At 65.4% G+C, this 227844-nt stretch carries 199 protein-coding genes, 7 tRNA genes and 1 other RNA gene (1 of these 207 cut by a window edge); 139 read left to right on the top strand and 68 right to left on the bottom strand.

Translation table 11 applies throughout. The features are described 5' to 3' along the window. Positions 1-12: 12 nt before the first annotated feature. The 8 genes from HOP53_RS00530 to mnmA all read right to left on the bottom strand — a co-directional run bounded on the left by HOP53_RS00530 (position 13) and on the right by mnmA (position 8403). On the bottom strand, positions 13-480 hold the full coding sequence (locus tag HOP53_RS00530) for an outer membrane lipoprotein (protein ID WP_234268065.1): 468 nt from the start codon (positions 478-480) through the stop codon (positions 13-15). Positions 481-736: 256 nt separating this feature from the next. Then, positions 737-2332 carry an isocitrate lyase gene (locus HOP53_RS00535; protein ID WP_234268066.1) on the bottom strand — a complete coding sequence of 532 codons (1596 nt, stop codon included), beginning with the start codon at positions 2330-2332 and terminating at the stop codon, positions 737-739. A gap of 388 nt (positions 2333-2720) precedes the next feature. Next, complete coding sequence (locus tag HOP53_RS00540; RefSeq protein WP_234268071.1) at positions 2721-3152, bottom strand: GNAT family N-acetyltransferase; 432 nt, start codon at positions 3150-3152, stop codon at positions 2721-2723. A gap of 25 nt (positions 3153-3177) precedes the next feature. Beyond that, on the bottom strand, positions 3178-4347 hold the full coding sequence (locus HOP53_RS00545) for a cupin domain-containing protein (protein ID WP_234268073.1): 1170 nt from the start codon (positions 4345-4347) through the stop codon (positions 3178-3180). 290 nt (positions 4348-4637) lie between these two features. Continuing rightward, complete coding sequence (locus tag HOP53_RS00550) at positions 4638-5201, bottom strand: cob(I)yrinic acid a,c-diamide adenosyltransferase (RefSeq protein WP_234268082.1); 564 nt, start codon at positions 5199-5201, stop codon at positions 4638-4640. 28 nt (positions 5202-5229) lie between these two features. Beyond that, a complete protein-coding gene (gene purB, locus HOP53_RS00555) occupies positions 5230-6594 on the bottom strand; it encodes an adenylosuccinate lyase (protein ID WP_234269670.1) in 1365 nt (454 codons plus the stop codon). A gap of 61 nt (positions 6595-6655) precedes the next feature. After that, positions 6656-7294 (bottom strand): high frequency lysogenization protein HflD, encoded by a 639-nt coding sequence (gene hflD / locus HOP53_RS00560; protein WP_234268083.1) that lies wholly within the window; start codon positions 7292-7294, stop codon positions 6656-6658. Then, positions 7291-8403 carry a tRNA 2-thiouridine(34) synthase MnmA gene (mnmA, locus tag HOP53_RS00565; RefSeq protein WP_234268085.1) on the bottom strand — a complete coding sequence of 371 codons (1113 nt, stop codon included), beginning with the start codon at positions 8401-8403 and terminating at the stop codon, positions 7291-7293. Before mnmA ends, hflD begins: the two co-directional genes overlap by 4 nt. A 138-nt stretch (positions 8404-8541) precedes the next feature. Here mnmA and HOP53_RS00570 point away from each other — a divergent pair, with 138 nt between their 5' ends. The 3 genes from HOP53_RS00570 (at position 8542) to HOP53_RS00580 (ending at position 13319) form a co-directional block, all read left to right on the top strand. Next, positions 8542-9147 carry a TetR/AcrR family transcriptional regulator gene (locus HOP53_RS00570; protein ID WP_234268087.1) on the top strand — a complete coding sequence of 202 codons (606 nt, stop codon included), beginning with the start codon at positions 8542-8544 and terminating at the stop codon, positions 9145-9147. 108 nt (positions 9148-9255) lie between these two features. Next, positions 9256-10320 carry an efflux RND transporter periplasmic adaptor subunit gene (locus tag HOP53_RS00575; protein WP_234268092.1) on the top strand — a complete coding sequence of 355 codons (1065 nt, stop codon included), beginning with the start codon at positions 9256-9258 and terminating at the stop codon, positions 10318-10320. Further along, positions 10317-13319 carry an efflux RND transporter permease subunit gene (locus HOP53_RS00580; RefSeq protein ID WP_234268097.1) on the top strand — a complete coding sequence of 1001 codons (3003 nt, stop codon included), beginning with the start codon at positions 10317-10319 and terminating at the stop codon, positions 13317-13319. The genes HOP53_RS00575 and HOP53_RS00580 overlap by 4 nt, the downstream gene beginning before the upstream one ends. Here the strand turns inward: HOP53_RS00580 and HOP53_RS00585 are convergent. Then, positions 13316-13768 carry an NUDIX domain-containing protein gene (locus tag HOP53_RS00585; RefSeq protein ID WP_234268098.1) on the bottom strand — a complete coding sequence of 151 codons (453 nt, stop codon included), beginning with the start codon at positions 13766-13768 and terminating at the stop codon, positions 13316-13318. The two genes, HOP53_RS00580 and HOP53_RS00585, sit on opposite strands and share 4 nt — an antisense overlap. Then, positions 13765-14379: a pseudouridine synthase gene (locus HOP53_RS00590; RefSeq protein WP_234268099.1), complete on the bottom strand. Its 615-nt coding sequence runs from the start codon at positions 14377-14379 to the stop codon at positions 13765-13767. The genes HOP53_RS00585 and HOP53_RS00590 overlap by 4 nt, the downstream gene beginning before the upstream one ends. 284 nt (positions 14380-14663) lie before the next feature. Here HOP53_RS00590 and HOP53_RS00595 point away from each other — a divergent pair, with 284 nt between their 5' ends. The 4 genes from HOP53_RS00595 to clpA all read left to right on the top strand — a co-directional run bounded on the left by HOP53_RS00595 (position 14664) and on the right by clpA (position 21241). After that, a complete protein-coding gene (locus tag HOP53_RS00595; RefSeq protein WP_234268100.1) occupies positions 14664-16901 on the top strand; it encodes an NADP-dependent isocitrate dehydrogenase in 2238 nt (745 codons plus the stop codon). A gap of 142 nt (positions 16902-17043) precedes the next feature. Next, the gene (gene icd / locus HOP53_RS00600; RefSeq protein ID WP_234268101.1) at positions 17044-18300 is read left to right on the top strand and encodes an NADP-dependent isocitrate dehydrogenase; all 1257 of its coding nucleotides are present in this window, start codon (positions 17044-17046) and stop codon (positions 18298-18300) included. Positions 18301-18491: 191 nt separating this feature from the next. Continuing rightward, positions 18492-18821: an ATP-dependent Clp protease adapter ClpS gene (gene clpS, locus HOP53_RS00605; protein WP_234268103.1), complete on the top strand. Its 330-nt coding sequence runs from the start codon at positions 18492-18494 to the stop codon at positions 18819-18821. Positions 18822-18964: 143 nt separating this feature from the next. Beyond that, a complete protein-coding gene (clpA, locus tag HOP53_RS00610) occupies positions 18965-21241 on the top strand; it encodes an ATP-dependent Clp protease ATP-binding subunit ClpA (RefSeq protein WP_234268105.1) in 2277 nt (758 codons plus the stop codon). Positions 21242-21333: 92 nt separating this feature from the next. Here the strand turns inward: clpA and infA are convergent, their stop codons facing one another. The 3 genes from infA to aat all read right to left on the bottom strand — a co-directional run bounded on the left by infA (position 21334) and on the right by aat (position 23244). Then, positions 21334-21552: a translation initiation factor IF-1 gene (infA, locus tag HOP53_RS00615; protein ID WP_010627817.1), complete on the bottom strand. Its 219-nt coding sequence runs from the start codon at positions 21550-21552 to the stop codon at positions 21334-21336. Positions 21553-21737: 185 nt separating this feature from the next. After that, complete coding sequence (locus HOP53_RS00620) at positions 21738-22487, bottom strand: arginyltransferase (RefSeq protein ID WP_234268106.1); 750 nt, start codon at positions 22485-22487, stop codon at positions 21738-21740. A gap of 13 nt (positions 22488-22500) precedes the next feature. After that, positions 22501-23244 carry a leucyl/phenylalanyl-tRNA--protein transferase gene (gene aat / locus HOP53_RS00625; protein ID WP_234268108.1) on the bottom strand — a complete coding sequence of 248 codons (744 nt, stop codon included), beginning with the start codon at positions 23242-23244 and terminating at the stop codon, positions 22501-22503. 204 nt (positions 23245-23448) lie between these two features. Here aat and HOP53_RS00630 point away from each other — a divergent pair, with 204 nt between their 5' ends. Together HOP53_RS00630 and lolA are read left to right on the top strand one after the other, a co-directional pair. Beyond that, positions 23449-26619 carry a DNA translocase FtsK gene (locus tag HOP53_RS00630; RefSeq protein WP_234268110.1) on the top strand — a complete coding sequence of 1057 codons (3171 nt, stop codon included), beginning with the start codon at positions 23449-23451 and terminating at the stop codon, positions 26617-26619. A gap of 121 nt (positions 26620-26740) precedes the next feature. Further along, entirely contained in the window at positions 26741-27376 is a 636-nt protein-coding gene (gene lolA, locus HOP53_RS00635) for an outer membrane lipoprotein periplasmic chaperone LolA (RefSeq protein WP_234268112.1), read from the top strand. A gap of 91 nt (positions 27377-27467) precedes the next feature. Here the strand turns inward: lolA and HOP53_RS00640 are convergent, their stop codons facing one another. Then, entirely contained in the window at positions 27468-28808 is a 1341-nt protein-coding gene (locus tag HOP53_RS00640; RefSeq protein ID WP_234268113.1) for a replication-associated recombination protein A, read from the bottom strand. Positions 28809-29011: 203 nt separating this feature from the next. Between HOP53_RS00640 and HOP53_RS00645 the strand changes: the two genes are divergently transcribed. The 5 genes from HOP53_RS00645 to HOP53_RS00665 all read left to right on the top strand — a co-directional run bounded on the left by HOP53_RS00645 (position 29012) and on the right by HOP53_RS00665 (position 37815). Next, the gene (locus HOP53_RS00645) at positions 29012-29557 is read left to right on the top strand and encodes a hemerythrin domain-containing protein (protein WP_234269671.1); all 546 of its coding nucleotides are present in this window, start codon (positions 29012-29014) and stop codon (positions 29555-29557) included. Between the two features lie 97 nt (positions 29558-29654). Then, the gene (gene murI, locus HOP53_RS00650) at positions 29655-30431 is read left to right on the top strand and encodes a glutamate racemase (protein WP_234268116.1); all 777 of its coding nucleotides are present in this window, start codon (positions 29655-29657) and stop codon (positions 30429-30431) included. A 40-nt stretch (positions 30432-30471) separates the two neighbouring features. Beyond that, on the top strand, positions 30472-31581 hold the full coding sequence (gene trmA / locus HOP53_RS00655; RefSeq protein ID WP_234268122.1) for a tRNA (uridine(54)-C5)-methyltransferase TrmA: 1110 nt from the start codon (positions 30472-30474) through the stop codon (positions 31579-31581). 199 nt (positions 31582-31780) lie between these two features. Then, a complete protein-coding gene (locus tag HOP53_RS00660) occupies positions 31781-36622 on the top strand; it encodes an NAD-glutamate dehydrogenase (protein WP_234268124.1) in 4842 nt (1613 codons plus the stop codon). Between the two features lie 152 nt (positions 36623-36774). After that, positions 36775-37815 carry a quinone-dependent dihydroorotate dehydrogenase gene (locus tag HOP53_RS00665; RefSeq protein WP_234268126.1) on the top strand — a complete coding sequence of 347 codons (1041 nt, stop codon included), beginning with the start codon at positions 36775-36777 and terminating at the stop codon, positions 37813-37815. A 116-nt stretch (positions 37816-37931) separates the two neighbouring features. Here HOP53_RS00665 and rmf read toward each other — a convergent pair whose 3' ends face one another. Beyond that, positions 37932-38138 (bottom strand): ribosome modulation factor, encoded by a 207-nt coding sequence (gene rmf, locus HOP53_RS00670; RefSeq protein ID WP_010627829.1) that lies wholly within the window; start codon positions 38136-38138, stop codon positions 37932-37934. A gap of 277 nt (positions 38139-38415) precedes the next feature. Here rmf and rlmKL point away from each other — a divergent pair, with 277 nt between their 5' ends. From rlmKL to HOP53_RS00685, 3 genes are all read left to right on the top strand, one after another. Continuing rightward, a complete protein-coding gene (gene rlmKL, locus HOP53_RS00675; RefSeq protein ID WP_234268130.1) occupies positions 38416-40629 on the top strand; it encodes a bifunctional 23S rRNA (guanine(2069)-N(7))-methyltransferase RlmK/23S rRNA (guanine(2445)-N(2))-methyltransferase RlmL in 2214 nt (737 codons plus the stop codon). Next, positions 40626-40979: a glutaredoxin family protein gene (locus HOP53_RS00680; RefSeq protein ID WP_234268132.1), complete on the top strand. Its 354-nt coding sequence runs from the start codon at positions 40626-40628 to the stop codon at positions 40977-40979. The genes rlmKL and HOP53_RS00680 overlap by 4 nt, the downstream gene beginning before the upstream one ends. 115 nt (positions 40980-41094) lie before the next feature. Then, positions 41095-44091, top strand: a complete 2997-nt coding sequence (locus HOP53_RS00685) for an EAL domain-containing protein (RefSeq protein WP_234268136.1) — start codon at positions 41095-41097, stop codon at positions 44089-44091. On the opposite strand, the gene HOP53_RS00690 is transcribed toward HOP53_RS00685, so the two are convergent. Next, positions 44086-44367: a hypothetical protein gene (locus HOP53_RS00690; protein ID WP_086510837.1), complete on the bottom strand. Its 282-nt coding sequence runs from the start codon at positions 44365-44367 to the stop codon at positions 44086-44088. The genes HOP53_RS00685 and HOP53_RS00690 overlap by 6 nt on opposite strands. A 119-nt stretch (positions 44368-44486) precedes the next feature. On the opposite strand from HOP53_RS00690, the gene HOP53_RS00695 reads away from it, so the two are divergent. Genes HOP53_RS00695 through pdxB form a run of 3 tightly spaced genes read left to right on the top strand, consistent with a single transcriptional unit; the run spans position 44487 to position 48512 of the window. Next, on the top strand, positions 44487-45875 hold the full coding sequence (locus HOP53_RS00695; RefSeq protein WP_234268138.1) for a GGDEF domain-containing protein: 1389 nt from the start codon (positions 44487-44489) through the stop codon (positions 45873-45875). Then, positions 45868-47355: an ABC transporter substrate-binding protein gene (locus HOP53_RS00700; protein ID WP_234268140.1), complete on the top strand. Its 1488-nt coding sequence runs from the start codon at positions 45868-45870 to the stop codon at positions 47353-47355. Before HOP53_RS00695 ends, HOP53_RS00700 begins: the two co-directional genes overlap by 8 nt. 2 nt (positions 47356-47357) lie before the next feature. Then, positions 47358-48512: a 4-phosphoerythronate dehydrogenase PdxB gene (gene pdxB / locus HOP53_RS00705; RefSeq protein ID WP_234268142.1), complete on the top strand. Its 1155-nt coding sequence runs from the start codon at positions 47358-47360 to the stop codon at positions 48510-48512. A gap of 107 nt (positions 48513-48619) precedes the next feature. Here the strand turns inward: pdxB and htpX are convergent, their stop codons facing one another. The 4 genes from htpX to msrB form a co-directional block, all read right to left on the bottom strand. After that, entirely contained in the window at positions 48620-49522 is a 903-nt protein-coding gene (htpX, locus tag HOP53_RS00710; RefSeq protein ID WP_010627837.1) for a protease HtpX, read from the bottom strand. A gap of 129 nt (positions 49523-49651) precedes the next feature. Further along, entirely contained in the window at positions 49652-50884 is a 1233-nt protein-coding gene (locus HOP53_RS00715; protein ID WP_234268144.1) for a pyridoxal phosphate-dependent aminotransferase, read from the bottom strand. 64 nt (positions 50885-50948) lie between these two features. Further along, positions 50949-51929, bottom strand: a complete 981-nt coding sequence (gene ylqF, locus HOP53_RS00720) for a ribosome biogenesis GTPase YlqF (protein ID WP_234268146.1) — start codon at positions 51927-51929, stop codon at positions 50949-50951. 68 nt (positions 51930-51997) lie between these two features. Further along, the gene (gene msrB, locus HOP53_RS00725) at positions 51998-52399 is read right to left on the bottom strand and encodes a peptide-methionine (R)-S-oxide reductase MsrB (protein WP_234268147.1); all 402 of its coding nucleotides are present in this window, start codon (positions 52397-52399) and stop codon (positions 51998-52000) included. 156 nt (positions 52400-52555) lie between these two features. Here msrB and HOP53_RS00730 point away from each other — a divergent pair. The 14 genes from HOP53_RS00730 (at position 52556) to HOP53_RS00795 (ending at position 60660) form a co-directional block, all read left to right on the top strand. Further along, a tRNA-Glu gene (locus HOP53_RS00730) sits at positions 52556-52631 on the top strand. Between the two features lie 60 nt (positions 52632-52691). Continuing rightward, positions 52692-52766: transfer RNA gene (locus tag HOP53_RS00735), tRNA-Gly, on the top strand. Positions 52767-52867: 101 nt separating this feature from the next. Continuing rightward, a tRNA-Glu gene (locus HOP53_RS00740) sits at positions 52868-52943 on the top strand. Between the two features lie 52 nt (positions 52944-52995). Next, positions 52996-53070 (top strand) — tRNA-Gly (locus HOP53_RS00745). Between the two features lie 18 nt (positions 53071-53088). Then, a tRNA-Glu gene (locus HOP53_RS00750) sits at positions 53089-53164 on the top strand. Positions 53165-53209: 45 nt separating this feature from the next. Next, a tRNA-Gly gene (locus tag HOP53_RS00755) sits at positions 53210-53284 on the top strand. A gap of 166 nt (positions 53285-53450) precedes the next feature. Next, positions 53451-54413 carry an ABC transporter ATP-binding protein gene (locus HOP53_RS00760; protein WP_234268148.1) on the top strand — a complete coding sequence of 321 codons (963 nt, stop codon included), beginning with the start codon at positions 53451-53453 and terminating at the stop codon, positions 54411-54413. Beyond that, the gene (locus HOP53_RS00765) at positions 54410-55183 is read left to right on the top strand and encodes an ABC transporter permease (protein ID WP_010627842.1); all 774 of its coding nucleotides are present in this window, start codon (positions 54410-54412) and stop codon (positions 55181-55183) included. The genes HOP53_RS00760 and HOP53_RS00765 overlap by 4 nt, the downstream gene beginning before the upstream one ends. Then, positions 55180-56013, top strand: a complete 834-nt coding sequence (queF, locus tag HOP53_RS00770) for an NADPH-dependent 7-cyano-7-deazaguanine reductase QueF (protein ID WP_234268155.1) — start codon at positions 55180-55182, stop codon at positions 56011-56013. Before HOP53_RS00765 ends, queF begins: the two co-directional genes overlap by 4 nt. A 105-nt stretch (positions 56014-56118) precedes the next feature. After that, entirely contained in the window at positions 56119-56679 is a 561-nt protein-coding gene (locus HOP53_RS00775; protein WP_234268157.1) for a nitroreductase family protein, read from the top strand. A gap of 3 nt (positions 56680-56682) precedes the next feature. Next, a complete protein-coding gene (locus tag HOP53_RS00780; RefSeq protein WP_234268159.1) occupies positions 56683-57186 on the top strand; it encodes a YiiD C-terminal domain-containing protein in 504 nt (167 codons plus the stop codon). A gap of 105 nt (positions 57187-57291) precedes the next feature. Further along, a tRNA-Ser gene (locus HOP53_RS00785) sits at positions 57292-57379 on the top strand. Between the two features lie 815 nt (positions 57380-58194). After that, positions 58195-60114 (top strand): putative bifunctional diguanylate cyclase/phosphodiesterase, encoded by a 1920-nt coding sequence (locus HOP53_RS00790; protein WP_234268161.1) that lies wholly within the window; start codon positions 58195-58197, stop codon positions 60112-60114. A gap of 120 nt (positions 60115-60234) precedes the next feature. Further along, entirely contained in the window at positions 60235-60660 is a 426-nt protein-coding gene (locus HOP53_RS00795) for a DUF3617 domain-containing protein (RefSeq protein ID WP_191225061.1), read from the top strand. 127 nt (positions 60661-60787) lie between these two features. Here the strand turns inward: HOP53_RS00795 and HOP53_RS00800 are convergent, their stop codons facing one another. Beyond that, the gene (locus tag HOP53_RS00800; protein ID WP_234268163.1) at positions 60788-63904 is read right to left on the bottom strand and encodes an efflux RND transporter permease subunit; all 3117 of its coding nucleotides are present in this window, start codon (positions 63902-63904) and stop codon (positions 60788-60790) included. Then, positions 63904-65004, bottom strand: coding sequence for an efflux RND transporter periplasmic adaptor subunit (locus tag HOP53_RS00805; protein WP_234268165.1), 1101 nt, complete (start codon positions 65002-65004; stop codon positions 63904-63906). The genes HOP53_RS00800 and HOP53_RS00805 overlap by 1 nt, the downstream gene beginning before the upstream one ends. A 341-nt stretch (positions 65005-65345) precedes the next feature. Between HOP53_RS00805 and HOP53_RS00810 the strand changes: the two genes are divergently transcribed. The 13 genes from HOP53_RS00810 (at position 65346) to HOP53_RS00870 (ending at position 77799) form a co-directional block, all read left to right on the top strand. Then, positions 65346-65531 (top strand): Flp family type IVb pilin, encoded by a 186-nt coding sequence (locus tag HOP53_RS00810; protein ID WP_234268166.1) that lies wholly within the window; start codon positions 65346-65348, stop codon positions 65529-65531. A gap of 69 nt (positions 65532-65600) precedes the next feature. Continuing rightward, entirely contained in the window at positions 65601-66128 is a 528-nt protein-coding gene (locus HOP53_RS00815) for an A24 family peptidase (RefSeq protein ID WP_234268167.1), read from the top strand. A gap of 27 nt (positions 66129-66155) precedes the next feature. Next, on the top strand, positions 66156-67547 hold the full coding sequence (locus tag HOP53_RS00820) for a P-loop NTPase and SpoVK domain-containing protein (protein ID WP_234268168.1): 1392 nt from the start codon (positions 66156-66158) through the stop codon (positions 67545-67547). Beyond that, positions 67544-68374 (top strand): Flp pilus assembly protein CpaB, encoded by an 831-nt coding sequence (gene cpaB, locus HOP53_RS00825; RefSeq protein ID WP_234268169.1) that lies wholly within the window; start codon positions 67544-67546, stop codon positions 68372-68374. The genes HOP53_RS00820 and cpaB overlap by 4 nt, the downstream gene beginning before the upstream one ends. Positions 68375-68449: 75 nt before the next feature. Beyond that, positions 68450-70072 carry a type II and III secretion system protein family protein gene (locus tag HOP53_RS00830; protein ID WP_234268170.1) on the top strand — a complete coding sequence of 541 codons (1623 nt, stop codon included), beginning with the start codon at positions 68450-68452 and terminating at the stop codon, positions 70070-70072. 28 nt (positions 70073-70100) lie between these two features. Beyond that, positions 70101-70400: a hypothetical protein gene (locus tag HOP53_RS00835; RefSeq protein ID WP_234268172.1), complete on the top strand. Its 300-nt coding sequence runs from the start codon at positions 70101-70103 to the stop codon at positions 70398-70400. A 100-nt stretch (positions 70401-70500) separates the two neighbouring features. Then, positions 70501-71688, top strand: a complete 1188-nt coding sequence (locus HOP53_RS00840) for a CpaE/TadZ family protein (protein WP_234268173.1) — start codon at positions 70501-70503, stop codon at positions 71686-71688. Positions 71689-71711: 23 nt separating this feature from the next. Beyond that, the gene (locus tag HOP53_RS00845; protein WP_234268174.1) at positions 71712-73061 is read left to right on the top strand and encodes a TadA family conjugal transfer-associated ATPase; all 1350 of its coding nucleotides are present in this window, start codon (positions 71712-71714) and stop codon (positions 73059-73061) included. Then, positions 73052-74044 (top strand): type II secretion system F family protein, encoded by a 993-nt coding sequence (locus HOP53_RS00850; protein ID WP_234268175.1) that lies wholly within the window; start codon positions 73052-73054, stop codon positions 74042-74044. The genes HOP53_RS00845 and HOP53_RS00850 overlap by 10 nt, the downstream gene beginning before the upstream one ends. A 13-nt stretch (positions 74045-74057) precedes the next feature. Continuing rightward, positions 74058-75038 carry a type II secretion system F family protein gene (locus HOP53_RS00855; RefSeq protein WP_234268176.1) on the top strand — a complete coding sequence of 327 codons (981 nt, stop codon included), beginning with the start codon at positions 74058-74060 and terminating at the stop codon, positions 75036-75038. Between the two features lie 37 nt (positions 75039-75075). Further along, on the top strand, positions 75076-76026 hold the full coding sequence (locus tag HOP53_RS00860) for a tetratricopeptide repeat protein (protein ID WP_234268178.1): 951 nt from the start codon (positions 75076-75078) through the stop codon (positions 76024-76026). Positions 76027-76088: 62 nt separating this feature from the next. After that, complete coding sequence (locus tag HOP53_RS00865; protein WP_234268180.1) at positions 76089-76532, top strand: TadE/TadG family type IV pilus assembly protein; 444 nt, start codon at positions 76089-76091, stop codon at positions 76530-76532. 1 nt (position 76533) lies between these two features. Further along, a complete protein-coding gene (locus HOP53_RS00870) occupies positions 76534-77799 on the top strand; it encodes a TadG family pilus assembly protein (protein WP_234268183.1) in 1266 nt (421 codons plus the stop codon). Positions 77800-77934: 135 nt separating this feature from the next. Here HOP53_RS00870 and HOP53_RS00875 read toward each other — a convergent pair whose 3' ends face one another. Further along, on the bottom strand, positions 77935-78858 hold the full coding sequence (locus HOP53_RS00875; RefSeq protein ID WP_234268184.1) for a helix-turn-helix transcriptional regulator: 924 nt from the start codon (positions 78856-78858) through the stop codon (positions 77935-77937). 330 nt (positions 78859-79188) lie between these two features. Between HOP53_RS00875 and HOP53_RS00880 the strand changes: the two genes are divergently transcribed. The 4 genes from HOP53_RS00880 to HOP53_RS00895 all read left to right on the top strand — a co-directional run bounded on the left by HOP53_RS00880 (position 79189) and on the right by HOP53_RS00895 (position 83515). Further along, entirely contained in the window at positions 79189-80394 is a 1206-nt protein-coding gene (locus HOP53_RS00880; RefSeq protein ID WP_234268186.1) for a BaiN/RdsA family NAD(P)/FAD-dependent oxidoreductase, read from the top strand. A 126-nt stretch (positions 80395-80520) separates the two neighbouring features. Continuing rightward, a complete protein-coding gene (egtB, locus tag HOP53_RS00885) occupies positions 80521-81834 on the top strand; it encodes an ergothioneine biosynthesis protein EgtB (protein WP_234268187.1) in 1314 nt (437 codons plus the stop codon). A gap of 1 nt (position 81835) precedes the next feature. Further along, positions 81836-82801: an L-histidine N(alpha)-methyltransferase gene (gene egtD / locus HOP53_RS00890; RefSeq protein WP_234254189.1), complete on the top strand. Its 966-nt coding sequence runs from the start codon at positions 81836-81838 to the stop codon at positions 82799-82801. Between the two features lie 63 nt (positions 82802-82864). After that, a complete protein-coding gene (locus HOP53_RS00895; RefSeq protein WP_234268192.1) occupies positions 82865-83515 on the top strand; it encodes a ubiquinone biosynthesis protein COQ9 in 651 nt (216 codons plus the stop codon). A gap of 81 nt (positions 83516-83596) precedes the next feature. Here HOP53_RS00895 and HOP53_RS00900 read toward each other — a convergent pair whose 3' ends face one another. The 4 genes from HOP53_RS00900 to HOP53_RS00915 form a co-directional block, all read right to left on the bottom strand. Next, positions 83597-83935, bottom strand: coding sequence for a YqjK family protein (locus HOP53_RS00900; RefSeq protein WP_010627871.1), 339 nt, complete (start codon positions 83933-83935; stop codon positions 83597-83599). Next, the gene (locus HOP53_RS00905; protein WP_010627872.1) at positions 83916-84317 is read right to left on the bottom strand and encodes a phage holin family protein; all 402 of its coding nucleotides are present in this window, start codon (positions 84315-84317) and stop codon (positions 83916-83918) included. Before HOP53_RS00905 ends, HOP53_RS00900 begins: the two co-directional genes overlap by 20 nt. Beyond that, complete coding sequence (locus HOP53_RS00910) at positions 84317-84649, bottom strand: ElaB/YgaM/YqjD family protein (RefSeq protein ID WP_010627873.1); 333 nt, start codon at positions 84647-84649, stop codon at positions 84317-84319. Before HOP53_RS00910 ends, HOP53_RS00905 begins: the two co-directional genes overlap by 1 nt. A 79-nt stretch (positions 84650-84728) precedes the next feature. Beyond that, positions 84729-85745: a phospholipase A gene (locus tag HOP53_RS00915; RefSeq protein ID WP_234268193.1), complete on the bottom strand. Its 1017-nt coding sequence runs from the start codon at positions 85743-85745 to the stop codon at positions 84729-84731. Positions 85746-85882: 137 nt separating this feature from the next. On the opposite strand from HOP53_RS00915, the gene mscK reads away from it, so the two are divergent. Further along, complete coding sequence (gene mscK, locus HOP53_RS00920; protein WP_234259699.1) at positions 85883-89308, top strand: mechanosensitive channel MscK; 3426 nt, start codon at positions 85883-85885, stop codon at positions 89306-89308. A 9-nt stretch (positions 89309-89317) separates the two neighbouring features. Here the strand turns inward: mscK and HOP53_RS00925 are convergent, their stop codons facing one another. Further along, positions 89318-90082 (bottom strand): TlyA family RNA methyltransferase, encoded by a 765-nt coding sequence (locus tag HOP53_RS00925; RefSeq protein WP_234268195.1) that lies wholly within the window; start codon positions 90080-90082, stop codon positions 89318-89320. Between the two features lie 94 nt (positions 90083-90176). On the opposite strand from HOP53_RS00925, the gene HOP53_RS00930 reads away from it, so the two are divergent. Both HOP53_RS00930 and HOP53_RS00935 read left to right on the top strand, forming a co-directional pair. Then, entirely contained in the window at positions 90177-91199 is a 1023-nt protein-coding gene (locus HOP53_RS00930; RefSeq protein ID WP_010627877.1) for an AbrB family transcriptional regulator, read from the top strand. Positions 91200-91268: 69 nt separating this feature from the next. Then, positions 91269-93260 (top strand): monovalent cation:proton antiporter family protein, encoded by a 1992-nt coding sequence (locus tag HOP53_RS00935; protein ID WP_010627878.1) that lies wholly within the window; start codon positions 91269-91271, stop codon positions 93258-93260. A 3-nt stretch (positions 93261-93263) separates the two neighbouring features. Here the strand turns inward: HOP53_RS00935 and HOP53_RS00940 are convergent, their stop codons facing one another. From HOP53_RS00940 to HOP53_RS00950, 3 genes are all read right to left on the bottom strand, one after another. Next, the gene (locus HOP53_RS00940) at positions 93264-93611 is read right to left on the bottom strand and encodes a P-II family nitrogen regulator (protein WP_234268197.1); all 348 of its coding nucleotides are present in this window, start codon (positions 93609-93611) and stop codon (positions 93264-93266) included. Between the two features lie 77 nt (positions 93612-93688). Then, on the bottom strand, positions 93689-95737 hold the full coding sequence (locus HOP53_RS00945; protein WP_010627880.1) for a transporter permease: 2049 nt from the start codon (positions 95735-95737) through the stop codon (positions 93689-93691). A gap of 42 nt (positions 95738-95779) precedes the next feature. Next, a complete protein-coding gene (locus tag HOP53_RS00950; protein ID WP_010627881.1) occupies positions 95780-97003 on the bottom strand; it encodes an ATP-grasp domain-containing protein in 1224 nt (407 codons plus the stop codon). Positions 97004-97223: 220 nt separating this feature from the next. Between HOP53_RS00950 and ffs the strand changes: the two genes are divergently transcribed. Further along, positions 97224-97320, top strand: an RNA gene (gene ffs, locus HOP53_RS00955) — signal recognition particle sRNA small type. 137 nt (positions 97321-97457) lie between these two features. Beyond that, positions 97458-97763 (top strand): hypothetical protein, encoded by a 306-nt coding sequence (locus HOP53_RS00960; protein WP_010627882.1) that lies wholly within the window; start codon positions 97458-97460, stop codon positions 97761-97763. Between the two features lie 88 nt (positions 97764-97851). On the opposite strand, the gene HOP53_RS00965 is transcribed toward HOP53_RS00960, so the two are convergent. The 9 genes from HOP53_RS00965 to HOP53_RS01005 all read right to left on the bottom strand — a co-directional run bounded on the left by HOP53_RS00965 (position 97852) and on the right by HOP53_RS01005 (position 106308). Further along, positions 97852-98652 carry an ATP-binding cassette domain-containing protein gene (locus HOP53_RS00965; RefSeq protein WP_338073281.1) on the bottom strand — a complete coding sequence of 267 codons (801 nt, stop codon included), beginning with the start codon at positions 98650-98652 and terminating at the stop codon, positions 97852-97854. A gap of 12 nt (positions 98653-98664) precedes the next feature. After that, on the bottom strand, positions 98665-99318 hold the full coding sequence (locus tag HOP53_RS00970) for an amino acid ABC transporter permease (protein ID WP_234268200.1): 654 nt from the start codon (positions 99316-99318) through the stop codon (positions 98665-98667). Between the two features lie 74 nt (positions 99319-99392). Continuing rightward, a complete protein-coding gene (locus tag HOP53_RS00975; protein WP_234268202.1) occupies positions 99393-100049 on the bottom strand; it encodes an amino acid ABC transporter permease in 657 nt (218 codons plus the stop codon). Positions 100050-100123: 74 nt separating this feature from the next. Continuing rightward, a complete protein-coding gene (locus HOP53_RS00980) occupies positions 100124-100927 on the bottom strand; it encodes a transporter substrate-binding domain-containing protein (RefSeq protein WP_234268204.1) in 804 nt (267 codons plus the stop codon). Between the two features lie 159 nt (positions 100928-101086). Continuing rightward, positions 101087-102277 (bottom strand): acetyl-CoA C-acyltransferase, encoded by a 1191-nt coding sequence (locus HOP53_RS00985; RefSeq protein ID WP_234268206.1) that lies wholly within the window; start codon positions 102275-102277, stop codon positions 101087-101089. After that, the gene (locus HOP53_RS00990) at positions 102274-103587 is read right to left on the bottom strand and encodes an ArgE/DapE family deacylase (RefSeq protein ID WP_234268207.1); all 1314 of its coding nucleotides are present in this window, start codon (positions 103585-103587) and stop codon (positions 102274-102276) included. Before HOP53_RS00990 ends, HOP53_RS00985 begins: the two co-directional genes overlap by 4 nt. Then, entirely contained in the window at positions 103587-104240 is a 654-nt protein-coding gene (locus HOP53_RS00995; protein WP_234268209.1) for a 3-oxoacid CoA-transferase subunit B, read from the bottom strand. The genes HOP53_RS00990 and HOP53_RS00995 overlap by 1 nt, the downstream gene beginning before the upstream one ends. Continuing rightward, entirely contained in the window at positions 104230-104931 is a 702-nt protein-coding gene (locus HOP53_RS01000; RefSeq protein WP_234268211.1) for a CoA transferase subunit A, read from the bottom strand. The genes HOP53_RS00995 and HOP53_RS01000 overlap by 11 nt, the downstream gene beginning before the upstream one ends. Before the next feature lie 24 nt (positions 104932-104955). Further along, positions 104956-106308 (bottom strand): aminotransferase family protein, encoded by a 1353-nt coding sequence (locus tag HOP53_RS01005; protein ID WP_234268213.1) that lies wholly within the window; start codon positions 106306-106308, stop codon positions 104956-104958. A 111-nt stretch (positions 106309-106419) separates the two neighbouring features. Here HOP53_RS01005 and HOP53_RS01010 point away from each other — a divergent pair, with 111 nt between their 5' ends. Together HOP53_RS01010 and HOP53_RS01015 are read left to right on the top strand one after the other, a co-directional pair. Further along, positions 106420-107346, top strand: coding sequence for a LysR family transcriptional regulator (locus HOP53_RS01010; protein ID WP_234268215.1), 927 nt, complete (start codon positions 106420-106422; stop codon positions 107344-107346). Positions 107347-107415: 69 nt separating this feature from the next. Continuing rightward, positions 107416-108462 carry a histone deacetylase family protein gene (locus HOP53_RS01015; protein ID WP_234268217.1) on the top strand — a complete coding sequence of 349 codons (1047 nt, stop codon included), beginning with the start codon at positions 107416-107418 and terminating at the stop codon, positions 108460-108462. A 148-nt stretch (positions 108463-108610) separates the two neighbouring features. Here HOP53_RS01015 and HOP53_RS01020 read toward each other — a convergent pair whose 3' ends face one another. Both HOP53_RS01020 and HOP53_RS01025 read right to left on the bottom strand, forming a co-directional pair. Next, the gene (locus HOP53_RS01020; protein WP_234268219.1) at positions 108611-109822 is read right to left on the bottom strand and encodes an iron-containing alcohol dehydrogenase; all 1212 of its coding nucleotides are present in this window, start codon (positions 109820-109822) and stop codon (positions 108611-108613) included. Between the two features lie 41 nt (positions 109823-109863). Then, positions 109864-111150 (bottom strand): NAD(P)/FAD-dependent oxidoreductase, encoded by a 1287-nt coding sequence (locus HOP53_RS01025; protein ID WP_234268221.1) that lies wholly within the window; start codon positions 111148-111150, stop codon positions 109864-109866. Positions 111151-111397: 247 nt separating this feature from the next. Here HOP53_RS01025 and dnaX point away from each other — a divergent pair, with 247 nt between their 5' ends. From dnaX to HOP53_RS01060, 7 genes are all read left to right on the top strand, one after another. Beyond that, positions 111398-113512 carry a DNA polymerase III subunit gamma/tau gene (gene dnaX, locus HOP53_RS01030; protein WP_234268223.1) on the top strand — a complete coding sequence of 705 codons (2115 nt, stop codon included), beginning with the start codon at positions 111398-111400 and terminating at the stop codon, positions 113510-113512. 37 nt (positions 113513-113549) lie between these two features. Beyond that, the gene (locus HOP53_RS01035) at positions 113550-113876 is read left to right on the top strand and encodes a YbaB/EbfC family nucleoid-associated protein (protein WP_234268229.1); all 327 of its coding nucleotides are present in this window, start codon (positions 113550-113552) and stop codon (positions 113874-113876) included. Further along, the gene (recR, locus tag HOP53_RS01040; RefSeq protein ID WP_234268232.1) at positions 113876-114481 is read left to right on the top strand and encodes a recombination mediator RecR; all 606 of its coding nucleotides are present in this window, start codon (positions 113876-113878) and stop codon (positions 114479-114481) included. The genes HOP53_RS01035 and recR overlap by 1 nt, the downstream gene beginning before the upstream one ends. Before the next feature lie 33 nt (positions 114482-114514). After that, complete coding sequence (gene rnd / locus HOP53_RS01045; RefSeq protein ID WP_234268234.1) at positions 114515-115645, top strand: ribonuclease D; 1131 nt, start codon at positions 114515-114517, stop codon at positions 115643-115645. After that, positions 115642-115953 (top strand): YcgL domain-containing protein, encoded by a 312-nt coding sequence (locus HOP53_RS01050; RefSeq protein ID WP_234268238.1) that lies wholly within the window; start codon positions 115642-115644, stop codon positions 115951-115953. The genes rnd and HOP53_RS01050 overlap by 4 nt, the downstream gene beginning before the upstream one ends. 1 nt (position 115954) lies before the next feature. Next, positions 115955-116404, top strand: a complete 450-nt coding sequence (locus HOP53_RS01055; protein ID WP_234268239.1) for a YcgN family cysteine cluster protein — start codon at positions 115955-115957, stop codon at positions 116402-116404. A 449-nt stretch (positions 116405-116853) separates the two neighbouring features. After that, complete coding sequence (locus tag HOP53_RS01060) at positions 116854-117345, top strand: hypothetical protein (protein WP_234268241.1); 492 nt, start codon at positions 116854-116856, stop codon at positions 117343-117345. Positions 117346-117394: 49 nt separating this feature from the next. Here HOP53_RS01060 and HOP53_RS01065 read toward each other — a convergent pair whose 3' ends face one another. After that, positions 117395-119482, bottom strand: a complete 2088-nt coding sequence (locus HOP53_RS01065; RefSeq protein ID WP_234268243.1) for a S9 family peptidase — start codon at positions 119480-119482, stop codon at positions 117395-117397. A gap of 85 nt (positions 119483-119567) precedes the next feature. Here HOP53_RS01065 and HOP53_RS01070 point away from each other — a divergent pair, with 85 nt between their 5' ends. The 9 genes from HOP53_RS01070 to HOP53_RS01110 all read left to right on the top strand — a co-directional run bounded on the left by HOP53_RS01070 (position 119568) and on the right by HOP53_RS01110 (position 132537). After that, complete coding sequence (locus tag HOP53_RS01070) at positions 119568-120050, top strand: hypothetical protein (RefSeq protein ID WP_234268245.1); 483 nt, start codon at positions 119568-119570, stop codon at positions 120048-120050. A gap of 9 nt (positions 120051-120059) precedes the next feature. After that, complete coding sequence (locus HOP53_RS01075; protein WP_234268247.1) at positions 120060-121910, top strand: vWA domain-containing protein; 1851 nt, start codon at positions 120060-120062, stop codon at positions 121908-121910. Beyond that, positions 121903-122733 carry a class II glutamine amidotransferase gene (locus HOP53_RS01080; protein ID WP_234268249.1) on the top strand — a complete coding sequence of 277 codons (831 nt, stop codon included), beginning with the start codon at positions 121903-121905 and terminating at the stop codon, positions 122731-122733. Before HOP53_RS01075 ends, HOP53_RS01080 begins: the two co-directional genes overlap by 8 nt. A 217-nt stretch (positions 122734-122950) precedes the next feature. After that, a complete protein-coding gene (locus HOP53_RS01085; RefSeq protein ID WP_234268252.1) occupies positions 122951-124624 on the top strand; it encodes an AMP-binding protein in 1674 nt (557 codons plus the stop codon). Positions 124625-124725: 101 nt separating this feature from the next. After that, complete coding sequence (hrpA, locus tag HOP53_RS01090) at positions 124726-128766, top strand: ATP-dependent RNA helicase HrpA (protein ID WP_422677587.1); 4041 nt, start codon at positions 124726-124728, stop codon at positions 128764-128766. Between the two features lie 78 nt (positions 128767-128844). After that, positions 128845-129966, top strand: coding sequence for a beta-ketoacyl-ACP synthase III (locus HOP53_RS01095; RefSeq protein WP_234268253.1), 1122 nt, complete (start codon positions 128845-128847; stop codon positions 129964-129966). A 36-nt stretch (positions 129967-130002) separates the two neighbouring features. Continuing rightward, complete coding sequence (locus tag HOP53_RS01100) at positions 130003-130821, top strand: MlaA family lipoprotein (RefSeq protein WP_234268254.1); 819 nt, start codon at positions 130003-130005, stop codon at positions 130819-130821. Positions 130822-130832: 11 nt separating this feature from the next. Beyond that, the gene (locus HOP53_RS01105) at positions 130833-132038 is read left to right on the top strand and encodes a PP2C family protein-serine/threonine phosphatase (RefSeq protein ID WP_234268256.1); all 1206 of its coding nucleotides are present in this window, start codon (positions 130833-130835) and stop codon (positions 132036-132038) included. Beyond that, the gene (locus HOP53_RS01110; protein ID WP_234268258.1) at positions 132025-132537 is read left to right on the top strand and encodes an STAS domain-containing protein; all 513 of its coding nucleotides are present in this window, start codon (positions 132025-132027) and stop codon (positions 132535-132537) included. The genes HOP53_RS01105 and HOP53_RS01110 overlap by 14 nt, the downstream gene beginning before the upstream one ends. Before the next feature lie 114 nt (positions 132538-132651). On the opposite strand, the gene tal is transcribed toward HOP53_RS01110, so the two are convergent. Then, complete coding sequence (gene tal / locus HOP53_RS01115; RefSeq protein ID WP_234268259.1) at positions 132652-133590, bottom strand: transaldolase; 939 nt, start codon at positions 133588-133590, stop codon at positions 132652-132654. Between the two features lie 144 nt (positions 133591-133734). Here tal and HOP53_RS01120 point away from each other — a divergent pair, with 144 nt between their 5' ends. The 8 genes from HOP53_RS01120 to HOP53_RS01155 all read left to right on the top strand — a co-directional run bounded on the left by HOP53_RS01120 (position 133735) and on the right by HOP53_RS01155 (position 141293). After that, positions 133735-134919: a multidrug effflux MFS transporter gene (locus tag HOP53_RS01120; protein WP_234268260.1), complete on the top strand. Its 1185-nt coding sequence runs from the start codon at positions 133735-133737 to the stop codon at positions 134917-134919. Then, the gene (locus HOP53_RS01125) at positions 134912-135646 is read left to right on the top strand and encodes a sulfite exporter TauE/SafE family protein (protein WP_234268261.1); all 735 of its coding nucleotides are present in this window, start codon (positions 134912-134914) and stop codon (positions 135644-135646) included. The genes HOP53_RS01120 and HOP53_RS01125 overlap by 8 nt, the downstream gene beginning before the upstream one ends. A gap of 137 nt (positions 135647-135783) precedes the next feature. Next, positions 135784-136800, top strand: coding sequence for a substrate-binding domain-containing protein (locus tag HOP53_RS01130; RefSeq protein WP_234268262.1), 1017 nt, complete (start codon positions 135784-135786; stop codon positions 136798-136800). Positions 136801-136870: 70 nt separating this feature from the next. After that, entirely contained in the window at positions 136871-138241 is a 1371-nt protein-coding gene (gene pstC, locus HOP53_RS01135; protein ID WP_234268263.1) for a phosphate ABC transporter permease subunit PstC, read from the top strand. Positions 138242-138247: 6 nt separating this feature from the next. After that, positions 138248-139618, top strand: coding sequence for a phosphate ABC transporter permease PstA (pstA, locus tag HOP53_RS01140; RefSeq protein ID WP_234268264.1), 1371 nt, complete (start codon positions 138248-138250; stop codon positions 139616-139618). Positions 139619-139620: 2 nt separating this feature from the next. Further along, the gene (gene pstB, locus HOP53_RS01145) at positions 139621-140433 is read left to right on the top strand and encodes a phosphate ABC transporter ATP-binding protein PstB (RefSeq protein ID WP_010627912.1); all 813 of its coding nucleotides are present in this window, start codon (positions 139621-139623) and stop codon (positions 140431-140433) included. 19 nt (positions 140434-140452) lie between these two features. Further along, positions 140453-140872 carry an arsenate reductase ArsC gene (locus HOP53_RS01150; protein WP_010627913.1) on the top strand — a complete coding sequence of 140 codons (420 nt, stop codon included), beginning with the start codon at positions 140453-140455 and terminating at the stop codon, positions 140870-140872. Positions 140873-140906: 34 nt separating this feature from the next. Next, on the top strand, positions 140907-141293 hold the full coding sequence (locus tag HOP53_RS01155) for a metalloregulator ArsR/SmtB family transcription factor (RefSeq protein WP_234268266.1): 387 nt from the start codon (positions 140907-140909) through the stop codon (positions 141291-141293). Between the two features lie 25 nt (positions 141294-141318). Here HOP53_RS01155 and HOP53_RS01160 read toward each other — a convergent pair whose 3' ends face one another. Next, positions 141319-142521 (bottom strand): MFS transporter, encoded by a 1203-nt coding sequence (locus tag HOP53_RS01160; protein ID WP_234268267.1) that lies wholly within the window; start codon positions 142519-142521, stop codon positions 141319-141321. Positions 142522-142578: 57 nt separating this feature from the next. Next, positions 142579-143655 (bottom strand): ACR3 family arsenite efflux transporter, encoded by a 1077-nt coding sequence (gene arsB, locus HOP53_RS01165; RefSeq protein ID WP_234268268.1) that lies wholly within the window; start codon positions 143653-143655, stop codon positions 142579-142581. A 131-nt stretch (positions 143656-143786) separates the two neighbouring features. Here arsB and HOP53_RS01170 point away from each other — a divergent pair, with 131 nt between their 5' ends. Continuing rightward, positions 143787-144401, top strand: a complete 615-nt coding sequence (locus HOP53_RS01170; protein WP_234268269.1) for an ABC transporter ATP-binding protein — start codon at positions 143787-143789, stop codon at positions 144399-144401. Further along, the gene (locus HOP53_RS01175; RefSeq protein ID WP_234268270.1) at positions 144398-145201 is read left to right on the top strand and encodes an ABC transporter permease; all 804 of its coding nucleotides are present in this window, start codon (positions 144398-144400) and stop codon (positions 145199-145201) included. The genes HOP53_RS01170 and HOP53_RS01175 overlap by 4 nt, the downstream gene beginning before the upstream one ends. A gap of 358 nt (positions 145202-145559) precedes the next feature. On the opposite strand, the gene HOP53_RS01180 is transcribed toward HOP53_RS01175, so the two are convergent. Continuing rightward, positions 145560-146747: an acetyl-CoA C-acyltransferase gene (locus HOP53_RS01180; RefSeq protein WP_234268272.1), complete on the bottom strand. Its 1188-nt coding sequence runs from the start codon at positions 146745-146747 to the stop codon at positions 145560-145562. 181 nt (positions 146748-146928) lie between these two features. Here HOP53_RS01180 and HOP53_RS01185 point away from each other — a divergent pair, with 181 nt between their 5' ends. The 5 genes from HOP53_RS01185 (at position 146929) to HOP53_RS01205 (ending at position 152917) form a co-directional block, all read left to right on the top strand. Next, a complete protein-coding gene (locus HOP53_RS01185; RefSeq protein WP_086508402.1) occupies positions 146929-147534 on the top strand; it encodes a TetR/AcrR family transcriptional regulator in 606 nt (201 codons plus the stop codon). Positions 147535-147736: 202 nt separating this feature from the next. Further along, positions 147737-149404 carry an AMP-binding protein gene (locus tag HOP53_RS01190; RefSeq protein WP_234268274.1) on the top strand — a complete coding sequence of 556 codons (1668 nt, stop codon included), beginning with the start codon at positions 147737-147739 and terminating at the stop codon, positions 149402-149404. Between the two features lie 16 nt (positions 149405-149420). Then, positions 149421-150188, top strand: coding sequence for an SDR family NAD(P)-dependent oxidoreductase (locus HOP53_RS01195; protein WP_234268285.1), 768 nt, complete (start codon positions 149421-149423; stop codon positions 150186-150188). Between the two features lie 82 nt (positions 150189-150270). Further along, the gene (locus HOP53_RS01200) at positions 150271-150723 is read left to right on the top strand and encodes a MarR family winged helix-turn-helix transcriptional regulator (protein WP_234268290.1); all 453 of its coding nucleotides are present in this window, start codon (positions 150271-150273) and stop codon (positions 150721-150723) included. 382 nt (positions 150724-151105) lie between these two features. Next, positions 151106-152917, top strand: coding sequence for an acyl-CoA dehydrogenase C-terminal domain-containing protein (locus HOP53_RS01205; protein ID WP_234268292.1), 1812 nt, complete (start codon positions 151106-151108; stop codon positions 152915-152917). A gap of 90 nt (positions 152918-153007) precedes the next feature. On the opposite strand, the gene HOP53_RS01210 is transcribed toward HOP53_RS01205, so the two are convergent. Both HOP53_RS01210 and HOP53_RS01215 read right to left on the bottom strand, forming a co-directional pair. Beyond that, positions 153008-154033 (bottom strand): alpha/beta fold hydrolase, encoded by a 1026-nt coding sequence (locus HOP53_RS01210; protein WP_234268293.1) that lies wholly within the window; start codon positions 154031-154033, stop codon positions 153008-153010. Positions 154034-154039: 6 nt separating this feature from the next. Beyond that, positions 154040-154348, bottom strand: coding sequence for a winged helix-turn-helix domain-containing protein (locus HOP53_RS01215; protein ID WP_234268294.1), 309 nt, complete (start codon positions 154346-154348; stop codon positions 154040-154042). A 181-nt stretch (positions 154349-154529) separates the two neighbouring features. Here HOP53_RS01215 and HOP53_RS01220 point away from each other — a divergent pair, with 181 nt between their 5' ends. Continuing rightward, positions 154530-154790: a hypothetical protein gene (locus HOP53_RS01220; RefSeq protein WP_234268295.1), complete on the top strand. Its 261-nt coding sequence runs from the start codon at positions 154530-154532 to the stop codon at positions 154788-154790. Between the two features lie 11 nt (positions 154791-154801). Here HOP53_RS01220 and HOP53_RS01225 read toward each other — a convergent pair whose 3' ends face one another. Continuing rightward, complete coding sequence (locus HOP53_RS01225; protein WP_234268297.1) at positions 154802-155236, bottom strand: DUF721 domain-containing protein; 435 nt, start codon at positions 155234-155236, stop codon at positions 154802-154804. A gap of 96 nt (positions 155237-155332) precedes the next feature. On the opposite strand from HOP53_RS01225, the gene HOP53_RS01230 reads away from it, so the two are divergent. From HOP53_RS01230 to HOP53_RS01245, 4 genes are all read left to right on the top strand, one after another. Then, entirely contained in the window at positions 155333-155728 is a 396-nt protein-coding gene (locus HOP53_RS01230; RefSeq protein WP_234268298.1) for a hypothetical protein, read from the top strand. Positions 155729-155790: 62 nt separating this feature from the next. After that, on the top strand, positions 155791-158529 hold the full coding sequence (gene secA / locus HOP53_RS01235) for a preprotein translocase subunit SecA (RefSeq protein ID WP_234268300.1): 2739 nt from the start codon (positions 155791-155793) through the stop codon (positions 158527-158529). Between the two features lie 63 nt (positions 158530-158592). Beyond that, positions 158593-159822, top strand: coding sequence for a bifunctional glutamate N-acetyltransferase/amino-acid acetyltransferase ArgJ (gene argJ, locus HOP53_RS01240; RefSeq protein ID WP_234268301.1), 1230 nt, complete (start codon positions 158593-158595; stop codon positions 159820-159822). 79 nt (positions 159823-159901) lie between these two features. Continuing rightward, positions 159902-160861, top strand: coding sequence for a Nudix family hydrolase (locus HOP53_RS01245; protein ID WP_234268303.1), 960 nt, complete (start codon positions 159902-159904; stop codon positions 160859-160861). Between the two features lie 314 nt (positions 160862-161175). Here the strand turns inward: HOP53_RS01245 and HOP53_RS01250 are convergent, their stop codons facing one another. Together HOP53_RS01250 and HOP53_RS01255 are read right to left on the bottom strand one after the other, a co-directional pair. Then, positions 161176-162078 (bottom strand): carbon-nitrogen hydrolase, encoded by a 903-nt coding sequence (locus HOP53_RS01250; RefSeq protein WP_234268305.1) that lies wholly within the window; start codon positions 162076-162078, stop codon positions 161176-161178. Then, a complete protein-coding gene (locus tag HOP53_RS01255) occupies positions 162075-163136 on the bottom strand; it encodes an agmatine deiminase family protein (RefSeq protein ID WP_234268307.1) in 1062 nt (353 codons plus the stop codon). The genes HOP53_RS01250 and HOP53_RS01255 overlap by 4 nt, the downstream gene beginning before the upstream one ends. 389 nt (positions 163137-163525) lie before the next feature. On the opposite strand from HOP53_RS01255, the gene HOP53_RS01260 reads away from it, so the two are divergent. Then, a complete protein-coding gene (locus tag HOP53_RS01260) occupies positions 163526-164767 on the top strand; it encodes a lipoprotein-releasing ABC transporter permease subunit (RefSeq protein WP_086508384.1) in 1242 nt (413 codons plus the stop codon). After that, on the top strand, positions 164760-165494 hold the full coding sequence (locus HOP53_RS01265) for an ABC transporter ATP-binding protein (protein WP_086508383.1): 735 nt from the start codon (positions 164760-164762) through the stop codon (positions 165492-165494). Before HOP53_RS01260 ends, HOP53_RS01265 begins: the two co-directional genes overlap by 8 nt. Positions 165495-165544: 50 nt before the next feature. Here the strand turns inward: HOP53_RS01265 and HOP53_RS01270 are convergent, their stop codons facing one another. After that, the gene (locus tag HOP53_RS01270) at positions 165545-166084 is read right to left on the bottom strand and encodes a DUF2062 domain-containing protein (RefSeq protein ID WP_010627938.1); all 540 of its coding nucleotides are present in this window, start codon (positions 166082-166084) and stop codon (positions 165545-165547) included. 128 nt (positions 166085-166212) lie between these two features. Here HOP53_RS01270 and HOP53_RS01275 point away from each other — a divergent pair, with 128 nt between their 5' ends. The 9 genes from HOP53_RS01275 to murB are packed head-to-tail and all read left to right on the top strand — an operon-like array spanning position 166213 to position 174917. Further along, positions 166213-168504, top strand: coding sequence for a DNA internalization-related competence protein ComEC/Rec2 (locus tag HOP53_RS01275; protein WP_234268309.1), 2292 nt, complete (start codon positions 166213-166215; stop codon positions 168502-168504). Between the two features lie 33 nt (positions 168505-168537). Further along, on the top strand, positions 168538-169206 hold the full coding sequence (locus tag HOP53_RS01280; protein ID WP_234268311.1) for a MotA/TolQ/ExbB proton channel family protein: 669 nt from the start codon (positions 168538-168540) through the stop codon (positions 169204-169206). Continuing rightward, the gene (locus HOP53_RS01285; protein WP_234268313.1) at positions 169203-169631 is read left to right on the top strand and encodes an ExbD/TolR family protein; all 429 of its coding nucleotides are present in this window, start codon (positions 169203-169205) and stop codon (positions 169629-169631) included. The genes HOP53_RS01280 and HOP53_RS01285 overlap by 4 nt, the downstream gene beginning before the upstream one ends. After that, on the top strand, positions 169628-171385 hold the full coding sequence (msbA, locus tag HOP53_RS01290; RefSeq protein ID WP_234268318.1) for a lipid A export permease/ATP-binding protein MsbA: 1758 nt from the start codon (positions 169628-169630) through the stop codon (positions 171383-171385). Before HOP53_RS01285 ends, msbA begins: the two co-directional genes overlap by 4 nt. Beyond that, the gene (lpxK, locus tag HOP53_RS01295; RefSeq protein WP_234268319.1) at positions 171382-172386 is read left to right on the top strand and encodes a tetraacyldisaccharide 4'-kinase; all 1005 of its coding nucleotides are present in this window, start codon (positions 171382-171384) and stop codon (positions 172384-172386) included. The genes msbA and lpxK overlap by 4 nt, the downstream gene beginning before the upstream one ends. A gap of 54 nt (positions 172387-172440) precedes the next feature. Further along, entirely contained in the window at positions 172441-172650 is a 210-nt protein-coding gene (locus HOP53_RS01300) for a Trm112 family protein (RefSeq protein WP_234268320.1), read from the top strand. Continuing rightward, positions 172647-173423, top strand: a complete 777-nt coding sequence (gene kdsB, locus HOP53_RS01305; RefSeq protein WP_234268321.1) for a 3-deoxy-manno-octulosonate cytidylyltransferase — start codon at positions 172647-172649, stop codon at positions 173421-173423. The genes HOP53_RS01300 and kdsB overlap by 4 nt, the downstream gene beginning before the upstream one ends. A 10-nt stretch (positions 173424-173433) precedes the next feature. Beyond that, positions 173434-173913, top strand: coding sequence for a low molecular weight protein-tyrosine-phosphatase (locus HOP53_RS01310; protein WP_234268323.1), 480 nt, complete (start codon positions 173434-173436; stop codon positions 173911-173913). Then, a complete protein-coding gene (murB, locus tag HOP53_RS01315; protein ID WP_234268325.1) occupies positions 173910-174917 on the top strand; it encodes a UDP-N-acetylmuramate dehydrogenase in 1008 nt (335 codons plus the stop codon). The genes HOP53_RS01310 and murB overlap by 4 nt, the downstream gene beginning before the upstream one ends. Positions 174918-174996: 79 nt before the next feature. Here murB and rne read toward each other — a convergent pair whose 3' ends face one another. Continuing rightward, positions 174997-178257 (bottom strand): ribonuclease E, encoded by a 3261-nt coding sequence (rne, locus tag HOP53_RS01320; protein ID WP_234268327.1) that lies wholly within the window; start codon positions 178255-178257, stop codon positions 174997-174999. Between the two features lie 578 nt (positions 178258-178835). Between rne and HOP53_RS01325 the strand changes: the two genes are divergently transcribed. From HOP53_RS01325 to sppA, 3 genes are read left to right on the top strand one after another with little or no spacing between them, the layout of a single operon-like run. Beyond that, a complete protein-coding gene (locus HOP53_RS01325) occupies positions 178836-179783 on the top strand; it encodes an RluA family pseudouridine synthase (RefSeq protein ID WP_234268329.1) in 948 nt (315 codons plus the stop codon). A gap of 34 nt (positions 179784-179817) precedes the next feature. After that, complete coding sequence (locus HOP53_RS01330; RefSeq protein ID WP_234268331.1) at positions 179818-180471, top strand: HAD family hydrolase; 654 nt, start codon at positions 179818-179820, stop codon at positions 180469-180471. A gap of 19 nt (positions 180472-180490) precedes the next feature. Continuing rightward, the gene (gene sppA / locus HOP53_RS01335) at positions 180491-181594 is read left to right on the top strand and encodes a signal peptide peptidase SppA (protein ID WP_234268336.1); all 1104 of its coding nucleotides are present in this window, start codon (positions 180491-180493) and stop codon (positions 181592-181594) included. Here sppA and HOP53_RS01340 read toward each other — a convergent pair. Beyond that, a complete protein-coding gene (locus HOP53_RS01340) occupies positions 181579-182175 on the bottom strand; it encodes a Maf family protein (RefSeq protein WP_234268337.1) in 597 nt (198 codons plus the stop codon). The two genes, sppA and HOP53_RS01340, sit on opposite strands and share 16 nt — an antisense overlap. Before the next feature lie 117 nt (positions 182176-182292). Between HOP53_RS01340 and HOP53_RS01345 the strand changes: the two genes are divergently transcribed. From HOP53_RS01345 to HOP53_RS01430, 18 genes are all read left to right on the top strand, one after another. Next, positions 182293-182820 (top strand): YceD family protein, encoded by a 528-nt coding sequence (locus HOP53_RS01345; protein WP_234268338.1) that lies wholly within the window; start codon positions 182293-182295, stop codon positions 182818-182820. Positions 182821-182851: 31 nt separating this feature from the next. Continuing rightward, on the top strand, positions 182852-183022 hold the full coding sequence (gene rpmF / locus HOP53_RS01350) for a 50S ribosomal protein L32 (RefSeq protein WP_010627954.1): 171 nt from the start codon (positions 182852-182854) through the stop codon (positions 183020-183022). Between the two features lie 34 nt (positions 183023-183056). Beyond that, entirely contained in the window at positions 183057-184070 is a 1014-nt protein-coding gene (plsX, locus tag HOP53_RS01355; protein WP_234268339.1) for a phosphate acyltransferase PlsX, read from the top strand. A 25-nt stretch (positions 184071-184095) separates the two neighbouring features. Beyond that, entirely contained in the window at positions 184096-185049 is a 954-nt protein-coding gene (gene fabD, locus HOP53_RS01360) for an ACP S-malonyltransferase (protein ID WP_234268340.1), read from the top strand. Positions 185050-185144: 95 nt separating this feature from the next. Further along, the gene (gene fabG, locus HOP53_RS01365) at positions 185145-185888 is read left to right on the top strand and encodes a 3-oxoacyl-ACP reductase FabG (RefSeq protein WP_234268341.1); all 744 of its coding nucleotides are present in this window, start codon (positions 185145-185147) and stop codon (positions 185886-185888) included. Positions 185889-186010: 122 nt separating this feature from the next. Further along, entirely contained in the window at positions 186011-186244 is a 234-nt protein-coding gene (gene acpP / locus HOP53_RS01370) for an acyl carrier protein (RefSeq protein WP_008956801.1), read from the top strand. 188 nt (positions 186245-186432) lie between these two features. Next, positions 186433-187674 carry a beta-ketoacyl-ACP synthase II gene (fabF, locus tag HOP53_RS01375; protein ID WP_422677599.1) on the top strand — a complete coding sequence of 414 codons (1242 nt, stop codon included), beginning with the start codon at positions 186433-186435 and terminating at the stop codon, positions 187672-187674. Positions 187675-187698: 24 nt separating this feature from the next. After that, entirely contained in the window at positions 187699-188520 is an 822-nt protein-coding gene (gene pabC / locus HOP53_RS01380) for an aminodeoxychorismate lyase (RefSeq protein WP_234268347.1), read from the top strand. Positions 188521-188646: 126 nt separating this feature from the next. Continuing rightward, the gene (mltG, locus tag HOP53_RS01385) at positions 188647-189651 is read left to right on the top strand and encodes an endolytic transglycosylase MltG (protein ID WP_234268349.1); all 1005 of its coding nucleotides are present in this window, start codon (positions 188647-188649) and stop codon (positions 189649-189651) included. A gap of 53 nt (positions 189652-189704) precedes the next feature. After that, positions 189705-190358 carry a dTMP kinase gene (gene tmk, locus HOP53_RS01390; RefSeq protein ID WP_234268350.1) on the top strand — a complete coding sequence of 218 codons (654 nt, stop codon included), beginning with the start codon at positions 189705-189707 and terminating at the stop codon, positions 190356-190358. Next, on the top strand, positions 190349-191347 hold the full coding sequence (locus HOP53_RS01395; protein WP_010627962.1) for a DNA polymerase III subunit delta': 999 nt from the start codon (positions 190349-190351) through the stop codon (positions 191345-191347). Before tmk ends, HOP53_RS01395 begins: the two co-directional genes overlap by 10 nt. A gap of 22 nt (positions 191348-191369) precedes the next feature. Continuing rightward, positions 191370-191705: a PilZ domain-containing protein gene (locus tag HOP53_RS01400; protein ID WP_234268351.1), complete on the top strand. Its 336-nt coding sequence runs from the start codon at positions 191370-191372 to the stop codon at positions 191703-191705. Positions 191706-191819: 114 nt separating this feature from the next. Further along, positions 191820-192665, top strand: a complete 846-nt coding sequence (locus HOP53_RS01405) for a TatD family hydrolase (RefSeq protein ID WP_234268352.1) — start codon at positions 191820-191822, stop codon at positions 192663-192665. Between the two features lie 34 nt (positions 192666-192699). Next, complete coding sequence (locus HOP53_RS01410; RefSeq protein ID WP_234268353.1) at positions 192700-193257, top strand: DUF1285 domain-containing protein; 558 nt, start codon at positions 192700-192702, stop codon at positions 193255-193257. Continuing rightward, entirely contained in the window at positions 193254-195461 is a 2208-nt protein-coding gene (locus HOP53_RS01415; protein WP_234268354.1) for an ATP-dependent helicase, read from the top strand. The genes HOP53_RS01410 and HOP53_RS01415 overlap by 4 nt, the downstream gene beginning before the upstream one ends. Before the next feature lie 39 nt (positions 195462-195500). Then, on the top strand, positions 195501-196340 hold the full coding sequence (locus HOP53_RS01420) for a sulfurtransferase (RefSeq protein WP_234268355.1): 840 nt from the start codon (positions 195501-195503) through the stop codon (positions 196338-196340). 98 nt (positions 196341-196438) lie between these two features. Next, on the top strand, positions 196439-197416 hold the full coding sequence (locus tag HOP53_RS01425; protein WP_234268356.1) for a Gfo/Idh/MocA family oxidoreductase: 978 nt from the start codon (positions 196439-196441) through the stop codon (positions 197414-197416). 10 nt (positions 197417-197426) lie between these two features. Next, positions 197427-198515 carry a DegT/DnrJ/EryC1/StrS family aminotransferase gene (locus tag HOP53_RS01430; RefSeq protein WP_234268357.1) on the top strand — a complete coding sequence of 363 codons (1089 nt, stop codon included), beginning with the start codon at positions 197427-197429 and terminating at the stop codon, positions 198513-198515. An 89-nt stretch (positions 198516-198604) separates the two neighbouring features. Here the strand turns inward: HOP53_RS01430 and HOP53_RS01435 are convergent, their stop codons facing one another. After that, positions 198605-200275, bottom strand: a complete 1671-nt coding sequence (locus HOP53_RS01435; protein ID WP_234268358.1) for an electron transfer flavoprotein-ubiquinone oxidoreductase — start codon at positions 200273-200275, stop codon at positions 198605-198607. 374 nt (positions 200276-200649) lie between these two features. On the opposite strand from HOP53_RS01435, the gene HOP53_RS01440 reads away from it, so the two are divergent. The 3 genes from HOP53_RS01440 to HOP53_RS01450 all read left to right on the top strand — a co-directional run bounded on the left by HOP53_RS01440 (position 200650) and on the right by HOP53_RS01450 (position 203132). Beyond that, the gene (locus tag HOP53_RS01440) at positions 200650-201399 is read left to right on the top strand and encodes an electron transfer flavoprotein subunit beta/FixA family protein (RefSeq protein WP_234268359.1); all 750 of its coding nucleotides are present in this window, start codon (positions 200650-200652) and stop codon (positions 201397-201399) included. 13 nt (positions 201400-201412) lie between these two features. Further along, on the top strand, positions 201413-202339 hold the full coding sequence (locus HOP53_RS01445; protein ID WP_234268360.1) for an electron transfer flavoprotein subunit alpha/FixB family protein: 927 nt from the start codon (positions 201413-201415) through the stop codon (positions 202337-202339). 181 nt (positions 202340-202520) lie between these two features. Beyond that, positions 202521-203132 (top strand): superoxide dismutase, encoded by a 612-nt coding sequence (locus tag HOP53_RS01450; RefSeq protein ID WP_234268361.1) that lies wholly within the window; start codon positions 202521-202523, stop codon positions 203130-203132. Between the two features lie 122 nt (positions 203133-203254). Here the strand turns inward: HOP53_RS01450 and HOP53_RS01455 are convergent, their stop codons facing one another. From HOP53_RS01455 to HOP53_RS01490, 8 genes are all read right to left on the bottom strand, one after another. Further along, positions 203255-204022: an ATP-binding cassette domain-containing protein gene (locus HOP53_RS01455; protein ID WP_234268362.1), complete on the bottom strand. Its 768-nt coding sequence runs from the start codon at positions 204020-204022 to the stop codon at positions 203255-203257. Positions 204023-204048: 26 nt separating this feature from the next. Continuing rightward, the gene (locus HOP53_RS01460; protein ID WP_234268363.1) at positions 204049-204453 is read right to left on the bottom strand and encodes a hypothetical protein; all 405 of its coding nucleotides are present in this window, start codon (positions 204451-204453) and stop codon (positions 204049-204051) included. Between the two features lie 160 nt (positions 204454-204613). Continuing rightward, the gene (locus HOP53_RS01465) at positions 204614-205921 is read right to left on the bottom strand and encodes a lysine N(6)-hydroxylase/L-ornithine N(5)-oxygenase family protein (RefSeq protein ID WP_234268364.1); all 1308 of its coding nucleotides are present in this window, start codon (positions 205919-205921) and stop codon (positions 204614-204616) included. Beyond that, on the bottom strand, positions 205914-207725 hold the full coding sequence (locus HOP53_RS01470; RefSeq protein ID WP_234268365.1) for an IucA/IucC family protein: 1812 nt from the start codon (positions 207723-207725) through the stop codon (positions 205914-205916). Before HOP53_RS01470 ends, HOP53_RS01465 begins: the two co-directional genes overlap by 8 nt. Then, a complete protein-coding gene (locus tag HOP53_RS01475) occupies positions 207725-208624 on the bottom strand; it encodes a GNAT family N-acetyltransferase (protein WP_234268366.1) in 900 nt (299 codons plus the stop codon). Before HOP53_RS01475 ends, HOP53_RS01470 begins: the two co-directional genes overlap by 1 nt. Then, a complete protein-coding gene (locus HOP53_RS01480) occupies positions 208621-210366 on the bottom strand; it encodes an IucA/IucC family protein (RefSeq protein WP_234268367.1) in 1746 nt (581 codons plus the stop codon). The genes HOP53_RS01475 and HOP53_RS01480 overlap by 4 nt, the downstream gene beginning before the upstream one ends. 94 nt (positions 210367-210460) lie before the next feature. Continuing rightward, entirely contained in the window at positions 210461-211663 is a 1203-nt protein-coding gene (locus HOP53_RS01485) for an MFS transporter (protein ID WP_234268368.1), read from the bottom strand. Positions 211664-211824: 161 nt separating this feature from the next. Further along, positions 211825-213921: a TonB-dependent receptor gene (locus tag HOP53_RS01490; protein WP_234268369.1), complete on the bottom strand. Its 2097-nt coding sequence runs from the start codon at positions 213919-213921 to the stop codon at positions 211825-211827. A gap of 198 nt (positions 213922-214119) precedes the next feature. On the opposite strand from HOP53_RS01490, the gene fhuB reads away from it, so the two are divergent. Together fhuB and fhuF are read left to right on the top strand one after the other, a co-directional pair. Continuing rightward, positions 214120-216105 carry a Fe(3+)-hydroxamate ABC transporter permease FhuB gene (gene fhuB, locus HOP53_RS01495; protein ID WP_234269674.1) on the top strand — a complete coding sequence of 662 codons (1986 nt, stop codon included), beginning with the start codon at positions 214120-214122 and terminating at the stop codon, positions 216103-216105. A 46-nt stretch (positions 216106-216151) separates the two neighbouring features. Further along, positions 216152-216931, top strand: coding sequence for a siderophore-iron reductase FhuF (gene fhuF, locus HOP53_RS01500; protein WP_234268370.1), 780 nt, complete (start codon positions 216152-216154; stop codon positions 216929-216931). A gap of 35 nt (positions 216932-216966) precedes the next feature. Here fhuF and HOP53_RS01505 read toward each other — a convergent pair whose 3' ends face one another. Further along, positions 216967-217863, bottom strand: coding sequence for an ABC transporter substrate-binding protein (locus HOP53_RS01505; protein ID WP_234268371.1), 897 nt, complete (start codon positions 217861-217863; stop codon positions 216967-216969). A gap of 254 nt (positions 217864-218117) precedes the next feature. Here HOP53_RS01505 and HOP53_RS01510 point away from each other — a divergent pair, with 254 nt between their 5' ends. From HOP53_RS01510 to HOP53_RS01535, 6 genes are read left to right on the top strand one after another with little or no spacing between them, the layout of a single operon-like run. Then, positions 218118-218891, top strand: a complete 774-nt coding sequence (locus HOP53_RS01510) for a DUF3450 domain-containing protein (protein ID WP_234268372.1) — start codon at positions 218118-218120, stop codon at positions 218889-218891. After that, positions 218888-220267 carry a MotA/TolQ/ExbB proton channel family protein gene (locus tag HOP53_RS01515; protein ID WP_234268373.1) on the top strand — a complete coding sequence of 460 codons (1380 nt, stop codon included), beginning with the start codon at positions 218888-218890 and terminating at the stop codon, positions 220265-220267. Before HOP53_RS01510 ends, HOP53_RS01515 begins: the two co-directional genes overlap by 4 nt. After that, on the top strand, positions 220251-220799 hold the full coding sequence (locus HOP53_RS01520; RefSeq protein ID WP_191224191.1) for a MotA/TolQ/ExbB proton channel family protein: 549 nt from the start codon (positions 220251-220253) through the stop codon (positions 220797-220799). The genes HOP53_RS01515 and HOP53_RS01520 overlap by 17 nt, the downstream gene beginning before the upstream one ends. Continuing rightward, the gene (locus HOP53_RS01525; RefSeq protein WP_234250975.1) at positions 220792-221199 is read left to right on the top strand and encodes an ExbD/TolR family protein; all 408 of its coding nucleotides are present in this window, start codon (positions 220792-220794) and stop codon (positions 221197-221199) included. Before HOP53_RS01520 ends, HOP53_RS01525 begins: the two co-directional genes overlap by 8 nt. Then, positions 221196-221951, top strand: coding sequence for an energy transducer TonB (locus HOP53_RS01530; RefSeq protein ID WP_234268374.1), 756 nt, complete (start codon positions 221196-221198; stop codon positions 221949-221951). The genes HOP53_RS01525 and HOP53_RS01530 overlap by 4 nt, the downstream gene beginning before the upstream one ends. A gap of 4 nt (positions 221952-221955) precedes the next feature. Beyond that, positions 221956-223035: a hypothetical protein gene (locus HOP53_RS01535; RefSeq protein ID WP_234268375.1), complete on the top strand. Its 1080-nt coding sequence runs from the start codon at positions 221956-221958 to the stop codon at positions 223033-223035. A 30-nt stretch (positions 223036-223065) separates the two neighbouring features. Here HOP53_RS01535 and xthA read toward each other — a convergent pair whose 3' ends face one another. Together xthA and HOP53_RS01545 are read right to left on the bottom strand one after the other, a co-directional pair. After that, complete coding sequence (gene xthA / locus HOP53_RS01540) at positions 223066-223899, bottom strand: exodeoxyribonuclease III (RefSeq protein ID WP_234268376.1); 834 nt, start codon at positions 223897-223899, stop codon at positions 223066-223068. Continuing rightward, positions 223896-224156: a hypothetical protein gene (locus tag HOP53_RS01545; RefSeq protein WP_234268377.1), complete on the bottom strand. Its 261-nt coding sequence runs from the start codon at positions 224154-224156 to the stop codon at positions 223896-223898. The genes xthA and HOP53_RS01545 overlap by 4 nt, the downstream gene beginning before the upstream one ends. 143 nt (positions 224157-224299) lie before the next feature. On the opposite strand from HOP53_RS01545, the gene rhlB reads away from it, so the two are divergent. Further along, the gene (rhlB, locus tag HOP53_RS01550) at positions 224300-225574 is read left to right on the top strand and encodes an ATP-dependent RNA helicase RhlB (RefSeq protein WP_234268378.1); all 1275 of its coding nucleotides are present in this window, start codon (positions 224300-224302) and stop codon (positions 225572-225574) included. A 5-nt stretch (positions 225575-225579) separates the two neighbouring features. Continuing rightward, a complete protein-coding gene (gene dinG, locus HOP53_RS01555; RefSeq protein ID WP_234268379.1) occupies positions 225580-227712 on the top strand; it encodes an ATP-dependent DNA helicase DinG in 2133 nt (710 codons plus the stop codon). Positions 227713-227793: 81 nt separating this feature from the next. On the opposite strand, the gene HOP53_RS01560 is transcribed toward dinG, so the two are convergent. Next, on the bottom strand, positions 227794-227844 hold the 3' end of the coding sequence (locus tag HOP53_RS01560) for a 3-deoxy-7-phosphoheptulonate synthase (RefSeq protein ID WP_234268380.1). The gene runs 1026 nt beyond the window's last position; 51 of the gene's 1077 nt are visible here — the last part of the coding sequence; its start codon lies off the right edge, out of view; it ends in the stop codon at positions 227794-227796.

Below are 227844 nucleotides of genomic sequence, written 5' to 3' on the forward strand. Positions count from 1 at the left end.
TGTCTCTAACTGTCAGTAGGGGGCCACGGTGACGTTGGCGCCGCTGCCGATCATGCGAACGCGCTGGCCAACCTGGAATGGGCGGTCGGCTTTCTGCACAATCACCACGTTCTGACCGTCGTCGCGGCGAATCTCCATCTCCCAGGCGCGAACACGGTTGGTCGACTCTTCGATGGCGCTACCCGCCACGGCGCCGCCGATCACGCCGGCTGCGGTGGCCAGCTGCCGACCGGAACCACCGCCCACCTGACGACCGAGCAGACCACCGACCACGGCACCGCCGCCGGTACCGATGATCCCGCCCGCACGGCTGTCAGCCTGGACCTGCACCTGGCGCAGCGCAGTGATGGTGCCGAACGTCACGGTCTGGGCGGTGCCAGCCTGGGAGCCCCGATAGACGTCGCCGCCCATGGTCGAGGTGTTGGCGCAGCCGGCCAGGGTCAGCATGCCGAGAGCCAGCACGGGAAGAAGACGCTTCATGTACACCTCCTGAGGGCAAGCCGATGTCAATTTGGGGATCGTCTTTGCCATTGTATGGGGAAACACTGTTTGCTAACTGGCTAGCTTAGCCATTCATATTGCATTTGACCATAGCCTAATGCTGCAAGTGCCGCCCACAGCAGCAGAAAAAGGGGTAAATATTGTGCAAGTGCAGGCGGCTCGACGGATCTCGCAACGAAAAAAGGGAGGCGCGAGGCCTCCCAAGGGTTCCAGTCGTTCTACCGTAGCGCCATGCTCAGCCAAACTGGTTCATGGTGTTGTCCTTGCCGCCGGCCTTGAGTGCCGCCTCGCCGTGGAAGAACTCCTTGTGGTCGTCGCCGATGTTGGAGCCGGCCATGTCCTGGTGCTTGACCGTGGCGATGCCCTCGCGGATTTCGCGGCGCTGGACGCCCGCCACGTAGGCCAGCATGCCCTCGGCGCCGAAGTAGCCTTTGGCCAGATTGTCGGTAGACAGGGCGGCGGTGTGGTAAGTCGGCAGCGTGATCAGGTGATGGAAGATGCCGGCCTCACGGGCTGCGTCGCGCTGGAAGTTGCGGGTCCACTCGTCGGCCAGCTTGCCGAGCTCGGTGTTGTCGTACTCGGCGCTCATCAGGCTGGAGCGGTCGTAGGCCGAGACATCCTTGCCTTCCTTCTCCCAGGCATCGAATACCTGCTGACGGAAGTTGAGCGTCCAGTTGAAGGAGGGCGAGTTGTTGTAGACCAGCTTGGCGTCCGGCACCACCTGGCGGATGCGGTTGACCATGTTGGCAATTTGACCGACGTGGGGCTTCTCGGTTTCGATCCACAGCAGGTCGGCGCCGTTCTGCAGGCTGGTGATACAGTCGAGCACAACGCGGTCTTCGCCAGTGCCAGGCTTGAACTGGTACAGGCCGGAAGCCAGACGCTTGACCTTCACCAGCTTGCCGTTCTGCTTGATCACTACGTCGCCGTTGTCGATGTCGGAAGCCGAAGTGATTTCGTCGCCATCGAGGAAGCTGTTGTACTGGTCGCCCAGGTCGCCCGGTTCCTTGGTCACGGCGATCTTCTGGGTCAGGCCGGCGCCCAGAGAGTCGGTGCGAGCGACGATCACACCGTCGTCCACACCCAGTTCGAGGAAGGCGTAGCGAACGGCATTGATCTTGGCCAGGAAGTCCTCGTGGGGCACTGTGACCTTGCCGTCCTGGTGGCCGCACTGCTTCTCGTCGGAAACCTGGTTCTCGAGCTGGATACAGCAGGCGCCCGCTTCGATCATCTTCTTGGCCAGCAGGTAAGTGGCCTCGGCGTTACCGAAACCGGCATCGATGTCGGCGATAATCGGTACCACGTGAGTCTCGTGGTTGTCGATCTTGGCGATCAATTCTTCGGCTTTCGCCTTGTCGCCTGCCTTCTGGGCCTCTTCCAGGTCGCGGAACAGGTGGTTCAGTTCCCAGGCATCGGCTTGGCGCAGGAAGGTGTAGAGCTCTTCGATCAACCCGGGCACGCTGGTCTTCTCGTGCATGGACTGGTCGGGCAGCGGGCCGAACTCGGAGCGCAGGGCGGCGACCATCCAGCCGGAGAGGTAGAGGTAGCGACGCTTGGTGGTGCCGAAGTGCTTCTTGATCGAAATCAGCTTCTGCTGGCCGATGAAACCGTGCCAGCAGCCCAGCGACTGGGTGTACTGGGAGCTGTCGGCATCGTAGGCGGCCATGTCTTCGCGCATGATCTTGGCAGTGTACTTGGCAATGTCCAGACCGGTCTTGAAGCGGTTCTGGGCACGCATGCGGGCGGCATTCTCGGGGCTGATGCTGGCCCACTTGCCTTGCTGGGCTTCACGCAGTTGAGCCAGTGCCTTGATGTCGTCTTTGTATGACATGTTGCCATCCTTCCGATCTGAGGTGGGGTCTTCGGCGTCGATTGCCATGCGGCGGCGCTCGCTGCCTCGTCAGTTGGCGGCATTCGACCGGGCTGTCCGGGCTATGCTGCACCTGCGAAGTCATGTCAGAGTCAACCAGAACGTCCTGCTTGTCTCTACGGCGTTGGTCGAACTCAGCTGAACGTTAAGACGCTTACTGTTTTCGACACATTGCAAACGTTATCGAACGATCGTTTTAACTTCGCCTTGGTATCACTATGCCGCATGAAGACTGAGCCTCACAATCATCACTTGGGGGCAGGGAGGGTTGTAGTTCGACTACAAGAGCATGGCTTTACGCCTGAATCCTGTAGTCGAATTTCGCCTTTTCTAAGGTGCGGGAGGGGGGTTAGTCGATCAGGGAAAGGCGCATGTTGCGGTGCGGTATGCCGGCGTCGAGGAAAACCTCGCCATAGGCCGTGAAGCCGAGGTTTTCATAGAAGGCGAGGGCGTGAGTCTGGGCGGCCAGTTCGACCTGGGCGTGGCCCAGGCGGCGGGCCGAGGCGATGGCGGCCTGCATCAGCGCCGCGCCGATGCCCAGGCCGCGCGCCTCGCGTAGCACGGCGACCCGGCCGATGTGGCCGTCGGGCAGCAGCCGGGCGGTGCCCAACGGCGAGGCGTCGTGCAGCGCGAGGAAGTGGCGGCACTCGTCGTCGCGCCCGTCCCACTCCTCTTCACGGGGCACCTGCTGCTCCTCGATGAATACGATACGACGGATTTCGCCGGCCACCTCGCCAAGCTCGGCCCAACTGCCTTCGCGAATCTCGATCCGCTCCTTCACGTTAGCACTCCTCTTCCGTTTGCTTTCACTCTTCCTCGGCCCAGGTCAGGCTGCCGGCGTCGTACAGGGTGGCGAGCAGCTCGGCGGCGCCCTCATGGGCCAGCAGTTCCGCATTCAGGGGCTCGTCGCTGGCCACGGCGCGTGCCAGCGGCAGCGCACAGGCGATGCCGTCGCCGTCGGCGAACAGGGTGGCGGTGTCGTCATCCAGGGCGCGCCAGGCGAAGCGTGAGCCGGGACTTCGCAGCAGCTCCTCGCCTTCCTGTAGTAGCGCGACAAGCTCATCGACGTCCGTCGGGGTGTCGCTGGGTACCAGTTGGTCGACGTACTTGGGCTGGGTCATCACTCGGCCGAACCACTGGGCGAGCTGGTTGGGATCGTCCAGGGTGGAGAGGATCAGCCGGCGCATGCGTTCGAGGGCGGCATCGTCGAGTTCCGCCGGATCGGCGGGTGGAGTCATGCCGGCATCGGCGTAGCGCAGCGAGGGCGGCAGCCCTTCACCGATGAAGTCGGCGAAGGAGGTGACCGCCTCGTCAGCCGAGGGCGCGCGAAAGCCCACCGAGTAAGTCATGCAGTCGTCGGATTGGCTGAGGCCATGGTGCGCCCAGCCCGGCGGCAGATAAAGCATGTCGCCCGGCTCCAGCACCCAGTCGTCGCCCGCTTCCAGCGTGAAGCGCTCGAGAATGCGCAGATCGATGCCGGGGATGATCGGCGCGTCATCGGGCACCCTGCCGCCAAGCTGCCAGCGTCGCCGACCCAGGCCCTGGATCAGAAAGACGTCGTACTGGTCGACGTGGGGGCCCACGCTGCCGCCCGGCGGGGCGTAGCTGATCATGATGTCGTCGAGTCGCCAGCGCGGCAGGAAGTCGAAGTGCTCGAGCAGCTCGGCTACTTCGGGCACGTAATGGTCCGCGGCCTGCACCAGCAGGGTCCAGTCGCGCTCGGGCAGTTCGCCGAACACGGCCTCGTCGAAGGGGCCGTGGCTGACCTGCCACGGGCCGTCGGGGCCGTCCTCTTCCACCAGCCGGGCTTCGACGCCCTCCTCGCAGGCGAGCCCGGCCAGTTCGTCGGGGTCCAGGGGGCTTTCGAAATCGACAAAGGCACCACGGATCAGCAGCGGCTTGCGCTGCCAGTAGTCGCGCAGGAACTCGGCGGCGGTGAGGCCGCCCAGCAGGCTGAGAGGGGCGTCGCTTGGCATGGTGTCTCACTACTCGGCAGATGGCACGAAGAGCCGCAGGGCATGAGGGCCCTGCGGTGTAAAAGCGTCATGGTAGCGTATTGCGGTGAATGAGGCTTTGTCTGAAAAATCGGCGAGCGAAGGCCAGGGCTAGGCCCGTTCCCGACGGGCCAACGCACTTCCCACATCCATGTGGGTCGCAAGGCAAAAATCGGCGAAAAGACGGAGTTTACGGAGTGTAAATGAGTACTTTGAGCCGATTTTTAACGCCGTATGGCCGAGCGCAGCCAGTTTTCGGACACAGCCTAGGCTCAGCGGTTGGCGCCGGGTACCCACAGCACGTCGCGCTCGCCGTTGCCATTGGCCCGCCGCGCCAGGACGAACAGCAGGTCGGAGAGGCGGTTGAGGTAGCGCAGCACCTCGGGATTGACCGGCTGTTCCGTCATCAGCGCCGTGACCGCGCGCTCGGCGCGGCGGGCCACGGTGCGGGCCAGGTGCAGGTGGGCGGCAAGCGGCGTACCGCCGGGCAGGATGAACGAGCGCAGGGTGGCGAGCTCGGCGTTGCAGGCGTCGATGCGTGCTTCCAGATACTCGACCTGGCCAGCCGTGACCCGCAGCGGCGGGTACGGCGGATTCTCCTGCTCCGGCGTGCACAGATCGGCGCCGACATCGAACAGGTCGTTCTGCACCCGGCTCAGCAGCTCGGCGAGCTCGCCTTCGGCGTGGAGCTGGGCCAGGCCGAGGGTGGCGTTGGCTTCGTCCACCGTGCCGAAGGCTTCCACGCGCAGGTCGTGCTTGGCCACGCGGGTGCCATCGCCGAGGCCGGTGTCGCCCTTGTCGCCGGTACGGGTGTAGATCCTGGTCAGCTTGACCATGGCGCCTCCTGGTGCGTTGCCGGCCGGCTCACAGCCGGCGGGCCTGGGCCTCGGCGTTGCCGATGTAGCTGGCCGGCGTCAGCGCCTTGAGCTCGGTCTTGACCTCGGCTGGCAGTTCCAGCGTGTCGATGAAGGCGGCAAAGCCGGCCTGGTCGATGCGCTTGCCGCGGGTCAGCTCCTTGAGCTTTTCGTAGGGCTTCTCGATGCCGTAGCGACGCATCACCGTCTGGATCGGCTCGGCGAGCACCTCCCAACTGGCGTCGAGATCCTCGGCCAGGCGCGCCGGATTGGCCTCAAGCTTGCCGATGCCCTTGAGCGCCGCCTCGTAGGCGATCAGGCCATAGGCCAGGCCGACGCCGAGGTTACGCAGCACGGTGGAGTCGGTGAGGTCGCGCTGCCAGCGGGAGATCGGCAGCTTCTGCGCCAGATGGCCGAGCACCGCGTTGGCCAGGCCCAGGTTGCCCTCGGAGTTCTCGAAGTCGATGGGGTTGACCTTATGCGGCATGGTCGAGGAGCCGATCTCGCCCTCGACGGTCTTCTGCTTGAAGTAGCCCAGCGAGATGTAGCCCCATACGTCGCGGTCGAAGTCGATCAGCACGGTGTTGAAGCGGCAGATGGCGTCGAACAGCTCGGCGATATAGTCGTGGGGCTCGATCTGGGTGGTGTAGGGGTTGAAGGTCAGCCCCAGACCCTCGACGAAGGTGCGCGCGTTGGCCTCCCAGTCCACCTCCGGATAGGTGGCCAGGTGGGCGTTGTAGTTGCCCACCGCGCCGTTGATCTTGCCGAGGATCTCGACGCTCTCGATCTGGGCGAGCTGGCGGCGCAGGCGGTAGGCGACGTTGGCCATCTCCTTGCCCAGGGTGGTGGGGCTCGCCGTCTGGCCATGGGTGCGCGAGAGCATTGGCAGGGCGGCATGCTCATGGGCCAGCTTGGCAATCTCTTCGGTGACGCGCTGCATCACCGGTAGCAGTGTCTTCAGGCCGTGGGCGAGCATCACGCCGTAGGAGAGATTGTTGATGTCTTCGCTGGTGCAGGCGAAGTGCACGAACTCGGTGATGGCGTGCAGCTCCGGCTGCGCGACGATCTTCTCCTTGATGAAGTATTCCACCGCCTTGACGTCGTGGTTGGTGGTGCGCTCGATCTCCTTGATGCGTTCGGCGTCGGCCAGCGAGAAGTCGCGAATCATGGCCTCGAGGAAAGCGGTGGCCTCCGCCGAGAGCGGCGGGACTTCGACGATCCCGCCCTGTTCGGCAAGACGCTGCAGCCAACGGATCTCGACGATCACGCGGGCGCGGATCAGGCCGAACTCGCTGAAGTGTTCACGCAGGCTCGTGGCCTTGTTGCCGTAGCGGCCGTCGACGGGAGAGAGGGCGGTAAGAGCGGTGAGGGGCAGGGGAGCGGCTTGCATGGTCGTCATCCGGTGCGTGTAGGAAATGGAGTGAGGGAAACGGGTATCAGCCCAGCTGGTCCAGGGCGTTCTTGAGAGCGCCGCGCTGGAGCACGAGCCTCCAGCGGCGGCCACCCTGCTGGTGCCAGAGCAGGGCGAAGCGGATGCCGGCGAGCAGGATGGCGCGTACCCGCTCGGGCATCATGCGGCTTTGCAGCATCGAGGGGTCGCCCTGTACCACGATGCGAGTCTTCAGGGTCGAGAGCGTCTCCTGATAGGCCTCGCCGAGGCTGGCGATGACGTTCTCGTGGGTGGCGCCGAAGTGCTCGGCCTGGCCCTGGATACGGCTGAGGTGCTGGCCGAGCGTGCTCATCATGGCGTTGTCGCTGCGCAGCTTGCTCATTAGCAGCAGCAGCGAGAAGCCGTAGCGCAGCACCACCGGATTGGCCTGGCGGCGCCCCACCACGGCTTCGAGCACCTCGAGGCCGCGGCGCAGGTTGTTGGGGTGGCCGCCGTAGATCGCCTCGAAGCTTTCCGGGTCGGTGTCCAGCGTGGCGCGAATCAGGGTTTCCCAGGGGCGCGGTTCGACCTGCCCGGTGCGGGCCAGCTCGTCGACCAGGCTGGCGGCCTGGAACACGCCGGCCAGTGCCAGCGCCTGGCGCGCGGCGGGGGTGTCGGGAGCGCGATGTATGGGAGTGGTGTTCATGCGCCGGTCTCCTCGGCATTCCAGATATCGCGAATCACGCCGCCGCCCAGACAGATCTCGCCGTCGTAGAGCACCAGCGACTGACCGGGCGTGACGGCACGCTGGGAATCAATGAAGCGCACCTCGACGCCGCCATCCGGGAGCGTGCGCATGTGGCACGGCACGTCGCTCTGGCGGTAGCGGGTCTTGGCGGTAAGGCGACCCTCGGCGGCGGGGGGCTCGCCGGCCACCCAGTCCATCGCCTCGGTGGCCAGCGAATCGGTATACAGCAGCGGGTGGTGCTTGCCCTGCACCGCGACCAGCACGTTGCGTTGGAGATCCTTGCCTGCCACGTACCAGGGCGCCTCGGGATGGTTGGCCAGCCCGCCGATGCCGAGCCCCTGGCGCTGGCCCAGGGTGTAGTACATCAGCCCCATGTGCTCGCCGATCACTTCGCCCTCGGGCGTCTCGATCACCCCCGGCTGGGCCGGCAGGTACTGCTGCAGGAAGTCGCGGAAACGTCGTTCGCCGATGAAGCAGATACCGGTGGAGTCCTTCTTGCGGGCGGTGGCCAGGCCGTGGCGCTCGGCAATGGCGCGCACCTCGGGCTTCTCCAGCTCTCCCACCGGGAACAGCGTGCGGGCGATGGCGGCCTCCGGTACGGCGTGCAGGAAGTAGCTCTGGTCCTTGTTGGGATCGATGCCCTTGAGCAGCCGCGGCCGACCGTGGCGCACACCGCTACGAACATAGTGGCCGGTGGCGATCTTCTCGGCGCCGAGCATCTCGGCGTACTCGAGGAACACCTTGAACTTGATCTCGCGGTTGCACAGGATGTCCGGGTTCGGCGTGCGTCCGGCCTTGTACTCGGCCAGGAAGTGCTGGAAGACATTGTCCCAGTACTCGGCGGCAAAGTTGGCCGTATGCAGCTTGATGCCGAGCTTTTCGCACACGGCCTGGGCGTCCGCCAGATCGGCCTTGGCGGTACAGTACTCGGTGCCGTCGTCCTCGTCCCAGTTCTTCATGAACAGGCCTTCGACCTGATAACCCTGCTCCAGCAGCAGCAGGGCGGAAACGGAGGAGTCGACGCCGCCGGACATGCCGACGATCACCTTGCCTGAGGTGGCGGTCATGGGCGCTCTCGGGTTGAGTGGGTCGCAAATGGGCGGGGATTATACCCCATGTCGGCGTGCAGCTTCATCCTGTGAGAGGGCGAGACGAAGACGTGAGCGCTAATTGACCGGCCGGCCAGTTAGCGCTATCTTCGGCGCATGAATCAAAGAACCCAGATCCGCGATCCCGAACTGACCCGCGCCCGCATCCTCGAGGCGGCGGAAGCGCTGTTCGTCGAGCAAGGCTTTTCCGCCGTCAAGCTCAGCGAGCTGGCGCGTGCGGCCGAGGTGACCAAGAGCCTGATCCACCACCACTTCGGCAGCAAGGAGCAGCTGTGGGAGGCGGTCAAGGATCGCGCCTTCGAGCGCTACTTCACCGCCCAGATGGCGATGCTGGAGGAGGCCGGCGAGCCGGATGCCGCGCTGCTGCGCAGCTCGGTGGAAGCCTACTTCCATTTTCTGCGTGAAAACCCCGGCGTGGTGCGCCTGTTCGCCTGGACCCATCTGGAAGGGGACAACCACTGCAGTGAGCTCGACAGCCAGCTCGTCGGGGCAGGGGCCGAGTGGGTACGGCAGACCCAGTTGCGCGGCCTGCTGCGGGCCGACATCAACCCCACGCATATCATCGCCGTTTTCGTGATGACCTGTACCCAGTGGTTCGAGGCCAAGTGCCATCACCAGCACTGGCCGGGCATGGGCTCCGACGAGGCGTTCCTGGAAGATTTCCTGAAGATCTTCATGGAAGGCGTAACGCCGCGAGAGTGAGTGTTTTTTTACGCGAATAACTGACCGGTCGGCCAGTTCATGGGTGGGCCAACCAATACTGATTTATGTCAACAGAGTTCGATGGAGGGAAGAGCGATGGGGAGGGTGGTGCGTGCAAGCCTTGCGGCTTCGCTGATGCTGACGGCGGTTCTGCTGATGGGCTGCGACGCGGCACCGGCGCAGGTCGAGCGTATCGAGGAGCCGCTGCCCAGCGTACGCAGTGAAGCGGTGCAGCTGGTGCCGGACGAGGTGAGATATCGCTTTCCCGGCGTGGTGCGAGCCAGCGAGCGTGCGGCCCCGGCCTTTCTGCATGGTGGTGTACTGCGCGAGCGCCATGTGGTGCGCGGTCAGCGGGTCGACCAGGGGGAGCCGCTGGCCACGCTGCACAACCCGGCCATGGCACCGGCGTTCGCCGCGGCCGAGGCGCGGGTACGTGAGCTGGACGCCAGCCTGAGCCGCCTGGGGCGCGACGTGGAGCGTGCCCGTACCCTGCGTGAGCGTAACCTGAGTCCCGAAGAGGAGCTGGATCGGCTGCGTTCGGAGCGTGAGGCTCTGGCCCAGGCCCGCGAGCAGGCTCTGGCACAGCGCGACGAGGCTCAGGCGCAGCTCGATGAACTGACCCTGCGCGCACCGTTCGCCGCCGAGGTGATCGACCTGGATGCCGAGCCCGGCGATTTCGTTGCGGCCGGCCAGCCGATCATGCAGTTGGCCGGAGTGGCCGAGCGTGAGGTGGCCATCCGTGTGCCGGCCAATCTTGCCGCGCGCTTGGAGCTCGGGCAGCCGGCAAGCGTTGCGCCGACGTTCGGCACTCAGCGTATCGCCGGGGAGATCGCTCATGTTGGGCGGGCGGGAGACAGCATGGCGCCGGTCATCGTCACCATCCCCGCCGATGGCGCCCTGGCGTTGGGCGAGCCGGTGCGGGTCCAGCTCGAGATCGCCGCCCCTGCGGTCACGCGGGTGCCGCTGGCGGCAGTGGTCGATCCCGCCGGTAGCGCGCCCTACGTGCTGACCATCGGCGATGACGACACCATTCGACGTGCTCCCGTGACGCCGGGGCGCCTGGCCGGCGGCTGGGTGTCGGTGAACGGCGAGGGGCTGGCACCGGGTGACCGGGTGGTGACGGCAGGGCAGGGGCGCCTGGAAGAGGGCATGCGGGTGAGGGTGTTGCCATGAGCTGGATGCTTGCCTCGCTGCGTTACAAACGCCTGATCCTGACCGTCACGCTGCTGCTGGCGCTGCTGGGCCTGGTGGCCTGGGTGGCGATGGACCGCCAGGAGGACCCGTTCTTCCCCTATCGCTTCGGCCAGGTGCTGGTGCCCTATCCCGGCGCGGAGCCGGAACAGGTCGAGCGGCTGGTGCTCAACCCTCTCGAAGAGGAGCTGGCCCAGGTCGAGGAGGTCAACGACATCATCGGGACCGCGCGTCTCGGCGTGGCTCACGTTACCATCGAGATGCACGAGCACGTCTACGACACTGATGCCGCCTGGGAGCAGGTGCGTATCGCCGTGAACCGGGCCATGCGGCAGTTCCCCGACGGCGTGGGGGAGGCGGAGATCAGCGACCGCGATTCCGATACCCACGGCATCGTGCTGGCGTTGACCGGCTCGGACGATCTGCTCGACCTGCGCGAGGCGGCCAAGCGCCTGCGCCGCGACCTGTTCCGCCTCAAGGAGGTTTCCCGCATCGACCTGCTCGCCGACCCGGGCCAGCAGGTGGTGGTGGGCTGGGACGATACGCTGGCCGAGATGACCGGGCTTGATGCCCGGGCGCTCGGCGATCAGCTCGCCATGCGCAACCTGACCACTTCCGGCGGCACATTGGAAATGGCGGGGCGCTCCCTGGTACTCGACCCGCTCACCGAATTCGGTTCGCTGGAGGAGCTCGCCGCCACCCCGATTCGTACCCGACAGGGCGAGCTGGTACCGCTCGGCGAACTCACCGACGTCAGCCTGGCACCGCAGGAGCCCGCCACCGCTCGCATGTGGCACGACGGACGCCCGGCGGTGGCGCTGGGGGTGGTGCTCGCCAACGACCGGGGCAACGCCGTTCGCTTCGGCAAACAGCTGCGCGAGCTTGTAGATGAGCTGCGTCCCGCCTACGCCCCGCTTGCCATCGAGGAGACCTTCTATCAGCCGCACTGGGTCGAGCGACGTCTGGCGGAGCTGGGCTTCTCGCTGCTGCTGGGGGTCGCCATTCTCGGCGTGCTGCTGTTCCTGGTCATGGGGTTGCGGCTGGGGCTCGCGGTGATGGTGATCGTGCCGCTGGTGACCTTTTCCGCCCTGGCCTTGTACGCCATGGGCGGCGGCGTGCTGCACCAGATCGCCGTGGCCGGCATGGTGATCGCGCTGGGCATGCTGGTGGACAACGCCATCGTGATGGTCGAGAACATCCAGTACCACCGCGACCAGGGGCGTTCGGCCATGCAGGCCGTGACCCGCTCGGTGCGGGAGCTGGCCACACCCTTGCTGGCGGCGACCGGCACCACCCTGGCCGCTTTCGTGCCGCTGCTGCTTTCTGGTGGCAACACCGCCGACTTCACCCGTGCCATTCCCATCATGGTGATGCTGACCCTGGCGGTGAGCTACGTCTATGCGGTATTCGTCACCCCGGTGTTCGCCGCTGGTATCCTCAAGCCCCGGCTGGCGGCAGGCCGCGAGCGGCTGCAGGCCATCGGCCAGCATGTCGGCCGGGTCGCCGTGCGCTGGCCGCTGGCAGTGTTGGTGGGGGCGGGCATTCTGCTGGTGGCTGCCATCGCCATGCTGCCGCTGCTCGATCACGACTTCTTTCCCGACACCGATCGCGACCAGCTCATCGTCGACCTCAATTTCCCCGAGGGCACCCACCTCGACTACACCGCCTATCAGGCCGAGGTGCTGGCTGCCGAGCTGGCTGCGCGTCCGGCGGTGCAGGCGGTGCACCGCTTCGCCGGCTTCAGCGGTCCGCGCTTCTACTACAACCTGGTCGAGCAGCCGCGCCAGTCGCACCTGGCGCGGCTGGTGGTGGAGGCCGAAAGTGCCGATGACCTGCCCGCGCTGATGACCTGGGTGCGAACCGTGGCGCCGGAGTGGCTGCCAGAGGCCGAGGTGGTGGCGCGCCGGCTGGGGCAGGGGCCACCGCTGGAAGCGCCGGTGGAGATTCGCGTATTCGCTGAGGATCGCGCTGCCCTGGCCGACGCCGCCGGTGCGATTCTCAGCGTGGTGCGGGCGGCCGAGGGGGCCCGGGATGCGCGCCATCGCCTGGGCGAGGGGCTGGCCACCCTGCGGGTCGAGACCGACGATGCCCGCGCCGCCGAATACGGCCTCTCGCGACACGACGTGGCCATGGCCCTGGCCGGTGCCAGCCGCGGCATCGAGGTCAGCGCCTGGCGTGCCGAGCGCGACCCGGCCCCGCTGCTGGTGCGTGCGCCGGAGGGCGAGCGTTTCTCACTCGAGGGGCTCGAAGGGCTGCGTCTGACCGCGGCCGACGGGCGTTCGCTGCCGCTGGGTGAGATCGCCAACCTGACGCCCGCCTGGCGCCCGGCGGTGATCCAGCATCGCGGCCTGCAGCGCATGACGGCGGTGCTCGCCGAGGTGGCGGATGGCTGGACCTACGACGGCGTATTGGGCGACATCCTGCCGCGCCTGGAGGCGCTCGAGCTGCCGCCCGGAGTCAGCTACAGCGTCGGCGGCGCGGCTGAATCCGCCGGCGATGCCAATACTGCGCTGTTCCAGACGCTGCCGTTCGGCGGCCTGCTGCTGGTGGTCTTCCTGCTCGCCCAGTTCAACTCCTTCCGCCAGTTGTTCATCGTGCTGACCACGCTGCCGCTGGCGATCATCGGCGTGGTGCCGGGGCTGTGGCTGACCGGCCAGCCGTTCGGCTTCACTGCCATTCTGGGCGTGGTGGCGCTGGTCGGCATCGTGGTCAACAACGCCATCGTGCTGATCGACCTGATGAATGCCAACCGGCGCCAGGGCGAATCGGTGAGCGAGGCCGTGGTCTCGGCAGTGGCTCGGCGCACACGGCCGGTACTGCTCACCACCGCCACCACCGTGGCCGGCCTGGTGCCGCTGACTCTGACCCAGTCGACGCTGTGGCCGCCGATGGCCTGGGCGATCATCTCCGGGCTGGTGGCCTCGACGCTGCTGACGCTGCTGGTGATCCCGGCGCTCTATCGGTTGCTGATACGAGACTAGAGCTCGTGCACCGCGTCCATGGGGTAGAAGCGTGCCGCCAGGGCATCGCGAATGCGGCGCAGCACCAGCGGGCTGCGCATGCGTCCCTGGCGTTCGAGCTCCTCGACCTCGTCGAGGGTCAGCCAGTGCACGGCGACGATGGCGGGGTCGAGCGGGTTGCCCAGGTGAGCCAGGGCCATGCCGAAGAAGCCGTGGCTGTGGAAGGTTTCGCCGCTCGGCGTCTGATAGACGTAAAGACCGAGATAGTCGGTGATGCCCACCTGCCAGGCGGTCTCCTCGCGCAGTTCGCGCAGGGCGGCTTCCTTCAATCTCTCGCCGGGCTCCAGATGGCCGGCGGGCTGATTGAACAGGGTGACCTTGCTGCCTCGGGGGGCCTCTTCCACCATCAGAAAGCGACCGGCGCGCTCCACGACGGTAGCCACGGTGACGTGCGGTTGCCAGCGGCTCATCGTTGTTCTCCTCTGCCTTTACGGGGCGGCGGTCGCCGGGTCGTGATGCGCGGGGCATGCAGGGTTTCGCGGCGCCATTCTCCCGGTGCCAGCCCGTCCAGGCGCCAGGGGCCGATGGCCACGCGCACCAGGCGCAGGGTGGGGTGACCGACATGAGCGGTCATGCGTCTGACCTGGCGGTTGCGGCCCTCGCTGATGGTCAGCTCCAGCCAGGTCGTCAAAGGGTGGCGCTTCGGGTCCAGCGGCGGCGTGCGCTCTGCCAGGCCGCTGTTGGCCAGTTGTCGCACCTTGGCCGGGCGGGTCATGCCGTCGCTGAGCGCGACACCTTGACGCAGCGCGTCCAGTGCCGATTCGTCGGGGCTGCCTTCCACCTGCACGCGATAGGTCTTGGGCTGCTTGTGGCGCGGGTCGCTGATGCGCTGGATCAGCGCACCATCGTCGGTCAGCAGCAGCAATCCTTCTGAATCATAGTCCAGCCGTCCTGCAGCGTAGACGCCCGGCACCTTGATGATGTCCGCCAGTGTCGCACGCGGTGCTTCCCCCTTACCGCGGCGATCGGTGAACTGGGAGAGCATACGGTAGGGCTTGTGCAGGAGATAGATGGCGCTCATGGGGCAAAGCTTACCGGCAAGCGGGATGGGATGGGAGGGGGAAACGCGTCAGCCTTATTGACCATACGCCGAGGCGGACGGGCTGATATAATGCGCACGCTCGCCGGGAGCGCCCTCGTCGTTACGGGCCTGCCGTGACTTCGCCACCGGGGCGATGCCAAGCGCATCCCCCGCCAGATGAGAACCGTAGGTGGAGCACGTAGGGACCCCGTTCCAGGCATCGTGAGTGCGCGCAACCGTTCCAGTTATCTGCCATCGCAGCGACCAGAGAGATCAAAGCCACCATGTCAAAAACGCCGAAGATTATCTACACGTTCACCGACGAAGCGCCTGCGCTGGCGACCCATTCGCTGTTGCCGATCATCGACGCCTACACCGACGCCGCGGGTGTCGAGGTGGAAACCCGGGACATCTCCCTGGCGGCCCGTATTCTCTCCCAGTTTCCCGATTACCTAACCGCCGAGCAGCGCGTCGAGGACCACCTCGCCGAGCTGGGCGCCCTGGCCAAGACGCCGGAAGCCAACATCATCAAGCTGCCCAACATCAGCGCCTCCATGCCGCAGCTCAGGGCGGCGATCAAGGAACTGCAGGGTCAGGGTTACAAGCTGCCGGAATATCCGGACGAGCCGAAGAACGACGAAGAGAAAGAGATCAAGGCGCGCTACGACAAGGTCAAGGGCAGCGCCGTCAACCCGGTGCTGCGCGAGGGTAACTCCGACCGCCGCGCACCCAAGGCCGTCAAGGAGTACGCGCGCAAGTATCCGCACTCCATGGGTGAGTGGAGCCAGGCTTCGCGCACCCACGTTTCGCACATGCACGGCGGCGACTTCTACCACGGCGAGAAGTCGATGACGCTGGACCGCGCTCGCAACGTGAAGATGGAGCTGATCACCAAGAGCGGCGAGTCGCTGGTGCTCAAGTCCAAGGTCGCGCTGCTCGAAGGCGAGATCATCGACAGCATGTTCATGAGCAAGAAGGCGCTGTGCGAATTCTACGAGCGTGAGATCGAGGACGCGCGCAAGACCGGCGTGATGTTCTCCCTGCACGTCAAGGCGACGATGATGAAGGTCTCGCACCCGATCGTGTTCGGCCACTGCGTCAAGATCTTCTACAAGGACGCCTTCGAGAAGCATGGTGCGCTGTTCGAGGAGCTGGGGGTCGACGTCAACAACGGCATGGTTAACCTCTACGACAAGCTCGACACCCTGCCCGAATCCCAGCGTGAGGAAGTCATCCGCGACCTGCACGCCTGCCACGACCAGCGTCCGGAGCTGGCCATGGTGGATTCGGCCCGCGGCATCACCAACTTCCACTCGCCCAGCGACGTGATCGTCGACGCCTCCATGCCGGCCATGATCCGCGCCGGCGGTCAGATGTACGGTGCCGATGGCCGTATGAAAGACGTCAAGGCGGTGATCCCGGAATCCACCTTCGCGCGGATCTACCAGGAGATGATCAACTTCTGCAAATGGCACGGCGCCTTCGATCCGGCCACCATGGGCACCGTGCCCAACGTCGGCCTGATGGCGCAGAAGGCGGAGGAGTACGGCTCCCACGACAAGACCTTCGAGGTGCCGGCGGACGGCGTTGCGAACATCACCGACCTGGAGACCGGCGAGGTGCTGCTGTCCCAGAACGTCGAGCAGGGCGATATCTGGCGGATGTGTCAGGTCAAGGACGAACCGATCCGCGACTGGGTCAAGCTGGCCGTGGAGCGCTGCCGCGATTCCGGCATGCCGGCGGTGTTCTGGCTCGACCCCTACCGCCCGCACGAGAACGAACTGATCAAGAAGGTGAAGACCTACCTCCAGGATCACGACACCAGCGGTCTCGACATTCAGATCATGTCCCAGGTCCGCGCCATGCGTTATACCCTGGAACGCGTGATCCGTGGCCTCGACACCATCTCGGTGACCGGCAACATCCTGCGTGACTACCTCACCGATCTGTTCCCGATCATGGAGCTCGGCACCAGCGCCAAGATGCTCTCCATCGTGCCGCTGATGGCCGGTGGCGGCATGTTCGAGACCGGTGCCGGCGGCTCGGCGCCGAAGCACGTGCAGCAGCTCCTGGAGGAGAACCACCTGCGCTGGGACAGCCTGGGCGAGTTCCTGGCGCTGACCGCCTCACTGGAACATCTCGCCAAGCGCTTCGGCAATGACCGCGCCGCGCTGCTGGCAGACGCGCTGGACAAGGCCATCGGCCAGTTCCTCGAGAACGACAAGTCGCCCTCGCGCAAGGTCGGTGAGCTGGACAACCGTGGCAGCCACTTCTACCTGGCCCTGTACTGGGCCCAGGCCCTGGCCGCCCAGGACGAGGACGCCAACCTCAAGGCGCTGTTCGGTCGCCTGGCCGAGACCCTGGAAGCCAACGAAGCGACCATTCTCGACGAACTGAATAGCGTACAGGGCCAGCCGGTCGACATCGGCGGCTACTACCATGCCGACGCTGAGCTGGCTCGCGCGGTCATGCGTCCGAGCAAGACCCTGAACGAGGCTCTGGCGCTGGTGGCCAAGGGCTGATGTCCCGCTAGCACCTTCAGGCTCTTACCATTGACCCCCGTCCGCCTACCGGCGGGCGGGGGTCCTTAGGTCATATGGGCCGGTCAGGATGGACGATGCTATACTCCGCGCTCCACTGAACATACCAGACAGGGGAGTTCTCATGGGGTATCAGAAAATTGTCGTCCCTGAAGGCGGCGAGAAGATTACCGTCAACGCCGACAACACCCTGAACGTACCGAACAATCCGATCATCCCGTTCATAGAGGGTGATGGCATTGGCGTCGACGTCACACCGGCGATGAAGATCGCCATCGACGCCGCCGTGCAGAAGGCCTACAACGGCGAGCGCAAGATCCACTGGATGGAAGTCTACGCCGGCGAGAAGGCCACCCAGGTCTACGATGCCGATACCTGGCTGCCGGAAGAGACCCTGGAGGCCGTCCAGGAGTACGTCGTTTCCATCAAGGGGCCCCTGACCACGCCCGTGGGCGGTGGCATCCGCTCGCTCAACGTGGCCCTGCGTCAGAAGCTCGACCTCTACGTCTGCCTGCGTCCGGTGCGCTGGTTCGAAGGCGTGCCGAGCCCGGTCAAGAAGCCCGCCGACGTCGACATGGTGATCTTCCGTGAGAACTCCGAAGACATCTATGCCGGCATCGAGTGGAAGGCCGGTACCCCGGAAGCTGACAAGGTGATCAAATTCCTGCGTGAGGAGATGGGTGTCACCAACATTCGTTTCCCCGAGAACTGCGGCATCGGCGTCAAGCCGGTCTCCGAGGAGGGGACCAAGCGTCTGGTGCGTCAGGCCCTGCAGTACACCGTGGACAACGACCGTGAATCGCTGACCCTGGTGCACAAGGGCAACATCATGAAGTTCACCGAGGGCTCCTTCAAGGATTGGGGCTACGAGGTCGCCAAGGAGGAGTTCGGTGCCGAGCTGCTCGACGGCGGTCCGTGGATGCAGTTCAAGAATCCCAAGACCGGCAAGACCATTGTGGTCAAGGATGTCATCGCCGATGCCATGCTGCAGCAGATCCTGCTGCGTCCGGCCGAGTACGACGTCATCGCCACCCTGAATCTCAACGGCGACTATCTCTCCGACGCCTTGGCGGCGGAAGTGGGCGGTATCGGTATCGCGCCGGGCGCCAACCTGGCCGACGCCGTGGCCATGTTCGAGGCCACCCACGGCACGGCACCGAAGTACGCCGGCCAGGACAAGGTCAATCCCGGATCGGTGATCCTCTCCGCCGAGATGATGCTGCGCCACATGGGCTGGGTCGAGGCTGCCGACCTCGTGCTCAAGGGCATGGAGAAGGCCATTGCCAAGGGCGAGGTCACCTATGACTTCCATCGCCTGATGGACAATGCCAAGCTGCTCAAGTGCTCCGAGTTCGGCCAGGCGGTCGCGGACAACATGTAAGCGGATCGTCGACTCACCGGGCCCCCGTCCGCCTGGCGGACGGGGGCCTTTTACGTATCAACCTGAACCCTGCCGGTCTGTTCTCGTCTAACCTGAGATGCCAGGTGACCGGCTTGTCGAGATGGTGTGTGGCTTTTATGTTCGAGATTGAAGACACGAGCGCATGGGAGTCGGTCGGCGTCGTGGCAGGCATGACGCGACCGCCGCGTCCCGAAGAGCAGGATGACGGCGATCTCGCCGTGCAGCCTGCCGACCCCGAAGTGGCGCGCCCGCCGATGTACAAGGTGGTGCTGCACAACGACGACTACACCCCCATGGAGTTCGTGGTGGAAGTGCTGCAAAGCTTCTTCCACATGGACAGCGAAACCGCCGTGCAGGTAATGCTCACGGTACATACTCAAGGCAAGGCGACCTGCGGCATCTTTACCCGCGACATCGCGGAAACCAAATGTCATCAGGTCAATCAATATGCAAGAGAGTGTCAGCACCCGTTGCTCAGCGACATCGAAGCGGCGGACTGACGACTCCCGGCCTGCTCGAGACGGGACAGGAATGGCAGTCGTTGAGTGAAGAGACTTGCAACGGCAGCGTTTGTGCCCGATGTTGAAGGTGCCGGACCACGAAAGATCCGATGCAAGCCCTAAGCGGCGAGAAGGGGACTGCCATGCTGAGCAAAGAACTTGAACTGACCCTGAACACGGCATTTACCGTGGCCCGCTCCAAGCGGCACGAGTTCATGACCGTGGAGCACCTGCTGCTGGCGCTGCTCGACAATGCCTCGGCGGCAGACGTGCTGCGAGCCTGTGGGGCCAACCTCGACAAGTTGCGGTCCGACCTGCAGGATTTCATCAATTCCACCACCCCGCTGATTCCCGAGGACCAGAGCGACCGCGAGACCCAGCCGACCCTGGGTTTTCAACGCGTGCTGCAGCGTGCCGTGTTCCACGTGCAGTCCTCCGGCAAGAGTGAAGTAACCGGGGCCAACGTCCTGGTGGCCATCTTCTCCGAGCAGGAGAGCCAGGCGGTCTACTTCCTCAAACAGCAGAACGTGGCCCGGGTCGATGCGGTTAATTACATCGCCCACGGCATTTCCAAGGTGGCGGGACACGGCCAGAGCCCTTCGTCTTCGCCCAGCGATAGCGAAGAGGCCGAAGAGGGTAGCGGCGAGACCAGCGCCAACCCGCTCACCGGCTACGCCACCAACCTCAACGAGCAGGCGCGGATGGGCAAGATCGATCCGCTCATCGGGCGTGAGCACGAGCTCGAGAGGGTGATCCAGATTCTCGCCCGGCGGCGCAAGAACAACCCGCTGCTGGTAGGCGAGGCCGGCGTGGGCAAGACTGCCATTGCCGAGGGTCTGGCCAAGCGCATCGTCGAAGAGGACGTGCCCGAGGTCATCGGCGACGCCGTGGTCTACGCCCTCGACATGGGTGCCTTGCTGGCCGGTACCAAGTATCGCGGCGATTTCGAGAAGCGTCTGAAGAGCCTGCTGGCGGAGCTGAAGAAACAGCCCAACGCCATCCTCTTCATCGACGAGATCCACACCGTGATCGGTGCCGGGGCGGCTTCCGGCGGGGTGATGGATGCCTCCAACCTGCTCAAGCCTCTGCTCTCCTCGGGTGAGCTGCGCTGCATCGGCTCCACCACTTTCCAGGAGTTCCGCGGCATCTTCGAGAAGGATCGGGCGCTGGCACGTCGTTTCCAGAAGGTCGACGTCATGGCCCCTTCGGTGGACGACACCATCCGCATCCTCAAGGGGCTGCGCTCGCGCTTCGAGGAGCATCATCGACTCAAGTACACCGATGCGGCGCTGGAGAGCGCGGCTCGCCTGGCGGATCGCTACATCAACGATCGCCATCTGCCCGACAAGGCCATCGACGTGATCGACGAGGCCGGCGCCCATCAGCGCCTGCTGCCGCCGGAGGTGCGGGTCGATACCATCGACGTGGATCAGGTCGAGGCGGTGGTGGCATCGATCGCGCGAATTCCGCCCAAGAGCGTGTCCAGCTCCGATCGCAAGCTGCTCGAGAACATGGATCGCGACCTGAAGATGCTGGTGTTCGGTCAGGACGAGGCCATCGACAGCCTCTCCGCCGCCATCAAGCTGTCTCGGGCCGGTCTCAAGTCTCCCGACAAGCCGGTGGGCAGCTTCCTCTTCGCCGGCCCCACCGGGGTGGGCAAGACCGAAGTGGCGCGTCAGCTGGCGAGGATCATGGGCATTGAGCTGGTGCGCTTCGACATGTCGGAATACATGGAGCGCCACACCGTGTCGCGGCTGATCGGTGCCCCCCCGGGCTACGTCGGCTACGACCAGGGTGGTCTGCTCACCGAGGCGATCACCAAGCAGCCGCACTGCGTGCTGCTGCTCGACGAGATCGAAAAGGCGCATCCGGAAGTCTTCAACCTGCTGCTGCAGGTGATGGACCACGGCCGGCTCACCGACAACAACGGGCGTGAGGCGGACTTCCGCCATGTGATCGTGATCATGACCTCGAACGCCGGTGCCGAGCAGCAGGCTCGCCGCTCGATCGGCTTCCAGACCCAGGATCACTCCACCGATGCCATGGAGGTCATTCGCAAGACCTTCTCGCCGGAGTTCCGCAACCGCCTGGACGGCATCATCCAGTTCCACTCCCTGCCCACCTCGGTGGTACGCAGCGTGGTGGACAAGTTCCTGGTGGAGCTGCAGGCGCAGCTCGACGAGAAGCGGGTGCAGTTGGATGTGGACATGGCCGCGCGGGACTGGCTGGCCGAGAAGGGCTACGACCCCAGCATGGGCGCAAGGCCCATGACGAGGCTGATCCAGGAGAAACTCAAGAAGCCGCTGGCGGAGCTGATCCTGTTCGGGGAGCTATCCGAGCATGGAGGAGTGGTTCACGTCACGGTGGAGGATGGCGAACTGCATCTCTCCACGGAGTCGGAAATGGCCGACGCGCCCTGAGCCCAGGGTGGTCTCGACCTCGCACAGCGCCCTGTCTCCGGACGGGGCGTTGTCGTGTCGAAGGTGCGTCGCTGCCAGGCGCCCGCGTTCGCTCAGCGTGAGCGATAGACGATACGGCCCTTGGTCAGGTCGTAGGGGGTCAGCTCGACCTTGACCTTGTCGCCGGTGAGAATGCGGATGTAGTTCTTGCGCATCTTGCCCGAGATGTGGGCGGTCACGACGTGGCCGTTTTCCAGCTCGACGCGAAAGGTGGTGTTGGGAAGGGTATCGACGACGACGCCTTCCATTTCGATATGGTCTTCACGTGCCATATAGGCGGTTCCTCGCTGATGACGATGGTCTGTTTGCTTCAGTCTAATTTCTTGCGTGGCGGCCAAGAGCCTTGGGCGTCATGGCCACCCACGACAGGCCCGGGCGCACCGACGAACGGCGCGCCCGTCCCTAGGATAGCGCGATATTGTGCCGCAAGCCGGGCGTCAAGGCAAAGCGGGCCGTATCAGGACGAGGACGAAGTGGCCAACAGGCGTCGCCAGTGCCGTCCTTCCAGTGCTTCCAGCGGGCGGTAGGCCTCCTTGTAGGCCATCTTGCGGCATTGGCGGATCCAGTAGCCGAGATAGACGTGGGGCAACCCCTCGCGGTAGGCCTGGTTCAACAGGCTCAGTACGGCAAAGGTCCCGAGCGAGCGCCGATCGAAGTCCGGGTCCGGCTCGAAGAAGGTGTAAATGGCGGAGAGGCCGTGCTCCAGGCGGTCGAAGGCGGACACGGCGATCAAGCGCCCATCCAGGCGGAACTCGAGCAGCCGCGAGTAGGGCTCGTCCAGGGTCAGGAAGGTGCGGTACTGCTCGCGACTGGGGGGGAACATGTCGCCATCCCAGTGGCGTACCTGGATGTAGCGCTCATAGAGCGCATAGTGCTCGGCGTCGAACAGTGCCGGTCGCTCGACCAGCGTCAAGTCTGCGTTGCGCCTGGCAATCCGCCGCTGGCTGCGGCTGGGCTGGAAGTCGTCGACCGGTATACGCACCGAGACGCAGGCACTGCAGCCCTCGCAGTGAGGGCGGTAGAGGTGGCGTCCGCTGCGGCGAAAGCCGAGCAGGGCCAGCGAGTCGTAGATTCCCTGCCCATGCGACTCCTGAGGGTCGAGAAACAGAGTCGTGGCTTCGTGCCCCTCCAGGTAGCTGCAGGCGTGCGGTACGGTCAGGAAGAAACGCAGGTCCCTTATCGGATGACGAGGCGCATTGCTGCTCACGGGGGTCGCCTCCTTAAGTGAGTGCCGTCAGGGGTTCGACGCGGGATGAGTCATCCGGTAACCCCCAGCAGGGCAGGGGATATTGGCCATCCGCTTGTTCCGACGTCGCCAGACATGATTCAAGATAGTTGATGAACTCGGTGCGAGCGATGTCGCGTGCGCCCAGACTGGCGAGGTGGCTGGTGTGCATCTGGCAGTCGATCAGGCGCCCGCCGCCCGCGCGCATGGCGCGTACCAGATGCACGAGGGCAACCTTGGAAGCATCGCTGGTTCGCGAGAACATCGACTCGCCGAAGAAAACCGGTCCCATGGCCACGCCGTAGAGCCCGCCGACCAGCTCGGCCCCGCGCCATACCTCTACCGAGCGGGCATAGCCGAGGCGATGCAGCGTCACGTAGGCGGCATGCATCTCCTCGGTGATCCAGGTGCCCGGCTGGCCTTTCCGGGGCGCGGCGCAGGCCCTGACGATAGCCTCGAAGGCGTGATCGAAGGTGACCTGAAGGCCGCCGTTGCGTAGCCGCTTCTCCAGGCTGCGAGTGATGCGCAGCTCATCGGGGAACAGCACCATGCGCGGGTTCGGACACCACCACAGGATGGGCTGATCATCGCTGTACCAGGGGAAGATGCCGTGCCGGTAGGCCGCCAGCAGCCATTCGGGCGTGAGTTCACCGCCCGCTGCCAGCAAGCCTTCCGGGTCACGCAGCGCGTGCGAAACGGGCGGAAAACGCACGGGGCGCGCGGGAAGCCAGGACAGCATCGAAGGACGCTCCTCGTCAGCAAGAATACCTCTAGTCTGACGCCGCAGCCGATTTGGCTCAAGCGACCTGCGTCACCACTGTGCCGAGGCCTGTACTCCCGGTATGATGGCGGCTGAATTCAATCTGCTTCATGCAAGTCGAGAAAGGCACCGTTGCCGTAACGGTGCGAGGGGGTTGGCGAGTTGAGTGCAAAGGAAAAAGGCGTGCCGCGGCGCGCAACGGAGGAGAGCCCCCAGCAGCCGACCACACGCCTGGCAATCCATCTGCAGGGCGTGGCCCGGGAAGGGGCAATCATTCTTCTGCTGGCGGCCTGCGTGTTCCTGCTGCTGGCGCTGTTCAGCTATCAGGCTACCGATCCCGGCTGGTCGCATCGCGGCCCTGAAACCGAGGTCGGCAATTGGATGGGTCCTTTCGGTGCCTGGCTGGCCGACGTGCTGTATTCATTGTTCGGCGCCAGCGCGTTGTGGTGGCCCGGCATGCTGGGCTTTGCCGGATGGTGGCTGATTCGCCATCGCCGTGTGCAGATCGAATGGGACGCCACGGCCGTTGCCGTACGCCTGGGTGGCCTGGTGCTGCTGCTGCTGGGCACCACCACGCTGGGAGCGCTGCATTTCTACAGCCCCAACAGCGTATTGCCTTATGCCTCGGGCGGCATCCTCGGTGAGGGGCTGGTGGGTGCGCTGGTGCCGCTGGTCGAATCGGGTGGCACCGGTCTGCTGGCCGTGGCGGCCATGCTGTGCGGCTTCCCGCTGTTCAGCGGGCTCTCCTGGCTGATGGTGATGGATGAGCTGGGCTATCGCTTCCTGCGTCTGTGGCGCTGGGCGGCTTCTCCGTTCGGCCTGGTGCGCGAGCGGCATGAGCCGCGCTGGCGCGAGGGCGATGATCAGGATGAGCCAGATCATGACGCCCAGGCACCAGCCGAGCCGGCGCCACGGCGTTGGCAGTTCTGGCGGCGGCGTCACGGCGGCGCCGATACCGAGGTGCCTTCGCTGCGTGAGCCGGGGCTAGACCCCACCTTTGGCGACGACGGCGACACCGATATTCCCTGGGACGTGCCCGAGCGCACGCCTTCGGCGAAGCGACCGGATGCCGCCTACACGGCCCGCCGCGACGACGCCACCGCCGGCTCGCGGCCTGCCGCTGCCTCTGTCACTGCCTCTGTCGCTACTACCAGCGCTGCGATGTCGGCGACGCCGAGTGCGGCTGCCGCCGGGCCGCTTGCCGCCGCTGCTGCACTCAAGGCCAGCCGTGACGACGAGCCGGTGCCCACCGCCGCCATGCCGCTACGCGCTACCGACGATGTAAGGCCGCCGACTGCCAAGGCCGGCTCTCCCGGCTTTCAGCCACCCGATCCCGAGGCGGCGCCGTCCGCGGCGAAGCCCGCAGCCCCCGAACCTGCTGCGCCGAGTGGGGAAGTGCGGCGCGAGGAAGCGCGGCGTGAGCCAGGGCTCGGCGACCTGCAGCCCGAAGAGCCGACCGATGCCTACGAGCCGCGGCTGAACTGGAACCACGTGGGTGGTGACGACTTCGAGGACGAAGGCGGTCTCGACGAGGCGGATGAGTACGAGACCTTGCCGCCTCAGACGGTCGACACTGCGCAACGCTCCGCTGCCTACTCCGATCAGGCCGAAGGGCTGCGGGCCTGGCGTGACTCGGCCAGCCGGCCGTCCGCCATGGACGAGCCTCCGTCGCCGTTCGTCGAGAACGAGGAAGGTAACGAGAACGAAGACGAAAGCGAAACTGGCGGCAGAATCGCCACTGCCGAACAGGCGCGTGCCGCGGCCGCGGAGCCCGATGGCCCCACGCTGTGGACGGTGGAGCATCTGCAGAGCCAGCGGCCCACCCTCGACGACATGCCGGAGCCGGACGGCGAGCTGCCCAGCCTGCGCCTGCTCACCCCGCCGGAGCCGCACCAGCAGAACTACACCGAGCAGCAGCTGGCCGACATGGCCGAACTGCTCGAGACCCGCCTGCGCGAGTATGGCGTCAAGGCCGAGGTGGTGCACACCTGGCCGGGGCCAGTGATCACCCGCTTCGAGATCAAGCCCGCTGCCGGCGTGAAGGTGTCGAAGATCAGCAACCTGGCCAAGGATCTGGCGCGCTCGCTGATGGTCAAGAGCGTGCGTGTGGTGGAGGTCATTCCCGGGCGGCCCACGGTGGGCATTGAGATACCCAATCCGCACCGGGCGATGATCCGCCTGCGCGAGGTGATCGACTCCGACCGCTACCAGCAGGAGGCCTCGGCGCTGACCCTGGCGCTTGGCCAGGACATCGGCGGCGGCCCGGTGGTGGCCAACCTGGGCAAGATGCCCCACCTGCTGGTGGCCGGCACCACCGGCTCGGGCAAGTCGGTGGGCGTCAACGCCATGCTCATCTCGATGCTGCTCAAGGCCACGCCGGATGAACTGCGCCTGATCATGGTCGACCCCAAGATGCTGGAGCTTTCGGTCTACGACGGCATCCCGCATCTGCTGGCGCCGGTGGTCACCGACATGAAGGAGGCCGCCAACGGCCTGCGCTGGTGCGTGGCCGAGATGGAGCGGCGCTACAAGCTGATGGCGGCCATGGGCGTGCGCAATATCGCCGGCTTCAACGGCAAGCTCGACGAGGCCGAGCGTGCCGGTGCCCAGGTGGCCGACCCGCTGTGGGAGCCGCAACCGTGGGAGATGCACGAAGCCCCGCCGGTACTGGAGAAACTGCCCTACATCGTGGTGGTGATCGACGAATTCGCCGACATGTTCATGATCGTCGGCAAGAAGGTCGAAGAGCTGATCGCGCGTCTGGCGCAGAAGGCGCGAGCCGCCGGTATTCACCTGATACTCGCCACCCAGCGCCCCTCGGTGGACGTGGTGACCGGTCTGATCAAGGCCAATATCCCCACCCGCATGGCCTTCCAGGTGTCGTCCAAGGTCGATTCGCGCACCATTCTCGATCAGGGCGGTGCCGAGAACCTGCTGGGCCATGGCGACATGCTCTATCTGCCCGCGGGTTCGGGGTTGCCGACCCGGGTGCATGGCGCCTTCGTCGATGACGACGAGGTGCATCGGGTGGTGGAGGACTGGAAACGCCGCGGCGAGCCCGAATACGTCGACGAGATACTGTCCGGCGGCGTCTCGGCCGACGCCCTGACCGGACTCGAGGCCGATGTGGGCGAGGGCGGCGGCGATGCCGAGCAGGATGCCCTCTACGACGAAGCGGTGCAGTTCGTCACCGAGAGTCGTCGCGCCTCCATATCGGCGGTGCAGCGGCGCTTCAAGATTGGCTACAACCGTGCGGCGCGCCTGGTGGAAGCCATGGAGGCGGCCGGTGTGGTTTCCTCGATGGGTACCAACGGCGGCCGCGAAGTGCTGGCGCCGCCGCCGGTGGGCAATTGACCGTCGGTACCAGGCGACAATGATGCAGAAACCATGAAAGGCACGGCGGCCATGCAACCCGCCGGCACGCAGCGGGTCCGAGTGACAGGATCCATTCAGGACCCGCCCAGGGAGAGAGACGATGAGTGTGAAGAAGACCCTAACTGCACTGGCCCTTACCCTCGTCATGCCGGCAGCCGCCTTGGCCAGCGAAGGTGCCGACCGGCTGACCAGCCTGCTGGAGCCGCTGGAAACCCTCGAGGCGCGCTTCGAGCAGTTGATCCTCGACGGCAGCGGCGAGCGTCTGCAGCAGGCCAACGGCCAGATGTGGCTGTCGCGTCCCGGCAAGTTTCGTTGGGAGGTCGCGGCACCCTATCAGCAGGAGGTGATCTCCGACGGCAGCGAGGTCTATCTCTACGATCCCGACCTGGAGCAGGTCACCGTGCAGGCGCTCGACCAGCGGGTCACCCATACCCCGGCGCTGCTGCTGTCGGGTAGCGCCCGTGAGCTGACCGAGAGCTACGAGGTCACGGTCACGCGCCACCAGGAGGGCGGTGGCGAGAGCTTCCGTCTGGTGCCGCGGTCGCCCGACACCCTGTTCGAAGAGTTGCAGATGACCTTCCGCGGCGAACAGCTGGCTGCCCTGCAGATGATCGACAGCACCGGACAGGAGACCGTCATCGAGTTCAGTGACGTGCGTACCAATCACGCCATTGACGAGGGCCGCTTCGCGTTTCAGATCCCCGACGGGGCCGACGTGATCCGCGACACCCACTGATCCTCGATATCCACGGATAGTTCAAGCAGAACGCAAAGCGCCGCCCTCGAGGCGGCGCTTTCATTACTGGTCGTCTTTCCGACTCGCCTCGCTAGTCGTCTGCGTTTTCGTCGGCCCGGGCATCCAGCTCGGCACGCCAGGCCATCAGCTGCGCGTAGCGCTTCTCCTGACCGTGTTCGCTGGGCTGGTAGAAGGCCTCTCGCGGCACGTCCTCGGGCCAGCAGTCGTGCTGACTGCCCGCCGGGTAGCCTTCCGGCTCGTTATGGGCGTAGCGATAGCCGTGGCCATGGCCCAGCGACTCCATCAACTTGGTCGGGGCGTTGCGCAGGTAGGTGGGCACCTCCAGCCGCGGCTGAGCCGCCACGAAGGCCTTGGCACGCTTCCAGGCCTGGTCGATGGCGTTGCTCTTGGGCGCGATGGAAAGGTGAATGGCGGCATGGGCGATGGCGCGCTGGCCCTCGTAGTCGCCCAGCCGCAGGTAGGCGTCCCAGGCCGCCATGACCAGTGTCAGCGCGCGAGGGTCGGCGTTGCCCACGTCCTCCGAGGCAATCGCCGCCAGGCGGCGAACCACGTCGAGCGGGTCGCCGCCGCCCTGGATGAAGCGGGCGATGTAGAGCAGGGCGGCATCCTGGCGCGATGAGCGCACTGACTTGTGGATCGCCGAGAGCAGGTCGTAGTAGTGGTCGCCCTGCTTGTCGAAGGCGCTGGCCTGGTGGCCGAGCGCGGCATTCAGGGCCTCTCGGGGTAGGCGTTCGCCGTCGCCCTCGGCGATGGTGAAGTCGCAGGCGGTCTCCAGCATTCCCAGGGCGCGGCGGGCATCGCCGGCCGCGGCGCGGGCCAGCAAGCCGAGCACTTCCTCATCCACGGCGATACGGCGCTGGCCCAGGCCGCGCTCATCGTCGTTCAGGGCGCGTCGCATCACTTCCATGAGCGCTTCTACGTCGAGCGCAGTGAGCACATGCACGCGGGCCCGGGAGAGCAGGGCGGAGTTGACCTCGAACGAGGGGTTCTCGGTGGTGGCGCCGATCAGCGTGAGCAGGCCCGACTCCACGTGGGGCAGCAGGGCGTCCTGCTGGCTCTTGTTGAGCCGATGGATCTCGTCGAGGAAGAGCAGCGTGGGGCGGCCCTGGCCCTGCATGGCGCGCGCGCGATCCACTGCGGCGCGGATCTCCTTCACGCCTGCCATCACCGCGGAGAGCCGCTCCAGGTGGGCGCCGGAGTGTTCGGCGAGTATCTCGGCCAGGGTGGTCTTGCCGGTGCCGGGGGGGCCCCACAGGATCATCGAGCGCACGATGCCCGTCTCGGCCATGCGCCGCAGCGGCTTGCCCGGACCCACCAAGGCCTGCTGGCCCACGTAGTCGTCGAGACGACGCGGACGCATGCGATAGGCCAGGGGAGCGGAATCGTCTGACGCCTGACCGAAAAGGTCCATGGCATACTCCTTGGTGCTTGCAAATTCGACCTTGGGCGATGTGCGGGATCGGCATAAAGGGTCTAGGGTGATACAGCGTCCTGCTTTCCACCCGTGTCTCGTTGGCGACAAGACCGTATCTCGATAGCGACGAGACTGAACCTGCTATCGTCCCGCGACTCCAACACTATACGCTCAACGTTAGAGGAGGCCTCGACATGCCCATGCTGACCCAACTGCGTCAGGATCATGCCAACATGGCGCGCATGTTGCACGTCCTTCAGCTCAAACAGAAGTCCCTTGCTGTCGGAGAACGGCCCAACTTCAAGCTGGTCCGCGAAGTCGTCGATTACATTCTCGACTATATGGAAGAGTTCACCGTTCCTCTGGAGCGCGTCTGCTCGGAGCGGCTTCAGGCCCTGGCACCAGAAACCCAGGAGTTGACCGAGCGGTTGTCCAGCGACTATCAGGCGTTGCGCAAGCGCCTGAATCGGCTATCCGGTGATATCGACATGATTCTGATGGATGCAGTCATTCCGATGGACCGTTTTGCCGACGATCTCAAGGCCTACCTCGATGCGCACCGAACCTATCTGCGCGATGAGCGTGAACTGCTGTTCCCGCTGATTCGCCAGCACTTCGACGATCGCGACCTGGAGCTGCTGGCCCAGGCGCTGCCGGAAGGTGCTGCAGCCAAGCTGGAGCGGCTGCAGGAAGCCTATCCGGAGCTCTACGCCGAGCTGCGCGAGACGGCGGAACCGGCAGCCTGATCTCAGGCGGCGAAACGAAGGCTTCAGCTCATTCGGCATACTGCTAGAATAGAGCCCTTTGCAGCAGCCGAGCGATTTCAATGCGCCTCGTTTCGCCATGTCTGGCCCGATACTGATCTTCGACTCCGGCGTCGGCGGCCTCTCGGTCGTGCCGTCATTGCGGCACCACTTGCCTGGTGCCGCCTTGGTCTATGCCTGCGACAACGCCATGTTGCCCTACGGCATCCGCCCCGATGCGTGGCTGGTGGAGCGCATCCTGGCCGTGTGCAAGGCCGCCGTGGCTGCGAGCGAATGCTCCGTCCTGGTCGTTGCCTGCAACACGGCCAGCACCCTGGCGCTGGATGCGCTGCGCGAACATCTGTCGGTTCCGGTGGTGGGGACCGTGCCGGCGATCAAACCCGCCGCTGCCCAGAGCCGCAGCCGGCACATCGGCTTGCTGGCCACCAGCGCTACCGTGGCGCGTCCCTATACCGACCGGTTGATCGAGACCTTTGCCGCCGACTGTCGTGTCACTCGGGTCGCCGCCGACCCGATGGTACGTGAGGTGGAGCGATTCCTGGCCGGCGATGAGCCGGACCAGGCGGTCATCGATGCCGTGACCGCCCCCCTGTGGGAAGCGCCCGATCTCGATACCGTCGTGCTCGGCTGCACTCACTTTCCACTGCTCGCCGAGCGCATCGTGGCCGCCGCTCCCAGGCCGATCCAACTGGTCGACTCCGGCGAGGCCATCGCCCGGCGTACCGCCCAGGTGGTGCAGGAGCTCGAGATCGCGAGCGGACGCGACGAGAGCCTGGCGACGGCGCCGGATGCCCGTCTGGCCCGTGCCGTGGCCACTTTCGGTTTCGACGAGCCGCGCCTGCTCATCGTCGGCTGACCCAATATTTCTTTCCACCCTGCACACGTCAGGAGATGCCGTGTCCATTCCCGTTGTCGACCCCGAACGCTACGACCAGCAACTGGCGGCCAAGCGTGAGCGCATCAGCCGGCAGTTCGAGCGCTTTTCGCCGCCCCCGCTGGAGGTCTTTGCCTCGCCGCCGAGCCACTATCGGCAGCGCTGCGAATTCCGTCTGTGGCACGAGGGTGACGATCTGTTCTTCGCCATGTTCGAGGTCGACCCGGACGATCCCAAGCACAAGCGGGTGATTCGCCTGGACGACTATCCCGTCGCCAGCGGACGCATCAACGAACTGATGCCCCGCCTGCGCAAGGCGCTGCTGGCAAGCGACGTGCTGCGCCGGCGGCTGTTCCAGGTCGAGTTTCTGACCACGCTTTCCGGCGAGGCGTTGGTCACCCTGATCTACCATCGCCCGCTGGACGAGGCCTGGGAGAACGAGGCACGGCGGCTGCAGCAGGCGCTCGACATCCTGATCATCGGCCGCTCGCGCAAGCAGCGCCTGGTGCTAGAGCGCGACCATGTCTGGGAGCGGCTGGAGGTGGAAGGGCGCACCTTCCACTACCAGCAGGTGGAGAACAGCTTCACCCAGCCCAATGCCGAGGTCAGCCGGGCCATGCTGACCTGGGCCCGGGACGTGACCCGGGGCAGCCAGTCGAGCGATCTGGTGGAGCTCTACTGCGGCAACGGCAACTTCACGGTGGCGCTGGCCGAGAACTTTCGTCGGGTGCTGGCCACCGAGATCTCGCGTACCTCCGTCGCCAGCGCGCAGCAGAACCTGGCGGCCAACGGTATCGACAATGCCGTGGTGGGGCGCATGTCGGCGGAGGAGTTCGCCGCTGCGCTGAAGGGCGATAAGGGCGGGCGTCGCGTGACCGAGATGGCGCTGGCAGAGTACGACTTTTCCACTGTGCTGGTGGATCCGCCGCGTGCCGGCCTCGACGAGGCCAGCTGCCGGCAACTGAGCGAATATTCGCGAGTCGTCTATATTTCATGCAACCCGGATACGTTGGAGCAGAACCTGGAGTCGCTGAGCCGCACGCATCGGATTGCCCGTTTCGCACTGTTCGATCAGTTCCCCTGGACCCATCACTGTGAATGCGGTGTGCTGCTGGAAAGACACGTCGCTTGATCCCTTGGTCCTGAAGAAGTCTCGGGTTGTCAAGTAGCAAAACGTTCTGTCTCGATGCACAAGCGACATGCACCATGAGAAGGCTGGCAAGTCGATAGGGTGTGGCGCAGGGCTGGAGTAAGCTTCCCGACACGTGGCCCCGGGCCACGCCGATTCTTTCCCAGGGCCGACATGCGGCCCCAGGCAGCCGAGGTGAGGGATGCAATACGAGACGATCGAAGTGGGCCGGCAGGAGATTCTCAAGCAGCTGCGCGAGCGCCTGGACAGCCGACTCGAGAAGGCGCGGGCCGAAGAGGTGGAAGCGTTCGCCCGCCATTTTTACGCCACCGTGCCGCTCGAGGACCTGGCCGACCGCCGCCTGGACGACCTCTACGGCGCCACGCTGTCGGTTTGGCACTACATTCAGCACTTCGATCACGCCTCGCCCAAGGTGCGCGTCTTCAACCCCGATTTCGAGGAGCACGGCTGGCAGTCCTCCCACACCTTCGTTGCCGTGCTGCACGAGGATATGCCGTTTCTGGTCGACTCGGTGCGCATCGAGCTCAACCGGCGGGCGCTCACCGTACATGCGATCCACAACGCCGTGCTGGCGGTGGAGCGCAACTCGAGCCACAACCTGGTGCGGGTCGGTTCACCGCGGGATGCCAATGCCCCCGAGCAGCGCGAATCGCTGATCGCCATCGAGATCGACCGCCACTCGAACCCCGAGGTGCTGGCCGACATCGAGGAGTCGCTGCGCGAGGTGCTGCGCGACGTGCGGATTGCCGTGGGCGACTACGACACCATGCACGAGCGCGCCCTGAAGGCAGTCGCCGAGCTCAAGGCCGGGCGTCCCGAGCAGATCGAGCCGGGCGACCACGAAGAGGCGATCGCCTTTCTCGAGTGGCTGGTGCGCGACAACTTCACCTTTCTCGGCTACGACGCCTTTGCCATCGAGTCGGGCGCCGACGGTGACCGATTGGTCAAGGAGCAGGGCAGCGAGCTCGGCGTGTTCCGTCTGGATCTGCCGCGCTACCAGGAGCGCATCCGCACCGAGCTGGGGATCGAGGACAACCGCTTCGTGCTCGTGCCGCAGCTGCTCTCCTTTGCCAAGAGTTCGCACCACGCCCGGGTGCATCGCCCCACCTATCCCGATTACGTCTCCATCGATCGCTACGACGAGCAGGGCCGTGTGATCGGCGAGCATCGCTTCCTCGGCCTGTTCACCGCCAGCGTCTACAACGAGTCGCCGCGCAACATTCCTCTTTTGCGGCGCAAGCTCAAGGCGGTGATGGAGATTGCCGGGTTCAACCCCAAGGGGCACAACGGCAAGCAGCTGCTGCAGATCCTCGAGGTCTACCCCCGCGACGACCTGTTCCAGATCGACACCCAGGAGCTGGCCCACACCGCGCTGGGCATTCTCGACATTCGCGAACGGCGCCGCGTACGCCTGTTCATTCGCACTGACCGTTCAGGGCGCTTCCACTCCTGCCTGGTGTTCGTGCCGCGCGACGTCTTCTCCACCGACCTGCGCGTGCGTATCCAGAACCTGCTGTGCGAAGAACTCGACGCCACCTTCGGTGACTTCAATACCTATCTCTCGGAATCGATCCTGGCGCGTATCCAGTTCATCCTGCGCTTCCGTGGCGATGCCCCCCGTGAGGTGAACCTCAAGCGGCTCGAGGCCAAGGTGGCACAGTTGGCGCGCAGCTGGCGCGACGAGCTGCACGAGGCGCTGGTCGAAGGCTTCGGTGAGGAGCAGGCCAACCGGCTGATGGATCGCTTCCGCGACGCTTTCCCGGCCAGCTATCGCGACGACTTCGGTTCGCGCACGGCGGTGTTCGACCTGCAGCACCTGGCCGATCTCGATGCCGGCGAGCCGCTGGCGCTGACGCTCTATCGGCTGGTGGAGGAGGAGGGCAGCGGCGTCAATCTCAAGCTGTTTCAGCGAGATCGCACCATTCCCCTCTCCGACGTGCTGCCGGTGATGGAGAACCTGGGGCTGCGCGTGATCGGCGAGCGGCCCTACGAGATCGTCACTCCCGAAGTGCGCTACTGGCTGCACGACTTCGACCTCGAACATCACACTAGCACCGAGGTCAGCCTGCAGAAGATGCGTGAGCCCTTCATCGAGGCATTCAAGCGCATCTGGGTCGGCGAGGCCGAGAACGACGCTTTCAACCGCCTGGTGATCGCCGCCAACCTGGACTGGCGGGAAGTGGCCATGCTGCGGGCGTATGCCCGTTATCTGAAGCAGATCCGCTTCGGCATGTCGCAGGACTATATCGCCTCCGCGCTGACCAACTATCCCGAGATCACTCGTGAGCTGGTCGCGTTGTTCAAGCTGCGCTTCGACCCCACGGAGCGTCCCGGCGAGGATGAGGTAGAGGCTTGCATCGAGCGACTCAACCGCCATCTCGATGGCGTGGCCAGTCTCAATGACGACCAGTTGCTGCGCCGCTTCATGGAGATGATCCAGGCCACCCTGCGCACCAACTACTATCAGCGCACCGCCGACGGTGGCTTCAAGGACTACATCGCCTACAAGCTGGATCCCAAGCACATCACCGGCATGCCCAAGCCGCGCCCGGCCTTCGAGATCTTCGTCTGTTCACCGCGGGTCGAGGGCGTCCACCTGCGCGGCGGCAAGGTTGCCCGCGGAGGGTTGCGCTGGTCGGATCGTCACGAGGACTTCCGCACTGAGGTACTGGGGCTGGTCAAGGCGCAGCAGGTGAAGAACGCCGTCATCGTGCCGGTGGGGGCCAAAGGCGGCTTCGTCTGCAAGCGCCTGCCCGAGGGGGGCGATCGCGACGCTCTCCAGCAGGAGGGCATCGCCTGCTACAAGACCTTCATCCGGGCGCTGCTCGACGTGACCGACAATCTGGTCGGCGGCGAGGTGGTACCGCCCAGGGACGTGGTGCGTCACGACGATGACGACGCCTATCTGGTGGTGGCGGCCGACAAGGGCACGGCGACCTTCTCCGACATCGCCAACGAGATTTCCGTCGAGTACGGCCACTGGCTGGGCGATGCCTTCGCCTCGGGCGGGGCCAACGGCTACGACCACAAGAAAATGGGCATCACCGCTCGCGGTGCCTGGGAGTCGGTGAAGCGTCACTTCCGCAACTTGGGCCTGAACACCCAGGAAGAGGAGTTCAGCGTGGTCGGCATCGGCGACATGGGCGGCGACGTGTTCGGCAACGGCATGCTGCTCTCCGACAAGATTCGCCTGGTGGGTGCCTTCAACCATCTGCACATCTTCGTCGACCCGGATCCCGATGCGGCGGCCACCTTCGCCGAGCGCAAGCGCCTGTTCGAGCTGCCGCGCTCCAGTTGGGAGGATTTCGACGCCTCGTTGATCTCCGAGGGAGGCGGCGTGTTCAAGCGCAGCGCCAAGTCGATCGCCATGACGCCGCAGATGAAGGAGGCTTTCGGCATTACCGAGGATCGTCTCTCTCCCAACGACTTCATCCGCGCCATGCTCAAGTCGAAGGTCGACCTGCTGTGGAACGGCGGCATCGGTACCTACGTCAAGGGCAGTACCGAGACCGACGCCATGGTCGGCGACAAGGCCAACGATGCGCTGCGCATCAACGGCAGCGATCTCAACTGCCGGGTGGTGGGCGAGGGTGGCAACCTGGGCCTGACCCAGCGTGGTCGCATGGAGGCCGCAGCCAAGGGCGTGCTGGTCAATACCGATTTCATCGACAATGCCGGCGGGGTCAACTGCTCCGACCATGAGGTCAACATCAAGATCCTCATCGACGAAGTGGTCAAGCGCGGCGACATGACCGACAAGCAGCGCAACCAGCTGCTGGCCGACATGACCGAGGAGGTGGCCGATCTGGTCATCCTCGACAATTACCGTCAGACCCAGGCGCTGGATATCTCGGCCATCTTCTCGCGCCAGGGCATCGACCCCTACCGGCGCTTCATCAGCGGGCTGGAGGCCGCGGGCCAGCTTGACCGGGAGCTGGAGTTCCTGCCCACCGACGAGGAGTTGCTGGAGCGCGCCAACGACGACCAGGGGATGACCCATCCGGAGCTCTCGGTGCTGATCTCCTACTCCAAGAGCGTGCTCAAGGGCGAGGTGCTGGCCTCCGACGTGCCAGACGACCCTTACATCCAGCAGTACGTGGAGCGTATCTTCCCGCGGGTGCTGGTCGAGCGCTTCCCCGACGAGATGTACGACCATCGCCTCAAGCGCGAGATCGTCTCCACTCAGGTGGCCAACGATCTGGTCGATCATATGGGTATCGTCTTCGTGCGGCTGCTGATCGACTCCACCGGCGCAAACCCGGCCGATATCGCCCGTGCCTACGTCATTGCCCGTGACAGCTTCCAGCTTTCCAGCCTGTGGGAGCGCATCGAGGCGCTGGATAACCAAGTGCCGAGCCAGGTTCAGTACACCATGATGACGGATCTCATCCGCCTGATCCGGCGTACCACCCGCTGGTTCCTGCGTCAGCGTCTGGGTCTCTCCACCCGCGATGCCATCGAATACTTCGCCCCGCGTGTGGCCCAGCTGCAGGAGAGCATCGGCGAGCTGCTGCGCGGCGAGGAGCGTGAACGCTGGGAGCACAAGCGCGGCGAGCTGCTCGAGGCCGGCGTGCCCGAGGAGCTGGCGGCCACGGTGGCGGCCTCGGGAAGCCTGTACGGTGCGCTCGGCATCATCCAGGCGGCTCGTCAGGCCGACGAGAAGCCGCAGCGCGTTGCCGAGGTCTTCTTCGAGATTGGCAATCGCCTCGAGCTGCCCTGGATGATTCAGCAGGTGAGCAATCTCAACGTGCGTGACAGCTGGCAGGCTCAGGCTCGCGAGACCTTCCGCGACGACATCGACCGCCAGCAGCTGGCGCTGACGGTGAGCGTGCTCAAGACCGATGACGGTCGCGAACCCGACGAGCGCGTCGACAACTGGCTGGCCACGCATGCCTCGCTGCATGAGCGCTGGTGCCGCCTGATCGCCGAGGTGCGTGGTGGCGGCAGCCAGTCGAGCTTCCCGCTGTTTGCCGTGGCTGTGCGCGAACTGGTCGATCTGGCCGAGAGCAACGGCGAAGCCTGATCGAGACGGCAACGCTGTGGTACTGCGAACCCCGCCCATGGCGGGGTTCGTCGTCTTGGCCTGGTAGCGCTGCTATAATCCGCCCGCTTTTCCAAGCGGCCATCGCAGACCGCCAACCGCCCATCGCCAACCGCCAACCGCCAGGAGCTCTCATGTACGCGCTTGCCCGCTCGATCCTGTTTCGCCTCGACGCAGAAACCGCCCACGGCCATGCGCTGCGTGCCCTGGATCTGGCCCACTGCCTGAAGCTGTCGGGCGTGCTGGGCGGCAAGCGCATCGACGACCCGGTGGAGCTGATGGGGCTGCGCTTTCCCAACCGGGTGGGCCTGGCGGCGGGGCTGGACAAGAATGCCGATCACCTCGATGCGCTGGGTGCGCTCGGCTTCGGCTTCGTCGAGGTCGGCACCGTCACGCCCAAGCCTCAGGACGGCAATCCCAAGCCGCGCCTGTTTCGTCTGCCCGAGGGTGGCGCGATCATCAATCGCATGGGCTTCAACAATGCCGGGGTGGACCACCTGGTGGCGCGGGTCAAGGCATCGCGTTACGACGGCGTCATCGGTATCAACATCGGCAAGAACCTCACCACGCCGGTGGAGCGTGCGGTGGACGATTACCTGATCTGCCTGGAAAAGGTGCACGCCCATGCGCACTACGTGACTGTCAACATCTCCTCGCCCAATACCCCGGGGCTGCGCAATCTGCAGTTCGGCGAGCATCTCGATGCGTTGCTGAGTACCCTGCGCGAGGCGGGTGACCGGCTGGACCAAGGCGCGGGACGGAAGGTGCCGCTGGCGGTCAAGATCGCACCGGACATGAGCGCCGAGGAGGTGGGGCTGGTGGCGGAAAGCATTTCCCGCAGCGGTATCGATGCGGTGATCGCCACCAATACCACGGTGTCGCGTGAGGCGGTGGCCGGGATGCCTCATGCCGACGAGCAGGGCGGACTTTCCGGGCGGCCGGTGTTCGAGCCTTCCAACCAGGTGATTCGTGAACTGCGCCGTCACCTTCCCGTACTACCCATCATCGGTGTGGGCGGCATCGACAGCGGAGACGCGGCGATGGCCAAGGTCGAGGCGGGTGCCGACCTGGTGCAGCTCTATTCGGGCTTCATCTACCGCGGGCCTGAGCTGATCGCCGAGTGTGCCGAGGCATTGAAAGCGGCCGGTATTCGCTCTACCACAATGGGTGAGTAGAGGTACTGTGGACAAAAGAAAGCCCGTGCAAGGCACGGGCTTAGCTCGTTCTTCACCGTTCAGCGACGATGAAGGGATATCGGATTGGTCGAGAAAAAGACTTACAGCACCATGTTTTACAGGACCATGGGGTTCTTGTGAATGCCGGAGACACCGGTCATGCCGGCCCATTGGTCTCCTCGGCCTTCACGCCAACCGCTCATCCAGTATTCACGTATGTTGACATCCTGACTGGGACAGTCGTCGCGGGAGCGCCCGGAAATGCCAGCCTTGTAGCCATGAAGGTAGGCGCGTTGGTAGCGATCACGTTTCTGTCTTTTCATCGGATGACCTCTTGTAAAGGTACCAATTTGGGACGCACGACATGCACGCCCCGACGTTCCACCGTTCGCCTAGCCGTTATTCAGTCCCTTAACGACGGCAGAGCGAGGTCATGCGGGACCAGAGGCCCGCTGGGTGAACGCATGCGTCTTTTACAGTAGCTACCATGACTAGTCTTAGCCCATCATGGGGGGCATTGTCGACCTATGTTTCGTCATAAGACCGAGACAAAATTGTAACGAAAGGAATATGCCCGGCCGAAGGGGGCGGGAATGTCGCATGAGTGATTCATTGCAAAGGGAAACATCGGCCTTGCTTGCCACCTGTCCCAAGGGATTGGAAGAGCTGCTGGCGGACGAGCTGCGTGCGCTGGGAGCGGAAGTCGGCAGGAGTACGGTGGCTGGCGTGCATTTTCGCGCCGATCGGGCCACGGCCTATCGCGCCTGCCTCTGGTCACGGCTGGCCAACCGTATCGTGCTGTGCCTGCTGCGTGAGGAGGGTATCGAGCACCCCGAGGCCTTGCATCGGGCCGTGGCCGGACTGGACTGGTCGGCCCATCTGCGTCCCGGCGCCACCCTGGCGGTGGATTTCCATGGCCGCAGCGAGCAGATTCGTCACACCCGTTTCGGTGCCCAGACGGTCAAGGACGGCGTGGTCGATGCGCTGCAGGCAGAGGGACGGCCGCGCCCCGGCGTCGACCTGCAGCGACCCGACCTGCGGCTTTATGCCCACCTGCACCGGGGGCGTCTGACCCTAGGCGTGGATCTCTCCGGGGAGAGTCTGCATCGCCGTGGCTACCGACGCGACGTGGGGCATGCCCCGCTCAAGGAGAACCTGGCCGCGGCGCTGCTCATCCGCGCCGGCTGGCCGCAGCGCCTGCGCGACGGTCAGGCGCTGGTCGACCCGCTGTGCGGTGCCGGCACGTTGCTGATCGAGGCGGCTCTGATGGCCGCCGACATGGCACCCAATCTGAACCGGGTGCGCTTCGGTTTTCACGGCTGGGCGCAGCACGACGAAGCGCTTTGGGCCGAACTCAAACGCGAGGCCGAGGCCCGTGCGAGCATCGGTCGCAGGCGCTGCCGCAGCCGACTCTTCGGCTTCGACCAGAGCCCCCCGGCGCTGGCGGCGGCCAAGGCCAACGCCATGCGCGCCGGCATTCCGGCGCTGATTGCCTTCCAGGGCGCCTCGCTTGGCCAATTGCAGCGACCTTCCGAACTGGGCGAGGAGGTCCGAGGCCTGGTCATGACCAACCCCCCTTACGGCGAGCGGCTGGGCGAGCTGCCCGAGCTCGTGACGCTCTATCGTGAGCTGGGTGAGGGTATACGGCAGGCGTTTCCCGGCTGGCGCCTGGCGGTGTTCACCGCCAACCCCGATCTCGGCCACCGTATCGGCCTGCGCGCCGACAAGCAGTATTCGCTGAAGAACGGCCCGCTGGAGGCCAAGCTGCTGTTGATGGACGTTCCCGACGCAGCGGAGGTCGCCCAGCCCGATGGGGCGGGTAGCGCTTCCGGGGCGACGACGCCCCGGCGCAGCGAGGGGGCGCAGATGTTCGCCAACCGCCTGGAGAAGAACCGCAAGCGGTTGAAGAAGTGGCTCAGGCAGTCGGGCGAGAGCTGCTACCGGCTCTACGATGCCGACATGCCCGAGTACGCTCTGGCGGTGGATGTCTACGACGGGCGGGTGCACGTCCAGGAGTACGCAGCGCCGCGCTCGGTGAATGCCGCCCAGGCGCAGAAACGCCTGTTCGACGCCCTGCAGGTGATTCCCGAGGTGCTGGGTGTCGATCCGGGGCAGGTGGTGGTCAAGCGCCGCGAAAAGCAGAGCGGCAAGGATCAGTACCGCAAGCAGGCCAGCACCGGCGAACGTTTCCAGGTGCATGAAGGGCGTGCCAAGCTATGGATCAACCTGCGTGACTATCTCGACACCGGACTGTTCCTCGACCATCGACCGGTACGTCGCATGCTGGGCGAGATGGCGGCGGGCAAGCGCTTCCTCAACCTGTTCTGCTACACCGCCGCGGCCACGGTGCAGGCGGCGTTGGGTACGCAAGAGGCGGGCGGTGCCAGCGACAGTGTCAGCGTCGATCTCTCCAACACCTACCTGGAGTGGGCGCGGGACAACTTCGCTCTCAATGGGCTCGATCCGTCGCGCCATCGTGTGGTGCGCGACGACTGCCTGCGCTGGCTGGAAACCGCCAGGGCCGAGTTCGACCTGATCTTCCTCGACCCGCCGACCTTCTCCAACTCGAAGAAGATGGAGGGCACGCTCGACGTGCAGCGCGATCAGGTGCGACTGGTCTCGCTGGCCATGGCGCGGCTGGCCTCGGGCGGAACCCTGGTATTCTCCAACAATCAACGCCGTTTCCAGCTCGACCCGGAGCTGGCCGAGCGTTTCATGGTGGAAGAGATCTCGGCGCGCACCTTCGATCCGGATTTCACTCGCCGCCCCGACATCCATCATGTCTTCAAGATTCGTCATCGGGAGGGCGCATGACCCATCTGACGCTCTACACCACGCTGGGGTGCCACCTGTGCGAGCGTCTCGAAGCCTTGCTCGCGTCGCTGCACGAAGGACAATACCGTCTTGAAAAAGTTGAAATCAGCGAAGATGAGGCATTGATGCAACGCTTCGGCGTGCGTATCCCGGTGCTGGTGGACGACGCGGGCGCCGAGCTCGACCTGGGCTTCGAGCCGCAGCGGCTGGCCAACTGGTTGGCCGAGCGCGGCCGTCTCGATGAAGCCGCCTGGCGAAGGCTGCAGCCCGGGGAAGGCGAGTCAGGGCGCGGTGGGCACGATACCGCCGGGGCGCCTGCCCGCTCCGGAGGAAGGCGCTATCTGAGCTGACACTACGTTGCACCACTACGTTGATCCAGCGTATACCGGGCTTTTGTTTCTCGGTGGTGTCATGGCAACGCATTGGTGACAATCAGAGAGGCATGGGCTCGTCACGGGGGTGGGGATGAATGCACCGCAACGCAGGCGGTGGCAGTGCACTGCTCTGGCAGGCATGCTGCTGGTCCTGGTCAGCACGGTGTCGGGTGCCGATCACGGCAGTATTGCGCTGACCGAGGCGGAACGGCGCTATCTCCACGAAAACGAACCCATCGTCTTCGTCAGCCAGACGCGCTACCCCCCCTTCGAATTCCTCGACGCCCACCAGCAGCCTCGCGGCATGATGGTGGAGCTGGCCCAGTGGATTGCCACCGAGGCCGGATTTCACGCCGAGTTCACCGATACCGTCTTTCAGGAAGCCCAGCAGCGTGTATTGAGTGGCGAAGCGCATGTCCTTACCAGCTTTTTCTACAGCGAGGTGCGCGACAGGGAGTTCGACTTCACGCAAACGGTCTTCGAAGTGCCTGCCTCGATCTTCGTCTCTGCCGGGCGCCCCGACATCGCGCTGGTTTCGGACCTCGAGGGCAGGCGGGTGGCAACGCAAAGCGGCGACTACGCCAAGGAGTATCTGGCCGGACTGGGCCTCGAGTTCGAACTGGTACAGACCGAGGATTTCGCCAGTGCTGCGCTGGCCGTGATCGAAGGGCGTGCCGACGCCATGGTCGGCGACGAGCAGATCGTGCTCTATTACCTCTACAGCAGCGGTTTGCACGAGCAAATGAAGCGGGTGGGCGAGCCGCTCTACGTCGGTCTCAACGCCATGGCCGTGGCCGAAGACAACCAGCTGCTGCAGTCGGTCCTGAACAAGGGGATCGATCATGCTCGCGCCAACGGTACGCTCGATCGCTTGCAGGAGAAGTGGGTGGGCGCCGCTCTGCCCGGGAGAGCCGAGTTCGACTGGCGCGAGTACTGGCTCTACGCTGCGGGTCTCGCGCTGGTGCTGGCGTTGATCGTCGCCTGGAACGTCCGGCTGCGGCAACTGGTGGCGCACAAGACGGCGGAGATCGAGCTGGCCGCCAGCGTGTTCCGCCATGCCCGGGAGGGGATCGTCATCACCGATGCCCGGGGCGACATCCTCGATGTCAACGAGGCTTTCACGCGGATCACCGGCTACCACCGCGACGAGGTGCTGGGCAAGAATCCACGTCTGCTGCAGTCGGGGCAGCAGAGCGATGGCTTTTACCGTGAGCTGTGGCAGGAACTTCTCGAACGCGACGCCTGGGAAGGGGAGATCTGGAACCGTCGCAAGAACGGTGAAGTCTTTCCCGAGCTGTTGACCATTTCGAAGGTGTGCGACAAGCAGGGGCAAGTGTCCCACTATGTGGGCATCTTCACCGACATCAGCCGTCAGAAGCAGCACGAGCAGCAGCTGCAGAACCTGGCTTTCTTTGACAGTCTGACCGGGCTGCCCAACCGTATCCTGCTATCCGACCGGCTGCGTCAGGCCATGCTCACGGCGCGGCGGAGCGGCTGCAAGGTCTCCCTGGCCTACATCGACCTGGACGGCTTCAAGGAGATCAACGATCAGTATGGCCACGTGTTCGGCGACCGGGTGCTGATGACCATTGCCGAGCGGTTGACCTCGACCCTGCGTGAAGCCGACACGGTGGCTCGTTTCGGTGGCGACGAGTTCATCCTCGTGTTGCCCGAGCAGAGTGACACGGCAAATGTGAACGGTCTGATGGTGCGCCTGCTCGACCACATCGCGGAGCCGATCGATATCGAGGGAAACTGCCTCTACGTCTCGGGCAGCATTGGGCTGGTGCATTTCGCCCCCGACGACGACATCGAGCCCGAGCAGCTGATCCGTCAGGCCGATCAGGCCATGTACCAGGCCAAGCAGGCGGGCAAGAACCGCTTTCACGTATTCGATGCCGAGCACGACAGGGCTGTGCGCGGACACCTCGAGAGTCTCGAGCGTATTCGCGAGGCCCTGACCAACGAGGAGTTCGTGCTTCACTATCAGCCCAAGGTCAACATGGCGACGGGCGAGGTACTCGGCGTCGAGGCGCTCATCCGCTGGCAGCATCCCCAGCGTGGGCTGCTGGCCCCGGCTTCCTTCCTGCCGGTGATCCAGCAGCATCCGCTGGCCGTCGATCTGGGTGAGTGGGTGCTGGCTCACGCCCTGGATCAGTTCGAGGCCTGGGCAGCGGTCGGTATCCGGCTGCCGGTCAGCGTCAACATCGATGCTCTGCATCTCCAGCAGCCCAGCTTCGTCGAGCAGCTGCGCGCCGAGATCGAGCGCCATCCGAGCGTGACGCCGGGCGACCTGGTACTGGAAGTGCTGGAAACCAATGCGCTGAGCGATGTCGCCCATGTCGCCAACGTGATGAAGGCATGCCATGCCTTTGGCGTCGACTTCGCGCTCGATGACTTCGGCACCGGTTATTCATCGCTGAGCTATCTTCGCCACCTGCCCGCCAGCGCGATCAAGGTCGATCGCAGCTTCGTGCGTGACATGCTCGACGACCCGGAGGACCTGACGATACTCGAGGGCGTGCTGGGGCTTGCCGTCGCCTTTCGCCGCGAAATCGTGGCCGAGGGGGTGGAAACCCTGCAGCACGGGCGTCTACTGCTGGCGATGGGGTATCAGCTCGGGCAGGGCTACGCCATTGCCCGTCCCATGCCGGCAGAAGCGATCCCGGCCTGGCTCGAAGCATGGCGCCCCGATCCGTCATGGCGGCAGCGGCAGCCGGCCCGGCAGGCGGAGCTGCAGGCCATTTACGCCATGGTCGATCATCGCTCCTGCGCTGCCGGTGTGCTGGATTACTTGAAAGGTGAGCGCCACGACCTGCCCGCGACGGGCTGCGGCCAGTGTCGTCTACAGCAGTGGCTGTCGGAGCAGGAAGCCGGTCCGGTCGGGACGGCCACTCCTGCGGGGCGGATCGCCAGGCTGCATGCTACCTATGACCGGCTCGTGCGGGAGGCGCTGGAGGCCAGGCAGGGGGAGAGGAAAGAGGGCCTCATGCAGCTGACCCGACGGGTGGCCGAGGTCAGCGAGGAGCTGCAAGGCTCGTTGCAGCACTGGGTCGACGAAAGGAAGACAGGTCGCGAGGAGCTATAGCGCATCCAGCAGCGAGAGTTGACGGACTGCCGCCTGCCCTTCGGCGCTCTCGGCTTCGACCTCCAGCACCTTGCGCAAGCCGCGTGAGGACTGGATGGTGGCTTCGTCGGCGAGCCACATCCTGGCCTGGTCGTGATCGTCGGCAAGCATGTGCTTGAGGCCGCCGAACTGAGTGCCGATCTGGCCCCAGGCGCGGCTGAAGATCCAGTCGCCGAACATGTCCTGGTGGATGTGCACCAGTACGTAATCGTGGTCACTTTCCCAGCGGACGATCACATTCGCTCCCCGTGACGGAATAAAGAAAACATTGGTCTTGCCGATATGAGTAGCAAGATACGGCATTGTATAGCCTCGGTGTCCTCGAGCAAGCGAGGGAAGAGGGTGGCTGGTATGACATGAGAAGAGTTTTCGGACTGACAGCCAGGCTGGCCGCTCTCACGATGGTGCCGACCCTGGTCATACTGGCCACCATTCTGCTGGCGCTGCACTCCTTCGGTGAGTATCGCGTGACCGTCTCGCAGCTCTCCGAACGGCATACCCATGCCTTGATGACGGCCAGCCGGCTGATGCAGCAGAGCGAGAGCATGCAGGGCAGCGGGGCGATGCTGCTGTTGGCCGACGATCACTTCAGCCGGCGCCAGGCTCTGTTCGAGATCGCCGACAGGCGCGAATGGATGGAGCGTCTGGTCAACGAACTTGCCGTCATACGCGGCGAGGCGGGCAGCTTCGATGATATCGAGCGAGTGCGCGATCAACTGATGGTGAGTTTCGATGTGCTGGACGCACTGGTTCAGCGGCGCATCGATCTCGTTGGTCTGCTTCAGCAAGCGCCGGACGAGAGCAGCGACGCCCAGCTGCGCGAGACCGAAAGGCTGCTGGCCCAGCAGATGCGTACCAATCGCTCACTGTCCCAGGATCTGAACGTGGCCATCGGATATCACGTCAGCGGCATTCGCCTCGACATTCGTGATGCTGCCGAGCAGATGGAGCAGCAGCTGCGCCAGCGGGAACATGCCTTGAAGGGCTTTGCCCTGATAGCCGTCCTGTTGCTGCTGGCCACGGCATTTCACATCAACCGTTCGGTGGTACGCAGAGTGGTCAAGCTGCAACGGGTCATCAGCCGCGAGCGCCCCGCTCCCCATGAGCTGAAAGTGGAGGGAAGCGACGAGATCGCTCAGATGGCACGCTCCATCCAACACTATGTCTATCGCATCAACGACAACGAGCGGCGCATCATGGCGATGAACCGCGAACTCGACTTCCTGGCCACCCATGATGCCCTGACACAACTGCGCAATCGCCACTATTTCGAGCGCGAGTGCAACGAACGCCGCAGCGACCTGGTGGCCGAGCACTACTGCGTGGCGATGATCGATATCGATCACTTCAAGACGATCAACGACACCCATGGCCACGAGGCGGGAGACCGGGTGATTCGCCGGGTCGCCGAGCGCCTGCGGCGAGGGCTCCCCGAGTCCACCCTGCTGGCCCGCTACGGCGGCGAGGAGTTCGTGGCGCTGTTACCAGGGCTCGACATCGATGCAGTGGCGCCCATGCTGGAGAGCATACGTCATGCACTCGAAAGCCACTCCATCGAGCTTGGCGAGACAGCGCTGCGTGTCACGGCAAGCTTCGGTCTGGCGCAACAGTTGCCTGGCGGCGAGTTCGACGAGGCCCTCAAGGCGGCCGATGAAGCGCTCTACCGGGCCAAGCGCAGTGGGCGCAATCGCGTCATGTATCAGTGGCTCTCGAACGACGATTCCGGAGATGCGGCCTATGGGTGATGCGTTCAGTCGACGGCTGGCGGTGGTTGTGCTCGCAAGTCTTTCGTTCCTGGTGGTGCCGGGGCTGGCTGCTCAGGCTCTGCTACGGGTCGAGCTGCAGTTGGAGCCGCCGCATCTCGACCCTACACTGACGGCATCCAGCACCGTGGCCGAGGCGTTGCATCTGAATGTCTTTCAAGGGCTCACGCGCATCGATCGGCATGGCGAGGTGCGGCCGGCACTGGCCACCCATTGGGAGGTAAGCCAGGGTGGTCTCGTCTATGATTTCGCTTTGCGCAGTGACGTTCTCTTTCACCATGGCAAGGCGTTCGACTCGGGGGTGGCAGCCTACAGCCTGCGGCGCCTGCTGGAGGCGGAAAACGGCAACCCGCAGCGTCATCTGTTCCAGGCGGTCCGTCACGTGGAAGAGGTGGGGCCCCATGTGCTGCGCATCGAGTTGTCACGACCCGATGCGCTGCTGCCGTTCCGTCTGGCGCTCTCCGCAGCGGTAATCGTCCACCCCGACACGGTACACACCAACCGCACGCACCCGGTAGGCACCGGCCCCTACCGATTTGTCGGCTGGGAGCGCAAGGAGGGGATTCGGTTGCGAGCCTTCGAAGCGTATTGGGGCGAGCTGCCTGCCATCCGTGAGGCGCTGTTCACCTTTACCCCCAATCGGGTCGAGCTGGAGAATCTGCTCTCGGAAGGGGCCATCGATCTCTACCCGGATGCCAGCAGCCTGACCGCCCATATGCCGCTCATGCAGCGCGCCGACTACGTGATCCAGGACGGTCTCAGCGAGGGCGAAGTGCTGCTGGCCATGAACCATGGTCGTGCGCTCTTCCAGGACATTCGTGTGCGTCGTGCCCTCTCCCATGCCGTCGATCGCGAGGCGCTGCTGGCGATCTATCCCTCCATCGACCCACCCTTGATCGGCAGTCACTTTTCGCCGCGCCATCCGGCCTACGTGGATCTGAGCCAGCGCTACCCCCACGATCCCGAGCGGGCTCTGGAGTTGCTCACCGAGGCCGGTGTCGCCGGCAAGGCCCGTATCACGCTGACGATACCGCCTACCCAGTATGCCGAGCAGAGCAGCCTATACATTGCCTCGGACCTGGAGGCGGTTGGCTTCGAGGTCGAGTTGCAGCGGGTCTCCTGGGGAGAGTGGCTGCGCCAGGTGTTCACCGAGCGTGACTACGACATGACCGTGATCGCCCACGTGGAACCGATGGACATCGACATCTACGCTCGCGATGATTACTACTTCAACTACCACAGCGAAGCGTTTCGCGAGCTCTGGTCACGCATCGAGGCACAGCAGGACCCGGTCGAGCGTCACCGCCTGCTGGCTCAGGCGCAGCGTCATCTGGCCGAAGACGCGGTCCACGTCTTTTTGTTTCTCAAGCCGCAGCAGGCCATACGCAAGTCGAATCTGCAGGGCGTATGGGGCGATGCGCCCATTCCTGCCGTGGTGCTGGAAGAGCTTTACTGGGAGTGAAAATGCGCATTCTTGTCGATGCCAACGTGCCGGGCGCCGAGGCCTGCTTCGGCCCGCTGGGCGAACTGGAGAGGCGGCCGGGGCGTGAGATCGATGCGGCGGCCCTGCAGGATATCGACGTACTGGTGATTCGCTCCATCACACGGCTCGACGCGGCAACGCTCGATGCCGCCGTGGCTCGGGGCTCCCGGCTGCGTTTCGTCGGTACCTGTACCATCGGTACCGACCATGTCGACCAGGCGGCGCTGGCGCGCCACGGCATCGCGTTTGCCAGTGCGCCGGGTTGCAATGCCGAGGCGGTGGTCGACTTTGTGCTGGGCAGCCTGCTCACACTGGCCGAGCGTCAGGGGTGGCGACTCGCCGAACGCCGGGTAGGCATCGTCGGAGTGGGCAACGTGGGCGGCAGACTGCAGGCCCGACTCCGCGCCATAGGCATCGCCTGCCTGGCCTGCGACCCGCCTCGCGCGGAACGCGAGGGCAGTGAAGGCTTCGCCACTCTCGATACCCTCATCGACGAGTGCGACGTGCTCTGCCTGCACACGCCGTTGGTGCGCGAAGGGCCGCACGCCACTCATCATCTGCTCGATGCGCAGCGCATCGCCGAGCTGGCTCCCGGCACGCTGTTGCTCAATGCCGGGCGGGGCGACTGCGTGGATGGCGCGGCGATGCGTCAGCGGCTGTCCGGTTCCGGTGACATCACGGCGGTACTCGACGTGTGGGAGGGCGAGCCGGCCATCGACCCGGCGCTGCGCGACCTGGCCGCCATTGCCACCCCCCACATCGCCGGTCACAGCTTGGACGGCAAGCTGCGCGGTACGCACCAGATCTATACCGCACTGTGCCGTCACCTGGGCTTGCCGGCACGGCTTGGGCTGGACGATCTGCTGCCCCAGTCCCCCGTCTCGCGCCTGGTGCTTGAAGGTGGGCTCGATGCCGAGGAGACGCTGCGGCTCTGCCTGCGTGCGGTCTACGACGTGCGCCGCGACCATGACAGCCTGCTGCGTGAGAGCCGCCGACTGGGCATGGTAGCCGGCTTCGACGCCTGCCGCGCCAACTATCCGCTGCGCCGGGAGCTTTCGACGCTTACCCTCGAGCTGGGCGAAGCGGCCTCGGCTCACGCAGCCTGGCTGCAGGGTGCGGGTCTGCGCCTGGCGTAAGTTCCATGCCGCCACAGGCCTTGACGAAGAAGAGCCCGTCGTAGCGACGGGCTCTTCTGGTTCTACTGCTGCGTACCGGGCTTATGTACCGGGTTCACGTGCAGGGCTCAGCGGTAAGCGGCTTCCTTCAGTGCCCGAATGCGGTCGTCCAGCGGCGGGTGGCTGGCGAACAAGCGCTCCATCAGCGAGCGGGTCTGACCCTTGGTGATGGCCATGGCGCGCAGGGTGTCGGGCATCTGATCGGGGAGTTCGGTCTCCGCCTTGAGTCGGGCCAGGGCATTGATCATGGCGCCGGAACCGGCCAACTGGGCGCCCGCCGCGTCGGCACGGTACTCACGGTAGCGCGAGAACCAGGCAACGATGGCCGAGGCGATCAGGCCGAAGACGATCTCGGCGACGATCACCACCGCGAAGTAACCCATGAAGCCCAGACCGCCTTCACCGCCGCTGCGGGCGCGCAGGAAGTTGTCGACCAGGTGGGCCACGGCGCGGGCGAAGAACATCACGAAGGTGTTCACCACGCCCTGGATCAGTGCCAGGGTGACCATGTCGCCGTTGGCCACGTGGCCGATCTCGTGAGCCAGTACCGCGCGCACCTCTTCCGGGCGCATACGGTTCAGCAGCCCGGCGGAGACCGCCACCAGGGCGTCGTTCTTGTTCCAACCGGTGGCGAAGGCGTTGGACTGCTGCGCCGGGAAGATGCCGACCTCAGGGGTCTTGATGCCGGCCTCACGTGACAGCTCCTCGACGGTATCGAGCAGCCACTTCTCGGTAGCGTTGCTCGGCTGGGTGATCACCACCGTGCCGGTGCCGCGCTTGGCCATCCACTTCGACAGGAACAGCGAGATCAGCGAGCCGGCCATGCCGACGATGAAGCAGAAGATCAGCAGGGCGTTGAAGTTGAAGCCCTCGCCGCGCAGGTAACCCTCCACCCCAAGCAGTCGCAGCGTGATGCTGGCGACGAGGATCACTGCCAGGTTGGTGCCCAGGAAGAGCAGTATTCTCATCATCGTTCGGTATCTCCGGTCATCTCAAGGAAGCGCGGGCCGCACGGGGCGGCCCAGAAAATCTGTTGATTAGATACGGCTGGTTAACGGAGGTTTCAAGTCCGAACCGAAAAATCGGGTCTACGCCGACGCTTACTGGCGATAGCGCGACAGGAAGCGGGCGAAGCGATCCAGCGCATCGCCGAGCTGATCGGCCCAGGGCAGGGTGACGATACGCACGTGGTCCGGCTCGGGCCAGTTGAAGGCGGTGCCCTGTACCAGCAGGATCCTTTCCTGCAGCAGTAGATCGAGCACCAGCTTCTGGTCATCCTGGATGGGGTAGACCTTGGGATCGAGCCGCGGGAAGGCGTAGAGCGCGCCCTTGGCCTTGGTGCAGCTCACCCCGGGAATGGCGTTGAGTTTCTCGTAAGTGATGTCGCGCTGGGCCAGCAGCCTGCCGCCGGGCAGGATCAGGTCATTGATCGACTGATAGCCGCCCAGCGCCGTCTGGATGGCGTGCTGGGCCGGCACGTTGGCGCACAGGCGCATCGAGGCGAGCATGTTGAGGCCCTGGATATAATCCTGCGCGCGCTGCATGGCCACGCTGCCGGAAAGGATCATCCAGCCGGAGCGGAAGCCGGCGCAGCGGTAGCTCTTGGACAGCCCGTTGAGGGTCACCACCAGTTGGTCTTCGTCGGCCAGCGCGCCGGTGGAGACGTGCTCGGTATCGTCGTAGAGGATCTTGTCGTAGATCTCGTCGGAGAACACCACGAGATCGTGCTCGCGGGCGATGGCCAGCAGCTCGCGCACCACCTCGGGCGGATAGACCGCACCGGTGGGGTTGTTGGGGTTGATGATCACGATGGCGCGGGTGTGGCTGGTGACCTTGGCGCGCACGTCGGCGATGTCCGGCGCCCAGTCGGCTTGCTCGTCGCAGCGATAGTGCACCGCATGCCCCCCGGAAAGATGGGCGGCGGCGGTCCATAGCGGGTAGTCCGGGGCGGGGATCAGAACTTCGTCGCCATCGTTGAGCAGCGCCTGCAGTGCCATCACGATCAGCTCGGACACCCCGTTGCCGATGAAGATGTCCTCGATGCCTACGCCGGGAATTTCCTTGCGCTGACACTCCTGCATGATCGCCTTGCGAGCCGAATAGAGCCCCTTGGAATCGCAGTAGCCCTGGGCAGTGGGCAGGTTGCGCATCACGTCCTGGAGAATCTCCTCCGGGGCCTCGAAGCCGAACGGTGCGGGATTGCCGATGTTCAGCTTGAGGATGCGGTGGCCTTCGTCTTCCAGCCGCTTGGCGTGCTCGAGCACGGGGCCGCGGATGTCATAGCAGACGTTATCGAGCTTGTACGATTTCCTGAACGTGGAGGGCGTTTCCATGAGGTGTCCGAGATTCCAGTGGTGTCCGGTGGCTCCGGTCAGCCCTGCTGCCGGAACTCAGTGATTATGCGGGGTTGTCGACGTCGCCGCTATCGTTGATCACTGCTTGTGGCGTTGGCTCTTCGTCGGCTTCCGGCGGCGGGATGTCGGCGGGGGTTTCCAGCGTCAAACGGCCCAGCTTGCCATCGCGCAGCTCGTGCAGCAGGACCTCGGCGCCGCGATGCAGGTCGATCTCGCCGCCGGGGCGCAGCCCGCCACGACGGCTGGCGATCTCGGCCAGTATCGCATGGCCGTCGAAGCCGGCCACGGCGAGCAGGTCGATGCGCTTCGGTCCATCCGCCTCTACTTGCTCGGCCTGGAGGTTGGGCGCGTAGGGCGGCAGGGCGGTCAGTTTGTAACGGGCCTTCAACGCCTCGGGATAGCGGCGGGCCAGCTCGGCGGCAGTGACCACCGCCACGTCGACGTAATCGATGGCGGTATCGCGGATGGCGCCGCTGGCGGCCAGGCGGTAGGCGCTGGCCTGATCCTCTATCTTCGGCCACAGCACGCCGGGGGTGTCGATCAGTGCCACGCGGCCGGCGATACGCACCTTCTGCTGGCGTTTTGTCACCGCCGGCTCGTTGCCGGTCTTGGCGATGGCCTTGCCGGCCAGGCCGTTAATCAGGGTCGACTTGCCGACGTTGGGAATGCCCATGATCATCACCCGCACGTCACGGTCGGCGCGTACCTGCCCGGCTAGCTCATGGCACAGCTTGGGGATGCGCTTGAGTTCGCGGGCGTTGGTGGTGGTGACCGCCAGTGCGCGGGTGTGGGGCAGCGAATCGAAGTGCGCCACCCACTCCCGGGTACGCTCCGGGTCGGCCAGGTCGGCCCGCGAGAGGATCTTGAGCACCGGCTTGTGGCGGGTCAGGCCGGCCAGCATGGGGTTGGCACTGGAGTAGGGCAGGCGGGCGTCGAGCACCTCGATCGCCACGTCGATTTCCGGCAGCGCCTCTTGTATCTGGCGGCGCGCCTTGTTCATGTGTCCCGGATACCAGCCGAGCATGTGCCACTCCTGCAAACCGTACGAGGCCGCCCATCATAGCAGAAGGGCGGCCTCGGCAGGGGGGATGACTACTCGCCGGGATGGAAGGCGATGGCGACCGAATTGATGCAGTAGCGCAGCCCGGTGGTATGGGGCGGCCCGTCAGGAAACACATGGCCCAGGTGAGCATCGCAGTGAGCGCAAACGACCTCGGTACGGTGCATGCCGTGGGAGTCGTCCTGACGCTCCTCGACGGCGGCCTGGCCCAGCGGGCGATCGAAGCTGGGCCAGCCGCAGCCGGCTTCGAACTTGTGCTCGTTCTCGAACAGCGGAGCATTGCAGCACACGCAGTGGTAGATGCCGTGCTCGTCGGTCACCTGATAGTCGCCGCTGAAAGGGCGCTCGGTGCCCTGCTGGCGCGTCACGCGATACTGCTCAGGGGTAAGCTGGGCTTGCCATTCGGCATCGCTCTTCACGATCTTCTTGCGCATGGCCTCTCTCCTGCGGGGGGCGACGTCGGCTTCATCTGACACTGAAAGCTTGGCCGTTTTCCCTCTTTTCGGCCAGCCCGAGGCCGACAGTTGACAGCCTCGGGGGGCTTGAGTAACATTCGCGCCACCTCGTTGAGGCAAAAGCGAGACGGCTGCGTCCCATTCGTCTAGTGGTCCAGGACACCGCCCTTTCACGGCGGGAACAGGGGTTCGAACCCCCTATGGGACGCCACTCGTTTTACGCTGTTTTCAACGGGTACCGGAGTGCAGGACCGAAGTGCAAGAGCAGAGTGCGGGAATAGCTCAGTGGTAGAGCATCGCCTTGCCAAGGCGAGGGTCGGGAGTTCGAATCTCCTTTCCCGCTCCAAATTCTGCTTCGGCAGAATGAGCAGGTTCGGTGAAGGGTCGGGAGCTGGTGCGCCAGTCCGATCGAATCACCTTCCCGCTCCAGCACGGTCTGGCTTTTGCGTCCCATTCGTCTAGTGGTCTAGGACACCGCCCTTTCACGGCGGGAACAGGGGTTCGAACCCCCTATGGGACGCCACCTTCCGGTTGCGGTAGCAGTTGCTTTATCGATAGCATAGACGTTCGTGCATGCGGGAATAGCTCAGTGGTAGAGCATCGCCTTGCCAAGGCGAGGGTCGGGAGTTCGAATCTCCTTTCCCGCTCCAGCACGGTCTGGCTTTTGCGTCCCATTCGTCTAGTGGCCTAGGACACCGCCCTTTCACGGCGGGAACAGGGGTTCGAACCCCCTATGGGACGCCACTTCGATACTCTGTGATGTTCATGTCGACACTTCAGAGGCAATAAGCGGGAATAGCTCAGTGGTAGAGCATCGCCTTGCCAAGGCGAGGGTCGGGAGTTCGAATCTCCTTTCCCGCTCCAGTTTCTTCTACACCCATCAAGATGCCAGGGCTCGGCCCCCCCCTACTTAATTTGATGACCTTGCCCATGGGCGAGGGTTTCGGCGTTTTTCCAGGCGGCGACTTGAAAAATTCCTTCGCGCCCTAATCTCTTGAGCTTGCACTTCATCCCAACGCAAGGATGTCCCATGGCCGAACCGGCGCTGTCGATCCGTGGCCTGACGAAGGTCTACGGCAACGGCTTTCATGCCCTCAAGGGTATCGATCTCGACGTCGAGCAGGGGGATTTCTTCGCCCTGCTGGGCCCCAACGGGGCCGGCAAGTCCACCACTCTCGGCGTGGTGTGCTCGTTGGTGCAGAAAACCGCCGGTCGGGTCTCGATCTTCGGCATCGACATCGATCGCGACTTCGCTCGGGCCAAGTATCACCTGGGCGTGGTGCCCCAGGAGTTCAACTTCAACCAGTTCGAGAAGGTCATCGACATCGTGCTGGCTCAGGCGGGCTACTACGGCATGCCTCGCCGCGAGGCGCTACCCCGGGCCGAGCAGCTGCTCAAGGATCTTGGCCTGTGGGACAAGCGCAACGGCAGTGCGCGCATGCTCTCCGGCGGCATGAAGCGCCGCCTGATGATCGCCCGCGCCCTGATGCACCGCCCAAAGCTGCTGATTCTCGACGAGCCCACCGCCGGCGTCGACATCGAGCTGCGTCGCAGCATGTGGGAGTACATGCGCCGTATCAACCGCGAGGAGGGTACCACCATCATCCTCACCACCCACTATCTCGAGGAAGCCGAGAGCCTCTGTCGCAACGTGGCGATCATCAATCACGGCGAGATCGTGAGGAACACCAGCGTGCGGGAGCTGCTCGCCGAACTCGACACCGAAACCTTCCTGTTCGACCTGGCCCGCCCCGTGGAGCAGGCCCCATACGTCGAGGGCTTCGAGGTGCATAAGGTGGAGGGCGCCCAGCTCGCCGTGGTGGTACACCGCGGCCAGCGGCTCAACGACGTTTTCGCCGCCCTGGGCGAACAGGGCATCGAGGTGGTCTCCATGCGCAACCGCGCCAACCGGCTGGAGGAGATGTTCGTGTCGATGGTGGAGCAGGGCAATGAGATGCAGCGCGAACTCGACGGAGCGGAGGTGAGCAAGTGAGCGCCGCTCAGATCGCCATCGCCCTGTGGACCCTGGTACTCAAGGAGATCAAGCGCTTCACGCGGATCTGGCCGCAGACCCTGCTGCCGCCCTCCATCACCATGGCCATGTACTTCATCATCTTCGGCAGCCTGATCGGCCCGCGCATCGGCGAGATGGACGGCTTCAGCTACATGGACTTCATCGTCCCGGGGCTGATCATGATGGCGGTGATCACCAACAGCTACTCCAACGTGGCCTCGAGCTTCTTCTCCAACAAGTTCCAGCGCAGCGTGGAGGAGATGATGGTCTCGCCCATGCCCAATTGGGTGATCCTGGCCGGCTTCGTGCTGGGCGGCATGGCCCGCGGCCTGGGGGTGGGCGCCATCGTCACCCTGGTATCGCTGTTCTTCACTCGCATCAGCGTGGCTCACCCGCTGCTGACCCTCGGCGTGGTGGTGCTCACCGCGGCGCTGTTCTCCATTGGCGGCTTCATCAATGCGCTGCTGGCCGACAAGTTCGACGACGTCTCCATCGTGCCGACCTTCGTGCTCACGCCGTTGACCTATCTGGGCGGGGTGTTCTACTCGATCTCGCTGCTGCCGACCTTCTGGCAGAACGTCTCGCTGCTCAACCCGATACTCTATATGGTCAACGTGTTCCGCCACGGCTTTCTCGGTATCTCCGACATCCCGGTAGGCTGGGCGCTGACGGCCATCTTCGCATTCATCATCGTGCTCTTCGCCATCGCCCTGTGGATGCTGGAACGGGGCAAAGGAATACGTTCATGAATCACCGACCCGATACGCTCGAGCATGCCCCGCTGGGGCGCGAGTCCGCCTATCCCGAGCACTACGATGCCGGGCTGCTCTATCCCATCCCCCGCGCGGCCAATCGCGCGCCGCTGGGCATCGAAGAGGGCAAACTGCCCTTCGTTGGCGAGGACGAGTGGCACGCCTTCGAGGTGAGCTGGCTCAACGCCCGCGGCAAGCCGCGGGTGGCCGTGGCACGTTTTCGTCTGCCGGCGGAGTCGCCCAACCTGATCGAGTCGAAGTCGTGGAAGCTCTACCTCAACGGCTTCAACCAGACCCGCTTCGACAGCCGCGAACAGGTGATCGACACCCTCGAGCGTGACCTGGCCCAGGCTGCCGGGGCACCGGTCTCGGTGGAGCTGTTCGATGTCGACGACGCGGCGCTGGCGGTGTGTCGGCTGCCCGGGGAGTGCCTGGACGAGCTCGACATCGAGATCGACGCCTACTCGCCCAGCGCCGAGCACTTGAAAGTGGGGGAGGAGATCGTCGAGGAGACGCTCTACTCCCATCTGCTCAAGTCCAACTGCCCGGTCACCGGCCAGCCCGACTGGGGCAGCGTGCTGATTCGCTACCGCGGCCCCAAGCTCGACCGCGAAGGCCTGCTGCGCTACCTGATCGGCTATCGTCAGCATCAGGACTTCCACGAGCACTGCGTGGAGCACATCTTCACCGACCTGTTGGCCAAGGCGAAGCCGGAGCGACTGCTGGTGCTGGCGCGCTACGTGCGCCGCGGCGGGCTCGACATCAGCCCCTGGCGCGCCACCCCCGGCGAACGCCCGCCCGAGTCCCTGCGCTTGGCGAGACAGTAGTCCCTTCGCAACAGTGGCTCTGTCGAAACGCTAGGCCCGGCACGACAGCCAGCGGGGCAGCTGGTAGAGTTTGATCTATTTCGACGACCTGGCATGGGAAATGGTATGGACGCACTGACCCTGCTGCACGAACGCAGCTCCATGGGCAAGCTGATGGGGCCGGCCCCCGGTCCCGAGCAGATGGAGGCGATCTATCGCGCCGCGCTGCGCGCGCCGGACCACAAGGAGCTGCGTCCCTGGCGCTTCATCGAGTTCACCGGTGAGGGACTCGAGCGGCTGGGCGAGCTGTTCGCCGAGGCCGAGTACCGTGAGGACCCGGACATCGAAGATGCTGCCCTGGATGCGGCGCGCAAGAAGCCGCTGCGCGCTCCCATGGTCATCGCGGTGATCGCCAAGGTCACCCCCGATGTGTCCAAGGTGCCCAAGCTCGAGCAGGTGATCTCCGCCGGCTGTGCCGCCCACGGCATCCTGCTCGCGGCCCATGCCCTTGGCCTTGGCGCCATGTGGCGCAGCGGCAAGTACGCCTTCGACCCCACCGTGCGCAAGGGGCTCGGGCTGGAAGAAGACGACGAGCTGATCGCCTTCCTCTATCTGGGCCAACTGGGCGGGCGCCACAAGCCCATTGCCGAGCACAATATTGGCGACTTCGTCGAGCGCTGGACCTGACCCATGCGTGAGATCGGCATACCCCACCCACGGCTGGCGCTGCCCGAGCCCGGCCAGTGCGACGAGCCGCAGGCATTTCTCGCCTGGCTGGCCGAGGCCATTCCCATGGTCGAGCACCTGGGCATTCGTGAGATGCGCTGGGAAGGGGAGAGCCTGGTGTGGGAGCTCGCGCTCGAGCCCAACCTCAACGACAAGGGCACCGGCTTCGGCGGGGCGCTCACCGCCCAGACCACCCTGCTGGGCTGGTGTTGGACCACCCTGTGGCTGCGCCAGCGCGGCTACGCCCGCGACGTCGTCGTGGCCGAAGCCAGTCAGCGCTTCCTGGCCCCCGTTACCGGCGATTACCGCATCGTCTGCGCTGCCCAGAGCGAACAGGGGCCGGCGAGCCTGGCCGAGCGACTGACGAGCCGTGGGCGCGGCCGCATCGGTCTTGTCCAGCAGCTCTGGTGCGGCGATGTGCTGTGCCTGGAAGCGCACGGCGACTACGCCGTGCTGGCCGCCGGCTGAATGCGCTCGAACCGAAAAACCGGCTTGCAAACGCGTACTTAAGCCGTTAGACTTTGCGCCGTTCTGACGCACATGGCGCAGCCAAACGCGTGAGAACCACAATGTGGAGAGGTGTCCGAGTGGTCGAAGGAGCACGCCTGGAAAGTGTGTAAGTCGAAAGGCTTCGAGGGTTCGAATCCCTCCCTCTCCGCCACAGATTTCGAAACCCGGCTCAGCGAGCCGGGTTTTTCGTATGCGTGACTTGAATACAGTAGCCCCGTAGCGATTGTGGTGTAGCTATTACAGCCCCGTGTCCGTCATTTCCTACAAGCTCCCTTATCTCAGGTTAAATACAGCAGACTTCTGGGCTGCCAGACTGCACACCTGAGCCAGGGAGGCTCATCAGGGATGACCGAGTCAGGACGACTCACTTCCAGGGATGCTCGAACAGGACGGTCGAGGTGGAAGAAGGGAAGCGAAGATTCAGCCCGGCTGAGAGGCCGGGCTTTCTTGTTTTATTTTGTAGCGCTTTGCGTTGGGTCTTACGGCCGATGCCAGCCATCTTGCTATCGCTGGATTGACTTAATTGTGCGTCACCAGAGGGTTACGAGAGGCAGGTTGATCGGCAAATGGCTTACTGAAGGTAAATTCTTACAGGCTTTGTAGGCTATTTCTTACAAGAAAGCATATCCCAGGTTAACAGCATTTTTCTGTAAAGCTGCCATGCTGGTCACAAGGGCAGGAAGCCCGAAACAGGGAAGGCCGCATCAGGACGATGCAAGATCCAGGGAAGCTCGATCAGGATGATCGAGGGTGAAGCACGGAGGCGAAGATCAGCCCGGCCGAGAGGTCGGGCTCTTTTCGTTTGGGGTATGTGTTCAAAGCTCGAAAAGTCGCCTTGGAGGCGTCAATTTTTTGCTTTTGCTTTGTCGTGACAGGGTGGATGATGGGCATTCCATCACTCTAGGCTAATTTTAGCACTCTCTGCTATAAGCTATAATTTGTCGCATATTTCTTCCAGGTGACGGGATGTCCAATTCTGGCTGGCTGGTCAGCATGAGCCGTACCGCTTCTGCCGGGGCAGTGGCTGGCTTGCCGATGGCCGCCTTCGCGGCGGCAGGGGGTGGTGCACTGCCTCTCTTTCCCACGTGGGGCGGGCTCGCGCTGATGGTAGTGCTGGTGCTTGTCCTGATCGTCGCCGGGCTGGCCTATCGCCGCAGGCTGATGAAAGAGAGCGAGCGGCTGCGGGCTGGCCGGGAAGAGCTGGAGACTATTCTGGACAGCGTCGACGCTTGCATCTACGTCAAATCGGCAGATCTGCGCTATCAGTACGTCAATCGCAAGACCGCCCAGATCATCGGGATACCGGCCGACTCGATCCTCGGCAAGACCGACTTCGACCTCTTCGGTGCGAACATGGCGGCGGACCTGCGCTTCAACGATCAACGGGTGTTGCAGCAGGGCGAGAAAGTGGTGGCCGAAGAGGGCCACGTGCTGGATACGGGCGACACCGTCCGTACCTATCTCTCGATCAAGCTGCCGCTGCATGCCGCCGACGGCTCGATTCGCGCGCTGTGCGGTTTCTCCACCGACGTCACCGAGTACCGTGACATCCAGGAGAGCAAATACCGCCTGACCTATTATGATCCTCTGACCGGCCTCCCCAACCGCCGGTTGCTGCTGGACCGTCTCGACATGGTGGTCAAGGGCACGCGCCGCAGCGAGCGCTATGCGGCGTTGCTTTTCATCGACCTGGACGATTTCAAGGTCGTCAACGAGACCCAGGGCCTTTACAGCGGCGACCGGTTGTTGAGCCAGGTGGCCCGATGTCTAGAGGAGGTAGTGCGGGAGAGCGATACCCTTGCGCGTCTGGGGGCGGATGAGTTCGTCCTGCTCATTCATGATCTGGGGCTCGACGTGGAGCAGGCTGCCCATGCCGCCGAGCGTGTAGCCGAGAAGCTGCTCAGCCAGATTCTCAACGCCCGAGCCGAGGACGACCAACTGCCGACGCTGCCGATCACTGCCAGCATCGGTATCGCGCTGTTCGCCGACGGTGACGCCAACGTCGAGGCAGCCATGCGGCAGGCGGACATTGCTCTGCAGCAAGCCAAGGCGGCTGGTGGGAATACGCTGCGCTTCTTCAATGCCGAGATGCAGGCCGACGTGATGGAGCGGGTATCGCTCGAGGCCGACCTGCACCAGGCGCTGGCACGCGATGAGCTGTGTCTGCACTATCAGGTTCAGGTGGACAGCCACGCCAGCGTGGTCGGTGTCGAGGCCCTGATTCGCTGGAACCATCCCAAGCGCGGCCTGGTCCCGCCGATGCTCTTCATCCCCCTGGCCGAAAGGAACCGGCTGATCCTGTCGATCGGCTACTGGGTGCTCGAAACGGCTTGCCGACAGCTGGCCGAGTGGGCCAGGGAGCGCGACAAGGAGAGTCTCTACATTGCAGTCAACGTCAGCTCAGTGCAATTTCACCAGTCCGACTTCGTGGATCGCGTGCAGCACGCTCTGGAAGTGACAGGGGCCGATCCGGCCCGGCTGGTGCTGGAGGTGACCGAGAGCCTGCTGATGGAGGATCCCCAGTGGGTGCGTGAGATCATGCTGCGCCTCAGCAAGCTCGGTATTCGTTTCGCCCTGGACGATTTCGGCACTGGCTTCTCATCGCTCAACTATCTGAAGCGCCTGCCCCTGCATGGTTTGAAGATCGACAAGTCGTTCGTCAACGGCGTGCTCGAAGACCCGGTGGACGCCGCCATCGTCAATACCACCATCACGCTGGCGGAGAGCCTCGGCCTGGAAGTCACGGCGGAAGGGGTCGAAAGCGAAGCTCAGCATCGCTGGTTGCTCGAGCAGGGCTGTCAGGTGTTTCAGGGCTACTATTTCGGCCGCCCGCAGGCCAGGGAGAACCTCAAGCTGAGAGTGGCCGAGAGCTTCATCCCCACCTGAGGGGGAAGCGTTACGCTGTGTTTCCTCCTTTTCCTGTTGTTGCTGGGTTAAGCTGGTGCCTACATATTGCCGGTGGAGGTTCTATCCTCTGGCATGCCTACCACCACAACGGAGAGTTTCATGTCCTTACGACCCTGGGTTGCCGCTGCCGTGCTGATGTTCCCGCTGACGGCGCTGGCCGATACGCCCAACATCGTGCCGGGCCAGTGGCAGTTCACCAGCACCACTTCCGTCAAGGGCGACGTGCCGATTCCCGATCAGACCGAGAGTCATCAGGAGTGTATCGTGCAGGGCGACCTCGACGATGCCGATTTCCAGTTCCTGGAAGTCGAAGAGGGCTGCGAGCTGCTCGAGCACAACGTCTCCGCCGATGGCGTCGATTACCGCATGATCTGTCGCGCCGAAGGTGGCGAGGCCAACATCGACGGTCGCATGGACTTCCTGGGAGAGCGGGTCGAGGGTAGCGTGAACATCGACACCGAATCGCCCATGGGGCAGATGCGTCTCGAGACCGCCATCGAGGGCGAACGTCTCGGCGAGTGTTGAGCGCGCGCATCGCGGGTTTCGAATGAGGGCCACCCAAGGGTGGCCCTCATCGCTTCCTGCTTTCGGATCAGCAGCTTTCGGATCAGCAGCTTTCAGCTCAGCAGGTTCCGGTTCAGGTAGGCGGATGTCAGCGTGGGTTGGCCGGCACCTCGTCCATCTCGGTTTCCAGGCGCCGCTTCACGTCGCCCGGGGAGCCTGTATGGCGTGCCAGCAGGTCGTAGGCCACCGGTACCACGAACAGTGTGAAGAAGGTGGCGGCGGCCACGCCGGCCATGATCACCGTGCCGATCACCATGCGTGACTCGGCGCCGGCGCCGGTGGAGACGATCAGCGGGATGGCGCCGGCCATGGTGGTCACCGCCGTCATCAGGATCGGCCGCAGGCGCGTCACGGCGGCATCGAGCAGGGCATCGCGGAAGGCCAGGCCCTGATCGCGCAGCTGATTGGCGAACTCGACGATGAGGATGCCGTTCTTGGCCGCCAGACCGATCAGCATGACCAGCCCCACCTGACTGTAGATGTTGAGTGACTGCCCGGTCAGCAACAGACCGAGCAGGGCGCCACTCATGGCCAGGGGCACGGTGAGCATGATCACGAAGGGGTGAACGAAGCTCTCGAACTGGGCCGCCAGCACCAGGAACACCACCAGTGCTCCCAACACCAGCAGGAAGGTGGTGGCGCCGCTGGCCTCGCGATAGTCTCGCGAGGGGCCGGCCACGTTGGTCTGGGCCTCGGGCGGGAGAATCTCGCTGGCCGTCTGCTCCAGGTACTCCAGCGCTTCGCCCAGCGGGTAGCCATCCACCAGATTGGCTTCGATGGTGATGGAGCGTATGCGGTTGAAGCGATTGAGGGTGCTGGCGCCGGCGTAGTCGGTCAGGGTCACCAGGCTGGCCAGGGGGATCAGCTCGCCCGAGCGCGCCGAGCGTACCTGGATGTTGTCCAGCGCCCGGGGGCTGTTCTGCCGAGCCCGGTCGCCCTCGAGGATAACGTCGTACTCTTCGCCGTCATCCACGTAGCGCGTCACGTTGCGCCCGCCCAGCAGCACTTCGAGAGTGCGGCCGATCTCGGTCACCGTGACCCCGAGCGAAGCCGCCCGTTCGTAGTCGATGTCCACGCGCAGCTGCGGCTGGGTTTCGCGGTAGTCGCTCTCCAGGCCCGCCAGGCGCGGGTTGTGCTCGCGAATGTGGGCGAACATCAGATCGCGCCACTCGGCCAGCTGCTCGTAGGTGCCGCCGCCCAGCACGAACTGCACCGGCTTCTGCACGCGCTGACCGAAACCCTGTCGCATCACCGGGCTGGCCTGTATGCCGGGAAGATCGGCCAGCAGCTCGCGCACCTCGTCCATGATCTCCCAGGCGCTGCGGCGCTCTCCCCAGTCGGCCATGTTGATGATGGCGAAGCCGCCGTTGTAGTTCTCGATGTTGCCGAAGCCGCGCGGCGCGCGGATCACCACGCGTTCGAGCTCGCCCGAGTCCAGCATCGGCTGCAGGCGCAGTTCGATCTCGTCCATGTAGTCCATCATGTAGTCGAAGGTGGCGCCTTCGGGACCGTTGACCAGGATGATGAAGTTGCCGCGATCCTCCCGTGGGGTGTATTCGTTGGGCAGTTGCTCAGCCATCCACACGGTGGCCGCGATCAGCGCGATGAACACCGCCAGCACCGCCAGGCGTGCCTTGAGGACGATTTCGAGCAGTGCCCGATAGATGCGCTGCGACAGTTCCAGCAGCCACTGCACGCCGCGGGCCGCCAGGCTGTCGTCCATGTTGGGCTTGAGGATCTTCGAAGCCATCATCGGTGTGAGCGTCAGCGCCAGCAGGCTGGAGATCGCCACCGCCGCGGCCATGGTCAGGGCGAACTCGGAGAACAGGCGGCCCACGTTGCCCTGCAGGAAACTCAGCGGCACGAACACCGCGATCAGCACCAGGGTGGTGGCGATCACGGCGAAGGCGATCTGGCGGGTGCCGCGAAAGGCCGCCACCAGCGGCGTTTCGCCGTAGTCGTGCATGCGCCGGTTGATGTTCTCGAGCACCACGATGGCATCGTCGACGATCAGGCCGATGGCCAGCACAAGAGCCAGCAGGGTGAGCAGGTTGATCGAGAAACCCATGGCGGCCAACGCGATGAACGAGCCGATGATGGCGATGGGTACCGTCACCGCCGGCACCAGGGTGGTGCGCACGTTGCCGAGAAACATGAAGATGACCACCACCACCAGCCCCATGGCGATGAACAGCGTGATCACCACCTGCTCGATGGCCCCGGCGACGAACACCGAGGCATCGAAGTTGAGGCTCATCTGCATGCCTTCGGGCAGGGTGGCCTGCAGCCGCTCCATCTCCGCCTGCACCCCCTGGGAGAGCTCCAGCACGTTGGCGGTGGACTGCATCATGATACCGAGGCCCACCATTGGCACGCCGTTGGCGCGGAACACCGAGCGGTCGTCCACCGAGCCGACCTCGACCCGGGCCACGTCGCCCAGGCGTATCAGGTACCCGTCGCTGCCCTGGCCGATGGCCAGGCGGCGGAAGTCCGCCGCCTCGGCGAAGCTGCGCGGCAGGCGCACGATGAACTGCCGCTCGCGGGACTCGATGGAGCCGGCGGGCAGCTCCACGTTCTCGGCGCGCAGGGCGTTCTCCACGTCGCTCACCGTCAGGTTGCGCGCCGCCAGGGCATTACGATCGAGCCACACGCGCATGGCATAGTCGCGGCCGCCGCCTAGCCGCACCCGGGCCACGCCGGGCTGCACCGAGAGGCGGTCGACCAGGTAGCGGTTGGCGTAGTCGGTCAGCTCCGGCATGGAGTAGCCCTCGCCGGAGAGGCTCAGCCACACCACGATCTCTTCGCTGGAGTCGGCCTTCTGCACCTCGGGCGGGTCGGCATCGTCGGGCAGATTGCGCTGGGCGCCGGCAATGCGGTCACGCACGTCGTTGGCGGCGGCGTCGATGTCCATGCCCAGATTGAATTCGATGTTGATACGCGAGCGGCCGTCCTCGCTGGAAGAGGTCACCACCTCGATGCCTTCGATCCCAGCAATTCGGTCCTCCAGCACCTGGGTGATGCGCGACTCGACCACGTTGGCGGCCGCTCCGGGGTAGCGCGTGTCGATGCTCACCACCGGCGGGTCGATGGCGGGGTACTCCTGCAGCGACAGCCGCTCCAGCGACAGCAGGCCGAAGGCGACGATAAGCAGCGCCAGTACCGTGGCCAGTACCGGCCGCTGGACGGAGATGTCGGAGAGGCGCATCAGGCGTCTCCCTCGTCGCGATGTGCCTCGAGAATCTCGCGAATGGACGTCTCCTCGTCGGCGATGCCGAGCAGCTGCACACGGTCGCCCTCCCGGGCGCGCTGCACGCCGTGGGAGACGATCAGCTCATTCTGCTCCAGACCCTCGAGGATCTCGGCCTGGCCGATACGGCGCTCGCCGACACGCACCTCGCGCCGCTCCACGCGGTTCTCGTCGGCCTCGTCGATCACCAGCACGTACTGTCTGTCACCGCTGGGAATCAGTGCCGCTTCGGGCACCACCACGGCCTGGCGCGGGCTGCGCTGCAGGATCACTTCCATCAGCATGCCCGGGCGCAGGCGCAGCTCGGGGTTGTCGATCTCGGCACGTATCGTCACGCTGCGGCTCACGGGGTCGACCCGCGAGCCGATGCTGCTCACCTCGCCCTCGAACAGTTCGTCGGGGAAGGCCACGCTGCGGGCGGAGAGTGGCAGGCCGGGTTCGAGGATCGCCAGGTAGAGTTCCGGCACGCTGAAGTCGAGCTTCATCACGTCGAGCTTGTCCAGGGTCACCAGCTCGGTGCCGGGGGTGACCAGGCTGCCGACACTGATGTTGCGAAAGCCGACCACGCCGTCGAAGGGGGCGCGCAGGCGATAGTTGGTCAGCCGCGCTTCCAGCCCCTGAATCTCGGCTTCCACCTGGCGCAGCCGCGCCTGGCTGTCTTCCACGTCGGCCCGCGGCGCCATGTTGCGGTTCTGCAGCTGGGTCAGGCGGTCCACCGCGCTGCGGCGTTCGTCGCGCAGGGCCTGGGCGACGCGCAGCTGGGCCTGCTCTTCACCATCCTCCAGGCGGATCAGCATCCGGCCGGCCTCCACCGCTTCACCATCGCGGAAGTTCAGCTCGGCGACCAGCTCGGTCACCGTGGCCGAGAGTGTCACGCTCTCGTCGGCGCGCAGCGTACCCAGCGCCTCCAGCGGATCGGACCAGGGCTGCAGCGCGGCGCGGGCGCCGATTACGGCGGTACGGTCCTGAGCCGCCAGGGGCAGCGAGACGGCCAGCAGCAGGCAGAGCGGGGCTAGCCAGCGCCAGGCTCCAGAAAAAGAAGTGCGCGATGTGGTCATGGGTGGCTCTTGTCGTAGTGTTCGGGTCGCGACGGAAGAAGCCAACTCCTTTGGCTTTCTTTCCTTACCAGGCTACTCATATTGGCCCGTACCAATATGACAACAAATTCGCAATATCCTATCTACTTCCTGGCTTTGATTGTACAGGTTTTGCACAGCTTTTTCCTCCTGTGCCGATTCGTGCAGGTTCGCCACCTCTGCAAGATCCTCCTAGCGCTCTGCAAGATTCTCCAAGCGTAACTGATTTGTAACGACGATGCTGAGTCACGAGAGCCGGGGCAAAGGCGCCGGACTCCGACAACAGCAAGCTTGGATAACAAACCTGAAATGGGAGAAAGACCATGAGCAAGCTGATGCAGGGTGTCGTGCGCTTCTGGCGCGAAGAAGAAGGTACCGAGGTGGTGGAGTGGGCCTTGGTTGGGGGGCTGGTGGTGGCAGTGGGAGCAGCCATTTTTACAGCAATAGGAACTCGGGCTGGTGCGCTATTGACACAATTGAATACAGCAATTGGTGGCGCTGCACCATAAGGTTTCTCCATTTAAAAATGCTGACAGGGAAGTCGGCGTATTAAATGCTCATAAAGAAAAGGTGTGGTCATGATAGAGATTGGATTTATTCCTCTAGTGGTCTTTGCGGCTTTTACCGACATTAAGTCGTGCCGCATCCCCAACGCTCTTATTCTGGCCGGGGCCGCCGTGGGGTTTCTGCTGCAGGGGTGGGCAGCGGGAGCCGGCGGTGTCCTGGCCGCCACCTACGGGCTGCTGGTCGGATTGGCCATTCTGCTGCCGGGTTACCTGATGGGCTTTACCGGTGCCGGGGATGCCAAGCTGATGGCGGCGATAGGTACCTTTCTCGGTCCTGTTGGTGTGCTTCAAGCAGCGCTTATCAGTATTTTCGTCGGCGGAATTATCGCCATGGGCTTTGCTTTAAGTGCATTGATTCTCCGGCATTCGATTTCCCCATGGGAGCGATACTCCCTCATGATGCGCACCCTGGTGACCACCGGAAGGCCGCTCTATATTCCGCCTGCCAAGGGTGAGGTGATGGGCAAGAAATTCCCCTTTGCCGTTTCCATTGCGCTGGGTACCACTACCTGGATCGTCTGGCAGTGGCCGCTGGCCTGAACGCCAATCGAAGCGAGGAGAACCGGCATGGATACGAAACTTGACAATTCAGGCAGCGAAGATGCCGCGCCGGTCGGTTCGTCCATGGCCGCTGCCGCCGATGTCCTGCCGCCGCGTCCTGCCAGCATCGAGGAGACCGGGCTCTCGCCGCTCTACCTGATGGACCTGCTCTCCAAGCAGCTGCTCGAACAGGGTGTACTCGACCTGCACCAGCTCAGCCGCAGCGCAGCCCTGGCCGGCAGCGTGGTGGAAACGCTGTGCCACCTGCTGCGCCGGGAGGGGCGCGCCGAGGTACGCGGCCAGAGTGAGAGCGGCGCGCTGCGCTTCGGCCTCACCGAACTGGGCCGCGCCGCCGCCATGGAGGCGCTGAACCGCGACGGCTATGCCGGGCCGGCGCCGGTACCGCTGGAGGTCTATACCTCCCGGGTACGGGCTCAGGCCCTGAGCGACGTGGGAATCTCCCGTAGCGACGTGATGGCGGCCTTTGCCGATACCGTGGTCGAGCCGACGCTGCTCGACCAGCTTGGCCCGGGGCTGCACTCCGGCAGGGCGATGTTCATCCACGGTGAGCCGGGCACCGGCAAGAGCTACATGGCACGCCGCCTGGTGCGCCTGCTGCCCGGCGAGGTACTGGTGCCCCACGCCATTCTGGCGGGGGGCAAGGCGGTACGCTGTTTCGACCCCTCGGTGCACAGCCCGCTGGCAGCGCCAGGAGCCGAGGGCATCGGCGCGGGGCTGCTGCTGGCCGAGGGGCACGATCCTCGCTTCGTGCGCTGCCGGCGACCCTGCGTGGTGACCGGAGGCGAGCTGACCATGGAGCGGCTGGAGGTTCAGTACGACCACGCGACCCATATTCATCAGGCGCCGATCCAGCTGCTGGCCAACAACGGCATGCTGGTGATCGACGACCTGGGTCGTCAGCGCATGGCGCCCATGGAGCTGTTCAATCGCTGGATCGTGCCGCTGGAGGAGCGCCGCGACTTCCTGGCGCTGGCCAATGGCTACCACTTCAGCGTGCCCTTCGACGTGGCGCTGGTGTTCTCCACCAACCTGGACCCGCTGTCGCTGGCCGATGCCGCCTTCCTGCGCCGCATTGGCTACAAGATCCGCTTCGCCCCGCTGGGCCGCGAGGCCTACCGGGAGATCTGGGCCCGCCAGTGCGGGGAGAGCGGCATCGACTTCGATGCGGCTCTGGTCGATTTCGTCATCTACGAGCTGCATGCCCGCCTCGGTGTACCACTGCTGGCCTGTCACCCCCGCGACCTGCTGGGGCTGGCGGGGGACCATCTGCGCTACTGGGGTGGCGAGACCCTCGACCGCGAGGTGCTCGCCTGGGCCTGGCAGACCTACTTCGGAGACTTCTCGAGCGATGACCGCGAAGGCGGTGACGCTCACACGAGTGGGAGGAAGGCGTCATGAAGAAGAAAGGCATTGTCACGATGTTCTGCGTCTCGCTGCTGATGGCCGGCGGTGCGGCACTGATCGCCATGAGCTGGATGCAGGAGCAGCACCAGGAGCGCGACGCCCTGACCGAGGCGGGTCAGGTGGTGGTGGCGGCGCTGCAGATCCCCTTCGGCACCACGGTGCAGGCCAGCGACCTGCGGGTCATGCGGTTGCCGCCTGACTCGGTGCCGCCGGGCAGCTTCGACGACATCGAGCGCGTGGTGGGACGAATCAGCAACCAGGTGATCTACGCCGGCGAGATTCTGCATGAGGGCCGCGTGGCCGAGCACTTGGGGGGCAGTGCCCTGGCGGCGCTGCTCGATCCGGGCAAGCGAGCCATGAGCGTGCGGGTCGACGACGTGGTCGGCGTGGCCGGGTTCCTGTTGCCGGGCAACCGGGTCGACGTGGTCTCCACTCGCAACAACGGCAACGGCACTCGCAACAGCGTGGAGTCAAAGACCGTGCTGCAGAACCTCAAGGTACTGGCGGTGGATCAGATCGCCTCCCAGGAGCGCGACGGCCCGGTGATCGTACGGGCGGTGACCCTCGAGGTGGACCCGACCCAGGCGGAGACCCTGGTCAAGGCCACCCAGGAGGGCAAGGTGCAGCTGACCCTGCGCAATCCGCTCGACCATGAGGAGAAACCCGACCTGCTGGCGGCCCAACGCGAACTGCTCAACGTCGAGCCGCCGCGAGCCAGCTATTCGCCGCCGCCACCGCGTGCGGCCCCTGCGGTTCAGCCGCAGCGTCAGGTGATGGTGATACGCGGCACCGAGTCCAGCACCGTGAACGTGCGCAACTGAAACGCAGGGAGCGCAGCAATGCGGGCTGGCGCCGGGTCGGCCGCAGCCAATCAGAACAGGCAGGGGAGAAGCGTCATGAGCATACAAGGCGAGGGGTGGGGAACGGCGGTGCGGCAGGGAGCGGCGCACACGGGAACGGCATGGAGGGGAGCGGCACGGAAGGGGTGGGTGCTGGCGGTGTGTACTGCCCTGGCGCTGAGTTGGGCGACAGCGCTGCAGGCCCAGGAGAGCACGCGCAGCGTCGCCATGCCGGTGGAGGGGCGCACGGTGTCGGTGGCGGTGGAGCTTAACAAGGCTCAGGTGCTGCAGTTCCCCCGCGCGGTGCGGGTGGTGTCGGTGGGCAATCCCGATATCGCCGACCTGGTGGTGATGGGCTCGCGGCAGCTCTACGTGCTGGGCAAATCCACCGGAACCACCAATGTGGTGCTGTGGGATCAGGCGGAGAACATCCAGGGCACCCTCAATGTCACCGTGACCCACGATCTCGAGGCGCTGAAGAGCCACCTGCATGCGTTGCTGCCGGACGAGAACATCCAGGTGCGCTCGGCACAGGACAGCATCGTGCTCAGCGGCGAGGTCTCCAGCGCCGAGCGGTTGGATACCGCGCTGCGGCTGGCCATGCGCTTCGCCGGTGGCGGCGAGGATGCGGTGCTCAACCTGATGCAGGTGGGCGGGGCCAATCAGGTGATGCTGGACGTCAAGGTGGCGGAGGTCTCCCGTTCGCTGATCAAGCGGCTGGAGGCCAACTTCAACGTCTTCAACGTCGGCTCCTCGGCGTTCAGCGTGGGGGCGGTGAGCGGCGGGGCGACCTTCCCCGATGCCATCTTCCAGGGGCCGGGCGGGGATTTCCGCCTGCCAGTGTTCGAGAGTGGCACACGGACGCCACTGGGGCCGATGGTGCGGGAGTTCGCCCCTGCGGTGGCCAGCATCGAGGACACCGGTATCTTCGCCAGCTACCAGCGCAGCGATTACTTGCTCAATCTGGTGCTGGACGCAGCCAGCCGTGAGGGCGTGGCCAAGATTCTCGCCGAGCCCAATCTCACCACCCTCACCGGGCAGCAGGCCCAGTTCCTGGCCGGTGGCGAGTTCCCTATTCCGGTGCCCCAGGGCAACGGCCAGGTAGCCATCGAGCACAAGGAGTTCGGCGTCGGCCTGAGCTTCCTGCCAGTGGTGCTGGATTCCGGCTCGATCAACCTGCAGGTCAACGTATCCGTTTCCGATCTGGTGCCGGCCAACAGCCTGCGGGTCGGGGTGGGCGATCAGGTATCGGCGCAATTCTTCGTGCCGGCGCTGGTCAAGCGCAGCGCCAGCTCCAGCCTGGAACTGGCCTCGGGTCAGACCATCGCCATCGCCGGCATGCTCAACGAGAGCCTGCGCGAGAACGTCTCCAAGCTCCCCGGCCTCGGCGACCTGCCTGTGCTGGGAGCACTGTTCCGCAGCCAGGAGTTCATCAAGGAGCAGACCGAACTGGTGATCTTCGTCACCCCGCGGCTGGCGCGCTCCTTCGCGCCGGAGCAGGTGCGGTTGCCCACCGGTTCGTTCGTGGCGCCCAGCGACCTGGAGTTCTATCTGCTCGGTCGCTTCCAGGCCCGTGACGACGACGGCGGCTCGCGGCCCCGCCCCAGCAGCCTGGACCTGGAATTGATGTCGAGCCGTCGTGCGGGCGGCACCGAGGGCCGCTTCGGCCATGACCTGTGAACCGAACGCCACGACGGAGGTGTCCGCCATGTTTGCACTGAACCTATTTGCCGAGCTCGGCCATGCCACTCATCGCCAGTTCGCCCGAGGCATCCGCCTGGCAGCGCTTGCCGCTGCCGTGGGGTTGGCTGGCTGCGCGGCTCAGCCCGGCGCCGACCTGCCGCCCTTCGGCGAGACGGTGCAGCACACCAAGCGGCTGCAGACCTACGAGCCCGGCGATGACGCCCCGGCGCTGGGGGGCGCCAAGGCGGCCGAGGCGATGCGCAATTACCGCAGCGGCGGGACGGGACTGCAGCCGCTGCCCATGAGCTCCAGTTCGCTGCCCTGAATCTGCCAAGAGCAAGACACGCAACGAGCAGGAACGGAAACACCGGTGCCGGCGCCGAGAGCGCCGGTGAACGAAGGCTGACGAACAACGGGTATTCGCCATGCTGACACGGCTCGAGATACGGCTGGTGGGGCGCTCCAGGGCGGACATGGAGGCGCTGGAGGCGCTGTTGCGTAGCCAGGGCGGCATCGATGTCACGCTGCGGCAGTTGATCAACGGCAGCGTCGATCCCCTGGATGGCATAGAGACGCTGCCCGACGCCCTGGTGCTGATGGTGGGGGAGAACTGGGAGGCGGAGCTGATGGCGCTGTGCGAACGCCCTGTCGGCGAGCGCCCACCGCTGCTGGTGGTCGGCCCCAAGGGTAACGTGGAGCTGATTCGTCTGGCCATGCGCGCCGGCGCCCGGGACTACTTCTCGCCGCCCATCGACGACGGCGAGATTGGCCGCTTCCTGCGTGAGATCGTCCGCGACCGGCGCGAGGAGCTGGCGCTCCCTACTGCCAGCCTGACCGCGGTGATCAACGCCAAGGGCGGCTCCGGGGCCAGCCTGGTGGCGGCCAACCTGGCCCACCGACTGACGATAGAGGGCAAGGAGTGTGCCGTGGTTGACCTGGACGTGCAGTTCGGTTCGCTGCCGCTCTACTTCAACCTTACGCCGGACCATGGCCTGGTGCAGGCACTGGACGCTGCCGACAGCCTGGACAGCTTGGCCATGTCGGCCTATGTCCAGCACCACGAGAGCGGCCTTGGCCTGCTGGCTTCGTCGCCGGAGGACCGCGCCAGCCTCTCCGAGGTGCCGGAGGTTCGGGTCGAGCAGCTGCTGCACGTGCTGGGCCAGGACCACGAGGAGGTGGTGGTCGACCTGCCGCGCTGGATCAACGGCGCCACCGCCTGCGTGCTCGAACGCGCCGACCGGGTGCTGATGGTGATGCAGCAGAGCGTGGCGCATCTGCACGACGCCCAGCGCCTGCGCGACATCCTGGTGCATGAACTCGGGCTGCCGCCTGCACGATTGATGGTCGTGGTCAATCGCTACGACAAGCGCAACGAGGTATCGCTGAGCGCCATCGGCGATGCCTTGCCGGGGCTGCCGCTCCACACCCTGCCCAACGACTACCGCCATGCCAGCCAGAGCATCAACGTCGGCAGCCCGCTGATCGATCTGGCGCGCAAGGCGCCGCTTACCCGCGCGCTGAAGGCATTGGCGCTGGCGCTGATAACGCCGCGTGAGCCGCCGGTGCCAGCACGCCGCTGGTCGCTGCGGCTGTGGAATCGTACCCAACACTGACCCTTGCTGACCGGGAGACGGCCATGAATTTTCGCGAACGCATGACGGCAGGAGAAGAGGAGCGTGGTTGGGGCAATCGTGTCGGCCTGTCGCCCGCCGAGCAGGAGTGCAAGCAGCGGCTGTTCCGCCAGCTGGTCAAGGTGATGGATCTGGCGCTGCTCAGCACGCTGGAGGAGCGCGAAGCGCGCAGCCAGGTGCAGCAGGTGTGCGAGGCCTTGATGAGCAAGGAATCGCTGCCGTTCAACGCGGCCGTACGCCAGCGCATCGTCAGCGAACTGCAGGACGAGGTGCTGGGCCTGGGGCCGCTGGAGACGCTGCTGGCCGACAAGGGCATCTCGGACATTCTGGTCAACGGCACCAACCCGATCTACGTGGAACGCCGCGGCAAGCTGGAACAGACCCGGCTGCGCTTCGATAGCGATCAGCACCTGATGACCATCATCGACCGCATCGTGTCGAGCGTCGGGCGGCGCGTGGACGAATCCTCGCCGATGGTCGATGCGCGGCTCAAGGACGGCTCGCGGATCAACGCGGTGATTCCTCCGCTGGCCATCGACGGGCCGATGCTGTCGATCCGCCGCTTCGCCGTGGACCGCCTCACCGCCGAGAACCTGATCGCCCACGGCAGCCTCTCGCCGGTCATCGCCCAACTGCTGGAAAAAGTGGTCAAGGCGCGGCTCAACGTGCTGGTCTCGGGCGGTACCGGCGCCGGCAAGACCACGCTGCTCAACGTGCTGTCGGGCTTCATCCCGCCCGATGAGCGCATCGTCACCATCGAAGACTCCGCCGAGCTGCAGCTGCAGCAGCCCCATGTCGGCCGGCTGGAGACGCGTCCGCCCAACATCGAGGGGCGCGGCGAGGTGACCCAGCGTGACCTGGTGCGCAACAGCCTGCGTATGCGCCCCGACCGCATCATCGTTGGCGAGGTGCGCGGCGGTGAGGCCTTCGACATGCTGCAGGCGATGAACACCGGCCACGACGGCTCGCTCACCACCATCCATGCCAACACCCCCCGCGACGCCCTGACGCGGATCGAGAACATGGTGGCGATGAGCGGTTACCAGTTGCCGCCCCGTGCGCTGCGCTCGCAGATCGCCTCGGCCATCGATCTGGTGGTTCAGGTGGAGCGCCAGGAGGACGGTGTGCGGCGGCTGGTCAGCGTGCAGGAGGTCAACGGGCAGGAGGGCGAGATCATCACCATGTCGGAGCTGTTCCGCTTCGAGCGCGAAGGCATCGACGAGCATGGCCGGGTGATGGGGCGCTATATGGCCACCGGCGTGGTGCCTGGCTTCTACGATCATCTCAAACGCCGCGGCCTGGATCCGGGACTGGAGGTGTTCCAGGTGGGGGGAGGCCAGCGGTCATGGGTCTGAACCTCGATTTCAACCTCTCCGATGAGATGATCTTCATCGGCATGATCTTCATTGCCGCCTTCCTGCTGATGCAGAGCTTCCTGGTGCCGACGTTCGGCGAGAATCGCAAGGCGCAGAAGCGGCTGAAGAAGCGCCTGCACGCCATTTCGGCCAGCGCCGATCACGGCAAGGCCTCGCTGGTGCGGCGCAAGTACCTGCGTCAGCTTTCGCCGCTGGAGCGCGCACTGGAGGCGCTGCCCGGTATGGCCCGGGTCGAGCGCCTGGTCGAACAGGCGGGGCGCGAGACCCCGGCCTATCGGGTGGTGCTGCAGAGCCTCGGCCTGGGTGGTGTCTTCGGTGCGGTCGGTTTCCTGTTGCTGCCGCAACCCATGCTCGGCGTGCTGTTGGGGGGTGGCGTGGCAGCGCTGCCGTTCATGCGCTTGCAGCGTCTGCGCAGCCAGCGCCTGGCGCGCTTCGAGGAGCAGTTGCCCGATGCCCTGATCATCATGGCACGGGCCCTGCGCGCGGGGCATCCCTTCAGCGACGCCATGCATCTGGTGGCCGAGGAGATGGCCGATCCCGTCGCCGGCGAGTTCCGTACCACCTTCATGGAGATCAACTACGGCGGCGAGGTGCGCAGCGCCATGCTGGGCATGCTGGAACGGGTGCCGAGCGTGACCGTGATGGTGTTCACCACCTCGGTGCTGATCCAGAAGGAGAGTGGCGGCAACCTGGCCGAACTGCTCGACGGCCTGGCCGCGGTGGTGCGCGACCGCTTCCGCTTCCAGCGCAAGGTGCGCACGCTCTCTGCCCAGGGGCGCATGGCCGCCTGGATCCTCTCGCTGCTGCCTTTCGCTTTGGCCGGTGTGCTCACTCTGGTGTCGCCGAATTTCCTGCCCATGCTCACCCAGGACCCGGTGGGGCGGCAGATGATAGCGGCGGCTTTCTTCATGGTCGTGGTCGGCATCCTGTGGATGCGCCGCATCGTGCGCATCGACGTGTGAGGAGGAAGCCCGCATGAATGCTTCAACTGTTTGGCTCGAACGCTTCAGCGACCTGTTGCAGGACCCGCAGGCCATGCAGCTTGGCTTCGCCGCCCTGCTGGGCATGGCGGTCTTCAGCCTGCTGGTGGCGCTGGTGCTGCTGGTCATGGGGCTGTCGGATCCGCTGCGGCGCCGGCTCAAGCATCTGGAAGCCAGCGCCGAGGTGGCCGGTGGGCATGGCAAGGTGGATGAGAGCGGGCTGGTGCAGTGGCTGGGGCCCATGGGCGAGAAGCTGATTCCCGAAAAGGATGAGGTGCGCAGCCGGATCGCCACGGAACTGCGCCATGCCGGCAAGCGCTCGCCGTCGGCCGTCAGCCTGTTCTACGGCATACGCCTGCTGCTGACCGTGGTGCCGCCGCTGCTGGTACTGCTGCTGGTCATCCCGTTCGTGCGCCTTCCGCCGACGGTAGCGGTACTGCTGCTGATCATTCCGGCCATCGTCGGCTACCTGCTGCCGCGTTTCTGGCTGGAGCGGGCGATACGGCAGCGCACCCAGCAGCTGCGCCGCGGCCTGCCCGATGCCCTCGATCTGCTGGTGGTGTGCAGTGAGGCCGGTCTCGGGCTGGGAGCGGCGATCCAGCGGGTGGCACGCGACCTGGAGGTGAGTCACCCGGAGCTGGCCGACGAGCTGCACCTGTTCGGCATGCAGACCCGTGCCGGCATGGACAACAAGACCGCACTGCGCGACCTGGAGGAGCGTACCGGCGTGGAGGACATCCGTGGCCTGGTGACCACGCTGCTGCAGAGCATGCGCTTCGGTACCAGCATCGCCATGACCCTGCGCCTGTTCGCCGTGGAGCTGCGCGACAAGCGCACTCAGGAGGCGGAGGAGAAGGCCGCCAAGGTCAGTACCAAGATGCTGTTTCCCTTGATTTTCTGTGTCTTTCCCAGCTTCTTCGTGGTGGCTTTGGGGCCGCCGCTGCTGGGTGCGGCGGCCGCCCTGGCGGGGCGCTGAGTCGGCCAATGTCATCAACGAGTGGGAGGGGGTTGTCATGAAAATCACTACACGATGCCGTGCGGCCTGTGCCGTTGCCACGTTGTCCCTGGCGCTGACCGGCTGTGCCGCCACCGGCGGGAGCATGTCCCAGGAGGACGACGTATACGGAGCGCTGGGTGGCGGAGGGTCGTCGGTGGCCTATGGTACCGCCTTCCCGGTGGGCTCCCCCGAGGAGGCCTACCGCAACGGCGAGGCCGCCCTGCGTGCCGGCGACGCCGATCGTGCGCTGTTCGAATACCTGCGCGGGTTGCGCATGGAGCGGCGTCCACAGGCCGAAGCCTTGTACCGGGTCGGCATCATCCACCACGGCCGCGGAAACCATGAGCTGGCCGACATGGCCTATCGCTGGGTGCTGGAGATCGATCCACGCCATCCCGGTGCCGGCACCGCGCTTGGTATCATCCTGATCCAGCAGCGCGATTACGATCAGGCCGAGCGTTTCCTCACGCCCATCGCCGCGCGGCGTGATGCGCCCTGGCAGGCCCACAACGCCCTGGGTGTGATCGCCGACATGCGCGCCGACCACGCCACGGCCCAGGGCCACTATGCGCGTGCTCTGGAAACGAACCCGAGAACGCCGCTGGTGCTCAACAACCAGGGCTACTCGCGTTACCTTGCCGGCGACCTGCCGGGGGCGCGTCAGGCCCTGCGTCAGGCGCTCAACGCCAATCCCAACTACGACCTGGCCTGGCGCAATCTGGGGCTGGTGCACGCCCGCGAGGGCGACTACGACACCGCCATCGAAGCGGTGGCCCGAGGCGGCGACCGCGCCAAGGCCTATAACGACATCGGCTACATCTCGATGCTCGAAGGGCGTTATCAGGACGCGCTGGGTTTCTTCGAGGAAGCCATGCGACTGTCGCCGGCCTACTACGTCACCGCCAGCGAGAACGCCCGCAGTCTGGATCAATTGATCCGGCGTAATGGCGGCGAGGTCATCAACTGATTGCCCGGGCAGCGCTCCGGCACGTCATGGCCGGGGCGCTGCCCGAGCAGGGAGGGCCAGGCATGAAAGCAATACGCTCGGCGCGCCGCCAGCGCGGCTCGGAGGTGGTGGAGTTCGCCATTTCGGCGACGCTGCTGTTCATCCTGCTGTTCGGCATCATCGAATTCAGCGTCGCACTGTTCGACAAGGCGACGCTGACCAACGCCAGCCGCGAGGGGGCCAGAACCGGCATCCTGTACCGGCCCGAGCCACGCGACAACGCGAGTGAAAACGCCGCCATCGAACAGGCCATCCGCAACTATGCCGAACAGTTCCTGATCTCGCTGGGCGGGCCGGCACAGATGGAGATCACCATCGAACGGCCCAATGGCGGCACCCTGCAGTCGGGGGACAGCCTGGTCGTGACGGTCGATTACCCCTACCAGTTCCTGCTGCTGCCCGGTTTCATCGGCACCCTGGGCAACGTGCTCGAACTCAATGCCACCACCGTGATGAGGGCGGAATGAGATGAACGTTCGCAACGCAAGGCGCGGCCGTTACGGCTCGCCGCAGCGCCAGCGCGGAGTTTCCATCGTGCTGCTGGCCCTTGGTCTTTTCATGCTGCTGGCCTTCACTGCCCTGGCGGTGGACGGCAGCAATCTCTACGTGGCCAGAAACGAGCTGCACAATGCCGCCGACGCCGGTTCCCTGGCGGGTGCCCGGATGCTGTACACCGAGGATGGCAGCTCGGTCAATCCGGATGCCAATCAGATTGCCACCGATGCGGCCATGGCCAACGGCAGTCAGAACGAGACGGTGGAGGTGCTGAGCGCCCTGCGTGGCCACTGGAGCTTCGCCACGCGTACCTTCACCCCCAATGAATCTCTCGAACCGGTGGATCTGTTCGGCCGCACTGCCGAGGATCTCGATAGCGACCCCAACTTCATCAACGCCGTGGAGGTGGTGACGGCCCGGCAGCAGACCCAGGTAGAAGCCTTCTTCGGACGCCTCTTCGGCTTCACGGGTTACGACGTGACGGCGCGTTCGGTGGCCTACATCGGCTTTGCCGGCAACCTGCGGCCAGAGGATGTCGATCAGCCCATCGCCCTGTGCCGACAGGCGCTGGTGGACCCGTCGGGCAACTACTCCTGCAGTGTGGGTCGTTTCATTCCCGAGGGCGACCAGACCGGCGGCTGGACCAACTTCAAGCACAATGACAGCGGCGCATCGAGTGCCAACGAGCTGAGATCGCTGGTTTGCGGCGACGGCAACCCCGATGAGCTGCGCTTCGGTGAGAACATCGCCACCAACAACGGTCAGGTCAACTCGGCCTTCGGGGACCTCTATGACTGCTGGGTGGAGAAGACGGCCAAGCAGGAGGTGTGGACCTTGACGCTGCCGGTGATCGACTGCGATTCGGGAGTCGCGCCGAGCAACCCGTTGATCGGTGCCGTGACCGTCAACATCGTGTGGATGAACGACCAGGCCAACCAGATCGACCAGCAGGCGCCGCAGCAGATGCAGCTGCCGCCGGAAGACAGCGGGGGTACCTCGCCAGGCACCTGGAGCCATAGCAGTACCAGCGGCGTGGAGCGCTGGAACAGCTTCGTCGATGCCTTCAACCTGCAAAAACCAGGCGGTGACCCCGCCTACTGGAACTCCCACCAGCAGCAGAGTGGCTGGAAGCAGAAGAGCATCTATTTCCTGCCCAGTTGCAGCTATCACGATCCCAAGGGTCAGACGGGTGGCGAGAACTTCGGCATCCTGGCGCAGATACCCGTCCTGGTGGATTAGTGGGTGGAAAAGTGGGTTGATTAGCCAAACTATGACGCCGGCCATGGGCCGGCGTCGTTGATTCGAATCCACCTTGTCCGTTTTCGACTTGCCTGTTTTCTCCTGGCCTGTTTTATCCTGGATTGGTGATCTCTCTCAGGTCTGGATTTTTTGGGGGCAGGGCAGGTCCTGCCTGTTGCCGGAGGCGAGCGGGTGACGATGCGCCGGGGTCAGCTTCTCGTACCTGGGTATCGGCATCGGATCCGACTCGATGGCGGGTGCCTGAACGTACAGCGTTTGTCGATAGAGGGTAGGAGTATGGCCGACGTGCTTCTGAAAGGTGCGCGTGAAGTAGGAGAGGTCGCGGAAGCCGACGCTGAAGCAGACATCGGTAACCGAGGTGCGAGGGTTGGCCAGCAGTCGCTTGGCCTCGTCGATGCGACGCTCGAGCAGGAAGCCCTGGAAGGTATTGCCGGTAAGCTTGCGAAACAGCCGGCTGAGTTGAAACGAGGTGATACCGCACTGCGCGGCCACTTCGGCCTGGGCCAGCTTCTGATGCAGATGCTGCTCGATATAGCTGATGGCCCGCTCCAACTGGAGCTGCTGGCTGTTGGCTGAGGGGCAGCAGCGCAGACGCGCTTCGGGAGGAATCTGGTTGAGGACCTCGGGCGCCTGTTTGCGCTCTTGAGTGACATGGCTTAGAGACCGCAGCTGATAGAGGCTGCCCACCACCCCCAGGAAGCGGGCCAGGTCGACGGGCTGCACGAAGTAATCCCACACCCGCGTTCGAAAGGCCCACACCGCGAGACTCTCCGAATGCGCCTGGGTGATCATCAGCAGGGGCACCGAGGCCGCGCGCTGCTTGGCCTGTCTTAAATCGGTAAGACCCTGCAGATCGGGATAGTCATACTCGAAGCAGGCCACGATTGGCGGGTGAGTCAGCAGAATCGGAAGCGGATCCTGCTCTGCACCGATGAACTCGATGCGGTAACCCTTTTGCCTTAGTGCAACCACATAGTCTTTTTCTTCAGGCTCATTCAGTGTGCGTAGTACGACGAGTACGTAGGCGTGAGTGGACATGGGCAGTGTCCCTCCTGAGTCCCTTGCGTATGTTGCTTTATGTGTTTTAGTTCTTGATGCCAACCCTGTTTGTTATTGATTGGTAATGTCGTTATGTAACCTTTTGTGATGGGTCGTCTTAGCCAATGTAATAGATGGCGAGGAAATATCAGGATGATATTTCTCATGCTCTAGTAGTAATCTCCTAGCCATTGGAATGATGTTTCCCCTGTTGGCCAGTAAACCTAACACTCTGACGAGGCGGCGATCCGCCCGCCGTGGGTTTGCCCGCTGACAGCTGCTAGAATGCGCAGCCTCGAAGTGGCAACCCGGTGGGCAACGCAGGTGAGCATGCAAGCGGATGTGGTGGTGATCGGCGCGGGCGCCGCCGGACTGATGTGTGCTCTCACGGCGGGCTACGCCGGGCGGCGTGTGCTGGTACTCGACCATGCCAACAAGCCGGGCAAGAAGATCCTCATGTCGGGCGGCGGGCGCTGCAACTTCACCAATCTGGCCACCGGCCCGGCCAACTTCTTCTCCGCCAATCCTCACTTCTGCATTTCGGCATTGAAGCGCTATCGCCCCGAGCATTTCGTCGAGCTGGTGGAGCGCCACGGCGTGGAGTTCGTGGAGAAAGCGCCGGGCCAGCTGTTCTGCGCTCACTCCGCCAAGGATCTGCTCGACGTGCTGCTCACCGAGTGCGAGTGGGCCGGGGTGGAGCTGCGCTTGAAGACCACCGTGGAGCGCATCGAGAGGGTGGGCGAGGGCATGCGGCTCGCCACTTCGGCGGGCCGCATCGAAGCGGGCGCGGTGGTGATCGCCACCGGCGGGCTCTCGATCCCCACCATGGGTGCCACCGGTTTCGGCTATGACGTTGCCCGCCAATTCGGCCTCGACGTCACGCAGACGCGTCCGGCACTGGTGCCGTTCACCCTGACCTCACAGTGGAAGGCGCGGGCGGCCGACCTGGCCGGGGTGAGCTGCGACGTGGCGGTGAGCGCGATACGTGAAGGCCGGCGTCTGGGGCCGGGGCGGCAGCGATATTATCGCGAGCCGATGCTGTTCACCCACCGTGGCCTCTCCGGCCCCGGCATGCTGCAAATCTCGAGCTACTGGCAGCCCGGCGACGAACTGGAGATCGACCTGCTACCCGGCTTCGACATTGCCGACTCACTGGCCGAGGCGCGCCAGGCGGCACCGCGGCGTCAGCTTTCCACCTGGCTGGGCGAGCGCCTGCCGCGCCGTCTGGCCCAGGCGCTGGTGGAGTGGCACGGCGAAGACCCCACCCTGGCCGAGCTCTCCAACTCCCGCATCGAGGCCTGGCAGGCCCGCCTGGGGGCCTGGCGGCTCAAGCCCGCAGGAACCGAGGGCTGGCGTACCGCCGAGGTGACCTTGGGCGGCGTGGACACCACGGCGATCTCATCGAAGGACTTCAGCGTCGAGGGACTGCCGCAGCTGCGCTTCATCGGCGAAGTGCTCGACGTGACCGGCGAGCTCGGCGGTTACAACTTCCAGTGGGCCTGGGCCTCGGGCGTGGCCTGTGGGGGCTCTCTGTAGTAATTGAAGGGAACGCGACAAAACCTTACCTAACGTAACCGGTGGCCTGGGGCAGCCTTGCTACGCTGGTTAAAACTGTTCGTCTGGATGGTTTGTCACGGATGTGGCTCGTCACAGGAGTGCGCCATGCCCCCCTTAGCTCATGAGTTGGCCTCCCCCCAGCAATTGGATACGCCCGATACCCTGCACACCAAGGAGTGGCTGAGACGCTACCAGCGCATACGTCAGGCCTCGGAGCGGCTGTGCGAGCCGCTGTGTACCGAGGACTACGTGATCCAGAGCATGGATGACGTCAGCCCGCCGAAGTGGCATCTCGCCCACGTCACCTGGTTCTTCGAAGCGTTCATTCTCGTTCCCTTCCAGCCCCGCTACCGATCCCTCGACCCCATCTACGATCACCTCTTCAATTCCTATTACGAAACCCACGGCGTGCCCTTCCCGCGGCCGAGTCGCGGTACGCTGTCGCGCCCCACGGTGGCCGAGGTGTACCGCTTCCGCGCTCATGTCGATGCGGCCATGGCGGAGCTGCTCGAGTCGCCTCCACCCGAGCATGCCGAGCAGATCGTCCGCCGCGTCGAGCTGGGGCTGCACCATGAGCAGCAGCATCAGGAGCTGCTGCTCATGGACATCAAGCACATCCTGGCCCAGAACCCGCTGTGCCCGGCCTACCGCGACGACCTGGCGCTACCGACGGAAGAGCTCCCGGGCGATCTGGCCTGGCTAGAGCATGCCGCCGGCATTCGCGAGCTCGGCCACGACCTGCAAACCGGCTTCGCCTATGACAACGAAGGGCCAGTGCATCGGCAGTTTCTCGAGGCGTTCCAACTGGCCAATCGCCCGGTGACCAATGCCGAGTTCCTGGCCTTCATCGAAGACGGCGGCTATACCCGCCCGGCGCTGTGGCTCTCCGATGGCTGGCAGCAGGTCGGCCAGGCCGGCTGGCAGGCGCCGCTGTATTGGGTGAAGCGCGAAGATGGCTGGTACCACTACACCCTGGGCGGACTGCTGCCGGTCGACCCGCAGGCGCCGGTGGTGCACGTGAGCTTCTTCGAGGCCGATGCCTATGCGCGTTGGGCCGGGGCGCGGCTGCCGAGCGAGGCGGAGTGGGAGGTGGCGGCCCGGGACGCATCCATGGGCGGCAATTTCGTCGAGAGCGACCACCTGCAGCCGTTGGCCGCCGCGGCGCGGGGCAGTGCCGCGGCTCAGCTGTTCGGCGACGTATGGGAATGGACCGGCAGCGCCTACCGGCCCTATCCGGGATTTCGGGCGCTGCCCGGCACCCTGGGCGAGTACAACGGCAAGTTCATGTCGGGACAGATGGTGCTGCGTGGGGGCTGCTGCGCCACGCCGAGCGATCACATTCGCCCGACCTACCGCAACTTCTTCCCACCCCACGCCCGCTGGGCGTTCTCCGGTTTCCGCCTGGCCAGGGAGGCATGACATGGACCCGTTCGTCACTTTTCACGACCAGCACTCACCGGCGGCGGCGGGTTCGCTGAGCCAGGAGCTGATGGTGGGGCTTGCCGCCACGCCGAAATACACCTCGCCCAAGTTCTTCTACGATCGCCGCGGCTCGGAGCTGTTCGACGCCATCTGCGAGCAGCCCGAGTACTATCCCACCCGCACGGAAGAGGCGATTCTGCGTGCTGCTGCGAGCGAGATCGCCGAGGCCGTGGGGCGCGACGCGACCCTGATCGAGCTGGGCAGCGGCGCTAGCCGCAAGGTGCGGCTACTGCTCGAGGCGCTGCATCCGGCCTGCTATCTGGGCGTGGACATTTCACGGGACTTTCTGCTCGACAGCACGCGCCGCCTGGCCACCGACTACCCCTGGCTGGAGGTGCATGCGGCCTGCGCCGATTTCTCGCAGCCGATGTGCTGGCCCGAGGGGCTGTCGGGAGAGCGTCCGGTGGCGTTCTTTCCCGGCTCGAGCATCGGTAACTTCACCCCCGCAGAGGCCGAGGCGTTCCTGGTGGGGCTGGCGCAGCTGCTCCCACCCGGCGGTGGGCTGTTGATCGGTGTCGACCTGATCAAGGATCGGGCGATACTTAACGCCGCCTACAACGATGCTGCCGGCATCACGGCGGCCTTCAACCTCAATTTACTGGAGCGGCTGCGCCGTGATTTCGAGGCCGAGGTGGAGCCGTCGCGGTTTCACCATCTCGCTTTCTACAATGAAGTCGAATCGCGCATCGAAATGCATCTGGTGAGTCGCTGCGACCAGGCCATTCGCTTGGCCGAGGAGCGTTTCTTCTTCGCCGAGGGCGAGAGCCTTCACACCGAAAATTCCTACAAGTACAGCGTGGCCGGATTTGTCGAGCTGGCGGGGCGCGCCGGGTTCGAGCCGTGTGCGCATTGGACCGATCGCGATGCGCTATTCTGCATCCACTATCTGGAGCGGGCGGCCTGATGGCGTCACCCGTAAACCGGGCTATGCTGCAAGCAGAACCATGCTGGAAGCCGAGGGCCACCCATGACCATGATCGCGATACAGGACTCTTCCCGGTCCGAAGCCTCTGCATTTGCCGATCTCGTCGTCGACGAGGCCGTGCGTCAGGCCGAGGAGCGCGGCTGGCAGGCGGTGCGGCTCTCGGATGTGGCACGCAACCTGGAGCTGCCGATGTCAGTGGTGCTGGAACGCTTTCGCGACATGGATGCCGTCGCGAATGCGTGGTTCCAGCGGGGCTGGCGCGCCATGCTGGCGGAAAAGCCGGAAACCTTCGACGACTGGCCGGAGCGGGTGCGTATCGAGCATTGTCTGCAGGCCTGGTTCGATACCTTCGCCGCCCATCGCCAGGTCACCGTGCAGATGCTCCGGACTAAGGCGCATCTGCCGCATCCCCACACCTGGGTGCCGCTGGTGTTCGACCTGTCACGCACCGTTCAGTGGCTGCGCGAGGCAGCTCGCCTGGAAGCCCGTTACGGCACGCGTCGCGCTCAGCTGGAAGAGGTCGCCCTCACCAGCCTGTTCGTGGCGGCGCTGGCGGTGTGGGCGAGGGATACCAGCGAAGGGCAGCGCAAGACACGCCACTTCATCGACAAGCGCCTGAAGCGTGGCGAGAGCTGGATGCGATGGGTGCCGAGTGGGGTCAAGCGCCCACACAAGGCCGAAGCTCAGCTTTAAGCCGTCTGTCAAAGCCTAATCCGCCTTTCGAAGCCTAAGCCGCCCTTCGAAGCCCTATTCCGTCTGACTAATCTTAGGCGCTCAGCGAACCCGCTCCAGCAGGTGCCTTGCCCGATGCAGCAGCAGGGCGCCGGCAGCGATTTGCCTGGTCAGCCGAACGAGCATACGAGGATGACGCAAGCCAGCGACCAGCAGGGCGCCCCCGGCCAGATAAGCCGCTCCCCGGTAGTGCTTGATGAAGGGCTTGAGACTCTCCAGCTGCTGCCAGCCGGCATTGAGCCCCAGGGTGCCGTGCTTCCAGCGCTCCGCTTCCACCAGCAGGTCGATACGCTGCCGTTCGATGGCAGCGATGAGTTCGGCCTTGCGCTGGGCACGGCTCGCGGCAGCGGGTATTGAGGCGTCAACGTTGCGGCGTGTCACGCGGCTCCTCCATCAGGTGACGGTCCAGCGCGAGCTGAGCCAGTGTCTCCTTGAGCAGAGTATGGCGGCGCGCCAGGCGCATGCCCCAGAGTGCCATGCCGATGCCGCTACCCAGCAGCACCAGAGCGCTGATGCCGATGGCGGCCAGGCGGTGGGTGTCCCAGAACAGTACCACCACCAGCAGGGTCAGCATGCCCAGGCCCAGCAGCAGCAGCAGCAGGCTGAGCCCGAGCATCAGCAGCAGCGTGACGAGGCGGGCGCGCTCCTCTTCGAGTTCGAGAACGGCGAGGCGCAAACGCGTCTCGCCCGTCGCCACCAGATTGGCCAGAATTCGCTTGGCGATGCTGAACAGGCGTTGCGCCGGTCCTTCGCTTGCAGCCATCAACGGCGTCCGATGAGCATGCCGATGACGACGCCCACCGCAGCGCCGATGCCGATGCTGGTCCAGGGATTCTCGTGCACGTAGCGGTCGCAGGCGTCGGCCTGCTGGTGCATGGTGTCGCGTGCTTCGCCATAGAGCCGCTCACCGCGGGCTTCGAGTCGGTCGCGGGTGTCCTTCAGCCGCTGTTCGGCGCGCTCGCGCAGTTCCTTGATGTTGCTGCGGGAATCGTCGGCGGTGGCGTGCACCAGCTCCTCGATGGTGCGGGTGAGCTGGTGCAGGTCTTCCTTGAGTTGCCGAGTGGTTTCATCGGTATGCGGGGTGCGCGTTGCCATGACAGTCTTCCTCTGACGATGAATGACAGCCTCAGCATAGCACTCGCTGATATGAGATCAACGCTGCTCCTGTGGCAAGTCAGCGCACGCCACCGGCGCCGGTGAACAGCGGATTGACGCTGAAGCCGACGCTGATGCGTTGGTTGCGGTGGTCATAGTCGATCATGCTCTCGCCGTACCCGTAGAAGTACTGGACATGGCCGCGGATGTTGCCGAACAGGGGCCAGGAGTAGTCTACCTGGGTGCCCATGTTGCCGGGGCTGGGGTTGCCGCGCACCATGATGCTGGCCTCCTGGTCGCCGTTGAAACGGCGCGCCACGGTCACGTCGCCATAGCCCCAGTAGCGGTCGATGTCGGGATTGTCGTCGTCACCGTCGGATTCGGGAATGCGCCAGTGGGGTGCCACTGCCACTGCCCAGTCGCCGCGTTGAAAGATGCTCTCCAGGTAGATGCGGTTCCAGCTTCGCGAAAGCGGCATCGAGCGTCCGTTGGAGAGGTGATTGAAGGCCACCCGGTTGCGCGTGTTGGTCCAACCCAGGAAGCGCGAGGTGTTGTCGAAATCGATGAACACCTCAGGCTCGTAGTTGGTCTCGCGGAAGGGCGAGGAGGCATCGGTGTTGTAGGCCTGCCACCAACTGCGCTGGGTGTAGGCGAAGTAGAGATCCCCGGTGGTGCCCAGGATGTCTTCGAGTAGGTTGACCTTGGCGCTGAACTGGAACTTCACCTCGAGATCGTTGGGGCTGCCGTCGGCATAGACGTCGCGAAAGGCCACCTGGTTGGGATGCGTGGTATAACTCAGGGGAAACAGGTAATTTCGCCGGTGCATGGTAATGGCCAGCGGGTTGCGCGTCGATTCCCGCTCCAGCTGACGGCGCTGGGCGATCTCTTCCAGCACGGGGTCATCCACCTCGGCATAGAGGGGGTCGTCCTCTGGTGGCAGGGCGTCGAGCTGAAGCCGCAATGCCTCCAGCTCGCCGCTCAACGCTTCGATGCGAGATTCGAGCGCTTGTCGCTGGGCATCGGCCTCGCCCATGGCGGAGGTGGGCAGCAGCCCTAGCACGGCGGCGCTGGCGAAAAGAAGGGAACGGATGGTCATGGAGGAACTCGAAGCGAGGCATTGAGCTTCCGTTTCTACCATGTCGCCTTGGCAAGTCAACTGCTGGCGCCGCTATTGTCATGTTATTGCACCAGTTGAGCCTCGTTCTGACGAGGGTCGCTGCTACGAGGAATTTCGTGAACGTCACGCTTTACTCCGCTGCCGGTATCTTCCGACGTGCCAGCCAGGCGCTGTGTCTACTGATCTGCTGTTGGATTCTGTTGATTACATCGGCGTTGGCGGAAGATGCCCTGCCCGAGCGCCAGGCAGTGGAAGAGCGCCTGGTCGAGCTGCGTCCCGAAGAGGGAGAGAGCCTGAGCGAGGCCGAGCAGCGCGATGTCGAGGCCCTCGAGGCGACGCTGCGTGCCCTGGAACAGCTGCAAGGGATCGAGGAGCGGATCGAGGGGCTGGAGCAGCGGCTCGAAAGTGCGCCCGCCGAGCTGCTGCGCCTGGAGCGGGAACTGCTGCAGGAAGAGGAGGCTGAGCTCGACCGCTCGATTGCCGAGCTCGACGACACGCCGCTGGATGAGCTGGAGTACCGCCAGCAGGAATCAGTGTTCGAGCTGCAGCAGCTGCAGGATCGCCTGGCCGACGTCAACTCCCAGTTGCTGGCGGCCCAGACGCTGCCGGAGCGGGCCCAGCAGGCCATAGCCGAGGCGATGCAGACGGCCGAGCGCACCCGCCGCGCCCTGGATGCGCTGGAGGCGCAGGGTGTCGGTGAGGACTCGCCCCGGCTGTGGCAGCTGCAGGTGGAGCGACGGCTTGCCGAGCGCACGCTCAGGCTGCGTCAGCGTGAGCTGGGCAGCAATACCCGGCTGCGGGAGCTGACCCAGCAGCGCCGCGACCTGATCACCCAACAGGTTGCGCGCAAGGAGTCCGAGCTGGCCCTGCTGCAGGGGGTGATCGACCGCCAGCGGCGCATCGCCTCGGAGCAGGCGATTGCCGATGCCGCTCGCGACGACCCCCTGCTCGAAGCCGGACACCCGGTGCTGGAGCGTGCTCAGAACGTCAACCGTGAGCTCAGCCTCGAACTGCTGCGGGCCAACGATCGTCACAACGGCCTGGTACGCGAGAGCCTGGCCATACGCAGTCAGCTCGATCACGTGCGTCAGCTACAGCGCAGCTTGAATGAACAGATAGAAGCCATTCGCGGCAGCCTGTTGCTGTCGCGCATTCTGCGCGAGCAGCGCCGCTCGCTGCCCCAGGTCGACCCCGGGCGCAGCCTGCAGGATGAAATCGCCGACCTGCGCCTGCGCCAGTTCGACTTGGTACGCCAGCGCGACGCCTTGCGCCAGAGCGAGCGTCTGGCCAATCAGCGTCTGGAAGAGGCCGGTGTCGAGGTCACTCAGGGGCTGGTGGAATCCTTGCAGGGGCTCTACCACTCGCGCCGTCAGCTCGTCGATCAGCTCGAACAGACCTACGGCAGCCTGCTGAGTGCGGCCATCGAGCTGCAGCTCAATCAGCAGCAGCTGCTGGAAACCACCCGTGAGCTGCGTACCACCATCGATGAGCAGCTGTTCTGGATCGCCAATACCCGACCTCTGGACCTGGCCTGGTTCCGCCAGCTTCCGGCGAACGTGGCCGACGAGTTGCAGCGCGGTGAATGGCGCGGCGTGCTGCCGGTGCACTGGCGTATGCCGGGAGTCGACGCCCTGTCCGGTGCGCCGCTGGTCCTCGTGGCGGTGCTGCTGCTGGGGCTGCGCCGCCGCATTCAGCGTCGCCTGGCCATGCTGCACGAGCAGATCGGCCGCCTGCGCAGCGATTCCCAGGCCCACACGCCCCAGGCGGTCGGCCTCAACGCTCTGCTGGCGCTTCCCGGCCCACTGACGCTGGCCGGCATCGGCATTTCGCTATCGACCATCGGTTCGGGCATCGCCTCGGGCCTGGGGCAGGCATTCCTGCATCTGGCGCTGGCCTGGGGCTTCATTGCCTGGTCACGACGGCTGCTGGTACGCGATGGCGTGGCGACCAAGCACTTCTACTGGCCTTCGGGCTACGTGGCGCGGCTGCGCTGGTTGCTGGGCTGGGTCGTGGTGGCCCTGGTGCCGGTACTGCTGATCTCTTCCCTGGCGCTGGATGGCGAGATCGATCTGTCGTCGCGGCCCATTGCTCTGTTGCTGCTGATTACCGGCCTGTTGGCCATGAGTGTGCTGCTGGCAAGGCTGATCATGGCCCACACCCCGTTCTTCGGCGTCAAGCTGTTCCGCCTGGTGCTGGGGCTGCTCATGGCTGGTGTGCCGCTGGTGCTGGCGGGACTGATCGTATCGGGCTACGAATATACCGCCCTGAGCCTGATCGGGCGCTTCGTCATCACGCTCTATCTGCTGGCGATGTGGATCCTGGTCGAAGCCACAGTGGTGCGCGGCTTGGCGGTAGCGGCGCGCCGGCTGGCGTTCAAGCGTGCGTTGATGCGTCGCCGCGCCCAGGCTCAGGAGGGCGCCGAAGGGGGGCTTGAAGTGGTGGAGGAGCCGCCGCTGGACATGGAGCAGATCAACCAGCAGTCGCTGCGTCTCTCCAAGCTGATTCTGTTGCTCGGCTTCGCCGTGTTGCTTTATCTGGTGTGGTCCGATCTGCTGACGGTGCTGGGCTACCTCGATGACGTGGCGGTCTGGGAAGCTGGCGAAGGCGTAGGTAATGAGCTCGTCACCAGTGCGCTTTCGGTCGCCGACATCTTCGCCGCGCTCCTGATAGTCGTGCTGACCCTGGTGATGGCGCGCAACCTGCCGGGCCTGCTCGAGGTGATGGTACTGTCGCGGCTGGAGCTCAAGCAGGGCAGCGCCTACGCCATTTCGGCGCTGCTCTCCTACACCATCGTCGGTACCGGGCTAGTGGTGGCGCTGGCCACCCTGGGCGTGGCCTGGAGCCAGCTGCAGTGGCTGGTGGCAGCGCTGGGCGTGGGGCTGGGCTTCGGTTTGCAGGAGATCTTCGCCAACTTCGTCTCGGGTCTGATCATCCTGTTTGAGCGGCCGGTGCGTATCGGCGACACCATCACCCTGGGCAACCTCACCGGTACGGTGAGCCGGATTCGCATTCGTGCCACCACGGTGACCGACTTCGACCGCAAGGAAATCATCATTCCCAACAAGACCTTCGTCACCGATCAGCTGATCAACTGGTCGCTGTCGGACACCATCACCCGCGTGGTGCTGGGCTACCGTGTTTCCTACGGTTCCGATCAGGTGCTGGTGCATCGGTTGCTTTACCAGGCGGCCGAGGAGAACCCCCGGGTGCTGGGCGATCCCGAACCCCAGGTATTCTTCATGGACTATGGCGAGAGTACCCTCAACTTCGAGCTACGGGTCTTCGTCAACGCGTTGGGCGATCGGCTTTACGCCACCGATGAGCTCAACTGCCGGGTGGGTGAACTGTTTGCCGAAAACGGCATCAGCATTGCCTTCAACCAGCTCGAGGTGTGGTTGCACCGGGAGGATGGCGAAGAGAGAAAAGTCAAAAGTGTATCGCCCAAGTCCAGTAGGGTGTCTCGTCATCCGCCGCCCGGCGCGGGGGGCGACCCAGGCGATATCGATATCGGCGGCAGCGACGGCGGGGATGGCGGACGCTGAGCAACGCCGTCACTGCTTGACGGCGTGTAGCAGGAACTCGCGGTTACCGTCGCCGCCGGCCAGCGGGCTCTCCTGCCAGTGGCGAACGTCGAGCCCGTGCTCGGCGCAGCAGGCGCGAACGGTGGCTTCCACCTCGCCGTAGCGGGCCGGGTCGGAGACGATGCCGCGTGAATTGACCCCGCCCGGGCCCACCTCGAACTGCGGCTTGACCAGACTCAGCAGTTCGCCGCCGGGGCGCAGCAGTCGGGCGATCTCGGGCAGGATCAGCGTCTGCGAAATGAACGAGACGTCCATCACGACGATATCGGGGGCCGCGGCGCTCTGAGCGGCGAGGGCGTCGTGCAGGCGCGCCTCGCCGCTCATGGCCCGCGCATTGAGCCCCTCCAGGCAGGTCACGCGAGGTTCGCCACGCAGCTCCGGGTCTAGCTGGCCGTGGCCCACTTCGATACCGATAACATGGCGCGCACCGAAGGCCAGGGCACAGTCGGTGAAGCCGCCGGTGGACTGCCCCACGTCGAGCACCACTCGGCCCGACAGCTCGAGTCCCAGCGCTGCGACCAGTGCCTCCAGCTTCAGCCCCGCCCGTGAGACGTAGCGCTCCTCGGGGTCTTCGGTCACCGCCAGACGCACCCCTTCGGGCAGCTTCTCACCGGGCTTGCTGAGTATTTTTCCGCTCTCCGCCAGGCTGACCCGGCCATGGCGGATCAGCCGCTGGGCGCGGGTTCGCGAGCGGGCCAGGCCCTGGGAAACGAGCAGCTGATCGAGGCGGGGCATGCAATAGTTCCTCATGCAGCAAGAGTGGCAGCCAGAAGCGGGGCCGCCATTATGGCATAATCGTTTAGTTAGCCAGTTAACAGAAGGGAGCTGCGTGGAGCGAAGCGAAGGGAGGGCACTGGCCAGGTCGCTGGCCATCGGGGCGCTGGGTGGGCTGATTTTCCACCTCATCGGCATGCCGCTGGCATGGATGCTGGGGCCGCTGACGGCCAATCTGATCATGTCGGCGAAGGGCGGCGACGTGCGCGTGCCCGAACCGCTGCGCGAGGCCTTTATCGGCGTGCTCGGCCTGGTGCTGGGCAGTCAGGTGACGCCACAGCTGGCCCAGCGGGTGCTCGACTGGCCGCTTTCCGCGGCGCTGCTGCTGCTCGGCGTGGCCGCTTCCACGGCAGTGGCCGCCGCCTGGTACCGGCGCTGCGGCTTCGATTCGATGAGCGCCTGGTTCTCCTCGGCGCCCGGCGCGATGACGGCGATGATCCTGATGGGGGAGAAGTGCGGCGGCGATCCGCGGCGTATCGCCATCGCCCAGTCGCTGCGTATCGTGCTGGTGATCATGATCCTGCCGCCGCTGTTCTGGGCCTACGAAGGTGGCGCAGCGCCCCAGGCGGCGGAGATCGAGAACGGCTTTGCCTCCGCCTGGATGCTGCTGGCTCTGCCGCTGCTGTTTCCCCTGGGGCGTTGGCTGCGCCTGCCCAGTTACACGCTGCTCGCACCGCTGCTCTTCGCCGGTCTGCTCTCCGGCTTCGACATTGCCAGCCTGCGCCTGCCGGACTGGGGTATGAATGTCATGCTGTGGGTGCTCGGCTGTGCCATCGGCTCGCGTTTTCGCGGGCTCTCTTCCGCCAGGCTGGGACGCTATCTGTTCGAAGCCTTCATTGCCACGCTGCTGGCGCTGGCGGTGCTGGCAGGCTTCGCCGAACTGATCCACCGCTTGGTCGGCGTGCCCCGCGACGTGGCGCTGCTGGCGCTGGCCCCCGGCGGTATCGGCGAGATGGCGATACTCGCCGTGGCGCTGGATCTCGACCCCGTCTTCGTCGCCTTTCATCACCTGCTGCGCATGGTGGCGCTGATGCTCTTCGCGCCGTTCTGGGCGCGCTGGTTGATGCGTACACGTTGAATTTCAATATCATGATACCCATTCAGCAACTTCACAGGGACGCTCCATCCAATGAGCAGGAACGAATGAATGCTTGAGCAGGCGCTGGTGCAGTTACTGCTGTTGCTTGGTGCAACGGTATTGGTCGTGCTGGTCTTTCAGCGCTTCAGGATCCCACCTAGCCTGGGATATTTGCTAGTCGGCGTGATGCTGGGCGCCCACACGGCCGGCCCGGTAATCGACAACGACTACATCGACGTCATCGCCGAGTTCGGCATCGTGTTTCTGCTCTTCACCATCGGCCTCAGCTTTTCCCTGCCGCAAATCTATGCGCTGCGCCATACCATTCTCGGGTTGGGTACGGCACAGGTGGCGTTGACTACCCTGGTAGTGTCAATGATCGCCTGGTGGCTGGGGTTGCCCGGGCCGGCGGCGTTCGTCGTCGGAGCGGTGTTCGCCCAGTCATCGACCTCCATCATCACCAAGCAGTTGCTGGAGCAGGGTGAGAGTCAGGCGCGACATGGGCGGCTCGGCACTACCATGTCGGTCTTCCAGGATATTACTGCCGTTCCTTTCGTGGTGATCATCCCGGTGTTGGGTGTAGCTGCCATGCATGAGGTGGCAGGGGCGCTAGGGATGGCTCTGGCCAAGGCCTTCCTCGCGTTCGTTATCGTGCTGCTGTCGGGAAGGTATCTGCTGCGTCCTCTGTTTCACCTGGTAGCCGAACGGCGCTCGGCGGAGCTGTTCACCCTCACGGTGTTGTTCGTCTCTCTGGTATCCGCCTGGACCACCAAGACGCTCGGGCTGTCCATGGCGTTCGGCGCCTTTCTTGCCGGCATGGTGCTCGGTGACACGGAGTTCCGCCATCAGGTCGAGTCCACCATTCGTCCGTTCCGCGACGTATTGCTTGGGCTCTTCTTCGTCAGTATTGGCATGCTGGTCGAGCCCGCGCTTTTGCCCGATATCTGGCTCGAAGCGCTGCTGGGAGCGGTGGGGCTGCTGGGCATAAAGGTGGTGCTGATCACGCTGATCGTACGTTTCTCGGGGGTCGATCCCCAGACGGCGTTTCGTACCGGGCTGGTGCTGGCCGTTGGCGGTGAGTTCGGCTTCGCGCTGTTGGCCATTGGCCTGGATGGCAACGTCATCGCCAGTCGGCCGGCGCAGATCGTGCTCAACGCCGTGCTGTTCTCGATGATCCTGGCGCCACTGCTGATTCGCTTCAATCAACCTTTGGCACTATGGGCATTCGGCCGCTCACGAGGCCGAGCGAAACCGGCTGGCGACGTACCGACGCCGTCCGAGCCAACCGAGAGCCAGGGCCATGTGGTGATTTGCGGCTTTGGCCGTACCGGCCAAACGGTGAGCCGTTTTCTCGAAAGCGAAGGCTTCGACTACCTGGCGCTGGATATGGACCCGGCCATCGTGAGGGAGGCGCGGCTGGCGGGGCAGCAGGTGTTCTATGGCGACTCATCGGACCTGACGGTGCTGGAAAACGTCGGTGTGGAGCGGGCGGCGCTACTGGTCATCAGCCACGACGACAGGCCGGCGGCGCTGGCGACGCTGCGCAATGCCAAGCGCCTGAATCCCGAGCTGGCGGCAGTGGTTCGTACCCGGGACCAGCAGCATGTGGAGGAGCTGCGTAAGGCAGGTGCCACCGAGGTCATACCCGAGACACTGGAAGCGAGCATGCTGCTGACTTCCCACGCGCTGCAGTCGCTGGGCGTGCCTCTGTACCGGGTGGCGCTGCGATTGCAGGAGCAGCGCAGCAGCCACTACCGCATGCTCAGGGAGCTGTTTCGCGGTACGCTGGACAGTATCAAACCGGAGGCATCGGAGCAGGAGCGATTGCATTCGGTGCTGATGTCCGAGGGCTCACCGGCAATTGGCCAGAGCCTTTCGGAGCTGGATACCGAGCGGGACGATGTCTCCGTCACGGCGCTGGTTCGTGATGACAAGCGTGAGCGCTACCCAGGCGCTGCCACCGAAGTCCAGACCAACGACGTGCTGGTACTGTTGGGCTCGCAGGACAATCTCGAGCGGGTGGAACGGCGCCTCACCGGCTCCGGCCAGCCACCCGAGTAGCGCTCAGTCGAACGGGTGCTCCTTGCTCAGGGCCTTGATGTGTTCCGTCAGCCCCAGCGCCTTGGACACCTTGATTTCCAGCGCAATGCCCGTGTCGAGACTCTCGTCGAGCTTGCCCGCCGTGCTCACGGCGTTCAGTACATCCTCTGAACGGCGGGCTTCCACCAGAATGAGAATCACGCTGCGAGACGCCATGAATTCCAGGCCGAAGAAGGTCAACTGTGGCTTGAGCCCCTGGCCTTGGGCGTTGTTGATGATGGTAGCCCCGGTGGCGCCTGCTTCCCGTGCGGCAGTCAGCACGGTATCGGTCCTGTCCTGGTCGACGAAAACCATCAATAACTTGAAATCCATTCGAACTCCCTCGAAGCGAGCCTCACATTGAGATACTGCCATTCTGGCAGAGCCCCGAGTCATTGTCCTGATGCGGGTCAAGTACCTGGGTTCGGGTGTCCGCTATCAGCCTGCAGATCGGCGGCGGGTACCCGGTTCGCCCCCCAACTGCGATGAACGTAGCCGGTGACCCGGTTGAGCTCTTCCTGGGTGACGTTGGCCAGCTCGCCGCGCTCCAGCGGATCGTAGTGGAAGATGTAGAGCCGCGAGGCGAACTGCTCGAAGGGCAGGGAGGCTTCGCCGAAGCGCTCGCCGTTGCCTGCCGTACTGACCCTGACGCCATCGCCCCAGTCCTGGCCGCTGTCGTTGTTGGGATTGAAGAAGTAGACCCGCATCACGTCCGTGGGATCGAGGGAGACGCGCAGGATGGTGATGGCGTGCCAACCGATGAAGCGCGCCGCGCTATCGGTCACGGCGATGCCCGCCGGCTGCGGGTGGATGAGGGGCTGATTGCCGTTGTAGTAGGGGTGATAGCTGGCGTAGAAGTGGCGCAAAAAGACGTCCAGCTCATGCAGCTGGCCGCTGGCCACGTCCACGTTGATACGAAAGCCGCGCCCCGACCACCAACCGTGGAACTCCGGATTGACCCAACGGTGCGGGTCGCCTTCGCGGCCGATGCAGCGCCGGCCCATCTCGGCATAGATGCGGTCCAGGTGCGGCACCACGATCAGCGACACCGGATCGAGATCCATCGGCAGGCTCTGTGCCACGCCACCACTGCTCTCCATCGAGGAGATCGGCTGGCCTTCGAAGTGCATCACGATCTCGTCGTCGCGGGCGGCCCAGGCCACCATCTGCAGCAGGTAGTCGGGATCGTTGTAAGCCCACATGGAGAGTGCCCTGGCCGACTGACAGGTCGGGTTGTTGCCCTGACCTACGCCCAGCGGCAGCCCCAGCATGCACAACACCCCCTCGAGCAGGCGGGCACGCGGCGAGACCGCATCGCCGTATGCCAGGTTGAGGCGCGCCTGGGACCACTCGGAGAGCGGCAGCCCTAACTGGCGCCACATGGCGGGCGCCACGGGGGGCTGATAGAGAATGCCGCGCTCCAGCATCAACGCCAGGCCGTATACCGCCTGGGGCGTGGCCGGGTGCACCGCACTGCGGATCAGCGCGTGAGCCAACTCGCGGTAGCACAGCAGGCAGTCGCGGCCGGTGGAGGAGAGCCCCAGGGCCTCGGTGATGAGATGGTCGCCGTGGTCGAGCAGGTGGCGCAGCAGCACCGGGTGGTAGGGCGACACCAGCCCGGTGTCGTGCATGGCGCGGGCGAAGCCGGTGGCTTCTCCCTGCAGGGCGGCGTTGTCCATACTGGCCAGACGCTGGCGATAGACCTCGAGGCCGGGGTCTTCGCGGCAGGCGCGAGTGGGGCCATACAGCGAACTCACCAGGCGGTCGGCGCCCTGGCCGCTGGTACCGAGATCGATGGCCGGATCGGCCTGGCAGATGGCGATCTGGGTGATCATCTGCTTGACCGCCTCCACCTGGATCGGGCGCTGCTGCAGGACTCGCCAGATCTCCTCGATCAGCTGATCGATGATGTGCTCGTAGCCGATACGCTCGGCAAGGTGATGGAACAGATAGCGTGGAATCCGCGCCAGTCGTCCCTGGGTTTCCCGCTCCGCCTCGCTGGGGGAACTGAACAGCAGCCAGAGGTTGAGCGCCATCACCTGGGTCAGGTAGTGGTGGGCCTGCTCGCCGGACACCAGCGAATGCAGATAGTCGCCCTTGGCCACCGCCAGCAGACGCAGCTCGCTCAAGGCCTCGATCACCACCGTGTTGGCGTCGGGGCTCTTGAGCGAGTAGGTGGTGAGGGAAGGGAGCAGATACTGCGGCGTGGCCCAGTCGGAGCCGAGAAACACGCCGGCCTCTTCCAATGCCCTGGCGCGTACCTCCAGGGCGGCGGCGCCACCGGGATGGAGCAGCACGCGACGTGCCGTATCCAGCACCCGGGGAAGTTTGCCCGGCTTGGCGAAGTCGCGGGCTTCGCCGAGCATGGCGGCTGCCTCGTCGAGGTTGGCCAGTAGTCTGAGCAGCTTCTCCTCGTCCGCTGGCGGGGTGCCCTCGTGCATGTGCCCGTTAGTGGTCACGCCGACTCCTTGTGATCGAGCTGTCGCACCATCACGCCCTGATCAAATGTAGAAATCAAGCTCTTCCTGGTGCTTGAGCAGATCCCGCAGGCGCTCCGGATCGTCGCCCTTGAAGTAGATCAGCCCCCAGTGCGTGCCGAAAGCGGTGCGCTTGGTCACGGTTTCCTCCATGGGCGGCGTGAGTTCGTGGGATTCGAAGTAGGGGTCGTCTTCCACCTCTTCGGGGATCTCCAGGCGGCTGACCACGCGACGCCGTGGATAGACGCCGAAGCAGCCGGCATAGCACTTGGCATCCTCGACCTCGCGAGGGAAGAAGGCGGCGACCTCTTCGGCGCTGCTCTTGGGGTCGAACACCAGCATGCTGGCCTGGTAGGCATTGAAGCCGTAGACCCGCTCGAGCAGCTCGAACACCTTGAAGCCCGGTGGGCGATAGGCCACCTCGCCGAAGTACATCTCGCCGTCGCTGGTGACGAAATACTCTGGATGGATCAGGCCGAAATCGATGTCGAAGGCCTTGATCAGCTTTTCGATCTGAGCGGTGATCTGGGGCCGGTAGCGTTCCAGTTCCGGCGAGGCGGGCACGAAGACCGAGTAGCCCAGGGTGACGTATTCCGAGATGTTGAGAAAGGCGATCTTGCCGTCATGGATCCACGCCTCCACGGCAAATTCCCAGCCGTCCAGGTGCGACTCCATCAGCACCGGAAACTCTTCATCGGGAATGGTATCGACCTCGTCGGGGGTGCGTATCACCCGATGCCCCAGGCAGCCGGCCTTGTCGAAGGCCTTGAGATGAATGGGGTCGTTGGGGTCGCCGTCCAGCTTGAGCAGGGTCTGGTTGACGCGCTTGAGAAAGCGGATGACGTCGCCCTTGTCGTGGGCCTCCTCGAAGATCCCCACGCGAATGCCGCCAAGCTGGGCGCGGCGTTTCATCAGCGCCTTGTCGCGCAGCAGCAGCGATTGGCCGTATAGCCGCGGGTTGTCGAGTAATACCGAGTTGATGGCGCCGGCCCATTCGACGGTTTCCTCGAACAGGGGGATCGCCACGTCCACTCCCATTTCCTTCAAGGTCTCGGCAATTTCCAGCGAGCGGTCGTTGAGGCGCTCGAAATTCCATGACACATGGGGGATATCGTGTTTCTGGCAGTACTCTTCCGCCCATTCCGGCGCTACCACGATGTAGCGACGGTCGAAGTTCTCGGCAGCCTCGACGGCATTCAGGCTCCAGCCGAGCAATGCAATGTAGCCCTTGTCGGGATTCTTCTTCATGGGGCGTCTCCTCCGGTGTGTGTGCCTCTCCTCATCGTCTCCCTTGCCCTTTCACCCTAGCCGATTTGGCTCCGCCTTACAGCCCGGGCCGTCGCTCATGCCTGCCTCGAGCGACGGTCCTTGCTCGCCTCCGGTGCCGCTGGTATAGTGCACGCGCACTCGGCAAGCCATTGATGCACGCCGGGTTCGATGCCTCGAAGGCATCGTGTCGTGGTGGCCCCGTCGGTCCTCCCGCAACGCTAAACCGCAAACCCCGCCAGGCCCGGAAGGGAGCAACGGTAGTGGTGGTCGCGTGTGCCGGGATGTGGCTGTCGGGGCTGCCTCCATTTCGGCCTCTTGTTTTCTTTTCGTCTTGTGTATCTCCGCGCAGCACGCTTCGATGTTAGACCTTGGTCGATATCGACTTTGGTGTTAATATGCAGCGCAGCAAAACGTTTGCGAGAGGATGTGCACCATGCAGATCGACGCCACGCCCAACGCTGGTATTCAGCGCAGCCTGCGCCAGTGCCTGTCGAACGCTGCCTTTCTGCTCTACCAGCAGGGTCACGTGCTGGAGACCATCACCATCCCCTTCCGTGGACTCGATAGCCGCGCGCTGCGCCAGATGCGCGAAGCCTCCCAGGAGTGGCCGGCCTGCCAGCGGGTACTCGAGAGCAGCGAGGCCGCCATCTACAACGAACACGGTCGCTTCGTGCTGAGCGCCATGGGCCGCGAGCTGCTGTTCGACATGTTCGGTGAGGGTGCGGCGGACTGCGCCTGAGCTCGGCAGCAAAGAGCACTTTCACGAATGCACAACGAACGGGGAGGCCAATGGCCTCCCCGCTGCGTTGTGCAGGTGCGTCGAGGGTTCAGAAGTGTGCGTGTGCCACTGCCTGGCTTTCGAGGTGCTTGCGCAAAAAGTTGCGGGTTCGTTCCTGGTCGGGATTCGTGAACAGGCGGTCCGGGGTGCTCTGTTCGACCACGACGCCGTCATCCATGAACATGGCCCAGTCGGACACGTCGCGTGCGAACGCCATCTCATGGGTAACGATGAGCATGGTCATGTGCTCCTCCGCAAGCCGCTTCATGACCAGGTTAACCTCCTCCACCAGTTCGGGGTCCAAGGCTGAGGTCGCCTCGTCGAACAGCATGACCTTGGGCCGCATGGCCAGGGCGCGGGCGATGGCCACGCGCTGCTTCTGCCCGCCCGAGAGGGAGCTGGGATAGACCGAGGCCTTGTCCGCCAACCCGACTCGCTCCAGGAGCTCCATGCCCAATTCACGGGCGCTGCCCGCCGACATGCCCTTCAACTTTCTCGGCGCAAGCGTGACGTTGTCCAGCGTCGAAAGGTGGGGAAACAGATTGAAGTGCTGGAACACCATGCCCATGTTCTGGCGAATATGATTGATATGCCGCTCGAAGGCGAGACCCTTCAGATCCGGCCGGTTGACCTGCACGCCATCCAGCAGGATGCTGCCCTCATCGATCACTTCCAGGTAGTTGATGGATCGCAATAGCGTGCTCTTCCCCGACCCCGACGGGCCGATGATGGAGATGATCTTGCCGCGCTCTACCTTGAGGTCGATACCCTTGAGCACCTCGAGGTCACCGAACCGTTTCTTGACGCCCTTGAGCTCCACCATGGGAGTGTCTTTCGTTGCAGTTGTCATGTCAGGTCCTCTTTATTTGCGGGCGGCGGCACGGCGCTCCACCCACGACTGTCCGGTTTCCATCAGAATGTTGATCAGGTAATAAATGGCCGCGATGGTGATATAGAACTCGAAGGGGCGGAAGGTCACGCTAATGGCGTATTGCGACAGGTAGACCAGCTCGGCGATACCGATGGCGGAGAGCACCGAGATATCCTTGACCATGATGATCATGTTGTTGCCGAGCTGGGGAATGGCGCGATAGAACGCCTGCGGCAAGATGATGTAGAAGATCGTGGCCAGATGACCGAAGCCCAGCGAGCGCGAGGCCTCGTATTGCCCGTTCGAGACCGACTTGATGGTGGCGATGAAGATATCGGCATTGTAGGCCATGTAGTGAAAGCCCAGCCCGAGAACGCCTACTGCAATGGCCGGTATCAGGACCCACTGCCCGAGCCCGAAGTACAGGAAGTAGAGCTGGAGCAGCAGTGGGGTGGTCATGAACAGCCAGATCAGGAAGCGCAGCGGCCAGTTCACGGCCTTTCTCGTGTAGAGGGAGATCACGGCGACGATCTGACCGCCCAGGATCGACAGGAGGGCGACCACCACACCAATCAGAAGTGTGGCGCCTATGCCTTTTATCAGGGTGGGAAAGTAGGTGATGACGGGGCTGAAATCGAATTCCATGGTGTCTTACTCGGTTGTTCCATTGTCAGGTGGCGCTATCGATAACCCGGTTCCATAGCGAGCCATTCGGGCCTCTATAAATAGGTGTATCGGGTGGCGCGACGATAGAGGAACTCGACGATGCCCATCACCGCATAGATGATGACGATGTACATCAGAGCGCTCAGGGTGAAGACTTCCAGGGGCTTGTAGGTAGAGCCGATCAGGCGCTGTGCCTGGTAGGTCAGTTCGACCACCGAGATAATGGAAACCAGCGAGGAATTCTTGACCAGGATGATGGCGAGCACGCCGATGGAGCGAATCATCAATCCGGCCGATTGAGGCAGGATGATGTGCTGTAGCGTGGCGAGGCGGCCGAATCCCAGCGATCGTGATGCCTCGTTTTGCCCGCTGTCTACCGATTCGATGGCGCCGCGAATGGCCTCGCTCATGTAAGCGCCGATATTGAAGGCGCCGACCACCACACCGCAGGTGAATGGATCGAGACGCAGGCCGAGCGCAGGTCCGCCATAGAAGACCAGCAGCAGTTGGACGAAGTACGGAGTGCCGCGAACGACACTGATGTAGGCGCGAGCCAGCCAGCGAATGGGGACATGACGTGAGGTCCGTAGTGCCACCAGTGCCGAGGCGATGAAGAAACCGAAGAACAGGGCTCGAGCCGAAATGTCGATGGTTATCCAGGCCGCTTTCATCAGCAGCGGCGTGATTTCCATCATCAGATTGATGTCCATGGTCCCCTTGACCTTTTATTGTGATAGGAACTATGTGGGCCAGCAGGGCTCGCGCCCTGCTGCGTCAAGAGCCTTCAGTCGAACTCGACCCCTTCGCCGATCCACTTGTCGACGATTGCCTGGTAGGTGCCATCTGCCTTGATCTCCGCCAGTGCCGTATTGAGGGCTTCCTTCAGCTCCGGCGTGTTCTTCTGCACCGCAATGGCGGCTGGCCAACTGGGCAGCTCACCCACGTCCACCTGCTTGATGGGCAGGTCTTGCTCGTTGAGCGCCACGTAGACAGGGATGTCGTCGGCGATCATGACGTCGATGCGTCCCGTGGTGAGCGCGTTGAGCATGTCGGGCAGACCCTGGAAGGTCTGGTTGCGCCAATTTCCGTTGCCATGCTCGGTCGCCCACTGATTGCCCGTCTCGCCCAGGGTGGAGCCGACCCGCTTGCCGGCGAAGTCATCGATGCTGTGGACGTCGTCGGTGCCCTCCTGCACCCAGATGGAAAGCCCCGAACTGTAGTAGCTGTCGGTGAAGTCCACGGCGCGTTCGCGCTCTTCGGTAACGCTCATGCTGCAGATGCAAGCGTCGAAGCGGCCACCGGCGAGGGCAGCGACGATACCGTTCCAGGGGGAGGTTTGGATATTGACCTCGACCCCCATCCTATCGGCCAGGGCTTCGGCGATATCGACATCGAAGCCGACCAGATTGCCTGCCGTATCGACATAGCTGAAAGGCGGGTAGGCACCGGAATTGGCAACCTGGAAGACGTCATCCTCGATCGCGGGCAGATCTCGCGCCTGTGCCGGCAAGCTGGCCAGGGAAATGGCGCCGAGCAATGTCATGGCCGCGAATAACGGACGGTACAGCGGTTTGTTGTGATTCTTCATGTTGATTCCTGCTCATTGTTAGTGTGTTGGTAGGGTGTTACGACGCGACCCGTGTCGCGACATGCCGCATGGATGCCTCGCGCTCTCCCGGCAGGCCATCCAGGCAGTTCATCCAAGCGGATGGGGTTGCTGTCTCGTCACCTCCTTTCGTACTGATGGTCATAGCCGTTCGAGGATCATGGCGATGCCCTGGCCGCCGCCCACACAGGCGGTGGCGCAGCCATAGCGGCCGCCGCGGGAGGCGAGCACCCGTGCGAGAGTGCCGGCCAGGCGTATGCCGGTGGCGCCCAGCGGGTGGCCCAGCGCCAGGGCGCCACCCCAGACGTTGACTCGGGCGGGATCGAGTTTGAGCTTGCACATGGCGTGCAGCGGTACTGCGGCAAAGGCTTCGTTGATTTCCCAGGCGTCGATCTGCGAGGCGACCAGGCCGGCACGCGCCAGCGCCTGTTCGGCTGCCGCCGCGGCTCCTGCTCCCATGCGTTCGGGAGCCACGCCCACGTCGGCGAAGGCGACGATGCGAGCGAGGGGGCTGACGCCGTGGCGTTCGAGGGCGCCGGGCGACATCAGCAGCGTGGCCGCGGCGCCGGAGGTCAGCGGCGAGCTGTTGCCGGCGGTGACCCGGCCGTCGTCGAGGAAGACCGGAGCAAGCGCGGAAAGCCTCTCGAGGCTGGTGTCGGGACGAATGTTCGCGTCCCGTTCGACCACTGTCCCGGCAGGGTTGGTCAGCGCCAGGCGCTCGCCGCCGAAGCGCCCCTCGGCGTCGGCCCGGGCGGCGCGGCGGTGCGACGCCAGAGCGAACTCATCCATTTCGTCGCGCCCGATGCCGGCCGCCTGGGCCAGGCGCTCGGCGGTGAGGCCCATGTTCAGCGCCACCTCGAGCTCCAGCCAGGGAGCCGCCTGCAAGGCAGCGGGTGTGGTCAGTGCCCCTTCCTTGAACAGGGCGGGGCCCATGGGCACCCGGGTCATGTTCTCGTAGCCGCCTGCTATGGCCACTTCCACCGCGCCGGCCTGGATCTCGCGGGTGGCGCTGCGCAGGGCGGCCAGCCCGGAGCCGCACTGTTGGTCGATCTGACGGCTGGCGCAGTCGCGGCCATGCGGTCCGAGCCGCTGCGACAGCCACAGCGGGTAGCGACCGCCGAAGCTCCACTGCTCCTTGACCGGTAGCGCGCAGCCGACGCTGAGATCCTCCACCGCCAGCGGATCGAGACCGCGGCGCTCGAGCAGAGTGTCGATCACCTGGGCGAGCAGGGCGTCGCCACGGGTTTCTGCCCAGTCGTCCACTTCCGGCTTGCGCGGGTGGGCGCGGCTGAAGGCGCTGCGGCCATAGTCGACGAGGTACACCGCCTTCATGAGCGTTCTCCCCTGGTTCTGGCTTTCATCGTCCGGGCTTTCGTCGTCTGTTCCATCTCCGCCCAGCGATGGATGAACAGTGCGTAGGTGGTCAGCACGTGGCGAATCGAGTCGATCTCCACACATTCGTCGACACCGTGGATACGCTGGGCCACCGGCCCGTAGCAGGTGCCATTGATCGCGCCGCTGACGTGGAAGGCGCGCAGGTCGGTGGTGCAGGTTGAGAGGTAGGTGGCCGGCGGCTCGCCGAGCAGGTCCTGATGGCAGCGCGAGAGCAGGGTGATGCCAGGTGCCTCGAGGTCGACCAGATGACCCTCGGAACGAAAGCCGTGGAACTCCACCCGGGGCATGGGGCTGTCATCGGCAAGTTCGGCGTGGCGCGTCGCCACACAGCGGCGCACACGTTCCATCGCCTCATCGGGCGTCATGCCCGGCGGGAAGCCCACGCGGCCTTCGAGGATGGCGTGGGCGGGTACGCTGGAGGCCCAGTTGCCGCCCTCGATCCTGCCGATGCTGAGGTTGAAGGGGCTGTCGAGGGTGTCGTAGGGAGCCTGGCGCGGCAGGCCGTTGATCTCGGCCTCCAGCGCCTTGAACGCGGGCAGATACTCGACCAGGGTCTCGATGGCGTTGCGTCCGGCCCGGGTGTCGAGCACGTGGGCCGGCACGCCGTCGAGGCGCATGCGAAACCACAGCACGCCGACCTGGCCGGCGTAGATCCGGGCACCGAAGGGTTCGGGAATCAGCACGAAGTCGCCGCTGAAACCCTGGTGCAGGCAGGCCAGGGCGCCGTTGCCGGTGCACTCCTCCTCGATCACCGTTTGCAGGGTCAGCGGGAAGTCGATGGCCACGCCGGCCTGACGCACCGCCTGCACGGCCATCACCATGGCGGCAATGCCGGCTTTCATGTCACCGGCGCCACGTCCGTAGAGCCAGCCGTCCTGCTGCCACGGCTCCCAGGGGGGGCGGGTCCACATGTCGGTTGGCTCGGCGGGTACCACGTCGAGGTGGCCGTTGAACACCAGATGCTGCCCGGGGGCATCGGCATTGAGCTGGGCCACCAGATTGTAGCGCCCCGCGCAGTCCCACTTGCTGGGCGCGTGATGTGCATGCTCGGCAAAGCCGGGGGCGTCCAGCGGTACCCGGGTGACCGGCAGATCGAGGCGTTCGAACCAGCCTTCCATGGTCTCGAGGGCGCCGTGCTCCTGGCCCAGCACGCTGTAGCCGCGCACCAGGTCGCAGGTCAGCGCTAGGGTATCGTCCATCAGCGCCTCGCAGCGTTCGACGATGCGCTGTTCGATGGCTGTCAGCATCAGAACCTTCCCAGTCGACGCTCGTCGACGTTCAGTTCGGCTTCGGTGGCTTCGCGCAGCTCGCTCACGCTCAGCCCTTCGGCAATGTCCACCACGGCGAGCCCCTGCGGCGTAACGTCCATCACCGCCTTGTCGGTGATGATGCGCGATACGCAGCGCTCGGCGGTGAGCGGCAGGCGGCAGCGCTCGAGTATCTTGGGGTTGCCGTGCTTGTCGTTGTGCGAGCACAGGATCACCAGGCGCTTGACCTTCTGCGCCAGCTCCATGGCACCGCCGATGCCGGGCGAGAACTTGCCGGGGATCTTCCAGTTGGCCAGGTTACCCAGTTCATCCACCTCGAAGGCGCCCATGAAGGTGACGTCCACGCGGCTGCGCCGGATCATGGCGAAGGACATGGCGCTGTCGAACACGCTGGCGCCGGGGCGAGTGGCGATGTAGGCGCCGCCGGAGTCGATCAGGTCCCAGTCCGGCGCTTCATCGGCGTGGCGCGGGCGACAGCCCAGCACGCCGTTCTCCGAATGCACCAGCACCTCCATCTCGTCGGGCAGGTAGTGGAACAGCTGGGTGGGCAGACCGATGCCGAGGTTGACGATCTGTCCCGGGATCACTTCGTGGGCGGCGCGGGCGAGAATGCGCTGCTGATCAGCCGACATGGGCGCGCCTCCCCTGTTCGCTGGTATCGCGGGCGACCTCTACCACCTGGCTGACAAAGGCGCAGGGGGTGTGGATCGCCTCGGGCAGCAGGCTGCCGGGCTCGTCGACCCGGTAGGCCTGGGCGATGACGGTATCAGCGGCCATGGCCATCAGCGGGTTGAAGTTGCTGGCGGTGGCCCGGTAGATCAGGTTGCCGTAGCGGTCGGCATGCTCGGCGTGGACCAGCGCGAAGTCGGCATAGAGGGCCTGTTCGATACCCCAGATGCGGCCGTCCATCTCGATCTCGCGGCGACCCGAAGCCACTTCGGTGCCCTGGCCGATATCGGTGAGAAATCCGTGATGGCCGGCGCCGGCGCTGCGGATCTTCTCGGCCAGCAGGCCCTGGGGGAACAGCTCTACCTCGAGCTCGCCGCGATTCATCGCCGCGATGGCGTCGCGATTGAGGCCGATGTGCGAGGTGATCAGCCGGCGCACCCGGCCGGCCGCGATCAGCTTGCCGACACCGATGCCCGGCTCGTTGGCGTCGTTCTTGATCAGGGTGAGGTCGTGCTGGCCCTGGGCCAGCAACTCGTCGATCAGGGCGAAGGGCGTGCCCGGCGAGCCGAAGCCGCCGACCATGATCGAGGCACCATGCGGGATGGCCGCGACGGCTTCCTCGATGAGGCGATGTTTGTGGTTGAGAAGCGTCATGAGTGAGCCTTGTCCATCTGGCGATCAGAGGGTCGTTGCGTTCATCGGCGTTGCGGCGGCCAACTCGCGGTCGAAGCGCTGCATGGCGCGCTCGAGTCGGGTAAGCAGCTCGGCGGTGTCAGCGGCGTCGATGGTCAATGGCGGAGTGATCAGGAAGTGATCGCCGGCCATCCCGTCGAGGGTGCGTCGCGGATAGATCAGCAGCCCCTCCTCCCGGGCCAGCGCGGTGATGCGGGCGAAGCGGTTCTGCTCGGCGGGGAAGGGTGCCTTGGTGGCGGCATCGGCGACCAGCTCCACGCCCCATAGCAGCCCCAGGCCGCGCACGTCGCCGATCCAGGGAAAGCGAGCCTTGAGCGCCTCGAGACCTGCCGCCAGCTGGCGACCTCGGGCCACCACGTTGTCCAGCACCTTGTCACGCTCGATGGCCTCGACCACGGCGAGGCCGGTGGCGCAGGCCAGGGGGTTGCCGGCATAGGTGTGGCCGTGCTGGAAGCCGCCTGAGGCCATCACCGTCTCGACGATATCGGCACGTGACAGCACCGCCCCTACCGGGTAGTAGCCGGCCCCCAGCCCCTTGGCGGTGGAGAGCAGGTCGGGCGTCACGCCGTAGTGCTGATAGGCGAACCAGGCACCGGTACGGCCGATGCCGGTGAGTACCTCGTCGAGGATCAGCAGGCAGCCGAATTCGTCGCATAGCGCGCGGATGTCGGTGAGATAGCTGCGGTCTAGCATGCGCGCTCCGGTGCTGGCGCCGCCCACCGGTTCCAGCACGAAGGCGGCGATGGTGTCGGGGCCGGCGGCTTCGATGGCGGCGCGGGTATTGGCCAGTACGCGGGCGACATGACGGTTGTCGTCGGCATCGTCGTGGCGGTAGAAGTCAGGGCCAGCCACCTTGAGCGAGCCGATGGCGATGTCGCGGAACGGGGCTTCGAGCGGCTGATAGCCGGTGACTCCAAGCGCCCCCAGAGTGCTGCCGTGGTAGGAGGGGCGCAGCGAGACGAAACGTCGGCACTGCGGCTCGCCCCTGACGACGAAGTACTGACGCGCCAGCTTGAGCGCAGACTCCACCGCCTCCGAGCCGCTGGAGACGAAGAACACCTTCTCCAGTTGATGTTGGGTGATGCCCACCAGGGTCTTGGCCAGGGCCACCGCGGGGGCGTTCTCGAACTGGGTGCGATAGGTAAAGGCCACACGGTCGAGCTGGGCGAGCATGGCCTCGCGAATGTCATCGCGGCCATGGCCGAGATTGCAGGAGATCGCACCGGAGCAGCCGTCCAGGTATTGCCTTCCGTTTTCATCCCACAGGTAGACGCCCTGGGCATGGCTGACTTCGGGCAGGGCCGGGCCGGCCTGATAGAAAAGGGGAGATGGGTCCATTGGCTCGCTCATTATCGTTATGTGTCGGTGAACGGTTATTCAGCAGTCTATGTAGCGAACACCAAGTATTTCAATATATGATATTTTTATTGAATACGATGAGTTTAAGTCATGGCTGACGTCACCATTCATTCGCTCAAGGCGCTGGCGATATTCAAGACGCTGTTCGAGGCGGGTACCGCCTCCCAGGCGGCCCGCACCCTGGGTATCACGCAGTCGGGGGTGAGCCGATCGCTGGCGCAGCTCGAGGAGAACCTGGGCATACAGCTGTTCCTGCGCGAGAAGAACCGCCTACTGGCCACGCCCGAGGCGCGCGAGCTCTACGACGAGATCCTGCGGCTGATGGGCAATATCGAGGAGCTGCGTCACAGCGTGCTGGCGCTCAAGGAGTTCGGCACCTCGCGGCTGCGCATCGCGGTGATTCCGGGATTGTCATTCGGCTTCGTGCCCAAGCTGGTGGCGTCGCTGCTGGAGGAGAACCGACAGTTCAGTATCAGCCTCGACATGATGTCGAGTCATGAAGTGCAGCTTGCGGTGGAGTCGAGCCATGCCGACATCGGTTTCGTCACGTTGCCTGTCACCTCGCGGGTGCTGCGGGTGGAGCCCTGGTTCACCACCGAGGCAGTGTGCCTGCTGCCCCACGGGCACCCGCTGGCTGAGCAGGTGTGCGTCGACGTGCAGGACCTGCGGGGCCAGCACCTGGTGATCAGCAACCAGCCAAGCATTAGCACCAACCCTCTGCTGGAACTCACCTCCCGCCATCGCGTGCAGATCGCCGGCAAGACCGAGGCCAACATCGGCACCATTACCGCCCTGGTGGCTAATCACGTCGGCATCACGGTGATGAACCCGATTACCGCCAGGGACCAGCTGGTTCCCCACGACGGTCTGGTGATGCGGCCCTTCTCGCCGGCCATGACCTTCAGCTTCGGGCTGGTCTATCGCGACAACTGGAAACAGGCGCGGGCGCTGGACTTTCTACGGCAGCGGGGCCGGGCGCTGCTGGAGGGCTACGATGCCGAGTACCAAGGGCGTTGAGGGGAGCGGTCTGGTACCTCGGCCCCGGGCATGGCAAGGTCAGGCGAACCATTCTGAAGAGGTGTCGTCATGCTGACCTTCCATAGCGAGTCGACCAAGCTGCGTCGCGCCAAGACCGAGCTCAACGAGGGGCTGCTCATGGCGCCCTTCGAGTGTCCGGAGCGCGTCGACCTGGTGCTCGAGCGGATTCGAGCTAGCGGGCTTGGCCCGGTGCAGGCCCCGACCCGCTTCGGTCTCGAGCCGGTGCTGGCCGTGCACGACCGCGACTACGTCGAGTTCCTGGCCGGCTGCTGGGAGGAGTGGAAGGCGATCGGCATGGCCGGCGAGGCGATCCCCAACATCTGGCCGTCTCGTTCGATGCCCGGCACGCGGATACCCGAGCATATCGAAGGGCGGCTCGGCTATTACGCCCAGACCGGGGAGACCTCGATCTGCGCCAATACCTTCGAGGCTGCTGAGGTCAGCAAGGACATCGCCCTGTCGGCGCTGGGTCACACGCTCGAGAGCGGCGAGCCGAGCTTCGGTCTGTGCCGTCCCCCGGGCCACCATGCGTCGTCGAATCAGTTCGGCGGCTACTGCTTCTTCAACAACGCGGCCATCGCCGCCGACCAGGCCCTGAAGCACGGGCATTCGCGGGTAGCGGTGCTGGACATCGATTTTCATCACGGCAACGGTACCCAGGAGATCTTCTACGCCCGCGACGACGTGATCGTCGTATCGCTGCACGGCGACCCGCTGCACTGTTTTCCCTATTACCTGGGCCATGCCGACGAGACCGGCAGTGGCCGGGGCGAGGGCTACAACGTCAATTATCCCATGCCGCCCGGCACCGATTACGCACGCTGGTCGGCGGCTCTCGACGAGGGGTTGGCGCGCATTCGGCAGGCCGGGGCCGAGCTGCTGGTCGTGTCGCTCGGGGTGGATACCTTCGAGCACGACCCGATCAGCAGCTTCAAGCTGAGAAGTGACGACTACCCGGATGTCGGGCGCCGCCTGGCCACGCTGGGCCTGCCCACCGTCTTCCTGCTCGAAGGCGGCTATGCGGTGGAGGAGATCGGCATCAACGTGGTGAATGTGTTGAGCGGCTTCGACGCTGCCCGAGCGGGCTCTGTCTGAAAACTGGTTGCGCTCGACCATACGGCGTTAAAAACCGGCTCAAAATACTCATTTACACCCCGTAAACTCCGTCTTTTCACCGATTTTTGCCTTGTCTGGCCTTCGCTCACCGACTTTTCAGACAAAGCCCCGAGCCGAATAGAGCCGCCTAGAGTCGCCGTTCTAACAGGCTGCCCAGCTCGGCATCGGTCAGCACCAGGGGGTTGGTCTTCATGCTGCCGCCCCGGGCGCCGGCGACCACGCGCTCGATGTCGTCCCGCTGCATGCCGTAGGCGCCGAGTCTCGGCATGTCGAGCCGTTGGGTCCATTCGCGCAGCGTTTCGACCAGCGCATCGCAGGCGTCGCTGTCGCTCAGCTCGCGTTCACCGCTGGACAGGCGGCCGGCCTCGGCATACTTGGCCAGGGCCGCTGCGTGCGGCTCACGCTGGCGCAGCGCCGCGACGTTGACCTCGGTGGCCTCGGCGACCAGGGTGCCGCACACCGTGCCGTGGGGAATCGGGAAGAAGGCCCCCAGCGGCGAGGCCAGCCCGTGTACCGAACCCAGGCCCGCCTGGGCCAGGGCGATACCCGACATCAGCGAAGCGTAGGCGATCTGGCCATAGCCTTGCTCGGCCTCGGGGTGGTTCGCCTGCCAGGCCGACCAGAAGCCGCGACAGAACGCCTGCATGCCGGACCAGGCCAGGGCGTCGGTGGCTGGGCTGGCATTGAGCGAGACGTAGGATTCGAGCAGCTGGGTGAAGGCATCCATGCCGTTGGCGGCAATCTGCGTCTTGGGGCAGCCCGCTAGCAGCTGCGGGTCGACCAGCGCTACGGCGGCGACCAGGCGCTCATCGCGGAACGATTTCTTGAACCCGTCGCTGCCCTGCACGCTGAGCACGGCGTTCTTGGTCGCCTCGCTGCCGGTACCGGCGGTGGTGGGCACGGCAATCAGCGGTACCGCCGGGCCGCGATAGGGCAGGTCGTGGCCGACGCCCTCGAGGTGATCCATCACCGAATTGCCGGGGCGCAGCAGACCGGCCACCGCCTTGGCCGCATCCAGCACGCTGCCGCCGCCGATGGCGACCACCACGTCGATGGCGTGTGCCCGATGTTCGGCGACGATGGCGTCCACCCGCTGCGGCGAAGGCTCCCCCTCGACGGTGACGTGATGCCAGCTGGCGCCCTGTGCCTCGAGTGCTGCGACCAGCGCCTGCCAGCGCGGCGTGGCGACGAAGGAGCGCCTGCCCGTGACCATCAGCACGCTCGTGCCGTAGTCGGCGATCAGTCCTGGCAGCAATTGGATGCTGCCGGAGCCAAAGCGGATATCCGGCAGACGGGCGATACGAAAGGCGTCGATACGTTCGGGAAAGGAAGCTGTCATGGCCGGCCCGCTATTCTAGTTGTTGGATTATCAGACACAGCTTAACGCCAGCGCTCGAGGAGCTGGTAATACCACATCCCCGCGGCCAGCAGCGGATTGCCCAGGGCGTCACCGAACGGCACCTTGAAGTGGCGGCAGGCGGCGAAGGTGTCGAACTCCTCCATATGACCGGCAATCGCCTTGGCCATGATCTCGCCGACGATGTGCGAGGTCGCCACGCCGTGGCCCGAGTAGCCCTGGGCGTAGTAGACGGTGTCGGAGAGCTTGCCGAGCATGGGGATACGATTGACCACGATGCCGGCCATGCCTTGCCAGGCGTAATCGATGGGCGTGCCCGCGAGCTGCGGAAAGGTGGCTTCCAGGCGCGGGCGCAGCTCGGCGGCGATGTCGGGGGAGTCCTTGCCCGAGTAGTTGGCACCGCCGCCGAACAGCAGCCGGCCGTCGGCGGTGAGGCGGTAGTAGTCGAGCACGAAGCGGCAGTCGTACACCGCCAGGTCTCGGGGGTTGATGGCCTCGGCCAGCCCGCCCAGCGGCGCGGTGGTGACGATACCCAGCGAAGCCGGAAACAGCCTGCCGCCCAGGCGGCGGCGCTCCAGACGGTGATAGGCATTGCCGGCCAGCAGTACGCGGTCGGCGCGCAGCGTGCCGTGCGCGGTGATCACGGCCGGCGTGGGGCCGTGGTCGATGCGCACCACCGGCGAATGTTCGAAGATCTGTGCACCCAGTCGCTGGGCCACGCGCGCCTCGCCCAGGCAAAGGTTGAGCGGGTGCAGGTGCAGGTTGTAACGGTTGAGCAGCCCGCCGTGGTAAAGCTCGGTGCGGATGACGTCGCGTACCTGATGCGCATCGAGCAGCTCGACGTGCTCGCCCATGCCGCGGGCCTGACAGGCCTCGAAGTCGGCCTTGAGCGCTGCCATGTGCGAGGGCTTCCAGGCCGCCTGCAGATGCCCGTGCTTCAGGTCGCAGGCAATGCCGTACTGCTCGACACGCTGGCGAATGATGCGTTGGCCGCGCCAGCGCAGGTTCCATACGAAGTCGTCGGCGGCCTCGCCCAGGGTGCGGCGCATCTGCTTGCGCATGGCCGCCTCGCCGGAGAGGCTGCCGGTCACCTGGCCGCCATTGCGCCCGCTGGCGCCCCAGCCGATCTTGTTGGCCTCGACGATGGCCACCCGATAGCCGCGCTCGGCCAGTTCCACCGCCGTGGCCACGCCGGTGAAGCCGCCGCCGACGATGGCCACGTCGACCGACACTTCGCCTTCCAGCCGAGGGTAGTCCGACTCCTGGTGAATGGTGGCGGTATAGTAGGAGGCGCAGCGCGGTTCGCTCATGATGACTCCAGAATGTCGAAAATACTCAACGCATGCTAACACAGCTGATCTATCGAACGAGCCCCCGAGACCTGGCTTCGGTCGGCGGGCCTGGTGCCGGGGCCGGGGCGTGCTTTGCGCCCCCGGCATCAGCCGGTAGAATGGGAGTTTTCGCGTTCGGCTCGTCACCGGACACCTTCGTCGGGGCGCAGCAGGCCCTGCTCCGATCGGCTGCCCGCCAGCCCTGTTGCAAGGAATCCGTACTGCAATGAGCTACCAGGTTCTGGCCCGCAAATGGCGACCGCGTACGTTCCATGAACTGGTCGGCCAGGAGCACGTTCAACGTGCGCTGGTCAACGCCCTCGATCAGGGGCGTTTGCATCATGCCTACCTGTTCACCGGGACACGCGGCGTCGGCAAGACCACGCTGGCAAGAATACTTGCCAAATGTCTCAACTGTACGGCCAAAGGGTATGGCGACGAAGGCATTACCTCCACGCCGTGCGGCCAGTGCGACAGCTGCCGAGCCATCGACGAGGGCCGCTTCGTCGATTTGATCGAGGTCGACGCCGCTTCGCGCACCAAGGTGGAAGACACCCGCGAGCTGCTCGACAACGTGCAGTACGCTCCCACCCAGGGCCGCTACAAGGTGTACCTCATCGACGAGGTGCACATGCTCTCTACCAGCAGTTTCAACGCGCTGCTCAAGACGCTGGAAGAGCCACCGCCCCACGTCAAGTTCCTGCTCGCCACCACCGATCCGCAGAAGCTGCCGGCCACGGTACTGTCGCGCTGTCTGCAGTTCACCCTCAAGAACATGCCACCGGAGCGTATCGTCACCCACCTAGCCAAGGTGCTCGAGGCCGAGGGCATCGGCTTCGAGGAGAGTGCGCTGTGGCTGCTGGGGCGGGCCGCCGACGGCTCCATGCGCGATGCCATGAGCCTGACCGACCAGGCCATCGCCTTCGGTCAGGGGCAGGTGCGTCATGCCGATGTGGCCGCCATGCTGGGAACGCTCGATCACCGTCACGTGCTGGCGCTGGTCGAAGCGCTGGCGGACGTCGACGCGCCGCGGCTGCTGGCCGAGATCGCCCAATTGGCGGAGCAGGGGCCGGATTTCGCCGCCGTGCTCGACGACCTGAGTGCGGTGCTGCACCGCCTGGCGGTAGCTCAGATGGTGCCCGCCGCCGTCGATAACGGCCACGGCGACCGCGAAACGGTGCTGGCGCTGGCCTCGCGCTTCACCGCCGAGGACGTGCAGCTCTACTACCAGATCGGCATTCAGGGGCGCGGCGACATGGCTCACGCCCCCGATCTGCGCACGGCGCTGGAGATGACGCTGTTGCGCATGCTGGCGTTCCGCCCCCAGGGCGTGCCGCAGCCGGCCAAGACCCCGCTGCCGTTGCGCGGTGCCGACAGCGGTGGCTCGTCCGCCGCCCCCGCTGGTAGTGCCGACGAGCCTGCCTCACCGGAGGGCGAGTCGACTGGTGCGACACCGCGGCATCCCGAACCTCAGTCGGCATCCGAGCCGGCCCCGGCGATGAGTTCACCGTCGCCTGCTGCGGAGGCCGTACGCCCACCGGAACCGCCCCCACCTTGGGAGGAGGAAGCACCGGAGCCGTCGCTTGATTCCGCCGCCCAGGCGATGGCCGAGCCCGAATCCGCCGCTGAAGCGGCTGTCGCGCCACGGCCGGAACCTGTACCAGAGCCTGTCCCTGAACCGGAGCCTGTACCCGAACCGGAGCGTGCTCACACGCTCGCGCCTGAACCAGCCTATGAGCCAAGCGCTGCCGCCGCCGTGACTGTGGCGGAGTACGCCAGCAGGGCAGTAGCACACACAGAAGCAGTGCAGACGGAAGCAGCGCAGACAGAAGAGAGCGACCTGGCGGTACTCGACGAACCCGAGCCGGTCGTTGCAGCCGCTCCCGTCGATACCGCCGAGCCGCGCCCTGTGGAAGAGCAGGCGGCAGACGGCGAACTGCTCAGTCATGATCGCTGGTTGCTAGGCTTCGACGCCCTGGGGCTCGGCGGGTTGACCCGCAACCTGGCGGCCCACTGTGTGGTCGAAGCCGATGACGGCAGGCGCTTGACGCTGCGCCTCGATCCGTCTCAGGAGGCCATGAACGCAGAGATCCACGTGCGTCGCGTGCAGGAGGCGTTAGCTGGCATCGGCATCGTACGCCAGCTCGCGATCGTGCCGGGGCCCTTGCCGACCGACATCGAGACGCCGCGCCAGCGTGCCGACCGGATTACCGCCGAGCGACACGCCGAGGCGGTGGCTGCCCTGCATCGTGACCCCCACGTCAGACAGCTGCAGGAAACCTTCGGTGCACGCCTGATCGAGTCCAGCGTCAAGCCGGCCGAAGCGGCACCCAGGGCCTGAAAAGACAAGTTTACTTTGCCAAGCGAGAGGAACGACCATGATGAAAGGTGGAATGGGCAACCTGATGAAGCAGGCCCAGGAGATGCAGCAGAAGATGCAGCGTGTCCAGGAAGAGATCGCCAAGGCCGAGGTGACCGGTGAAGCCGGTGCCGGCATGGTCAAGGTGACCATGAACGGTCGTCACGACGTGAGCAAGGTCGATATCGACCCCAGCGTCATGGAAGAGGACAAGGAACTGCTCGAGGACCTGCTGGCTGCGGCGGTCAACGATGCGGTGCGCAAGGTCGAGGCCAGCTCACGGGAGAAGATGGAAGAGGCCACGGCGGGACTGAATTTGCCACCCGGTTTCAAGATGCCTTTCTGATGAGCTTTTCCCCCCTCGTCGAGAGACTGATGGAGTCGCTGCGAGTGCTGCCGGGTGTGGGTCCCAAGACCGCGCAGCGCATGGCGATGCATCTACTCGAGCGTGACCGCGATGGCGGTCGGCGTCTGGCCGGCGTGCTCGAGCAGGCCATCGAGCAGGTCGGCTACTGTCGGCGCTGCCGCACCCTCACCGAAGAGGAGATCTGCGGCCTGTGTACCAGCAATCGACGCGACGATGCGCTGCTGTGCGTGGTAGAGTCGCCGGCCGACCAGCTCGCCATCGAGGAGGCGGGCGGTTACCGTGGCCGCTACTTCGTGCTTCACGGTCACCTTTCGCCACTGGATGGTATCGGCCCCGAGGACCTGGGTCTCGACCAGCTCGAAGCACGTATCGCCGAGGGCGGTATCAGCGAGGTGATTCTGGCCACCAACCCTACCGTGGAAGGCGAGGCCACGGCGCACTACATCGCTGCCCAGCTGTCGCCCCATGGGGTGACCCTGTCGCGCCTGGCCTATGGCGTGCCCATGGGCGGGGAGCTCGAGTACGTCGACGGCGGTACCCTCAGTCGTGCCTTCAACGGCCGCCTGCCGTTTCGCGGCGATTGAAGCCGCAACCATTTCCTGTTGCCGGATGACCGCATGACCCTGACCCCCGAGATACGCTGGATCGACACCCCCGAGGCGCTGGATGCCGCCTGCGCCGAGGTGGCTGGTGCCGAGGTGATCGCGCTGGATACCGAATTCTTTCGCGAGAAGACCTTTCACCCGGTGCCCGCTCTGATCCAGTTTTCCGCCGGTGGGCCGGCCTGGCTCGTCGACCCTGTCGTGGTGCACTGCACCGATGCCTTTCGCCGTCTGTTGGGCGAGGGACCGCTGAAGCTGCTGCATGCCAGCAGCGAGGACCTTGAGGTGCTGGCCCACTGGGCCCAGGTGTCGGTGGCGCCGCTGGTGGATACCCAGGTTGCCCAGGCGCTGCTGGGGGAGGATCCCGCCATGGGCTATCAGCGTTTGGTGCATCACTGGACCGGGGAGACGCTACCCAAGGACGAGACCCGCTCAGACTGGCTGCAGCGTCCGCTGAGTGAATCCCAGCGGCTCTATGCGGCGCTCGACGTGGTCTACCTGCTCAAGGTCTGGGAACGTCAGCACGAAGCGCTGGAACGACTGGAGCGTCGTGAGTGGCTGGAAGCCGACTGCCGTGAGCTGATGGCCCAGGCACTGCGCAGCGACGAGGCGGATGGGCAGTGGTATCGTCGCCATCGCCAGCTGTGGCGGCTCACGCCGCGTCAGGTCGAAGCCTACCGGCTGATGACCACCTGGCGCGAGGGCGAGGCCCGCCGACGCAACCTGCCGCGGGGCTGGTTGGTCAACGACCGGGTGCTGTACGCCATCGCCGAACGCATGCCGGAGAATCGTTATCAGCTCGCCGAAGTCGAAGAGATCAAGCCGAGCCTGATCAAGCGCGACGGCGACACCCTGCTGGCCATGGTGAAGCAGGCAAGACAGTGCGAGGCGGACATTCTGCCGGCGGCGCAGCCCTCGCCGCTAGGGGCAGACTACAAGCGACGCATGAAGGCGCTCAAGCGAGTGGTGAACGAGCAGGCCGAACGGCTGGGGCTGGCGCCTGAGGTACTGATGCGCCGGCGCGAGCTGGAAGCGCTGATTGCCGCCGATCTGGCGGCGGAACCGCTACCCTTGCCTCAGGGCTGGCGCGGCGACTGCCTCGCGACACCCCTGGAGCAAGCTTTGGATGAGGTGAAGGCCGAATGAACGACGACCGCCTGCAAGGCAACAAGCTGCTGTGCGAGATATTCAAGAGCCCGCGCAAGGATGAGATGTATCTGTACGTCGACAAGCGACAGGGGCTGGCCGAGGTGCCCGCGGTACTGCTCGAGCGCTTCGGTAAACCGGTATCGGTCATGACCATGATCCTGTCGCCGGAAAAACCGCTGGCCCGCGCCAAAGTAGAGGACGTGATGGCCGCGATCCGCGACAAGGGGTTCTATCTGCAGATGCCGCCGGCAAAGGAGGAGTATCTGCTGGATCTGTATCGTACCCCCACCGAGTCGCGTTACTGACATGCGCGAACTGTTCTGGGAGCGCTTTGACCTCGAGGAGCTCACCGCCGAGGAGTGGGAAGCGCTGTGCGACGGCTGCGGACAGTGCTGCCTGGTCAAGTTCCAGGATGAGGACAGCGGCGACCTCGCCGTGCTTGGCGTGGCCTGTGAACTGCTCGACATCCACAGCTGCCGCTGCAGCGATTACCCCAACCGTCAGGCCCGGGTACCCGACTGCGCCCGGCTCACGCCGCAGCGCATCGACGAATTCCGCTGGCTGCCGAAGTCCTGCGCCTACCGTCGCATCGCGGAAGGTCGCCGGCTGGCGGGTTGGCATCCGCTGATCTCCGGTGACCCCGAGCGCGTGCACCGCAAAGGCATAAGCGTGCGCAGCTTTGCCATCTCCCAGCGTGACGTGACAGACGACGAACTAGAAGATCACATCATTGCCATACTGCCGATTGACGGCTGATCCCCTCATGGTCTGAAGGCTTTTAGTATCCCTCGAGCATGACGCTTCCGGTATGACCCTGCACTCCCGTACCAGCCGCCTGGTATGTAATTTCAGCCTGGCTGCTGATGGCCATTTCTCCCAATCCCCATGATGCTGAGTGTTGCCACCTGTAACTTTGTGTTGCAGTCAAGGAGGCATTGCAGATGCCATGAGAGGCTGAGCAAGCCGATGGGAGGGGATCATGAAACGGAGATGGATGACGACGGCAGGAGTGACGTTTGGCGTCATGCTGACAACGAGCGCCATGGCCCAGTCGCAGCCTTGGACCGAGCCGCTTAGCGATGAGGAGATGACTGCGCGCTGGAATGCGCTGTTCAACGACGGTGTCGTGCTGAGTGACGAGGAGCTCGACGAGTTGCTGGAATGGCTGCCGCCAACCGGCGCCGGCCTGGGAGCGACTGGCCTGGATGGCACTAGAGGGGGTGGTGACGGTGGCCTGGTTCGCACCCGCGGCCCCTCGTCACCGAATAGCGGTGGCGGTGGTGGGGGAGGTAACAGCGGAGGGTCAGGTGGTAGTGGTAATGGTGGCGGCGGTGATAACGGTGGTGGTAACGGAGGCGGTGGCAACGGCAACGGCAACGGAGGTGGTGGTAACGGCAATGGAGGCGGTGGTAACGGCAATGGAGGCGGTGGTAACGGCAACGGAGGCGGCGGCAACGGCAACGGAGGCGGCGGCAACGGTGGCTCCGGTGGGGGTGGCAGCGGCGGCTCCGGTGGGGGCGACAGTGGCGGCTCCGGTGGGGGGGGCAGCGGCGGCTCCGGTGGGGGCGACGGCGGCGGCTCCGGTGGGGGCGACGGCGGCGGTTCCGGTGGGGGCGACGGCGGCGGTTCCGGTGGCGGCAGCGGCGGAGGTGCCGGTGGCGGCGCTGGTGGAGGTGCCGGCGGCTGATTTCCCTTGACGACCCGGCCCGGTTCCAACCGGGCCGGGTTCTTATCGCGTTCGGCTGCTCAGGCCTCTCTCTCGGCGAGCCCCAGCGCCCAGAGAATGAAAGCGTCCTGACGAGCATTGTCGTGCCAGGCCTTGAAGCGTCCCGAAGCGCCGCCGTGTCCTGCGGCCATGTCGGTGCGCAGCAGAACCGGGCCGCGTGCGGTACCCATTTCCCGTAGCCGGGCATAGAGCTTGGCGGGCTCCCAGTAGGGCACTCTGGTGTCGTGCCAACTGCCCTGAAGAAACAGCGTGGGGTAGGGCTGCGGCGTCAGGTTGTCGAGCGGCGAATAGGCGCGAATACGCTTTCGCGCATCGGGCTCGTCGGGATTGCCCCATTCGGTGTATTCGGCGGTGGTCAGCGGCAGGTCGGGGTTCTCCATGGTACGCAGTACGTCGACGAAGGGTACGTCCAGTACGGCGGCACAGAAAGCCTCCGGTGCCAGGTTGAGGCTGGCGCCCACCAGCAGGCCCCCGGCGCTGGCGCCGTAGGCGGCAATCCGTTCGGCGTCGCTGAAGCCTTTCTCCACCAGCGCGTGACGCGCCGCCAGAAAGTCGCGAAAACTGTTTTCCTTGTGCTCGAGCTTGCCGGCCAGGTACCAGGGTTCGCCTCGGTCGCCGCCGCCGCGCACATGCGCCACGGCAAAGGCAACGCCGCGCGCCAGCAGCTCAAGCCTGGCCACCGAGAACCAGGGGTCGAGCACCTCGCCGTAGGCGCCATAGCCGTACAGCAGGGTGGGCAGCGGGCGGCCGGCCAGATCGGCACGCATCACCACCGATACCGGAATTCGTTCGCCATCGTGGGCGCGGGCCCAGATGCGCTCGCAGCACAGGTCCTGGGGCTGCAGGTCGCCGTGGATGGGCTGCGACTTGAGCACCTGGCGCTGGCCGCTGTCGAGGTCGTGCTCGAGCCAGTGCACCGGCATGACGAACGACTCCTCTCGCAGGCGCAGGCGGCGGCTGTCGAAGTGGGGCATATCGCCGAGCATCAGACTGCAGGGCGATTCCGGCAGGGGCAGACGCTCGTCTCGTCCGACGGCATGGCCGCCATCGAGTTCGACGATGCGCACCCTGACCTGAGCCTCGTGATGGTCGCGCTCGCTAATGGCCAGGCCCCAGTCGAAGGCTTCGACATCCTCCAGGGTGGTGTCGTCGCGGTGTTCGATCAGCGGACGCCAGGGCGCCTGCGGAGCATGCTCGTCCACGACCTCGAGGCAGAAGTGGGGGGCGTTGCGGTTGTGCAGCACGTAGAAATATCCGGGACGGTGCTCCAGCCCGTACTCCACACCCTTCTCCCGTGGCCGGAAGCAGCGCGGCGTCTGGTCGGGCGCCTGGGCCGACAGCAGGTAACACTCGCTGGTGTCCTTCGAGGCGCTCTCCAGCACCAGCCACTGCCGTGAGCGCGTCTTGCCAAGCCCAAGCCAGAACTCCGGGTCGTCCTCGCGCAGGATCAACGCCGGTTCGCCGGCCTGGCCTCGATTCAGCGGCAGGCGCCAGATGCTGTCGGGGCGCTGGGTGGCGTCGTAGCGGGTGAACAGTAGAGTGGCGTTGTCTTCGGCCCAGGTCAGCTCCGGTCCTATTTCCTCCAGCAGCTGCAGCGGCTCACCGTCGGGCAGCGCCTTGAGATAGAGTGTGAAGCGCTCATCGCCGCTGGTGTCTTCGGTCCAGGCCAGCCAGCGCTCGTCCGGCGACAGGGCCATGTCGCCCAGTTCCAGATAGTGCTCCGCCTCGGCGCGCTGCTGCAGGTCCAGAAAGGGCGTGGCATCGCTCTCGTTGCCGTTCAGATGGCGCCACCAGATGGGGTAGTCGGCATCGGCGGCGGTCTCGCTCCAGTAGGTAAAGCGATCGAGCGCGGTGGGCAGGCCCTTGACGCTCAGTTCGCGGCGCGAGAGGTGGCCGTGATAGAGCCGCTCCACCAGATCGTCGAGTGGTTTCATCCAGGTCTTGGATTCGTCATTCGCCGCTTCCAGAAAGGCGCTGACCTGCGGGTCGTCGTGGTCTTCCAGCCAGTGCCATTCGGGGTCGTCGGTTCGGCGAAACCGTTCGACCGGCGATGGTGATGAAAAATCGGCGGCGGGGGTAGAGGAGCTATGTGGCGGCTGTGCTTTCATTGGGGCGGGTGTACCATACTCAAAATGACTTTCCATCCTGTACGCTCCGTCATGCGGCGGGGCGTAATGCAACGAAGAGGTATCGATGCTGACATCCGATTCGATGTCCCTACTATGGCTGACCTATCTGGGTTTGTCGCTGGTCGTGCTGCTGGCAGGTTATCTGGGGCTGGCATTTCTACCGCGTATGCTGCGTCTACCCATCACCTGGGCGGTGGCCGGCATTCTATGGATGCCGACACGTTTTCGGCTGCCGCTGGTAGAAGGGGAGACCTATACCGGCATGGCGCCAGCGGTGGTGGTGGCAGCCGTGGCGTTTCTCGAGCGCAACGCATCGACACTGATGACGACGGCTTTGCTGTTGGCCGCGGGCGCACTGCTGGGCCTGGCCATCGGCGTGCTGCAGGTACGGATGTTTCGAGCCGAACCTGTGGCCGAAGGCGGCGCGCAGAAGAAAAAGCAACAGGACGAAGAGAGCAGGAAGCGGGACCATAACAGAAGGCGTGCTGGCCAGGGCGGCAAACATCCGCATGCGCCAACCAAGCGCCGGGAGCCGAAGATCGGCTAGGGAGCCCCGATGGGGAGGGTGCGCAACACGATGTGGCGCTGGCTGGCTGGGTTGGCCGGTTGCCTGATAATGACGGGTCATCTCTCCGCTGCTGAGGTAGCGGAGCGGCCCGAGGTCAGGGTCGTCTTCGACGTTTCGGGAAGCATGCGCCACAACGACCCCGACCAGTTAGCCGGCAAGGCGCTGGAACTCCTTGTGGACTTGGTGCCCGATGGCGCCACGGCAGGGATCTGGACCTTCGGTGAGCGGGTGCGCAACCCGCTGCCGCCGGCGTCAGTGAACGCCGAGTGGCGTGAACGTGCCAGGGCGATGGCACCTCAGCTGGTCGCTTACGAGCAATTTACCGATATCGAATCGGCGGTCTACCAGGCGGCCATGGCTGAGCCGAACGGCGTTCCGATCCATCTGGTGCTGCTCACCGACGGCGTGATCGATCTGCCCGCCTGGCGTGGCGGCAAGCCGGCCATCGACGCGTCCTCGCGCGAGGCGCTGCTCGATGAGCTCGGCCCGCGCCTGGCCGATGAAGGCGTGGTGATACACGCTATCGCCTTCTCGGACGAGGCCGACCTCGATCTGGTCGAACGCCTGGCTCAGATGACCGGTGGGCTTTCGGCATCGGTTGCCGCTCCCGACGCGCTGATGGGCGCCTTTCTCGATATCGTCGATCGCATCTATCCCAGCGACCGTGTGCCGGTCACCGACCGGGGATTTCTCGTCGAGCCGGGGCTGCGCGGCTTCACGGCACTGCTGTTTCGCGGCGAGGAGCCGGCGACGCTGGTTGCGCCCGATGGCCGGCGCTACACCGCAGAGGCCCCCCCGGAAGGCGCCGAGTGGCGCAGTGAGCCTCACTACGACCTCATTCAGGTACCCGATCCTCAGGCGGGCCAATGGCGTCTCGAGGGTGGTGCGGGGCCGAACAGCCGCATCACCGTCGAGTCGCCGCTCCACCTGCAGATGAGCGGCGTGTCGAGCACTCTGTATCTCGGCTTCGCCGTGCCGGTGGAGGCTTGGTTCCTGCGCGAGGGCGAAGAGGTGGAGGCCGATGCGTTGCCGGCTCATCTGCGTTTGACGGCGGAGCTGCGTGACGAATCGGGCTCGGCCCAGTCGGCTGTGGTGCTCGAGCAGCAGGAGGCGCGTTTCGTCGGCAGGCTGCCTGCTCCGGTGCTGGCGGGCAAGGCTCAGCTTGCGGTACGTGCCGAAGGTCAGGGCTTTCGCCGGCAGCGTGTTCAGCCGGTCAATGTCCTGCCGGCCGTGGCGGCCCGCCATGACGAGGCCAACCGGCGGGTGCTGTTGAATGCCGAGCATCCCTTGCTGGATCGTCACAATACCCGTCTTCACGGTCAGCTCCAGGGCGCGCACCTTGCCGCCGAGCCGATGGCCGAGCGGCGCTGGAGCATTGCGCTACCCGAGCTGGAAACGGCGCTCAGCGTACCGCTGGTGCTGCGCGGTGAGGTCACCCTCGATGGCGAGACCCACGAGCTGCAGCTGCCGCGCCTGGTGCTGTTCCCGTCGGTGGCCACGGCGATCGACCAGGTGGATGCCGGACCGGCGCTGGAGGTGGTGCGCTTTCACGAGGAGCTGACCCCGTTGCGCGAGCCGCGTGCCACCTCGGAGTCGCCGCTGCCGCAGCCGCTGGAACAGGCCGTGCGCAGCATTCAGCAACTGCCGCGGGTGGCCCAGGAGCGCTGGCGAGAATGGCAGCCCGTGCTGACCCGACCGCTCGAGGAGGCCATGGGAGACCGACGCGGGGCCGGGGCGCTGCTGGCCGGCGGTCTGCTGCTACTGCTGGTGCTGTTGGTCGCCTGGCGAATGGCGATACGGCACCGTCATGCCGGGTCAAGGGAGGAACCGCATGTGTGAGCTGCTGGGCATGAGCGCCAACGTGCCCACCGATATCTGCTTCAGTTTCACCGGCTTCCTGCATCGAGGCGGTGGTACCGGGCCCCACCGTGACGGCTGGGGCATCGCCTTCTACGAGGCGGGGGGGTATCGCGATTTCCGTGACCCTCACCCGTCGATTCGCTCGCCCATTGCCCGGCTGATCACCGACTATCCGATCAAGTCCCATATTGTCATCAGCCACATTCGTCAGGCCAACGTCGGTCAGGTTCGCCTGGCCAATACTCACCCCTTCACCCGGGAAATGTGGGGTAGAACCTGGTGCTACGCGCATAACGGCCAGTTGGAAGCGTGGCAGGAATTGCCCTTGAGCTTCTACCGACCGGTGGGTGATACCGACAGCGAGCACGCCTTCTGCTGGCTGTTGGCCAGCTTGCGCGAGGGCTTTGCCGAGGCGCCGCGACTGGCGACAAACGACACGCTGCTGAGCGAAGAGCATCAGGCGCTCTGGCAACGCCTCCACGGTCTTTGCGAAACGCTGCGCGGCAAAGGGGTCTTCAACCTGCTGCTGGCCGACGGCGAGTTTCTTTACACCTATTGCTCGACCAAACTCGCCCACATCACCCGGCGCGCGCCGTTCGGCAGCGCCGAGCTCTCGGATGCCGAGCTGACGGTCAACTTTGCGGAGCATACGACCCCCGACGATATCGTCTCGGTGATCGCGACAGAGCCGCTGACCAGTAACGAAGCATGGGTTCGCATGGTGCCGGGTGAGCTGTTGGTATGGCGGCATGGGCGGATTGTGGCCCGCTACGTGACTGAGACAATCACGGAGCGAGAATGAGCCCTTTGCCCGCGTCGGCTTGCCTTTCCGGGCGATTTTGCCCAGCTTGGTAGACAAAGGAGCACCCTGAAACCTCGCACTCTTTTGTGAACGCTCGTTTGAAGCATGCGTTTTACAGGCGAGCGATGCCTGGTATATCGTACGGGCTTTGTCACAACAAGAACCGTCGGGGTCGAGGGTGAGAGACCGCGTCGACGAAGCTGTGGAGATAGCGCCTATGAATGAGCAAGCCAACGCCGGTATTCTCAACGGACCTGAGCTGGAAGGCATGGATCGGTATCGATCGCTGATGGATGTCTTCCATGAGGCAGTCAAACGTTTTTCCGACAACCCCGCATTCAGCTGCATGGGGCAGACGCTCACCTTTGCCGAACTCGACCGACTCTCGGCCGATTTCGCCGCCTGGCTGCAGCACGAGACCGGGCTCCAGCCGGGCGATCGTATTGCGATTCAACTGCCCAACGTGCTGCAGTTCCCTGTCGCGGTGTTCGGTGCGTTGCGCGCCGGCCTGGTGGTGGTCAATACCAACCCGCTCTACACCGAGCGCGAGATGGCGCACCAGTTCAAGGACTCAGGTGCCCGGGCGATCCTGATCCTGGCCAACATGGCCAGCAAGCTCGAGAAGGTGCTCGACCGTACCGACATCGAGCACGTGCTGGTCACCGAGCTTGGCGACATGCACGGCTTCCCCAAGCGTTTCCTCATTAATGCCGTGGTCAAGTACGTCAAGAAGATGGTGCCCTCCTACTCGCTGCCGATGGCGATTCCGTTCCGCAAGGCGCTGAAGGACGGCGCTTCGCGCCAGCATCGTGAAGTCGAGAGAGGTCTCGACGATATCGCGGCGCTGCAGTATACCGGTGGCACCACCGGCCTGCCCAAGGGCACCATGCTCACCCACTGCAATCTGGTGGCCAACATGCTGCAGGCCGATGCGGCCATCGGCCCGGGCCTGGACGAGGGCAAGGAGGTGGTGATCGCGCCGCTGCCGGTCTACCACATCTATACCTTCACCGTGAACTGCCTGTTCCTGATGAAGACCGGCAACCACTCGATCCTGATCCCCAATCCCCGCGACCTGGACAACTTCGTCAAGGAGCTGCAGAAGATCAGGTTCACCGCCTTCATCGGCTTGAATACGCTGTTCAATGCGCTGTGCAACCGTGAGGACTTCCGCAAGCTCGACTTCTCGCAACTGCACCTGACCATTTCCGGCGGCATGGCGCTGACCAAGGCCTCGGCGGAGCGCTGGAAGGAAGTTACCGGATGCGACATCGCCGAGGGCTACGGGCTCACCGAAACCGCGCCGGTGGTCAGCTTCAACCCCATCGACGCCATTCAGCTCGGCACCATCGGCAAGCCGGTGGCGGGCACCGCGGTCAAAGTGGTGGATAGCGACGGCAATACTCTGCCGCTGGGCGAGCCGGGCGAGCTGTGCGTGAAGGGTCCACAGGTGATGAAGGGCTACTGGAATCTGGACGAAGAGACCGCCAAGGTACTGAGCGACGACGGCTGGTTCTCCACCGGCGACATCGCCGTGCTGCAGGAGGACGGCTACATCAAGATCGTCGACCGCAAGAAGGACATGATCCTGGTGTCGGGCTTCAACGTCTATCCCAACGAGATCGAGGACGTGGTGGCCGGTCATCCGGGCGTGGTCGAGTCGGCGGCTGTCGGGGTGAAGGATGAAGACAGCGGCGAGGCGGTGAAGCTGTTCGTGGTCAAGCGTGACGAGAGCCTGGACGAGAAGACGCTGCGCGAGTGGTGCAAGAAAGAACTGGCCGGCTACAAGGTGCCCAAGTTCGTCGAGTTCCGTGACGAGTTGCCCAAGACCAACGTCGGCAAGGTGCTGCGCCGTCAGTTGCGCGACGAGGAAGGCGACAGCAAGGAGTAGCACGGCCGCGATTGGCCGAACTCCGCTTCCCGGCGTTACAATGATCTGCCCGCTCCGGTGGCCTGGAGCGGGCAGGTTTTTTCCATGGCAAGAGGATGGCTGTGAGCACCGCAACCCCTACTGGTTCTGCCAATGCCGCCGACAGGGCTGCGCTGGAGCGTCTGGAGCGCGCTTTGGATGAGGTCATGCTGCGTGATCGCGAGACGCTCACGCGCAGACTGAAGGGCCTCGAGCGGCGCCTGCGGGAGGGCAAGCCGGTGGATCGCGGCCTGACCGAGGTGGTGCGCGGCATCGAGCGCTCCGCGGCGCTGGCGACCAGCCGCCGCGCACAGACGGTAACGCTCAACTATCCCGCCGAGCTGCCGGTAGCGGAACGGCGAGACGAGATTCTCGCCGCGCTGCGCGAGCATCAGGTGGTGGTGGTGGCCGGCGAGACCGGTTCGGGCAAGACCACCCAGCTGCCCAAGCTGTGCCTGGAGCTGGGCCTGGGACGGCGCGGTTTGATCGGCCACACCCAGCCGCGGCGGCTGGCGGCACGCTCGGTGGCCACGCGTCTGGCCGAGGAGCTCCAGGTCCCGCTGGGCGAGCAGGTGGGTTATCAGGTGCGCTTCACCGACCAGAGTAGCGACGACACCCTGGTCAAGCTGATGACCGACGGCATCCTGTTGGCCGAGACCCGCCACGACCCGGATCTGACCCGCTACGAAGCGATCATCATCGACGAGGCCCACGAGCGCAGTCTCAACATCGATTTCCTGCTCGGCTACCTCAAACGGCTGCTGCCGCGGCGGCCGGAGCTCAAGGTGATCATCACCTCGGCCACCATCGACGTGGCGCGTTTCGCCGAGCACTTCGCCCTGCCCGGGAAGGATGGCGTGCCCCGACCGGCGCCAGTGGTAGAGGTGTCGGGGCGTACCTACCCGGTTGAGGTACGCTACCGGCCGCTGGTGCGCGAGGAGGAGGACGAGGCCGACCGCACCCTGCAGGAGGGCATTCTCCACGCGGTGGAGGAGATCGAGCAGATCGAGCGGGAAAAGCGCTGGTTCCACGGCCCGCGGGACATCCTGGTGTTCCTGCCCGGCGAGCGCGAGATTCGCGAGACTGCCGATACGCTGCGCCGCGCCGACCTCAAGGCCACCGAGATCCTGCCGCTCTACGCGCGGCTCTCCAACGCCGAGCAGAACCGCGTCTTCGCCCCCCACGCCGGACGGCGCATCGTGCTGGCTACCAACGTCGCCGAGACTTCGCTCACGGTCCCTGGCATTCGCTACGTGATCGACCCGGGGCTGGTGCGCATCAGCCGCTACAGCTATCGCTCCAAGATTCAGCGGCTGCCGGTGGAGCCGGTCAGCCAGGCCAGCGCCGACCAGCGCAAGGGTCGCTGCGGACGCGTGGCCGAAGGGGTCTGCATCCGCCTCTACGACGAGGAGGATTTTCTCTCCCGTCCCGAATTCACCGATCCCGAGATCCGTCGTACCAACCTGGCCTCGGTGATCCTGTCGATGCTCTCTCTCAAGCTCGGCGACATCGAACGGTTCCCCTTCGTCGACCCGCCCGACTCGCGCTTCATCACCGACGGCTTCCGCCTGCTGTTCGAGCTGGGTGCGGTGGACGAGAGCAATCGTTTGACGGCCATAGGGCGCAAGCTCGCCCGGCTGCCCATCGACCCGCGCCTGGCGCGCATGGTGCTGGCCGGCGCCGAGCAGGGCAGCCTGCGTGACGTGCTGGTGGTGGTCTCGGCCCTGGCGGTGCAGGACCCGCGCGACCGCCCGGCGGAGAAGCGCGAGGCCGCCGATCAGGCCCACCGCCGCTGGCACGACCCGGACTCCGACTTCGTCGCCCTGCTCAACCTGTGGCAGGGCTTCGAGGCGGCTCGCGAGGAGCTCTCCGGCAACCGCCTGCGGCGCTGGTGCAAGGAGCGCTACCTCAACTACCTGCGTCTGCGCGAATGGCACGACACCTTCCGCCAGCTGCGTCAGCTGCTGCGCGAGATGGAGATCGAGGTGCCGCCGCCCGCACCGTTGCCTGAGCCCGCCGGTGAAGGGGAGTCTCTCGACCAGGCTCGGCAGCAGGCCCGCCGGCAGAACGCCGTACAGCTGCACAAAGCGCTGCTGCCGGGGCTGCTCTCGCATCTGGGCATGCTCACCGAAAACCGCGAGTACCTGGGCGCACGCAACCGCAAGTTCGTCATCCACCCCGGCTCCGGGCTGGCCAAGAAAGCGCCCAAGTGGCTGATGGCCTTCGAGCTGGTGGAGACCACTCGGCTGTTCGCACGAACCGTGGCCAGGATCGAACCGCAGTGGATCGAGCCCGTGGCCGGGCATCTGGTCAAGCGCAGCCATAGCGAACCCCACTGGGAGATGAAGCGTGCCCAGGTGGTGGCCAAGGAGCAGGTCACCCTGTTCGGTCTGCCCATCGTCAGCGGGCGCAGCGTGCACTATGGGCCGATTGCGCCGCGGGAGTCGCGTGAACTGTTCATCCGCCGCGCGCTGGTGGAGGGGGATTTCCGCACCAAGGGTGAGTTCTTCGACTACAATCGCGCTCTGGTAGAGGAGGTCGAAGAGCTGGAGGATCGCGCCCGCAAGCGCGACATTCTGGTCGACGAGGAGACGCTGTTCGCCTTCTACGACGAGCGCATCCCCGAGGATATCGTCAACGGCAAGGGCTTCGAGGCGTGGCGCAGCAAGGCCGAGGCCAAGGATCCCGCCATCCTCAAGTTCGACCGCGATGCGCTGCTGGCCCGGGAGGCCGCGGAGGTCACCCAGGCTCAGTACCCCGATGAGCTGGTGCTCGGTGGAGTGCGTTATCCGCTTGCCTACCGCTTCGAACCCGGCGCGCCGGACGACGGCGTGACGCTGACGGTGCCGGCGGCAATGCTGCCGCAGCTGCCGCGGGCACGGCTCGAGTGGCTGGTGCCGGGGCTGCTGCGCGAGAAGTGCATCGCCCTGCTCAAGTCGCTGCCCAAGTCGATCCGCCGCCAGGTGGTGCCGATTCCCGACTGGGTCGACGCGGCGCTGGAGACTCTCACGCCCGACGACGTGCCGCTCAGCGAGGCGCTGGGGGAGTTTCTGCGCCGCCGCACCGGGGTGCGCGTGCACCCCGACGATTGGCGCTACGACCAGCTCGAGCCCCACCTGATCATGAACGTGCGTGTCGTGAATCATGAAGGCAAGGAGCTTGGCCAGGGGCGTGACGTGCGCGAGCTGGAGCGACGCTTCGAGGCGGCAGCGGGCGAGGGTGCCCGGGCGCTGGCGGCCGAAGTCAGCGACGCGCCGGATGTCGCCGGGCTACCCGACACCCCGCTGCCCGCGTCGCGGGTGACCACTCAGGCGGGTATCCGGGTCGAAGCGTATCCGGCGCTGGTGCCGGAAGGAGACGCCTTCCGCATCGAGCTGTTCGATCACCCCGGCAAGGCCGAGCAGGCCCACCGCCGCGGCGTGGTGCGGCTGGCCATGACCCGCCTGCCCGAGCAGGTGCGTGTCATCCAGCAGCTCAAGGGGCTCGACGCCTGCGCCCTGCTGTTCACCAAGGTGGGCAGCAAGCGGGCTCTGGTCGACGACGTGGTCGAAGCAGTCTTCGCCCGTAGCATGGGCATGGCACCGTTGCCGCGCAGCAACGCCGAGCTCGTCGCTCGCCTCGATGCCACCCGTGCCGAGCTGGTACCCGCGGCCGAAGCGCTGGTCGCCACGCTCAAGCGAGCGTTGGAAGGCCACCTGGCCGTGGCCAAGGCGCTGAAGGGTAACCTGAACCTGGCGCTGGCCTTGGTATACAGTGATTTGAAGGCGCAGATGCAGCGGTTGGTGCACCCCGGCTTCGTGAGCGAAGCTGGAGAATGGCTCGAGGAGTACCCGCGTTACATGGAGGCGGCCCTGATTCGCCTGGAGAAAGCCCCGCGCGAGCGCATGCGCGATCAGATGCACATGCAGGAGGTGCAGGACTTCGAGGCGCGCCTGGCCGCGCGCCGTGAGAGTCAGCGCCGCGGTGGCCACGAGGATCCCGAGCTGGTGGAATTCGGCTGGTGGATCGAGGAGCTGCGGGTTTCGCTGTTCGCTCAGCAGTTGGGCACCCGCATGCCGGTTTCCCTCAAGCGCCTCGAGCGACGCTGGACGGAACTGACAGGACACGGTCAAGGTGGGGGCTGACCCGCCGATAAACGAGACATGAGGCATCGGTTCGCCGATGCCAGCCAGCGGCCAGCAGGCCGCATGAGGGAGACACTGATGACAGACGTCGTGATTACCGGTACGGGACTCTTCACGCCGGAGCACGCCATCGACAACGATGCGCTGGTCGCCTCGTTCAACGCCTGGGTGGATATCGAGAACGAACGCCATGCCGCCGCCATCGCGGCTGGCGAGCGCGAACCGCTGGCATATTCGAGCAGCGAGTTCATCGTCAAGGCGTCGGGAATCCACAGCCGCTACGTGCTGGATGCCGAGGGCATTCTCGATCCCGAGCGCATGCGCCCGCGTCTGCCCCAGCGCAGCAACGACGAACCCTCCATCCAGTGCGAGATGGGGCTTGCCGCCGCACGTCAGGCCCTCGCGGCCGCCGGCATCGAGGCCGGCGACATCGACATGGTGATCGTCGCCTGCTCCAACCTGGAGCGCCCCTATCCGGCGGTGGCGGTGGAGCTGCAGGCGGCCCTGGGTACCACCGGGCATGCGTTCGACATGAACGTGGCCTGCAGCTCGGCGACTTTCGCCATCGACCTGGCGGCGGGTGCCATTCGCGGTGGCAACGTCCGGCGCGCCCTGGTGGTCAACCCCGAGATCTGCTCGGCCCACCTCAACTTCCGCGACCGCGACAGCCACTTCATCTTCGGCGATGCCTGTACCGCCATCGTGCTGGAGAGCGCCGAGCTGGCCACCGCCGAGAATCGCTTCGAGGTCCTCGGCACCCGCCTGGCCACGCGCTTCTCCAATGCCATCCGCAACAATGCCGGTTTCCTCAATCGGGTCACCGACAGCGACCCGCTGGCCAGCGACAAGCTGTTCGTGCAGGAGGGACGGCGGGTGTTCAAGGAGGTCTGTCCCATGGTGGCGGCCATGATCAGCGACCACCTGGCCAGCCTCGACCTGACCGGTGGCGATCTCTCGCGCCTGTGGCTGCACCAGGCCAACCACCATATGAACGACCTGATCGCCCGGCGGGTGCTGGGCCACGATCCTGAACCCGGACAGGCACCGATCATCCTCGATCGCTATGCCAACACCAGCTCCGCGGGTTCGATCATTGCCTTCCATCTGCACCGTGACGACCTGACGTCGGGTGACATAGGGGTGGTCTGCTCGTTCGGCGCCGGGTACAGTGCCGGCTGCGTGGTGGTGCGTCGGCTGTGACGCACCCCCTATGAGAATCTTCAGGAGACGTAGCCGATGGTCGTGAAGCAGACCGGCTTTTTCACACGGGCCCTGGTCGCCATGTCGCTGTTGGCCATGCTGGCGGGCTGTGCCGGACGGGTGGCGGTGGAGGATCGCCATCCCGACGACCCCTGGGAGGGCTTCAATCGCAGGGTCTTCACCTTCAACGAGGCGGTCGACCGGGCCGTACTGCGGCCGGTGGCGCGCGGCTATCGCACCGTCACGCCTCAGCCGGTGCAGACCGGGGTCGGCAACTTCTTCTCCAACCTCGGCGAGATCCGCACCGCACTCAACAGCCTGCTGCAGGGCAAGCCGGCCAATGCCGGTCTCGCTACCTCGCGCTTCGTGATCAACTCCACGGTGGGTATCGCCGGTCTGTGGGACTTCGCCACCCACATGGGCATCACCGTACAGGACGAGGATTTCGGCCAGACCCTGGGCGTCTGGGGGGTATCGGAAGGGCCCTATCTGGTCCTGCCGTTCCTTGGCCCCAGCACGGTAAGGGATACCGCCGGCCTGCCGCTGGATACGGTGACCTATCCGCTCTATTACGTGGAAGACGATAAGGTACGCTATGGCCTGACCGCGCTGCGTGTCGTCGACGTGCGCGCAGGCTTCCTCGATCAGGAAGAGTTGATCCGGGGGGATCGCTATGTCTTCATACGCGATGCTTACCTGCAGCGTAGACGCTTCGAAGTCAGCGACGGCGAGTTGGGCGACGATCCCTTCGCCAGCGATGAGTTCGACTTCGATTTCGATGACGCCGACTTCGATGATGCATTCGACGATGCCTTCGAAGAACCCGAGAGCGACGATGCCGACTTCGCCGATTGAGGTCTGAGCCGATGGATCTACCCAAGCCGTTGATTGGCGTTCTCGACGAGCCCGGTGCCTACCGGGATGCCCTGGCGGAGACCATCGCCCGGGACGGCCTGGCGGTGTTCGCTGCCGAGCGCCTCGAGGATCTGCCCAAGGAGACGGTGTTGGTGGTGGCGCATGCCCAGGCGATACCCAGTCTGGCCTGGTCGAGCCTGACGGAGCGCCTGCCCACTGTGGTGGTGAGCGACTCGCGGCTCGATGCCGATCTGCTGACCGCCGTCGACGTGGGGCTGGTGGATTACGTGGTCGAGCCGATGCGTCATGGGCAGCTGCTGCGGCGCATGATCCGCAAGGCGATCGAGCTACGGCGGTTGGAGGATCAGCGCCAACACGATCGTGAGCGACTCGCCCAGCTCAACGCGCACCTGGAAGAGTTGAACGAGAGCCTGGAGACGCACCTGGCGCTGCTGCGTCTCGACCAGCAGGCCGGTGGGCAGATTCAGCGCAAGCTTCTGCCGCCTCACCCGCAGACCATCGAAGGGGTGACCTGCGATTACTGGCTGATTCCCTCGCTCTACCTGTCGGGAGATTTTCTCGATTTCCAGCGTCTCGATGATCGTCACATTCTTTTCTATTTTGCCGACGTGTCCGGTCACGGGGCCTCTTCTGCCTTCGTCACCGTACTGCTCAAGTACCTGTTCAACCGCTGGCTGGCCGCCTGGGAGGCGGGTCAGCCGGAGGAGATGCCGGCGCGCTGGCTGGCGTCGCTCAACCGGGAATTGCTGGACACCGGGATCGGCAAGCACGCCACCCTGTTCGTTGGGGTCATTGACCGGCAGACCCGCGAGCTTCACTATTCGCTTGGCGCCCAACTGCCGAAGCCACTATTGGTAACAGACGGGACGGTGAGCGAGCTGCCCGGCGAAGGTATGCCGGTTGGCCTGTTTCCCGACGTGGAATATCCACGTTTGACCTATACGCTACCGTCGAACTTCCGGTTATGGTTGTGTTCGGATGGAATACTGGAGTGCCTGCCGGGCGAAACGCTCGACACGCGGCTCAGGGAACTCGAGCAACGTGTTTTGAACTGTGCGACGTTGGAGCGGCTTCGCGACAGCCTGATGCTGGACACTCCCCGCGACATCGATGCCGAAGGGGATGGCGGCGGACAGGAACTGCCCGATGACCTGACGATCATGATGTTGAGCGGATTTGGCAATGATCACGAATGAAGGCCGCGTCAAGGCGGCGTTCGACTCTGGTGTCTTCGTGCTCAAGCTGTGCGGTGACGTACGCTTGACGCTCTGCGCAACCCTCGACAGTCAGGCCCAGCAACTGGCCCGAACGCCGGGGTTGCAGTCGCTGATAATCGATCTGCGCGAGGCCACCAACGTAGATTCCACCGCCCTGGGCTTTCTGGCCAAGGTCGCCATGGCGGTCAAGGATCACATCCTCTACAAGCCTACCATCGTGGTGGACAACCCCGATGTTCAGCGCATGCTCGAAGTGATGGGCTTTTCCCAATTCTTCGCCATGGTCAAAGCGCCGCTCACCGAAACCTGCGAGCTGTGCGATCTGCCTGAAATTCCTGCCGACATGGAAGAGATGCGCAAGCGCATCCTGGAAGCGCACCGGATACTGATGCGCATGAACGAGCACAACCGGGAAGAGTTCCAGCCGCTGGTGGAAATGCTCGAGGCGCAGGAGACCTCAGACTCCCACAAGGATTGAGCTCAGGGGGCGCCCGGACAGAAACCGAGCAGAAACCAAGCCTAGAGCAGACCCGCTTGCGGCCGACATGGCATCGCTGCCATGCCGGCCGCACCTTCGTCGCCAAGCCGCTGCTCAGCCCTGACGCAGCTCACCCAGCAGTTTCTCCAGCTTGCGCTGATCGTCGGCGAACTTGCGAATCCCCTCGGCCAGCTTCTCCGTGGCCATGGCGTCCTCGTTCATCGCCCAGCGGAACTCGGCTTCGTCCTGAGGCTCCGGCGGCGACGTCTCGGCGTCGACCGGCGTCAGACAGCGCTCGAGCCGATCTTGGCGCTCCGCCAGTTCGCTAAGCAGGGCAGGGGAGATGGTCAGGCGGTCGCAGCCGGCCAGAGCCACGATCTCACCGGTATTGCGGAAGCTGGCACCCATCACGATGGTCTTGTAGCCATGCCCCTTGTAGTGCTCGTAGATGCGCTTGACCGACTTCACGCCGGGGTCGTTGTCGCCGCTGAAGTCGGCATCCGGCCACTTGTCGCGATTCCAGTCGAGGATGCGGCCGACGAAAGGCGAGACCAGGGTCACGCCGGCGTCGGCGCAGGCCTGGGCCTGGGCGAAGCTGAACAGCAGCGTCAGGTTGCAGTGGATACCCTCGCGCTCGAGCTGGCGAGCGGCGCGAACGCCTTCCCAAGTCGAGGCGATCTTGATCAGGATGCGCTCGGGGCCGATGCCGTGGCGCTCGTAGCGCTCGATCAGCGAGTGCGCGCGGGCCAGGGTCGCCTCGGTATCGAAGGAGAGCCGGGCGCTGACCTCGGTGGAGACGTAGCCGGGCACGAGACCGCTGATCTCGCTGCCGATCTCCACGGCCACGGCATCCAGCGCATCGTCGATGTCGGTGGCTTGCCGGGCGATCTCTGCCAGCCGCTCGCGCCGGCCCTCGTGTTGGGCAGCCTGCAGAATCAAAGAGGGATTGGTGGTCGCATCGGTGGGTGCAAAGCGACGGATGGCATCGATGTCGCCGGTGTCGGCCACGACGGTACTCATCGTCTTGAGTTGGGTAAGCAGGTCCTCGGCCATGGAACTCCCTTCGTTGGCGTGATGGTTTACGTCACTTTAGCAAGGCGACGCTGCTTTCTGTACCCCGCAGGCGGGGCGATCTTCTTGGATCATGCTAGTATCATTAGCGACCTATCTTTTATCAGACACGCATATGGAGCAGCCTTGACCCTGACGCCTGGACGAGTCTCCCTGCTGGTTGCCATCAATACCGCGCTGGCGCCCTTTGCCATCGATGCCTATCTGCCGGCCATGGGCGTACTGGCGGCCAGCATCGGGGCCAGCATTCACCATACTGAGCTTTCCATCAGCGTGTTCCTGGCCGGTTTCGCCATCGGCCAGCTGCTGTTCGGGCCGGTATCCGACCGGCTGGGACGCAAGCCGGTGCTGCTGTCCGGGCTGGTAGTGTTCCTGCTGGCCAGCCTGATGTTGGCCACGGTTGGTTCGTTGACGGAGCTGCTGGCGTGGCGTTTCGTGCAGGCGCTGGGAGGGGGTGCCTGTGTGGTCAACTCGGCGGCCATCGTGCGCGACTGTTTCAGTGGACGACAGGCGGCCAGCGTCATTTCCACCATGGCCATGATCATGATGCTGGCGCCATTGGTGGCGCCGCTATTCGGTAGCGCCATGCTGTATCTGTCAGGCTGGCGCGTGATCTTCGTCTTCCTGGCGGGCTACGCAGCCTTTCTACTGTGGCTGATGTCCACCAGGCTGCCCGAGACGCGGGACCCGAATCACCCCGTGGCTTCGTTCCCCCAGGTGTTGCGCAACTACGCCAGTGTGATACGCCATCGGGAAGGGCTGGGCTACATCTGCGCGGTGTCGGCCTCGTTCGGCGGCCTGTTCGCCTTCGTCACCGCGTCGCCCTTCGTCTATATGGAGCACTTCGGTCTGTCGCCCGCCACTTATCCCTTCGTGCTGGGGGCCAACGTGATCTTCATCGCGCTTTCCAATCGGCTCAACATTCACCTGCTGAAGTCCCGCACGCCGTTGCAGAATCTCTATCTGGGTCTCGCCATTCAGATGGTGGCGGCGGGAGGCCTGGTGTTGGCTGTAATGACCGGGATGGCATCGCTGCCGGTGGTGGTGGCTCTGGTGATGCTCTATTCGGGCATGATCGGGTTGATTTCGCCCAATGCCATGGCGCTGCTGCTGGATCACTTCGGCCACATGAGCGCCACCGCCACGGCGCTGATGGGAGCGGCCAAGTTCGGCTCCGCGGCGCTGGCTGGGGTGATGGTGGGAGCCTTCGAGATCGAGAGCCTTTGGCCCATGGTGCTGACCATGCTGGCGGCCTCGCTGTTCGGCAACGTCATGCTGTCGCGGCTGACCGGACGCCCCGTGCATGCCTGACGCTTTCCTCCTTTGGCTCGACATGGCGCCGATCACCTGGCTCGGCTGTGCCCTGGTATTGGCGCTAGGGGCCTTCGTCCAGCGTGCCACAGGCTTCGGCCTGGCGGTGGTCGGCGCGCCCCTGCTGCTAATGCTCGAGCCGCGTCTGGTACCGGTGATCCTGGTGCTGTTCGGCTTCACCGTGTCGTTGATGACGGTGCGTCACTACCGTCACGAGGTGCAGATCGGTGAGATCGGCATGGCGCTGATCGGGCGCCTTCCCGGCAATGCCCTGGGCCTGTGGCTGCTGCTCGCCGCCCCCATGGTGCTGCTGGAAAAGCTGATCGCCTTCAGCGTGCTGTTCGCCGTGGCGGTGACGCTGTTTCGTTTCCGCCTGCCGGTCAACCGAGCGAGCTTGTTCGGTGCCGGCGTGGTGTCGGGTATCTTCGGCACCGTGGCGGCCATCGGCGGGCCGCCCATGGTGCTGCTGATGCACGGCCTGTCGCCGGATCGGCTGCGTGGCAATCTGGCGGCCTTCTTCATCATCACTTCCAGCCTGACGCTGATGACTCTGGCGCTGGCCGGTCAGGTACGTCTGTGGCACCTGGGGTTGGCGCTCACCTTTTTGCCGGCGGTGCTGGCCGGCAACGCCCTGGCTGCTCGTATCGCCCACAAGCTAGACCGGCGTCGCCTGCAGGGCGCTTCACTCGCCTTGTGTACGCTGGCGGCTGTGGGGCTGCTGCTGTAATTCGTTACGTTCCGTTCACTTGTCATCTTTCTGCAATCAATTGTCTCCAATATCACTCCTGCGAATGGCCCACGTGCCAAGACGACACTGCCAGGCCGTGGGGTCTGTCGGATCAAAACGCAGAGAGGATCGTGAAGATGAGCTTCAAGAAGAGCACACTGAGCATGGCGATCGCCGCTTCCCTCGCCGCCGGTCTGTCGACCGCCGCCCAGGCCCGCGACACCATCCAGATCGCCGGTTCCTCCACCGTGCTGCCTTTTGCCAGCATCGTTGCCGAGGAGTTCGGTGGCTCCTTCCCGCAGTTCAATACTCCGGTGGTTGGTTCCGGTGGTTCCGGCGGCGGTCTGCGCCAGTTCTGCCAGGGCGTCGGCGAGAACACCATCGACATCGCCAACTCCTCCCGGGCCATCCGCTCCGGCGAGCTCGAGAACTGTGCCGCCAACGGCGTCAACGACGTGCTCGAGGTCATGTTCGGCTATGACGGCATCGTCTTCGCCTCGCGCGCCGACCGCGGTGAGTTCGCCCTGACCCCGCAGCACGTCTTCGCCGCTGCCGCCGCTCAGATTCCTCAGGACGGCCAGCTGGTCGCCAACCCCTATACCCGCTGGTCCGAGATCGACGGCGACCTGCCCGATCAGGAGATCGTGCTGGTCATCCCGGCCTCCAACCACGGCACCCGTGAAGTCTTCGAAGAGAAAGTGCTGCACGCCGGCTGCGACAGCTACGCCGAGATCGAGGGCGATGCCTGTAACAGCCTGCGCGGCGACGGTCGCATCATCGAGATCGCCGGCGATTACACCGAGACCCTGGCGCGTCTGGACGCCCAGGCCGATGCGGTGGGCGTGTTCGGCCTGAGCTTCTACGACCAGAACCGCGACCGCCTGCAAGTGGCCACCGTCGACGGCGTGACGCCGAGCCTGGAGACCATCGGCTCCGGCGAGTATCCCGTGTCGCGCCCGCTGTTCTTCTACGTCAAGGGCGAGCATCTCGACGTGATTCCCGGCCTGGCCGAGTACACCGAGTTCTTCCTCAGCGATGCCATCTCCGGCTTCGGCAGCCCGCTGGAAGACGCCGGTCTGATCCCGATGGATGACGACGAACGTGCCCAGGCGCTGGAGCAGTTCCAGGCGCGCACCGTGGTCTCCGCCGAGTAAGAGGTGCAATAACGGGGAGCGGTAGCCGCCGCTCCCCGACTCGGACGCAAGAGCGCGAGATGGAGAGACGATGAATCTTGTCTTGATCGCTACCGTGTTGATCGTGATGGCCATGGCCTATCAGGTCGGGCTGTCCCGCAGCAGGGCGGTGGCAGACGGTGGGGTGCGGTTGCATTCCCGCCCCGGATATTACGGCGTGCTGGTCGCCCTCTGGTGTGGGCTGCCGGCACTGCTGCTTTTTGGCGTCTGGCTGCTGCTGCAGGACGCCATCGTCGAGGTGCTGGTCGTTCAGCAATTGCCGGCTGAACTTGCCGCATTGAGTGAGCGTGAGATGCAGGTGCTGCTGCGTCGCGTCAGTGCGCTGGCCTCGGGGCAGGGCGTGAGCGGTGAGGTGCAGGCCTATGAGGTGGCCGCCGCCCAGCAGATGGCCCGTCTCGAAAGCATGGGACGGCTGGCCATGATTGCGGCAATGGCCGTGCTGGCCGTCGTGGGCCTGGTCTCGGCGCAGCGGCGCGTTTCGCCGCAGCTGCGTGCACGCAACCACGTCGAACGTGTGATCACGGCACTGCTGGCGCTGAGTTCCGGCGTCGCCATCCTCACCACGGTGGGTATCGTGCTGTCGCTGGTGGGCGAGGCGCTCCACTTCTTCCGCTACATCAGTCCGGCAGAGTTCTTCTTCGGCACCGTATGGAATCCCCGTTTCAGCACGTCCGGGCTAGGCCAGCAGGGCGAGTTCGGGCTGTTGCCGCTGCTGTGGGGTACGCTCATGGTCAGCGCCATCGCGCTGCTGGTGGCGATACCGCTGGGACTGATGACGGCCATCTACATGGCGGAGTATGCACCGCCGTGGCTGCGCAATGTGGCCAAGCCGATCATCGAGGTATTGGCCGGCATCCCGACCATCGTTTACGGCTTCTTCGCCCTGATCGTGATCGGCCCGTTCCTGTCCGGGCTGGGCGACATGCTGGGGATCGGCATCCGTGCCACCAGCGCGCTGACGGCGGGCCTGGTGATGGGGATCATGATCATTCCCTTCGTCTCTTCGCTCTCCGACGACATCATCACTCAGGTGCCGAAGTCGCTGCGCGACGGCGCCCTGGGGCTCGGTGCTACCAAGTCGGAGATGATCCGCCAGGTCGTGCTTCCCGCCGCGCTGCCGGGCATCGTCGGTGCCTTCCTGCTGGCCGCCAGCCGGGCCATCGGCGAGACCATGATCGTGGTGCTGGCTGCCGGCAACAATCCGGTGCTGCATGCCAACCCTTTCGAGGCCATCTCCACCATCACCGTGACCATCGTCAACCAGTTGACCGGCGACATGGACTTCTCCAGCCCGCAGTCGCTGGTGGCGTTCGCGCTCGGTCTCACGCTGTTCGTCATCACCCTGGGGCTCAATGTGATTGCTCTGGTGGTGGTACGTAAATACCGTCAGCAATATGAGTGACGCCCTGTGACCGCTACCAATTTTGACATTGCCGATACCCGACGCCGTGCACGGCTCGATACCATCCAGCGTTCACTGAACGCCCGGCATGCCCGCGAGCGTCGCTTCAGGTTCATGGGGCTGGCTGCCGTCGTCACCGGCCTGGTGCTGGTGGCGATTCTGTTCACCAGCATCCTGGCACGCGGGCTACCGGCCTTCTGGCAGGCCACCCTCTATCTCGACGTCTACCTCGACCCCGGGGTCATCCAGGTGGACGAGCGGCCGGTGCGCCAAGCAGGGGAGAGCCCGGCCCAGTTTCGTGAGCGCGAACTCGCCTGGTTGAATCAACTTGGCCTGGTCAACTGGAATGCGCTGATCGACGAGGCGCTCAAGGCCCATCTGCCGGGAGAGGTCGAGTCGCGCCAGGCGCGTGACCTGCGCGCCCTGGTGGCCAGCGGTGAGCGCTTCGCGCTGCGTGAGCGGGTGGCCGCGAACCCTGAGCTGATCGGTCAGACCATCAACGTCAAGATGCTGGCCAGTGCCAACGTGGACGTCTGGCTGAAGGGCAACATCGATCGCAACCTTCCGGATCACCGCCAGCAGCTGAGCGCCCAGACCCGCGAGTGGGCGGATCATCTGGAAGCGCAGGGAGTAATTCGCAACGCCTTCAGCACGGCGCTGTTCCTCAATACCGATTCGCGCAGCTCGCCGGCCTCGGCTGGTCTGGCCGGTGCCTTCATGGGCTCGCTGTTCATGATGCTGATCGTCATTGCCTTGTCGATACCGTTGGGGGTGGCCAGTGCCATCTACCTCGAGGAGTTCGCGCCCAGGAACCGCCTGACCGATCTCATCGAGATCAACATCAACAACCTGGCGGCAGTGCCTTCGATCATCTTCGGCCTGCTGGGGGCGGCGATCTTCATCGGCTATCTGCGTCTGCCGCTTTCCGCGCCGCTGGTGGGCGGCCTGGTACTCACTCTGATGACGCTGCCCACCATCATCATCGCCACGCGAGCGGCACTGCGCTCGATTCCACCCTCGATTCGCCAGGCGGCCCTGGGTATCGGCGCCTCGCGGGTGCAGACGGTGTTCCATCACGTACTGCCCCTGGCGCTGCCGGGCATCCTCACCGGCTCGATCCTGGGCGTGGCCCAGGCGCTGGGGGAAACGGCGCCGCTGCTGCTCATCGGCATGAACGCCTTCGTCGCCAACGTGCCCAGCTCGCCCGTGGACCAGGCCACGGCGCTGCCGGTGCAGATCTACCTGTGGCAAGGCAACGAACTACGCAACTTCTTCGAGGCGCGCACTTCCGCAGCCATCATCGTGCTGCTGGGCTTGATGCTGAGCCTCAATGCGACGGCCATCTGGCTGCGCAAGAAATTCGAGACGAGGTGGTAACCATGACTGTATCCGTCACCGTACCCACGGCCATGAACAAGCGCACTGCCCAGGCAGCCAACGTCAAGATGAGCGCCCGCGGCGTCAAGGTGTTCTACGGCGAGAACGAGGCGCTGCACGGTATCGATCTCGACATCATGGAGCATGAGGTGGTGGCCTTCATCGGCCCCTCGGGCTGCGGCAAGTCGACCTTCCTGCGCTGCCTGAACCGCATGAACGATACCATTGCGGGGAGTCGCGTCGAGGGCCAGGTGACCCTCGACGGCAACGACATCTACGACCCCTCGCTCGACGTGGTGCTGCTGCGTGCGCAGGTCGGCATCGTGTTTCAGAAGCCCAACCCCTTCCCCAAGTCGATCTACGAGAACATCGCCTACGGCCCCCGCCTGCACGGCCTGGCTCGGCGGCGTGCCGAACTCGACGACATCGTCGAGAGCAGCCTGCGGCGTGCCGGGCTGTGGGACGAAGTGAAGGATCGCTTGGATCAGCCCGGTACCAGTCTCTCCGGCGGACAGCAGCAGCGTCTGTGCATTGCGCGCACCATCGCGGTGAGCCCCGAGGTGATCCTGATGGATGAGCCCTGCTCGGCGCTCGATCCCATCGCCACGGGCAAGATCGAGCAGCTCATCGACGAGCTGAGCGAGAGCTACACCATCGTCATGGTGACCCACAACATGCAGCAGGCGGCGCGGGTGGCGCACAAGACGGCCTTCTTCCACCTCGGCGACCTGGTCGAGGTAGGCGATACCGACGACATCTTCACCAACCCGCGCGAACAGCGCACCCACGACTACATTACCGGTCGCTTCGGCTGATCGAGGTGAGGTGAGTACAGTGAAACCGTATCGGGTTCTCTTTCTCTGCAACGCCAACTCCGCCCGTTCGTTGATGGCCGAGGCGCTGCTCAACCATATTGAAGGCGAGCGGATCGTCGCCTTCAGTGCCGGGGTCGAGCCCGATCGACCCCATGAACTCACGCTCGAAGCGCTTCACCATCTGGGTATCGGCACCGAAGGGCTGGCCAGCGAGCCGCTGGAGCGCTATGCCGGGGAGTATTTCGACTCGGTCATCGTGCTGTGCGAGAAAGCCCAGCAGAGCTGCCGTGAGTGGCAGGGCCAGGCCGGCGAAGTGGTCTTCTGGGACATTCCCGACCCCCGCCTGAGTGACGACCCCAATGCCTACCGCAAGACGCTACGGGAGATCCGCGGGCGCCTTCAACTGTGGGTGGATGCCAAGCTGCGCAAGCTGGGTTGATTCGCCTGCACGGACGGGGCTTCACTTGGTTAGAATGGGGTTTCGTCCCTGCCGCTGGAGACTGCCGGTGCCCGAGCTGGATCCCGTTCGCCTCTTCAAATGCCTCGCCGACGAGACCCGTTTGACGCTGACCCTGCTGATTCGTGAGGAGGGGGAGCTGTGCGTCTGCGAAATGACCCATGCTCTGAAGGAGTCCCAGCCCAAGGTCTCGCGGCACCTGGCGCAGCTGCGGACCTGTGGGCTTCTCAGTGATCGTCGTGAAGGCCAGTGGGTCTACTACCGGGTTTCCGATGAGCTGCCGGGCTGGGTGGCCGAGGTGCTGGCGGCGGCGGAGAAAGGAGAGGCGCCGCGCCTGGTTGAGCTGCAGCGGCGCCTGCAGGGCATGGGCAATCGGCCCGAGCGGCTCGCCGCCCTCTGCTAGGCCGGTACGAAAACCCCGGGAGGCCTCAAGTCTGCCGTGCCGGCGCGGGCTCGGTCGAGCTGCTCACGCCACGCAGCGCCCACAGGCCGAGGATCGGTCCCGGCAACAGCCACCAAAGTACCCAGAGCTCCTGCAGCGACCACAGCGTGGTGGTCAGCGAGATGGCGGGAATGGTGAGCGCGAAGCCGATGGCGTTCATCACTGCCAGCGTGGAGCCGACCCGCTCGCGTGGGGCGGCCGCTGCTGCCAGGGCGGAGAACTGCGGCGAGTCGGCGATCACCGTGAGGCCCCACAGGAACAGCAGTCCCAACAGCAGGCCCGGCGGTGCCCAGGCCAGCAGCGGGTAGGTCAGGCAGAGCGCGCCGGAGGCCGTCAGTGCCCAGCGAGCCACCCACAGGCTGCCCAGCCGCCGGCTCAGCGCACCGCCCCCCACGCAGCCCGCCAGTCCCAGCGCAATGATGCCGAAGGCAAGCCACGCCACCAGATCGGTGGAGGCCATGAGCCGTTCGACTTCGCGCATGACCAGGAAGGGCGTCAGCATCCAGAAGGCGTAGAGTTCCCAGCAGTGACCGAAGTAACCGCCGGCCACGGCGCGAAAGCGTTTTGCGCCCAAGGCGGCGAGGCCTTCGGAAAGCCGCGCCTTGCCCGCGGAAGGCGGCAGGTGCGGGCCGTCGCCGAGCCGCAGCACCATGGCGCCGCCCAGCAGGGCCAGCAGCGAGGCGCCCAGCAGCGGCCACTCCCACGGCATGCCCAGGGTACTGCCACGCAGCAAGTGGGGCAGGGCGGTGCCTAGGGTGAGCATACCTACCAGCCAGGAGAGCGCCGCTCCGGTGTGCTTGGGCGTCCAGCCGATCACCAGCTTCATGCCCAGCGGATAGATGCCGGCCAGGCATAGCCCGGTGGCAAAGCGCAGCAGCACCGCCAGCGGAAACTGGGTAGCCGCCAGCACGAAGGCGGCGTTGACCAGCGCGCCCGCCAGGCAGGAGGCGGCGAAGATACGACTGGCGCGAAAGCGGTCGGCAAGTCCGGTCGCAGCGATGCACAGCGTGCCGCAGATGAAGCCCGCCTGCACGGCGAGTGTCAGCCTGCCGAGATCGACCTCGGAGAAGCCGAGATCCCGCGACAGCGAGAGCCCCACGCCGTTGACGGAGAACCACAGCGAGGTGCCGCACAGCTGGGCAAGCACGATGACGGTAAGGGCATGGCGATACAGTGAGTTGGTGTTCATGCCAGCATACTCAACGCGCCCGTTCGGTGAGGCAAGCCGTCATTCGTCTTGGTGGGGTCATGCCCCGGCAGCGGTGAACCTGTGTCGGGTGCGGTTGGCGATGCGCACCAGAGCCAGCATCAACGGCACCTCCACCAGTACCCCCACCACCGTGGCCAACGCCGCGCCGGACTGCAGGCCGAACAGCGCGATGGCCACCGCCACCGCCAGTTCGAAGAAATTGCTGGCGCCGATCATGGCGCCGGGAGCGGCCACGTTGTGCGGCACCTTCCAGGCCTGGGCCCAGCCATAGGCGATGAAGAAGATCAGAAAGGTCTGCACGATCAGCGGAATGGCGATCAGCACGATGTGCAGCGGGTTGGCGAGAATCACGTCGCCCTGGAAGGCGAACAGCAGCACCAGGGTGACGATCAGGCCGATGGGAGTGATCGGTCCGATCCGCTTCATGAAGACGTCGTCGTACCACGCGCTGCCGCGGCGGGCGATCAGGGTGCGGCGCGTCAGATACCCTGCAGTGAGCGGAATGACGATATAGAGGAAGACCGACAGCGCCACGGTGTCCCATGGCACCTGGATGTTGGAAACGCCGAGCAGCAGAACCACGATGGGGGCGAAGGCGAACAGCATGATCAGGTCGTTGAGCGAGACCTGTACCAGGGTGTAGGCGGCGTCGCCGCGGGTCAGGGTGCTCCAGACGAAGACCATGGCAGTGCAGGGCGCGGCGCCCAGCAGGATCGCCCCGGCCAGGTATTGCTGGGCCAGCGGCTCGGGGATCCATGGCCGGAACAGCACCATCAGGAAGAACCAGGCGATGGCGAACATGGTGAAGGGCTTGATCAGCCAGTTCACCGTGGTGGTGATGACCAGCCCCTTGGGCTGGCGGCGAACGCCGAGTACTGCGGCAAAATCGATCTGCGCCATCATCGGGAAGATCATGGCCCAGATCAGAATGGCCACCGGAATCGATACCTGGGCGACCTCGAATCGTGCCAACGTCTCGGGTACGGTCGGGGCGAACTGGCCAAGCAGTACGCCCGCGACGATGGCCAATGCCACCCACACGGAGAGAAATCGCTCGAAGCGTCCCATGCCTTCGGCAGTGGAGGGCGCCTGGGTGAGAGTGTCGTTGGGCATGTGTCGCTCCTGCGCGGGAAGGGCTTGGCGAAAGATATATGGTTTTCCATATATGGGCAACGCCAGCCAGCGTGTCGAACCCGGCGCCTGCGCTGTTATGATTCAGCCATCACCGATGATGGGGAAGCGATTTGGGCTCGACCGAACCTCTGCGGCTCGCTGGCGTCGGCATCGGCGCGCTGAGCGAAATCGATCTCGAGATAGCGCCCGGCGAGATCGGCTGCCTTTCCGGTGCCAGCGGCTCGGGCAAGAGCCGGCTGCTGCGCGCCGTGGCCGATCTCGAGCCTCACGATGGCGAGGTGTGGCTGGGCGAGCAGGCCCAGTCGCAAATGCCGGGGCATGTCTGGCGTCGCCAGGTGATGCTGTTGCCGGCCGAGAGCCACTGGTGGGAGGATCGAGTAGGGGAGCACTTTGCCAAGCGCCCTGCAGAAAGCGAGCTCGCGGTGCTGGGCTTCACGCCCGATACCCTGGAGTGGCAGGTGAGCCGTCTCTCCACCGGCGAGAAGCAGCGCCTTGGCTTGCTGCGGGCGGTGAGCCTCGAACCGCGAGTGCTGCTGCTCGACGAGCCGACCGCCAACCTGGATGACGCCACCAGCGCGCGGGTGGAGGCCTGGCTGGTCGATCGCATCCGCTCCCGCGGCTGGCCGACCCTGTGGGTGGCCCACGACCGCGCCCAGATTGCTCGGGTGGCCAGTCATCACTGGCGGATTGCCGGAGCGCGGCTCGAGGAGTTGGAACCCGCATGAGCGTGATCGAGCTCTCCTGGTGGCAGCTGGCGCTGGCGGCACTGATGGTGGTGGCGCTTGCCGCATGCACCGCTGCCATGCGGTTGGGCATGAGTCGCAGCCTTTTGATTGCGGCGCTGCGAACCGTCATTCAGCTGGCGCTGGTGGGCCTGGTGCTGGAGGCGCTGTTCGCCGCCGAACGGCTGGTGTGGGTGGTGCTGATGGCGCTGGCGATGCTGCTGATCGCCGGACGCGAGGTGATGGCGCGCCAGAAGCGCCGGCTGCTGGGCGGCTGGGCCTTCGGCATCGGCACGCTGTCGATGTTTCTCTCCTCGTTCACCGTGGCCGTGCTGACGCTGACCGTGATCATCGGCCCCGAGCCCTGGTACCTGCCGCAGTACGCCATTCCGCTGCTGGGCATGCTGCTCGGCAACACCATGACCGGCGTCGCCCTGGCGCTGGATCGGCTGACCGATACCGCCTGGCGCCAGCGCGGCGTGATCGAGAACCGGCTGATGCTCGGCCAGCCCTGGCAGGAAGCGATCGGCGACATTCGTCGCGAGGCGATGCGCAGTGGGCTGATGCCGATGATCAACGCCATGGCCGCGGCCGGGGTGGTCAGCCTGCCGGGCATGATGACCGGCCAGATCCTCGCCGGCACCGCGCCGGGTCTGGCGGTGAAGTACCAGATCCTGATCATGTTCGCGATCACGCTGGGCACCGGCTTTGGCACCCTGGCGGCGGTCTCGGCGGGCAGCCGCCGGCTGTTCGATTCCCGCGAGCGGCTGCGGCTGGACCGGCTTTCGAGCCCACGAACCTAGGCTCTGCACGAAAACTGTCTGCGCTCGCCCATACGGCGTTAAAAATCGGCTCAAAGTACTCATTTACACCCCGTAAACTCCGTCTTTGGACTCGCGACATCCCTGTCGCTCGCTCTTCGAGCAGCGGGGCTGCCCAAATCGGCTTCCCTGCCGATTTGTCGCCGATTTTTGCCTTGCGACCCACATGGATGTGGGAAGTGCGTTGGCCCGTAGGGAACGGGCCTAGCCCTGGCCATCGCTCGCCGACTTTTCGTACAAAGCCTAACCCAATGGCGGCCCAACACCTGCACATGAAAACGCCCGCCTTCGTAGAGAAGGCGGGCGTTGTCGATGCGGCGCTCGATCAACCGATCAGCTTCTAATCCACGAGTTCGATGGCCACCGCGGTGGCTTCGCCGCCGCCGATGCACAGGCTGGCGATACCGCGCTTGCCGCCTTTGGTGCGCAGGGCGTGGATCAGGGTGGCAATGATGCGCGACCCGGTGGAGCCGATGGGGTGGCCCTGGGCGCAGGCGCCGCCGAAGACGTTGACCTTGTCGTGCGGAATGTCGAGTCCGTCCATGGCCAGCAGCGTGACCACGGCAAAGGCCTCGTTGATTTCGAACAGATCGACGTCGGCCACGCCCCAGCCGAGCTTCTTCATCAGCTTGTCGATGGCGCCCACCGGGGCGATGGTGAACTCGCTGGGGTGCTGGGAGTGGGTGCTGTGACCCAGCATGCGCGCCAGCGGCTTGCTGCCAAGCCGGTCGGCGGCGGCCTGGCTGGCCAGGATCAGTGCCGAGGCGCCGTCGGAGATGGAGCTCGAGTTGGCCGCGGTGATGGTCCCGTCCTTGGCGAAGGCGGGGCGCAGCTGACGGATCTTGTCGAGCTTGGCCTGGAACGGCTGCTCATCGTGCTCGACCATGCTCTCGCCCTGACGGCTGGTGACGGTGACCGGGGCCATCTCGGCCGCGAGGTGGCCGGCATTGGTGGCCGCCATGGCCCGCTCCAGCGAGGCGATGGCGAAGTCGTCCAGGCGCTCGCGGGAATAGCCGCGCTGGCTGGCGATATCCTGAGCGAACACGCCCATCAACTTGCCGGTTTCGGCGTCTTCCAGGCCGTCGAGGAACATGTGATCCTTCAGCTCGCCATGGCCCAGACGGTAGCCGGTGCGCGCCTTGGTCAGCACGTGGGGGGCGTTGGACATCGACTCCATGCCGCCGGCGAGGATCACCTCGCCGCTGCCGGCGCGGATCAGGTCGTGGGCCAGCATGGCGGCCTTCATGCCCGAGCCGCACAGCTTGTTGATGGTGGTGGCGCCGATGCCATCGGGAATGCCGGCCTGGCGCATGGCCTGGCGAGCCGGACCCTGCTTGACGCCACCCGGCAGCACGCAGCCCATGATGCCTTCATCGATGCTGCCGGCCTCGATGCCGGCACGCTCGATGGCGGCGCGAATCGCCGTGGCGGCGAGCTCGGGTGCCGTGAGACTGGCCAGGCTGCCCAGCATGCCGCCCATGGGCGTGCGGGTAGCGGAAAGGAAGACGATGTCGTTGGGGCTGCTCATGGTGGCGGTCTCCTGGTATTACTGGGTGATTTGTCGTTGTCGTGAGCCGGCCTGGTGCCAAGGCCGTCTCTTGCATGTATTCACACGTTCTCGCAGCGCCGTCTCGACGCTGGTTGCGTTGACCTCTTTGCGCTGCTGTGTTCTTCTCAACATCAACCAAGCAAGCGCTAGTGTAAACCCGATGAATGTCGTTAACGAGTCCCCACGCCGTAAGGAATTGACCCGTCTGGCCGCGCAATTGTTCGTCCAGGAGGGGTTCGACCGTACCACGGTGCGCATGCTGGCCCAGGAGATGGGCATCAAGTCCGGCAGCCTGTTCCACCACTTCCGCGACAAGCAGGAGATCCTCGCCGCCGTCATCGAGGAGGGCACCCAGAACGCCCTGGCGCTGGCGCGTCAGGCGCTGGAAGAGTGCGGCGACTCGGCCGACGAACGGCTGCATGCCATGGCCAGGGCGCATCTGCAGACGCTGCTGACCGACCGCAACGCCCATGTCGTCGCGCTCTACGAGTGGCGGCGGCTGGATGCCGCATCACGGGACCATCTCAGCCACCTGCGCGATGCCTACGAAGAGCTGTGGGAGCAGGTCATCGACGAGGCTCTGGAGGCCGGTCTGATACACGGCGACCGTTTTCTCGTCTCGCGCTTCGTCATGGGGGCGCTCAACTGGACGGTGCGCTGGTACGACCCCGAAGGCGCACGCAAACCCGAAGACCTGGCCCATGAGCTGGTCGCGATGATCACCACCTCAGCCCACACCCCGCCTGGGCAGTCGACCAAGGTCTAGCCCTTCCCCCTCGTTCGAGGGGTTGCCCCGCCCTGAGTTTGCTTCTAGGTTGTACCTAGCGCTTGCTAGGTTGACGCTTACGTCAACTGCATATAAGCAGATGAGATCCAAGCGGAATGGAACGGCGAACCGGCCTCGACACTGGCGAAGCGTCGGGGTGGCGCTTCAACAACAAGCACAATCAGGCACAAGAGGGCAGTCAATGAGCACGCAATCGCTTCCCGAGTATCCCGCCTTTATGGAGCGCTTCTCCATCGACGAGGTCATTGCAGGTCTCGACGACCACGGCGATGGCAAGTTCAACGCTTTCGAATCCTGCTGCGGCCGCCACCTGCGCGCCGGTCGTGGAGAGGTGGTGGCGCTGGTGCATGAGGATACCCAAGGCAACGTCAACCGGCGTACCTATGCCGAGCTGGAAGTCGAGAGTGCCAGGCTCGCCGGCTGGTTCGCCGAGCGCGGTCTGGGCGTGGGCGACCGCATCGCCTGTATGCTGCCGCGTTCCCCCGAGCTGCTGGTGGCGGTACTGGCCACCTGGCGCATCGGGGCGGTCTATCAGCCGCTGTTTACCGCCTTCGGCCCCGATGCCGTCGACTACCGCCTCGGCCGGGCCGATACCAAGCTGGTGATCACCGACCATGCCAACCGCTTCAAGTTCGACGGACTCTCCCAGTGTCCGCCGGTGCTGGCCGTGGGCGGGCCGAGCGAAGGACACGACGACGATCTCGACTGGGGCGAGGCGCTCTCGCACTCGCCGATCCAGGCCACTCCGCCGCGGCTTTCGCCGGAGGCGCCGTTCCTGCAGATGTTCACCTCGGGCACCGTGGGCAAACCCAAGGGAGTGGCGGTGCCGCTCTCCGGCATGCCGGCCTTCGCCATCTATATGAAGCTGGCCATCGACCTGCGCGAGAGCGATCGCTTCTGGAACATGGCCGATCCGGGCTGGGCCTACGGGCTCTACTACGCCATAGCCGGACCGCTGCTGCTGGGGGTGACCACGCACTTCTGCGAGGCGGGCTTCAGTGCCGAAGGGGCGCTCGACTTCATGCGTCGGCACCGCATCACCAACTTCGCCGCTGCACCCACCGCCTATCGCCTGATGAAGGCCTCGGGGTTGTTCGACTGCGCCCACGAGAGCCTCGACCTGCGCGTGGCCAGCTCTGCCGGTGAACCGCTCAACACCGAAGTGGTGACCTGGGTCGAGCGCTCGCTGGGCTGTCCGGTGATGGATCACTACGGTCAGACCGAGACCGGCATGACCTGCTGCAACCATCATGCGCTCGGGCATCCCAAGCACGTTGGGGCCATGGGCGTGCCCATGCCCGGCTATCGCCTGGCCATTCTCGACGCCGAGTACAACGAGCTGCCGCCAGGCGAGCCGGGCGTGCTGGCGGTGGACATCGAGCGCTCGCCGGCGCACTTCTTCCAAGGCTATACCTGGCAGGAGAAGCACCCCTTCGCCAAGGGCTACTACCTGACCGGCGACGTGGTGATCCGCAACGAGGACGGCACCTTCCAGTTCGCCGGGCGTGACGACGACATCATCACCACCGCCGGCTACCGCGTGGGCCCCACCGACGTGGAGAACACCGTGCTCACGCATCCGGCAGTGGCGGAGTCCGCCGCGGTGGGCCAGCCTGACGAGATTCGCGGCGAGATCATCAAGTCCTATGTGGTGCTGCGCGAGGGCTTCGAGGCCAGCGACGAGCTGGCCGACGAGATTCGTCAGCGGGTTCGCGAACGGCTCTCCACCCACGCCTTCCCGCGGGTGATCGAATTCGTCGAGGCCCTGCCCAAGACGCCCAGCGGCAAGATTCAGCGCTTCAAGCTGCGCGCCGATGCCGCCGAGAAGGCGGAGGAGGCAGCCAAATGAACCGGGAGACAACCCCATGCAAGTGAAGGACCGTACCTTTCTGATCACCGGCGCCGCCTCCGGACTGGGAGCGGCCACCGCCGAACGCCTGGTGGCCGGCGGCGGCCGGGTGGTGCTCTGCGACCTGAGCGAGGCCGTCGAGGCCCACGCCGAAACGCTCGGCGAGGCCGCCCGCGCGGTACGCGGCGACGTGACCTCTGCGGCCGACATGCAGGCAGCGGTGGACGCCGCCGTCGCCCTGGGGGGTGATGCGGGCCTGGCAGGTGTGGTGCACTGCGCCGGCGTGGTCAGCGTGGCCAAGCTGGTCGACCGCGAAGGCAACCCGGCCGACCTCGACGCCTACGCACGCACGGTGCAGATCAACCTGGTTGGCACCTTCAACGTCATGCGTCTGGCCGCCGCCGCCATGGCGAAAAATGCACCGAGCGACGATGGCGAGCGCGGGGTCATCGTCAACACGGCCTCCATCGCCGCCTTCGACGGCCAGGTTGGGCAGTGCGCCTACAGCGCCTCCAAGGCCGGGGTGGTGGGCATGAGCCTGCCGGCGGCACGCGAGCTGTCGCGCCATGGCATCCGCGTGATGGCCATTGCCCCCGGGGTATTCCAGACGCCGATGATGAGCGAGATTCCCGACGAGGCCGCCAAGGCGCTGGCCGCCTCGGTACCATTCCCCAAACGCCTGGGCCATCCCGACGAGTTCGCTCGCCTGGCCGAGCAGATCATCACCAATGCCATGCTCAACGGCGAAGTGATCCGCCTCGACGGCGGCATCCGCATGCAGTGAGCGTTGGTAGCGCTACCTTGGCAGGCTACTTGTCGGCGCGTTAGCGTAGGATGCACGACAAGCCGTAACAGGAACGCCTGCCATGCCCAGCCAGGAGATCGGCACTGACCTCGAACTCGAGAGTCAGCTCTGTTTCACGCTGTACTCCACTTCACTGTTGATGACCAAGTTCTACAAGCCCCTGCTCAAGGGGCTTGGCCTCACCTATCCGCAATATCTCGTTCTCCTCACCCTGTGGCAGCAGGATGGCCAGAGCGCCGGGGCCATCAGTCGGCGCCTGATGACCGACACCGGTTCGTTGACCCCCGTGTTCAAGCGGCTGGAAGCCGAGGGGCTGCTGCGGCGGGTGCGTAACCGGCGCGACGAACGAGTCGTCGAACTGTTTCTCACTGAGCGGGGCAGGGCGTTGCAGGTGCAGGCACAGGAGATCCCCGGCTGTGTGGTCATGGCCAGCGGTCAGCCGCAGGAGGAGCTGGAGGAGCTGAAGGCACGGCTCGAGGCGCTGCGAGACAGGCTTTACGACGCCATGCCATGAGCCGGACCTGAATGCCGGCCAAGGTGGCGCGGCACCCTCTTCCCTGGGGAATTCTCGCTTCTTGTATGGTGCGCAATATATTGGTGCCAATTATTTTTGTGCAACTATTGATGGCGTAATCGTGAAAGCCCTGGGCTCGGCGCCTACCGCCGTGTCAGGCGCCTGGTGCGAGCCGCTGGGAGTTCCGTAGCCTCTCATCCCGCGTCTTGTCTGAGCGTGTACTGAGGGTGGGGCAGGCAGGTGGAAGAAAAGATTAAAACGAGCGCTTGACTCGGCGCTTTGTGCGAGCTAGTTTCAAACACATGTTTGAAAGCGGCTGACGCTGCTTTCCCACGCCCGGCTTCAGGCGACCCGTTTCGGCGACCTTTTGTGGAGAGTAGAGATGCCCGATTATCAGGCCCCCCTGCGCGATCTTCGTTTCGTGATGGACGAAATGCTGGACTATCCCGCTCACTATGCCCGCTTGCCGGGTGGTGAAGACGCGACGCCTGACGTGGTGGCCGCCATTCTCGAAGAGGGCGCCCGCTTCACCCGCGAGGTGCTGCTGCCGCTGAACCAGAGCGGCGACCAGGAGGGCTGTCTGCTCGAGGGCGGCGAAGTCAAGGCGCCCAAGGGCTTCAAGGAGGCCTACCAGCAGTATGTCGAAGGCGGCTGGCCGAGCCTGGCGGCGGAGCCTGCCCATGGCGGCCAGGGCTTGCCGCACTCGCTGGCCATGGTGCTTTCCGAGATGATCTGCGCCACCAACCTGGCGTGGGGCATGTACCCCGGCCTGTCGCATGGTGCTGCCGACGCGCTGCGCCATCATGGCACCGAGGAGCAGCAGGCCACCTACCTCACCAAGCTGGTCGAGGGCGTGTGGACCGGCACCATGTGTCTGACCGAGCCGCACTGCGGTACCGACCTGGGCCTGATCAAGACCCGCGCCGTGCCCACTGCCGATGGCGCCTACGAGATCACCGGCACCAAGATCTTCATCTCTGCCGGCGAGCATGATCTGGCCGAGAACATCGTGCATCTGGTGCTGGCCAAGCTGCCCGATGCCCCGGAAGGCTCCAAGGGCATCTCCCTGTTCGTGGTCCCCAAGTTCCTGCCGGATGCCGAGGGCAACCCCGGCGAGCGCAACGGCGTGGCCTGCGGCTCGCTGGAGCACAAGATGGGCATCCACGGCAACGCCACCTGCGTGATGAACTTCGACGCCGCCCGCGGCTTCCTCGTCGGTCCGCCCAACAAAGGACTGGCCTGCATGTTCACCATGATGAACGCCGCGCGCCTGGGTGTGGGCATCCAGGGCCTGGGTCTGACCGAGGCGAGCTTCCAGAACGCGCTGGCCTATGCCCGCGACCGTCTGCAGATGCGCGCGCTCTCCGGTCCGCAGGCGCCCGAGAAGCCCGCCGACCCGATCATCGTGCATCCCGACGTGCGTCGCATGCTGCTGACCCAGAAGGCCTTCGCCGAAGGCGGTCGGATGCTGGTGCTCTACACCGCACAGATGCTGGATGTCGTCGAGCACGGCCAGGACGCCGCCGAGCGCGAGCGCGCCGAGACCCTGCTCAGCCTGCTGACGCCGATCGTCAAGGCGTTCCTCACCGAGGTGGGCTTCGAAGCCACCAACGAGGGCGTACAGGTCTTCGGCGGTCACGGTTTCATCCAGGAGTGGGGCATGGAGCAGCTGGTGCGCGACTCCCGCATCACGCGCCTCTATGAAGGCACCACCGGCATCCAGGCCCTCGACCTGCTGGGTCGCAAGGTGTTGATGAGCCAGGGCGAGAGCCTCAAGGTCTTCACCAAGGAGATTCACAAGTTCTGCAAAGGCGAAGAGGGCAACGCCGACATGGCCGAGTTCGTCGCGCCGCTGGCCAAGCTCAACGCCGAGTGGGGCGAGCTGACCATGGGCATCGGCATGAAAGCGATGAACGACCGTGAGGAAGTCGGTGCGGCCAGCGTCGACTACCTGATGTATTCCGGCTACGTGACCCTTGCCTACCTCTTCGCCCGTGCCGCCAAGCAGGCTCAGCAAGCCATGGCGGGTGGCAGCGACGAAGCGGCCTTCTACCAGGCCAAGGTCAAGACCGCGCGCTTCTACTTCCAGCGTCTGTTGCCGCGCACCCGCGCCCACGCCCAGTGCATTCAGGCCGGCGCCGAGCCGCTGATGGCACTGTCGGCGGAGGAGTTCGGTCTCGGCTTCGAGATCTGATCGTTACCAGGCATCTCTCTCGGTCAGTGCGACTGATCGGTGTTTCGCGGCGGGCCTTGCCCGCCGCTTTTTTATTTCCGGCCCGACAAGCTATCGATCGCACAGCGTGGACAGCGGTATCTCGCGAGCGACTTCGAGCCCCGAAGGAAGCTCGGCGGTGGGGTCATGAAGCCAGGCGGCGATATCCTGCTCGGTGCGCTCACGTTGGCTGTAGCGGGTGAGCATATGGTAGCCGCCGGGATAGAACGCCAGGCGTACCGCCTCATCCTGCGGCAAGCGCTCCAGCAGGGCGCAGTAGGCTTCAGTAGGAATAACCTGATCCTCGTCGCCGTAGAGGATCAGAGCCGGTGAGGGCAGCTTGCTCGACGCTTCGAGAGCCAGCCCCATGGTATTGGTCAGGCCTGCCAGGGTGTCGACTCGTGCGCTGCGCAGAATCAGGGGGTCGCCGGCGAGCTGGCGCTTGATCTCGTCGTCGTCGGTGGGCTCGATGCCCAGGCGCCGGGTGGTGCGGATCGAGAAAGTGGTTTGGGGCATCAGACGCACGCCGAGCCAGAGCCCGGCACGTTGATACCAGGGCATGGTCTCCGTGCCCCACACCGCGGGTGCGATCAGTATGCTGCCGTCTACCGGCGGCGGCGTGTCGGCGGTCATGGCAAGCAGTACGATCGCGGCTCCCATGCTCTTGCCGATCACATACAGCGGCTTGTCTTGATGGCGCTCACGCAGCAGCTTCGTCAGCATGACGACGTCGTCGCGCAGGCGCTCGTGACCGGCCCAGATACGGCGCTGCTCGGTAGTGCCGAAGCCACGCTGGTCGTGGGCATAGACCTCGATGCCGTGCGGGGCCAGGGCTTGGGCCATGACCTCGAAGCTACCGGCATGATCGTTGAAACCGTGTACCGCCAACACGATCACCTCGGCTTCGTCTTCGGCTGGCCAATGGCGCAGCGGCAGGCGGTAGCCGTCGTCGGCAATCACCTGGTAGGCGGCCAGTTGAGGCACGCTGGCGCCCGGCCCCGGCGTTTGCAGTGCCGGCCCGGCACAGCCGGTCAGATGGACGACCAGCAAGATGACCATGGCCAGCAGTCCTCTGCAGTTCCAGGCGTGCCAGCTCATGTCGGCTCAGGCTCGTGGGATTTCGGGATAGCTCAGGGCGGTACGCAGCCGCTCGGCGTGCTCTTTCACCCAGGTGGGATCGATCGGACCCCAGTCGACGATGGCGTAGCCCCCGCTATTGTGACGTTCGCCAGGTGCCGGTCGAAATTCGCAGCGGATGTCCAGTTCCTCCAGGGCCTTGAGTGTGTCCTGGGCGGTGCGGCGGGGCATGCCGGTGGCGTTGACGATGGCCGGGACGCTGCTGATGCCGCACTCGATCAGGTGGGCCAGGTACAGGCGGCGATAGAAGCTGGACTGGGTCTTGCTAAGGGTCATGGTTACCTGCGAATGAAGAGGTGGGTCTGGCAACATCTACTCGCCCATAGCATAGCGCCGGGACATGAGCTTCCACCAGCCGGCTACGGGATGTCATTCTCGGCTTCATCTCCTACATTGAAAGGCATGGAATGCTCTCGCCGCAGCTTTTTGGAGCGGCGCATCGACAGGGAGGATCAGCATGACAGTCAAACAGGTAAGCGAAGCGGAGCTGCTGTCCCAGGTGGGGCGCTGCATGTTCGGTGAGCGGGTGGTAGTCGAGCGCGAGGGGAAACGCTTCTCGGCTCGTATCCAGCATGTGGGTGCCACGGGGGTCAAGGTAGTGCCTGAAACCACGCTGATGGAGCATGACGGAGCACCCGGAGACATCAACGGGGTTACCGTCGCCTATGCCGACATCCAAGAGGTCGAGGTCGACGGCATTACCTACCGATTGTCATGAAGAAGCTGTTGTTAGGGCGACTCGTCACCGTGCTTGGCATGGGAGGCGAGTCGCTCGAGGGCTCGCTTGAGGCGCGGATCCTCGACGTCGGCGGCGCAGGCGGAGATCTCATCGGCAGCCGGGGCGGGCAGCTGCCTGACCTGCCGCGGCGGCACCTTGAGCGGCCGTACGGGACGTACCTTGAGGCTGAAGCCCGTGACGGCGGCAAATTCCGGCAAGCGGTGCAGCAGCTCGATCAGGCGCGGCTGCTCGTAGCGTAGCCAGGTCAGCCATACGGCGCGGTCGGTCAGCAGCGTCAGCTTGCCGTCGCGAAAGCCGCCGACGAAGACGTGCTCGCGCACCTCATCCGGCAGATGGTCGCGCAGGTGTTGCTGGGCCTTGCCGATCAGACGTGCCGTACGCATCAGCGGCGCCAGCTCGCCGTTGCCTCCGAGGAGGCGCGACATGGGCTGTGCTCGCGAGCGCTTAACCTTTATACTCATGTGCTTGTTTCTCATCTTCCCAACACGGCAAGCCTAGCACGCTCGGAGATCAGCGACAGCATGACCGCCGCCCCGCCACAGGATCGTAGTGTCGCCAGCCCTTCGGCTGCGACGACACGCTGTCGACAGCGTTCGCGCTGGTGGCTCGCCGGCCTGCTGGTCAGCTGTCTGCTGCCGGCCGGCTTGACCCAGGCGGAAACCCTGCGCCTGGCCGAGCGTGTCGTCCAGACCTGCATTCTCGCACCGACGCTTATGCGCGCCCGCTGCCGCTATGTGGCCCGTCGGCGTGCGCTGCCACACTGGCCGCGGCGTCGGCCGGTGGCGCAGGTCAGGAAGGCCGTCGGCCCACCGCGGGCGCTGCCGCAGCGCCGCTGGGCGGCCGACCATGACGTGCTCACGCGGCGTGGCCCACCTCTTGCGTATCGCCTTCACCAAGCCAACTCTTCCTGCCGCTGACCGCAGCCCCTCGATGGGTGCCCGGGTCATCGGCTGAATGCGACACGCAGATTGGACGTTCCATGATCAATACTCTTTTACGCAAGGTCGTCGGTTCCAAGAACGATCGTGAAGTCAAGCGCATGCAGCGCCAGGTCCAGCAGATCAACGCCCTGGAGCCGCAGTACGAATCCCTCGACGATGCCGCGCTCCAGGCGCGTACCGATGAGTTCCGTACACGCCTGGCCAACGGCGAGAGCCTCGACTCCCTGCTGCCCGAAGCCTTCGCCACCGTGCGCGAGGCCAGTAAGCGGGTGATGAGCATGCGTCACTTCGACGTGCAGATGGTCGGCGGCATGACCCTGCACCGCGGCCGCATCGCCGAGATGAAGACCGGCGAGGGCAAGACGCTGGTGGCCACCCTGGCGGTCTATCTCAACGCCCTGCCGGGCGAGGGCGTGCACGTGGTGACCGTCAACGACTACCTGGCGCGGCGCGACGCCGAGTGGATGCGCCCGCTTTACGAATTCCTGGGCCTCTCGGTGGGCATCATCTTCGCCGGGCAGACCTCCGAGGAGAAGCGCGCCGCCTACGCCTGCGACATCACCTACGGCACCAACAACGAGTACGGCTTCGATTATCTGCGCGACAATATGGCCTTCTCGCTGGAGGACAAGGTCCAGCGCGGGCTGAGCTTCGCCATCATCGACGAGGTCGACTCCATCCTCATCGACGAGGCGCGTACGCCGCTGATCATCTCCGGCGCCGTGGACGAGAACACCGAACTCTACAAGGTGGTCGACCGCCTGGCGGCCCAGTTGGAGAGAGGTGAGGTCTCGGAGGATGCCGATGCTCCCATCGAAGGCGACTTCGTGCTCGAGGAGAAGCAGAAGCAGGTCGAGATCACCGAGGCGGGTCACAACAAGGTGGAAGAGCTGATGCGCGCCGAGGGGCTGCTCGGCGCCGACGATTCGCTCTACGCCGCCCAGAACCTCAACCTGCTGCATCACATGCATTCGGCACTGCGTGCGCGGCACCTCTACCATCGTGACGTCGACTACATCGTCGCCAACAACCAGGTGGTGATCGTCGACGAGCACACCGGCCGCACCATGCCGGGGCGCCGCTGGTCCGAGGGCCTGCACCAGGCGGTGGAGGCCAAGGAGGGGGTGCCGGTACAGCGCGAGAGCCAGACCCTGGCCTCGACCACCTTCCAGAACTACTTCCGCCTCTACCACAAGCTGGCCGGCATGACCGGTACCGCCGATACCGAAGCCTTTGAATTTCGCCAGATCTACGGTCTGGACGTCATCGTCATCCCGACCAACCGGCCGCTGGTGCGTCGCGACCTCAACGATCTGGTCTACCTCACGGGAGAGGAGAAGTACGAGGCGATCATCAACGACGTCAAGGCCGAGACCGAGGCCGGACGCCCGGTGCTGGTGGGCACCGCCTCCATCGAGACCTCCGAGTACCTCGCCGGGCTGATGAAGCAGGCCGGACTCAACTTCAACGTGCTCAACGCCAAGCAGCACCAGAGCGAAGCCGAGATCATCGCCCAGGCCGGACGTCCGGGTGCCATCACCATTGCCACCAACATGGCCGGTCGCGGTACCGATATCGTACTGGGCGGTAACTGGGAGGCCGAGGCGGCCAAGCTCGAGAATCCCAGCGAGGATCAGATCGCACAACTGCGCGAGGAGTGGCGGGTGCGTCACCAGGCGGTGCTGGAGGCCGGCGGCCTGCACGTGATCGGCTCCGAGCGTCACGAGTCGCGGCGTATCGACAACCAGCTGCGTGGACGTGCCGGCCGTCAGGGCGACCCGGGTTCGACGCGTTTCTTCCTCTCCATGGAAGACAGCCTGATGCGTCTGTTCGGCTCCGACCGCGTACAGCGCATGATGAAGGCGCTGGGGCTGGAACGCGGCGAGGCCATCGAGCACAAGATGGTGACCAACGCCGTTGAGCGGGCCCAAAAGAAGGTCGAGAGCCGCAACTTCGACATCCGTAAGCAGCTGCTCGAGTACGACGACGTGGCCAACGATCAGCGCCGCGTGATCTACGAGCAGCGCAACGAGATTCTGGCCGCCGAGGACGTCTCCCAGAACGTGCTGGGCATCCGTGACGAGGTGCTGGATCTGGCCGTCAGCGAGTTCGTGCCACCCCAGAGCCTGCCAGAGCAGTGGGACCTGGCCGGCCTGCAGGAACATCTCAAGACCGAGTTCAATCTCGAGGCACCGGTGGTCGAGTGGTCCGCAGCGGATGAGCGCTTCCACGAGGAGCAACTGCGCGAGCGTCTGCACGAGATGCACCGCAAGGCCTATCAGGAGAAGGTAGACATCGCCGGCGAGGAGCTCATCCGTCGCTTCGAGAAGCAGATTATGCTGCAAGTGCTCGACACGCGCTGGAAGGAGCACCTGCAGTCGATGGATCATCTGCGTCGTGGTATCCATCTACGCGGCTATGCTCAGAAGAATCCCAAGCAGGAGTACAAGCGCGAGTCGTTCGAGCTGTTCCAGACCCTGCTGACCAATATCAAGGCCGATATCACGCGTATCACCAGCCACGTGCACGTGCGCCGACCCGAGGAGGTCGACGAACTCGAACGTCAGCGGCGCGAGGCGTTGGAGAGGGAGAAGGCTGCCGCTGCCAGCCGTCACGATGCCCCCGAACTCGACGGAGAGGAGCAGGCGGGCGCCGCGACCGCTCCGGCGGGCGATGGGCGCCCGGTACGCCGCGAGGGGCCCAAGGTGGGGCGTAACGACCCCTGTCCCTGTGGCTCGGGCAAGAAGTACAAGCAGTGCTGCGGCCAGCTGAGCTGATCCGGAACCTGCGAGCGCAGCGCATGCCGTAACTGCTCCAACTAACTGAGGAGTCACCATTTCATGGCAGTGGGTGAGACACGTTTTCCGGTCATGCCGGTCATTGAAGGGCTGCGTCTGGGCACCGCCATGGCTGGTATCAAGAAGCCTGGGCGGCGCGATCTGGTAGTGATCGAGATCCCCGAGGGCGCCAAGGTGGCGGGCAGTTTCACCCTCAATGCTTTCTGTGCCGCCCCGGTGACGGTGGCCAAGCAGCACCTGGCCGAGTGCCAGGCCCGCTGTGAGGGGGTTCGTCTGCTGGTGATCAATACCGGCAATGCCAATGCCGGTACCGGCGAAATCGGCCTCCGCGATGCCCGGGCGACCTGCGCCGAGCTCGCCCGGCTCGCCGGGGTGCCGGCCGAAAGCGTGCTGCCATTCTCCACCGGGGTGATCGGCGAGCCGCTGCCCATGGAGCGGTTGCTGTCTGGTTTGCCCCAGGCGCTGGAGTCGCTGAGTGCGGATGCCGGGGCCTGGCAGCAGGCCGGTGAAGGTATCCTGACCACCGATACGCGAGCCAAGGGCGCCAGCGTGACCCTGGAGATGGGCGAGCACACGGTCACCATCAATGGCATCAGCAAGGGCTCGGGCATGATCAAGCCCAACATGGCGACCATGCTGGCCTTCGTCGCGACCGATGCGAACATCGAGCAGGCGCTGCTCGATGTGCTGCTGCGCGAGACGGTGGACCGCTCGTTCAACTGCATCAGTGTGGATGGCGACACCTCCACCAATGACGCCTGCATGCTGATCGCCACTGGCCGCGGTGCCACGGTGGCCAGCGAGGACCAGGTGGCGATCTTCCGCAACGGCCTGCAGCGGGTCATGACCGAGCTGGCTCAGGCCATCGTCCGCGATGGCGAGGGCGCGACCAAGTTCGTCACCCTGCAGGTGCAGGAAGCGGCCACACGCCAAGAGGCGCTGGACGTGGCCTTCACCGTGGCGCACTCGCCGCTGGTGAAGACGGCGCTGTTCGCTTCGGACGCCAACTGGGGACGTATCCTGGCGGCAGTGGGGCGTGCGCCGCTGCACGATTTCGACGTCGGTCGGGTGACCATCGACCTCGGCGAAGTGCGTCTGGTGGAGCAGGGTGGTCGTGCCACCAGCTACACCGAGGAGGATGGCAGCCGGGTGATGGGCGAAGAGGAAATCGTGATTCGTATTGCATTGGGGCGGGGCGAGGAGGGGGCCACCGTGTGGACCACCGACCTGTCTCACGACTACGTCAGTATCAACGCCGACTATCGCAGCTAGACCAAGAAGTCGCGAGGCGAGAACGATACCCGCGCCGAGCGTTCGGTGCGGGACCAGCGGGTAGGAGTCAATGAACGTAATGGTGAAGAGACGGGTGCACGTGGCGGCTGCCGCCATCATCAGCAGCGATGGTGAGAAAGCACTCATCGCTCGTCGCCCCTCCAACGTCGATCACGGCGGGTTGTGGGAATTCCCCGGGGGCAAGCTGGCGCCTTACGAGACCGGCCTGGAGGGGCTCAAGCGCGAGCTCCACGAGGAGCTCGGGGTGGAGATCAAGCGTGCCCAGCCGCTGATCCGTATCCATCACGAGTATCCGGACAAGCACATTCTGCTCGATGTCTGGCAGGTGCACGAGTTCAGCGGTGAGCCGTTCGGCCGTGAAGGTCAGGCGATACGCTGGGTGCCGCTCGATGAGCTGGTCAACTATCCGTTCCCGGCGGCCAACCTGCCGATCCTGCAGGCGGTGATGCTGCCCACCGAGTACCTCATCACCGCCGAGGAGGCCGACGAGACGGCCTTCGATGCCTGCCTCGAGCGTGCCTTGGTGGAGGATGGCGTACGGCTGGTGCAACTGCGTGCCAAGACGCTGGACGAAGCGGCTTATCTGGCCCGCGCCGAGCGTGCCCTGGAGCTTTGTCGTCGCCACGGCGCCCGCCTGCTGCTCAATGCCGATCCAGCTCTGCTGGACAGGGTGGAAGCCGACGGCGTGCACCTCACCAGCGAGCGGCTGATGAGTCTCGAGCGTCGCCCCATCGCCGAGGACAAGTGGCTGGCGGCCTCCACCCACGACCGCAAGCAGCTTGGCCAGGCGGCTCGTATCGGCTGCGACTTCGTCACGCTTTCGCCGCTGCGTACCACGCCGTCGCACCCTGAGGTGGCGCCGATGGGCTGGCACGACTTCCAGCAGATGGTGGAGCGTGCCGCCATGCCGGTGTTCGCGCTGGGCGGGATGTCCCGCTTCGACGCCAACCACGCCCGCGCCGTGGGTGCCCAGGGCATCGCCTCGATCCGTGATTTCTGGAAAGCACCGGACGCCTGAGCCTGGCGCTAAACGAAAAACCCACCGCATGCTTTGGCAGCGGTGGGTTTTTCTTTACTAGTCCGACCAATTCCAGCCTGAGCTCTCCCGAGGCTCCGGGGATAGGCCGGAGAGGAGGTTTTTTGCCATGGGTGAGGAGCACTGCTCCGAACGGGCTGGCCATGGATGGCCAGCACCGGTCCTGCAAGTGGAGCAGGATGCGAGAGCGCAGCAGGGCAAAAATAGCGCCCAGGGATGGGTTTACAGCGCCTCATCGACGGTCCGGCGCTCCGGGGCCTGTCGCCGGAGCCGCTTGCGCTCCAGGCCCAAGGATGTCAATCCCGGTAGCGCCGGGTCAGATCGCCATAGGCGTCGATGCGGCGGTCGCGCAGGTAGGGCCAGATACGCCGCACGTCCTCGCAGCGGCTCATGTCGAGCGTGACCAGCATACGCTCGGCCTTGGTGCCGGCGTGGGCCAGCAGCTCGCCCTGAGGGCCGGCGACGAAGCTGCCGCCCCAGAAGTCGATGCCTTCGCCCACGCCGGAGTGGTCCGGTTCGTGGCCGACGCGATTGGCAACCACCACCGGCAGTCCGTTGGCCACCGCATGGCTGCGCTGGATCAGCGTCCAGGCCTCCTTCTGGCGTGCCTTCTCGCCGTCGTCGTCGGAAGGGCTCCAGCCGATGGCGGTGGGGTAGAGCAGCACTTCCGCCCCGGCCAGGGCCATCAGGCGCGCCGCCTCCGGGTACCACTGGTCCCAACATACCAGCAAGCCCAGACGGCCCACCGAGGTGTCAATGGGCTGGAAGCCCTGCTTGCGGCTGTCGTCCTGATCGCCCGGGGCGAAGTAGAACTTCTCGTAGAAGCCCGGGTCGTCGGGGATATGCATCTTGCGGTACACGCCGACCCGGCCCCGGTCGCCGTCGTAGACCACGGCGGTGTTGTGGTAGAGGCCCGGAGCGCGGCGCTCGAACAGCGAGCCCACCAGCACGATGCCGAGCTCCGCGGCGAGTGCCGCCAGGCGCTGGCCTGTGGGGCCGTCCAGCGGTTCTGCCAGGTCGAACAGTTCGGTGTCTTCGTACTGGCAGAAGTAGTGCGTGGCATGCAGCTCCTGCAGCAGCACCAGCTCGGCGCCGGCGGCAGCCAGCTCGCGCACGCCGGCCTCGCTCTCGGCCAGGCTCTTGCTCTTGTCGGGCCAGGCGGGTTGCTGGACCAGGCCGACCTTGAGGGTGCGGGTCATGATGTCTCTCCTTGCTGAGTTGCGACGTTCAGGCTGCCCTGGGGGAGCTGCATGGTCAGGCAGTGCAGGCTGCCGTGCTGGCGGATCACGCTCAGGCAGTCGATCGGCACGATATCGCGGTCGGGGAAGGCGGAGGCCAGGGCGACGAGCGCCCGGCTGTCGGCGGCGTCACCATAGACAGGCACCAGCACCGCGGAGTTCACGATCAGGAAGTTGGCGTAGGTGGCCGGCAACCGGTGGCCGTCCACCGGATCGAAGCAGGGGCGTGGCCACGGCAGAGGCACCAGTCGATAGGGCTCGCCATCGCTGCGGCGCAGCGCCTGGAGCTCGGCTTCCATGGCGGCCAGGGCCGGGTAGTGCGGATCGGACTCGTCGTCGCAGCGTACATAGGCGATGGTGGCCGGGTCGCAGAAACGCGCCAGGGTGTCCACGTGGCTGTCGGTGTCGTCGCCTTCCAGATGGCCATGGGCCAGCCACAGTACCCGTTCGACGCCGAAGTCGGCCTTGAGCAGGGCTTCCACCGCCTCGCGGTCGAGGTGCGGGTTGCGGTTGGGGTTGAGCAGGCAGGCCTCGGTGGTGAGCAGGGTGCCTTCGCCGTCGGTTTCGATGGCACCGCCTTCGAGCACCACGTCACGGCTTTCCACCGGGCAGGCGTAAGCGTCGAGTTCGGCCAGCTTCCGCGTCAGCTCGTTATCGCGCCCGGCCTCGAACTTGCCGCCCCAGCCGGTGAAGACGTAGTCGAGCAGAACGGGGCTGCCGTCGCGCTCGATGGCGATGGGGCCGTGGTCCCGCGCCCAGGTGTCGTCGGCGTCGGCCACCGCGAGGTGCAGGCGCGAGGCCTCGACGCCCAGATTGGCGAAGCGCTGGGAAAGATGTACGCGGGTGGCGGCATCGGGTACCGCGATCAACACGTGCTGATAGCGCGTGATGGCGACCACCATGGCTTCCATGGTGGCCTCGATGCGCTCGAGAAGAGGCGCCCAGTCGCTGGTCGGAGTGGGCCAGGTGAGCTGGACGGCATCCTGGGGGTGCCATTCGGGGAGCAGGCGGTTGGCCATGAGCAAAGCCTCTTGAGTCGCGTCTTAGGGAAGCGCTGCACAAATGCCTACGCGAGCGAATCACTGCGTTGCGCGGTGCCGAAGCGTCGGACCGGCGGATCCTCACATATAACCCATATGCTCCGGTTGACTCGCAGCCTTCGGCTACTCGCCCCTTCGGGGCCAGCCTACGGCTGTTTGTCGCTTCGCTCGGTACTGTGCTCCGTGCGCCTTGTGCTTCATCTCGCTCGTCGATTTGTTCAGTGCTTCCTTGGAACGGGGCCGGATAGCGAGTCGGCGCAATGTAGGCCGGCACCGTCAATGATGCAAGCTTCGGGGAATGATTGCGCAGCCGATGCAGCGCGGCGCAAAAAACCGTACCATGGCCACCTCTGACAAGGAACGCGATGATGCTCGACCGCCTGCCACTGCTGATCGGGTTGCGATATGTGCGCGCCAAGCGCCGCAACCACTTCATATCCTTCATTTCTCTCACCTCCATGCTGGGCCTGATGCTGGGTGTGGCGGTGCTGATCCTGGTGCTCTCGGTGATGAACGGCTTCGACCACGAGCTGCGCACCCGTATTCTCGGCATGGTGCCGCACACCAAGATCGAGTCGCGTAGCGGCCTGGTCGAGTGGGAGGCCATGGCAGAACGGCTGATGCAGCGCGAGCGAGTGATCGGTGCCGCGCCCTACGTGCAGCAGCAGGGCATGTTCTCCGTAGGCGGGCGAAACGAGGGGGCCATGGTCAACGGTATCCATCCCGAGTGGGAGGATCGCGTCTCGATCATCGGCCGGCACATGCAGCGGGGCAGTCTCGACGACCTGCAGCCGGGTGAGTGGAACATCGTGCTCGGCTCGCTGCTGGCGCGACACCTCGGTGTCGGCGTAGGGGATCGGGTTACGTTGCTGGTACCGGAGGCCTCGATCACACCGGCCGGGGTCTTCCCCCGCCTCAAGCGCTTCACCGTGAGCGGTATCTTCAGTGTGGGTGCCGACCTCGACGCCAACCTGGCCTACGCCAACATCGAGGACATGCAGACCCTGGCGCGTCTCGGCGACGCCGTGGGTGGGTTGCGTCTGGAGTTGGACGACCTGTTCGTCGCCGCCAGCGAGACCCGTGCCATCATCAACGAGCTGGGCACCGGCTACCGCGGCATCGACTGGACCTTCTCCCACGGCAACCTGTTCCAGGCCATCCAGATGGAGAAGCGCATGATCGCGCTGCTGCTGACGGTGATCATCGCCGTGGCCGCCTTCAACATCGTCTCGACCCTGGTCATGGTGGTGACCGACAAGCATGCCGACATCGCCATCCTGCGTACCATCGGCGCCACGCCACGCTCGATCATGGGCATCTTCGTGGTGCAGGGCATGGCCATCGGCGTGATCGGCATCGCCATCGGCGTGGCGCTCGGGATCCTGCTGGCGCTGACCATCAGCGACCTGATCGGCTGGGTGGAATCGGCGCTCGGCATCCAGTTCCTCGATGCCGGGGTCTACTTCATCAGCGATCTGCCGTCGCGCCTGCACTGGGACGACGTACGTAACATCGTGGCCGCCGCCTTCGGCTTGACCTTCCTGTCCACGCTCTATCCGGCCTGGCGCGCGTCGCGCGTGCAACCCGCGGAGGTACTGCGCTATGAGTGATTCAGCCACCGTGAACAAGGACGAACTGATCCAGCGCACGGCCAGCGGCAAGGTGATGCTGGCCTGCCGCGACCTGACCCGGATCTACCACGAGGGGCCGCAGGACGTGACCGTGCTCGACTCCCTGTCGCTGGAAGTGCGCGCCGGGGAGCGTGTCGCCGTGGTGGGTAGCTCCGGCTCGGGCAAGACCACGCTGCTCAACCTGTTGGGGGGGCTCGACCGTCCCACCCGCGGCGAGGTGGCCATTGCCGGTGAGTCGCTGCTGGACCTGGGCGAAGCGGCGCTGGGCAAGTTCCGCAATCGCCACATCGGTTTCGTCTACCAGTTCCACCATCTGCTGGCCGAGTTCACTGCCCTGGAAAACGCCGCGTTGCCGCTGATCGTGCGGGGTATGCGCAAGAAGGCGGCCGAGGCGCAGGCGCGTGAACTGCTGGTCAAGGTGGGCATCGAGCACCGCGCCGATCACAAGCCGGGCGAACTCTCCGGAGGCGAGCGTCAGCGGGTGGCCATTGCCCGGGCGCTGGTCACCGACCCAAGCCTGGTACTGATGGACGAGCCCACCGGCAACCTGGATCAGGCTACGGCGGCCAGCATCCTGGCGCTGATGGACGAGCTGGCGCGGACCACCGAATGCGCTTTCGTCGTGGTGACCCACGATCCGTCGCTTGCTGCGCATCAGGATCGCGTCATGAAGCTCGACGGCGGGCGTCTGACCGAGCAGCACTGAGCGGCAGCGATTCCGTCGGCAAACCTTTCGAGCCCCCGTTCAACGGGGGCTCAGTCCTCCATTTCCATGCGCCGCAGGCGACGACGCATGGCACGCTGTTTCCAGCTGCGCGAGATGTGCCAGCGCCACACCAGGCGTACCAGCAGGTTGCCCAGAATAGCGAACACGATGGCCGATACCACCGAGCCGAGCGCCAGGGCCGGCAGGATGTCGGCCATGCGTGAGGCGATCCAGTGGGTCGACAGGCGGGCAGGGGCTTCGCGCACCGGGGTATCCATCAGCCAGGCGCCGATACGGTAGTTGCCATAGAAGATCAGCGGCATGGTCAGGGGATTGGTGATCCATACCAGGCCGACCGAGAGAGGCAGGTTGCAGCGCAGTACCCAGGCGCCGAAGGCAGCCACCACCATCTGGAAGGGAATCGGCAGCATGGCGCTGAACAGCCCGACCGAGAAGGCATTGGCCACGGTGCGGCGCGACAGCACCCAAAGCCCGGGGTCGCCGATCATGCGGCTCATGAAGCGCAGCGAGCGCTGGCGCCTGAGCGTATCGGGGTTGGGCATGTAGCGCTGCAGGAATCGGCGCGGCATGTCGGGTTGGCTCGCTGCTTCGGGACCCGGGTATTATCCATGGATGGGGCGTGGCCCGCCATGCTGGGCGCAACAATAAGATGACGCCACGAGATGAGCCGGGTCAGGGATCGAGGGAGACAGGGAGCGTGCGAATTGGCATGGCGATGCCGCTGGCGCTGGCGGCACTGGCGGGGGTCGGTCTGGGGCATCTGGCACCACCTGGGCTGTTCGAGGCCTGGGCGTTGTGTCTGCTGTGGCTGGCGGGCCGTGGACACTGGCGCGCCGTGATGCTGGGTGGGCTTGTTGCTGTCACCTCCAGTCAGATACTGCTGGCCAGGGGCGCCGTGCTGCCGGATGGGTTGTTGCGCGAAGACCTGCTGGTGGCAGGGCGCATCGAGTCGGTGGAGGACGAAGGTCGGCTCAGCCGCTTGATGCTGCGTGTCGACGCCTGTCGCCCGCTGGACTCCGCCCGGCTGCCTTGCGATGCGCTGAGACGGATACGACTCAGCTTCTATGGGGCGCCCGAGATACATGCCGGAGAGCGCTGGGCGCTGACGGTGCGCCTGAGGCCGCCGGCCGGTTTCGCCAACCCCGGCACCTTCGATTACGGCGCCTGGCTATGGCGTGAGGGCATCCAGGCGACCGGCTATGTGCGTAGCGAGCCTGCCGCTGAGCGTCTGAGGCCGGCGCCGGCCTCGCTGCGTGAGCGCGCGCTCGAGCATCTCGACGCCCAGGATCTGTCGCCTCAGGCGCGCCGCTGGTTGGCTGCGCTGACCCTGGGGGCCGGTGAGCGGCTCGAGCGTGACGACTGGGATCTGCTCAATGCCAGCGGCACGACCCACCTGGTGGTCATCTCCGGTCTGCATGTGGGGTTGGTGGCGGCTTTCGTGCTGCTGGTCGGTCGTAGCGTGTCGCGCGTGGTGACGCCCCGCCTGTGGCGCATGGCGGTATGGCCCTGGTGGCTGGCAGGTGCGGCGGCGGTTGGCTATGCCTGGCTGGCGGGCCTGCAACCGCCCGCCATGCGTGCCATGATCATGACCTTGCTTGGGCTGTGGGTGGCCAGCGGGCGCCATGCACCGGGGCCCTGGCAGGCCTGGTGGCTGGCATTGGGCCTGGTGGTATTGATCGACCCGCTGTCGGTGTGGCGCCCCGGGCTGTGGCTCTCTTTCGTTGCCGTGGCGCTGCTGATCCTGATCTGGCAGGGCCGACCCCGACTGCGCGGATTTCGCGGCTGGAGCTGGGGACTGGTACGCACGCAGATGCTCTTGGCGCCGCTGATGGCGGCCGCGGTGCTGATGGCCTTCGCGCGGCTGGCGCCGGCGGCTCCGCTGGTCAATATAGTGGCGGTGCCGCTGGTCAGCACGGTGCTGGTACCGCTGGGGCTGCTGGGCTGGCTGCTCGCACCGGTGCCGCTGCTCGCTGCGCTGTGCTGGCGTCTGTTCGAGTTCACCACTCAAGTGCTGGTGGGTGTGCTCGAACTGTCGGTGGCGGTGCTGCCGCTGTGGTGGCCACTGGCGGAACTCGTCTGGCCGCTGGCATTGATGCTCGGGCTGGTGGCGCTGCTGTGGGCGCTGCCGGGGCTCGCCGGTGCGCTGCGCCTGGGAGCGACGCTGCTGCTGGTGCCGGCCATGCTGGGGCTCGAGGCCTCTGGTCCCGAACCGGGCACGCTGCGGGTGAGGGTGCAGGACGTCGGCCAGGGCCAACTGGTCGAACTGCGCAGCGCCAATTACCGTCTGCTGTATGACACCGGGCCGCGTTTCGCCTCGGGCTTCGCACCGCTGAGTTCACTGTGGCCGGCGGGACAGCATTTCGACGAGGTGATGGTCAGTCACGACGATCTCGACCATGCCGGTGGTGTTGCCGTATTGGCTGAGCGTCACACGGTGGAACGCTTTCTGGCGCCGCCCGGCGAGGCGATAGACGTACCTTTCGACAGCTGCCTGCGGGGCCAGGCATGGCAGCGAGACGGCGTCGCCTATCGCGTGCTGTGGCCGCCCGAGGAGACGGCCGAGCTGTCGAGCAACGACCGCTCCTGTGTGCTCGAGGTGACGGTCGGCCAGGACCGCCTGTTGATCACCGGCGACGTGGGGCGTGACATCGAGCGTATGTTCCTGCTCGACGTGCAGCTCCCCATCACCCTGCTGGTGGCGGGGCATCACGGCAGCCGCACCAGTTCGGGGCCGCAACTGGTACAGATGCTCGCACCCGAGCACGTCGTCTACAGTGCTGGGCGTCACAATGCCTTCGGTCACCCTCACGATGAGGTGGTGCGCCGCTTTCGCCGTGCTGGTAGCTGTCAGTGGAGCACGGCGCTGGATGGTGCCGTGACCTTCTGGCTGGGCGAACGACAGACGGCATCGCCAAGCGCTGCCCGCCCAACGCCCTGGCGCCGTGGCGGTGTCGAAGGCAGGTGCCATGCGGTAGAATCGCGCCAGTGATCGCGACGCTGGTTGCGTGAAGAGGGGATAACCATGGACATGATGGATGCGCTCATCGCCGGCGGCTGGTTGATGATCCCCTTGCTGGGGTGCTCGCTGCTGGCGACAGTGATCATCATCGAGCGGCTGTGGACGCTGCGGGCCAAGCGTATCGCGCCCTATGGCCTGGGCCAGGAGGTCTGCTCGCTCGTGGCGCGCGGCCAGGTCAATCTGTATTGGCTGGAGGGGCACTCTCCTTTGGGGGGCGTGCTGGCAGCTGGGCTGCGCAATGCCAGGCTGGGCCACGAGCAGGTGAGAGCGCGGCTGCAGGAGGCCGCCACGGCGGTGATCCACGACATGGAGCGTTTTCTCAGCCCACTGGGAACCATTGCCGCCATCACGCCGCTGATCGGGCTGCTGGGCACCGTGGTGGGTATGATCGAGGTCTTTGCCGTGATCGTCTCCGCCGACGGCGTGGGGCGTACCGCAGAGCTCGCCGGTGGCATCTCTCGGGCCCTGGTGACCACCGCCGCCGGGCTCACCGTGGCGATCCCGGCGCTGATGTTCCACCGCTACTTCCAGCGCCGGGTCGAGGAGATCACCGTGCGCATGGAGGAGCAGGCCAGCCAGGTGGTCGAGTTTCTCGCTCACTATCGCGGCGAGATCGGCTTCAATGACCAGCGTGAAGGTGAGCGCCCTGGCGCGGAGGCGCGGCCCACGTGAAGTTCGCTCGCAGGCGCCAGGATCCGGTGGAGGTCAACCTCACGCCGCTCATCGACGTGGTTTTCCTGCTGCTGATCTTCTTCATGGTGTCGACGACGTTCGAGACGCGGCAGGCCCTCGAACTGACCCTTCCGGAGAGCGTTTCCGGGGTGGATCTCGAGGCATCGCCGGTCACCCTGGTGGTGACCGAACAAGGGCGCTATCGCCTGGGCGAGCGGGAACTCGGCGCCGCTGAACTGAGCCGGGCGCTGGCCGACGAGGCCGAGCAGGCCAGGCAGCATGGGCTGGTGGTCGAAGCCGACGCCAGAGCGGTACATGCCGATGTGGTGCGCGCCCTGGACCAGGCCGGCGTTCTCGGCATCCGCCAGGTGCGCATCGCCACGCGCGAAACACAGGCAACATCCACGCAAGCGGAGACACCGTGAATCAAGACCGGACCCAACACTCGGGCTGGGCCCTCTACAAGCAGCTGCTGGCTTATGTGAAGCCTCACTGGATCTCCTTTTCCCTGGCGATCGTCGGCTACGCCATCTATGCGGCCTCCAGCACGGCCCTGGCCGAGATGATGAAGCGCCTGATCGACGGCATCCAGAACCCGGACGCCGCCTTCCGCCTGCTGCTGCCGCTGTTCGTGGTGCTGATGTTCGCCGCCAGGGGGCTGGGCACCTTCCTCGGTACCTACTTCATGAGCAACGTGGCGCGCAACGTGGTCCATGCGCTGCGCTGCAACGTGTTCAACCACATGCTGCACCTGCCCGGGCGCTTCTTCGATTCGCACTCCAGCGGACATCTGATCTCGCGGGTCACCTATCACGTTGAGCAGGTCACCGGGGCGGCGACCAACGCCATCACCATCCTGCTGCGCGAGGGGCTGTTCGTGGTGGGGCTGCTGTCCTACCTGCTGTGGACCAACTGGATGCTGACCCTGCTGTTCGTGGCGGTGACGCCGCTGATCGGCGGTGTGGTGAGCTACGCCAGCAAGCGCTTTCGGCGCATCTCCCAGCGTATCCAGGACTCCATGGGCGACGTCACCCATGTCGCCTCCGAAGCACTGACGGGCTACCGAGTAGTGCGCACCCATGGGGCCGAAGCGTACGAGAAGGCGCGCTTTGCCCGGGCCAGCGACTACAACCGCCAGCAGAAGATGAAGGAAGCCCTGACCAAGGCGATCAGCACGCCGGTGATCCAGCTGCTGATCGCCGTGTCGCTGGCCGTGCTGGTATGGCTGGCCATGTCACCGGCGCTGCTGGCTGACATGACCCCCGGCGAGTTCGTCGCCTTCATCACCGCCGCCTCGCTGATGGCCAAGCCGGTACGTCAGCTCACCGAGATCAACAGCGAGATCCAGAAGGGCATTGCCGCCGCCGGGGAGCTTTTCGGCCTGATGCAGGTGCCGCTCGAGCCCGATGAGGGCACTCGCGAGCCCGAGCGCCTTCGCGGTCGCGTCGAACTGCGCGGGGTGCACTTCCGCTATGGCGACGATCAGCCCGACGTGCTCAAGGGTATCGATGTGCTCATCGAGCCGGGCGAGATGGTCGCCATCGTCGGCCGCTCGGGCAGCGGCAAGTCGACGCTGGCCGGGCTGCTGCCGCGCTTCTATCGGCCCACCGCCGGGGAGGTACTGATCGACGACGTACCCCTCGATGAATACCGCCTGGCACCGCTGCGCCGGCAGATCGCCCTGGTGTCGCAGCAGGTCACGCTGTTCAACGCCAGCGTGGCCGACAACATCGCCTATGGCATGCCGGAAGCAGACCGGGGCGCCATCGAGAGCGCCGCGAAGGCGGCCTATGCCCATGAGTTCATCGAGCGTCTGCCCGATGGCTACGACACCATCGTCGGCGACAACGGCGTCATGCTCTCCGGCGGCCAGCGCCAGCGGCTCGCCATCGCACGGGCGATCTTCAAGGATTCTCCGCTGCTGGTGCTCGACGAAGCGACCTCGGCGCTGGACACCGAGTCGGAGCGTTACATCCAGCAGGCGCTGGAGGTGGTGTGTCGCGGCCGTACCACCCTGGTCATCGCCCACCGGCTCTCCACCATCGAGCGGGCCGATCGCATCCTGGTGATGGAGCAGGGTCGGATCGTCGAGCAGGGCAGCCATGCCGAGCTCATCGGCCGCGATGGTGCCTATGCGGCCCTGCACCGGCTGCAGTTCCAGGAAGCCCCGGTGTCATGAGCCTGGGGGAGCGCTGGCTTCAGGCCGCCTATGGCGGCAGTGCCTGGCTCAGGCTGCTGGCCCCCCTCGAGGCACTCTATCGGCACGTGGTGGCGCGCCGTGCGGCTGCCTATCGTGACGGCCGGCGCGCGGTGTGGCGAGCCGAAGTGCCGGTGATCGTGGTGGGGAACGTGACCCTGGGAGGTACCGGCAAGTCACCCCTGGTGGCCTGGCTGGCGCGCCATCTGAGTGAGCGTGGCTGGCAGCCGGGAATCGTTTCGCGGGGCTATGGTGGCAAGCTGGAGCAGGGTGCCGGCTATCCGCTGCATGTCACGACCGACACGCCCATCGCCCACAGCGGCGACGAGCCGCGCATGCTGGCGCGCCAGACCGGCGTGCCGGTGGTGGTAGACCCCGACCGGCCGCGTGGAGCCAAGGCCCTGTGCCAGCTGGGCTGCGATATCCTGCTCAGCGACGACGGCCTGCAACACTTGGCGCTGGGGCGCGATCTCGAGCTGGTGGTCGTTGACGGCCGTCGAGGCTTCGGCAACGGCCGCTGTCTGCCGGCCGGCCCGCTGCGCGAGCCGCTGTCGCGGCTGGACGAGGTGGATGCAGTACTGATAAACGGCGAGCCAGCCTTCTCCGCTGCGGCGGACGCCTGGATCTTTCGCCTGGTGCCGGCGCGCTGGCGTTCGCTGAGCGATGGTGAGGTCAGGCCCCTCATGCCGCTGCCTTTCGACGGGCCGGTTCACGGCGTGGCGGGTATCGGCAATCCGCAGCGCTTCTTCGCCACGCTGGAGGCGCTGGGTGTGCGGGCAGAGCCGCATGCCTTTCCCGATCACCACCGCTTCACGGCCCAGGATCTGACCTTCGGCGACGGCCTGCCGGTGGTGATGACGGCCAAGGATGCCGAAAAGTGCGACTCGCTGGTGCTCGGGGAGGTCTGGGTGCTGGAGGTCGAAGCCGAACCTTCGCCGAACTTCGTGGCCTGGCTGGACAGACGCCTTGCAAGCCTGCGATAACCGAATGGTCAGGTAAGCGAGAGCATACTACTCGTGGACGATAGAGGTGAAACGATGGACAAGGAACTGCTGGCCATGCTGGTCTGCCCGCTGTGCAAGGGCAAGCTCAAGTACGATCGCGAGGCTCAGGAACTGCGCTGCCATTACGATGGGCTGGCCTATCCGATCCGCGACGGCATTCCGGTGATGCTATCCGAAGAGGCGCGCCAGATGGACGCAGACGAGAAGCTGCCGGCTTCGCCCGGACGCACCGGGGAAGCATGATGGCGCAGGATCGACCCTTCATTGCGGTGGTTCCGGCACGTTTCGGCTCATCGCGTCTGCCAGGCAAGCCGCTGCTCGATATCGCCGGCGAGCCCATGGTGGCCCATGTATGGCGGCGGGCTGCGGCGAGCTCCGCCAGCCGAGTCGTCGTCGCCACCGACGATGAGCGTATTTGCGACGCCCTGGCCCCGCTGGGTGCCGAGGTGGTCATGACCCGCGCCGATCATCCGTCCGGTACCGACCGGCTGGCCGAGGTCGCCGAGCTGCTGGCGCTGGATGACGACGCCGTGCTGGTCAACGTACAGGGAGACGAGCCGCTGATTCCGCCGCGGCTGATCGATCAGGTGGCCATGCGCCTGCATGACGATGCCGAGGCATCCATTGCCACCCTCGCCGAACCCATCGCCGATGTCGAGTCGCTGTTCAATCCCAACGTGGTCAAGGTGGTACGCTCACTTTCCGGGCGGGCGCTCTATTTTTCCCGCGCCCCCATCCCCTGGGACCGCGAGGCCTTTGCCGCGCGCCCCGAATGGCTCGAAACCGATGCCTGGCTGCGCCATATCGGCATCTATGCCTATCGCGCCGGCTTCCTCGCGGCCTATCGCGACTGGACCCCTTCGGCGCTCGAACGGCTGGAGCAACTGGAGCAGCTGCGCGCGCTGCACTACGGGCATGTCATCCAGGTAGCGCTGGCCGCCGAGCCCAATCCGCCCGGCGTCGACACGCCGGAGGATCTGGAGCGCGTCAGGGCACTGCTGAGCGAGAACCGATAAGGAGTAGAGCATGCGCGTTCTTTTCGTCTGCCTCGGCAACATCTGTCGCTCGCCCACCGCCGAGGGCGTGTTCCGGCGCGAGCTGGAGAAGGCGGGGTTGGCCCACCGGGTGGAAGTCGACTCCTGCGGCATTGCCCACTGGCACGTGGGCAAGGGGCCCGACCCGCGCACTACGGCGGCGGCGCGTCAGCGTGGCATCGACCTGAGCGAGCTGCGTGCGCGCCAGCTGGCGGCCGAGGACTTCTCGCGCTTCGATTATCTGCTGGCGATGGACCACGACAACCTGGTGGCCATTCGGGCGCAGTGCCCCGAGGGGTGTGGCGCCCATATCGGACTGTTTCTCGACTTCGCCGGTTACGTCGATCGCCCGGTGCCCGATCCCTACTTCGGTGGGGAGCAGGGCTTCGAAGAGGTGCTGGATCTGGTCGAAGCCGCCTCTCGCGGCCTGCTCGAGGAGATCGCCCGTCGGCTCGAAGGGCAGCGGGTTTGAACGATATCGTCCGTCACGATCATGATCTGACGCGGAGCAACACGCTGGGCTTGCCCTGCCGGGCCGAGCGTTTTGCCGCTCCGGACACGGTCGGTCAGCTGCGCGGGCTGCTGCAGCGGGCTGCCGCTCAGGGCTGGCCCGTGACCCTGCTTGGCGGCGGCAGCAACCTGATCCTGCCGCAGCGTCTGAGTGGCCTGGTGCTCCGGCCGGCGCTGAATCATTGGTGGCTGGAGCGGCAGGGTAGTGCCGTGCAGCTGCATGTCGGTGCCGGCGTCGAGTGGCATCCGCTGGTCATGACATTGGCGGCTCGTGGCCTGTGGGGCACGGAAAACCTGGCCTTGATACCTGGCCACTGCGGGGCCGCGCCGATCCAGAACATCGGTGCCTACGGGGTCGAGCTGTGCGAGCTGGTCGAGGCGGTGCAGGTGGTGTTCATGGATGATGGGCGCAGCGCCGTGCTCACCGTCGAGGAGTGCGCCTTCGGCTACCGAGACAGCATCTTCAAGGGCGAGCTCGAGGGCAGGGTGGTCATTACCGGCATGACGCTTCGGCTCGGCCGAGAGGCCGCGCCTCGTCTGACCTACGGCGATCTGGCCCAGCGGGTAGGCCCTGAGCCGACTCCACTCGAGGTGGCCGAGGCGGTATGCGCCATTCGCCGCGAGAAGCTTCCCGATCCGGCTGAGCTGGGCAATGCCGGCAGTTTCTTCAAGAATCCCATCGTGGAGCGACAGGCGGCCGAGCGCTTGCTGGCGACATGGCCCGACATGCCGCGCTTCAAACTGGCCGATGGACGGGTGAAGCTGGCTGCCGGCTGGCTAATCGATCGCTGCGGCCTCAAGGGGTGGCAAAGCGGGCACTTCGGGGTGCACGAGCGTCAGGCCCTGGTGCTGGTGCACTTCGGCGGCGGTGATGCCGCAGAGCTGTTGGCCTTCGCCGACGCGGTGGCCGAACGGGTTCGAGAGCGTTTTGGCGTGGTGCTGGAGCGGGAGCCCCGGTTGGCCTGAGCCCTGTTCGTACCGAGTCGATGACCAACGAAAATGGCCCGCGCAGTTGCGCGGGCCATTTCATTGCGGTGTGGGCCGTTCAGCCCTGGTTGCCTTTCTGCCCCTCTTGCTCGCGCTTACGAATCTCACGCGGGTCGTTGTGGGCGCGGCGACGGCGGCGCTGAGCGGCCTGAGGCTGCTCGCTTTCGGCCTGCTGAGGAGCGTCTGTTTTTGGCTCCTCGGCTTTGGCCTGCTCCGGCTTCGCTTCCGGCTTCAGCTCCTGGGCCTCAGGGGCTTTGGCTTCAGGGGCTTTGGCCTCAGGTGCTTTGGCTTCAGGTGCTGGGGCCTTCACCGGCTCGGCAGGTTTCTCCACCGGCTTGGGCGTCTCGGCCTTGGCCTGCTCAGGCTTGCTTTCTGGCTTGGCTTCCGGCTTCGGCTCCTGGGCTTCAGGTGCTTTGGCTTCAGGTGCTTTGGCTTCAGGTGCTGGGGCCTTCACCGCCTCGGCGGGCTTCTCCGCCGGCTGGTCGCTCGGCTTGGGCGCATCCGCCTTGGGTGCTTCTGACTTGGGCGCCTGGGCTTTCTGTTCCTGGGCGCCCGGTGCTTTGGGTTCAGGTGCTTTGGCTTCAGGTGCTGGGGCCTTCACCGCCTCGGCGGGCTTCTCCGCCGGCTGGTCGCTCGGCTTGGGCGCATCCGCCTTGGGGGCTTCTGCCTTGGGCGCCTGGGTTTCAGGTGCTTTGGCTTCAGCTGCTTTGGCTTCAGATGCCTGGGCCTTCACCGCCTCGACGGGTTTCTCCGCCGGCTGCTCGCTTGGCTTGGGCGCTTCTGCCTTGGGCGCCTGAGCGTTCTGCTCCTGGGTGTCAGGAGATTTGGCTTCAGGTGCCTTGGCTTCAGGGGCCTGGGCCTTCACCGCCTCGGCGGGTTTCTCCGTCGGCTGCTCGCTCGGCTTGGGAGCATCCGCCTTGGGCGCCTGGGCGTTCTGCTCCTGGGTGTCAGGAGATTTGGCTTCAGGTGCCTGGGCCTTCACCGCCTCGGTGGGCTTCTCCGCCGGTTTGGGCGCATCCGCCTTGGCCTGCTCCGCACCGGCTTCATCCTTCTGCTCGGGCGCCTCGGCCTGCAGACGCTTCTGCTCGGCTTCGGCCTGAGGATTGATGGCGTGCTGGCGCGAGCGGTTGCGCGGGTTGTTGCGCGTGCGCTTGGGCTTGCCGTCGTCGACCGGCTCTGCAGCCTGCTCGACCGGCTTCTCCTGGGGTTCCGCCTTCTGCCTGCGGGAGGCGTCGTCACGGCCACGCGGCTTGCCTTGGCGTGCTTCGTCGGTCTGCGGCTTGTCGCTGCGCGCCTGACCGCGGCCGCGTCCGCCACGGCCTTCGCCGCGACCTTCACCGCGGCCGGTAGCGCTGTCCTGGCGAGCGTCCTGGCGGCCTTCGGCGCGGGCGCTCTCACCACCGCCAGCTTGCTGGCGGGATTGCCCGCGCTGGCCGCGAGGCTCCTCCTGGCCTTCGCTGCGTGAACGGCGACGCTGACGGCCGTTGCGCTCGCCACGCTCGTCATCGCCACTGCGGGCGGGTGGCGGCGGGGGAGGCGTCGGCTTGCGCGACTCCGTCGTCGTGGCAGTATCGCTTTCGGCACCGCCGAGCAGCTTGCTGACACCCTTGAGCAGGCGGCCGAGCACACCGGCAGCGGGCGCAGCAGCAGGTGCGGCGGCAGGAGCGGCAGATGGTTTCGCAGCCGGTTCCTGTTGCAGCGAGGCCGGCGCCGGCTCGTTGTGGATCACCGTCTTGACGGCTGCCTCGGAGCGGGCAATCGGCTTGGCGATGCTCATGTCCGGCTCCTTGCCGATGTCTGTCTCGACGGACAGCTCGAAGCTGGACTTGTCCTGCTCGCCTTCCTCTTCGACATGGTCGTCGCGCAGACGCTGCACGTCGTAGTGCGGGGTGTCCATATCGGGGTTGGGCAGTACCAGCACCCGGACGCCCTGACGTTTCTCGATGTCCGAGAGGACGGCGCGCTTCTCGTTGAGCAGGTAGGTGGCGACAGGTACCGGCAGAATGGCGCGAATCTGGGCGCTGCGCTCCTTCATCGCCTCTTCCTCGATCAGGCGCATGATCGAGAGCGACAGCGAGCGCACGTCGCGAATGGTGCCCTGGCCGTTGCAGCGCGGGCAGACCACGCCGCTGGTTTCGCCCAGTGACGGCCGCAGGCGCTGGCGTGACATCTCCATCAGGCCGAAGCGCGAGATGCGTCCGATCTGCACCCGAGCGCGATCGAGCTTGAGCGCGTCGCGCATGCGATTCTCGACCTCGCGCTGGTTGCGCGCCGGGCTCATGTCGATGAAGTCGATGACCACCAGGCCGCCGATGTCGCGCAGGCGCAGCTGACGGGCGATCTCGTCGGCTGCTTCCAGGTTGGTCTGCAGCGCGGTTTCTTCGATGTCGCTGCCACGGGTGGCGCGCGCCGAGTTGATGTCGATGGAGACCAGCGCTTCGGTATGGTCGATGACGATGGAGCCGCCGGAGGGCAGCTTCACTTCACGTTCGTAGGCGGTCTCGATCTGCGATTCAATCTGGAAGCGCGAGAACAGCGGAACCTCATCGGCGTAGAGCTTGATCTTCTGCTGATAGGAAGGCATGACCTGGCGGATGAAGGTCAGCGCCTCCTGATGCACTTCGGGGCTGTCGATCAGCACCTCGCCGATGTCCTGGCGCAGGTAGTCGCGCATGGCGCGGATGATGACGTTCGACTCGCGATAGATCAGGAAGGGAGCGGGGCGTTTGCCGGCCTCCTCGGTGATCGACTCCCACACCTGGACCAGGTAGTCGAGGTCCCACTGCAGCTCCTCGGAGCTGCGGCCGATGCCGGCGGTGCGCACGATCACGCCCATCTTTTCCGGCACGGTGAGCTGGCCCATGGCCTCCTTGAGCTGGGTGCGCTCGTCGCCTTCGATGCGACGCGAAATGCCGCCGGCGCGGGGATTGTTGGGCATCAGAACGAGAAAACGGCCGGCCAGGCTGATGAAGGTGGTCAGCGCCGCGCCCTTGTTGCCGCGTTCCTCCTTGTCGACCTGGACGATGACTTCCTGACCTTCCTTGAGAACTTCCTTGATGCTGGGGCGCCCCGAAGTATCCTTCAGGAAGTATTCGCGGGAGATTTCCTTGAGAGGGAGGAAGCCGTGGCGATCGGCGCCAAAGTCGACGAAGGCGGCTTCGAGAGAGGGTTCTACGCGGGTGATCTTGCCGCGGTAGATGTTGGCTTTCTTTTGCTCCCGGGCACCGGATTCGATGTCCAGGTCGTACAGGCGTTGTCCATCGACCAGCGCAACACGCAGCTCTTCCGGCTGGGTTGCATTGATGAGCATCCGTTTCATGTTGTCTCGCAATCTGGACGCGCCGGGGGGCATCGAAGAAGGCGAACCTCTGGGTGCTGCGTGCTTGTGCTCAGCGCATGTCGCGGATGCACAGTGGCGCCCGATCGTACCGGCACCCGTAAAGGGGCCCAGCACGAGATGATCATGTTGAGTACGCGGCGGAGGCAGGACATGTCTCGGTGGGGCTACTCCCATCCGGCCCTGCGGTCACCGCCAGACACCTGGCATTCATCGATTCGCCAACGCCGGCCACCGGCACGATGTTGAACGATTCCCGTGGCCACCGCTCGCCTGTGACTGATGCGAGCTGGGATCCGGGCGTGGCGTCATTACTTGTCTTCTAGTACTGCAAATTCATGCGTCTATCACTCGTCGGCGGCGGGACCCGAATAAAGGGTCGTCGCGGCCCGATTTCGTCGCTCCGGCCTGCGTGTCTGTCGTGCAGGCGCCATGGGACCGAAGGGATCCATCCGAGCGAGCTGGCAATATAGCAGTAATGGCAATTCGCAGCAATTGGCGCAGCGCATCGCCGAGTACGTTAGAATGCTGGCTCACAACGGATTTTCAGCAGGAGTGTCATGACCGAAGGTCGCGACGTACAGTGGGTGGAAGTGGGCGAAGGGCAGTCGGGCCAGCGGGTCGACAACTTTCTGATAACGCGCCTGAAAGGCGTGCCGCGAACCTTGGTATACCGCATCGTGCGCAAGGGCGAGGTGCGGGTCAACAAGAAGCGGGTCAAGGCCGACTACCGCCTGCAGCCGGGTGATGTGGTACGCATCCCGCCGCTGAGGCTGGCCCCGCGCGAGGCGGTCAAGCAGGTCAGCGAGGGCCTGCGCAACCTGCTGGCCGGCAGCGTGCTGGTGGAAGGGCCGGGCTGGCTGGTGCTCAACAAGCCGGCCGGTCTTCCCGTGCACGGCGGCAGTGGCGTCAAGATCGGTCTGATCGAGGCCCTGCGTCAGGTGCGCGAGGATCTCGACTTTCTCGAGCTGGTGCACCGCCTCGATCGCGACACCTCCGGCTGCCTGCTGCTAGCCAAGTCGCGGCCGGCGCTGCTGGCGCTCAACGAGGCGCTCAAGGGTCACAAGATGGACAAGCGCTACCTGGCGCTGGTGGCGGGGCGTTGGCCCTCCCGGCGTGAGTTCGTCAGCGCCCGGCTCGATCGCTACGATGCCGGCAACGGCGAGCGCCGGGTACGGGTGGATGCGGCGGGCAAGGTCGCGCGCACCCGCTTCGCCGTGCGAGAGACGTTTCCCAGGGCGACCCTGATCGAAGCCGAGCCGGTCACCGGGCGTACTCATCAGATTCGCGTGCATGCCGCGCATGCAGGCTTCCCGCTGCTGGGTGACGACAAGTACGGCTCGCGTGATGGTGAGGCGCTGGCGCGGCAGTTGGGCCTGTCGCGTCTGTTTTTGCATGCCGAGTCGCTGACCTTCCCCGAGCCCAGCAGCGGACGGCCGGTGCAGATTCGTGCGCCCCTGCCCGAAGAGCTCGAGGCCGTGCTGTCCCGCGCTCGCGAGTCCCGTTGAGCACGTCCTCATCGATATCTGAAGCGGAGTTGTCATGCGCTACCGACTGGTGATCTTCGACTGGGACGGAACCCTGATGGATTCCGCTGCCCGAATCGTTTCCAGCATGCAGGCGGCGGCCCGCGATGCCGGTTGGGGCCACCTCGAGGCGGCGGCGGTACGCGATATCATCGGCCTGGGGCTTCCCGAGGCCATCGATCGCCTGTGCCCGGGGATCGATGCCGAGCGCTTCCAGCTTCTGCGTAGCCGTTACGTGCACTATTTCGTCGAGGCCGATGGTACACCGATGACCTTCTTTGACGGCGTCGAATCCGGCATAGCCGCGCTGCGCGAGCGGCAAGAACGGCGGCTGGCCGTGGCCACCGGCAAGAGCCGGCGAGGGCTCGATCGGGTCTTTCGCGAAAGCGACAGCGGCCGTTGGTTCCACGCCAGTCGCACGGCGGACGAGACCCGCTCCAAGCCACACCCGCAAATGCTCGAGGAGCTGCTGGTGGAGCTGGGTACGCCCGTGGAGGAGGCCGTGATGGTGGGGGACACCGAGTACGACCTGGAGATGGCGCGCGCCCTGGGCATGGATCGGGTCGCCGTCACCTGGGGGGTGCATGAGCCGGGACGATTGGCGGCGAGTCGCCCTGTCTATACTGCCGGGACGGTAGGCGAGCTGTTCGACTGGCTGAATCGCGAGTGATGAAAAGGAAGACGAGTCAATGAGCGACGACAAGCGGCATGACGACGACAAGCGCCCGGAGCGGGAAGATCGCTGGACCGAAGGGCCGCAGCTGACCCCCGAGCAGGCACGCGAGGTGCGTCAGGCCAAGAGCGAGAAGCCGGCGCCGCCACCCGAGAGTGCCGAGGTGCTGCGTGAGCGGCAGCGTCTGGCGCAGCAAGAGATGCTTGACCGCTGGATCGGCGGTGTGCTGACGGAGCAGCGTCGTTCGCGGCGCTGGAAACTGTTCTTTCGCTTCTTCTTCGCCGCGTTGATCCTGGCCTCACTGGCGACCAGCTTCTACAGCCTGTTCGGTGCTGGCACCCGGGAGCCCGAGCGACAGCATCTGGGCGTGGTGACCGTGCGCGGGGTGATCGATGGTGAATCCCCGGCGAGCGCCGAGCGCATCATCGAAGGGCTCAACCGTGCCTGGGATGCCGACAATGCCGCCGCAGTGGTGCTGCACATCGACAGCCCGGGAGGCAGTCCGGTGCAGTCCCAGCGTGTCTACCAGGAGATCATGCGGCTGCGCGAAGAGGGCGGCAAACCTATCATCGCGGTAATCGAGGACGTCGGCGCTAGCGGCGCCTACTACATGGCGGCGGCGGCCGATGAGATCATCGCCGCGCCGGCAAGTCTGGTGGGGTCGATCGGTGTCATCTTCGCCAGCTTCGGTTTCGAGGAGGCGATCGACAATCTCGGGATCGAGCGGCGTATCTACGTCAGCGGCGAGAACAAGGGCTTCCTCGATCCGTTCTCGCCGGTGCGGCCGGAGGAGCGCGAGTTCTGGCAGACGGTGATGGATACCACCCATGGTCAGTTCATCGAGGCGGTGCGGCAGGGTCGAGGCGATCGCCTGGTGGAGGACGAGCGGATCTTCAGCGGTCTGATCTGGAGCGGTCAGCAGGCGTATGAGCTGGGTCTCGTCGATGGAATCGGCAGCCTGGACGCTCTGAGTCGCGAGCTGTTCGGCGAGGTGCGCCTGCACGACTACACGCCGCGTCTGGACCCCTTCGAGCGGCTGACCCGACAGTTCGGCCGGGTCGCCGCCGAGTGGATGGGCGTGCCCTCCAGTCGTTCGCCGGTGCGCTACCAACTGCCCTGATCGCCCAGCGGGTCCAGGCCCGCTTCGCGCAGCAGGGCGCACAGGCGAATCAACGGCAGGCCAATGAGGGTGTTGGGGTCGTTGCCCTCGAGTTTTTCGAACAGGGCGATGCCCAGCCCCTCCATGCGAAAGCTGCCGGCGCTGTCCAGCGGTCGCTCGCGCTCCACGTAGCGAGCGATCTCGTCATCGCTAAGGCACCTGAACACCACGTCGTAGCGCTCGTGACAGACCCGGTGGCTCACCCGGCGAGTGTCGACCAGGGCCAGACCGGTGAGAAAGGTGACCCGCTGACCGGAAAAGCGTGCGAGCTGAGCGCACGCCGTGGCTTCGTCGCCAGGCTTGCCGAGAATCTCGGCGCCGAACACGGCGACCTGATCAGAGCCGATGATGAGGTGGTCAGGATACTGCTCGGCCACTCGGCTAGCCTTGGCCAGAGCCAGGCGGTGCACTAGTGCTTGCGGCGTTTCGCCGGGACGTGGTGTTTCGTCGATATCGGGGCTGAGCCAGGCGTAGGGCAGGCCCAGGCGGTCAAGGAGTTGGCGGCGCCAGGGGGAGCCTGAGGCGAGAACGAGGCGTGGCATGGTGTGCTCCTGTGCTGGGTGATGCGAGCCGTTGGCGAGTTCGCAGAGAGAGGTATTGTAACTTGCTGACATGGCGTCTTTGACAGGGGCATGGGGAGTGCCTATCATTGCGCGCCTATGTTGACCTCACGACTTCCCAACAAGGTCGAGCCCTACCGGCTCGCCGCACGTGCCGAAAGCCTCTCGGGGCTGATGGCGCTCGACCAGTTCGAGCGTCTTGCCGCCCAGGTGGGCGAGCAGACGGGCGACTGCCAGGTGTGGCTCGACTTCGGCATCGATGCCCAGGGGCGCCGTGAGATTCGCGGCCGTCTCGAGGCCGAGCTGCAGCTGCCCTGTCGGCGCTGCCTCGAGCCGCTGGCTCAGCGCGTCGAGAGCGAATTCCTGCTGGGAATGGTCTCGAGCGATGCGTTGGCGGCGGAGCTGCCGAGCACCCACGAGCCGGTGCTGGTGGAAAACGAACAGCTGAACCTGCTGGAGGTGGTGGAGGATGAATTGATCCTCAGCTTGCCCCAGGTGGTTTACCACGACGAGGCGCATTGCCGTGTCTCGCGCGACCAGCTGAGCAGCGGCGAGGAGTTCGTGGAGAACGAGCCTGCTCCCGCGAGTCCTTTCGAGGTGCTGCGCCGCCTCAAGGACAAATCCTGATTGTTTATCGTCTCACTTCGGAGTGACACCCATGGCAGTTCAACAGAATCGTAAGACTCGTTCCAAGCGCGGCATGCGTCGTAGCCATGACGCCCTGAGCGCGCCGACCCTGTCTCAGGACAAGGAAACCGGCACCACTCACCTGCGTCACCACGTCTCCCCCGACGGTTTCTACCGCGGTCGCAAGGTCGTCGACGTCTAAGTCGATCCGCCTCGATGACCATCGGCACCTGACCGTGCGGATTGCCATCGATACGATGGGCGGAGATGCAGGTCCTGCCGCTGCCGTACAAGGGGCGGCGGCTGCCGTTCTGGCAAGGCCTGGTTTGCACGCCGATCTGTTCGGACCGGGCGATCGACTGTCAGACGAGCTCGAGAACCTGCCGCGGCACCTTGCCGCGGCCGGTTCGCATCTGTCCGTTCATCATGCACCGAGCCTGATTCGACAGGACCAGCGTCCCACCGACGCGCTTCGGCGCGGCGGCGATACGAGCATGGCGATGATGCTTAAGCACGTGGCCACTCAGGGCGCCGTTGCCGGTGTCAGTGCCGGTAACACCGGGGCGCTGATGGCGCTGGCCAGGCGCGAGCTGGGTACCGTGGCGGACATTCCGCGTCCGGCCATCTGCACTGCCATACCCACTCGCGGCGATGGGCGCTGCTATCTGCTGGACCTGGGAGCCAACGTCGACGTCTCTGCGCAGCGGCTGGTGGACTTCGCACGTATGGGCGAAGTGATGGCTCGTCACGTGGATGGTATCGCCGCCCCGCGCGTGGCGCTGCTCAATGTCGGCAGCGAGGGGACCAAGGGCAGCAACGCGGTACGCGAAGCGGATGCCCTGCTGGCCGAAGTCGGTGCGTTGAACTATATCGGCTTTGTCGAGGGCGACGGTATCTTCGCCGGCTCGGCCGATGTGGTGGTATGCGATGGTTTCGTCGGCAATGCGGTGCTCAAGGCCAGCGAAGGCCTGGCGCGCATGCTGATCGAACGAGTACAGGCGACCTTCGACTCGCACTGGAGCAGTCGCCTGGTCGGAATGCTGGCGAGGCCGGCGTTGCGTCGGCTGAAGAGTGAGCTGGATCCGGTGCGTTACAATGGCGCCAGCCTGCTGGGCCTGGATGGCATTGTGATCAAGAGCCATGGCAGTGCCGATGCCACCGGCTTTTCCTATGCTGTGCTGCGGGCCGCGCAGGAGGTCAGTCGAGACCTGCCCGCCCGACTCGCTCACGAGTTGGGCGGTCGCAACTGACAGCAATCAACAAATGGTGAACGACATGACTCAACCCCTTGCCCTCGTCTTTCCCGGGCAAGGCTCCCAGCAGGTAGGCATGCTGCGGGAGCTGGCCGAGCGCTACAGCGTGGTGCGGACGACCTTCGAGGAGGCCGCCGACGCGCTGGGCTATGACTTGTGGAAGGTGGTCCAGGAGGGGCCGGATGAGGCGCTCAATGCCACGGCATGCACCCAGCCTGCACTGCTGACGGCCAGCGTTGCCATCTGGCGTGTCTGGCAGGAGCTGGAGGGGCCTCGTCCTGGTGCCATGGCCGGCCACAGCCTGGGTGAATACAGCGCCATGGTCTGCGCCGGTGTGATGAGCTTCGCCGACGGTGTGCGCCTGGTGCGCCTGCGTGGTGAAGCGATGCAGGAGGCAGTGCCGGCCGGGCGGGGGGCGATGGCCGCCATTCTCGGCCTCGACGATGCCATCGTTGAAACCGCCTGTGCCGAAGCGGCGCAAAATGAGGTGGTGTCGGCGGTGAACTACAATTCCCCGGGGCAGGTGGTGATCGCCGGTAACAAGGCGGCCGTCGAACGCGCCATTGTCCTGTGTCAGGAGGCGGGCGCCAAGCGTGCCATGCCGCTGCCGGTTTCCGTGCCTTCGCACTGCGATCTGATGCGCCCGGCGGCGGAACGTCTCAAGGCGGCCATGGCCGAGCTCGACATGCGTGCGCCGCGCTACACCGTCTATCAAAACGTCGACGCCCAGGCGCATGCCGATGTCGAGACCCTGCGCACGCGTCTTGTCGAGCAGCTCTATCAGCCGGTGCGCTGGACGTCCTGCGTCGAGGCGATGGTGGCGGGGGGCGCCGAGGTCTTCATCGAGTGCGGTCCGGGCAAGGTGCTCACCGGGCTGGGCAAGCGCATCGCCAAGAGCAGCAAGGGCCTGGCGGTGAATGATCCCGACAGCCTCGAAGCGGCACTCGGCCTGGCACGCGAGACGCTCGGGCAGTAAGGCTGCGCGAACCGAAGGCCGGCGAAGAAGCGGCCTGAATGACAAGCAGGGGCAGGAGCCCCAGGACCCATCAGCATTCGGAGCGGGAACAGGTTATGACCAGCGAACGCAGAATCGCCCTGGTGACCGGCGCCAGCCGTGGCATCGGTCGCGCCATCGCCCATGAACTCGGCCGTCAGGGGCGCGTGGTGATCGGAACGGCTACCACCGAGTCCGGCGCTGCCAAGATCGACGAGGATCTGCGCGCCCACGGTATCGAAGGTGCCGGCAAAGCCCTGGACGTCACCGACCAGGCCAGTGTCGATGCGCTGGTGAAGGCGATTACCGAGGAGTTCGGTGCGCCCACCATCCTGATCAACAATGCCGGCATCACCCGCGACAATCTGCTGATGCGGATGAAGGAAGAGGAGTGGGACTCGGTTCTCGATACCAACCTCAAGTCGGTCTATCGCGTCACCAAGGCGTGCCTGCGCGGCATGACCAAGGCTCGTTTCGGCCGTATCGTCAGCATCAGCTCGGTGGTGGCGACCATGGGCAATCTCGGTCAGACCAACTATGCTGCCGCCAAGGCGGGCATGGAGGGGTTCACCCGTGCGCTGGCGCGGGAAGTGGCGTCGCGGGCGATCACCGTCAATGCGGTGGCGCCGGGCTTCATTGCCACCGACATGACGAGCGCCCTGCCCGAAGAGCAACATCAAGCGTTGATGACGCAGATTCCTTTGGCCCGCCTGGGCGAGCCCGAGGAAATTGCCGCTGCCGTCGGCTTTCTGACCAGCGAAGGCGCCGGCTACATTACCGGTGAAACGCTGCAGGTCAACGGCGGCATGAACATGCGTTGAAGCTCCTGCCTGTCGGCGGTTGCGCCGACAAGGGGGGGTCTATAAACTACCCGCAGCTTGAGTTTGCGGACCAATGGCTGGTCATCTGAACGGCTAACTTGAACGACTGGAGTACGTATAAAATGAGCACCATCGAAGAGCGCGTGAAGAAGGTTGTGGCCGAGCGCCTGAACGTCAAGGAAGAGGATATCCAGAACAGCTCCTCCTTCACCGAGGACCTTGGCGCTGATTCCCTGGATACCGTAGAGCTGGTCATGGCGCTCGAAGAGGAATTCGATACCGAAATTCCCGATGAGGAAGCCGAGAAGATCACCACCGTTCAGGAAGCCATCGATTACGTCAACGCCCATCAGTAAGGGTGAGCTAGTCGCCGCTTGCTGAGGTGTTGGGCCGTTGCAAGGCCCTGGAAAGCCGTCCTGAGTCCCAGGGCGGCTTTTTGCTTTACGTAAAGGCCGCGCTGCCCAAGCAGGGAGCATGTCCGGTATAATGCGCGCAAAGACGACCTGCGGAAGGGTCGTGTCATCAAGGTTGTCTGGGAGGAATACTGATGGCTCGTAGAGTTGTGGTGACCGGGCTGGGGCTGGTCACGCCGGTGGGCAATACGGTCAAGGAGAGCTGGGCAAACATCCTGGCCGGCAAGAGCGGCATCGCCCCCATCGAGCATTTCGATGCCAGCAGCTTCAATACCCGCTTCGGTGGCTCGGTCAAGAACTTCGACATCAGCCCCTACCTGAATCCCAAGGATGCGCGCAAGATGGACCTGTTCATCCAGTACGGGGTGGCGGCGGGCGCTCAGGCCATCAGCGATGCCGGCCTCGTGTGCTCCGAGGAGAACGCCGAGCGTATCGGCGTGGCCATTGGTTCCGGCATCGGCGGTCTGCCGATGATCGAGCAGAACCACAATGCGCTGAACAAGGGTGGGGCGCGTCGCGTTTCGCCGTTTTTCGTGCCCGGCTCGATCATCAACATGATTTCAGGCAACCTGGCCATCCAGCATGGCTTCAAGGGGCCGAACATCGCCATCACCACGGCCTGTACCACCGGCACCCACAATATCGGCTACAGCGCGCGCACCATTGCCTATGGCGATGCCGACGTGATGATCTGTGGCGGCGCCGAGATGGCCACCACCCCGCTGGGTCTGGGCGGGTTCTCCGCGGCTCGTGCGCTGTCGACCCGCAATGACGACCCGCAGGCCGCCAGCCGTCCCTGGGATCGCGATCGCGATGGCTTCGTGCTCTCCGACGGGGCCGGCATCCTGGTGCTCGAGGAGTACGAGCATGCCAAGGCGCGTGGCGCCCGCATCTACGCCGAGCTCACCGGCTTCGGCATGAGCGACGACGCCTTCCACATGACGGCACCGCCGGAGGATGGCAGCGGGGCAGCGCTCTCCATGCGCAACGCCATCCGCGACGCCGGTATCGACCCCTCGGCGGTCGACTACATCAATGCTCATGGCACCTCGACCCCGGCAGGAGATCTGGCCGAGAGTCGTGCCATCCGTAAAGTGATGGGGGCGGCGGCCGACGGTGTCGCGGTGAGTTCCACCAAGTCGATGATCGGTCATTTGCTGGGCGCGGCCGGTGCCGTCGAGGCGGTATTCTGCATCCTGGCTATCCGCGATCAGGTGGCGCCACCGACGATCAACCTGGACAATCCCCAGGAAGGCTGCGACCTGGATTACGTGCCGCATACGGCACGCGAGCGGAAGATCGATGTGGCGCTGTCGAATTCGTTCGGCTTCGGTGGCACCAACGGCACTCTGGTCTTCTCTCGGCTGCGCTGAGCCGGGGCGTCTTGAGCGAGTGACATGACCCGGCCGCAAGCAGAGGCATGGGTGCCGATCGACGACCGCGGCCTCGCCTATGGCGACGGGGTGTTCGAGACGGTGCTGGTGAGGGACGGGATGCCGCTGCTGTGGCCGCAACACATGCAGCGGCTGGCCGAGGGCTGTCGCCGGCTCGGCATTCCCATGCCTGCGTCCGGCACGCTCGACATGTTGCCGGCCCAGACCGGGCCGGGACTGAAGGTACTCAAGCTGATCGTGACCCGAGGCGGGGGCGGACGTGGCTACCAGACGCCCGCTGCGCCCGAGCCGCGGCTGCTGTGGCAGGCCGCCGATTTCACGCCCCAGCCACGACGCTGGTGGGATGGCGTGAGGGTTCGCCACTGTCGGCTGCAGTTGGGCATGCAGCCGCTGCTTGCCGGAATCAAGCATCTCAACCGGCTCGAGAACGTGATGGCTCGCCGCGAGTGGGACGATGCCGACGTTGCCGAGGGGCTGCTCTGCGACAGCCAGGGCCAACTGGTCGAGGCTACCAGCATGAACCTGTTCTGGTTGCGCCAGGGGCGACTGGAAACGCCGCAATTGAATGCCTGTGGTGTGGCGGGAACGCTGCGCGCGGCCCTGATGGAGGCTCTCCCCATCCAGGAAGTCGCTACGGGGCCGCAAGCGTTGAACGATGCCGAAGCTGTATGGCTCGGCAATTCGGTTCAGGGGCTGTGGCCGGTGGCGCGGTTGGACGACGCCGATGGCAATCCGCTGCGGCAATGGCTTCTCGGTGACGCTCATCGAGGGTTGCAGGGCGAGGCCCATGCACTGCTGGGCTATCCCACCGCTTCCGCGGACTGATCGGGACGAGCCGGCAAGTGCAGAGGTTCATGCCGCGCCCAGGCCCCATTACGTGTATCGAGGCCTGCATCTCGAGGTCTGCGTATCGAGATAGGAATACAAGACGGTAGGTAGTGAGGAAGGCGCATGCTGCGTTTGCTGAAGTTTTTGCTGATTCTGCTGGTGGTGGCGGCCGTAGGTCTCTTTGCCGGCTATCGCTATTGGGAAAGCCGTCTCGAGGCACCCATTGCGGTGGAAGAGGACACGCTCTATGAAGTGCCGCGAGGTGCGGGCTACAACCGCGTAGTGACGGACCTGGCGGCGCGTGGCGTGATCGAGGACGAATGGGCATTTCGTCTGTTGACCCGTTTCGAGCCGGAGGCGATCCCGCGGCTGCGCAGCGGCGAGTACCTGCTCGAACCGGGCATGAGCGGACGCGAGCTGATCGAGCTGCTCGGCAGCGACAGGGTCGTGACCTATCCGCTGACGGTCCCGGAAGGGTGGACCTTCCGTCAGATGCGTACTCGCCTCGATGCCGCTCCCAAGCTCGAGAACCTCACCCAGGGCCTCAGCGACGAGGAGGTCATGGCGCTGCTGGAACGCGAGGGGCGCCACCCCGAGGGCTGGTTCTTCCCCGATACCTACCGCTACCACAAGGGCATGAGCGATCTCGATATCCTGCGCCAGGCGCTTGCGCGCATGGAGCAGGTGCTGGAGGAGGTATGGGATGGGCGCAGCGACGACCTGACCATCGAGTCGCCCTACGAGGCACTGATCATGGCCTCGCTGATCGAGCGTGAAACCGGTGCCCCCGAGGAGCGTCGCGAGATCGCCGGCGTATTCAAGCGGCGTATGCAAACCGGCATGCGGCTGCAGACCGATCCCACGGTGATCTACGGCATGGGCGAGCGCTATGAGGGCCGCATCACCCGTGCGGACCTGCAGGAAGCCACGCCCTACAACACCTACGTGATCAATGGGCTGCCGCCGACGCCCATCGCCATGCCCGGCCGTGCTTCGCTGGAGGCCGCCGTCGACCCGCTGCCCGGCGACACCTACTACTTCGTTTCGCGTGGCGATGGCACCCACCACTTTTCGCGTACGCTGCGTGAACACAACAATGCCGTGAACCGCTATATCCGTAACCGCTGAGCAGCGATTGCGGTATGCAGGGCGGAGCGCGGCAGGCGGCACAGGAGCCCCCAATGCGACAGCGTGGACGTTTCATCACCCTGGAGGGCGGCGAGGGCGTCGGCAAGTCGACCAACCTCGAATGGGTGGCCCAGTGGCTGACGGCCCGTGGCGTCGAGGTCGTGCGCACTCGCGAGCCGGGCGGTACGCCACGGGCCGAGGCCATGCGGGAGCTGCTGCTCTCGCCGCAGGCCGACGAACCTCTCGATGCCGATGCCGAACTGCTGCTGGTGTTCGCCGCCCGCGCCCAGCACCTGGCCCAGCGCATTCGCCCTGCGCTCGAGCGCGGTGCCTGGGTGCTTTGTGACCGCTTCACCGATGCCACCTTTGCCTATCAGGGCGGCGGACGTGGCATCGAGCCGGATCGTATCGCCGAGCTGGAGCGCTTCGTCCAGCGTGGCCTCGAGCCCGATCTGACCCTGCTGCTCGACATGCCAGTCGCCGCTGCGCAGCGGCGCCTGCAAGGGCGTCTGACGGCCAGCGGCGACACTCGCGATCGCTTCGAACAGGAGCAGGCCTCGTTCTTCGAGGCCGTACGCCAAGCCTACCTGGCGCGGGCCGCCGCGGCACCCCAGCGCATGGCAGTGATCGATGCCGATGCGCCCCTCGCCACCGTGCAGGCGCGTCTCTCGGCCTGCCTGGAATCGAGAGTGAGCGCATGGCTGTGAGCGACCCGGCGACATCGCTGCTGCCCTGGCATGCTCCGCTGTGGCAGCAGTTCCTCGCGCTGCATCGCAGTGGGCGGCTGCCCCACGCCATGCTGCTCTCGGGGCCTCGCGGTGTCGGCAAACAGCGCTTCGCCGAGGCGCTGCTCGGCTACCTGCTGTGTGCCTCGCCGGGCGAGACGGCCTGCGGCCAGTGTCATGGGTGTCATATGCTGGCTGCCGGCTATCATCCCGATCTGCTGCGCGTTTCACCGGAGGAGGGCAAGCGGCAGATCCGTATCGATCCGATCCGTGAGGTCAACGCCTTCGTCTCCCAGACGGCCCAGCAGGGCGGCCACCGGGTGATCGTGCTCTCACCGGCGGAGGCGATGAACGTGGCGGCGGCCAATGCGCTGCTCAAGAGCCTGGAGGAGCCGGGCGCGCGCACCCAGTTCCTGCTGCTGGCCGATGTGCCCTCGCGCATGCTCGCCACCATTCGTTCCCGCTGTCAGCACTGGAGCCTGCCGCTGCCCGAGCACGAGCAGAGCATCGAGTGGCTGGCCAAGTCGCTGGGGGGGCGTGATGAAGCCGAATTCTGGCTCCAGGTGGCGGGCGGCTTGCCGCTGCTCGCCGCCGAGCTGGCCACCCCCGACTCCCGCGCGCTGCGCAAGCAGCTGCACGAAACCTTCGATGCCCTGGTGCGCGGCGCCGAGCCGGTGGCGGAGGCCGCCCGTCTCGACCGTCAGTCGCTGGAATCGATACTATGGTACGGTATTGCCTGGCTCGAAGACTTGATTCGGCTGGGTCTGTCGGGGGAGTCGGCGACAGTGCGCAATCCCGATCTCCTTCCGCTCTACCGTCAGGCGGTCAAGAATGCCCGGGTGCAGGACTGGTTCCGGTTGCTGGACTTCGCCCGGGAGCAGCGCCGATTATTAGCGGCGGGCGGCAATCCCAATCCTCAGCTGGTCCTCGAGGCCTGGCTGGTACGCTGGTCGACCCTGCTGCGCTCGTAAAGCAGGTCAACGGGAGAGACTCATGGCACCGCAGAAGGCCCTGTCGCTGACCATTCAGGACGAGCAGACCCTGCTCTCCGCCTACATGCCGCTGCTCGAGCGGGGCGGCATCTTCATTCCGACCCGTGAGCGCTACGAACTGGGCCAGGAAGTCTACCTGCTGCTGACCCTGCCCGGCGAAAGCGAGCGGGTGCCGGTGACTGGCCAGGTCGTGTGGGTGTCGCCCGACGGCGTGGCGGGGCGGCGGGTGCCGGGCATCGGCATCCACTTCAGCCCCGAGGATCAAGTCGTGCGCGACCGTATCGAGACGCTGCTGGCCGGGCAATTGGACAAGGGTTCGTCGAGCTATACGCTTTAGCAGAACCGTCGGACTCGACGGTCAAGTCCGACTGCCGCCTGAGCTCACCGCAAGCGCTACATCTGGCGCCATAGCCAATCGCGCCTGTCATTCACTGGATGAGTTTTACACTGCATGTTCGTCGATTCCCACTGTCATCTGGACCGCCTCGACCCCACTACCCACAGCGGCAACCTTGCCGACGCCTTGGCCGCCGCTCGGGCCCGTGACGTAGGCCAGTTCCTCGCCGTTGCCGTCACGCTGGATGACCTGCCGACCCTCGCCGCGATTGCCCGCGAGCACGACGACGTGGCGATCTCCGCCGGCGTGCATCCGCTGCATCTACTGGAGCGTGAGCCGGAGATCGATACCATCAAGGAGGCCGCGGAGCACTTCGGCGCGGTGGCCATCGGCGAGTGCGGTCTGGACTATCATTATCTCGACAAGACCCCGGAGCGGGTGCCGTCGCGGGAAGTGCAGCGCGAGCGCTTCCGGCGTCAGCTGGTGGCCGCCACCGAACTCGAACTGCCGGTGATCGTGCATACCCGCGACGCCCGCGAGGAGACGCTGGAGCTGATACGCGAGCACAGCGATCCGGCCATCGGCGGGGTGCTGCACTGCTTCACCGAGGATCTCGAGATGGCGCGGGTGGCGGTGCGCCACGGCTTCTACATCTCGCTGTCGGGTATCGTCACCTTCCGCAACGCCGAATCGCTGCGTGAAGTGGCGCGCCGGGTGCCGCTGGACCGACTGCTGATCGAGACCGACAGCCCTTACCTGGCGCCGGTGCCGTATCGCGGCAAGCCCAATGAGCCGGCCTGGGTGGTGGAGGTCGCCGCATGCATTGCCGAGGAGCGGGGTATCAGCGTCGAGGAGGTCGCCATGCAGACCACGGCCAACTTCTACCGCCTGTTCCGCGGTGCGGCGCCCGAGCCCAGCGACGAGACGCGCGATATCCTGGCCCGAGCCGGCCTGGTGTAGCAGGAAGAGGGAGCTTCATGTCGAAGGGGGGCGTATGAACCTGGACCCACTGCTCAATCACGTCGAGCCCGATGGCGCCATTCCCCCGCTGGACCGCTGGCAGCCGGGGCAGGCAGGCGAAATGGACCTGGAGATCGCCGCCGACGGACGCTGGTTCCATGAAGGCAGTGAAATGACGCGGCCGCGCCTGGTGCGACTGCTCTCGACGCTGCTTCGGCGTGAGGAAGACGGCGAATACTACCTGGTCACGCCGGTGGAGAAGCAGCGCATTCGCGTGGTCGACCGCCCCTTCGTGGTGGTGGATGCCGACTACGACGAGACCGCGGGCTGCTGGTGGCTGACCACTCATGCCGGCGATCGCCTGCGGTTGGACGAAGCGCATCGGCTGCGGCTCAGCGCTACTCCCGAGGGCGCCCAGGTGCCCGAAGTGCCGGTGCGCTTCGGGCTCGCGGCGCGCCTTGGGCGCAACGTCTATTACCGTCTGGTGGAAGCTGCCGAACAGCGCCCCAGAAGCGACGGCACCGTCGAGCTCGGCCTGACCAGTGCCGGTAGCTGGCAGCCACTGGGCGAACTGCCCGCCGAGGCCTCGTGAGGTTGACCGCGGAGCAGCGTGCCGTCGTCGAACACGGTGCCGGACACGCCAGGGTGTCGGCGGTGGCGGGTGCCGGCAAGACGACGACGCTGGTCGCTCGCGTACTGCACCTGCTGGCGCGGGGCGTTCCGGCGCAGCGCATCCTGGTGCTGATGTTCAACCGCTCGGCCCGCGAGGACTTCCAGCGCAGGCTGATCGAGATGGCACCCGCCGGGCAGCGGCTGCCCGACGTACGCACCTTCCACTCCCTCGGCCATCGCCTGACCCAGAGCCTGACCCGCTGGGGCGCGCTGGCCCCGCGCCGATTGATTTCCGCCGACTGGCAGGTGGAGCGTCTGCTGCGGCAAGCGACCCTGGAGGTGCTGGAGGATGGTGAGCGGCGCGACATGGCTCTCGAGGGCGATACCCTCGAGGCGCTGGCGCACTTCTGCAGCCTGGTGAAGGCCGAGATGCTGCCCGCAGCCACGCTGCTCGAGCGGCTCGATCTCGAAGAGGGCTGCGAGCACTTCGCCGCGGCGTTCGAGCGCCTCGAGGCGCTGCTCGCCGAGCATGGCCTGATGACCTACTCCGACCTGCTCTACCGTCCGCTGCGGGCGCTGGAAACCGACTCCGCCCTGGTCGGAAGGGTGGAGGGCTATCTCGACCAGGCGATCGTCGACGAGTATCAGGACATCGATCAGGCCCAGTTGCGCCTGTTGGCCCTGCTGGCGGGGCGCAGCGCAGACGTCATGGCCGTGGGCGATGCCAACCAGTGCATCTACGAATGGCGTGGCGCGCATCCCGACACCATGCGCGAGCACTTCAGCGCCACCTTCGGCGCGGCGGCCGACTATCCGCTCTCGACCACCTTCCGTCATGGCCACTCGCTGGCGCTGCTGGCCAACCATGCCATTGCCGCCAACCGGCGACGGCCCGATCAGCTGTGCCTGGCCGCCCCCGGTAATCCGATCACCGAGATTGCCGTCGAGCAGGGCAAGGCAGCGCTGTTGGCGACCCTGAAGCGTTGGCGGCAGGGCGGCAGGGCGCTGAGCGAGGCATGCCTGCTGGTGCGCAGCTGGGCGCTGTCGGTGCCCGTGCAACTGCAGCTGCTGCAGGCCGGCATTCCGTTCCGCCTGGCCCGCGAGGATCGCTTCGTCTTCCGTCTGCCACTGGTGCAGGCGCTGGCGGGCTATCTTCGTCTCTCGCAAATGCCGGCGCTGCTGCACGATCCGGGCCACCTGTTGCGCCTGCTGGAGCAGCCGACCCCCTTCGTTGCCCGCGAACGCCTGGCGGCTCTGGCTCAGCGCCTGGCCCATACGCAGCAGTACCCCGGGCGGGACGACCCCTTGCTGGCCGGACTCAAGCCGATGCAGCGCCGCAACCTGAAGCGGCGCTGGACGCTGCTGTGCGAGCTTCCTCGTCGCGGTGCCTGGCATCCCGCCCGTCTGCTGGCGCATGTGGTCGATGCGCTGGATGCCGAAAAAGTGCTCAAGCGGGCCGCCGCAAGGCGTGAGAAGGGCGAAGAGGATGTGCGCCTGCTCGACGTACTGGTGGAGCAGGCGGGGGAGACTTCGGATATAGAAGCCTTCATCGAACTGCTCGAGCGGCCGGTCGAGAATCGCGACGACGGCATCCTGATCACCACCGTGCACGGCGCCAAGGGGCTCGAGTGGCCGCTGGTCGTGGTGGCCGGCGTCAACGAGGAGGACTTTCCTCACTACAGTCGCGACAACCCCCTGTCGGCGGAGCGGCTGGAAGAGGAGCGGCGGCTGTTCTACGTGGCCGTGACCCGGGCGCGGGAGCAGCTGTTGCTGCTGCACGATAGTGGCGATCATCGCCCCAGCCGTTTCATCGGCGAGACGCAGTGGCAGGAGTGCCGGCAGGTCGCCGCCCGGCTGTCGGCCGAGCAAGAAGCGTCGTCGCCGCTCAGCGTGACGTCGCCCGCTCTGGTGTCGCGCTATCTCGCTGCCCTGGGCTGCGGAGGGATTGAGCTGGTGCCGCGCGCACCAACGTTGGCCGAGCCCACCGCAGACTATGCCGTTCAGCGTTATCGCCCCGGGCTGCGGCTGCGTCACGCGGTGTTCGGTGAGGGCGAGGTCGTGGTCGTGGAGGGCAATCCCGACGATCCGGTAATCGAGGTAAACTTCATTCAGGCCGGCCGGCGTCGGCTGCTGGCGTGTCGCGCTCCCATCGAGATATTGGCCGCCGAGACCGCTACTTCCTAGTTGGCCCAGGGAGCGCTAGCTGGGCCAAGGAGAACATGCATGAAACAGGTACTCATCGCCGCCACCGAGCTGGCGCAAGCGCTGGAAAAGGAAGGAGCGCCGCAGGTATTCGATTGTCGCGCAAGGCTGGGGGATCTCGAAGCCGGTCGCCGCCTGTGGGAGGCAGGCCACGTGCCGGGTAGCCTGCATCTCGATCTCGATCGCGATCTGGCGGCCGAGCCCGGTGCCGGGGGGCGCCACCCCTTGCCGTCTGCCGATGACTTTGCCGCCACCCTGCGCCGCCTGGGTGTGACCCCGCAGCGCCCCATCGTGGTGCTCGACGACATGGGCGGTCAGCTGGCGGCGGCGCGGGCATGGTGGATGCTGGCCATCTGGGCCGGACACCCCGACGTGCGTGTGCTCGACGGTGGGCTGAAGGCCTGGCAGGAGGCGGGCGGTGAGCTGGTGCTTCGCCAGGAGCCGCTGCCCGAGCCGAGCCTGTGGCAGCCAACCTTCAATGACGGCGCGCGTATCGCCGCCGACGAGGTGTTCTCGGGGCGCGAGCTCAAGGTGGATGCCCGCAGCGAGGAGCGTTATCGCGGCGAGGCAGAGCCCATCGATCCGGTCGCCGGACACATTCCGGGAGCGGTGTGCCGTCCCAGTGCCGCCAATCTCGCCGACACCGGCCGCTTCAAGGCGCCCGAGGCGCTGGAGGCCGAGCTGCCGCGGGCCGAGGCGGCCATCGTGGCCTATTGCGGCTCCGGGGTCACGGCCTGCCACAATATCCTTGCCTATGCTGTCGCCGGACGTGCCCTGCCGCGACTCTACGCAGGCTCCTGGAGCGAGTGGGTTCGTGATCCGTCCCGGCCGGTGGCCCGCTCAGGGAGAGGGAACGCTTGAATCCCCCGGCGGCTGGCATGTGCCGTCAGCCGCTGGTTCAATGGAGATGACACAGAATGGAAAGCTGACACAGAAAGGAAATCTAGGGAGAGAACAATATGAACTTTGCGCTCATCGGCGCTGCAGGGTACATCGCGCCTCGCCATATGCAGGCGATCAAGGATACTGGACATGACCTGGTGGCGGCGTACGACATCAACGATTCGGTCGGTATCATCGATTCGATTTCGACCGACTGCTCGTTCTTTACCCAGTTCGAATATTTCCTCGAGCATGCTTGGCGGCTCAAGCGTCAGCGCGACAAGGCAGTCGACTACTGGGTGGTCTGCTCACCCAATCACTTCCATAGCGCACACATCACGGCCGGGCTTCATCTGGACTGTGACGTGATCTGCGAGAAGCCCCTGGTCTCGACCCCGGCCCAGCTCGACGAACTGCGCTGCGTCGAAGAGGAGACCGGGCGTCACATCTACAGCATCATGCAGCTGCGCCACCATCCGGCCATTCACGAACTCAGGGACAAGGTGATCGCCGAGGAGCGCAATGGCCAGTATGAGGTCGAGCTGACCTACATCACTGCACGGGGCCCCTGGTACCTGGCCAGTTGGAAGGGCGATCCGCGCAAGTCGTTCGGTGTGATGTCGGAAATCGGCATCCACTTCTTCGACATGCTGCACGTGATCTTCGGCGAGCTGAAGCGCATGGTGCTGCACTACCATGACGAGCACAAGGCCGCCGGCTATCTCGAATACGAGAAGGCCAAGGTGCGCTGGTTCCTCTCCATCGACGCCGAGGATCTGCCCGAACGCGTGCGTGGCCAGCACTCCACCTACCGCAGCATCAGCTGTGACGGCGAGGAGTTCGAGTTCTCCAGCGGCTTCACCGACCTGCACACCGTGAGTTACCGCGAGATCCTCTCCGGCCGCGGCTTCGGCATCGAGACCGTCCGGCACTGCCTGGAGACTGTCTATCAGCTGGGCCAGGCGACTCCGGAGGCACCAAGCGAAGGCGAGGCCCATCCCCAGCTTTCCCGTATCGTCCCGGCCCGTGCGGCCGGTGCTGCGGCACAGGGGTGAGGGGCTGCCTGTGAATTTCATCGATCTTGCCGCGCAGCAGGCGCGCATCAAACCTCGACTGGATGCTGCCATTCAGAGCGTACTGGCGCATGGCCGCTACGTCATGGGGCCGGAGGTGGTCGAGCTGGAGCGTCGCCTGGCCGACTATGTCGGCGTGTCCCACTGCATCGGCTGTGCCAACGGCACCGATGCGCTGCAGATCGCTCTGATGGCACTCGATATCGGAGCGGGGGACGAAGTGATCGTACCCGGCTTCACCTTCATCGCCAGCGCCGAGAGCGTGGTGCTGGCCGGCGCCAGGCCGGTCTTCGTCGATATCGATCCCCACACCTACCTGATCGATCCCGAGGCTGTCGAGGCGGCGATCACCCCGCGCACCCGTGCCATCATGCCGGTCTCGATGTTCGGCCAGTGCGCCGACATGGAAGCCATCGGGGCGCTGGCCCGTCAGCATGGCCTGGCGGTGGTGGAGGATGCTGCGCAGAGCTTCGGCGCCACCCGTCACGGACGACGCTCCTGCGGGCTGTCGCATATTGCCTGCACCAGCTTTTTCCCCAGCAAACCGCTGGGCGCCTACGGCGACGGCGGTGCGGTGTTCACCGACGACGTCGAGCTGGCCGAGCAGGTGCGCCTCGTTGCCCGTCATGGCGAAGCGCGCCGTTATCATCACACCCGGGTTGGCATGAACAGTCGCCTGGATACCCTCCAGGCTGCCATCCTGCTGGCCAAGCTCGAGCTGTTCGACGAGGAGGTGACGCTCCGACAGCAGGTGGCCGAGCGCTACGCTGCGTTGCTGGCCGAGTCCGCCGTCGTCAACGCGCCTTGCTTGGCGACCGGCAACACCAGCGTGCATGCGCAGTACAGCATTCGCGTACCGCGGCGTGACGACGTCCAGGCGAAGCTTGCTGACGCCGGGATCCCCACCGCGGTGCACTATCCTCTGCCGCTCAACCACCAGCCCGCCGTGGCCGATCCCGACTGCAGCTTGCCGGTCACCGAGACGGTGTGTCAGGAGGTTCTGAGCCTGCCGATGCATCCCTACCTCGAGGCGGAACAGCAGCGGCAGGTGGTCGAGGTGCTGGTGAAAGTGCTGGGTTGAAGAGATTTGACAGGTAAAGTCATAAAGAAAAGGGCGTGCCGTGTGGCACGCCCTTCTCGTCGGCTGCAGCTCAGTAGTGGAGCCGTCAGTTACATGTTGGGATAGTTGGGACCACCGCCGCCCTCCGGCGCCACCCATCTGATGTTCTGCGCAGGATCCTTGATGTCGCAGGTCTTGCAGTGCACGCAGTTCTGGAAGTTGATCTGGAAACGCGGCTCGCCGTCGTCGTCCTCGACCACTTCGTAGACCCCAGCCGGGCAGTAGCGCTGAGCCGGCTCGGCGTACTTGGGCAGGTTCTCGCGAATGGGGAGCTCCGGGTCCAGCAGCTGCAGATGGCTCGGCTGATCCTCCTCGTGGTTGGTGTTGGACAGGAACACCGAGGAGAGCTTGTCGAAGGAGAGCTTGCCGTCGGGTTTGGGGTAGTCGATCTTGTCGAACTCGGCGGCCGGCTTGAGAGCGGCATGATCCGGAGTGGTGTCGTGCAGATTGGGCAGCTTGCCACCCAGCAGCTGATTGACGAAGTTGTAGGCGCCGCCGCCCACGGTGCCGTACTTGTGGATCGCCGGACCGAAGCTGGCGGTTTCCTTGAGCTCGGCGTAGGCCCAGCTCGCTTCCCACTTCTCGTTGAAGGCGGTCAGCTCCCGGCCGCCCTCATCGCCGGCGGCGATCGCTTCGAACACCGCTTCGGCGGCCACCAGGCCGGATTTCATCGCCGTGTGCAGACCCTTGATCTTGGCGAAGTTGAGCGTGCCGGCGTCGCAGCCGATCAACAGTCCGCCGGGGAAGGTCATCTTCGGCAGACAGTTGAGGCCGCCCTTGGTGATGGCCCGCGCGCCGTAGGCCACGCGCTTGCCGCCCTCCAGGTGCTTGGCCAGTACCGGATGGTGCTTCATGCGCTGGAACTCGTCGAACGGCGAGAGCCAGGGGTTGCGGTAGGAGAGGTCCATGATCAGGCCGACCACCACCTGATTATTCTCGGCGTGATAGAGGAACCAGCCGCCGTGGGTGTCCTTGGCCAACGGCCAGCCTGAACCATGCAGGACCAATCCCGGTTCGTGCTGCTCGGCGGGGATGTCCCACAGCTCCTTGAGACCGATGCCGTAATGCTGAGGGTCCTTGCCTGCGTCGAGCTTGAAGCGCGAGATCAGGCCCTTGCCCAGATGGCCGCGTGCGCCTTCGGCAAACAGGGTGTACTTGGCGCGCAGCTCCATTCCCGGTGTATAGCTGTCCTTGGGGGTGCCGTCGGCGGCCACGCCCATGTCGCCGATGAGGATGCCGCGTACCGTGCCGTCCTCGTCGTGCAGCACTTCCTGGGCGGCGAAGCCGGGGAACACCTCGACGCCCAGCCCTTCGGCCTGCTCGGCCAGCCAGCGGCAAAGGTTGCCGGCGCTGATCACGTAGCGCTTCATGTCGCCGCCGGTGTTGTGCATGCTCTTGGGTACCAGGGCATTGGGCAGCTTTTGCGCCTTTTCGGCATCCTTGAGCAGGTAGACCTCATCGCGGGTGGCGGGGGTGGTCAGCGGGGCGCCACGCTCTTCCCAGTCGGGGAACAGCTCGGCCAGCGCGCGGGGCTCGAACACGGCGCCCGAGAGAATGTGGGCGCCTACCTCGGAGCCCTTTTCCACCACGCAGACGGTCAGCTCCTGACCGGCTTCGCCCGCCTGCTGCATCAGACGGCAGGCGGCCGACAGCCCGGAAGGGCCGGCGCCGACGATCACCACGTCGAAATCCATCGAATCGCGTTCTACTTGCTCAGACATGCCAGTCGCTCCTCCCTCGGCTTCGGCGTCGGAGCGGATGTGCCACCAACGTCGAAGGAAAATAAAACGGTCGTTTGCTTCTCGATATTCTTCATGATAGGCATAATAAACGACTCAGGACACCCCTACGATGCCAATGTGCTACGTTCCACGCTTCGGTCCGTTGCAAGGGGATTGTTGCCAAAGCCCAGGCTATGGCACATTGGCAGGGTTTTTTGATTCGGCACCTATCAAACGCTTGCATGAAACGGCATGCTGTGGAATGCGCGTAGGCCTGCTGACAGAATCGCGGAGTCGTTGATCTTCCCGGCACGCCATGGGCGTCAGCGAGTCCCTAACGAAAAGGTTCACCCATCGAACCAAGCGAGGACACCATGAAAGTACTCGTCGCGGTCAAACGCGTCATCGACTACAACGTCAAGATTCGCGTCAAGGCGGATCACTCCGACGTCGACCTCACCAACGTCAAGATGGCCATGAACCCCTTCTGCGAGATCGCTGTGGAAGAGGCCGTGCGGCTGAAAGAGAAAGGCGTGGCCACCGAGGTCGTCGCCGTGACCATCGGCCCCAAGGCCGCCCAGGAGCAGCTGCGCACCGCGCTGGCGCTGGGCGCCGACCGGGCCATTCATGTCGAGACCGAAGAGCGCGTCGAGTCGCTGGCCGCGGCCAAGCTGCTGGCCAAAGTGGTAGAAGAGGAGCAGCCCGGGCTGGTCATTCTCGGCAAGCAGGCCATCGACACCGACAACAACCAGACCGGCCAGATGCTCGCCGCACTGGCCGGGCTGCCTCAGGGCACCTTCGCTTCGGAAGTGGTGGTCGAGGGAGACAAGCTCCAGGTGACCCGCGAGATCGACGGCGGCCTGCAGACCGTCGAGCTGACCCTGCCGGCCATCGTCACCACCGACCTGCGCTTGAACGAGCCGCGCTATGCCAAGCTGCCCGACATCATGAAGGCCAAGAAGAAGCCGCTGGACGTCAAGAGCCCGGCCGACCTCGGCGTCGAGGTGGCCAGCAAGCTCACGCTGCTAAAGGTCGAATCACCGGCCGAGCGCAAGGGCGGCATCAAGGTGGGCTCCGTCGACGAGCTCGTGGACAAGTTGAAGAACGAAGCCAAAGTGATTTGAGGGAGCCGATCGCATGAGCATCCTGGTTTTAGCAGAACATCATGACGGCCAGCTCGCCGGTGCCACCGCCCATGTGGTTGCCGCAGCCAAGGCCATCGGTGGTGACATCGACGTGCTGGTCGCCGGCGAGAACGTCGGCGCCGTGGCCGAGGCGGCCGCCAAGCTCGATGGCGTGAGCAAGGTCCGCGTGGCCGACAACGCCGTCTACGCCCACCAACTGGCCGAGCCCATGGGCGCGCTGCTGGTCGAACTCGCCGGCGACTACAGCCACGTGCTGGCCGCTGCCACCACCACCGGCAAGAACGTGCTGCCGCGGGTGGCCGCGTTGAAGGACGTCAGCCAGATCTCCGAGATCGTCGAGGTGGTCGACGCTGACACCTTCAAGCGTCCGATCTACGCCGGCAACGCCATCGCCACGGTGAAAAGCGCCGACAGCCTCAAGGTGATCACCGTGCGCAGCACCGGCTTCGATGCCGTGGCTGAAGGTGGCAGTGCCGCCGTCGAGAGTGTCGATATCGTTGCCGACAACAGCCAGTCCTGCTTCGTCAAGCAGGAGCTGGCCCAGAGCGACCGTCCCGAACTGGCGGCGGCCAAGGTGGTCATCTCCGGCGGGCGCGGCATGGGCAGCGGCGAGAACTTCAAGCTGCTCGACGGCATCGCCGACAAGCTGGGTGCCGCCATCGGGGCCTCGCGGGCGGCGGTGGACGCCGGCTTCGTGCCCAACGACATGCAGGTGGGTCAGACCGGAAAGATCGTCGCGCCGGAGCTCTACATTGCCGTGGGCATCTCGGGGGCCATCCAGCACCTGGCCGGCATGAAGGACTCCAAGGTGATCGTGGCGATCAACAAGGACGAAGAGGCGCCGATTTTCCAGGTCGCGGATTACGGCCTGGTGGGCGACCTGTTCGAGATCCTGCCGGAGCTCGAGAGCAAGCTCTAAGCACCGTCAGTGAAGGTGAAAAGCCGGCCATGTGCCGGCTTTTTGCGTTGCGGCTCGATCAGGATTGTCTATAGGGAAATCTGTGCCTTGCCTATTAGCGTAAATGCTCACTCTTTGCCATGCTTGGTGGATGCAGTCATGGGGATATCCCGGAATCCGCTGCTTTCATGGAGGAGTAAACATGCCGCATACACTGCCTGACCTTCCCTACGCCTACGATGCGCTGGAACCCCACATCGACGCGCTGACGATGGAGATTCACCACTCTCGCCACCACCAGACCTACGTCAACAACCTGAATGCCGCTCTGGAGGGAACGGGCCTGGAAGACATGCCGGTCGATGAGCTGCTCGCCAATCTCGATCGCGTGCCGGCCGACAAGCGCCAAGCGGTGATCAACAACGGCGGTGGGCACTCCAACCACACCATGTTCTGGCAGATGATGTCGCCCAACGGGGGTGGCCAGCCCAAGGGCAAGGTGGCCCAGGCCATCGACAGCGAGCTGGGCGGTTTCGAGGCCTTCAAGGATGCCTTCACCAAGGCGGCCCTGGGACGCTTCGGCAGCGGCTGGGCCTGGCTCAGCGTAACTCCGGATAAGAAGCTGGTAGTGGAGAACACCCTCAACCAGGACAGCCCCATTTCCAACGGCAACACCCCAGTGCTGGGCCTGGACGTGTGGGAACACGCCTACTACCTGAAGTTTCAGAACAAGCGTCCTGACTACATCGCCGAGTTCTTCAATGTGATCAATTGGGAAGACGTGGAGCATCGCTATCAGCAGGCCACTTCTTGATCCCAGGTTTACTTCGCGAGACCAGCGCCGCAGCCCCAGGCTGCGGCGTTTTCGTTGGTCGGTTGTTAGGCGGCCACGGTTCGTCCCGCCGTATGTCGCTTGGCAGACGTTCGCGATTCCACTCAGTGCGCCACGGCGATGCGGTGGCTGCCGCTGGGATGGGGCATGACCTGCATCGGCAGGCCGTAGATGGCTTCCAGCGTGGAGCCGGTCATGATGCGCTCGGGAGAGCCGTGGGCCAGCACCCGACCGCTGTGCAGGGCGAGCAGCTCGTCGCAGTAACGCGAGGCCATGTTGATGTCGTGCAGCACGATGATCACGCACAGCCTGAGCTCGTCGCACAGTTTACGAATCAGGCTCAGCACTTCCATTTGATGCGCGATGTCCAGGGCCGCCAGTGGCTCGTCGAGCAGCAGGAAGCGGCTTTCTTGAGCCAGCAGCATGGCCAGCCATACGCGCTGGCGTTCGCCACCCGAAAGCGTATCCACCAAGCGGTCGGCAAAGGCCTCGGTGTGACTGAGTTCGATGGCCCGCTCTATGGCGGCCTTGTCCGTGGACGATTGGCGTCCCAGCAGGCCGTGCCAGGGATAGCGACCAAAGCCGATCAACTCGCGGCCAATCAGGTTTTCTGCGCTGGGCAGGTGCTGTGGTAGATAGGCAACTCGGCGGGCAAACTCACGCTGTCCCCAGCTCTCGAGTGGTTTTCCATCGAGCAGGATTTGGCCCCGGCTGGCGGGTTGCTGCTGGGCGAGCAGCTTGATCAGCGTCGATTTGCCCGACCCGTTGTGACCGATCAAACCGTAGACCTTGCCCTCCGAGAAGGCGTGGCTCACCGGTTGGAGCAGGCGTTTGCCGTTGACCTCGAAGCAGGCGTCCTTGACCTCTAGCATGTTGGATTCCTTGCATGAAGAATCGACTACCAGCCCAGCCAGCTGCGAAGGCGTTGTCCCGGTGACGATGCTCGATTGGTAGCAACATTGTCGGCAGTACCCGAGAGCTGAGCCATGGCTTCCTTGAGCGGAGCCATGATGGCTTCGAGATGGTGCTGGCAGAGCTGGCGGTCAAGAGCGGCAGGGCACTGGGCCATCAGCAGGCCGCAGTGATAAACCGCAGTGTCCAGCGACTGCAGGACCTGTTTGAAAGGCACTGCCTCCCTGCGGCAGCGCTGCAGTTCGCTGAGGAGCATGCGCAGCATCTGGGCATCCAGCCAACAGGGCGTGTCATCCCGCTTCGGTGAGGTGGCCACCGAGTTGTGCACGGCCTGGAAGGAGACGTGCAGGAAGACGCACGTGTAGTAGAGCTGGGAGCGTTCCGCAGTCATGGGGCACCATAAAAAATCTCAATGAGATTGATTTGCATTTTGATCGATGGGCAGTGCCATGTCAAACTCAGGCCGCCAGTCGATCCTGACCGTGTCTGGGCCCGCTCGTCAGCCACGAGCGGGCCGCAACGGCAGCCAACGGGGGCACAGGCAAGACGTGTCAGATCGCCTGGACCCAGCGTGGCTCGGCTGTGGGGTGCCATTCGATGGGGCCATTGTCCTCCTGCAGGTCGAAGGCCTGGTGGCCGGCGACATGGTTGAGGATCGTTGCCGAGCGCCAGGCCATCAGTGACAGCTGAGGCTCCGCGATGCCGTGGCTGTGACGGCCGGCATTGACCGCATAGATGCGGTGCGTAGTAGGCCCGTCCCAGCTCGCTTCGAAGTGGGGACCCAGCACCAGCTCGCCATGGGCATCGCGTTGCAGGCGCGGGGCCAGGTCGGCGAGACAGTCCGGCAGGTGGGAACAGAAGCCGGTGGCGAAAACGATGACATCGGCATTGAAGCGTTCCTTCCCGCCGCTGAGCCCATGCGTGGTGGTCAAGGTGAAGCCGAGGCCACTGCGCTCCAGGGCGATGGCCTCGCGGTGAGGAAAGAGCCGTGCCCAGCGGGGCTCGCCGAGCACGTCGAAGCGGTGGTAGAGCTCGCGGTAAAGCGTCTGCAGGACGGCCGGGGTGATGCCATCGCTGGCCAGTTTTTGGGCCGCCACCTCACGCTCACGGATCTCGCGGGGCAGCGCGTGGAAGCTGCGCGTGTAGTCCGGCGTGAAGTACTCGTTGGTGAAGGCGGTTTCATCGAGGGGTTCGAAATTGCGTCGTCGTGAGATCCAGTGCAGCTCCCGCGGCTGGCCCCAATGGCCGCGCAGGGCATTGAGGAAGATGTCGGCGCCGCTCTGGCCACCGCCGACCACCACCACGCGGCGTTCGTTGAAGTCACGCCGGCTCCTGGCGATCTCGGCGGCGTGCAGGCAGTGGGGCCCACGCAGCGCCTCGGCAAAGTCCGGCAGCCAGGGGCGCTTGCCGGTACCCAGGCAGAGATGGCGGGCACGGTAGTCGTCGGCATCGGTGCGCAGCCGAAAGCCGCGCGCATCGAGCCGCACCTCGCGTACCTCCTCGCCGAGCGCGACGTTGTCCAGACGCCGGGCAGCCCAGCCCAGGTAGTCGGAAAATTCGGCGCGGCTGACGGTACCCAGCTCGGCGTTGAGGAAGCGGTAGAAGCGGTGGTGCTCGACCAGGTAGCGCAGGAAGGAGTGGCGGCTGTCCGGTGCCACGGCGGTGACCAGGTCCTTGAGAAAACCGGTCTGTAGATGGGTGTCGGGAAGCATCAGCCCAGGGTGCCAGGCCGGGTCGCGGCGGCGCTCGAAGAAGCGCGTGGCGAGCCGTGGCAGATGAGAGTCGGCCAGCGCGGCGATGCTCAGGTTGAAGGGGCCGGCGCCCAGGCCGGCCAGGTCGAGAACGTGGGAGTCAGACATGGGACACCTCCTGTGTCTTGGCGGCGCCGGCTGAATCGGCCGGCAGACGGACGAAGTGCAGCGGGTTGTCGACGTGCAGTTCCATCTCGGCGAGCATGCGTTCCGCAGCCGCGTCGGTGGCATGCAGAAACTTGGCGCGATTGAGCGTCAGGCGCAGGATGCGCGGGGCGAACAGTTCGAAGCGGGTGAAGCGTTCGGCCAACTCGGGATGTCGATCCCGGTAGGCGGCGAGCACGTCACCACACAGGCGATAGAAGCACGTCTCCGAAACCCCGCAGGCTGCGGCGTGAGGGGCAATGAAGCGCAAGGTAGTGACGAAATGCCCGGTCTGCAGGTCATGGATCAGCTTCTCCGGAGGCAGGCGCACCGTGACGCTCTTGAGCTCGGCGGGCAGGTCGTGGGCCTCGGGGAATTCCTCGTCGACCAGCCGCAGGTCGCCTTGAAAGTCCTTGAGGGCCAGGCGGTGGGGCCAGCCGTCACGCAGGACCAGGGTCAGATTCTGGCCGTGGGCGATCAGTGACACGCCGTAGCGGCACATCAGGTGCCACAGCGGCACCAAGGTGACCTCGAACATCCGAGTGAGCCAGGCCTGTGCAGCCTGAGGGGCGTGAGCACCGGCAGCCGTCAGGTAGGCGGCGAGCCAGGGGCGCCCCTGCTCGTCGACCTGCATCAGCTCGGCCATCAGCAGCGCCTGCTCGTTGGCTGCCAGTCGTGGTGCCAGTGACTCGCGCCAGATCACCCCGAATAGCTCGCGGTAGCGATAGGGCGACTGCGGCAGGCGGGCATACTGCTCATGTGGCAGCACGGCCCCTGCGGGCTCGGCGAGGATCTCCAGGTTCACGCGGGCGAATTCCTCGTCGTCGTGTGCCCGGGCCTTCAGCCAGGCCGAGGCGGCGGGGCCGGCGAGCAGAAAGCGGCCGGGAATGCCACGATAGCAGGAGGTGTTCATGATGGTCAGCGGCAGCTTGATGTCGTAGGCCGCTGGCCGGCTGACGTTGGTCAGGGTGCGCAGCGATTGCTGAGGCACGTAGCTGTCGCCGAATTCGCCGAGGTAGACCAGGCGACGGTGGGCGATGTCGGCGGTGTGCAGGGGGCCGAGCCACTGCTGCCACTGCCAGGGGTGAACCGGCAGCAGCCGATAGCTGGCAGGGGCAGTCACCCGCTGGGCGAGGGCCTGGTACAGCCGGGCCTTCTCCGACTCGGCCAGCGCCGAGTCGAGCAGGGGAGCGGCGTCGATGGGGCCGCCACCGCACTCCAGGGCATCGGCGGCGATGGCCACCCAGGCGAGGCGGAAGGCGTTGCCATGCTCCGGGGCGTAGCGTGCCAGGGCCTCCAATCCCCAGCCGCGGCGGCCCTTGTTGAAGAGAAACTTGGGATGGCCGTCGAGCAGGCGTTGACGTTGCGGCTCGGGCAGCAGGATGGCCTTATCGGCGCTCAGTCCGCGGCGGGCTTCGCGCAGCCGGCAGTCGGCGCGAAGGGTGGCGAACAGGTCCTCCAGATGTTCGGCGACCTGGGCGTCGTTCATGCCGAGCAGCGGTGCCAGAGCGAGGAGAAAGTCGGTGGCTTCCAGGGTGACGCCGGCGGGGGGCTCCAGGCTGGAGGGGTCGACCCGGGGGTGTCGCCATAGATTGGGGCTGGCCTGAAAGCGCCAGACCCCGCTCTCGCCCAGGTCGAGCCGCTGGCGGTCGCCGTCGTTGGTCAGCACGATGACCTGCTCATAAGCCAGCTCACCGATCATCTTGGCGATCAGCTCGCGATTGACCGTTTCCCAGTGCGGCGTCAGACAGATATCGAGCGACTCCATCACAGCACCTCCCGGAAGAAGCGTTCACGCTGCCCCATCACTAGGCTGGCCCGCTTGTGGGGGAAGTCGAAGTCGCGCAGCCGTGTCAGGCCCAGGCGCTCGAGGTGGCGGAACAGGCGGTGATTATCGTGGCGTGGTTCCAGCACCAGGCGACGGGTGCGCGGCTCGGCGAGGTAGGCGTAGTGGGACAGCCCACCCAGCCAGGCATCGACGAAACGGGCCCCGCGAACGTCCTCTTCGCCTACCAGCAGGTGCAGACCGCGGTCGAAGGAGGCCCAGGGGTAATAGGGGGCGAGTCGGTCCTCGGCGGCCCAGTAGAGCTCGAAATAGCCGAAGGGGCGGCCGTCGAACTCGCCGATCAGCGGCAGAGTGTGCGGGTCGGCGTGTCGCTGCACGATGAAGTCGGCGAGTTCGCTGGCGGGCCATGCCTGCTCCCAGAACTCCGCGACCCGCGGCAGGTGCATCCACTGCACGAAGCGCTCGAGGTCGCGATCGAGCTCGATCAGGCGCAGCGAGAAGGTGCGCCCGAGGCGTGGATCGGAGCGCCGATAGACGAGGCCGCTGGGCTTGGCGGGACGCCTGGGATGGCCGTTACCGCTCTCGAAGAGGGTCTGTTCAGGGCGGGTGGGGGGATGCCTCAGCCAATCCCAGGGTTGTTGATAGAAATCTCCACGCAGCACGCGGCCACCGCCGAGTGCCTCGACCAGCCGGGGCCAGTCGGCATGCTCCTGCCAGGCGGCCGGCTCGAGGATCAGCAGTGCCAGCTCGGGATGGTGAGCGAAGGCGGCATCGATGCGCTCGATCAGCGATTCCGTCGTCGTATCGCGCTCCAGACGGGCGGCTGCGTCCTGCAGCGGGACGATGTCGGTACGTGGCGGGGTGTCTAGAGTGATGCTCATGCCGGGACTCCTTGGTGGCGAGCGGTGGCGGTAGTGGCCGCCAGGGGGTTGTCCAGTGGCAGATAGAGGCGCGCCGGCTCGGCGAGGGTGGCCTCGTTGACGCCGCTCAGGTAGCAGAAGAAGTTGCCTTTGACCTCCAGCCGGGCGGCATGCAGGGCGTGGTCCAGGCAGTCGAGATCGCCATCGAGCCGTGTGCGCAGTCCTTCGAGATGGACGCTCAGATCGCGTAGCACGAGGGCTTCGTCGACCAGGCCGTCGGCCGCCAGGGCGCTGATGACGGCAAAGGTGGAGTTGATCAGCAGGTAGTAGAGGAAGTAGCGCCGCAGGGCAGCCTGTGGCCAGTGGTTCTCCGGCGGCGCGAGTTGCGGGTGCCGTTCGAGGAAGCGGTCGCCCACGCCGCTGCCCTGGCAGTCGCGGTAGAACATGCCCACCGGCCAGCCATCGTCGAGCCGTAGCACGATGTTCTGCTGATGGGCCAGCAGCACGATACCGTCCTCCACGGCGAGGCCGAACAGGGGTGTCAGCACGCGTTCGCAAAAGGCACCGAACCAGCCGCGTGCGACCTGAGGCAGCGGCTCGCCCAGCGCCTGGGCCTTGGCACGCAGGCGCGCTGCGAGCAGCGTCTGGCGGCCGGGGCCGAGCGGCTGCTGCGTCAAGGTGGCCAGTACCACTGTCTCGGTTTCCGCCGCCCCGAGTAGCAGGTTCTCGCGCAGTACCACCAGGCTGGCGGGGTCGACGTCACCCTTGGCATCGAGCCAGCCCAGCCAGGCCGGTTCCTGCATCACGGCGAAACCGGGAAAGCGCCGGGCCACGCCGAGCTCGCGCATCCAGCGGTCCAGATGCAGGCCGCGTCGGACCTCCTTGAGGCTGAGCAGGCGCAGCGAGTTGGTCAGGCGAGCCGACAGCGAGCCCTTGACCATCCAGGAGGCTCGGGGCGCGTAGAGTGAGCGGTGCGACGAGGTCGGCAGCCACTCCGCGGCGCTGTTGCCAAGCCACAGCAGTTGACCACGTCGCTCCTGTGCCTGGACCCAGGCTTGGCGGCGCAGTTGCAGTGCCTGCCAGGGATGCATGGGCAGGGCGCTGAAGCCGGGCGGCAGGCGGGTGGCCAGGTTCGCTGGCAGCAGCTCGAGGGCGAGGTCGGCAGCGGTGATGTCGCGGCTGGAGTCGCCGGCTGCGAGCGGTGGAGCCACCGCCCACCAGGCGAGACCGAAGCGGGCGCGGTGCTCGGGGCAGAAAGCGCGTGCCTCGGCCTCGCTGAACGGGGCCCGGGACTTGGGGGCAGGGTGGAAGGCGTGACCGGCCAGCAGGCCCTGCTCCGCCTCGGCGAAGGTCAGCGGGCCGTTTTGCAGATGAGCGAGATCGTCCCTGTCATCGAGGCTGGCCCGGGTATTGGCCCGACTTTCCAGTACCCGCTCGCGGAAGGTGTGACGGGCGGTGGCGTCGAGCGGTCCCACCAGGGCCGGTGTTGCCAGAATGTGCTCCAGGGCGGTGGCGAAATCGACCGTCTGGGAGGCACCCTCCTTGCACCACAGGATGGGCCACTGGAAGCGGCATTCGCCGCTGGCACTGCGGTGCCGTAGTCGCAGTTGCAGCTCGCCTTCGGTGATGGGCAGACGCGCCACTTCCCCGTGGCCGGTGGTATCGAGTCGCCAGGCGCGGGTCTCGCGCAGCAGGGCATTGAAGAAGCAGCTCGCGGCTGGGTCGACCTCGTTCAGGGGAGCGGCATCGGTAGTTGTCGCCATGGGAACCTCCGTGTTGATAAATAAAAGGCTAATGATAATCATTAGATCTTTGTGTCGTGTCGTGGCTCCTTGCGGCCCGCATGTTGGGCATGAGTCAGTCGTGGGTGGGCGTGACCCGCGAGGTCGCCGGCATGATCCGGAAGTGGTTCCTGGTCATGGGAACGAACAGCACGAGGACGCAGGCGGCGGCGAGCGACAGCGGCAACAGGTGAGCGGCGGCGGCCAGGCTGACCGTCAGTGTCGCGGCGCCGTAGCCCAGGGTATGGGCCATGGCCAGCAAGCCGGCGCTGGCACCCGGGGAGCGCTGACGCGTAGCGGCGTCGGTATATCCGGGCACGGCCAGGGCGGCGCCGACGCTGGCGATCATGACGCCCAGGCCGAAACTGGCCGGGCCGATGGCCATCGTCAGCACTCCGTAACCGGTCACCAGCCCCAGCGCCCCCAAGGCCAGCAGGGCATAGCCGGACAGTCGACGGTGACGAGTGATACCCAACTGGATGGTCAGGGCACACAGTGCACCGAGCGACAGCAGGATCCCCATCAGGTGGCCGGCCCGGGTGGCGTCGATGTCGAGCCTGCCCTGCAGGGCACCGGGAAGGCCCAACTGCATCAGCGATACTGACATCGCCAGCAGCAGTGCAATGGCCAGGCAGGGCAGCAGATCAAGGGTGCCGCGTGGCAGTCGAGCGGCTCGACTGGCGGCAAGCGGGAGCTGGGGAGTCGGGGCCGGTATCCCCCGGAGCAGCAGCAGGGCCAGCATGCCGCACAGCAGCATAACCACGAAGGGCGCATGGGCGGAAAGGCTCAGGCTGGCGGCGGCAATCAGCGGCCCAAGCAGGCGACCGCTGCTGAGTCCGGCGCTGATGGCGGCCAGCGCTTTGACCCGCTCCTCGCCGCCATGCAAGGCCAGCGACCACTGCTGGCAGGCCGGCACCATGCCCGAGACCGTCAGGCCGTACAGCACCCGTGCTGCCGCCACCAGGGCCAGCAGCGCGCCGTCGCTCAGCCAGCCGTGGGCCGCCGTCCACAGAGCGAAGCCGATCAGGGCGAAGCTGGTTACGTAGCCCAGCAGAGCCTGGATCACCACGCCGCGTGCCCCGTGACGATCGGCGATCCGCCCCCAGAAGGGACTGCCCAGCAGGAACAGCATCGAACCCAGCAGGATCAGACCGGCCCACTGCGACAGTGGCAGGCCGAAGCGTTCCACCAGCACCGGCAGCGCGACCAGCAGGCCGTTCTGGCCGAGGCCGAGCAATGCCGCACAGGCACTGATTCGCCACAGGGGAGGGAAGCGCATGATCGGCTCCTTGGTAAATACAATTGAGAATTGTTATTAGTTAAGCAATTGCCGTCAAGCTCGACAATGTATCGGCTTGTGAAGAGAGCTGGCTCGCGGGCAGGAAAAAGCCCACTGCGAGAGTGGGCTTGAGCGGGCGAACGGCATCGCAATGAGACGGGTCAGTAGTCCATCGACCAGGTCAGGCTGTAGGTGCGCCCGCGGCCCTGGTAGTCGTAGAGGTATTCCGGACCGTAGTAGGGTGAATAGAACATCGCCGCGCGCTGGCCCCACACCGTGGAGTAGCTCTCGTCCAGCAGGTTCTGCACGCCGAGGCTGAACTTGCCGAAGTCGGTCTGTCGGCTGAGCGCCAGATCCAGGGTGGTGTTGCCGTCGATCTTGCGCTCGGCGTCATCCTCCAGATCGAAGGTGTGGTTGGCCTGCAGGCGGGCCGAATGGACGTGGTCTCGCCAGCCGACGAAGGCGGTCGCCGAGGAGAGCGAGGCGTAGCGGGCATCGCGCTTCTCCCATCCGCCCTCGTCGTTCTCCTGCTCCGAGCGCACCAGGTGCAGGGTGCCGCCGACTTCGAGGCCGTCCGAGAAGTAGCGGGTCAGGGCACCTTCGATACCGTAGTCGCGCTTCCTGTCGTCGACCACGTCGACGCTCAGGTCGCCGCTGTTGATTTCCAGGGCCTTGTCGGACCAGGCGTAGTAGACCGCCGCCTGGGCCACCCAGTCGCCGCCCTGGTAACGCCAGCCGAGTTCGACCTGGTCGGTCTCGATGGCGGAGAGCGGGTTGCCGCCGACGCTGATGCCGGGACGGCCGTAATACTTGGCCGGATCGGGAAGTTCGAATCCCTGGCTGTAGCGCAGCCAGCTCTGGTGGCCGTTACCGAAGTCGTGGAGCGCGCTGGCGTTGAGCAGGGTGGCGTCGTAGTCGTTCTCGCCGCCGGGAATGCCGTTGAAGTCGTCGACCTCGACGTCGGAGTGCTGGCGCCTGACACCGGCCGATAGCTTGAGAGCATCGGTCGCCTGCCAGTCGACCTGGGCGAAGGCGGCGAGAGTGTCGACCCGGTAGCCGGGATAGCGTGGTGCGATGCCGGCCTGCTCCTGTACCAGCCCGCCGGTGGCGTCGGATACGGCCTTGTCGAAGGTCATCTGGCTGGCGTCGAAGCTTTCGCGATCGACATCCAGGCCGTAGATGAGGCCGATACGCTCGTTCAGTCGTGCATCGAACAGCGCCTTGAGGCCGCTGAGCTCGGTGTTCTGCTGGGAGGCGCGGAACTCGGAGCCACCGGCGACCGGGTAGGGGAAGGCCTGGAAGCTGGCTTCCTCCTCGCGATGGAAAGCCTGCAGATAGAAGTTCTGTCCCAGCAGGTCGGCGTGATGGTACTGCAGGTTTACCATCTTGCGATCGGTGGCCGGGTCGCGGTCGGAACGATAGCCGTCACGGATCTCGGCGTCCTCCAGACTGGGGCTGGTGGCGTCCAGATGGGGAAAGTAGACCCCACGATCCCCCTCGTAGCCCGAGCGGTAGAGCTGGGCAGCGAGTTCCAGGGTTTGAGCGTCATTCAGTTGGAAGGTGAGGTTGCCCAGCACGTCGATGCTGCGGTTGTCCTGCAGGTCGGTCTGAGCGAGATCGGGGAAGATCTCGTTGCCGCGACCGTCGAACTGGCGGCCATTGTCCTGGAAGGCGGTGCCGAGATAGGCCTGCACCCGTTCGTTGCCACCGCTGACCGACTGAGCGATCCGCCTGTCGAGATCGCTGCTGCGATTGAAGCCGGTGGTGACCCCGACCTCGGTGCGCCAATCCGGCCCACCGGCCCGACCCTTGCGGGTGATGATGTTGACGATGCCGCCGGTGGCGCCGCCGCCATAGAGACTGCTGGCTCCCGAGAGCACCTCGACGCGTTCGATGTTGAAGGGGTCGATGGCGTCGAATTGACGAGACAGGCCCCTAGAGCTGTTCATCGACACGCCGTCGATCAATACCTGCACGGTGCGGCCGCGCAGGTTCTGGCCATAGTTGGTGCGCCCCTCGGGGGCCATGTCGAGGCTGGGCACGAGCCTGCCCAGAGCGGTCTTGAGATCGGCGCCGGCTTCGATCTGCTGCTGCAGCTCCTCCTTTTCGATTATCCACACCGCGCCGGGTATCTGGCTGATCTGAGTGGGAGTGCGAGATCCCACTACCACCATGGTGTCCTGGTGTTCTTGGGCGTGAACGGTCATGGCCGCCGAGCCGGCAACCACGGTGAAACCGAGGGCTATGCGCTTCTTCATGGGGTTCCCTTGCCTGGAAGACTCGAGTAGTGGTGCTGTTGGATGGGAAAGAGTATCATTCACAAAAAAGATATCAATGATAATTGTTAGCGTTTGTTGATGGCCGATGAATCGATGGGCCAAAGATGAGCCACAAGGAGCCGCATGGCTGACGACAGGATGCCGCCGGGTACGGCAAGGGCCGCGGGAGAGGCGGAAATGACGGGGCGCACGATACGCGGCGGTATGCCGGCGCTGACCTGCTGGTTGCTGAGCCTGCCGCTGGTGGTGCTGTTCTGGCTGGGGCTGGAGGCCCAGGGGGGTATGGCGCTGGGCTTCCAGGCGCTGTGGTCGCCTTCGTTCGAGGATATCGACCAACTGCTGTTGCACTACGCCTGGTGGCCGCGACTCTCGGTTGCACTACTGGCCGGCGCTGGGTTGGCGTTGGCCGGGGCCCTGATGCAGCAGGTGCTGCGCAACCCGCTGGCATCGCCCACTACGCTGGGCGTGGCTTCCGGGGCCAATCTGGCGCTGATGACGGCCACCCTGATGGCGCCTGGGTTGCTGGCCATTGGACGCGAATGGGTGGCGCTGGCTGGCGGCGGACTGGCGGTGGGCCTGGTGTTCATGCTGGCCTGGCGGCGGGGCTTGGCACCGATCGTGGTGGTGTTGGCCGGGCTGGTGGTGAATCTCTACCTGGGCGCACTGGCCACGGCATTGCTGTTGTTCAATCACGAGGCGCTGTCGGGGCTGCTGATCTGGGGAGCCGGGTCGCTGGCCCAGAACGGTTGGGACGGCGTGGCGATCCTCTGGCCGCGGCTGGCCATCGCCGCTGTGGCGGCCTGGTTGTTGCTGCGCCCTCTGGCGGTGCTGGAGCTGGACGATGCCAGCGCCAGGAGCTTGGGGGTGTCGCTTACCTATCTGCGCTTCGCTGGCATGGGGCTGGCGGTGTTCATCACCGGCAGCATCGTCAGTGTGGTGGGGGTCATCGGCTTCATCGGTCTGGTAGCGCCCAATATCGTGCGCCTGGCCGGGGCGCGGCGTCTCGGCGAGCGGCTGGTGTGGGGCACGCTGCTGGGGGCGGTGCTGCTGGCCACTACCGATCTGCTGCTGCAGAGCCTTGCCGGCACGTTGCCGATGCTGATTCCCACCGGCGCGGTGACCGGTGCCCTGGGTGCGCCGCTGCTGCTGTGGTTGATCACGCGCCTGAAGCTGCAGGGTAACCGGGCGCCACAACCGCCGGCCGTGCTGGCCAGCCGACATCCCGCACCCGGGCGTCTGGCCTCTCGCCTGGCCATCGGTCTACTGTTGGCTGCCGCCCTGGGCCTGCTGCTGGGACAGGGGGTGAATGGCTGGTACTGGCTGTCGCCGGATCACTGGGGCGTGATGCAGTGGCGCATGCCCCGGGTGCTGGCGGCGGCAGCCAGCGGCCTGATGCTGGCGGTGGCCGGTACGCTTCTGCAGCGGCTCTCCGCCAATCCCATGGCCAGCCCCGAGGTGCTGGGCATCAGCGGCGGCTGTGCGATTGCCCTGATCCTGGGGATCTTCCTGCTGCCGGCGCCGACCAGCGGTGTGCTGGTCGGCATCGGCACCCTGGGGGCCTTTGCCACGCTGCTGATTCTGGTGGTACTCAATCGTCGCAGCGGCTTCGTGCCCGAGCGTCTGCTGCTCACCGGGGTGGCGGTAACGGCGCTGTTCGATGCGGTGCGCAGCGTGATGCTGGCAGGTGGCGATCCGCGCGGGCAGCAGGTGATCGCCTGGCTGGCGGGCTCCACCTACTACGTCGATCTCACCGGCGCCCTGGTGGTAGGGACCCTGGCTGCGCTGCTGACGTTGTTCACCCTGCCGCTGACCCGCTGGCTGGACATCCTGCCCCTGGGGGCGCCCACGACTCAGGCATTGGGCATTGCTCTCAATCGCGCTCGCTTGGTGTTGCTGCTGCTGGTGGCCCTGCTGACCGCCTGCGCGACCCTGGTGGTGGGGCCGCTCTCTTTCGTCGGGTTGCTGGCGCCGCATATGGCCAGGCTGCTGGGACTGTCCCGGGCGCGCCAGCATCTGCTGGGGGCGGCACTGGTAGGCATGCTGCTGATGGTGCTGGCCGACTGGGTGGGCAGTCAGATCATTTTCCCTTATGAAATTCCCGCCGGGCTGGTTGCCTCGCTGATCGGCGGCGCCTACTTCATGTGGGGGCTGCGGAGGCTGTGAGGGGTATCGATGCCCAGTGGATAGGGGATGGTTACAGGAGATACGCATGACGCACGTAGTCGAGCTCGTCACTCGCCAGGCGGATCCGGTCGAGGCGCTACTGGCGCTCTATCGTCAGCCGCCCCTGGATAGTCTCAAGGCCCCGGGGTTCGGTCCACCGGTGGTGGCCACGCTGCCTGGCAGTGCGTTGCTCGATCGGGCAACACTCGATGAGCTGTTGGCACGCTATACGGCCAGTTTCGGTGAGGGGGCAGATCGTATGGCGGCAGCGTCGGTCTGGTCGAAGTATCTCTTCAGCCTGGTCTCGATACCGGCCCTGGTGGCCAATCTGCTGTTGGGGCGTGAGCTGCCGGTGAGTCCGGAACAACTGTGCGTCGAGCTAGGCGGCCGGGGCGAGGCAACTCGCCTGTGGCTGCGTGATGGCGGCGCTTCCCTGACGTCACTTTGCTTCGAGACCCGCTTCGCGACGCTGTTCGATGATTTTTGTACGCCTCTGATCGAGACGCTGGCCGAGCGCTCGGGGCTTTCGCCTAAGGTGTTCTGGAGCAATCTGGGCCACTACGTGGAATACGTGGGGCAGCTGTGCTCACGACATCCCTTCTTCATCGCGGCCGGGGAGCCGTTGCTGCGCTTTCTCGACACCAAGACGTTTGCCGACGGACGGCGCAACCCGCTCTTCCAGCCGGTGCGCTACCTCGAGCTGAGCGGTGAAGCACCGGCTCGGGTGCGGCGGTTGTGTTGCGTCAAGTATCGCCTGCCAGGCGAGCCGCTGTGCGGCGGCTGCCCGTTGAAGCCCGAGCACCGCCCCAATAAGCGGCTGCGGTGAGCATCGGGAGCGTCGGGTGCCTTTCGGGATAGCATCTAGGAATCGGCGAGCGCGCCAGCGAGCAGCTCGGCGAAGCGCTGCGCCGAGGGCAAGGCGCCAAAGCTCCAGACCGGCGGTAGCGTGATCATGCTGCCGTCACGCACGCTGGGTAAATGCTGCCATAGCGCACTGCGGCTAAGCTTGTCCTCTACCCCGATGGGGTAGGGCTCGACCACGACGAGTTGTGCGTCGAGGTCGAGCAGTCGTTCGAGACCGACGAGACTGAAGCCCCAGGTGTTGGTCTCGCCCTGCCAGGCATTCTCCAGGCCCAGGCGGTCCATCACGGCCTGGAACAGACCGTGCTCACCGAAGACCCGTACATGCCGTTCGTCCATGAACTGAACGACCAGCAAGGGGGAGGTGTCGTCCGGTAGCGTCTGGCGTAGGGTCTCGAAGCGTGCCTCGGTGGCGGCAATCAACGCTTCGGCTTCATCCTGGCGACCGTAAGCGGCGCCAAGCTCGCGAGTGAGGTGAAGAACCTGACTCCAGGTAGCGCCCTGAGGTGTGTAAATCGCCCATGTATCGACCGTGCCGATCCTCTCGAGTCGAGGCGCCAGGTAGCCGAACATCGGGGAGATGAGAATGTGCGCGGGGTCGAGCTGAGCCAGCAGTTCGACATTGGGCTGTGAGCGAAGCCCGATATCCATGACGCTTCCCGGTAGTCGAGGCTCGCCGACCCAACTGTGGTAGTCGCTTACCTGAGCGACTCCGTCGGGAGGTATGTCCAGAGCGACCAGCGTTTCGGCCAGAGTCCAGTCGAGAGCGACAAGGCCTGCGTTGGCACCGGCTGCCGCGGCGGCGGTATCGTCATGGGGCTGGGCACAGGCCAGTGCCGGCAGGGTCGAGCCGAGCATTGCCGACGCCAACCAGGCAATATGTGTCTTGAGGGTCATGCAAAGCCATTCCTTTGCTTGGTGTTGGGCTGTCGCGTCGCCTGTGGAAAGCGATTGAAAATTGTTATTAAAAACCATTCGCGCGCATTCTGTCTTCCACCGAGTAGTGATCTGCAGGGAAAGAGGTGCTCGCAACAATATTGATAACTGTTATCATTTATGGCATCGTCATGCGCTTTGCTGGAAGCGTCTGAGCGTTTTTCATGCAGTATCAGCGCTTCTCTGTGTCACGCCGTTCAGCCGGGAGTTAGCACGTGAGACCGTTTCGCCATCCATGCCTCTGGGGGGCTGTGCTCGGGTTGGGCTTGGTCGCCTCGGCGTCCGCCGACTCTGCGTTATATCAAGAGTCGCGCGAGGCTCAGCGCAGCCAGGCCGAGCTTCAGGTGCGCATCGACGCCGCCGATGACGAGACCCGCGCCATGCTCGAGGAGCTGCGCGAGCTGGAGCGCGCCGAGCGCCGCCTGACGCGTGAGAACGCCGAACTCGCACCGCGCAACGAGCGCCTGGCCGAGACGCTGGATCGCCGTGAGGTGGCAATCGATACCCTGGCGGAGACCCGTGAAGCCTTGCCGGTGCTGGAGGAGCGTCTGATCGAGCGGCTTGAGCAGTGGGTCGATGGCGACATGCCGTTCCTGCGCGAAGAGCGGCTGGCGCGGGTCGCCAGCCTGCGCTCTCAGGGCGAGGCACTGTCCGGCGCCGAGCGATGGGAGCGGATCGTCTCGGCGTGGCGCGCTGAGCTCGATTACGGTCGTGAGGTCGATGCCTGGCGCGGCTATCTCGGCGAGGGCGACTCGCGCCGCGAGGTGGATTACCTGCGGCTGGGACGCGTGGGCTTCTATTACCTGACCCCGGATGGACGCGCCGGGCGCGTCTGGCAGGCCGACAGCGGCAGTTGGGCACCGCTGAACGAGGCTCAGCGCCGCGAGGTTCGCAACGGCTTGCGTATCGCTCGCGACCGCCGGGCGCCGGAACTGCTTACGCTGCCGGTTTCGCAGCCGCTCGAACGGGCTCCGGAGGGCGACGCATGAAGACCTTGTGCCACTCGTTCTCTTTCACGGCCGGCTTGCTGATCGCCCTCTTTCTGACAGCTCCGGTCATGGCTCAGTCCGAGCCGCTGACTACTCTGCGCGCCGAGCGTGAGGCCGCCGAGGCCCGCGACCAGGCGCGCCTGGCCGAGCTGCTGGAGGATCGGGGCGCCCTGGAAACCGCGCTCGAGGAGGCCCGTGCCGCCCATGCGCAGGCCGAGACGCGCAATACTGAGCTACAGGCTGAAGCCGAGGTGCTGAGCCAACGGCAGGCCGAGCTCGAAGCGCGTCAGCAGGAGCAGGGAGACGACTTGGCGGCGATCCTGGCTTCACTGCAGCAGCACAGCGGTGAGCTGCGCGACAGCCTGGCCGATAGCTGGCTGGTCGTGCGGGGTGCGGGGCTGCCGTCGCGGCTCGACGATGCCGAGGTGCTCGAGCTCGCCCATCTCGAGGAGTTCGCCGACCGCCTGGTGGCGCTGACCGCCGATACCGCCCGGGTGGTTCGCTTCGAGGCGCCGGTGGCTGCTGCCGATGGTGTGATCGCGCCGCGTGAGGTGATCCGGCTGGGCGACTTCACTGCCTTCACCGAGGGACATCTGCTGCGTCGCGGTGCCGACGACCAGGCCCTGTCGGTAGTCGAGCGCACCCCGCGGGAAGTGGCCGCCAGCCTGGCCGCGTTCCATGCCGGTGAGTCGCGCTCGCTGACCTTCGACCCTACCCGTGGTCAGGTCATGGCGGCGCTGGCCCAGCGGCCGAGTCTGGTCGAACGCTTCCACCAGGGCGGGGCGGTCGGCTACGTGGTAGTGGGGCTCGGCGCTCTTGGCCTGCTGGTCGCCCTGCTGCAGTACGCTTACCTGCTGAAAGTGACGCTGGCCATGCGCCGCCAGCTGCGCGACCTCACCACGCTGCGCGAGGACAACCCGCTCGGGCGTGTGCTGCTGCGCTTCCGCGCACTGCGCGACGATCCCGTGCCGGAGGCGCTCGAGGCGCGCCTCGACGAAGCGGTGCTGGCCGAGCTGCCGCGCCTGGAGCGTGGCCAGCCGCTGGTCAAGCTGCTGGCGGCAGTGGCGCCGCTGCTGGGTCTGCTGGGCACCGTTACCGGCATGATCGTGACCTTCCAGGCGATCACCGTGTTCGGCACCGGCGACCCGCAGCTGATGGCCGGCGGCATCAGCCAGGCACTGGTGACCACGGTGCTGGGACTGATCACCGCCGTACCGCTGCTGTTCGCCCACACCGCCCTGGCCGGGCGCAGCCGCCATCTGGCGGGCCTGGTCGAGGGGCAGGCCAGCGCCGCCCTGGCCGAGCAGCTCGAACAGCGCCCCCACGGACCCGATGTCGCGACCGGGAGCGCACGCCGCGATGCCGCCTTGGCTTGAGACAGGGGGCCTTGAACCGCTCCAGCGTCTGGTCGAGGCCGGTGGCGTGGTGCTGGTGGTCATCGCCCTGGTGGCGATGCTGCTGTTCAGCCTGGCATTGGAGCGGGTGTGGTATTTCCGCCTCACCTACCGCCGGGCCAGACGCGCCCTTATTGCACGCTGGGCGGCGCGCCAGGACCACCTGAGCTGGAGCGCCCTGACCCTGCGCGAGGTCTGGGCGCGCGAGCTGATCGGACGCCTGCGCCGTCCGCTGCCGTGGCTCAAGCTGCTGGTGGCGCTGTGCCCGCTGCTGGGTCTGCTGGGCACCGTGACCGGCATGATCGCCGTGTTCGACAGCCTGGCGATGACCGATACCAGCCAGGCCCGCGCCATGGCCGATGGCGTGGCCCGCGCAACCCTGCCGACTTTGACCGGCATGGCGGTGGCGGTGGTGGGGCTGCTGTTCACCAGCCGCCTCGAGCAGATCATTCGACGCGAGGACCAGCGGCTGCACGACCGTCTGGCCCGTGCCGTGGAGGATACCGATGCGTAGACGCCGAGTTGGCGCCGACGACGGCGAGGCCAGCGAGGTCAACCTGACCCCGATGCTGGACGTCGTCTTCATCATGCTGATCTTCTTCATCGTCACCACCAGCTTCATCAAGGAGAGTGGGGTGGAGATTGAGCGGCCGGAATCCAGCGCCGCCACACCGCGGCCCGATGCCCAGGTGATGGTCGCCATCACGCCCGAAGGGGCGGTGTGGGTCGATGGCCGTGCGGTGGATCTGCACCGCGTGGGTAACGAGGTGGCCGGGCTGGTGAGCGAAGAGGGCTCGGTGGTGATCCAGGCCGACCGCGACTCCACCACCGGCCTGTTGATCGAGGTGATGGACCGCATTCGCGAGGCCGGCGTGGAGCAGGTGGCCGTCGCCGCCAGTCGGAGTCGGTCGTGACGCGCATCCCTCTCTCTTCGCTTGGCGGGGTGGCCCTGGCGTTGCTGCTGTTCTGGCTGCTGGCACTGCTGGTGGCACCGCCGGAGGAGGAGTTCGACGTCGTCGATGTCAGCATGACCATGAGCATGGTCGAGGCGCCGGAGCCGGTGCAGGAGGAGACGATCGAGCCCAGTGCCGAGCCACCGCCCCCGCAAGTAGAGGCCACTCCACCTCCGCAGCCGGAGCCGCTGCCGCCGCTGGAGAGTTCGATCGCCATGCCGGAGCCGGAGCTGCCGCCGGAGCCCATGGAGCCGGTAGAGCTCGACGCCACGCTACCCGAGCTTGCCGAGGCGCAGCCCGAACCGCCGCCTGAGCCGAAACCGGAACCGCGGCCCCAGCTCGAGCCGGCCCCTGCGCCACAGCCGGCCCCAGCGCCTGCGGCAGCGCCCAGCGCTGCGCAGGAGGGGCCAGTCACCGAGCAGGCGGCGCCTGCCGAGTCGGGTCCGGTGGACGTGGGTGAAATAGCGCCGACCAGCCGCGTGCCGCCGGAATATCCATCACGCGCCCAGCGTCGAGGGTTGGAAGGGCATGTGGAGCTGCAGTTCCTGATCCGTCCAGACGGCAGCGTCGACCGTTCGTCGATCCGCGTGGTCGAGTCGCAGCCGCGTAATGTCTTCGATTCGGCTGCCGAGCAGGCCGTGGCGCGCTGGCAGTTCGAGCCGGCCAGCGGTGTGCGCCGGGCGCGGCAACGTCTCGAGTTCCAGCTGAGGTAAGGCCATGAAGATGCGAGCCGCGATTCGCCTGATCGTCTGTGTCGGCCTGCTGCTGACCGCCGCGGCGCAAGCCGATGCACCGGCACTTTCTGGCGACATCATCGCCGATCTGGAGCAGCTCCAGCGTCAGCTGCAGCAGGGCGAGCATGACAGCGTGGCCGAGCGCGCACGCTCGCAGGCACAACGTTTGGAAGGTGGCAACACCGCCGACCGCTGGGCCGCTGCGCTGTATCGCCAACTGGCGGCGGGGGCGGAAGCCGGGGCAGGGCGCAGCGAATCCGCTGCCGATCAGCTGCGCCAGGCGCGGCGGGTGCAGGAGGCGCCGCTCTCTCAGCGCGACCGCTGGCTGCGCGAGGAGGCACGTTTGCGCTTGGCCTCGGGGCAGACCGAAGAGGCGGTGGCGCTGTGGCTCGACTGGCATGAACGCCACGCTAGCAGCAGCGATGACCGCTGGCGTCTGGCGCGTGCCCTGGCGGAGCTGCAACGCTGGGAAGAGGCCGCGGGTTGGGTCGAGCGTGCGCTGGCGGATGACCCTGCTCCCGATGAGCGACGTCAGATGCTGGCTGCCAGCGTGTTCCAGCACGCCGGGCGCGGCGAAGAGGCCCTGGCCAGGCTGGAGGCTACCCTGGGGGCCGAGGCTCCGCCCGAGGCCTGGCGACGGGCGGCGGCACTGGCCCAAGGGTTGGGCGATGCCCAGCGCGCTGCGGCCATCTGGGAAGCCGGCTGGCGTCTGGGAGTACTGAAGGGAGAGACGGACCTGCGTCAGCGCATCGAGCTGCACCTGATTGCCGGCACGCCGGCCCGGGCTGCGGAATATCTCGAAGCGGCGGTGGCCGACGAGGTGCTGCCCGACACCCTGGACAATCGGCGCCTGCTGGCCCGCGCCTGGGAGCAGGCCCGCGACCGCGAACGGGCGCTGGAGGCCTGGCGCGAGGTGGCACAGCGCAGCGAGAAAGGCGATGACTGGCAGCGCCTGGCGCTGCTGGCCAATGGCTGGGGGCGGCTCGAGCTGGCGCAGGAGGCGATGCAGCAAGCCCAGCGCCGCGGGGCGGAAGTCGACCCACACTGGCTCTCGACTCGCTAGCAAGCCGAGCGCCAGTGGGTCAGGAATGGCTCAGAGTTCGAACTCGGTCCACACCGGGGCGTGGTCGGAAGGACGCTCCATGCCACGCAGGTCGTAGTCGATGCCGGCATCGCGCACGCGCTCGGCCAGCGGTGCCGTGACCAGGATATAGTCGATGCGCAGGCCGCGCCTGGGCTCGCGTTCGAAACCGCGGGAGCGATAGTCGAACCAGCTGAAGCGGTCGTCCACCTCTGGGTAACGCACCCGATAGCTGTCGCTGAGTCCCCATGCCTTGAGCGTGCCGAGCCACTCCCGCTCGATCGGCTGGAAGCTGGTCTTGCCTTCGCGCAGCCAGCGCTTGCGGTTGTCCTCGCCGATGCCGATGTCGATGTCCTCGGGGGAGATGTTGAAATCCCCCATCACCACCAGTCGCTCGTCGGGGCGATGGCGCTCCCGCAGCAGCGCGATCAGCTGCGCGTAGAACTCGCGCTTGTTGGGAAACTTGGTGGGGTGATCGACGTTCTCGCCCTGGGGGAAGTAGCCGTTCCACACGGTCAGCGCTTCGCCGTCGGCGGTGCGCAGGCGCGCGCCGATCAGGCGGCGCTGGGACTCCTCGCCGTCGCCGGGCAGGCCGAAGAAGACCTCTTCCGGCCCGCTCGGGCAGAGCGTCTTGTGGCACATCAGTGCGACGCCGTAGTGGCCCTTCTGGCCGTGGTAGTGGACGTGATAGCCCATGGCTTCGACAGCTTCGCGGGGAAACTCGTCGTCATGCACCTTGGTTTCCTGCAGGCCGATCACCAACGGTTGGTGGGTGGTGATCAGCGCCTCGAGCTGGTGCAGTCGGGCGCGCAGACCGTTGATGTTGAACGAGACAAGGCGTGTCACTCGTCATGCTCCTCGCGAGTCGTTGCACTCTGTTCCGAGGCGGGCTCAGGGTGGATGGCGATGCTGGCACCCTGTTCCTGGCGGGCCAGCTTGCGTGCCGCCTGCAGCTTGCGCTGCTGGCGCTTCTTCTGGGTGAAGCGACGCGACGAAGTTACCTGGTCGGGGTTTTCGTGGCGCCACTTCTTGTAGTCCTTGCGCTTGCCGGTGCGGATGGTCACCTTGTCGGCCAGCGAGCGGGTCTTTTTACGGCGGGTCATTGGCCGGACTCCTGATCTTGGAGAGCTGCATGTGTGGGCATTCTACCAGCCCGATGCAAGAGGCGCGCCCTCCTCGCCATAGGCTGGTACAATATGCGGCTGTACGAAGTTCACCCCATTGCTACGGACAAGACATACAGCCTATGAGCGAGTCGGAACAGACCACAGCCCCGGCCGAGAACCGCAAGCCCAAGCGTCGTCGTCGCAAGCCGCGCCGCAGCCAGTCCAACTGGGACCTGCGCCAGTTTCAGGTGCCTGCCGTGGCGGGCAAGTGGCGCTTTCACGACTTCGATCTGCCGCTGCCGCTGATGCGCGCCATCCACGCCCTGGGCTTCGAGTACTGCACGCCGATCCAGGCCGAAGCGTTGACCCACACCCTGCTGGGTGGCGATGTGGTGGGCAAGGCCCAGACCGGCACCGGCAAGACCGCTGCCTTCCTGATCTCGATCCTGGCCTACTTCCTCGAGGAAGAGGCGCCAAATGGGCAAAAGCCCGGTGCGCCGCGTGCGCTGATCGTGGCGCCGACCCGTGAGCTGGCGCTGCAGATCGAGAAGGACGCCAAGGCATTGGCGCGCTTCACCGACCTCAACGTGGCCAGCGTGGTCGGCGGCATGGACTACCAGAAACAGCGCGAGCACCTGGGCAAGAGGCTCGACATCCTGGTCGCCACTCCCGGTCGCCTGCTCGACTTCCACGAGAAGCGCGACGTCGATCTCACCCAGGTCGAGATCCTGGTGCTCGACGAGGCCGATCGCATGTTGTCGATGGGCTTCATTCCCGACGTCAAGCGCATCATTCGCCACACGCCGAAGAAGGAAGAGCGTCAGACCTTCCTGTTCTCGGCGACCTTCTCCGATGACATCCTCAACCTGGCCAGCCAGTGGACCCACCAGCCGACCCACGTCGAGATCGAGGTCACGGTGGACAACAAGGCCAACATCGATCAGCGCGTCTACATGGTCGGCGATGACGACAAGCAGCGCCTGCTGATCAACCTGTTGAAGCAGGAGAGCTTCGACCGGGTGATGGTGTTCGGCAATCGCCGCGACCTGGTGCGCAAGCTCGAGGGCCTGCTGAAGAAAGCCGATATCAACGTGGCCATGCTCTCCGGCGACGTGCCGCAGAATCAGCGCATCAAGACCCTGGAGCGCTTCCGCGAGGGCGAGGTGCAGGTGCTGGTAGCCACCGACGTGGCCGGCCGCGGCATCCATATCGAGGATGTCAGCCACGTGATCAATTACACCCTGCCCGAGGATCCGGAGGATTACGTCCACCGCATCGGCCGTACCGGCCGCGCCGGGGCCACCGGGGTGTCGATCAGCTTCGTTGGCGAAGAGGATGCCTTCTCGCTGCCGGAGATCGAACGCTACATCCAGGACAAGCTGCCCTGCGAGCACCCGCCCGAGGGGCTGCTGTAACGGCCATGCTGGACGAGGCCCTCAAGGGCGAGATACAGGCCGCCTACCGTCGCGTGCTGGAGGCCCAGGGGCTGACGCCACGCTACGGCCAGCGGCTGATGATCGCCGAGATCGCCCGCACCCTGGGCGGCATCGAGGCCGACGACGCCGGCAAGCGGCTCTCCGACGAGCACGTCTGCGTGCTCGAGGCGGGCACCGGCACCGGCAAGACCCTGGCCTACCTGCTGGCGGCGCTGCCGGTGGCCAAGGCCAAGGGCAAGCGCCTGGTGGTGGCCACGGCCACCATTGCCTTGCAGGAGCAGGTGCTGCTGCAGGACCTGCCTACTCTCAAGGCCCACAGCGGCCTCGATTTCGACTACGCCCTGGCCAAGGGGCGCGGTCGCTACCTCTGCCTGACGCGCCTGGAGCAGGCCCTCGATGGCGTCGAGGGCAATCCGACCCTGTCGCTGTTCGAGCAGAGCCTGGCGCAGGGGGGCGGTGACCACTTCCAGGCGCTGGTGCAGGAAATGGCCGACGCCTACGGCAGCGGCCGCTGGGAAGGGGATCGCGAGAGCTGGCCGGTGGCCATCGACGACGGCGACTGGCGGCGGCTGACCATCGACCATCGCCAGTGCACCAATCGCCGCTGCGGTCATTTTGCCGCCTGCGCCTTTTTCCGTGCCCGCCGCGACCTCGAGAGTGCCGACATCATCGTCGCCAACCACGACCTGGTGCTGGCCGACCTGTCGCTGGGCGGCGGCGTGGTGCTGCCGCCCCCGGGAGACTGCATCTACGTCTTCGACGAAGGCCACCACCTGCCGGACAAGGCGTTGAACCACTTCGCCCACCGCGTGGGCGTCAACGGTACGCTGCGCTGGCTGGGCAACCTGAAGAAATCGCTGACCGAACTCAACCAGGCGCTGGCGATACAGCCGACCCTCGCGCGGCTGCTGGCCGGGCTGCCGGAAACCATCGCCGCGCTGGAGCCGCGTCTGGGTGAGGCCTATTCCCTGGGTCATCAGCTGGCCGGGCGGCAGCATGGGCTCGCGGAAGATGAGGAGAATCATCAGTACCGCTTCGAGATGGGGCGCGTTCCCGAGGCCCTGCGCGAGCATGCGGGCAATCTGCTGGTGGGCTTCGCCGAACTCTCTCGCACGCTGGAAACCATGAGCGACATCCTGCGTGAGAGCCTCGACCCCGACAAGCACACCGGGCTCGAACGCGAGCAGGCCGAGGCGTGGCTGCCGCTGCTGGCGCTGTTGCACGGCCGCGCGCTGGAGGCCCACGGGCTGTGGGAGGCGTATGCCGAAACCGATATGGATGGCGAAGCACCAAGAGCGCGCTGGTTGACGCTGGAGCGCTTCGGCAGTGAACCGGAACTGACGTTTTCGGCGAGCCCCGTGTCGGCCGCGCCGACCCTGGCCAAGAGTCTGTGGGGCAGCTGCTTCGGTGCGGTGGTGACCTCGGCCACGCTGACCGCGCTGGGTCGCTTCGAGCGCCTGCAGGAGCGTGCCGGGCTGGCCAACCGCTACCGCTACCAGCGTTTGCCGAGCCCCTTCGATTACTCCCGTGCGGTGCTGAGCGTGCCGCGCCAGGCCGTGGACCCCGGTGACCGCGATGCCCACGAGGGGGCCATCGTCGATTTCGTCAGCGGGCTGGGCGACAAGGAAGCCGTGCTGATGCTGTTCTCGTCGCGGGCGCAGCTGCGTGCGGTGGAGAAGGCGCTGCCGGCGACGTGGCGCGAGCGGGTCTTGGCCCAGGACCGCCTGCCCAAGCGCGAGCTCATCGAGCGTCATCGGGCGCGGGTGGATGGCGGCGAGGGCAGTGTGATCTTCGGCCTGGCGAGCTTCGCCGAGGGCATCGATCTGCCCGGCGACTATCTCACCCATGTGGTGATCACGCGGCTGCCGTTCGCCGTGCCCGACGATCCGGTGGGGGCGACTCTGGCCGAATGGATCGAGAGCCGGGGCGGCAATCCCTTCATGCGCATCAGCGTGCCCGATGCCTCGATCAAACTGGTGCAGGCGTGCGGCCGGCTGATCCGCAAGGAGGCCGATCAGGGGCGCATCACGCTGCTTGACCGACGCGTGCTCACGCGGCGCTACGGCCAGGCGCTGCTTGATGCGCTGCCGCCGTTCAGGCGAGAGATCGACGGGTAGGGGCCCGCAACGACAAGGGCCCGCAGCGCGGGCCCTCTTTCTCTGTGGTCTTGCTTGTATCCTGGCTGTCAATCCTGGCTATCAGCCCTGGCGTCGCTCCGCCAGCACCGGACTGAGCTTGTTTGCCATGCG

The sequence above is a fragment of the Billgrantia ethanolica genome (genome assembly GCF_021404305.1).
In the GTDB taxonomy this organism is placed as follows: domain Bacteria; phylum Pseudomonadota; class Gammaproteobacteria; order Pseudomonadales; family Halomonadaceae; genus Halomonas; species Halomonas ethanolica.

What these genes read in the sequence shown, in the direction of transcription:
- HOP53_RS01035 (WP_234268229.1), top strand. Translation starts at nt 113,550, where the DNA reads ATGATGAAAGGTGGAATGGGCAACCTGATGAAGCAGGCCCAGGAGATG.
- HOP53_RS01310 (WP_234268323.1), top strand. Translation starts at nt 173,434, where the DNA reads ATGCGCGTTCTTTTCGTCTGCCTCGGCAACATCTGTCGCTCGCCCACC.
- HOP53_RS00695 (WP_234268138.1), top strand. Translation starts at nt 44,487, where the DNA reads ATGAGAAGAGTTTTCGGACTGACAGCCAGGCTGGCCGCTCTCACGATG.
- rhlB (WP_234268378.1), top strand. Translation starts at nt 224,300, where the DNA reads ATGAGCGAGTCGGAACAGACCACAGCCCCGGCCGAGAACCGCAAGCCC.
- HOP53_RS00580 (WP_234268097.1), top strand. Translation starts at nt 10,317, where the DNA reads ATGAGCTGGATGCTTGCCTCGCTGCGTTACAAACGCCTGATCCTGACC.
- htpX (WP_010627837.1), bottom strand. Translation starts at nt 49,522, where the DNA reads ATGATGAGAATACTGCTCTTCCTGGGCACCAACCTGGCAGTGATCCTC.
- rmf (WP_010627829.1), bottom strand. Translation starts at nt 38,138, where the DNA reads ATGAAAAGACAGAAACGTGATCGCTACCAACGCGCCTACCTTCATGGC.
- HOP53_RS01010 (WP_234268215.1), top strand. Translation starts at nt 106,420, where the DNA reads ATGGCTGACGTCACCATTCATTCGCTCAAGGCGCTGGCGATATTCAAG.
- HOP53_RS01210 (WP_234268293.1), bottom strand. Translation starts at nt 154,033, where the DNA reads ATGAGCTGGCACGCCTGGAACTGCAGAGGACTGCTGGCCATGGTCATC.
- HOP53_RS01455 (WP_234268362.1), bottom strand. Translation starts at nt 204,022, where the DNA reads ATGCTAGAGGTCAAGGACGCCTGCTTCGAGGTCAACGGCAAACGCCTG.
- HOP53_RS01155 (WP_234268266.1), top strand. Translation starts at nt 140,907, where the DNA reads ATGGGGTTTCGTCCCTGCCGCTGGAGACTGCCGGTGCCCGAGCTGGAT.
- HOP53_RS00845 (WP_234268174.1), top strand. Translation starts at nt 71,712, where the DNA reads ATGAATTTTCGCGAACGCATGACGGCAGGAGAAGAGGAGCGTGGTTGG.
- HOP53_RS01225 (WP_234268297.1), bottom strand. Translation starts at nt 155,236, where the DNA reads ATGTCGCGCCTCCTCGGAGGCAACGGCGAGCTGGCGCCGCTGATGCGT.
- HOP53_RS01265 (WP_086508383.1), top strand. Translation starts at nt 164,760, where the DNA reads ATGAGTGATTCAGCCACCGTGAACAAGGACGAACTGATCCAGCGCACG.
- HOP53_RS01465 (WP_234268364.1), bottom strand. Translation starts at nt 205,921, where the DNA reads ATGTCTGACTCCCACGTTCTCGACCTGGCCGGCCTGGGCGCCGGCCCC.
- HOP53_RS01490 (WP_234268369.1), bottom strand. Translation starts at nt 213,921, where the DNA reads ATGAAGAAGCGCATAGCCCTCGGTTTCACCGTGGTTGCCGGCTCGGCG.
- HOP53_RS01215 (WP_234268294.1), bottom strand. Translation starts at nt 154,348, where the DNA reads ATGACCCTTAGCAAGACCCAGTCCAGCTTCTATCGCCGCCTGTACCTG.
- clpS (WP_234268103.1), top strand. Translation starts at nt 18,492, where the DNA reads ATGACGCGACCGCCGCGTCCCGAAGAGCAGGATGACGGCGATCTCGCC.
- HOP53_RS00680 (WP_234268132.1), top strand. Translation starts at nt 40,626, where the DNA reads ATGACCCATCTGACGCTCTACACCACGCTGGGGTGCCACCTGTGCGAG.
- HOP53_RS01480 (WP_234268367.1), bottom strand. Translation starts at nt 210,366, where the DNA reads ATGGCGACAACTACCGATGCCGCTCCCCTGAACGAGGTCGACCCAGCC.
- HOP53_RS01520 (WP_191224191.1), top strand. Translation starts at nt 220,251, where the DNA reads ATGCCGCCTTGGCTTGAGACAGGGGGCCTTGAACCGCTCCAGCGTCTG.
- HOP53_RS01085 (WP_234268252.1), top strand. Translation starts at nt 122,951, where the DNA reads ATGAATGAGCAAGCCAACGCCGGTATTCTCAACGGACCTGAGCTGGAA.
- HOP53_RS01160 (WP_234268267.1), bottom strand. Translation starts at nt 142,521, where the DNA reads ATGAACACCAACTCACTGTATCGCCATGCCCTTACCGTCATCGTGCTT.
- HOP53_RS01270 (WP_010627938.1), bottom strand. Translation starts at nt 166,084, where the DNA reads ATGCCGCGCCGATTCCTGCAGCGCTACATGCCCAACCCCGATACGCTC.
- HOP53_RS00895 (WP_234268192.1), top strand. Translation starts at nt 82,865, where the DNA reads ATGACCATGATCGCGATACAGGACTCTTCCCGGTCCGAAGCCTCTGCA.
- HOP53_RS01025 (WP_234268221.1), bottom strand. Translation starts at nt 111,150, where the DNA reads ATGAGCGAACCGCGCTGCGCCTCCTACTATACCGCCACCATTCACCAG.
- HOP53_RS01445 (WP_234268360.1), top strand. Translation starts at nt 201,413, where the DNA reads ATGAGCATCCTGGTTTTAGCAGAACATCATGACGGCCAGCTCGCCGGT.
- HOP53_RS00950 (WP_010627881.1), bottom strand. Translation starts at nt 97,003, where the DNA reads ATGAAGAAGAATCCCGACAAGGGCTACATTGCATTGCTCGGCTGGAGC.
- HOP53_RS01395 (WP_010627962.1), top strand. Translation starts at nt 190,349, where the DNA reads ATGGCTGTGAGCGACCCGGCGACATCGCTGCTGCCCTGGCATGCTCCG.
- HOP53_RS01340 (WP_234268337.1), bottom strand. Translation starts at nt 182,175, where the DNA reads ATGCCACGCCTCGTTCTCGCCTCAGGCTCCCCCTGGCGCCGCCAACTC.
- HOP53_RS00935 (WP_010627878.1), top strand. Translation starts at nt 91,269, where the DNA reads ATGCTTGAGCAGGCGCTGGTGCAGTTACTGCTGTTGCTTGGTGCAACG.
- acpP (WP_008956801.1), top strand. Translation starts at nt 186,011, where the DNA reads ATGAGCACCATCGAAGAGCGCGTGAAGAAGGTTGTGGCCGAGCGCCTG.
- HOP53_RS01475 (WP_234268366.1), bottom strand. Translation starts at nt 208,624, where the DNA reads ATGAGCATCACTCTAGACACCCCGCCACGTACCGACATCGTCCCGCTG.
- tmk (WP_234268350.1), top strand. Translation starts at nt 189,705, where the DNA reads ATGCGACAGCGTGGACGTTTCATCACCCTGGAGGGCGGCGAGGGCGTC.
- HOP53_RS01485 (WP_234268368.1), bottom strand. Translation starts at nt 211,663, where the DNA reads ATGCGCTTCCCTCCCCTGTGGCGAATCAGTGCCTGTGCGGCATTGCTC.
- fhuB (WP_234269674.1), top strand. Translation starts at nt 214,120, where the DNA reads ATGACGGGGCGCACGATACGCGGCGGTATGCCGGCGCTGACCTGCTGG.
- HOP53_RS01400 (WP_234268351.1), top strand. Translation starts at nt 191,370, where the DNA reads ATGGCACCGCAGAAGGCCCTGTCGCTGACCATTCAGGACGAGCAGACC.
- HOP53_RS00810 (WP_234268166.1), top strand. Translation starts at nt 65,346, where the DNA reads ATGAGCAAGCTGATGCAGGGTGTCGTGCGCTTCTGGCGCGAAGAAGAA.
- murI (WP_234268116.1), top strand. Translation starts at nt 29,655, where the DNA reads ATGTCTGGCCCGATACTGATCTTCGACTCCGGCGTCGGCGGCCTCTCG.
- clpA (WP_234268105.1), top strand. Translation starts at nt 18,965, where the DNA reads ATGCTGAGCAAAGAACTTGAACTGACCCTGAACACGGCATTTACCGTG.
- HOP53_RS00820 (WP_234268168.1), top strand. Translation starts at nt 66,156, where the DNA reads ATGGATACGAAACTTGACAATTCAGGCAGCGAAGATGCCGCGCCGGTC.
- queF (WP_234268155.1), top strand. Translation starts at nt 55,180, where the DNA reads ATGAATCACCGACCCGATACGCTCGAGCATGCCCCGCTGGGGCGCGAG.
- HOP53_RS00965 (WP_338073281.1), bottom strand. Translation starts at nt 98,652, where the DNA reads ATGACAACTGCAACGAAAGACACTCCCATGGTGGAGCTCAAGGGCGTC.
- HOP53_RS00940 (WP_234268197.1), bottom strand. Translation starts at nt 93,611, where the DNA reads ATGGATTTCAAGTTATTGATGGTTTTCGTCGACCAGGACAGGACCGAT.
- HOP53_RS01255 (WP_234268307.1), bottom strand. Translation starts at nt 163,136, where the DNA reads ATGGCCAACCGCCTGCTCCCCGAATGGCACCCCCAGGATGCCGTCCAG.
- HOP53_RS00805 (WP_234268165.1), bottom strand. Translation starts at nt 65,004, where the DNA reads ATGACCACATCGCGCACTTCTTTTTCTGGAGCCTGGCGCTGGCTAGCC.
- secA (WP_234268300.1), top strand. Translation starts at nt 155,791, where the DNA reads ATGATCAATACTCTTTTACGCAAGGTCGTCGGTTCCAAGAACGATCGT.
- HOP53_RS01450 (WP_234268361.1), top strand. Translation starts at nt 202,521, where the DNA reads ATGCCGCATACACTGCCTGACCTTCCCTACGCCTACGATGCGCTGGAA.
- infA (WP_010627817.1), bottom strand. Translation starts at nt 21,552, where the DNA reads ATGGCACGTGAAGACCATATCGAAATGGAAGGCGTCGTCGTCGATACC.
- pabC (WP_234268347.1), top strand. Translation starts at nt 187,699, where the DNA reads ATGACCCGGCCGCAAGCAGAGGCATGGGTGCCGATCGACGACCGCGGC.
- argJ (WP_234268301.1), top strand. Translation starts at nt 158,593, where the DNA reads ATGGCAGTGGGTGAGACACGTTTTCCGGTCATGCCGGTCATTGAAGGG.
- HOP53_RS01065 (WP_234268243.1), bottom strand. Translation starts at nt 119,482, where the DNA reads ATGAAAGCACAGCCGCCACATAGCTCCTCTACCCCCGCCGCCGATTTT.
- HOP53_RS00685 (WP_234268136.1), top strand. Translation starts at nt 41,095, where the DNA reads ATGAATGCACCGCAACGCAGGCGGTGGCAGTGCACTGCTCTGGCAGGC.
- HOP53_RS01345 (WP_234268338.1), top strand. Translation starts at nt 182,293, where the DNA reads ATGTTGACCTCACGACTTCCCAACAAGGTCGAGCCCTACCGGCTCGCC.
- dinG (WP_234268379.1), top strand. Translation starts at nt 225,580, where the DNA reads ATGCTGGACGAGGCCCTCAAGGGCGAGATACAGGCCGCCTACCGTCGC.
- HOP53_RS01060 (WP_234268241.1), top strand. Translation starts at nt 116,854, where the DNA reads ATGGCACTAGAGGGGGTGGTGACGGTGGCCTGGTTCGCACCCGCGGCC.
- HOP53_RS01525 (WP_234250975.1), top strand. Translation starts at nt 220,792, where the DNA reads ATGCGTAGACGCCGAGTTGGCGCCGACGACGGCGAGGCCAGCGAGGTC.
- HOP53_RS01200 (WP_234268290.1), top strand. Translation starts at nt 150,271, where the DNA reads ATGCCCAGCCAGGAGATCGGCACTGACCTCGAACTCGAGAGTCAGCTC.
- pstB (WP_010627912.1), top strand. Translation starts at nt 139,621, where the DNA reads ATGACTGTATCCGTCACCGTACCCACGGCCATGAACAAGCGCACTGCC.
- HOP53_RS01440 (WP_234268359.1), top strand. Translation starts at nt 200,650, where the DNA reads ATGAAAGTACTCGTCGCGGTCAAACGCGTCATCGACTACAACGTCAAG.
- lpxK (WP_234268319.1), top strand. Translation starts at nt 171,382, where the DNA reads ATGAGCCTGGGGGAGCGCTGGCTTCAGGCCGCCTATGGCGGCAGTGCC.
- HOP53_RS01005 (WP_234268213.1), bottom strand. Translation starts at nt 106,308, where the DNA reads ATGGACCCATCTCCCCTTTTCTATCAGGCCGGCCCGGCCCTGCCCGAA.
- HOP53_RS00550 (WP_234268082.1), bottom strand. Translation starts at nt 5,201, where the DNA reads ATGGTCAAGCTGACCAGGATCTACACCCGTACCGGCGACAAGGGCGAC.
- HOP53_RS00830 (WP_234268170.1), top strand. Translation starts at nt 68,450, where the DNA reads ATGAGCATACAAGGCGAGGGGTGGGGAACGGCGGTGCGGCAGGGAGCG.
- HOP53_RS01535 (WP_234268375.1), top strand. Translation starts at nt 221,956, where the DNA reads ATGAAGATGCGAGCCGCGATTCGCCTGATCGTCTGTGTCGGCCTGCTG.
- HOP53_RS00860 (WP_234268178.1), top strand. Translation starts at nt 75,076, where the DNA reads ATGAAAATCACTACACGATGCCGTGCGGCCTGTGCCGTTGCCACGTTG.
- HOP53_RS00815 (WP_234268167.1), top strand. Translation starts at nt 65,601, where the DNA reads ATGATAGAGATTGGATTTATTCCTCTAGTGGTCTTTGCGGCTTTTACC.
- HOP53_RS01195 (WP_234268285.1), top strand. Translation starts at nt 149,421, where the DNA reads ATGCAAGTGAAGGACCGTACCTTTCTGATCACCGGCGCCGCCTCCGGA.
- HOP53_RS00665 (WP_234268126.1), top strand. Translation starts at nt 36,775, where the DNA reads ATGTACGCGCTTGCCCGCTCGATCCTGTTTCGCCTCGACGCAGAAACC.
- HOP53_RS01105 (WP_234268256.1), top strand. Translation starts at nt 130,833, where the DNA reads ATGGATCTACCCAAGCCGTTGATTGGCGTTCTCGACGAGCCCGGTGCC.
- HOP53_RS01125 (WP_234268261.1), top strand. Translation starts at nt 134,912, where the DNA reads ATGCCTGACGCTTTCCTCCTTTGGCTCGACATGGCGCCGATCACCTGG.
- HOP53_RS01095 (WP_234268253.1), top strand. Translation starts at nt 128,845, where the DNA reads ATGACAGACGTCGTGATTACCGGTACGGGACTCTTCACGCCGGAGCAC.
- HOP53_RS00985 (WP_234268206.1), bottom strand. Translation starts at nt 102,277, where the DNA reads ATGAAGGCGGTGTACCTCGTCGACTATGGCCGCAGCGCCTTCAGCCGC.
- HOP53_RS01110 (WP_234268258.1), top strand. Translation starts at nt 132,025, where the DNA reads ATGATCACGAATGAAGGCCGCGTCAAGGCGGCGTTCGACTCTGGTGTC.
- HOP53_RS01205 (WP_234268292.1), top strand. Translation starts at nt 151,106, where the DNA reads ATGCCCGATTATCAGGCCCCCCTGCGCGATCTTCGTTTCGTGATGGAC.
- HOP53_RS00855 (WP_234268176.1), top strand. Translation starts at nt 74,058, where the DNA reads ATGAATGCTTCAACTGTTTGGCTCGAACGCTTCAGCGACCTGTTGCAG.
- HOP53_RS00535 (WP_234268066.1), bottom strand. Translation starts at nt 2,332, where the DNA reads ATGTCATACAAAGACGACATCAAGGCACTGGCTCAACTGCGTGAAGCC.
- HOP53_RS01435 (WP_234268358.1), bottom strand. Translation starts at nt 200,275, where the DNA reads ATGTCTGAGCAAGTAGAACGCGATTCGATGGATTTCGACGTGGTGATC.
- HOP53_RS01300 (WP_234268320.1), top strand. Translation starts at nt 172,441, where the DNA reads ATGGACAAGGAACTGCTGGCCATGCTGGTCTGCCCGCTGTGCAAGGGC.
- HOP53_RS00835 (WP_234268172.1), top strand. Translation starts at nt 70,101, where the DNA reads ATGTTTGCACTGAACCTATTTGCCGAGCTCGGCCATGCCACTCATCGC.
- lolA (WP_234268112.1), top strand. Translation starts at nt 26,741, where the DNA reads ATGAGTGTGAAGAAGACCCTAACTGCACTGGCCCTTACCCTCGTCATG.
- HOP53_RS01055 (WP_234268239.1), top strand. Translation starts at nt 115,955, where the DNA reads ATGCGCGAACTGTTCTGGGAGCGCTTTGACCTCGAGGAGCTCACCGCC.
- HOP53_RS01405 (WP_234268352.1), top strand. Translation starts at nt 191,820, where the DNA reads ATGTTCGTCGATTCCCACTGTCATCTGGACCGCCTCGACCCCACTACC.
- rne (WP_234268327.1), bottom strand. Translation starts at nt 178,257, where the DNA reads ATGAAACGGATGCTCATCAATGCAACCCAGCCGGAAGAGCTGCGTGTT.
- HOP53_RS01470 (WP_234268365.1), bottom strand. Translation starts at nt 207,725, where the DNA reads ATGGAGTCGCTCGATATCTGTCTGACGCCGCACTGGGAAACGGTCAAT.
- mnmA (WP_234268085.1), bottom strand. Translation starts at nt 8,403, where the DNA reads ATGACCGCCACCTCAGGCAAGGTGATCGTCGGCATGTCCGGCGGCGTC.
- HOP53_RS00875 (WP_234268184.1), bottom strand. Translation starts at nt 78,858, where the DNA reads ATGTCCACTCACGCCTACGTACTCGTCGTACTACGCACACTGAATGAG.
- HOP53_RS01020 (WP_234268219.1), bottom strand. Translation starts at nt 109,822, where the DNA reads ATGACAGCTTCCTTTCCCGAACGTATCGACGCCTTTCGTATCGCCCGT.
- sppA (WP_234268336.1), top strand. Translation starts at nt 180,491, where the DNA reads ATGAGCGACGACAAGCGGCATGACGACGACAAGCGCCCGGAGCGGGAA.
- HOP53_RS00970 (WP_234268200.1), bottom strand. Translation starts at nt 99,318, where the DNA reads ATGGAATTCGATTTCAGCCCCGTCATCACCTACTTTCCCACCCTGATA.
- HOP53_RS00700 (WP_234268140.1), top strand. Translation starts at nt 45,868, where the DNA reads ATGGGTGATGCGTTCAGTCGACGGCTGGCGGTGGTTGTGCTCGCAAGT.
- HOP53_RS01425 (WP_234268356.1), top strand. Translation starts at nt 196,439, where the DNA reads ATGAACTTTGCGCTCATCGGCGCTGCAGGGTACATCGCGCCTCGCCAT.
- HOP53_RS01250 (WP_234268305.1), bottom strand. Translation starts at nt 162,078, where the DNA reads ATGACCCGCACCCTCAAGGTCGGCCTGGTCCAGCAACCCGCCTGGCCC.
- fabG (WP_234268341.1), top strand. Translation starts at nt 185,145, where the DNA reads ATGACCAGCGAACGCAGAATCGCCCTGGTGACCGGCGCCAGCCGTGGC.
- HOP53_RS01075 (WP_234268247.1), top strand. Translation starts at nt 120,060, where the DNA reads ATGGGGAGGGTGCGCAACACGATGTGGCGCTGGCTGGCTGGGTTGGCC.
- HOP53_RS00925 (WP_234268195.1), bottom strand. Translation starts at nt 90,082, where the DNA reads ATGCCCCGCCTCGATCAGCTGCTCGTTTCCCAGGGCCTGGCCCGCTCG.
- HOP53_RS00545 (WP_234268073.1), bottom strand. Translation starts at nt 4,347, where the DNA reads ATGCCAAGCGACGCCCCTCTCAGCCTGCTGGGCGGCCTCACCGCCGCC.
- HOP53_RS00790 (WP_234268161.1), top strand. Translation starts at nt 58,195, where the DNA reads ATGTCCAATTCTGGCTGGCTGGTCAGCATGAGCCGTACCGCTTCTGCC.
- HOP53_RS00760 (WP_234268148.1), top strand. Translation starts at nt 53,451, where the DNA reads ATGGCCGAACCGGCGCTGTCGATCCGTGGCCTGACGAAGGTCTACGGC.
- rnd (WP_234268234.1), top strand. Translation starts at nt 114,515, where the DNA reads ATGACCCTGACCCCCGAGATACGCTGGATCGACACCCCCGAGGCGCTG.
- HOP53_RS00880 (WP_234268186.1), top strand. Translation starts at nt 79,189, where the DNA reads ATGCAAGCGGATGTGGTGGTGATCGGCGCGGGCGCCGCCGGACTGATG.
- HOP53_RS00980 (WP_234268204.1), bottom strand. Translation starts at nt 100,927, where the DNA reads ATGAAGAATCACAACAAACCGCTGTACCGTCCGTTATTCGCGGCCATG.
- HOP53_RS01100 (WP_234268254.1), top strand. Translation starts at nt 130,003, where the DNA reads ATGGTCGTGAAGCAGACCGGCTTTTTCACACGGGCCCTGGTCGCCATG.
- HOP53_RS00775 (WP_234268157.1), top strand. Translation starts at nt 56,119, where the DNA reads ATGGACGCACTGACCCTGCTGCACGAACGCAGCTCCATGGGCAAGCTG.
- fabD (WP_234268340.1), top strand. Translation starts at nt 184,096, where the DNA reads ATGACTCAACCCCTTGCCCTCGTCTTTCCCGGGCAAGGCTCCCAGCAG.
- HOP53_RS00995 (WP_234268209.1), bottom strand. Translation starts at nt 104,240, where the DNA reads ATGTCGGCTGATCAGCAGCGCATTCTCGCCCGCGCCGCCCACGAAGTG.
- HOP53_RS01545 (WP_234268377.1), bottom strand. Translation starts at nt 224,156, where the DNA reads ATGACCCGCCGTAAAAAGACCCGCTCGCTGGCCGACAAGGTGACCATC.
- HOP53_RS00585 (WP_234268098.1), bottom strand. Translation starts at nt 13,768, where the DNA reads ATGAGCCGCTGGCAACCGCACGTCACCGTGGCTACCGTCGTGGAGCGC.
- msrB (WP_234268147.1), bottom strand. Translation starts at nt 52,399, where the DNA reads ATGCGCAAGAAGATCGTGAAGAGCGATGCCGAATGGCAAGCCCAGCTT.
- HOP53_RS00780 (WP_234268159.1), top strand. Translation starts at nt 56,683, where the DNA reads ATGCGTGAGATCGGCATACCCCACCCACGGCTGGCGCTGCCCGAGCCC.
- cpaB (WP_234268169.1), top strand. Translation starts at nt 67,544, where the DNA reads ATGAAGAAGAAAGGCATTGTCACGATGTTCTGCGTCTCGCTGCTGATG.
- rlmKL (WP_234268130.1), top strand. Translation starts at nt 38,416, where the DNA reads ATGAGTGATTCATTGCAAAGGGAAACATCGGCCTTGCTTGCCACCTGT.
- ylqF (WP_234268146.1), bottom strand. Translation starts at nt 51,929, where the DNA reads ATGCTCGGCTGGTATCCGGGACACATGAACAAGGCGCGCCGCCAGATA.
- aat (WP_234268108.1), bottom strand. Translation starts at nt 23,244, where the DNA reads ATGCTGTCCTGGCTTCCCGCGCGCCCCGTGCGTTTTCCGCCCGTTTCG.
- mltG (WP_234268349.1), top strand. Translation starts at nt 188,647, where the DNA reads ATGCTGCGTTTGCTGAAGTTTTTGCTGATTCTGCTGGTGGTGGCGGCC.
- HOP53_RS00715 (WP_234268144.1), bottom strand. Translation starts at nt 50,884, where the DNA reads ATGGAAACGCCCTCCACGTTCAGGAAATCGTACAAGCTCGATAACGTC.
- HOP53_RS00570 (WP_234268087.1), top strand. Translation starts at nt 8,542, where the DNA reads ATGAATCAAAGAACCCAGATCCGCGATCCCGAACTGACCCGCGCCCGC.
- dnaX (WP_234268223.1), top strand. Translation starts at nt 111,398, where the DNA reads ATGAGCTACCAGGTTCTGGCCCGCAAATGGCGACCGCGTACGTTCCAT.
- HOP53_RS01130 (WP_234268262.1), top strand. Translation starts at nt 135,784, where the DNA reads ATGAGCTTCAAGAAGAGCACACTGAGCATGGCGATCGCCGCTTCCCTC.
- HOP53_RS00800 (WP_234268163.1), bottom strand. Translation starts at nt 63,904, where the DNA reads ATGCGCCTCTCCGACATCTCCGTCCAGCGGCCGGTACTGGCCACGGTA.
- HOP53_RS00645 (WP_234269671.1), top strand. Translation starts at nt 29,012, where the DNA reads ATGCTGACCCAACTGCGTCAGGATCATGCCAACATGGCGCGCATGTTG.
- recR (WP_234268232.1), top strand. Translation starts at nt 113,876, where the DNA reads ATGAGCTTTTCCCCCCTCGTCGAGAGACTGATGGAGTCGCTGCGAGTG.
- HOP53_RS00590 (WP_234268099.1), bottom strand. Translation starts at nt 14,379, where the DNA reads ATGAGCGCCATCTATCTCCTGCACAAGCCCTACCGTATGCTCTCCCAG.
- hflD (WP_234268083.1), bottom strand. Translation starts at nt 7,294, where the DNA reads ATGAACACCACTCCCATACATCGCGCTCCCGACACCCCCGCCGCGCGC.
- HOP53_RS00910 (WP_010627873.1), bottom strand. Translation starts at nt 84,649, where the DNA reads ATGGCAACGCGCACCCCGCATACCGATGAAACCACTCGGCAACTCAAG.
- HOP53_RS01185 (WP_086508402.1), top strand. Translation starts at nt 146,929, where the DNA reads ATGAATGTCGTTAACGAGTCCCCACGCCGTAAGGAATTGACCCGTCTG.
- HOP53_RS01515 (WP_234268373.1), top strand. Translation starts at nt 218,888, where the DNA reads ATGAAGACCTTGTGCCACTCGTTCTCTTTCACGGCCGGCTTGCTGATC.
- rpmF (WP_010627954.1), top strand. Translation starts at nt 182,852, where the DNA reads ATGGCAGTTCAACAGAATCGTAAGACTCGTTCCAAGCGCGGCATGCGT.
- HOP53_RS00660 (WP_234268124.1), top strand. Translation starts at nt 31,781, where the DNA reads ATGCAATACGAGACGATCGAAGTGGGCCGGCAGGAGATTCTCAAGCAG.
- HOP53_RS01000 (WP_234268211.1), bottom strand. Translation starts at nt 104,931, where the DNA reads ATGACGCTTCTCAACCACAAACATCGCCTCATCGAGGAAGCCGTCGCG.
- HOP53_RS00905 (WP_010627872.1), bottom strand. Translation starts at nt 84,317, where the DNA reads ATGGCTGCAAGCGAAGGACCGGCGCAACGCCTGTTCAGCATCGCCAAG.
- HOP53_RS00865 (WP_234268180.1), top strand. Translation starts at nt 76,089, where the DNA reads ATGAAAGCAATACGCTCGGCGCGCCGCCAGCGCGGCTCGGAGGTGGTG.
- HOP53_RS01460 (WP_234268363.1), bottom strand. Translation starts at nt 204,453, where the DNA reads ATGACTGCGGAACGCTCCCAGCTCTACTACACGTGCGTCTTCCTGCAC.
- HOP53_RS01505 (WP_234268371.1), bottom strand. Translation starts at nt 217,863, where the DNA reads ATGACCCTCAAGACACATATTGCCTGGTTGGCGTCGGCAATGCTCGGC.
- HOP53_RS00870 (WP_234268183.1), top strand. Translation starts at nt 76,534, where the DNA reads ATGAACGTTCGCAACGCAAGGCGCGGCCGTTACGGCTCGCCGCAGCGC.
- HOP53_RS01260 (WP_086508384.1), top strand. Translation starts at nt 163,526, where the DNA reads ATGCTCGACCGCCTGCCACTGCTGATCGGGTTGCGATATGTGCGCGCC.
- HOP53_RS01070 (WP_234268245.1), top strand. Translation starts at nt 119,568, where the DNA reads ATGCTGACATCCGATTCGATGTCCCTACTATGGCTGACCTATCTGGGT.
- HOP53_RS00850 (WP_234268175.1), top strand. Translation starts at nt 73,052, where the DNA reads ATGGGTCTGAACCTCGATTTCAACCTCTCCGATGAGATGATCTTCATC.
- HOP53_RS01080 (WP_234268249.1), top strand. Translation starts at nt 121,903, where the DNA reads ATGTGTGAGCTGCTGGGCATGAGCGCCAACGTGCCCACCGATATCTGC.
- HOP53_RS01280 (WP_234268311.1), top strand. Translation starts at nt 168,538, where the DNA reads ATGGACATGATGGATGCGCTCATCGCCGGCGGCTGGTTGATGATCCCC.
- HOP53_RS00960 (WP_010627882.1), top strand. Translation starts at nt 97,458, where the DNA reads ATGCAGATCGACGCCACGCCCAACGCTGGTATTCAGCGCAGCCTGCGC.
- HOP53_RS01325 (WP_234268329.1), top strand. Translation starts at nt 178,836, where the DNA reads ATGACCGAAGGTCGCGACGTACAGTGGGTGGAAGTGGGCGAAGGGCAG.
- fhuF (WP_234268370.1), top strand. Translation starts at nt 216,152, where the DNA reads ATGACGCACGTAGTCGAGCTCGTCACTCGCCAGGCGGATCCGGTCGAG.
- HOP53_RS00915 (WP_234268193.1), bottom strand. Translation starts at nt 85,745, where the DNA reads ATGACCATCCGTTCCCTTCTTTTCGCCAGCGCCGCCGTGCTAGGGCTG.
- HOP53_RS01180 (WP_234268272.1), bottom strand. Translation starts at nt 146,747, where the DNA reads ATGAGCAGCCCCAACGACATCGTCTTCCTTTCCGCTACCCGCACGCCC.
- HOP53_RS00530 (WP_234268065.1), bottom strand. Translation starts at nt 480, where the DNA reads ATGAAGCGTCTTCTTCCCGTGCTGGCTCTCGGCATGCTGACCCTGGCC.
- HOP53_RS01190 (WP_234268274.1), top strand. Translation starts at nt 147,737, where the DNA reads ATGAGCACGCAATCGCTTCCCGAGTATCCCGCCTTTATGGAGCGCTTC.
- egtD (WP_234254189.1), top strand. Translation starts at nt 81,836, where the DNA reads ATGGACCCGTTCGTCACTTTTCACGACCAGCACTCACCGGCGGCGGCG.
- HOP53_RS01015 (WP_234268217.1), top strand. Translation starts at nt 107,416, where the DNA reads ATGCTGACCTTCCATAGCGAGTCGACCAAGCTGCGTCGCGCCAAGACC.
- HOP53_RS00975 (WP_234268202.1), bottom strand. Translation starts at nt 100,049, where the DNA reads ATGGACATCAATCTGATGATGGAAATCACGCCGCTGCTGATGAAAGCG.
- arsB (WP_234268268.1), bottom strand. Translation starts at nt 143,655, where the DNA reads ATGCCCAACGACACTCTCACCCAGGCGCCCTCCACTGCCGAAGGCATG.
- icd (WP_234268101.1), top strand. Translation starts at nt 17,044, where the DNA reads ATGGGGTATCAGAAAATTGTCGTCCCTGAAGGCGGCGAGAAGATTACC.
- kdsB (WP_234268321.1), top strand. Translation starts at nt 172,647, where the DNA reads ATGATGGCGCAGGATCGACCCTTCATTGCGGTGGTTCCGGCACGTTTC.
- HOP53_RS00795 (WP_191225061.1), top strand. Translation starts at nt 60,235, where the DNA reads ATGTCCTTACGACCCTGGGTTGCCGCTGCCGTGCTGATGTTCCCGCTG.
- HOP53_RS01420 (WP_234268355.1), top strand. Translation starts at nt 195,501, where the DNA reads ATGAAACAGGTACTCATCGCCGCCACCGAGCTGGCGCAAGCGCTGGAA.
- HOP53_RS01245 (WP_234268303.1), top strand. Translation starts at nt 159,902, where the DNA reads ATGGTGAAGAGACGGGTGCACGTGGCGGCTGCCGCCATCATCAGCAGC.
- HOP53_RS00595 (WP_234268100.1), top strand. Translation starts at nt 14,664, where the DNA reads ATGTCAAAAACGCCGAAGATTATCTACACGTTCACCGACGAAGCGCCT.
- HOP53_RS01220 (WP_234268295.1), top strand. Translation starts at nt 154,530, where the DNA reads ATGACAGTCAAACAGGTAAGCGAAGCGGAGCTGCTGTCCCAGGTGGGG.
- HOP53_RS00840 (WP_234268173.1), top strand. Translation starts at nt 70,501, where the DNA reads ATGCTGACACGGCTCGAGATACGGCTGGTGGGGCGCTCCAGGGCGGAC.
- HOP53_RS01230 (WP_234268298.1), top strand. Translation starts at nt 155,333, where the DNA reads ATGACCGCCGCCCCGCCACAGGATCGTAGTGTCGCCAGCCCTTCGGCT.
- HOP53_RS01410 (WP_234268353.1), top strand. Translation starts at nt 192,700, where the DNA reads ATGAACCTGGACCCACTGCTCAATCACGTCGAGCCCGATGGCGCCATT.
- HOP53_RS00640 (WP_234268113.1), bottom strand. Translation starts at nt 28,808, where the DNA reads ATGGACCTTTTCGGTCAGGCGTCAGACGATTCCGCTCCCCTGGCCTAT.
- egtB (WP_234268187.1), top strand. Translation starts at nt 80,521, where the DNA reads ATGCCCCCCTTAGCTCATGAGTTGGCCTCCCCCCAGCAATTGGATACG.
- pdxB (WP_234268142.1), top strand. Translation starts at nt 47,358, where the DNA reads ATGCGCATTCTTGTCGATGCCAACGTGCCGGGCGCCGAGGCCTGCTTC.
- HOP53_RS01175 (WP_234268270.1), top strand. Translation starts at nt 144,398, where the DNA reads ATGAGCGTGATCGAGCTCTCCTGGTGGCAGCTGGCGCTGGCGGCACTG.
- tal (WP_234268259.1), bottom strand. Translation starts at nt 133,590, where the DNA reads ATGGCCGAGGACCTGCTTACCCAACTCAAGACGATGAGTACCGTCGTG.
- HOP53_RS01330 (WP_234268331.1), top strand. Translation starts at nt 179,818, where the DNA reads ATGCGCTACCGACTGGTGATCTTCGACTGGGACGGAACCCTGATGGAT.
- HOP53_RS01050 (WP_234268238.1), top strand. Translation starts at nt 115,642, where the DNA reads ATGAACGACGACCGCCTGCAAGGCAACAAGCTGCTGTGCGAGATATTC.
- pstC (WP_234268263.1), top strand. Translation starts at nt 136,871, where the DNA reads ATGAATCTTGTCTTGATCGCTACCGTGTTGATCGTGATGGCCATGGCC.
- HOP53_RS00990 (WP_234268207.1), bottom strand. Translation starts at nt 103,587, where the DNA reads ATGCTGACAGCCATCGAACAGCGCATCGTCGAACGCTGCGAGGCGCTG.